Raw genomic sequence first — 230,686 nt, forward strand, 5'->3', positions numbered from 1 at the left:
GTGTCACTTTCGCTTTGGCAGCAGTGTCTTGCCCGATTGCAGGATGAGTTACCAGCCACAGAATTCAGTATGTGGATACGCCCATTGCAGGCGGAACTGAGCGATAACACGCTGGCCCTGTACGCGCCAAACCGTTTTGTCCTCGATTGGGTACGGGACAAGTACCTTAATAATATCAATGGACTGCTAACCAGTTTCTGCGGAGCGGATGCCCCACAGCTGCGTTTTGAAGTCGGCACCAAACCGGTGACGCAAACGCCACAAGCGGCAGTGACGAGCAACGTCGCGGCCCCTGCACAGGTGGCGCAAACGCAGCCGCAACGTGCTGCGCCTTCTACGCGCTCAGGTTGGGATAACGTCCCGGCCCCGGCAGAACCGACCTATCGTTCTAACGTAAACGTCAAACACACGTTTGATAACTTCGTTGAAGGTAAATCTAACCAACTGGCGCGCGCGGCGGCTCGCCAGGTGGCGGATAACCCTGGCGGTGCCTATAACCCGTTGTTCCTTTATGGCGGCACGGGTCTGGGTAAAACTCACCTGCTGCATGCGGTGGGTAACGGCATTATGGCGCGCAAGCCGAATGCCAAAGTGGTTTATATGCACTCCGAGCGCTTTGTTCAGGACATGGTTAAAGCCCTGCAAAACAACGCGATCGAAGAGTTTAAACGCTACTACCGTTCCGTAGATGCACTGCTGATCGACGATATTCAGTTTTTTGCTAATAAAGAACGATCTCAGGAAGAGTTTTTCCACACCTTCAACGCCCTGCTGGAAGGTAATCAACAGATCATTCTCACCTCGGATCGCTATCCGAAAGAGATCAACGGCGTTGAGGATCGTTTGAAATCCCGCTTCGGTTGGGGACTGACTGTGGCGATCGAACCGCCAGAGCTGGAAACCCGTGTGGCGATCCTGATGAAAAAGGCCGACGAAAACGACATTCGTTTGCCGGGCGAAGTGGCGTTCTTTATCGCCAAGCGTCTACGATCTAACGTACGTGAGCTGGAAGGGGCGCTGAACCGCGTCATTGCCAATGCCAACTTTACCGGACGGGCGATCACCATCGACTTCGTGCGTGAGGCGCTGCGCGACTTGCTGGCATTGCAGGAAAAACTGGTCACCATCGACAATATTCAGAAGACGGTGGCGGAGTACTACAAGATCAAAGTCGCGGATCTCCTTTCCAAGCGTCGATCCCGCTCGGTGGCGCGTCCGCGCCAGATGGCGATGGCGCTGGCGAAAGAGCTGACTAACCACAGTCTGCCGGAGATTGGCGATGCGTTTGGTGGCCGTGACCACACGACGGTGCTTCATGCCTGCCGTAAGATCGAGCAGTTGCGTGAAGAGAGCCACGATATCAAAGAAGATTTTTCAAATTTAATCAGAACATTGTCATCGTAAACCTATGAAATTTACCGTAGAACGTGAGCATTTATTAAAACCGCTACAACAGGTGAGCGGTCCGTTAGGTGGTCGTCCTACGCTACCGATTCTCGGTAATCTGCTGTTACAGGTTGCTGACGGTACGTTGTCGCTGACCGGTACTGATCTCGAGATGGAAATGGTGGCACGTGTTGCGCTGGTTCAGCCACACGAGCCAGGAGCGACGACCGTTCCGGCGCGCAAATTCTTTGATATCTGCCGTGGTCTGCCTGAAGGCGCGGAAATTGCCGTGCAGCTGGAAGGTGAACGGATGCTGGTACGCTCCGGGCGTAGCCGTTTTTCGCTGTCTACCCTGCCAGCGGCGGATTTCCCGAACCTCGATGACTGGCAGAGTGAAGTCGAATTTACCCTGCCGCAGGCAACGATGAAGCGTCTGATTGAAGCGACCCAGTTTTCTATGGCGCATCAGGACGTTCGCTATTACTTAAATGGTATGCTGTTTGAAACCGAAGGTGAAGAACTGCGCACCGTGGCAACCGACGGCCACCGTCTGGCGGTCTGTTCAATGCCAATTGGTCAATCTTTGCCAAGCCATTCGGTGATCGTACCGCGTAAAGGCGTGATTGAACTGATGCGTATGCTCGACGGCGGCGACAATCCGCTGCGCGTACAGATTGGCAGCAACAACATTCGCGCCCACGTTGGCGACTTTATCTTCACCTCCAAACTGGTGGATGGTCGCTTCCCGGATTATCGCCGCGTTCTGCCGAAGAACCCGGACAAACATCTGGAAGCTGGCTGCGATCTGCTCAAGCAGGCGTTTGCTCGCGCGGCGATTCTCTCTAACGAGAAATTCCGCGGCGTACGTCTTTATGTCAGCGAAAACCAGCTGAAAATCACCGCCAACAACCCGGAACAGGAAGAAGCGGAAGAGATCCTCGACGTTACCTATAACGGTGCGGAGATGGAAATCGGCTTCAACGTCAGTTATGTGCTGGATGTTCTGAACGCGCTGAAATGCGAAAACGTCCGCATGATGCTGACCGATTCGGTTTCCAGCGTGCAGATTGAAGATGCGGCCAGCCAGAGCGCGGCTTATGTTGTCATGCCAATGAGACTGTAATGTCCCTCACCCGCTTGTTGATCCGCGATTTCCGCAACATTGAAACCGCGGATCTCGCCTTATCTCCCGGCTTTAACTTTCTGGTAGGTGCCAACGGCAGTGGCAAAACCAGCGTGCTGGAAGCCATCTATACGCTCGGCCATGGTCGGGCGTTTCGCAGTTTGCAGATTGGTCGCGTCATTCGCCATGAGCAGGAGGCGTTTGTTCTCCACGGGCGATTACAGGGCGAAGAGCGCGAGACAGCGATTGGCTTAACCAAAGACAAACAGGGCGACAGCAAAGTCCGCATCGACGGTACAGACGGGCATAAGGTCGCGGAACTGGCGCACCTGATGCCAATGCAGTTGATAACGCCAGAAGGGTTTACTTTACTCAACGGCGGCCCCAAATACAGAAGAGCATTCCTCGACTGGGGATGCTTTCACAACGAACCCGGATTTTTCACCGCCTGGAGCAATCTCAAGCGATTGCTCAAGCAGCGCAATGCGGCGCTGCGCCAGGTGACACGTTACGAACAGCTACGCCCGTGGGATAAAGAGCTGATCCCGCTGGCGGAGCAAATCAGCACCTGGCGCGCGGAGTATAGCGCCGGTATCGCGGCCGATATGGCTGATACCTGTAAGCAATTTCTCCCTGAGTTTTCTCTGACTTTCTCTTTCCAGCGCGGCTGGGAGAAAGAGACAGAATATGCTGAGGTGCTGGAACGTAATTTTGAACGCGATCGCCAGCTAACCTACACCGCGCACGGCCCGCACAAAGCGGACTTACGCATTCGCGCCGACGGTGCGCCGGTGGAAGATACCTTATCGCGTGGGCAGCTTAAGCTGTTGATGTGCGCCTTACGTCTGGCGCAAGGAGAGTTCCTCACCCGTGAAAGCGGGCGGCGGTGTCTCTACCTGATAGATGATTTTGCCTCTGAGCTTGATGATGAGCGTCGCGGGCTGCTTGCCAGCCGCTTAAAAGCGACGCAATCACAGGTCTTTGTCAGCGCGATCAGTGCTGAACACGTTATAGACATGTCGGACGAAAATTCGAAGATGTTTACCGTGGAAAAGGGTAAAATAACGGATTAACCCAAGTATAAATGAGCGAGAAACGTTGATGTCGAATTCTTATGACTCCTCCAGTATCAAAGTCCTGAAAGGGCTGGATGCGGTGCGTAAGCGCCCGGGTATGTATATCGGCGACACGGATGACGGCACCGGTCTGCACCACATGGTATTCGAGGTGGTAGATAACGCTATCGACGAAGCGCTCGCGGGTCACTGTAAAGAAATTATCGTCACCATTCACGCCGATAACTCTGTCTCTGTACAGGATGACGGGCGCGGCATTCCGACCGGTATTCACCCGGAAGAGGGCGTATCGGCGGCGGAAGTGATCATGACCGTTCTGCACGCAGGCGGTAAATTTGACGATAACTCCTATAAAGTGTCCGGCGGTCTGCACGGCGTTGGTGTTTCGGTAGTAAACGCCCTGTCGCAAAAACTGGAGCTGGTTATCCAGCGCGAGGGTAAAATTCACCGTCAGATCTACGAACACGGTGTACCGCAGGCCCCGCTGGCGGTTACCGGCGAGACTGAAAAAACCGGCACCATGGTGCGTTTCTGGCCCAGCCTCGAAACCTTCACCAATGTGACCGAGTTCGAATATGAAATTCTGGCGAAACGTCTGCGTGAGTTGTCGTTCCTCAACTCCGGCGTTTCCATTCGTCTGCGCGACAAGCGCGACGGCAAAGAAGACCACTTCCACTATGAAGGCGGCATCAAGGCGTTCGTTGAATATCTGAACAAGAACAAAACGCCGATCCACCCGAATATCTTCTACTTCTCCACTGAAAAAGACGGTATTGGCGTCGAAGTGGCGTTGCAGTGGAACGATGGCTTCCAGGAAAACATCTACTGCTTTACCAACAACATTCCGCAGCGTGACGGCGGTACTCACCTGGCAGGCTTCCGTGCGGCGATGACCCGTACCCTGAACGCCTACATGGACAAAGAAGGCTACAGCAAAAAAGCCAAAGTCAGCGCCACCGGTGACGATGCGCGTGAAGGCCTGATTGCGGTCGTTTCCGTGAAAGTGCCGGACCCGAAATTCTCCTCCCAGACCAAAGACAAACTGGTTTCTTCTGAGGTGAAATCGGCGGTTGAACAGCAGATGAACGAACTGCTGGCAGAATACCTGCTGGAAAACCCAACCGACGCGAAAATCGTGGTTGGCAAAATTATCGATGCTGCCCGTGCCCGTGAAGCGGCGCGTCGCGCGCGTGAAATGACCCGCCGTAAAGGTGCGCTCGACTTAGCGGGCCTGCCGGGCAAACTGGCAGACTGCCAGGAACGCGATCCGGCGCTTTCCGAACTGTACCTGGTGGAAGGGGACTCCGCGGGCGGCTCTGCGAAGCAGGGGCGTAACCGCAAGAACCAGGCGATTCTGCCGCTGAAGGGTAAAATCCTCAACGTCGAGAAAGCGCGCTTCGATAAGATGCTCTCTTCTCAGGAAGTGGCGACGCTTATCACCGCGCTTGGCTGTGGTATCGGTCGTGACGAGTACAACCCGGACAAACTGCGTTATCACAGCATCATCATCATGACCGATGCGGACGTCGACGGCTCGCACATTCGTACGCTGCTGTTGACCTTCTTCTATCGTCAGATGCCGGAAATCGTTGAACGCGGTCACGTCTACATCGCTCAGCCGCCGCTGTACAAAGTGAAGAAAGGCAAGCAGGAACAGTACATTAAAGACGACGAAGCGATGGATCAGTACCAGATCTCTATCGCGCTGGACGGCGCAACGCTGCACACCAACGCCAGTGCACCGGCATTGGCTGGCGAAGCGTTAGAGAAACTGGTATCTGAGTACAACGCGACGCAGAAAATGATCAATCGTATGGAGCGTCGTTATCCGAAAGCAATGCTGAAAGAGCTTATCTATCAGCCGACGTTGACGGAAGCTGACCTTTCTGATGAGCAGACCGTTACCCGCTGGGTAAACGCGCTGGTCAGCGAACTGAACGACAAAGAACAGCACGGCAGCCAGTGGAAGTTTGATGTTCACACCAATGCTGAGCAAAACCTGTTCGAGCCGATTGTTCGCGTGCGTACCCACGGTGTGGATACTGACTATCCGCTGGATCACGAGTTTATCACCGGTGGCGAATATCGTCGTATCTGCACGCTGGGTGAGAAACTGCGTGGCTTGCTGGAAGAAGATGCGTTTATCGAACGTGGCGAGCGTCGTCAGCCGGTAGCCAGCTTCGAGCAGGCGCTGGACTGGCTGGTGAAAGAGTCCCGTCGCGGCCTCTCCATCCAGCGTTATAAAGGTCTGGGCGAGATGAACCCGGAACAGCTGTGGGAAACCACTATGGACCCGGAAAGTCGTCGTATGCTGCGCGTTACCGTTAAAGATGCGATTGCTGCCGACCAGTTGTTCACCACGCTGATGGGCGACGCCGTTGAACCGCGCCGTGCGTTTATTGAAGAGAACGCCCTGAAAGCGGCGAATATCGATATTTAATGGCGCTAACCATGCGAGCGTGCCTGATGCGCTACGCTTATCAGGCCTACGAAAATCTTGCAATGTATTGAATTTTCATGATTTTGTAGGCCGGATAAGGCGTTCACGCCGCATCCGGCAAGAAGCTATAAGAAAAGGGCGGAGATCATCTCCGCCCTTTTTATTTCTGCAATCCGCAATTATCATCCCGCAAATCTATACTTTTTGGGTCAACACGTAACGCTTTACAGGTGATTATCATGGGGCTTTTTGATGAAGTTGTCGGTGCCTTTCTGAAAGGCGATGCGGGGAAATATCAGGCTATTTTAAGTTGGGTTGAGGAGCAGGGCGGCATTCAGGTGCTGCTGGAAAAACTGCAAAGTGGCGGCTTAGGGGCCATTCTCTCAACCTGGCTGAGTAATCAACAGGGCAATCAATCGGTTAGTGGCGAGCAACTGGAATCGGCGCTCGGCACAAATGCGGTGTCCGATCTCGGGCAAAAACTTGGCGTGGATACCAGTACAGCTTCCAGTTTACTGGCAGAACAATTGCCGAAGATTATTGATGCGCTCTCACCGCAAGGTGAAGTGTCACCACAAGCCAATAACGATCTGCTTTCCGCAGGCATGGAACTGCTGAAAGGGAAACTCTTCCGCTAAGCAAAAAGGGAGCACGCAACGCGCGTTGCATCCCCCTTTTCCCTCGGGTGTTGTACTGATTTTTGAGCGGAATCGCGTTAGCATGGGTCAGGAACCAATCTACCTGGGGAACTCATGGCTATTAAACTCATTGCTATCGATATGGATGGCACCCTTCTGCTGCCCGATCACACCATTTCACCCGCCGTTAAAAATGCGATTGCCGCAGCTCGCGCCCGTGGCGTGAATGTCGTGCTAACGACGGGTCGCCCGTATGCAGGTGTGCACAACTACCTGAAAGAGCTGCATATGGAACAGCCGGGCGACTACTGCATTACTTATAACGGCGCGCTGGTACAGAAGGCCGCTGATGGTAGCACCGTGGCGCAAACTGCTCTCAGCTATGACGACTATCGTTTCCTGGAAAAACTCTCTCGCGAAGTCGGTTCTCATTTCCACGCCCTGGACCGCACCACGCTGTACACCGCCAACCGTGATATCAGCTACTACACGGTGCATGAATCCTTCGTTGCCACCATTCCGCTGGTGTTCTGCGAAGCGGAGAAAATGGACCCCAATACCCAGTTCCTGAAAGTGATGATGATTGATGAACCCGCCATCCTCGACCAGGCTATCGCGCGTATTCCGCAGGAAGTGAAAGAGAAATATACCGTGCTGAAAAGTGCGCCGTACTTCCTCGAAATCCTCGATAAACGCGTTAACAAAGGTACGGGGGTGAAATCACTGGCCGACGTGTTAGGTATTAAACCGGAAGAAATCATGGCGATTGGCGATCAGGAAAACGATATCGCAATGATTGAATATGCAGGCGTCGGTGTGGCGATGGATAACGCTATTCCTTCAGTGAAAGAAGTGGCGAACTTTGTCACCAAATCTAACCTTGAAGATGGCGTGGCGTTTGCTATTGAGAAGTATGTGCTGAATTAATCTGTGGGCGGGCAAACAGCATAAACGCGTTTGCCCGCTTACTGATTATTGGTTTACTGCATATACAACCAGAAATTGCAGCGGTGCAGTAATGATGTCCAGCGTAACAGTCACTGGCAGTAATGCTGCGGAAACACCATCCGGAATGCCTCTGGGTGAATAGTATTCATAAAATCGCACTTTAAATGGATGGTAGAACGCCATCACCTTTGAGTAATCCATGTTTTTATTTTTCTCATGGATTGTGCCTTTTAGGTTTTCCAGTGACCTGGTACAGTGTTGAACACCACAGGCAAAACCATAATGCGTTGCCAGTGCCTTTTCTTCTTCGTTATTCCAGTAGTAGTAAAGCGATATTGTGCCGGTAAATTTCTTTTTCCCCGCATTTAAAACAAATCTTGCGTCATCGGCAACCTGAATATTGTGCCGGTTAAGTGCTGGATCATTGAGCATCTTAACGATGTCATCGGCACCATCAGTGATAAGGTAATCCAGCGATTCCCCTACAAAAACATAGCCTTTTGTTCCATTACTATCTTTTGCCTGCGATAGCCCAGTGATGGTGTCTGACTGCGATTGATACTTTCCTGAACTACCCTTTGCGGTATGGGAAACCAGAGCATACGAGATACAGCCTGAAAGCATCAGCGCCAGTGGGAATAAACCGGCAGCCTTAAAAAATCCCTTAAAATTCAACTTCATGATTAATCCTTTAAACGAGTAGCTAAGCCGTTGAAAGCATACTCTTCTTTCCCTCCTGTTTAGCGCCTGATATCCCTTTTCAGATTTCTGCCCGACGCATGTCATTTTTTTATGCATTGTTCTTTTTGTGATCTAAATTGTAGTACAACAATATAAGTTTGTACTACATTACACGCACGGCAAACGCGAACGTCATCACGCTGGTACTACAAAGTTGCCGCGTTATGCATCGATCGGGGTAAAGTAGAGAAGAACATACAGAGCACAAGGACTCTCCATGACTCTCAATAAAACCGATCGCATTGTCATTACGCTGGGTAAACAGATCGTTCACGGCAAATACGTGCCAGGCTCGCCGCTTCCGGCTGAGGCGGAACTCTGTGAGGAGTTTGCAACCTCGCGCAACATCATCCGTGAGGTGTTCCGTTCGCTGATGGCGAAGCGGCTGATTGAAATGAAACGTTATCGCGGGGCGTTTGTGGCACCGCGTAACCAGTGGAATTACCTCGACACTGACGTACTGCAATGGGTGCTGGAAAATGACTACGACCCACGGCTTATCAGTGCCATGAGCGAAGTGCGAAATCTGGTGGAACCGGCGATTGCCCGTTGGGCAGCAGAGCGCGCGACTTCCAGCGATCTGGCGCAGATTGAATCGGCGCTGAACGAGATGATTGCCAACAATCAGGACCGCGAAGCGTTTAACGAAGCGGATATTCGCTACCACGAGGCGGTGCTGCAGTCGGTGCATAACCCGGTGTTACAGCAACTTAGCATTGCGATCAGTTCGCTGCAGCGGGCGGTTTTTGAACGAACCTGGATGGGCGATGAGGCCAACATGCCGCAAACGCTCCAGGAACATAAGGCGCTGTTCGATGCGATACGACATCAGGACGGCGATGCGGCAGAGCAGGCGGCGCTTACCATGATCGCCAGCTCGACACGAAGGTTAAAGGAAATCACATGACAGCTCGCTACATCGCAATTGACTGGGGATCGACCAATCTGCGCGCCTGGCTTTATCAGGGCGACCACTGCCTGGAGAGCAGGCAATCAGAAGCAGGCGTCACGCGCCTGAACGGAAAATCTCCGGCTGCGGTGTTAGCAGAAGTCACGACCGACTGGCGTGAAGAGAAAACGCCAGTGGTAATGGCAGGAATGGTTGGCAGCAACGTCGGCTGGAAAGTTGCACCGTATTTATCTGTTCCTGCCTGTTTTTCGTCTATTGGCGAACAATTAACGTCAGTTGGCGACAATATCTGGATTATTCCCGGATTATGTGTCTCTCATGACGATAACCACAATGTGATGCGCGGCGAAGAAACACAATTGATCGGCGCGCGAGCTCTGGCTCCTTCCTCTCTTTATGTCATGCCCGGAACCCATTGCAAATGGGTGCAGGCCGATAGCCAGCAAATCAACGATTTTCGCACCGTGATGACCGGTGAATTACATCATTTACTGTTAAATCACTCATTGATTGGCGCAGGTTTGCCGCCGCAGAAAAACTCTGCCGATGCCTTCACAGCTGGCCTTGAGCGTGGTCTTAATACGCCCGCCATATTGCCGCAGCTTTTTGAAGTTCGCGCCTCGCATGTGCTGGGAACACTTCCCCGCGAACAGGTCAGCGAATTTCTCTCTGGTTTGTTGATTGGCGCAGAGGTCGCCAGTATGCGCGACTATGTGGCCCATCAACACGCCATCACCCTTGTCGCCGGAACATCGCTGACCGCGCGCTACCAGCAAGCCTTTCAGGCGATGGGTTGCGACGTGACGGCGGTGGCGGGCGACACGGCATTTCAGGCTGGTATAAGGAGCATCGCTCATGCAGTGGCAAACTAAACTCCCGCTGATCGCCATTTTGCGCGGTATTACGCCCGACGAGGCGCTGGCGCATGTTGGCGCGGTGATTGACGCCGGGTTCGACGCGGTTGAAATCCCGCTGAATTCCCCACAATGGGAGCAAAGCATTCCCGCCATCGTTGATGCGTACGGCGACAAGGCGTTGATTGGCGCAGGTACGGTACTGAAACCTGAACAGGTCGATGCGCTCGCCAGGATGGGCTGTCAGCTCATCGTTACGCCCAATATCCATAGTGAAGTGATCCGCCGTGCGGTGGGCTACGGCATGACCGTCTGCCCCGGCTGCGCGACGGCGACCGAAGCCTTTACCGCGCTCGAAGCGGGCGCGCAGGCGCTGAAAATATTTCCGTCATCGGCTTTTGGTCCGCAATACATCAAAGCGTTAAAAGCGGTATTGCCATCGGACATCGCAGTCTTTGCCGTTGGCGGCGTGACGCCAGAAAACCTGGCGCAGTGGATAGACGCAGGTTGTGCAGGGGCGGGCTTAGGCAGCGATCTCTATCGCGCCGGGCAATCCGTAGAGCGCACCGCGCAGCAGGCAGCAGCATTTGTTAAGGCGTATCGAGAGGCAGTGCAATGAAAATCACCAAAATTACCACGTATCGTTTACCTCCCCGCTGGATGTTCCTGAAAATTGAAACCGATGAAGGCGTGGTCGGTTGGGGCGAGCCCGTGATCGAAGGCCGCGCCCGTACGGTGGAAGCGGCAGTTCACGAGCTGGGTGACTATTTGATTGGTCAGGATCCATCGCGCATCAATGACTTATGGCAAGTGATGTATCGCGCCGGATTCTATCGCGGCGGTCCGATCCTGATGAGCGCCATCGCCGGGATTGACCAGGCGTTATGGGATATCAAAGGTAAAGTGCTGAATGCGCCGGTCTGGCAACTGATGGGCGGCCTGGTTCGCGACAAAATTAAAGCCTACAGTTGGGTTGGCGGCGATCGTCCGGCGGATGTTATCGACGGCATTAAAACGCTACGCGAAATCGGCTTCGATACCTTCAAACTGAACGGTTGTGAAGAACTGGGGCTAATTGATAACTCCCGCGCGGTAGATGCGGCGGTTAACACCGTGGCACAAATTCGTGAAGCTTTTGGCAATCAGATTGAGTTTGGTCTTGATTTCCACGGTCGCGTCAGCGCGCCGATGGCGAAAGTGCTGATTAAAGAACTGGAGCCGTATCGCCCGCTGTTTATTGAGGAGCCGGTGCTGGCGGAACAAGCCGAATACTACCCGAAACTGGCGGCACAAACGCATATTCCACTGGCGGCGGGTGAACGCATGTTCTCACGCTTCGATTTTAAACGCGTGCTGGAGGCAGGTGGTATTTCGATTCTGCAACCGGATCTCTCCCACGCGGGCGGTATTACCGAATGCTACAAAATCGCCGGAATGGCAGAAGCCTATGACGTGACCCTTGCGCCGCACTGTCCGCTCGGACCGATTGCACTGGCGGCTTGCCTGCATATCGACTTTGTTTCCTATAACGCCGTACTTCAGGAACAAAGTATGGGAATTCATTACAACAAAGGCGCGGAGTTACTCGACTTTGTGAAAAACAAAGAAGACTTCAGCATGGTCGGCGGCTTCTTTAAACCGTTAACGAAACCGGGCTTAGGCGTGGAAATCGACGAAGCTAAAGTGATTGAGTTCAGTAAAAATGCCCCGGACTGGCGTAATCCGCTCTGGCGTCATGAAGATAACAGCGTAGCAGAGTGGTAATTCCTGCCACGTAAGCCCCTCATCGGGCACTAAAACAGCAATACAAAAATATAACCCTCTGTAAATTACAGGGCATGGTGAGCGGCTTCGCTATGCCCAAAATCTGGAGAAAGCTCGCTATGGATATTCCCGTTAATGCAGCAAAGCCGGGGCGTCGGCGTTATCTGACGCTGGTGATGATCTTTATTACGGTAGTCATTTGTTATGTCGACCGCGCCAACCTGGCCGTGGCTTCCGCCCATATTCAGGAAGAGTTCGGCATTACCAAAGCGGAAATGGGCTATGTATTTTCGGCCTTCGCCTGGCTTTATACGCTATGTCAGATCCCCGGCGGTTGGTTTTTAGATCGCGTAGGTTCTCGCGTGACTTATTTTATTGCGATATTTGGCTGGTCAGTGGCGACTTTATTCCAGGGCTTTGCCACGGGCTTAATGTCATTAATTGGTCTGCGCGCGATAACCGGTATTTTCGAAGCGCCTGCTTTCCCGACCAATAACCGGATGGTGACCAGCTGGTTCCCGGAACATGAACGCGCTTCTGCCGTTGGTTTTTATACGTCTGGTCAGTTTGTCGGTCTGGCGTTTCTGACGCCGCTGCTGATCTGGATTCAGGAGATGTTGAGCTGGCACTGGGTGTTCATTGTCACTGGTGGTATCGGCATTATCTGGTCGCTGATTTGGTTTAAGGTTTATCAGCCGCCGCGCCTGACCAAAGGTATCAGCAAAGCTGAACTGGATTACATTCGTGATGGCGGCGGTCTGGTGGATGGTGATGCGCCGGTGAAGAAAGAGGCGCGTCAGCCGTTAACAGCCAAAGACTGGAAACTGGTGTTCCATCGTAAACTGATCGGCGTTTATCTTGGGCAATTTGCGGTGGCTTCTACACTGTGGTTTTTCTTAACCTGGTTCCCGAACTATTTAACCCAGGAAAAAGGAATCACGGCGCTGAAAGCAGGCTTTATGACCACGGTGCCATTCCTCGCGGCGTTTGTCGGCGTCCTGCTCTCTGGCTGGGTAGCGGATCTGCTGGTACGTAAGGGCTTTTCACTGGGCTTTGCGCGTAAAACGCCGATTATCTGCGGCTTGCTGATCTCCACCTGCATTATGGGCGCTAACTACACTAACGATCCGATGATGATTATGTGCCTGATGGCGCTGGCATTCTTCGGTAACGGTTTTGCTTCGATTACCTGGTCGCTGGTTTCTTCTCTGGCACCGATGCGCCTGATTGGTTTAACCGGCGGCGTGTTTAACTTCGCCGGTGGTCTGGGCGGCATCACCGTTCCGCTGGTGGTGGGGTACCTGGCGCAGGGTTACGGTTTCGCACCTGCACTGGTTTATATCTCCGCCGTCGCGTTGATTGGCGCGCTCTCTTATATCCTGCTGGTGGGCGATGTGAAGCGCGTTGGCTAATCCTTCAACTGTGGAATATGTGCCACACCACTGCGCATAATCCACTTTCTTAAAGCCGGTGCGGTCAGGCATCGGCTTTTTACTATCTTGCCGAAGAGTTTTAAACGCAGTTTGCGGGTGGCGCGCCAGTAAGCGGTATTGAGCTTCTCTGGCTGCTTCAGTAACACCGAACGCAGAATGTCTGTGCTATCCAGCGCATAGCTAATCCCCTCCAGCGAGCTGGCGCTGATAAATCCCGCCGCTTCACCAATCAGAAAGGCGTTGTCCTTACCGCAGACAAAATCCTGCCAGCGCGAGGGAAACAGCACCGTGCATTTTTCGCTTTTCACCGTCTTACCAAACTGGAACTGAAAGGCGCTCATTTTCTCTTTCAGCGTCGTGAAACGCGTCTGACCGTCTTTCATTGGATAGGCACCGCCAAAGATAAAATAACCGTCTTTGCTGATACTCCATGAATAACAGTTAGTTATCGAATTATCAAAGATGCAGGAGTAGAACGGCACCGGATGTTTCTCCGCGAACCACTGCTGGATAGCGACATATTTACGGATTTGATGATCCGGGTAGAGATGTCGCCGCACCATCGAGTTTGCGCCATCGGCACCGACCAGATAGCGGGCGGTAATATGTTGCTCCCAGCCGTCTGCACGAAAAATGACATGCCATTTATCATCCTCACGCCAGATTTTTCGGCACAGGCTGTCGTGATAAACCTCAACGCTGGCGGGGATCAGCGATTTCATCCACAAGTCGAAAGCATGGCGATTAATATTGATATAGCTTCGCTGGTAGTTACGCGTGAGCGATGCGGCGACGTCGACGGTTTTGACGCTGAAAATCTGCGGATTAGCGATCACATCGACAGGAAGCGTCAGCCCATCGCGAATAAAAGATCGCTGCGCGTCCGGTGCCAGCAGACCGCCGCAGGGTTTGCTGAAACCTTCAGTACCACACTGGTGCTTTTTATCCAGCGCGATCACCTGCATTTTGCCTGCTAACTTTCGTGCCAACGCCGATCCTGCCGGGCCGAGGCCAATAATCGCCACGTCGAAATGTTCCATCTTTTCACTCACATTCATCACGATGGCAAAAGACTATTGTCTGAAAGTGAAGTCCTTGTGAAGTATGATGGCGGGACCCGTTTTGTATCAGGACCGCGCCATGAAACAGATAACCTTTGCTCCCCGTAATCACCTGCTCACCAATACCAATACCTGGACGCCCGACAGCCAGTGGCTGGTATTTGACGTGCGTCCTTCTGGCGCGTCGTTTACCGGCGAGACCATTGAGCGTGTGAATATCCATACCGGCGAGGTCGAGGTTATCTATCGCGCGTCACAGGGCGCACACGTCGGCGTGGTGACCGTTCATCCGAAGTCAGAGAAATATGTTTTCATCCACGGCCCGGAAAATCCTGATGAAACATGGCATTACGACTTCCATCATCGGCGCGGAGTGATTGTTGAAGGCGGCAAGATGAGTAACCTTGATGCGATGGATATTACCGCGCCGTATACGCCAGGAGTGCTGCGCGGCGGCAGCCATGTGCATGTCTTTAGCCCGAACGGTGAAAGGGTGAGCTTTACCTATAACGACCATGTAATGCATGAACTCGATCCGGCGCTGGATTTGCGAAACGTCGGTGTTGCTGCGCCGTTTGGCCCGGTCAACGTACAAAAGCAGCATCCGCGTGAATACAGCGGTAGCCACTGGTGCGTGCTGGTGAGCAAAACCACGCCCACGCCACAGCCTGGCAGTGATGAAATCAATCGTGCTTATGAAGAAGGATGGGTAGGAAATCACGCGCTGGCATTTATTGGCGACACACTTTCGCCAAAGGGCGAGAAAGTGCCGGAGCTGTTTATCGTTGAGTTACCGCAAGATGAAGCTGGCTGGAAAGCGGCAGGTGATGCGCCGTTAAGCGGAACGGAAACAACCCTGCCCGCGCCACCGCGTGGCGTCGTGCAGCGACGTTTAACCTTTACCCACCATCGGGCTTATCCGGGGTTAGTCAACGTCCCGCGCCACTGGGTGCGCTGTAATCCGCAGGGTACACAAATCGCGTTTTTAATGCGAGATGATAACGGCATTGTGCAACTGTGGCTTATCTCGCCACAGGGCGGCGAGCCGCGCCAGTTAACCCATAACAAAACGGATATTCAGTCTGCATTTAACTGGCATCCGTCAGGAGAATGGTTGGGCTTTGTGCTGGATAATCGAATTGCTTGTGCCCATGCGCAAAGCGGCGAGGTTGAGTATTTAACCGAACACCACGCCAATTCACCTTCTGCGGACGCCGTGGTCTTCTCGCCGGATGGTCAGTGGCTGGCGTGGATGGAAGGCGGCCAGCTGTGGATCACCGAAACTGATCGCTAAATCAGTTATCAGGCATTCTGGCCGGTGGAATAACCGCATTGGTGGCTTGCGCGTTGGCTTCGCTTTTTTCAACGCGCGAGCGCACCGAGCTGTCTTTGCGGAACACATCCCACGGCAGTAAAAGCGTGTCCATCACAGCGGTAAACGGCATATCGAGAATCGCCAGCGACTTAGTGCCCCAGTTGGTTTCATCGTCGCCAATCATGGTTGCGCTGGCGCGGGTGCCGGGATACGTTCCTTCTTTCCCTCCGGTATGGGACATCACGCTGGAGCATCCTCCGAGTAATGTCATTCCGCTGCATATCATGAACGCTAACAACACATTTCTTATCATAATAAATTCATCTGTTGATCGTGGGTGTTGGCCTGATGAGTTATAGCGATCCCTTGCTGAAAATAACATCATCATTACGTCGCACTGTGGCGGCTATCGCACTTTAACGTTTCGTGCTGCCCCCTCAGTCTATGCAATAGACCATAAACTGCAAAAAAAAGTCCGCTGATAAGGCTTGAAAAGTTCATTTCCAGACCCATTTTTACATCGTAGCCGATGAGGACGCGCCTGATGGGTGTTCTGGCTACCTGACCTGTCCATTGTGGAAGGTCTTACATTCTCGCTGATTTCAGGAGCTATTGATTATGCGTAACTTTGATTTATCCCCGCTTTACCGTTCTGCTATTGGATTTGACCGTTTGTTTAACCACTTAGAAAACAACCAGAGCCAGAGTAATGGCGGCTACCCTCCGTATAACGTTGAACTGGTAGACGAAAACCATTACCGCATTGCTATCGCTGTGGCTGGTTTTGCTGAGAGCGAACTGGAAATTACCGCCCAGGATAATCTGCTGGTGGTGAAAGGTGCTCACGCCGACGAACAAAAAGAGCGCACCTATCTGTACCAGGGCATCGCTGAACGCAACTTTGAACGCAAATTCCAGTTAGCTGAGAACATTCATGTTCGTGGTGCTAACCTGGTAAATGGTTTGCTGTATATCGATCTCGAACGCGTGATTCCGGAAGCGAAAAAACCGCGCCGTATCGAAATCAACTAATTCCCTAAGGCCGCCTGGCGCGGCCTGACATCTCCATGCTCGCCGTCAGGGAGCATATGCGAATCTTCGGATTTGCAGGTACTTACTCGCTTCTTAGAAGGAGAAATGACTATGCGTAACTTCGATTTATCCCCACTGATGCGTCAATGGATCGGTTTTGACAAACTGGCCAACGCACTGCAAAACGCCGGTGAAAGCCAGAGCTTCCCGCCGTACAACATTGAGAAAAGCGACGATAACCACTACCGCATTACCCTTGCGCTGGCAGGTTTCCGTCAGGAAGATTTAGAGATTCAACTGGAAGGTACGCGCCTGAGCGTAAAAGGCACGCCGGAGCAGCCAAAAGAAGAGAAAAAATGGCTGCATCAAGGGCTTATGAATCAGCCATTTAGCCTGAGCTTTACGCTGGCTGAAAATATGGAAGTCTCTGGCGCAACCTTCGTAAACGGTTTACTGCATATTGATTTAATTCGTAATGAGCCTGAACCCATCGCAGCGCAGCGTATCGCTATCAGCGAACGTCCCGCGTTAAATAGCTAACTAGCTATTCTCTTTGCCCCGCCATTCTGGTGAGGCTTTTTTTGTCTTACTTACTCAACAATGCGTTAAATTTCGACTGTTTAAGATATTTCGGCACGTTCTTTCCCGTGATAATGTGCGCTATAAGGCAAATCTGCTTCACCGATTCAGCCATAATCCGTAGCAATTAAAATGTTATCTCAAGAGAAATGGACGATGAGTGATATAGCATTAACGGTCAGTATTCTGGCTTTGGTGGCAGTCGTCGGTTTGTTTATCGGCAACGTCAAATTTCGCGGCATAGGATTAGGTATTGGCGGCGTGCTGTTTGGTGGGATCATCGTCGGCCATTTTGTTTCTCAGGCGGGGATGACATTAAGTAGCGATATGCTGCATGTTATTCAGGAATTTGGCCTGATCCTGTTCGTTTATACTATCGGGATTCAGGTAGGGCCGGGCTTCTTTGCCTCATTGCGCGTCTCCGGATTACGCCTCAACCTGTTTGCTGTTCTGATCGTCATCATCGGTGGTCTGGTTACCGCCATCCTGCATAAACTGTTTGATATTCCACTGCCGGTAGTGCTGGGGATTTTCTCCGGTGCGGTTACCAATACGCCAGCGCTGGGGGCAGGGCAGCAGATTTTGCGCGACCTGGGTACACCAATGGAAATGGTCGATCAGATGGGGATGAGTTACGCGATGGCGTATCCATTCGGCATTTGCGGGATTTTGTTCACCATGTGGATGTTGCGGGTTATTTTCCGCGTCAATGTCGAGACAGAAGCTCAGCAGCACGAGTCTTCACGCACCAATGGCGGCGCGCTGATCAAGACTATCAATATTCGCGTTGAGAACCCTAACCTGCATGATTTAGCCATTAAAGATGTACCGATTCTCAACGGCGACAAAATTATCTGCTCGCGTCTGAAACGCGAAGAAACCCTAAAAGTTCCTTCGCCAGATACCATTATCCAACTGGGCGATTTGCTGCATCTGGTGGGTCAGCCAGCGGATTTACATAATGCGCAACTGGTGATTGGTCAGGAGGTCGATACTTCGCTGTCCACGAAAGGCACTGATTTGCGCGTCGAGCGTGTGGTGGTCACCAATGAAAACGTGCTCGGAAAACGTATTCGCGACCTGCACTTTAAAGAACGCTATGACGTTGTTATCTCGCGCCTGAACCGTGCCGGGGTCGAACTGGTCGCCAGTGGCGATATCAGCCTGCAGTTCGGCGATATCCTCAATCTGGTGGGGCGTCCGTCCGCAATTGATGCCGTTGCCAATGTGCTGGGGAATGCGCAGCAAAAACTGCAACAGGTTCAGATGCTGCCAGTGTTTATTGGCATCGGGCTAGGCGTATTGTTAGGTTCTATTCCCGTCTTTGTGCCAGGATTCCCGGCCGCGTTGAAACTGGGGCTGGCGGGCGGACCGCTGATTATGGCGTTGATCCTCGGGCGTATCGGCAGTATCGGCAAGCTGTACTGGTTTATGCCGCCAAGCGCCAACCTCGCGCTGCGGGAGCTGGGGATCGTGCTGTTCCTCTCGGTCGTTGGTCTGAAATCTGGTGGGGATTTTGTGAATACCCTGGTCAATGGCGAAGGGCTAAGCTGGATTGGTTATGGTGCCCTGATCACCGCCGTTCCGCTGATTACTGTTGGCATTCTGGCGCGGATGTTAGCCAAAATGAATTACCTGACCATGTGCGGGATGCTGGCAGGTTCCATGACCGATCCTCCGGCGCTGGCGTTTGCTAATAATCTTCATCCAACCAGCGGTGCGGCGGCGCTCTCTTACGCCACTGTCTATCCGTTGGTAATGTTCCTGCGCATTATCACCCCCCAATTACTGGCGGTGCTCTTCTGGAGTATCGGTTAACTCTTTTCCGGGTGGAGTCGCCGTAAATGGTACTCCACCTGGTATTCGCTGGCATTTCTGAACATCACTGAATAATTCAAAAACTCCCCGCTCTCGCTATATGACAACGAGGTGATCCGCAGCAGTGGCGTGTGTTCCGCTACCTTCATTTGCCGCGCCAGCAGTCTATCGGCGAGCACTGGCGTCAGGCTTTCATAATTACCGCCAATCAAAATCCCGCACTCTTGTTCAATATATTCAAACTTCGACCCTTCCAGATGTTGCAGCGAAAGATTACGGAACAGTTTTACCGGCATATAGCTGTCTTCCAGCATCAGCGGTTTCCCTTCCACAAAACGAACGCGACGGGAGAAGTAGATCTGCTCGTTGATTTGAATCCGTAACTGGCTGGCAATGGCCGGAGGCGCAGGCATGATTTCAAAAATCAGCACCTGGCTGGTGACCGTTTTTCCCTGCCGTTTTAACACCTCCACCAGCCCGGTCAGACTGGCGGTTTGATGCAGTACATCTTTGCGCACCAGGTAAGTGCCACTACCGTGGCGGCGGACCACCAGCCCCCACGCTACCAGCAGGTCAATGGCTTTACGGATGGTCATCCGCGATACCGCAAACTCTTCCGCCAGCTTTTTTTCACCGGGAAGAAGGCTGTTTAGCGTGAAATCTGCGGAGTTAAGTCGAATTCTTAACCGCTCCGCAATGCTTTTGTAGATCATCTCTAGATCTCTTTTTTGCCTGCAAGCCCGGGTAATGCGCACACAAGTTCTGCTTAATCGATTGAAAAAACATCTTTTTTTTAAAGATGTGTTCGATGCTGTGTACCTGTGCTCACAGAGGTCTACTTTTTCGCGAAAACGTAGATCTCTACCGCCCAACGAAAAGCATGAAAGCGATCACGAATCCCATTGGGTCGTCATGTTCTGCCGATCGCATCTTCCTATCCTCGCTCCAGGCCTGCCGCATAACCAATCAGGCTTCCTACTTACAGAATTGAGAAAAGAGGATGTGGAAATGCTCAGTCAAATTCAACGCTTTGGCGGCGCGATGTTCACGCCAGTGCTGCTGTTTCCCTTCGCCGGGATTGTGGTGGGTCTTGCCATCTTGCTGCAAAACCCGATGTTTGTCGGGGAATCACTGACCGATCCGAACAGTTTATTCGCGCAAATCGTACACATTATTGAAGAGGGCGGTTGGACGGTATTCCGTAATATGCCGCTGATTTTTGCTGTCGGTTTACCCATTGGCCTTGCTAAGCAAGCGCAGGGGCGTGCTTGTCTGGCGGTGATGGTGAGTTTCCTGACCTGGAACTATTTCATCAACGCGATGGGAATGACCTGGGGAAGCTACTTCGGCGTCGATTTCACTCAGGACGCGGTGGCAGGTAGCGGTCTGACAATGATGGCCGGGATTAAAACCCTCGATACCAGCATTATCGGCGCAATTATCATTTCCGGCATTGTGACGGCGCTGCATAACCGTCTGTTCGATAAAAAACTGCCGGTTTTTCTCGGCATTTTCCAGGGGACGTCTTATGTGGTGATTATCGCCTTCCTGGTGATGATCCCCTGTGCCTGGCTGACGTTGCTCGGCTGGCCAAAAGTACAAATGGGGATTGAATCTCTGCAAGCGTTCCTGCGTTCGGCGGGTGCACTTGGGGTCTGGGTTTACACCTTCCTCGAACGTATTCTGATCCCAACCGGTTTACACCACTTCATCTACGGACAGTTTATCTTTGGTCCGGCAGCTGTTGAAGGCGGCATTCAGATGTACTGGGCGCAGCATCTGCAAGAGTTCAGTTTGAGCGCCGAGCCGCTGAAATCGTTGTTCCCGGAAGGCGGTTTTGCCCTGCACGGTAACTCAAAAATCTTTGGTGCCGTGGGCATTTCTTTAGCGATGTACTTCACTGCCGCACCGGAAAATCGGGTAAAAGTGGCGGGCTTGCTGATTCCCGCAACCTTAACCGCCATGCTGGTGGGAATTACCGAACCGCTGGAATTTACCTTCCTGTTCATTTCACCGTTGCTGTTTGCGGTACACGCCGTGCTGGCGGCCTCAATGTCGACCGTAATGTATCTCTTTGGTGTGGTGGGCAACATGGGCGGAGGTCTGATTGACTAGGTTTTACCGCAAAACTGGATCCCGATGTTCAGCAACCACGCGGATATGATGCTGACCCAAATCGCCATTGGGTTGTGCTTTACCCTGCTGTACTTCGTGGTTTTCCGCACACTGATTCTGCAGTTCAACATGTGCACGCCGGGACGTGAAGATGCGGAAGTGAAACTCTACTCAAAAGCCGAATACAAAGCCTCGCGAGGCCAAACCACCGCGGCAGAGCCAAAAAAAGAGCTGGATCAGGCTGCCGGTATCCTGCAAGCCCTGGGCGGGGTCGGCAATATCTCCAGCATTAACAATTGCGCGACGCGTTTACGTATTGCACTGCATGACATGTCACAAACGCTGGATGACGAAGTCTTTAAAAAGCTGGGAGCGCACGGCGTCTTCCGTAGTGGCGATGCCATTCAGGTGATCATTGGTCTGCATGTATCTCAGCTGCGTGAACAGCTCGATAGCTTAATTAATTCTCATCAATCAGCAGAAAATGTTGCCATTACGGAGGCAGTATAATGACCAAATTCTCAGTGGTTGTCGCAGGCGGTGGAAGCACCTTTACGCCAGGCATCGTGTTGATGCTCCTGGCGAATCAGGACCGTTTCCCGCTTCGTGCACTGAAATTTTATGATAACGATGGTGCGCGGCAGGAAGTGATTGCCGAAGCCTGTAAAGTCATCCTTAAAGAAAAAGCGCCGGACATTGCGTTTAGTTACACCACCGATCCTGAAGTGGCATTCAGCGACGTTGATTTTGTCATGGCGCACATCCGCGTCGGCAAATACCCGATGCGCGAACTGGATGAAAAAATCCCGCTGCGCCACGGCGTTGTTGGTCAGGAAACTTGCGGACCCGGCGGAATAGCGTACGGCATGCGTTCCATTGGCGGCGTCCTGGAACTGGTGGATTATATGGAAAAATATTCACCAAATGCCTGGATGCTCAACTACTCCAACCCGGCAGCCATTGTCGCAGAAGCCACGCGTCGTCTGCGCCCGAATGCGAAAATCCTCAACATCTGTGACATGCCAATCGGTATTGAAAGCCGGATGGCGCAAATTGTTGGGCTGCAAGATCGCAAACAGATGCGCGTGCGCTACTACGGCCTGAACCACTGGTGGTCGGCGATATCCCGCAGTTTCAGAAAGGGTTAATGAGTCAGCAAGTGGCGGTGGAAAAACTGGTCGTGGACGCCTGGGAACAGCGTTCATATCAGCACCTGTGGCAGGCGATTACGTTGTCGAAAACGGTACCGAGCGCCTCGGTCGCCAAAGCTATTCTGGATGAGTTGCTGGAGGCCAACAAAGCGTACTGGCCAGAGTTACGTTAATTGTGTGGACTGGCATCCGTTGGGTGCTGGTCCGTATTCTTTAGCACGGCTGACGGCGCATAACCAAATTTATGTTTAAAGGCTTTGCTGAAATGAAAGGAGTCGAAGAAGTTGAGCGTATCAGCGACTTCGCCAACCGAGTTTCCTTGTTGCTTTAATAGCGATAGCGCCAGATCCAGACGCGCATCGAGGTAATATTCTTTCGGCGTCTTGCCGGTATAGCGTAAAAACAGACGACGCAACCAGGCTTCGCTACAGGGGATCGTGGCAGCCATATCAGCTACGCTCCAGCGTTGTTGCAGACTGGCATGTAAAGTGGCAATTAATTTTTCAATTTGCCGCCGTTGTGGATCTTTTTTACCATCTGCGTACATAAGACAAATCCACTGATAAATAATTTTCGTCAGAAAAGCGACTGCCAGATTATTTTTTATTGCTTCTGGTGAAGTTATTAACTCAGCAACTTCGGTGAGTTCCTGATTATAAATTTCGCCATTATAAATAACGCTTTGCTGACCAACGGGAATATCCATCATACTGGTGGGGGTAAATTCCATCCAGTACTGTTCCCAGACTAAACCTTCACAGTGATAAGAGTGAATATCCATTGGCTTTAAGAATATAATACAGTTGCCATGCAGTGTTATTTGTTCGCCATTCTTTAAAAGAATTTTCCCACATCCTTGTACGGTATACACCGCAACCCATGAGTTGGCGATAAGCGGTTTCTTCTTGTCCCGCGGCCAGATCACCCGGTAATGCTCGTCGGCGTAGGTATGCCAGAGCGAGATCAGAGAAATTCCGCTGGAGATCACATTTTCGTTAATCAATAAGGGAATATTGTACGGAGTTTCGTTTTTTACATCTGAACTTTGCAATTTTCCATTCATTTTAATATCCCTCCGGCGAATTATGCTCACAACCTGAACTTAACAGAAAACAATCCGTTCAGGGATACGACGTTTGTATTTTAAGAATCTGACTGCCTGACCCGACGCATTTTACCTCTCCCTATATTCATGCGTCCGGGACATAAACATAAATAAGGGCTATGAGATGAATTCGTTACAAATCTTGAGTTTTGTCGGTTTTACGCTGCTGGTGGCGGTGATCACCTGGTGGAAGGTCCGCAAAACAGATACCGGATCGCAACAAGGCTATTTTCTTGCCGGACGTTCACTAAAAGCGCCGGTTATTGCCGCTTCGTTAATGCTAACCAACCTTTCCACGGAACAACTGGTCGGCCTTTCCGGGCAGGCCTACAAAAGCGGCATGTCGGTGATGGGCTGGGAAGTGACTTCAGCGGTGACGCTGATCTTCCTCGCGCTAATCTTTTTACCGCGCTATCTGAAGCGCGGCATTGCCACCATCCCCGATTTTCTGGAGGAACGTTATGATAAAACGACGCGTATTATCATCGACTTCTGCTTCCTAATTGCCACCGGCGTCTGCTTTCTGCCGATTGTTCTCTACTCCGGCGCGTTGGCGCTCAACAGCCTGTTTCACGTCGGGGAATCGCTACAGATTTCTCACGGTGCGGCTATCTGGCTACTGGTAATTTTGCTTGGTCTGGCGGGAATTTTGTATGCGGTGATCGGCGGACTGCGCGCAATGGCAGTGGCGGACTCCATCAACGGTATTGGGCTGGTTATCGGCGGGTTGATGGTGCCGGTATTTGGCCTAATCGCGATGGGCAAGGGCAGCTTTATGCAGGGCATTGAGCAACTCACCACCGTTCACGCCGAGAAATTAAACTCAATCGGTGGCCCGACCGATCCCTTGCCGATTGGCGCGGCATTTACCGGTTTGATTCTGGTGAACACCTTTTACTGGTGTACAAATCAGGGCATCGTGCAACGCACGCTGGCGTCAAAAAGCCTGGCGGAAGGGCAAAAGGGGGCGCTGTTAACGGCGGTGCTGAAAATGCTCGACCCGCTGGTACTGGTGCTGCCAGGGTTGATTGCGTTTCATCTGTATCAGGATTTACCGAAAGCCGACATGGCCTACCCGACGCTGGTCAATAACGTTCTGCCAGTGCCAATGGTGGGTTTCTTCGGCGCGGTGTTATTTGGTGCGGTGATCAGTACCTTCAACGGCTTTCTGAATAGCGCCAGTACGTTATTCAGTATGGGTATTTACCGTCGCATCATTAACCAGAATGCCGAGCCGCAGCAGCTGGTCACCGTCGGGCGCAAATTTGGTTTCTTTATCGCTATCGTTTCGGTGCTGGTCGCGCCGTGGATCGCCAACGCGCCGCAGGGGCTGTATAGCTGGATGAAACAGCTCAACGGCATTTACAACGTGCCGCTGGTTACCATCATCATTATGGGCTTTTTCTTCCCGCGCATCCCGGCGCTGGCGGCAAAAGTAGCGATGGGGATTGGCATAATCAGCTACATCACCATCAACTATCTGGTGAAGTTCGACTTCCATTTCCTCTATGTGCTGGCCTGTACGTTCTGCATCAACGTGGTCGTGATGCTGGTGATCGGTTTTATCAAACCGCGCGCCACGCCGTTCACCTTCAAAGATGCGTTTGCGGTGGACATGAAACCGTGGAAAAACGTCAAGATCGCGTCAATTGGCATCCTGTTCGCGATGATTGGCGTCTATGCCGGGCTGGCTGAATTCGGCGGCTACGGTACGCGCTGGTTAGCGATGATCAGTTATTTCATTGCCGCCGTAGTGATTGTCTACCTGATTTTTGACAGCTGGCGGCATCGTCACGACCCAGCCGTAACCTTTACTCCCGACGGGAAGGATAGCCTATGAAACGCCCCAATTTTCTGTTCGTCATGACCGATACCCAGGCCACCAATATGGTCGGTTGCTATAGCGGTAAACCGCTGAATACGCAAAATATTGATAGTCTGGCGGCGGAAGGTATTCGCTTTAATTCCGCCTACACCTGTTCACCGGTTTGTACGCCTGCACGGGCCGGACTATTTACCGGTATCTACGCTAACCAGTCCGGCCCGTGGACCAACAACGTCGCGCCAGGCAAAAACATCTCCACTATGGGGCGCTACTTTAAGGATGCCGGCTATCACACCTGTTACATCGGCAAATGGCATCTCGACGGTCATGACTATTTCGGCACTGGCGAGTGTCCGCCGGAGTGGGACGCTGATTACTGGTTCGATGGGGCGAACTATCTTAGCGAACTGACGGAAAAAGAGATTAGCCTGTGGCGCAATGGCCTAAACAGCGTCGAAGATTTACAGGCGAACCATATCGACGAAACCTTCACCTGGGCGCATCGTATCAGCAATCGGGCGGTGGATTTTCTGCAACAGCCTGCGCGCGCAGACGAGCCTTTCCTGATGGTGGTTTCGTATGATGAGCCGCATCACCCGTTCACCTGTCCGGTGGAGTATTTAGAGAAATACGCTGATTTTTACTACGAGCTGGGCGAGAAAGCACAGGATGACCTGGCTAACAAACCGGAACATCACCGCTTATGGGCGCAGGCGATGCCATCGCCAGTCGGTGATGACGGGCTTTATCACCATCCGCTCTATTTTGCCTGTAATGACTTTGTTGATGACCAAATCGGACGGGTCATCAATGCCTTAACGCCAGAGCAACGTGAAAATACGTGGGTTATTTATACCTCCGATCACGGCGAAATGATGGGCGCACATAAGCTGATCAGTAAAGGGGCGGCGATGTATGACGACATCACCCGCATTCCGCTGATCATCCGTTCGCCGCAAGGGGAGCGGCGACAGGTCGATACGCCAGTCAGTCATATCGATTTACTGCCGACAATGATGGCGCTGGCAGATATTGAAAAACCAGAGATTCTGCCGGGGGAAAATATCCTTGCCGTGAAAGAGCCACGCGGCGTGATGGTGGAATTTAACCGCTACGAGATTGAGCATGACAGCTTTGGCGGTTTTATTCCGGTGCGTTGCTGGGTGACGGATGACTTTAAACTGGTACTCAACCTCTTCACCAGTGATGAACTTTACGATCGCCGTAATGACCCAAATGAAATGCATAACCTGATCGATGATATCCGTTTTGCAGACGTTCGCAGCAAAATGCATGACGCCTTATTGGATTACATGGACAAAATTCGCGATCCGTTCCGCAGTTACCAATGGAGTCTGCGTCCGTGGCGTAAAGATGCACGGCCGCGCTGGATGGGGGCGTTTCGTCCACGTCCACAAGATGGCTATTCGCCAGTTGTACGCGACTATGACACCGGCCTACCGACACAAGGGGTGAAGGTGGAGGAGAAAAAACAGAAGTTCTGACGATAATGCCCGCTGATGATCACCCGGCGGGCATTATTCAGGCTGCTTAAACCAGTGAACCGCCGGTCAGGAAGGAAAAGATAAGGAATATCAGCAAAATGCTGCACACGATGCCGATACCAAAAAGCAAGGTATGGAAAGCCAGCGTCCCGCCGCCAAAAACCAGCGCGCCGCGAATGCCCCAGCGATTTTCCTTACGCATACCGCCAATAAATGCGCAAAGTAGCGCAGCAATGGCCAGTGCGATACCGCTTTGATTGAGGATTTTATCGACATCTACGTCCTCTTTTTTCTCCACGGTGGTAATTTTTTCGCCTTTTATTCCGGCGAGAAGACCTCTTTTAATTTCAGCCGTTTTGTCCGCCACGATGCTTTCAAACGTTGGCGGTGGTGCGGAGAAAGGGCCGAATGAAAAGTGGATAATCCCCATCATTAAAGCGATGGCACCGAACAGCATGCCCAATGAACTGATTTTATTTTGAGCTATGATACCCATCTGACCTCCTTGTAGCGGATGGCAAAAGCATATCAGGAAACGGGCGGACGAAATTCTTAAAAAAACCGCTAAAGGTAGAGCGTTAGTGAAATTGCAAAGGAGCAACAATGAAAATTTCCCGCCTCGGAGAAGCGCCTGATTACCGCTTCTCGCTGGCTAATGAGCGTACTTTTCTGGCGTGGATCCGTACTGCACTAGGATTTCTGGCGGCGGGGGTTGGGCTTGATCAACTTGCGCCAGATTTCGCCACGCCCGTCATTCGCGAACTGCTGGCGTTGTTGTTGTGTCTGTTTTCCGGCGGGTTAGCGATGTATGGCTACTTGCGCTGGTTACGCAATGAAAAAGCGATGCGTCTGAAAGAGGACCTGCCCTACACCAACAGCTTATTAATCATTAGCTTAATATTGATGGTCGTGGCGGTGATCGTTATGGGACTGGTGTTGTATGCCGGATAGCCGCAAAGCCAGACGCATTGCCGACCCAGGACTGCAGCCGGAGCGCACATCACTGGCGTGGTTTCGTACCATGCTGGGCTACGGCGCGTTGATGGCGTTGGCTATCAAACACAACTGGCACCAGGCGGGCATGTTATTCTGGATTTCGATTGGCATTCTCGCCATCGTGGCGCTGATCCTCTGGCACTACACCCGTAATCGCAATTTAATGGATGTCACGAATAGCGATTTTTCCCAATTTCACGTAGTCCGTGACAAATTTTTGATCTCCCTCGCGGTGTTATCTCTCGCAATACTGTTTGCTGTAACGCATATACATCAACTTATCGTATTTATTGAGAGAGTCGCATGACAGGAAGTCAGGTCATTGATGCTGAAGAGGACAGGCATAAACTGGTTGTAGAGTACAAGGATGCTCTGCAACCTGCCGATTTTTATCACAATTTCAAACAGCGGGGCATCCGCTCCGTACAGCTCATTCCCTATCTTGAATTTGATGACCGGGGCGATCTGACGGCCGCTTCGGTGACAGCAGAGCTGTGGGGGAAATTTTTAATTGCCCTGTTCGAGTGTTGGGTGCGGGCAGATATCAGTCGTATCTCGATTGAGCTTTTTGACGCCACCTTACAAAAATGGTGTGGCAGCGAAAACCCGCAACCGCGCTGTGACTGCCAGGCGTGCGACTGGCATCGCCTGTGCCCGCACGCTCGGCAGGAGACGCCAGACAGCGTGCTTTGTGCGGGCTATCAGGCGTTTTATTCTTACTCCGCACCGCATATGCGGGTGATGCGTGATCTGATAAAGCAGCATCGTTCTCCCATGGAGCTGATGACGATGCTGCGGTGACGTGCGCTTAAACGGGCTGCCCCTGATGCGACATCCGCGTCGCCAGCGGCAGCCAGCACAGCACGATCAACAATCCCATTAAGGTCATCAACAACCCCAGGCTGCCCTGACCGGTTTGCGGCAACATCGCAGAGAGCGACGCCAGCACGCCGGAACCAATGTTTTGCAGACCGCCGACCAGCGCGCCAGCCGTGCCCGCCAGGAAGGGGAACGGCTCCATCGCGCCGCTGGTCGCCAGCGGAAACAGCATCCCGGCACCGAAAAAGAACAGCGCGGCGGGAACGAGCAGCGTCCAGACATTCATCACGCCAAACCAGTCGGGGATCCACATCAGCAAGCCAGCCAGCAGGCAGCAGATAACCGACTGCCACATTAACGTGGAGAAGCGTTTATTGGGACGTCCGGCAAACCATGCGCCAAAAAACGCTGCCGGAATCGGCAGAATAAACAAAATACTGACCGTCATACTGCTCAGCCCTAACACCGCGCCCATCAGCACGCCGGAGCAGGCTTCAAAGGCGGCAATCCCGGCCAGACCGCCAATCAGCATCAGCAAATAACAGTTAAAACCGCTGTTACCGAAAAGCGTTTTATAACTGGTAAGCAGGCGCGTGCGCGGTGCATCGACCGGACGCGTTTCCGGCATCCAGCGGGCCATACTGAAGGTCACACCAGCACAAAGAACCAACAAAAAGAGATAACAGGCGCGCCAGTTCCACATCGTATCCAGCAGACCGCCGATTAGCGGTGCGAGCAACGGACTGACGAGAATCCCCATGTTTAACAGGCTGTTAGCATGGCGCAACTGTGTCCGTTCATATAAATCTCGCGGTAAAGTACGCGCCATTACGCCGCCAACGCCGGTGCCCATCCCCTGCATCGCGCTGGCGGCAATCAACACCGTCAAACTGGAGGTCGTGACCGCGACCAGCGTTGCCAGCATAAAAATGGACATTCCGACGAGGATCACCGGTCGGCGGCCCACGCGGTCGGAAATCGGGCCATAAAACAGCTGTGAGACACCGTAAGTCAGCAGATAAGCGCCCATTACGCTCTGCACCGCCCCTTCACGGACGTTGAGATCGCGCGCCATATCGGCAATAGCTGGAATATAAATGGTTTGCGCCATCTGACCGACGGCCACGAGTAATACCAACATCAATAACAAATTGACGTTTCTTTGCCTTTTCATTATCACGGATGCTTTTATAAAAATAATTAGAATAAGTCACTACGCATTCCCATAAATGCGGGAGAGGAATCTATCACATTGATGAATGTTAGCCAGATATACGCCAGGAATGGGGAATTGTTTAGCGGCAGAATATGTAAACAAAAGCGGCAATAAATGTTGCCGGGAGAGATGGTAGGGCGGATAAGATGCGTCAGCATCGCATCCGACACCAACCCGCACGCTAAATATAAAAGGGGAGCGGTTTCCCGCTCCCCTTTGGTGCGACTTGAATCTGAATTACTTCAGGTATTTCAGAACAGCATCAAGCAGTTGCAGTGCTGCAACAATGAGTTTGAGGATAAGAATGGCGATATCCACCAGGTTCATACGCGTCTCCTGTGGTTCAGGAGCACTGCCAGCTGACGTACCTTTCCGCTGCCTGTTGCCAGCTGTTGTGCACGCGGTATCTCAAGGAGAAACGTTGTGCTTGTTGACATAACACAGTGTGCTCACGCGGGGTTAAGGCGCTGACGGCACCACCCGTTTCAGCCAGGACTTAGTGCGCCGGGTAACGATGCGGCCCCCGCATAACACATTGCGTACAGTGATATTATAGAAGTTTACTGTATAAATAAACAGTAATATTTGGACAAAACGCAAACTGTGATCGATACTCAACTATGCACTAAATACGTCAAAATTCGTGCCGAAATTGCGCGTTCTGCGCGGAACACGTATACTTTCAGTGTTGACATAATACAGTGTGCTTTGCGGTTACCAGCCGCAGGCGACTGACGAAACCTCGCTCCGGCGGGGTTTTTTGTTATCTGCAATTCAGTACAAAACGTGATCAACCCCTCAATTTTCCCTTGCTGAAAAATTTTCCATTGTCTCCCCTGTAAAGCTGTGCTTGTATAAATATTGTTAAACACAAAACCAACAAGGTCCCCAATGACTACTTCCATGCTCAACGCAAAACTACTACCAACTGCGCCATCCGCCGCAGTGGTCGTCGTGCGTGTGGTGGTGGTCGTCGGCAATGCGCCGTAGGGACTGGAACAACACACGATTCCAAAACCCCGCCGGCGCAAACCGGGCGGGGTTTTTCGTTTAAGCACCTCCCGGAAAGTCGGCCCAGAAGAAAAGGACTGGAGCATGGCAAGTTCGGGCACAACATCGACGCGTAAGCGCTTTACCGGCGCAGAATTTATCGTTCATTTCCTGGAACAGCAGGGCATTAAGATTGTGACAGGCATTCCGGGCGGTTCTATCCTGCCTGTTTACGATGCCTTAAGCCAAAGCACGCAAATCCGCCATATTCTGGCCCGTCATGAACAGGGCGCGGGCTTTATCGCTCAGGGAATGGCGCGCACCGACGGTAAACCGGCGGTCTGTATGGCCTGTAGCGGACCGGGTGCGACTAACCTGGTGACCGCCATTGCCGATGCGCGGCTGGACTCCATCCCGCTGATTTGCATCACTGGTCAGGTTCCCGCCTCGATGATCGGCACCGACGCCTTCCAGGAAGTGGACACCTACGGCATCTCTATCCCCATCACCAAACACAACTATCTGGTCAGACATATCGAAGAACTCCCGCAGGTCATGAGCGATGCCTTCCGCATTGCGCAATCAGGCCGCCCAGGCCCGGTGTGGATAGACATTCCTAAGGATGTGCAAACGGCAGTTTTTGAGATTGAAACACAGCCCGCTATGGCAGAAAAAGCCGCCGCCCCCGCCTTTAGCGAAGAAAGCATTCGTGACGCAGCGGCGATGATTAACGCTGCCAAACGCCCGGTGCTTTATCTGGGCGGCGGTGTGATCAATGCGCCCGCACGGGTGCGTGAACTGGCGGAGAAAGCGCAACTGCCTACCACCATGACTTTAATGGCGCTGGGCATGTTGCCAAAAGCGCATCCGTTGTCGCTGGGTATGCTGGGGATGCACGGCGTGCGCAGCACCAACTATATTTTGCAGGAGGCGGATTTGTTGATAGTGCTCGGTGCGCGTTTTGATGACCGGGCGATTGGCAAAACCGAGCAGTTCTGTCCGAATGCCAAAATCATTCATGTCGATATCGACCGTGCAGAGCTGGGTAAAATCAAGCAGCCGCACGTGGCGATTCAGGCGGATGTTGATGACGTGCTGGCGCAGTTGATCCCGCTGGTGGAAGCGCAACCGCGTGCAGAGTGGCACCAGTTGGTAGCGGATTTGCAGCGTGAGTTTCCGTGTCCAATCCCGAAAGCGTGCGATCCGTTAAGCCATTACGGCCTGATCAACGCCGTTGCCGCCTGTGTCGATGACAATGCAATTATCACCACCGACGTTGGTCAGCATCAGATGTGGACCGCGCAAGCTTATCCGCTCAATCGCCCACGCCAGTGGCTGACCTCCGGTGGGCTGGGCACGATGGGTTTTGGCCTGCCTGCGGCGATTGGCGCTGCGCTGGCGAACCCGGATCGCAAAGTGTTGTGTTTCTCCGGCGACGGCAGCCTGATGATGAATATTCAGGAGATGGCGACCGCCAGTGAAAATCAGCTGGATGTCAAAATCATTCTGATGAACAACGAAGCGCTGGGGCTGGTGCATCAGCAACAGAGTCTGTTCTACGAGCAAGGCGTTTTTGCCGCCACCTATCCGGGCAAAATCAACTTTATGCAGATTGCCGCCGGATTCGGCCTCGAAACCTGTGATTTGAATAACGAAGCCGATCCGCAGGCTTCATTGCAGGAAATCATCAATCGCCCTGGCCCGGCGCTGATCCATGTGCGCATTGATGCCGAAGAAAAAGTTTACCCGATGGTGCCGCCAGGTGCGGCGAATACTGAAATGGTGGGGGAATAAGCCATGCAAAACACAACTCATGACAACGTAATTCTGGAGCTCACCGTTCGCAACCATCCGGGCGTAATGACCCACGTTTGTGGCCTTTTTGCCCGCCGCGCTTTTAACGTTGAAGGCATTCTTTGTCTGCCGATTCAGGACAGCGACAAAAGCCATATCTGGCTACTGGTCAATGACGACCAGCGTCTGGAGCAGATGATAAGCCAAATCGATAAGCTGGAAGATGTCGTGAAAGTGCAGCGTAATCAGTCCGATCCGACGATGTTTAACAAGATCGCGGTGTTTTTTCAGTAACCGCTCAAGGCTTGAACAACATCGCGCTTATCGTTAAGGTAAGCGCGTATTTTTTTTACCCGCCAGGACAAGACCATGATCACCGTTGCCCTTATAGACGATCACCTCATCGTCCGCTCCGGCTTTGCGCAGCTGCTGGGGCTGGAACCTGATTTGCAGGTAGTTGCCGAGTTTGGTTCGGGGCGCGAGGCGCTGGCGGGGCTGCCGGGGCGCGGTGTGCAGGTGTGTATTTGCGATATCTCCATGCCCGATATCTCCGGTCTGGAGCTGCTAAGCCAGCTGCCGAAAGGTATGGCGACGATTATGCTCTCCGTTCACGACAGTCCTGCGCTGGTTGAGCAGGCGCTTAACGCGGGGGCACGCGGCTTTCTTTCCAAACGCTGTAGCCCGGATGAACTCATTGCTGCGGTGCATACGGTTGCCACGGGCGGCTGTTATCTGACGCCGGATATTGCCATTAAACTGGCATCCGGTCGTCAGGACCCGCTAACCAAACGTGAACGCCAGGTGGCGGAAAAACTGGCGCAAGGAATGGCGGTGAAAGAGATTGCCGCCGAACTGGGCTTGTCACCGAAAACGGTACACGTCCATCGCGCCAATCTGATGGAAAAACTGGGCGTCAGTAACGACGTAGAGCTGGCGCGCCGCATGTTTGATGGCTGGTGATGAAGACGTTGTTCTCCCGCTTAATTACCGTTATTGCCTGCTTTTTTATCTTCTCTGCCGCATGGTTTTGCCTGTGGAGTATCAGCCTGCATCTGGTTGAGCGCCCTGATATGGCGGTGCTGTTATTTCCGTTTGGTCTGCGTCTGGGGCTAATGCTGCAATGCCCGCGCGGATACTGGCCCGTATTGCTGGGCGCGGAGTGGCTGCTGATTTACTGGCTAACGCAGGCGGTCGGTTTAACCCATTTTCCGTTATTGATGATCGGTAGTTTACTGACGTTACTGCCCGTAGCGCTGATCTCGCGCTATCGCCATCAGCGTGACTGGCGCACCTTGCTGTTACAGGGGGCGGCGTTAACGGCGGCGGCGTTGTTGCAGTCGCTGCCCTGGCTTTGGCACGGCAAAGAGTCGTGGAATGCGCTGTTGCTGACTTTAACTGGCGGCCTGACGCTGGCCCCGATATGTCTGGTGTTCTGGCACTATCTCGCCAATAACACCTGGCTGCCGCTCGGTCCGTCACTGGTTTCTCAGCCAATCAACTGGCGCGGGCGACATCTGGTCTGGTACTTGCTGCTGTTTGTTATCAGTCTCTGGCTCCAGTTGGGATTGCCGGACGAACTGTCGCGCTTTACGCCATTCTGTCTGGCGCTGCCGATTATCGCGCTGGCCTGGCACTATGGTTGGCAAGGGGCGCTGATTGCGACGTTGATGAACGCCATCGCGCTGATCGCCAGTCAAACCTGGCGCGATCATCCGGTGGATTTATTGCTCTCGCTGCTGGTGCAAAGTCTGACAGGGTTGTTGCTTGGCGCTGGCATCCAGCGGTTGCGTGAACTTAACCAGTCGCTGCAAAAGGAACTGGCGCGCAATCAGCATCTGGCTGAACGGTTGCTGGAAACCGAAGAGAGCGTGCGCCGTGATGTGGCGCGTGAGCTGCATGATGATATCGGTCAGACCATCACTGCTATTCGTACTCAGGCGGGCATTGTTCAGCGGCTGGCGGCAGATAACGCCAGCGTGAAGCAGAGCGGGCAGCTCATCGAACAACTATCGCTGGGCGTTTACGACGCGGTGCGCCGTTTGTTGGGTCGGTTACGTCCGCGCCAGTTGGATGATCTCACCCTGGAGCAGGCCATCCGCTCACTGATGCGGGAAATGGAGCTGGAAGGGCGCGGTATTGTCAGCCATCTCGAATGGCGAATCGATGAATCAGCGTTAAGCGAAAACCAGCGCGTGACGCTGTTTCGTGTCTGCCAGGAAGGGCTGAACAACATTGTGAAACATGCTGATGCCAGCGCGGTCACCCTGCAAGGCTGGCAGCAGGATGAACGGTTGATGCTGGTTATTGAAGACGATGGCAGCGGTTTGCCGCCGGGTTCCGGGCAACAAGGTTTTGGCCTCACCGGAATGCGCGAGCGCGTAACGGCGCTGGGTGGCACATTACACATTTCCTGTCTGCACGGCACGCGTGTCAGCGTTTCTCTACCTCAACGCTATGTCTAAGGTTTGATGATGTTGCCGTTTCTGAAAGCGCCTGCCGATGCGCCATTAATGACTGATAAATATGAAATTGATGCCCGCTATCGCTACTGGCGTCGGCATATTCTGCTGACCATCTGGCTGGGTTACGCGCTGTTTTACTTCACGCGGAAAAGTTTTAACGCCGCCGTACCAGAAATCCTTGCTAACGGCGTGCTCAGCCGTAGCGATATCGGCCTGTTAGCGACCCTGTTTTACATTACCTATGGCGTGTCGAAGTTTGTCTCCGGCATTGTCAGCGATCGCTCAAATGCCCGTTATTTTATGGGGATAGGGCTTATCGCCACGGGCATTATCAACATTCTGTTTGGCTTCTCGACGTCGCTATGGGCGTTTGCCGTGCTCTGGGTGCTGAACGCCTTTTTCCAGGGCTGGGGTTCACCGGTGTGTGCGCGTCTGTTAACGGCCTGGTATTCACGTACCGAGCGCGGCGGTTGGTGGGCATTATGGAACACGGCGCATAACGTCGGCGGCGCACTCATTCCCATTGTGATGGCAGCGGCTGCGCTGCATTACGGCTGGCGTGCCGGGATGATGATTGCTGGTTGTATGGCGATAGTCGTGGGGATTTTTCTCTGCTGGCGGCTACGCGATCGCCCGCAGGCGTTAGGTTTACCGGCGGTCGGTGAATGGCGACACGACGCGCTGGAAATTGCTCAACAACAAGAAGGGGCAGGGTTGACGCGTAAAGAGATCCTCACCAAATATGTGTTGCTGAATCCGTATATCTGGCTGCTTTCGTTTTGCTATGTGCTGGTCTATGTGGTCCGGGCGGCGATCAACGACTGGGGCAATTTGTATATGTCCGAGACACTGGGCGTCGATCTGGTCACGGCGAATACGGCAGTGACGATGTTTGAACTGGGCGGATTTATCGGTGCGCTGGTAGCCGGTTGGGGCTCGGACAAATTGTTTAACGGCAACCGAGGGCCGATGAATTTGATTTTCGCCGCCGGAATTTTGCTTTCAGTCGGCTCCCTGTGGCTGATGCCATTTGCCAGCTACGTGATGCAGGCAACCTGCTTCTTCACCATTGGTTTTTTTGTCTTTGGCCCACAGATGTTAATCGGTATGGCGGCGGCAGAGTGTTCCCACAAAGAGGCGGCAGGGGCGGCGACGGGGTTTGTCGGCTTGTTTGCTTATCTGGGGGCGTCGCTTGCTGGTTGGCCGCTGGCGAAAGTACTCGATACCTGGCACTGGAGCGGATTTTTTGTGGTTATCTCTATCGCCGCCGGGATTTCCGCACTGCTGTTACTGCCCTTTTTGAACGCCCAGACACCGCGCGAAGCGTGATGCATCTCACCTTTTCACTTCATATCCGGCAAAACTAAGAAATTTTCCAGGTTTTGCCTGGACGCTATCTCAGGCCTGATTTGCTGCTGATTTTTACAATGCATGCCTCACGCAGGTATTCATTTCAGGAGTAACCCATGCTGGCTTTCTTAAACCAGGTTCGCAAGCCGACCCTGGACCTTCCGCTCGAAGTGCGGCGCAAAATGTGGTTCAAACCGTTCATGCAATCCTACCTGGTGGTCTTTATCGGCTACCTGACGATGTACCTGATTCGCAAGAACTTTAACATCGCGCAGAACGATATGATTTCGACCTACGGGTTGAGCATGACGCAGCTGGGGATGATCGGCCTGGGTTTCTCCATCACTTATGGCGTGGGTAAAACGCTGGTTTCCTACTACGCCGACGGCAAAAACACCAAACAATTCCTGCCGTTCATGCTGATCCTCTCTGCTATTTGTATGCTGGGCTTCAGTGCCAGTATGGGCAGCGGCTCGGTTAGCCTGTTCCTGATGATTGCCTTCTACGCCTTAAGCGGCTTTTTCCAGAGTACCGGCGGTTCGTGCAGTTACTCCACCATCACCAAATGGACGCCGCGTCGTAAACGCGGGACATTCCTCGGTTTCTGGAATATTTCTCACAACCTTGGCGGTGCAGGCGCAGCAGGTGTGGCGCTGTTCGGGGCAAATTACCTGTTCGATGGCCATGTCATCGGCATGTTTATCTTCCCGTCGATTATCGCGCTGATTGTCGGTTTTATCGGCCTGCGTTACGGCAGCGACTCCCCGGAATCTTATGGCCTCGGCAAAGCTGAAGAACTGTTCGGCGAGGAGATCAGCGAAGAGGACAAAGAGACAGAATCTACCGATATGACCAAGTGGCAGATCTTTGTTGAGTATGTGCTGAAAAACAAAGTGATCTGGCTGCTGTGCTTCGCCAACATTTTCCTCTATGTGGTACGTATTGGTATCGACCAGTGGTCAACCGTATACGCGTTCCAGGAACTGAAACTCTCTAAAGCGGTGGCGATTCAGGGCTTTACGCTGTTTGAAGCTGGTGCGCTGGTCGGTACGCTGCTGTGGGGCTGGCTCTCTGACCTGGCGAACGGTCGCCGTGGCCTGGTGGCCTGCATCGCGCTGGCGCTGATTATCGCCACGCTCGGTGTGTATCAACATGCCAGTAACGAATATATCTATCTGGCTTCTCTCTTTGCGTTGGGTTTCCTGGTCTTTGGCCCGCAATTGTTGATTGGTGTGGCTGCTGTTGGCTTTGTACCTAAAAAAGCGATTGGCGCTGCCGATGGTATTAAAGGCACCTTTGCTTACCTGATTGGTGACAGCTTTGCCAAGTTAGGTCTGGGAATGATTGCCGATGGGACGCCGGTATTCGGCCTTACCGGCTGGGCAGGCACCTTCGCCGCGCTGGATATCGCCGCGATTGGTTGTATCTGCCTGATGGCGATAGTGGCGGTAATGGAAGAACGCAAAATCCGCCGCGAGAAAAAAATTCAGCAGTTGACAGTGGCATAAACGTAACTGGTGACTTTTGCCCGGCATGACGCCGGGCTTTTTTTATTATTCCGTGACTTCCAGCGTAGTGAAGGCAAACTTCTCGCCATCAAATAGCCCCTGACTGGTTAGTTTTAGCGCGGGGATCACTGGCAGAGAAAGAAACGCCATCTGAATAAACGGCTCATCGGGTAACGGACCGCATTCACGGGCGGCGGCTTTCAAGGCGTCAATTTGTTCCGCCAGCGACTGCGCCGTGTCGGTGCTCATCAGCCCGGCAATGGGTAACGGCAGATGACTTTGTACCTGGCCGTTACGTACCACGCACAGCCCGCCGCCATCCTGAATCACCTGATTGACCGCCAGCGCCATCTCTTCGGCACTGCGACCGATCACCACAATATTATGGCTGTCATGGCTGACCGTCGCAGCCAGCGCACCTTCATTCAGTCCAAAGCCGCCAAGCAAACCACAAGCCGGAGCCAGCCGTTGCCCGTAACGCTCAAGTACGGCAATAAAGCTCACATCATCGCGATCAAAACCATTTTCGCTGTAGACGCTGGAGTGGGAGTGCGTAATCAATTCGTTATGGATGACGTCAATGACCCGATAGCGTTTTCCGGGCGTAAATTGCAGGGCAAAGTCGCTGGCGGAAACTGGCTGGCGGGCAATGGTGTTGCCATATGGCGGAGCGGATTGTGCCAGTCTCGCCGACTCTTCCGCCTGTAAGGTTTGCGCATCAATCGGCTCGCCTTTCACCAGTACCTGCTGCACCGTGACCTTACGCGCATCGCTCAACAGGACGATATCGGCCTGCTTGCCGGGTGCCAGTAAGCCGAGGTGATTCAGACCAAAGTGGCGCGCCGTCGACCAGCTGGCGACGCGATATGCCACATGCAGCGGCACATTGTGTTGTTCGATCAGGCGGCGAATTAAGGCATCGATGTGTCCTTCATGGGCGATCTCCCACGGGTTACGGTCATCGGTACAGAGCATGCATTGCGGGCTGTTAAATTCGTTGATCAACGGTGCCAGCGCGTTGAGATTGCGGGCAGCGGACCCTTCGCGGATCATCAACGACATGCCGAGTTGTAATTTCCGGCGTCCTTCTTCCAGCTGATAACTTTCGTGGCAGTTTTCAATACCCGCAGTAATATAGGCGTTAAGTTCTTTACCACCCAAACCCGGGCAGTGACCGTCCAGCGTCAGGTGGCGAAATGCATCCAGTTTATCGAGCAGCGCATTCTGCCCGCTAATTACGCCAGGGTAGTCCATCATTTCTGCAAGGCCGGTAACCTGCGGATGGTCCCGCCAGGCGAGCATCTGTTCAAGGGTAAAACTGGCACCGTTAACATCGCAGCCTTCCAGGGCGGGTACGCAAGAGCTGACCTGTAAGTACTGGTTTTGCCTTGCCTGTTCGGCACAGCGGGCAAACCAGGCGAATCCGGCTTCGCCCATCACGTTGACGATTTCATGAGGGTCGCAAATAACGGTCGTCAGGCCGCGCGGCAGGGTAGCGGTTTCAAAAGTGACCGGCGTCATCATGCTGGATTCAATATGCAGGTGAGCATCAATAAACCCTGGCACCGCCGTTGCGCCGCGAGCATCAATCCGCTGCAAAGCCGGAGCATCAGTGTATTCTGCGCCAACACCGGCAATGTAACGTCCTTTAATCACAATTGGGCCGGAAATTTCTCCGCCATTGATCAGGTCGAGAATAGAGACATTATCAATAATATAATCGGCAACAGCGTCGCCACGGGAAACGGCTAACAATTCCTGGTATTCAGCCCGGCTAATGTGATGAAATTTATGGTTAATAGAATTATTCATATTTTTCTCATTTTGATTTTATCAATTTGATTATTATTTATCATAAAGAAACGTCGCGAGATTATTAAAGAATATCCATTAATGTGCAATTGAAATGTGATAATTATCACTGAACCGTTGTTGTCATTTGTTTTACAAAAGCAAGGGATTAAATCTCCTCCAATGGACAAAAAAATGAATAATGACAATACCGATTACGTGAGTAATGAATCAGGGACGCTTTCGCGATTATTTAAACTACCTCAGCATGGGACCACCGTCCGCACAGAATTGATTGCGGGGATGACCACTTTTTTAACCATGGTGTACATCGTTTTTGTGAACCCGCAAATCCTCGGCGCGGCACAAATGGACCCGAAAGTGGTGTTTGTTACCACCTGTTTGATTGCCGGTATCGGCAGTATTGCGATGGGGATATTTGCTAACTTACCCGTGGCGCTGGCTCCGGCAATGGGGCTGAACGCCTTCTTTGCCTTCGTGGTCGTGGGGGCGATGGGCATCTCCTGGCAGACCGGGATGGGCGCAATATTCTGGGGCGCAGTTGGACTATTTTTGCTCACGCTGTTTCGTATCCGGTACTGGATGATCTCCAACATTCCCTTAAGTTTACGTATTGGTATCACCAGCGGAATTGGATTATTTATCGCCTTAATGGGATTAAAAAATACTGGCGTTATTGTCGCCAATAAAGACACGCTGGTGATGATTGGCGATTTAAGTTCTCACGGCGTGTTGTTAGGTATTTTAGGGTTTTTTATTATAACCGTGTTGTCATCACGTCATTTTCATGCCGCGGTGCTGGTTTCTATTGTGGTGACGTCTTGCTGTGGATTATTTTTCGGTGATGTTCATTTTAGCGGCGTCTATTCCATTCCGCCTGATATTAGCGGCGTCATTGGTGAAGTAGATTTGAGCGGCGCGTTAACACTTGAACTCGCCGGTATCATTTTCTCCTTTATGCTGATCAACCTATTTGATTCATCAGGAACATTAATTGGTGTAACTGATAAAGCGGGCTTAATAGATGGTAACGGTAAATTCCCCAATATGAATAAGGCGCTGTATGTTGATAGCGTCAGTTCGGTGGCGGGTGCGTTTATCGGCACCTCGTCTGTTACTGCCTATATTGAAAGTACTTCTGGTGTGGCAGTCGGTGGCCGCACGGGGCTGACTGCGGTTGTGGTTGGCGTTATGTTCCTGTTGGTTATGTTCTTCTCACCGCTGGTGGCGATAGTTCCTCCTTACGCAACCGCCGGAGCGTTAATCTTTGTTGGCGTGCTGATGACTTCGAGCCTGGCGCGCGTTAACTGGGATGATTTTACCGAATCGGTGCCTGCGTTTATTACCACGGTGATGATGCCCTTTACTTTCTCGATCACCGAAGGGATTGCACTCGGCTTTATGTCGTACTGCATCATGAAAGTATGCACCGGGCGCTGGCGCGATCTGAACCTGTGTGTGGTGGTGGTCGCAGCTCTGTTTGCACTGAAGATTATTCTGGTGGATTAGTAACTGGCGAGGGTTTCCAGATATCATGAGTTCTGATTACGCAGGAGAACTCATGATCTGGATAATGCTCGCCACGCTGGCGGTAGTGTTTGTGGTTGGTTTTCGGGTGCTGACATCCGGGGCCAGAAAAGCGATTCGCCGTCTCAGCGATCGGCTGAACATCGATGTCGTACCCGTGGAGTCGATGGTCGATCAAATGGGAAAGTCAGCTGGTGACGAATTTTTACGTTATTTGCATCGTCCGGATGAGTCGCACCTGCAAAACGCCGCGCAGGTGTTGCTCATCTGGCAAATTGTCATTGTCGATGGTAGCGAACAGAACCTGCTGCAATGGCATCGGATTTTACAAAAAGCTCGCCTCGCCGCGCCGATTACCGACGCTCAGGTCAGGCTGGCGCTAGGTTTTCTGCGCGAAACCGAACCTGAAATGCAGGATATTAATGCTTTTCAGATGCGCTATAACGCGTTCTTTCAGCCTGCCGAGGGCGTTCACTGGTTGCATTGAAACCGTTTCGTCTTATCAGCCTACAGACCGCGCCTGACCTGTCGGGTGGATAAGACGTTCACGCCGCATCCGGTAATCTTTGCCCTGTTCCGTTTCGATCTTAACTCCAGCTCAAGCAACACCGTAAAAGTTGCAAAAACGTTAAATGCGTCACACATTTCAATGTTAAAGTGGTCGGCTTTTCCCCTGAAACATGCCACGGGTAACACCATGAGTGAATTTATTGCCGAAAACCGCGGCGCGGATGCCATCACCCGACCGAACTGGTCAGCCGTTTTCTCGGTGGCGTTTTGTGTCGCCTGTCTGATTATCGTTGAGTTTTTGCCCGTCAGTTTGTTGACGCCAATGGCCCAGGATTTAGGCATTTCGGAAGGGGTTGCCGGGCAATCGGTGACCGTGACCGCCTTTGTGGCAATGTTTGCCAGTTTGTTTATTACCCAGACAATTCAGGCTACTGACCGCCGCTACGTTGTTATTTTGTTTGCCGTTTTGCTGACGCTCTCCTGCTTGCTGGTTTCCTTTGCTAACTCATTCAGTTTGCTTTTAATCGGTCGTGCCTGTCTGGGGCTGGCGCTGGGCGGGTTCTGGGCGATGTCGGCGTCGCTGACCATGCGTCTGGTGCCGCCGCGTACGGTGCCGAAGGCGCTGTCGGTGATCTTCGGCGCGGTTTCTATTGCGCTGGTGATTGCCGCGCCGTTGGGCAGTTTTTTAGGCGAGCTTATCGGTTGGCGCAATGTCTTTAATGCGGCGGCGGTGATGGGCGTGCTGTGTATTTTCTGGATTATCAAATCATTGCCTTCACTGCCAGGCGAACCCTCGCATCAGAAACAAAATACTTTCCGCTTATTACAACGTCCGGGTGTGATGGCAGGGATGATCGCCATCTTCATGTCTTTCGCCGGGCAGTTTGCTTTCTTCACGTATATTCGCCCGGTGTATATGAACCTGGCGGGATTCGGCGTGGATGGCTTAACGCTGGTGCTGTTGAGTTTTGGTATCGCCAGCTTTATTGGTACGTCGCTTTCGTCGTTCATTCTTAAACGTTCGGTAAAACTGGCCTTAGCAGGCGCGCCGTTAATACTGGCTGTGAGTGCGTTGGTACTGACGTTGTGGGGAAGCGATAAAATCGTTGCTACCGGCGTGGCGATTATCTGGGGGCTAACTTTTGCATTGGTTCCCGTCGGCTGGTCAACGTGGATCACCCGCTCGCTGGCCGATCAGGCAGAAAAAGCCGGGTCTATTCAGGTGGCGGTTATTCAGCTTGCTAATACCTGTGGCGCGGCAATCGGCGGTTATGCGCTGGATAATATTGGTCTGACTTCGCCGTTGATGTTGTCCGGCACATTGATGTTGCTGACTGCATTGTTGGTTACTGCAAAGGTGAAAATGAAGAAATCCTGATATCAGGTAAAGAAGCGTTGGTCAGTAGTTGTTGCTGTTCTTACATATCCGGGCATTCTACCTTACCCAACGCTTCCCAATAATTGCTCTGATTATTACGTTCCATCGCCACGATGGCCTCGCGTATATGTTGTTTATTGTTTTCATCTGACAACATTAACTTTTCCCACGCTTCATCTGATAATGACGCCTGTGGCGTGCAAATTTTACGTAAATCTTGTAATACCGTGGTTTTCTCTTTTGCGGACTGCAGTGAGCTAAAAGGCGACTCGGCGTATACGATGCCTGGCATAGCGAAAAAAGTGAAAATAAGCAGTAGTGTCGTTGGTTTCATGGATTCAACCTTTTACAAATGTGTATCGAATGAAGCATAAGTGTAGTTTGCTTTCATCGCTCTCATCATGCTGTACGAAACGCGCTTGCGTGGTCAGTAAGAAGTGCCAGACTTTATATTCCACTTTTATTCCTTTTTATTCTTATCGATAGCGTTTCGTTTTTTAAACCGCAGCGACCTTACCGCTATAGTCAGGTAATCATTAATAAAAGGATAAAAAAATGAAACTGACAACACATCATCTACGGACAGGGGCCGCATTATTGCTGGCCGGAATTCTGCTGGCAGGTTGCGACCAGAGTAGCAGCGATGCAAAACACATTAAAGTTGGCGTTATAAATGGCGCAGAACAAGATGTCGCGGAAGTCGCTAAAAAGGTGGCAAAAGAGAAATATGGCCTCGATGTTGAACTGGTAGGATTTAGCGGTTCGTTGCTACCGAACGATGCGACAAATCATGGCGAACTTGATGCGAATGTCTTCCAGCATCGACCCTTTCTTGAACAAGATAATCAGGCGCATGGTTATAAACTGGTAGCGGTGGGAAATACGTTTGTCTTCCCTATGGCGGGTTATTCCAAAAAAATCAAAACCGTGGCGCAAATAAAAGAAGGCGCGACAGTGGCGATCCCCAACGACCCGACCAACCTTGGTCGCGCACTTTTACTGTTGCAAAAAGAGAAGCTAATTACTCTGAAAGAGGGAAAAGGGTTATTACCTACCGCGCTGGATATAACCGATAATCCTCGTCATTTGCAGATTATGGAACTCGAGGGGGCGCAGCTCCCGCGCGTACTGGATGATCCCAAAGTTGATGTAGCGATTATCAGCACCACTTACATTCAGCAGACCGGGCTTTCTCCGGTGCACGACAGCGTATTTATTGAAGATAAGAATTCGCCGTATGTGAATATTTTGGTGGCACGGGAAGATAATAAGAATGCAGAAAACGTGAAGGAATTTCTGCAATCTTATCAATCACCCGAAGTCGCTAAAGCGGCAGAAACCATTTTTAACGGTGGCGCGGTGCCTGGCTGGTAATTCTCACTTATGCCGCGCCGGACGATTTATTTTTCTGGCGCGGCGACGGGAATCCATTGAAATCAAAATCACCGATGACAGAATCAGCAGCGTTCCCAGCCAGTCCGGTAATGTGAACGTGATCCCCAGCAACAGCAAAGAGAGTAGCGCGCTACTTAATGGTTCTGCACAGCTCAAAATGCTGGCTTTTGGACCGCCAATTAATTGTGCTCCTTTCAGGTACAGACTAAATGTCAGGGACGTACCAATGACCACCAAATAAAAAAACGCCAGAATCAAACTGCCGTTAACGACAAAGTTTGTTCCTTGTCTGGCATAAAAAGGCAACAGAATCAGACCGCCAATCAGCATACTCCAGCCGACGACTGGTAACGTGCCATAGCGGGCAATTAGCGTTGAGGGATAGGTGGTATAGAATGCAGCAGCAAATGCCGAGGCAATGCCCCAGAACAACGCGGCAGGAGAGATCGATAATGACGTCGGATTACCGTGTGTCACCAATAAAAAAGTCCCGACCAGCGATGTCAAAATAGCGCAGAAAACCAGAATGCCCGGGCGCGATTTACGCACCAGTGAGAACCAGGCGACGATAATCGTCGGTGAGAGGAATTGCAGCACCGTTGCCGTGGCTGCGTTCGATTTTTCGATGGTTAGCAAAAAAGTGAGCTGTACAGTTAGCGCGCCAACCACGGAAAAAATCAGCAGGCTAATGGCATCTTTATGATTGTTAATAATAGAAAAGATTTTATCGCCATGAACAAATGACAGCGTCAGTAGAATCAAACCGGCGAATATCAAACGCGTCATAGTCAAAAACTGCGACGACATCTGGCTTTGCTCCATGATGTATTGCGCGCAGACCCCTGAACTTCCCCACAACACGGCGGCAATCAGAACGTTCAGCATCCCCTTTCTGGTGGAACCCATTTTTCCCTCTGCATACTGTTTTGTCGTTTATGTATGCAGGCATGATAGCAAAAATGGCGAGGATGGCTCTGTTTGCGCCACGCCGATTTTTCTTAGCCCAGACTGGTGAGCTAAATATCTTTAATAAACAGCAGGCAAATCATCGCAATACCCAACATCCCTATCGCCAGCCAGAACAACGCATGGTAGCTCCAGATTTCAACCATAATTCCGTCAACAGAGCCGGCGATAATCCAGCCGACGCGTGAAGTATTTGCATATAACGTTGTCGCAGAGCCTATTTTTTCAGGCATCAAGTCCTGAAAATAAAGCATGCCGATACCACAGAGAATACCAAGGAAGATGGCATTAAGAATTTGCAATTCCAGCTCAACCGCCGGAGTCGTCGCCATGAGTACGCTGGCGTAAAAACACATTCCACTCACGATAGCAATGAGCATTAATAGTCGCTTGCCAATACGTTTCATGTAATAGCCTGCGATTAACATCATCGGAATTTCCAGACCGGCAGCGATACCAATCATTTCTCCAGTCAGTTTATCGGTTAGATGCAGTTCATCAATAATAAATAGCGGCATATTTATCATGTAGAGATTATTCGCCGCCCACATCATTGAACAGACCACAAAAAGTAGCCGCGTATCCCGCTTCCTGTGGGTGGAGGGTAAAATTTCTACGGGTTGGGTAACGACAGGAATATTTCTTTGTATTGATGGCAAAAACAACCAGACTATCAGTCCGCAAACAACAAATGCGATGGCAGCGGTGAGATACATCACTTTAAAACTAAATCCCATTGCCAGTTCATAAGCGAGCGGTGGCCCGATAACCCAGGCAAGCGAGATCTGAGCACGTAAAAATGTACTGAACATGACCGTCTCACGGCCTGTTCTGTCGGCGTGTTCACGGGCGAGGGCGAACATTTGCGGGTTTGCGGTGGAAGCAAAACTACTCAGAAGTACGCCCGTTGAGAGGAGAATGAAGTAGTTGCGATTCCACGCAAAAAGCGTGCAGGCCAGCACTCCAAATAAGCAACATAGCAGAATCAGTAATTTACGGTCGCCTTGTTTATCGGAGTGCCTTGCCAGAAATTGACTGACCAGAATTCCCATAATAGCGCTACCGGTGAAGAAAAAACCTACCATTATAGGACGGGCTTTCAGTTCATCTGCGAGGAATATACTTAGGGTAGGAGTCTGAAGAGCGCCCGCAATACCCGTCAGAAAGGCGACAAGTAAAAATGCCGCGGCAGTGAGATCAAGTATTTTTGATGGAGTGGTAGCCGTTTTTTGCATTCTTCTGAATCACCGGGCGAAAAAATATAACTGAGTTACAAATAAGTACCAGTCGAATGAGTATTGTATTAAGAATTTTTGAGTATCGCTGATACAACCAGAAAGCAATGCTAGCGCAATATTATAGGGCCAGCAATTGAGATTATTAGTAAAAGCATGTTAAGAATTAATTACCGAATTTATATATTAATTATAGTAAGGCAATGAGCTATTTTTGATAGTAAAAATAAAACAAGTTGATTTGATATATTAAATGAACAAATTAATCTTGATGGCAGTCTGATTATTGGTGAAGTTTATAGTCAGTTTTTTTCGCCAGCGGTTAAAGAAATAGAATAGTCGTATAAAAAAGGGTGTTCTGGGGCGAGTAAAACAACATCTTCACCTTAATGGCGATACAGTTGGCTGAGAGTCAGCAGGGGGGCAAATCACCTGCAAATAAACACGGCGCATACTGGCGTGAATATCGCGGATGCGTTCGAGGACAGAAGAACCGACAGGCGGATTCTTCAGCCGCTCATCGTCCATCACAAAACCTTAGACCAGGTATTCCTGAAGCCGATTGAATATTGAGCAGTAGAAAATATCTGGATTGACAGTATTACAAGGGGTTGGAGAACGTCAGGAGAGGCATTTTGGCGGAAGATCACAGGAGTCGAACCTGCCCGGGACCGCTGGCGGCCCCAACTGGATTTGAAGTCCAGCCGCCTCACCGGAGACGACGATCTTCCGCGCCTCGATTGCTACATGGAGGCGGGGCGCATTATAGCTACTTCCTTGAGTTTCTACATCCCCCAGATCAGTTTTTTCCGCCTAATACACGCAGCGTATTATCACGAAAGCATTATAGTTCATATAAAACCCATATTTTACAATGATATATGAGCGGAATTAACGCTACCACGATCACATAAAACAAGAATCATAAATTAATAACCAGATATCGGAATATTCGCTCTCACAGGGATGGTTTACAAAATGCGTTATCGGTCTCAGCACCCCTATAGCATCAAGGAAAAGCAGATGAAGAGTGAAGTGTTGTCCGTTAAAGAGAAAATTGGTTATGGCATGGGAGACGCCGCCAGCCACATTATTTTCGATAACGTAATGTTATATATGATGTTCTTTTATACCGATATTTTTGGCATTCCTGCCGGTTTTGTCGGAACCATGTTTTTGGTCGCTCGTGCACTGGATGCGATTTCCGATCCTTGCATGGGGTTGTTGGCCGATCGAACGCGCTCTCGCTGGGGTAAATTTCGTCCGTGGGTACTGTTTGGCGCACTGCCATTCGGGATCGTCTGTGTACTGGCCTATAGCACGCCAGATCTCAGTATGAACGGCAAAATGATCTATGCAGCAATTACTTACACCCTACTTACCTTACTTTATACCGTCGTCAATATCCCTTACTGCGCATTGGGTGGTGTAATCACCAATGACCCGACTCAGCGTATCTCGCTGCAATCCTGGCGTTTTGTGCTGGCGACCGCGGGAGGCATGCTTTCTACTGTTCTGATGATGCCACTGGTTAATTTAATTGGCGGTGATAATAAACCACTCGGTTTCCAGGGCGGTATCGCGGTCCTTTCCGTGGTGGCATTCATGATGCTGGCATTTTGTTTCTTCACCACTAAAGAACGCGTTGAAGCACCACCTACAACAACGTCTATGCGGGAAGATTTACGTGATATCTGGCAAAACGACCAGTGGCGGATTGTCGGTTTACTAACCATTTTCAATATCCTGGCGGTGTGCGTACGCGGTGGGGCGATGATGTATTACGTCACATGGATTTTGGGCACGCCGGAAGTGTTTGTCGCTTTTCTCACCACTTATTGCGTGGGTAACCTGATTGGTTCCGCACTGGCAAAACCTCTGACCGACTGGAAATGTAAAGTCACTATCTTCTGGTGGACGAACGCCCTGCTGGCAGTGATTAGCCTCGCGATGTTCTTTGTTCCCATGCAGGCCAGCATCACTATGTTTGTCTTCATCTTCGTGATTGGTGTGTTGCATCAACTGGTGACACCTATCCAGTGGGTAATGATGTCCGATACCGTCGACTACGGCGAGTGGTGCAATGGTAAACGCCTGACCGGGATCAGTTTTGCTGGCACGCTGTTTGTGCTCAAACTGGGGTTGGCCTTCGGCGGCGCTCTTATCGGCTGGATGCTGGCTTATGGCGGATATGATGCGGCAGAAAAAGCGCAGAACAGCGCCACGATTAGCATCATTATTGCGCTATTCACGATTGTTCCGGCGATCTGTTATTTGCTGAGCGCGATTATCGCTAAACGCTACTACTCACTCACGACGCACAATCTGAAAACCGTTATGGAACAGCTGGCTCAGGGTAAACGCCGTTGCCAGCAACAATTCACCTCTCAAGAAGTGCAGAACTAAGGAACGGCAATGAAAATTAGCGATGGAAACTGGTTGATTCAACCTGGCCTCAATTTGATTCACCCGCTTCAGGTGTTCGAGGTTGAACAGCAGGATAATGAAATGGTGGTCTATGCTGCCCCCCGTGATGTGCGTGAACGTACCTGGCAGCTTGATACGCCTTTATTTACGTTGCGCTTTTTCTCCCCACAGGAAGGTATTGTCGGTGTGCGGATTGAGCATTTTCAGGGGGCGCTGAATAACGGTCCTCATTATCCGCTCAATATTTTGCAGGACGTGAAGGTCACAATCGAAAACACAGAACGTTATGCTGAGTTTAAAAGTGGCAACTTAAGCGCGCGTGTCAGCAAAGGTGAGTTCTGGTCACTGGATTTTCTGCGCAACGGCGAACGTATTACCGGTAGTCAGGTGAAAAATAATGGCTACGTGCAGGACACGAATAATCAACGCAATTATATGTTTGAGCGGCTTGATCTTGGCGTTGGCGAAACAGTTTACGGTCTGGGAGAGCGCTTTACTGCCCTGGTGCGCAATGGCCAGACGGTAGAGACCTGGAACCGGGACGGCGGCACAAGTACTGAACAGGCGTATAAAAATATCCCGTTCTACATGACTAACCGTGGTTATGGGGTACTGGTCAATCATCCCCAGTGTGTCTCTTTTGAAGTGGGATCGGAGAAAGTCTCCAAAGTGCAGTTCAGCGTTGAGAGTGAATATCTCGAATACTTTGTTATCGACGGCCCGACGCCGAAAGCGGTACTTGATCGTTATACCCGCTTTACTGGTCGTCCGGCGCTGCCGCCCGCGTGGTCCTTCGGCCTGTGGCTAACCACTTCATTTACCACCAACTACGACGAAGCGACGGTAAACAGCTTTATCGATGGTATGGCGGAACGCAATCTGCCGCTGCATGTTTTCCACTTTGACTGTTTCTGGATGAAAGCCTTCCAGTGGTGCGATTTTGAGTGGGACCCGCTGACTTTCCCTGACCCGGAAGGGATGATCCGCCGCCTGAAAGCGAAAGGACTGAAAATCTGCGTCTGGATTAACCCCTATATCGGTCAAAAATCCCCCGTCTTTAAAGAGTTACAAGAGAAAGGCTATTTACTCAAACGCCCGGACGGTTCGCTATGGCAGTGGGATAAATGGCAGCCAGGTCTGGCGATTTATGACTTTACCAATCCGGATGCCTGCAAATGGTACGCCGACAAACTGAAAGGTCTGGTCGCGATGGGCGTTGATTGCTTTAAGACCGACTTTGGCGAACGTATCCCAACTGATGTTCAGTGGTTTGACGGTTCCGATCCGCAGAAAATGCATAACCATTATGCGTACATCTACAACGAACTGGTGTGGAACGTGCTCAAGGACACCGTTGGTGAGGAAGAAGCTGTCTTGTTTGCCCGCTCGGCCTCCGTCGGTGCGCAGAAATTCCCGGTACACTGGGGTGGCGATTGTTACGCTAACTACGAATCAATGGCGGAAAGCCTGCGCGGTGGTTTGTCTATTGGCCTTTCAGGTTTTGGCTTCTGGAGCCACGATATCGGCGGCTTTGAAAATACCGCTCCGGCGCACGTTTACAAACGCTGGTGCGCGTTTGGTTTGCTCTCCAGCCATAGCCGTTTACACGGTAGCAAATCTTATCGTGTGCCGTGGGCCTACGATGATGAGTCCTGTGATGTGGTGCGCTTCTTCACGCAACTGAAATGCCGCATGATGCCGTATCTGTATCGTGAAGCTGCGCGTGCGAACGCGCGGGGTACGCCGATGATGCGGGCCATGATGATGGAGTTCCCGGACGATCCGGCTTGTGATTACCTTGACCGTCAATACATGTTAGGCGACAACGTGATGGTTGCGCCGGTGTTCACTGAAGCGGGCGATGTGCAGTTCTACCTGCCGGAAGGTCGCTGGACACACCTGTGGCACAACGATGAACTCGACGGTAGTCGCTGGCATAAACAGCAGCACGGCTTCCTGAGTCTGCCCGTTTATGTGCGTGATAACACTCTACTGGCGCTGGGCAACAACGATCAACGTCCCGATTACGTGTGGCACGAAGGCACGGCATTCCACCTCTTCAATCTGCAAGACGGGCATGAAGCCGTCTGTGAAGTGCCCGCTGCTGACGGATCGGTGATCTTTACTTTAAAAGCAGCACGTACTGGCAACACGATTACTGTGACTGGTGCGGGCGAGGCGAAGAACTGGACACTGTGCCTGCGCAATGTTGTGAAAGTAAATGGTCTGCAAGACGGTTCGCAGGCTGAAAGTGAGCAGGGGCTGGTGGTGAAGCCTCAAGGGAATGCGCTGACAATTACGTTGTAATCTATTGATGGAATGCCGGGTACGTCTGAGTCGTACCCGGCGAGATTGATGTTTACCGCACCGGCTCCGTCGATGTAACTTCACCGCTGGAAACGATGCCAGCATTCATGGTTTGAGTCACTTGCTGCTTTGCGGCGTTCACGGCATGCAATTGCCCGCTAACCGTAGGTTTCAACGGGACATTGGCCTGAATATCGCCACTGGCGGTAAGCTGAATATTGCCGTCGCCAGTCAACGGTAATTCAGGCCATCCCCACTGTTGCAAAATATTCACCGGCACACCGCGTCCATTCAGGCTGATATGTGTCTGACGTTGTGGCGTTTGTGAAACACTGGCGGTGGCTTCCAGAATGCCTTTTTCAGTAAATGCACTCAGTTCGCTGATATTCACCGTGCTGCTGTTGGCGGTCAGCGCCAGCGACGGGCGACGAACATCAACACGATTGAATGTCGCGGCGGCGGCATTCAGATTCGCCGAGCCACTCCAGACGCCCCATTTATGATCGGTAACCAGCGTCAGGTTGGCACCGTAACCATCGAGCGCGGTGAGCTGCCACGGGAAGTCAGGGTCGATATCAATGATCAGATTGCGGCTGGCGCTAAATCTCTTCAGTTGCAGGCTGTTTAACCAACCGGGTGTCGTTTCCATCCACAACTGTTGCCAGTTTTTCGGCAAGGTATATTCCAGCCCGGCAATTGCCGCATCATCAAGGATCAACGTTTTCCCGTCACGCAGCCAGTTCCCTGACGTTCTGACCATACCCCCTTCCCAGCGGCTGGTGAACTGGCGCAGCGCTACGCCCTGCGGGGAAAATTCCGTGTTTATAATCGGGTCAAATAAATGCAGCGAACCATAAATGAACTCGCTAGCGTTCATCGACAGTTTGCCTTCCTGTGTCTGCCAGTCATCTTTACTGAAGGTCATGTTGCGCAAGCTGAGATCGAGGTCGGTCACCGCCCAGTCCGGACCTTGCAAACGAGCATCGATCACTTCCAGGCGACCAATCTGCAACGACGGGACAGAGCGTAATGGCGCAAAGAAGTCGGTTAGCGATTTTTCGCTTTGTAGACGTATATCCGCCATGCGCAGGTTTTCCACTTGCCAGCTGCCGTCGGCGTTACGCTGCGCGTTTCCGGTTAATGTCCCGCGGGCGATGTCGGCACCCAGGTTAGTCAGCGTAACGCGATCGTTATCAATACTGCCTTCAATCAGTACATTGGTGGCAGGAACATCATTGAGCGAAAGCGATCCGGCACTAAACTGAATCTGCGCCTTCGTACCCAGCACTTTACCGGCTTTTGGTGACCACGGAACTACGCCGCCATTTACCCGCTGCGCGCTCAGTTTCCATTCGCTATTCGGGCTATTAAACGCCATATCACGCAGTTGCAGACGATCGGCTTTGAACGGTAGCGGCGCGGTCTGGTCGGTGAGATTCAGCGTCCCGTTTTCCAGCAGGATGGTATCGACATGGCGTGGTTCGGTCAGTTGCCGACTGCTTAGCGCAATGTCGACACTTTTGGCCACCAGGGTCGCGGGCTGGCCATCACGACCAAACGTGACGTTCTCCAGCACGATATGAGATGGCGCGGAAAAACGGTGATCCATCGCCCCGAAGGCCAGATGATAGTCGCTATTCTCGGAAACCCATGCGCTGATATGTTCTGCTCCCCAGCGGGTTTGCAGAAGAAAATAGAGGCCAGCGATCGCCACTAACAGAGCGATGAGAATGTAGAGAAGCAGCTTCCCAATAAATTTCATGGTCTTCCATCCCGTGAAATGCACATAAGGGAGTTATGCACGATTTACGCGCAATCCTCAAGGCGGGAATGGTTAAAGAGGTGAGACTGCGGCGGTAATTATCTTACCGCCGCCAGTGAATTACTGTTTTTCTGGTGGGAAAATCAGATTCAGCACGATGGCAGTAATACCGCCCGCGGCGATCCCGGAGGAGAGCAGGTTTTTCAGCCATTCAGGGGCAAACTGCAAAATCAGCGGCTGCTGAGACACGCCCAGACCAACCGCCAGCGACAGCGCGATAATCAGAATCGCCCGACGGTTCAGCGGCTCACGAGAAACGATACGCACACCGGAGGCGGCGATGGTGCCAAACATTACAAGCGTTGCGCCGCCCAGAACCGGTTCTGGAATGTGTTGTACAAAACCGCTCACTGCCGGGAACAGACCCAGCACGATCAACATCAGCGCGACGACAAAACCGACATAGCGGCTGGCAACACCAGTCAACTGGATCACTCCGTTGTTTTGCCCGAAGCAGGAGTTCGGGAAGGTGTTAAACACCGCCGAAACAAACGAGTTCAGGCCGTTTGCCAGCACGCCGCCTTTCAGGCGTTTCATGTACAGCGGACCGGACACTGGCTGTTCGGAAACGTCAGAGGTCGCCGTGATATCGCCAATGGTTTCCAGCGAAGTGATCATAAAGACCAGCATCAGCGGCAGCAGCAGACTCCATTCAATGCCAAGACCGTAATAGAGCGGCGTTGGCACCATAATCAGTTCTTGCGTCATAGGTTCGTTGCTTTCTGGCAACATGCCCATAAACCACGCCAGCGCATATCCGGCCGCCATCGCAATTACCAGTGAGGCCACGCGTAAGTAAGGGTTACGTTGACGGTTAAGCAGGATAATTAAGGCTAAGACCACGCCTGCCAGCAGCAGATTTTTCGGTGCGCCGAAGGTGTTATCGCTCATGGCTGCGTAACCGCCGCCAATGGACGTTAACCCAACCTGAATTAGCGACAGGCCGATAATCATCACCACAACGCCAGAAACCAGCGGCGTAATAATGCGGCGCGCCAGATGCAGAACGCGGGAGATCACCATCTCGGTGCAACTTGCCAGCATCAACGTGCCGAACAAAGCCGCCATCATGGTAGGAACATCAGCACCACCGGTTTTCAGCGCGGTACCGCCCATAATCAGCGGGGCAACAAAGTTGAAGCTGGTGCCCTGAATAGACAACAGCCCGGAGCCAACCGGACCCCAGGCCTTAATTTGAATAATCGATGCCACACCGGAGGCAAACAGCGACATACTAATAATGTGTTGCGTGTCTTGTGCCGGTAAACCCAGCGCCTGGCAGATTAATAGCGCTGGCGTGATCACCGCAACGAACATCGCCAGCAGATGCTGACAGGCGGCAAACAGGGTTTGAGGAAGCGGCGGACGATCTTCAAGACGGTAAATCAGTTCGCTGTTTTGAGTCTGCGCAACCGGTTGCGCATTTTCTGACTCGAGGGTGGAAACAGACATCGAAAACAATCCCGTGGTAGCAAAGCGGGCATTTTAGCTGACCGAAAGAGAAAAGCAAACGTTTGCCACATCCTCATCTAAATATTTAAATGAGATAAATGCACTTTTTTATATAACTTTTGGTATTTTTCTGCTTAAAATCCATGCCATTTGTTCATTAACAGCTGAGAATTTGACCCAGGAAAGCATAACTCGATACCCGTCATAGTTCATGAAGTTGCCACTGCGCGATGAAGTATGACGAGTATGAAAGAGTGATGCGGATACAAAGGAGTAACTATGTTTCATCTCGATACTTTAGCAACGCTTGTTGCCGCAACGCTGACGTTGCTGCTCGGGCGTAAGTTGGTCCATTCCGTCTCCTTTTTGAAGAAATACACCATACCGGAACCTGTTGCGGGTGGTTTGTTGGTGGCGCTGGCGCTACTAGTACTGAAAAAAAGCATGGGCTGGGAAGTCAACTTTGATATGTCCCTGCGCGATCCGTTAATGCTGGCTTTCTTCGCCACCATTGGCCTGAACGCCAACATTGCCAGTTTGCGTGCCGGTGGGCGTGTGGTTGGCATCTTCTTGATTGTGGTTGTTGGTCTGTTGGTGATGCAAAATGCCATTGGCATTGGTATGGCTAGCTTGTTAGGGCTTGATCCGCTGATGGGGCTGTTGGCCGGTTCTATTACTCTTTCCGGCGGTCACGGTACGGGCGCTGCGTGGAGTAAATTGTTCATTGAACGTTATGGCTTCACCAATGCGACGGAAGTGGCGATGGCCTGTGCAACGTTCGGTCTGGTGCTGGGCGGCTTGATTGGCGGTCCGGTGGCGCGCTATCTGGTGAAACACTCCACCACGCCGAACGGTATTCCGGATGACCAGGAAGTCCCGACGGCGTTTGAAAAGCCGGATGTGGGACGCATGATCACCTCGTTGGTGCTGATTGAAACTATCGCGCTGATTGCTATCTGCCTGACGGTGGGGAAAATTGTTGCGCAACTTTTGGCTGGCACTGCTTTTGAACTGCCGACCTTCGTCTGTGTACTGTTTGTTGGCGTGATTCTGAGCAACGGTCTGTCAATAATGGGCTTTTACCGCGTCTTTGAGCGTGCGGTATCCGTGCTGGGTAACGTAAGCTTGTCGTTGTTCCTGGCGATGGCGTTGATGGGGCTGAAACTGTGGGAGCTGGCTTCGCTGGCGCTGCCGATGCTGGCGATTCTGGTGGTACAGACCATCTTCATGGCGTTGTATGCCATCTTCGTTACCTGGCGCATGATGGGCAAAAACTACGATGCGGCAGTGCTGGCTGCGGGTCACTGTGGTTTTGGCCTCGGTGCAACGCCAACGGCAATCGCCAACATGCAGGCGATCACTGAACGCTTTGGCCCGTCGCACATGGCGTTTTTGGTGGTGCCGATGGTCGGTGCGTTCTTTATCGATATCGTCAATGCGCTGGTAATTAAGTTGTATTTGATGTTGCCGATTTTTGCCGGTTAACCGATGAAGCGGCGGTAGAAGTGCCGCCGCAACAAAGACAAATGCCTGATACGCTTCGCTTATCAAGCCTGCGTATTGATTCATAATTTATTGAATTTGTAGGGTGATGAATCGCATCCGGCAGGAAGGTAGGGTAACCTGAAATGGCGGTCTTCTCACTGCCGCCTTTTACGCATTCGAGTAACGTTCCGTCTCCGGCATCCAGCGTTCTATCAGGGCTTTTGCCTGTTGTGGGTAACGTTCGTGAATATGGCGTGCCAGGCGCTGAACTTCCGGGATCATCGCCTGATCGCGCAGTAAATCCGCCACTTTAAATTCAGCATTACCCGTCTGACGCGTGCCTAACAATTCGCCAGGGCCGCGAATCTCCAGATCTTTTTGCGCAATCACAAAACCGTCGTTACTGTCGCGCAGCACTTGCAGGCGAATTTGCGCCGTTTTAGAAAGCGGCGTTTTGTAGAGCAGCACGCAGTGAGAAGCCACCGCGCCACGACCTACGCGCCCGCGCAGCTGGTGTAACTGCGCCAGACCCAGACGCTCCGGGTTTTCGATAATCATCAGACTGGCGTTAGGCACATCAACGCCGACTTCAATAACGGTTGTGGCAACCAGCAGGTGTAGCTCACCTTGTTTAAACGACGCCATCACCGCCTGTTTCTCGGCAGGTTTCATCCGCCCGTGTACCAGGCCAACGTTCAACTCTGGTAGCGCCAGTTTCAACTCTTCCCAGGTAGCTTCCGCCGCCTGCGCTTCCAGCAATTCCGACTCTTCAATCAACGTACAAACCCAGTATGCCTGACGACCTTCAGTTATGCAGGCGTGGTGCACGCGGTCAATGATGTCGGTACGGCGGGTATCAGGAATAGCGACCGTAGTCACTGGCGTGCGGCCTGGCGGCAGCTCATCTATCACCGAGGTATCGAGATCGGCATACGCAGTCATTGCCAGCGTGCGGGGGATCGGCGTGGCGGTCATGATCAACTGATGCGGATGGAAGCCCTGCTGCTGGCCTTTCTCCCACAATGCCAGACGCTGATGCACGCCAAAACGATGCTGTTCGTCGATAATCACCAGCGCCAGGCCGTTAAACTGCACCTGTTCCTGGAAGATGGCGTGTGTACCGACAATCATCTGCACCTGACCGCTGGCGATGGCTTCCTGCTGTGCCAGCCGTGCTTTACCTTTCTGCTTACCGGCGAGCCAGCCCACTTCGATACCGAGCGGTGCAAACCAGTTGCGGAAGTTATTGGCGTGCTGCTCGGCGAGTAATTCGGTTGGTGCCATCAATGCTACCTGTTTGCCGTGGGCAATCGCACGCAACGCGGCGAGGGCGGCGACCAGCGTTTTACCGGAACCTACATCGCCCTGCACCAGACGCATCATCGGCACATCCAGCGCCATATCGCGCTCGATCTCCGCCACTACGCGTGCCTGTGCGCCCGTTGGCTTGAACGGTAAGGCGGCGAGGAGTTTATTTTTCAGCGTGTCATTGGCGCTCAGCGGCTGGGCATGAAAACGCTGTGCTCCGGCACGTAAGGCTAACATGCTGAGGTTGTGCGCCAGCAGTTCTTCCAGAATCAGACGACGTTGCGCCGGATGCTGCCCGGTTTCCAGATCGCTAAGCTGTAGCGTCGGTGGCGGGCGGTGCAAAGTGCGCAACGCTTCCGGTAGCGTCATCATTCCTTGTGACAGTTCCGGCGGCAGGAGTTCTTCAATGGCGCAGGTGTCGAGCAGATCCAGCGCCTGGTCGGTTAATTTACGCAGCGTGGCCTGCTTTACGCCTTCCGTTGTTGGATAAACCGGCGTGAGCGTTTCCTGTAATTCTGGCGTGCTGAGATCGCCCTGCACGCGGTATTCCGGGTGGATCATCTCCGCACCATATTTACCGCGCTTTGCTTCGCCATAAGCCAGTACACGGCGGCCCGCCGCCAGGCTATTTTTCATTGCCGCGCTGAAATTGAAAAAGCGCATGGTGAGGATGCCGGAACCGTCGCTGATCTGGCAGGTCATCATCCGCCGACCGCCGAAGGAGATATTGCAGTTCAGCACTTCGCCTTCCACCGTGGCATAAACGCCCGGCAGTAGTTCTCCGATGGGGTAGAGATGGGTGCGATCTTCGTAGCGCAGGGGAAGGTGTAAGAGTAGATCCTGCACGGTATGCAGGTTGATTTTCGCCAGTTTGTTACTAAGTGCTGCGCCAACGCCCGTTAGGGAACTGAGTGGGACAGCATCTAACAGGCGACCTTTCATGGCACTTACCCTGCAGCCTGCATAGTAGCCCACCAGTCGGCATCAGCTTCGATCTCGCCTTGCTGATTGACGTGGGGATAAGGCAGGCCTTTGCGTTTTGCGACTTTCGCCAGCACCGGATAGCCGCCTTCAAACAACAGGCGTTGTTGCTCTGCTTCCGGCAACATGCTGTTTTCACGCAGGTACATGCCTGCATTTTGCCGCTGACGCTGGGCTTCGTAAAGAATGAGGGCTGAGGCAACGGAAACATTCAGCGACTGCACCATGCCGATCATCGGAATGATGATGTCCTGATCCGCCAGGGCCAATGCTTCCTGCGTGATGCCCGTTTTCTCCTGTCCCATCAAAATGCAGGTCGGGCGAGTGTAATCAATTTCGCGGAAATCGACAGCGTTATCAGAAAGATGGGTTGCCAGAATCTGCATGCCCTGGCCTTTGAGATGAGCGACGGCATCGCCAATGGTGCGGTGTGTTTTCACCTGTACCCAGCTGTTACTACCCGCCGCTGCCGAAGCCATGGTGCGCATGCGGCTACCAGGCCAGACGGCGTGAACTTCATGTACGCCAACGGCATCTGCGGTACGAATAATCGCAGAAACGTTATGAGGTTTGTGGACCTGCTCCATGCAGACGGTCAGATCAGGCTGCCGCCTGGCGAGCATTTCGCAGATGCGTGCATAACGTGTTGGGTTCATAAAACATTAATTTCGGTTTCGGGTGACTTTAATCACGTCTGGCATCACGCGGATTTTGCGCATGATATTCGCCAGATGCACACGGTCACGAGCGGTCAGACGAATAAAGGCGCTGTAGACGCGACCATCTTTCTCTTCCGTATTCAAACTTTGAATATTCGAAGTCGTGGTGTTAATTGCCGCCGTCAGGTTTGCCAGCGCACCCTGATGATTGAACATCTCCACCTTGATTTCGGTGATGAACTCCTGCGCCGTCTCTTTATCCCATTCCACAGCCATAAACTTCTCTGGCTCTTTCTGGTAGCCACGGATATTACGGCAGGATTCATGGTGGATCACCAGACCTTTACCGGGGCTGACGTGGGCGATAATCGGGTCGCCAGGAATAGGGCGGCAGCATTTCGCAAAGGTGATCAGCACGCCATCGGCACCTTTAATGGGCAGATGTCCGTGGCTTTGGGTTGCCGGTGGAATGGAGGCGTCCCCATGTTGCAGATTTTTCGCGACCACCACGCTCATTGCGTTACCAAGTCCGATTTCTGCCAGCAGATCGTCAAGCGTTGCCAGCTTCATGCGATCCAGCTCGCGCTGAATATTTTCCTGCGGGATTTCATTCAGCTTACGGCTACCACCCAAAGCATGGTTGAGCAGACGACGGCCCAGGCTTACAGAATCATCACGCTTGAGGTTTTTCAGCAACTGACGAATTTTGGCGCGCGCTTTCGAGCTAACGACAAAGTTCAGCCAAGCGGCATTCGGGCGAGCGCCCGGAGCGGTAATGATTTCAACGGTTTGACCGCTGGTAAGCGGCTGCGACAGCGGGTAAGGCTGGCGGTCAACGCGTGCGCCCACGCAGGCATGACCGATATCGGTATGCACTGCATAAGCGAAGTCGACGGGCGTTGCACCGGCAGGCAGCTCGACAATGCGCCCTTCCGGTGTGAAAACGTAAATCTCATCCGGGAAGAGATCGGATTTAACGCTCTCGATAAATTCAAACGAACTACCGGCGCTCTGTTGCAGCTCCAGCAGGCTTTGCATCCAGCGCTGGGCGCGGATTTGTGCGGTAGTACTGGTTTCGCCGTGCTCTTTATAAGCCCAGTGCGCGGCAACACCCATCTCCGCCATCTGGTCCATATCTTCGGTACGGATCTGGACCTCAACCGGCACACCGTGCGGGCCGATCATCGAGGTGTGCAAAGACTGATAGCCGTTCGCTTTTGGAATGGCGATATAGTCTTTCACGCGGCCCGGACGCGGCTTGTACAGGCTGTGCATCTGGCCCAGCACGCGATAACAGGTGTCAGAATCATTGACGATCACGCGGAAAGCGTAGATGTCCATGATCGAGTGAAAACGCTGCTCTTTGAGCACCATTTTGCAGTAAATCGAATAAAGATGCTTCTCGCGACCACTGACGCGGCACGGTATTCCCGCTTCCTGCAAACGCCCTTCGATTTCAGAAAGAATCTTCTGGATCATCTCTTTACGGTTGCCGCGCGCGGCTTTCACCACTTCTTTGATTACGCGATAACGGTTGGGATACAGCGCCTCAAAACCCAGCTCTTCGAGTTCGGTTTTAATGTGGTGGATACCTAAACGGTGCGCCAGCGGGCTATAAATTTCGAGAGTTTCACGGGCGATGCGGCGACGTTTGTCCGGGCGAAGTGAGCCCAGCGTGCGCATGTTGTGGGTACGGTCGGCAAGTTTGATGAGGATGACGCGGATATCCTGCACCATCGCCATAATCATCTTGCGAAAGTTTTCGGCCTGCGCCTCTTTCTTATCGCGGAACTTGAGTTTATCAAGTTTCGACACCCCCTCTACCAGCTCGGCGACGCTTTTACCAAAAAGCTGTTCCATATCCTGGTAGGTGGCGGGAGTATCTTCAATCACGTCATGCAGCAGCGCCGCCATCAGCGTTTCATAGTCGAGTTTCATCTCGGCCAGAATGCAGGCAACCGCTACCGGGTGCGTGATATAGGGTTCACCGCTTGAACGTGTTTGCCCCTCGTGAGCATCACGTGCAACGAGATACGCCTGCCGCAGACGCTTGATTTGGTCTTCCGGCAGGTAGGTTTGAATCAGTTGATTCAGGCTTTCAAACAGATACAAGGGCGACCCGCTTTGTGATTAACGACGACCTTCAGCAATAGCGGTAACGGCTTGTAATTCAGCGGCTTCCTGCTCTTGCTGTTCCTGGCGTTCGCGAACGTCGAGGATCTGGTTGTTGATCAGACCTTCTTCGATTTCGCGCAGCGCGATTACAGTGGTTTTATCGTTTTCTTCCGGTACCAGCGGATCCTTTCCGCCTACCTGCATCTGACGAGCGCGACGCGCGGCGACCAGTACCAGGTCAAAACGGTTACCAATTTTCTCTACAGCGTCCTGAACAGTTACGCGTGCCATACTTAAAAAGCTCCACAGGTGAAGAAATGACTGGGCATGATACTGAAATCAGGTTCAGTCTGCCAACAATTTGCTGATTAAAGCGTCATGACGCTGCTTTTGGCGGCTCATGCGCAGACGTTCGGCGCGAATAATGGTCTTCAAATCGGTCAACGCGGTATCGAAGTCATCATTCACAATCAGATAATCATATTCGGCGTAATGGCTCATTTCTGCAACAGCTTGCGCCATACGCTTTGCAATGACCTCTTCGCTGTCCTGACCGCGACCGCGTAGACGGCGGTCCAGTTCAATTTTGGACGGCGGTAAAATAAAGATACTCCGCGCGTGCGGCATCTTCTGGCGAATTTGCTGCGCGCCCTGCCAGTCGATATCGAGAAAAACATCGACACCGGTCGCCAGTACTTGCTCAATGGCCTCACGCGAAGTGCCATAGTAATTACCAAAAACTTCTGCGTGTTCGAGGAACGCATCTCTGCTAATCATTTCTTTAAATTCATCATGATTAACAAAGAAATAATGTTCACCGTGGACTTCACCAGGACGCGGTTGGCGTGTGGTGTGTGAAACAGAAACCTGGGTGTCATACAACGGTTGGGTTTTTAATAAAGCCTGAATCAGGCTGGATTTACCCGCGCCACTGGGGGCAGAAACAATATAAAGCGTGCCTTGAGCCATGAGTATCTTTCGTATGTGATTAGCGAAATAAAGCCTACATACGAGCTTATTATACACGGCGCGGCCATGTGACGTAGCCCTTGCTCACACTTTTTGCGCAAAGTTGTTGCGTTTTGCGTAGCTGCTTCCGCATTTGCCTGTCATTCACTGCAATAAAGACGATTTTCAGGAAGCGTCCTCGCAGACTCCGTTTTTGCCACTCGGCTTTGCTTTCATCACGTTGTATATCTGCCTGACTATCTACAGCGGAGGTGATGATGAAAGTATGGATGGCGATATTAATAGGTATCTTGTGCTGGCAATCATCTGTGTGGGCGGTCTGTCCGGCCTGGTCGCCAGCCAGAGCACAGGAAGAAATTTCCCGCCTGCAACAGCAAATAAAACAGTGGGACGATGACTACTGGAAGGAAGGAAAAAGTGAGGTGGAAGACGGTGTTTACGATCAGTTAAGCGCCCGTCTTACGCAGTGGCAACGCTGCTTTGGGAGCGAGCCCCGCGACGTGATGATGCCGCCTTTAAATGGTGCGGTTATGCATCCGGTTGCCCATACGGGTGTACGCAAAATGGTGGATAAAAACGCATTAAGTCTGTGGATGCGAGAACGTAGCGATCTTTGGGTGCAGCCAAAAGTTGATGGCGTTGCGGTAACCCTGGTTTATCGGGACGGGAAACTGAACAAAGCAATCAGTCGCGGTAATGGCCTGAAAGGCGAGGACTGGACGCAGAAAGTTAGCTTAATTTCCGCTGTGCCGCAAACCGTTAGCGGGCCTTTAGCCAACAGTACGCTTCAGGGGGAAATATTTCTCCAGCGCGAGGGGCATATCCAACAACAAATGGGGGGAATAAATGCCCGCGCAAAAGTTGCTGGCTTGATGATGCGCCAGGACGATAGCGACACGCTGAATTCTCTGGGCGTTTTTGTCTGGGCATGGCCGGATGGACCGCAGTTAATGTCTGATCGTTTAAAAGAGCTGGCTACCGCAGGTTTTACTCTAACGCAGACGTATACCCGTGCGGTGAAAAATGCTGATGAAGTTGCGCGCGTACGCAATGAGTGGTGGAAAGCGGAATTACCCTTCGTCACCGATGGCGTAGTTGTACGAGCGGCGAAAGAGCCAGAATCCCGCCATTGGCTACCGGGCCAGGCAGAGTGGCTGGTGGCCTGGAAATATCAACCTGTAGCTCAGGTTGCCGAAGTGAAGGCAATTCAGTTTGCGGTGGGTAAGAGCGGTAAAATATCGGTGGTTGCGTCACTCGCACCTGTCATGCTGGATGATAAAAAAGTCCAGCGGGTGAATATTGGTTCCGTCAGGCGCTGGCAGGAGTGGGATATTGCGCCTGGTGATCAGATTCTCGTCAGCCTTGCCGGTCAGGGTATTCCTCGCATTGATGATGTGGTGTGGCGCGGTGCAGAACGTACAAAACCGACACCGCCAGAAAACCGCTTTAACTCGTTGACCTGCTACTTTGCTTCTGATGTTTGTCAGGAACAGTTCATTTCACGCTTAGTCTGGCTGGGGGCAAAACAGGTTCTTGGGCTGGATGGCATTGGTGAGGCCGGTTGGCGCGCGCTGCATCAGACTCATCGCTTTGAACATATCTTTTCCTGGCTTTTATTAACGCCAGAGCAATTACAGAACACGCCGGGGATCGCGAAAAGTAAAAGTGCGCAGCTATGGCATCAGTTTAATCTGGCTCGTAAGCAGCCTTTTACTCGCTGGGTGATGGCAATGGGAATACCGCTAACCCGGGCGGCGCTTAATGCCAGTGATGAACGGTCCTGGTCGCAACTTTTATTTAGCACGGAGCAGTTCTGGCAGCAGCTGCCGGGGACTGGATCGGGACGCGCCAGACAGGTTATTGAATGGAAGGAAAATGCGCAAATCAAGAAGCTGGGCAGTTGGCTGGCTGCCCAGCAGATCACAGGTTTTGAACCTTAGTGTCCTTCGTGGCTGTAGTAAAAGACCGGTAATCCCAGCTTAAGGCGTAGCGCCAGTAAGCGGGCAAAAAAGCCGAATACCAGGGTGGAGATAATTACCACATCATGGTTAGAAACATAGTGTTGCAGCGCGATGTACAGCACGGCGGAGGCAAATGAGACACCGGCATACAACTCTTTCTGGAATACCAGTGGGATACGTTTACAGAACATATCGCGCAAAACGCCGCCAAACACGCCGGTGGTTACCGCCGCGACAACGGCAATAATTGGGCCGTGCCCCATATCCAGTGCAACCTGTGCCCCGATGATAGAAAAGACCACCAGTCCGAGCGCATCGAGCACCAGAAACACTTTGCGCAGGTAAGGCATTACAGGAGCAACGATAGTGGTGAGTACTGCGGCGGTAGCGACGATAATCACATATTCCGGGTGTTTGACCCAGCCGAGCGGATAGTGGCCCAGCAGAATATCGCGCACTGACCCTCCGCCAATTGCGGTGGCGGTCGCAATAATAATTACGCCAAATGTATCCATGCGCCGTCGTCCGGCCGCCAGCGCCCCCGTCATGGCTTCGGCAGTAATGCCAACCAAATACAAAATGTGTAACAGCATGGTTCTCTCCCTAAAAATCTGTCTGGCAGGGTAGCGATTTGTGCGCATTGTCACGATTGAGATTTTTTAAGGGGAGGGGAAATTGATAACTTGTAGTTATGTGAAATCGCTATTTTCTGTAGCAGAGATGCATTCTTCTGACTTCTTGTCTGAGAAAATGCATAAGAAAAAATAGGTTAAAACTGAGGGGGAAAAGAAAGGTGCAATATTTAGCCATTGTGTTCACTGCACCTGGACCTTGGCTTACGCATCGGGTGTCTCAATCAACAAAAAGAGTTTTTAGTTTCTGCTATTTCTTCTCTGTAATTTTTACACTGTTTTCCAACTGCTTGATGCTGACCTGCGGGGTCGGCAACTCCTCAGGCATGGTTCCGCCAAGTTCCTGAATGGTTTGCCTCACCTTGCGACCCACGTCAAAGTGTGTGGTGTTTGCTTGCTGTTTTGAATTCACGCCATCCCGCTTGAGTTTTTCTTCTGTTTGGGTAGCTCGAAAGAGATTAGCCGCCAGTTCTGTTGAACCCATATGATCCAGGATCTTCTGATTCTTTTTCAGCCCCTTCCGCTGATGAATAGCTTTCTGATCTAATCCACCATACAGCCCCTGGTAACCATGATTCTGAAATATGGCGAAATCAGTAGCTGTCGCTACCCCAGCTTGCTGTGCTGCCTCAACCAATTGTTTGTTATGTTCTTTCAACTCATTTCTCAGAAACAGACGCTTTTCGTCTTCACGAAGTTGCTTAAATGCTTCATCGTCAGCAAGCTCCTGCCGTCGGGTCTGGATAGCAAAATAAGTCTGCCCTGCCGCAATGACCGGTTTCGCAGGGTCGCCGTTTTGTACTACCAGGTAACAGGCATAGCGGGAGAGTACGATGTCTTTTAATGCTCTTTTGGCATTTGAGCCAATTTTGACCATATCGAGGATCTCCTCGAAATGGTCATCAATTGTGTGACCACTGTTCTCACAGGCTTCTTTGGCGCGCGTTAATACAGGTATAAAGTGACGATACTCTGAATAACCCAGTAGTTTCCCAAGTTGTCTTGCTGACCATTGTTCTGCTCCGTTTGCATTAATCAGTTTTATCTCTTCAAAAGGTTGATGATGTTCGTTCATTGCCCACTCCATGTGATATCAATTGCAAAGAAAGTAAATCTGTAACTGTATTTATATACAGTTGTGAGTATCTCACGTTCTCAGTGTGCTGGGCAAAAAAACATCGCAAAATCTGGAGCAGGCACGCAAAACAGAATTGAATGTTGCGGGGAAGAAAAATGCCGCTCTGTTTGAGTGGCGGCATTTGTGAAGGCGGAAAAGTAAGAATTGGCGTTACGAGTTATTCGATGTTCTGAATCTGCTCGCGCATCTGCTCAATCAACACTTTCAGCTCGATGGCGGAGTTTGTCACTTCGGCATTGATAGACTTCGACGCAAGAGTGTTCGACTCGCGGTTGAACTCCTGCATCATAAAATCCAGACGACGACCAACCGCTTCTTTTTTCTTCAGAATGTTGTAGGTCTCTTTGACATGCGCTTCGAGGCGATCCAGTTCTTCGGCAACGTCAATTCGTTGTGCCAGCAGAACCAGTTCCTGCTCCAGACGGTTGTTTTCCAGTTGCACCTGAGCATCTTCCAGCTTCGCGACCAGACGCTCACGCTGCCATTGCAGGATTTCCGGCATATGGGAGCGGACTTTGACCACTTCGGCGGTGACGCCTTCCAGACGCTGCTCGATCAATGCTTTCAGTGCCTGACCTTCGGTTTCGCGCGCGACAATAAAGTCGTCCAGCGTACCATCCAGCGCCGCGAGAATTTCAGCGGCAATGGCGTCAAGATCCTGCTCCTGGGCTGCCATCACGCCCGGCCAGCGTAGAATATCAACCGGGTTGATTTCCCCTTCGTCACTCTGCATTTTTACCCAGTTCGCGGCAGTTACCAGCTGTTTAGCCAGTTTTTCGTTGAGGATCAGCTCACCTTGCGCGCTAACATCTGGCTCATAGCGCAGGGTACATTCCACTTTACCGCGCGTCAGGCGAGAACGAATACGCTCGCGAACGACAGGTTCAAGGCTACGGAACTGCTCCGGCAGACGAAAGTAAGTTTCCAGATAACGCTGGTTTACCGAGCGCATTTCCCAGGTTGCGCTCCCCCATTCACCCTTGATTTCACGCCGGGCGTAGGCGGTCATACTGCGGATCATAGACGTTCCTGTTTATAAAAGGAGAGGTGGAAGGATTATAGCCATCGATGCCTTGTCAGGATAGGAATAACCGCCGGAAGTCCGTATAATGCGCAGCCACATTTGTTTCAAGCCGGAGATTTCAATATGCGTCCAGCAGGCCGTAGCAATAATCAGGTGCGTCCCGTTACCCTGACTCGTAACTATACAAAACATGCAGAAGGCTCGGTGCTGGTCGAATTTGGCGATACCAAAGTGTTGTGTACCGCCTCTATTGAAGAAGGCGTGCCGCGCTTCCTGAAAGGTCAGGGCCAGGGCTGGATCACCGCAGAGTACGGCATGCTGCCACGTTCTACCCACACCCGTAACGCTCGTGAAGCGGCGAAAGGTAAGCAGGGTGGACGCACAATGGAAATCCAGCGTCTGATCGCCCGTGCTCTTCGCGCGGCAGTAGATTTGAAAGCGCTGGGTGAGTTCACCATTACGCTGGACTGCGACGTGCTTCAGGCTGATGGTGGCACGCGTACCGCGTCGATTACGGGTGCCTGCGTGGCGCTGGTAGATGCGCTACAGAAGCTGGTGGAAAACGGCAAGCTGAAAACCAATCCGATGAAAGGGATGGTAGCCGCAGTTTCTGTCGGAATTGTGAACGGCGAAGCGGTTTGCGATCTGGAATACGTTGAAGACTCTGCCGCAGAGACCGACATGAACGTAGTGATGACCGAAGACGGGCGCATCATTGAAGTGCAGGGGACGGCAGAAGGCGAGCCGTTCACCCATGAAGAGCTACTCATCTTGTTGGCTCTGGCCCGAGGGGGAATCGAATCCATTGTAGCGACGCAGAAGGCGGCGCTGGCAAACTGATTTTTAAGGCGACTGATGAGTCGCCTTTTTTTTGTCTGTAGAAAAGTAAGATGAGGAGCGAAGGCATGAAACCATATCAGCGCCAGTTTATTGAATTTGCGCTTAGCAAGCAGGTGTTAAAGTTTGGCGAGTTTACGCTGAAATCCGGGCGCAAAAGCCCCTATTTCTTCAACGCCGGGCTGTTTAATACCGGGCGCGATCTGGCACTGTTAGGCCGTTTTTACGCTGAAGCGTTGGTGGATTCCGGCATTGAGTTCGATCTGCTGTTTGGCCCTGCTTACAAAGGGATCCCGATTGCCACCACAACCGCTGTGGCACTGGCGGAGCATCACGACCTGGACCTGCCGTACTGCTTTAACCGCAAAGAAGCAAAAGACCACGGTGAAGGCGGCAATCTGGTTGGTAGCGCGTTACAAGGACGCGTAATGCTGGTAGATGATGTGATCACCGCCGGAACGGCGATTCGCGAGTCGATGGAGATTATTCAGGCCAATGGCGCGACGCTTGCTGGCGTGTTGATTTCGCTCGATCGTCAGGAACGCGGGCGCGGCGAGATTTCGGCGATTCAGGAAGTTGAGCGTGATTACAACTGCAAAGTGATCTCTATCATCACCCTGAAAGACCTGATTGCTTACCTGGAAGAGAAGCCGGAAATGGCGGAACATCTGGCGGCGGTTAAGGCCTATCGCGAAGAGTTTGGCGTTTAAAGAAACTCGCCGGATGAAAAGTCATCCGGCGTCATATTACTGCAACTGTGCCGCAATTAGCGGCCAGCGGGCGTCAAAATCATCCGTCGGGCGGTATTTAAATTCGCTGCGGACAAAACGTGACAGCATACCTTCACAGAAGGCCAGGATCTGGCTTGCCAGCAGGGTTTCATCGGTGGTGTAACCTTCACCCTCACGCATTCTCTTTTCACGCAATACCTGGCGCAGCTGCGCTTCAATACGCTCGAACAGCTGGTTGATGCGCCCTTGCAGGCGATCCTGTTCAAACATTAGCGCATGACCAGTGAGGATGCGGGTCAGGCCAGGATTACGCTCACCAAAACCGAGAAGCAGCAACACAATCAGACGCAGGCGCGCTGTGGTGTCTTTCTCATCTTTCAGAATCAGGTTGATGCGAGTAATCAGGCTATCTTCGATAAACTCAATCAGGCTATCGAACATGCGGGTCTTACTGGGGAAGTGGCGATACAGTGCCGCTTCGGAAACGCCGACAGAGGCGGCCAGTTTTGCCGTCGTGATACGTTGGCTTCCATCGCTGGATTCCAGCATCAGCGCCAGAGACTGAAGTATTTCCTCGCGACGGTTCCTTTTCGCAGTTTGTTTTTCTGCCATGTTACAAAATACCCCTGAAAATAAGCACTTGCCAGGCGGCACCCACGCTATGACCGCAAACGAAATGTTTGCGGCTATGTTATGACGTTATTCGGATGCGTATGTGTTACTGACGACCAGAGTGACCAAAGCCGCCTTCACCGCGGTCGGTGGCGTCGAAATCTTCCACCAGATTAAATTCAGCCTGTACTACCGGAACAAAAATCATCTGGGCGATGCGTTCGCCAGGTTGAATGGTGAAGCTGTCCTGACCACGGTTCCACACGGAAATCATCAACTGGCCCTGATAGTCAGAATCGATCAATCCTACCAGGTTACCAAGCACGATACCGTGCTTATGTCCCAATCCGGAGCGCGGCAGCATCATTGCCGCCAGTGAAGGATCGGCAATATGAATCGCCAGCCCGGTCGGAACCAGCGTAGTGTCACCCGGAGCCAGTTCTACGGCGTCGTTGAGACAGGCACGCAGGTCAAGTCCGGCAGAGCCAGAGGTGGCATAAGTCGGGAGCGGAAATTCCTTCCCAACGCGCGGGTCCAGAATCTTAACGTCGATTTTTTTCATCATAACGGGTCACGATCTCGTCGAGTAATAATTGGCCAAGGAGCTCTTTGCGCTCAAGCGGTAAGACTTTATCTCCGTCCTGCCAGAAAAGGTGTAATGCGTTGTTGTCGCTGTTAAATCCTTGAGTTGGCTGGGAAACATCGTTCGCGCAGATCAGATCAAGGTTTTTACGGATACGTTTTTGCCGGGCGTATTCTTCCACATTATTTGTTTCGGCGGCAAATCCAACGACGTAGGGTCGATGGTCTTTTAGTGCGGCAACGCCTGCGACGATATCGGGGTTTTTAACCATTTTTATTGTTAATTCATCACCCTGCGTGGCCTGCTTTTTGATTTTCTCTGGGGCCACGGTAGCTGCGCGATAATCCGCCACGGCGGCGCAGCCGATAAAAATATTTTGCTGCTGTACAGAAGCATTCACGGCGGCTTCCATTTCCAGCGCGGTCATCACATCAACACGTTTAACAAACGGTGGCGTCGGTAGTGAAACCGGACCTGATACCAGCGTGACGTTCGCGCCACGACGGGCAGCGGCGGCGGCGATAGCAAAACCCATCTTGCCGGAGCTGTGATTAGAGATATAACGCACCGGATCGAGCGGTTCACGCGTCGGGCCGGCGGTAATCATAATGTTCAGATGTTTCAGGTCGTTGACGGGCGAAAAATGCGCTACCGCCATATCCACAATGGTTAACGGATCGAGCATTCGCCCAGGACCGATATCACCACAAGCCTGACTGCCACTGTCTGGCCCCCAGATGAGCAAACCACGGGAAGCAAGCACCTCTAAATTATGCTGCGTGGCAGCGGCACGGTACATCTGCTGGTTCATGGCGGGGAGCACGGCTACAGGCGCAGGTGTAGCCAGACAAATCGTCGATACCAGGTCATTCGCCATTCCGGCAGCAACACGGGCAATCAAATCTGCCGTGGCAGGGGCGAGAATCACTAAATCAGCCCATTTACCCAGCTCAATATGGCCCATAGCGGCTTCGGCTGCCGGGTCCAGCAGACTGTCGGAAACGGGATAACCAGAAACCGCCTGCAAGCTAAGTGGGGTGATAAAGGCTTTTGCCGCTTCGGTCATGGCTACGCGGACGTCGGCCCCGCGATCGCGCAAACGACGCACCAGTTCAGGGGTTTTATAGGCAGCAATACCGCCGCTAACGCCGAGAACGATTTTTTTACCGGCCAGGCTCATGATGATTTTTCCTGTAGGGTGACACCAGAAGTTGGCGATTTTATCACAATACTTTTGTTGTCGTGCCTTCACCTGAGATTCACTTTGCGAGGCGCTTTCCAGGATTGAAAACTGGCCGTCGATTTAACGAAACGGCTATGACAGGATGCGAGCACCACAAAGGAGGTGAAGGTGAAAAACAATTCACAGCTGTTGATGCCGCGCGAAAAAATGCTGAAGTTTGGTATTAGCGCCTTAACGGATGTCGAGCTGCTGGCGCTATTTCTGCGTACCGGAACGCGCGGTAAAGATGTATTAACCCTGGCAAAAGAGATGCTGGAGAATTTCGGCTCTCTTTATGGCTTGTTAACCTCTGAATATGAACAATTTAGTGGCGTTCATGGAATTGGCGTGGCGAAATTTGCCCAGTTAAAGGGGATTGCTGAACTGGCGCGGCGTTACTACAACGTGCGGATGCGTGAAGAAAGCCCTTTACTCAGCCCGGAGATGACGAGGGAATTTTTACAAAGCCAGCTCACGGGTGAGGAGCGGGAGATCTTTATGGTGATCTTTCTCGACTCCCAACACCGGGTTATAACGCATAGGCGTCTTTTTTCCGGCACGCTAAACCATGTTGAAGTCCATCCTCGGGAAATTATCCGCGAAGCGATAAAAATAAACGCCTCGGCGCTGATCCTTGCACATAATCACCCTTCGGGTTGTGCTGAACCCAGTAAAGCGGATAAACTCATTACTGAACGGATAATAAAGAGTTGTCAGTTCATGGATTTACGCGTGCTCGACCATATCGTGATTGGGCGTGGAGAGTATGTTTCTTTTGCCGAACGCGGCTGGATTTAACCCGCTATGCGCGATCCTTCGGGATCTTTGTCTGTTCGGGACTTGAGCACATCGCTGAGTCAGCGTATACTACGCCACCTTTGAGAATCTCGGGTTTGGCATTTGGGCCTGGCAATCGAGAGTTCACATAGAACTGCGATGACCGGGCTGTAAAGCCTGACGAGGCGCCAATACCCCATACGAAGCTCGAGCTAATTTGATTTTTGGAGAATAGACATGTCCCGAGTCTGCCAAGTTACTGGCAAGCGTCCGGTGACCGGTAACAACCGTTCCCACGCACTGAACGCGACTAAACGCCGTTTCCTGCCGAACCTGCACTCTCACCGTTTCTGGGTTGAGAGCGAGAAGCGTTTTGTCACCCTGCGCGTATCTGCTAAAGGTATGCGTGTAATCGATAAAAAAGGCATCGATACAGTTCTGGCTGAACTGCGTGCCCGTGGCGAAAAGTACTAAGTACTTAGAGGAAATAAATCATGGCTAAAGGTATTCGTGAGAAAATCAAGCTGGTTTCTTCTGCTGGTACTGGTCACTTCTATACCACTACGAAGAACAAACGTACTAAGCCGGAAAAACTGGAACTGAAAAAATTCGATCCAGTTGTTCGCCAGCACGTGATCTACAAAGAAGCGAAAATCAAATAATTCTCGCTTTGATGTAACAAAAAACCTCGCTCCGGCGGGGTTTTTTGTTATCTGCTTGCCCCCATATTGACTGCATCTGTTCATTCCTGGAGATGCTATGCCTGAATTACCCGAAGTTGAAACCAGCCGCCGCGGCATAGAACCGCATCTCGTTGGTGCAACCATTCTTCATGCAGTGGTGCGCAACGGACGCTTGCGCTGGCCGGTTTCAGAAGAGATCTACCGTTTAAGCGACCAACCAGTGCTTAGCGTGCAGCGGCGGGCTAAATATCTGCTGCTGGAGCTGCCTGAGGGCTGGATTATCATTCATTTAGGGATGTCTGGCAGCCTGCGCATCCTTCCAGAAGAACTTCCCCCTGAAAAGCATGACCATGTGGATTTGGTGATGAGCAACGGCAAAGTGCTGCGCTACACCGATCCGCGCCGCTTTGGTGCCTGGCTGTGGACCAAAGAGCTGGAAGGGCATAATGTGCTGACCCATCTTGGACCGGAGCCGCTTAGCGACGATTTCAATGGTGAGTATCTGCATCAGAAGTGCGCGAAGAAAAAAACGGCGATTAAACCGTGGCTGATGGATAACAAGCTGGTGGTAGGGGTAGGGAATATCTATGCCAGCGAATCACTGTTTGCGGCGGGGATCCATCCGGATCGGCTGGCGTCATCACTGTCGCTGGCAGAGTGTGAATTGTTAGCTCGGGTGATTAAAGCGGTGTTGCTGCGTTCGATTGAGCAGGGTGGTACAACGCTGAAAGATTTTCTGCAAAGTGATGGTAAACCGGGCTATTTCGCTCAGGAATTGCAGGTTTACGGGCGAAAAGGTGAGCCGTGTCGGGTGTGCGGTACGCCGATTGTGGCGACTAAACATGCGCAGCGGGCAACGTTTTATTGTCGGCAGTGCCAGAAGTAATTCATGCGCGCCGGATGGCATACCATCCGGCATAAACGCTACGCTAACTTCGCCATCAGCGCCTGATGGACATTCTCCGGCAGGAAATGGGTGACATCGCCCTGATGGCGCGCCACCTCTTTCACCAACGATGAAGAGATAAACGACCACTCTTTCGACGGCATCAGAAACACACTTTCCAGTTCCGGCATTAAGTGGCGATTCATATGCGCCAGCTGCATTTCATATTCAAAATCTGCCACCGCACGCAGGCCACGAATCAGCACCGTAGCGTGTTGATTACGGGCGAAGTTCGCCATTAAATCACTAAACCCGACCACTTCCACGTTCCCCAGATGCGCGGTTGCCTGCTGTGCCAGTGCCACACGCTCTTCCAGGGTAAACATCGGTTTTTTACTGGGGCTGGCGGCAATCGCCAGAATAACGTGATCGAACATCTGCGTGGCGCGCGTCACGATATCGATATGACCATTGGTAATGGGATCGAAAGTACCCGGATAAATCGCCCGTTTTTGCATAACAACCTCAATGCGTTTTCGGTGGCAGGTAAGGTTCCAGCAGTTGAAGCAGACGCTGTAGCGCGCCCTGGTTTTGATACAGTACTTCAACGGCATGACGGCCATAGAAACTACGGTAATCGGCGTCGGTGAGTAAAGAGGAAACCTCTTTTGCAAGCGTAGTGGCATCGGTAACGGTAATCAGCCCGCTTGCCTGCTCCAGCCGCGCGCAAATGTCTTTAAAGTTAAAAGTATGCGGCCCCATCAATACCGGAATAGCGTGTGCGGCAGCTTCCAGCGGATTATGCCCACCACGTTCAACCAGTGAACCGCCAACAAAGGCGAGATCGGCAATGCCATACAGTAACATCAACTCGCCCATCGTATCGCCAACCACAACCTGCGTGCTGGTGGAGGGGACTTCCCCTGAAGAGCGTGTGATATAGCTTAGTCCAGCCTGGCGGACAAGGTTAATCGCATCCGGGAAGCGTTCCGGATGACGGGGTACCAGGATGAGCAATAAATTCGGGAATTGCTGTAACAATGCCTGATGTGCGGCGATCACCACACTCTCTTCGCCTTCGTGAGTGCTGGTGGCAATCCATACCGGGCGGTGTGGTGCCCACTGGCGGCGCAGCGTCACGGCTTTAGCAGCCAACTGCGGCGTTACAGAAATATCGAATTTCAGGCTACCGGTAACGGTCACCTGATTATTTTTTGCGCCCAGCGCCACAAAACGTGCACCATCTTCTTCATTTTGCGCAGCAATCAGCGTAATACGACGCAGCAAGCGACGGACGAATTTACCCAGTTTGGCATAACCTGCGGCCGAGCGGGCAGAGAGTCGCGCGTTAGCGATCACCAGCGGAATTTTACGTTTATGTAGCGCCGCAATCAGGTTAGGCCATAGTTCGGTTTCCATAATCAACACCAGTTTAGGGTCGACTTTATTCAGGAAACGGTTGAGTGCATCGGGCAGATCATACGGCAGATAAACGTGCTGAACATCCTTCCCGAAAGCCGATTGTACGCGCTCCGAACCGGTTGGCGTCATGGTTGTTACGGTAATCGGTAAATCAGGATAACGATGACGCAGCGCGCGCACCAACGGGATTGCCGCCAGAGTTTCACCGACGGAGACGGAGTGCAGCATAATGCCGCCTGGTTTTAGCGGATGGCGGTAAAAACCGTAACGTTCACCCCAGCGTTTTCGATAGGCCGGAGCCTTACGTCCGCGCACCCAGAGCCGTATCCAGATCAGCGGCTGAATAAGGTAGAGAAGGGCGGTGTAAAGCAATTCGAGCATAGTAAATAGCTGACTTATGGATGTGCTGGGGATTCTATGTATTTAGCTGTGGCTTTACCATTACTTTTCCCGTTTTTGACTTAAATAGCTTCAGTTTGGTCTGATCTGCCGCTACATCTTCATTTTTTTTGTATTTTTATGCGATTCATTGAAACTCGGCCCCATTTTCAAATCTACATAGGCCGTACTGACATTATCGAAATGCTATTTTTTATCTATTTGATTTTTATGATTAAAGTATATTTTGTGTATAAAAATCATTCGGGTCGGATTGCTGCGAAAGAAATGATACACTAGCACGTCAAAGTAAGTGCGTTATCAGTATTCAGGTAGCTGTTGAGCCTGGGGCGGTAGCGTGCTTTTTTCTGCTTAACTTAACCAGACAATCACACAAAAGAGTCGCTAGTGGAAAAGCCATTTCGAAAAATCCTGGTCATAAAGATGCGATATCATGGGGATATGTTATTAACTACTCCTGTCATCAGTACGCTCAAGCAGAATTATCCTGATGCAAAAATCGATATGCTGCTTTATCAGGACACCATCCCTATTTTGTCTGAAAACCCGGAAATTAATGCGCTCTATGGGATAAGCAATAAAGGTGCGGGAACTTTCGATAAAATTAAAAATGTGCTTTCGTTGATAAAAACTCTGCGTGCGAATAATTATGACCTGGTCATTAATCTTACGGATCAGTGGATGGTGGCGCTGCTGGTACGTTGTTTACCTGCACGGATGAAAATATCGCAACTTTATGGTCATCGGCAGCATGGTATTTGGAAAAAAAGCTTCACACACTTAGCGCCAATACACGGTACACATATTGTTGAGCGTAATTTATCGGTCCTTGAGCCATTAGGTATTACCGATTTCTACACCGACACAACAATGAGTTACGCCGAAGATTGCTGGAAGAAGATGCGCCGGGAATTAGATGCCCTGGGCGTAAAAGATCATTATGTTGTCATCCAACCGACAGCGCGTCAGATATTTAAGTGTTGGGATAACGATAAATTTTCTAAGGTTATCGATGCGCTGCAACAGCGAGGCTATCAGGTTGTGCTAACCTGTGGGCCCTCGGCAGATGATCTCGCTTGTGTAGATGAGATTGCACGAGGTTGCGAAACAAAACCCATTACTGGCCTTGCAGGTAAAACACGTTTTCCTGAACTGGGTGCATTAATTGATCATGCAGTGCTTTTTATTGGTGTGGATTCTGCGCCGGGACATATTGCAGCGGCAGTGAAAACGCCAGTCATTAGTCTATTTGGTGCAACGGATCACGTATTCTGGCGTCCCTGGACCGAGAATATTATTCAATTCTGGGCGGGGAATTATCAGAAAATGCCGACCCGGCATGAACTTGACCGCAACAAAAAATATCTTTCTGTTATCCCAGCGGAGGATGTGATCGCCGCTACGGAAAAGCTGTTGCCAGAAGATGCCCCTTCAGCTGACAGGAATGCACAATTATGATCGTGGCGTTTTGTTTATATAAATATTTTCCATTTGGTGGGCTTCAACGTGACTTTATGCGCATTGCATCAACAGTTGCCGCACGGGGCCACCATGTTCGGGTATATACACAGTCGTGGGAAGGCGATTGCCCGAAAGCATTTGAGCTTATTCAGGTGCCAGTTAAGTCCCATACCAACCATGGACGCAATGCAGAATATTATGCCTGGGTACAAAATCATCTCAAAGAGCATCCCGCAGATCGCGTTGTTGGGTTTAATAAGATGCCTGGCCTGGATGTTTATTTTGCCGCTGATGTTTGTTACGCCGAGAAAGTTGCGCAAGAAAAAGGTTTTTTATATCGTTTAACATCACGATATCGCCATTATGCCGCATTTGAGCGAGCGACTTTCGAGCAGGGTAAATCGACGAAACTTATGATGCTGACCGATAAGCAAATCGCCGATTTCCAGAAGCATTATCAAACTGAACCTGAACGTTTTCAAATTCTTCCTCCCGGTATTTATCCGGACAGAAAATACAGTGAGCAAATCCCAAACAGCCGTGAAATTTATCGCCAGAAAAATGGCATAAAAGAGCAACAAAACTTATTACTGCAGGTTGGATCAGATTTTGGCCGTAAAGGTGTAGATCGCTCAATTGAAGCTTTGGCATCGTTACCGGAATCATTACGTCACAATACGCTTTTATTTGTTGTTGGTCAGGATAAGCCGCGAAAATTTGAAGCGCTGGCAGAAAAACTCGGCGTGCGGAGCAATGTGCATTTCTTCTCCGGTCGCAATGATGTGTCAGAATTAATGGCAGCCGCTGATTTATTACTGCATCCCGCTTATCAGGAAGCCGCGGGTATCGTTCTTCTAGAAGCGATCACTGCTGGGTTACCTGTTTTAACAACAGCGGTATGTGGGTACGCGCATTATATTGCGGATGCCAATTGTGGAACGGTCATCGCTGAACCTTTCTCTCAGGAACAATTAAATGAAGTTTTACGTAAAGCGTTAACTCAGTCGCCATTGCGAATGGCCTGGGCGGAGAATGCTCGCCATTATGCCGATACTCAGGATTTGTATAGCTTGCCAGAAAAAGCCGCGGATATCATTACAGGTGGTTTAGATGGTTGAATTAAAAGAGCCGCTTGCCACACTTTGGCGTGGTAAAGATGCTTTTGCAGAGGTCAAAAAACTGAACGGCGAGGTCTTTCGTGAACTGGAGACTCGTCGTACATTACGCTTTGAACTGTCCGGGAAAAGCTATTTTCTTAAATGGCACAAGGGGACGACATTAAAAGAGATTATAAAAAATCTACTCTCATTGCGGATGCCCGTTTTGGGCGCAGACAGAGAGTGGCACGCTATTCATCGCCTGAGTGATGTTGGCGTTGATACAATGAAGGGCATTGGGTTTGGCGAAAAAGGGTTAAATCCATTAACTCGCGCATCATTTATTATTACCGAAGATCTCACTCCCACAATTAGCCTTGAAGATTATTGTGCCGATTGGGCAGTCAACCCGCCTGATATACGTGTTAAGCGTATGCTGATCGCACGTGTAGCAACTATGGTGCGTAAAATGCATACTGCAGGGATAAATCACCGCGACTGTTACATTTGCCACTTTTTGCTTCATTTGCCATTTACTGGCCGGGAAGATGAATTAAAAATTTCAGTTATCGATCTGCATCGGGCACAGATACGTGCAAAAGTACCGCGCCGCTGGCGCGATAAAGACCTGATTGGTTTATATTTCTCATCAATGAATATTGGCCTGACGCAAAGAGATATCTGGCGATTTATGAAGGTTTATTTTGGGATGCCTTTACGCAAAATATTGTCTCTTGAACAGAATTTATTGAACATGGCAAGCGTTAAGGCCGAGCGTATTAAAGAGCGAACACAACGCAAAGGATTATAAAAATATTTATTAGTATGTACTGGAACTAACTTTATTATGACTATTTATTTTATAAATTGGGTTGCAGATTATGAATTAAAAATGATTCAGTACCTGAAAAAAAAGTACAAGATAAAAAATATAACAACACCAAAAAAATATAACTGGATTAATAAAAAAATATCAAAAATAGGGATGGATAATGCATGGCTGGGGCGATTATTCATCAAGCATTACCTCAATGATATTAAAAAAGATGACATAATTATCATTAATGACAGTGTTGTTAATAAAGGTATCAATAAACAAATATTAAAAAATATTAACTGTCATAAAGTTTTGCTTCTAAGAAATACTGTTGGCGAAGATTTTATTCTTGATAACGCGAATTATTTCGATATTATATATGATTTTGAGCATAGATTTATAGGGAATGAAAAGATCAAGGCAATAGAACAATTTTTTCCTATAGGAATGGATGAAATTAGAAATTATAGTTTATCTGACAAAAATAACAGCCAGCCAATATGTTTTTTCCTTGGTCGTGATAAAGGGCGTCTTCAAATAATTAATGAGTTAGCCGAGAGATTAACAACACTAGGATGTAAGCTAGATTTTAATGTTGTCAAAGATAAGACATCATCTACGACTTCAAAGTATTTGATTGAAAAACAAATATCTTATGAAGAGAATATTAGAAGAACATTAAATGCTAATATAATTGTTGATATAACCAAAGAAAACCAATCTGGCTGGACTCTTCGTATACTTGAGGCACTATTTTTCAATAAAAAATTAATTACTAATAATATAAATGTATTTGGTTCAGAAATCTATAGTGAATCTCGCTTTTTTATAATAGGTCATGATGATTGGGATAAGTTAGAGTATTTTATTAACTCATCTGTTAAACCAATGGATTATGATAGTTTATATAAATTCAGTCCAGATAAAATGATGTCAACGATTGTTTCTGATTTTATAGACAAATAAAACCGTTAAAACAGTGAGTTTTACTCAATTAATGAGAGTTTCTATGAAAATAGCGTTTATCGGCGAAGCTGTTTCTGGATTTGGCGGCATGGAAACTGTCATCCGTGATGTTATTACTACCTTCAGGCAACAACATATCCAAAGTGAAATGTTTTTCTTTTGTCGTAATGACAAAATGGATAAGGGATGGCTGGAAGGTATTAAATACTCATGTTCATTTTCCAATATTCGTTTAGGTTTTTTACGTCGGGCGAAACATATTCATGCTCTAAGTAAATGGCTTCAGGAGTACCAACCAGATATCGTTATTTGTATTGATGTGATCTCCTGCCTGTTTGCCGCAAAAGCACGTAAAAAATCAGGAATTGATATGCCAGTATTTTCATGGCCACATTTTTCTTTAGATCACAAAAAACATGCTGAATATATCACCTGTGCCGACTATCATTTAGCAATCAGCTCTGGCATTAAACAGCAAATGATTAATCGAGGTGTAGCAGAATCGACGATAAATGTTATTTTTAATCCCGTCGAAACTAAAGACTCAGTCATTCCCGCGCCCGAGGAAGGTGAAACGGCAACGTTTATTTATGTTGGGCGTATGAAATTTGAAGGCCAGAAAAGAGTTAAAGACCTGCTTGATGGCTTATCACAAGCGAAAGGTAACTGGAAACTCCATGTATTGGGTGATGGCTCCGATTTCGAAAAATGCCAGGCTTATGGTAGAGAATTAAATATTGATGATCGAATTGTCTGGTATGGTTGGCAACAATATCCCTGGGAATTGGTCCAGCAAGATATTGAAAAAGTGAGTGCGTTATTGCTCACGTCATCTTTTGAAGGTTTCCCAATGACCCTACTTGAAGCCTTGTCGTGGGGGATTCCTTGTATCAGTGCCGATTGTGTCTCCGGGCCTGCTGACATTATTCAACCTGATGTCAATGGCCATCTGTATCAACCGGGAGATATTGCTGGTTTTGTAACTCTTCTAAATAAATATATAGCAGGTGAAATTCATATCGAACATGAAAAAATTCCTGCGTCGATCGATGAATTTTACCAATCGAAGTATTACGATAGATTACATAAGGTAATTATTTCTGCTATTTCCCGGAGGAAATAATGCAGCAGGTGTTTTTCCAGGAAACTGAGTTTCTTAATTCAGTTATTGATTATGATCATAAAGTAGAAACAGAAAATCTTTGTCTGGACATCGCTTATGGAACTGACAAAAACTTTCTATTTGGTTGCGGAATTTCGATTGCTTCAATATTAAAATATAATGAAGGAAGTCGATTGTGTTTCCATATTTTTACTGATTATTTTGGTGATGATGATCGTAAGTATTTTGATGCCCTGGCGTTGCAGTATAAAACCAGAATTAAAATATATCTGATTAATGGTGATCGACTGCGCTCATTGCCTAGCACTAAGAATTGGACTCATGCAATATATTTTCGTTTTGTTATTGCAGATTACTTTATTAATAAGGCGCCTAAAGTCCTTTATCTGGATGCAGATATCATTTGTCAGGGGACTATTGAGCCACTAATTAATTTCTCATTTCCTGACGATAAAGTCGCAATGGTTGTTACAGAAGGGCAAGCTGACTGGTGGGAAAAACGCGCCCATTCGTTAGGTGTTGCGGGAATTGCTAAAGGTTACTTTAACTCCGGTTTTTTATTGATTAATACTGCCCAATGGGCGGCTCAGCAGGTTTCTGCACGAGCTATTGCAATGCTAAATGAGCCAGAAATAATCAAAAAAATAACACATCCTGATCAGGATGTGTTAAATATGTTGCTGGCGGATAAACTTATTTTCGCTGATATTAAATATAACACCCAGTTCAGCTTAAATTATCAACTCAAAGAAAGCTTTATAAACCCAGTAACCAACGATACTATTTTTATCCATTATATCGGGCCAACCAAGCCCTGGCATGATTGGGCCTGGGATTATCCTGTATCACAAGCCTTTATGGAGGCAAAAAATGCTTCGCCATGGAAGAATACGGCGTTGCTGAAACCGAACAATAGCAATCAATTAAGATATAGCGCAAAACATATGCTTAAAAAGCATAGATATCTAAAAGGATTTAGCAACTATCTTTTTTATTTTATTGAAAAGATAAAGCATTAAAACTGGGAAACTATAAAGTAATGATATAAGGGTAGCATTGTGGACTCATTTCCTGCCATAGAGATAGATAAAGTTAAAGCCTGGGATTTTCGGCTAGCTAATATAAATACTTCTGAATGTTTAAATGTTGCCTATGGTGTCGATGCTAATTATCTTGATGGTGTAGGTGTTTCCATCACATCAATTGTCCTAAATAATCGACATATTAATCTTGATTTTTATATTATTGCTGATGTTTATAATGATGGTTTTTTTCAAAAAATTGCAAAGCTTGCAGAGCAAAACCAATTAAGAATCACGTTATATAGAATTAACACTGATAAGCTCCAGTGCTTGCCTTGTACACAGGTCTGGTCAAGAGCAATGTACTTCCGTTTATTTGCATTTCAATTATTGGGTTTAACGCTTGATCGTTTGCTTTATCTTGATGCAGATGTTGTTTGTAAAGGCGATATTAGCCAACTATTACATCTGGGTTTAAATGGAGCGGTTGCTGCTGTTGTTAAAGATGTTGAGCCAATGCAAGAAAAGGCGGTATCCAGGTTGTCTGATCCTGAATTACTTGGGCAGTACTTTAATTCCGGTGTCGTTTATTTAGACTTAAAAAAATGGGCTGACGCAAAACTAACAGAAAAAGCGTTGTCTATTCTTATGAGTAAAGATAATGTTTATAAATACCCTGATCAGGATGTTATGAATGTCTTACTGAAAGGGATGACATTATTTTTGCCTCGTGAGTACAATACAATTTATACAATTAAAAGTGAATTAAAAGACAAAACACATCAAAACTATAAAAAGCTGATTACAGAAAGTACTCTTCTTATTCATTATACAGGTGCAACTAAACCGTGGCACAAATGGGCAATTTATCCATCGGTAAAATACTATAAAATAGCTTTAGAAAATTCCCCCTGGAAAGATGACTCTCCACGAGATGCGAAATCAATTATTGAATTTAAAAAAAGATATAAACATCTTTTAGTGCAACATCATTATATCTCAGGAATTATAGCAGGAGTCTGTTATCTTTGCCGAAAATATTACCGTAAATAACATTTAACTGGTTTATTATGATTCAGAAGAGCAAGATCAAAGACTTGGTTGTTTTTACCGATGAAAACAATTCAAAGTACCTCAATGTATTAAATGACTTCTTGTCTTATAATATAAATATCATCAAGGTTTTTCGTTCTATTGATGATACAAAAGTTATGCTTATTGATACCGATTACGGTAAATTGATTCTTAAGGTTTTTTCTCCGAAAGTTAAGCGTAACGAACGTTTCTTTAAGTCTCTGTTAAAAGGTGATTATTACGAACGCCTTTTTGAGCAAACCCAAAAAGTACGAAATGAAGGGTTAAATACACTCAATGACTTTTATTTATTGGCTGAACGGAAAACCTTACGTTTTGTCCATACTTATATCATGATCATCGAGTATATTGATGGCATAGAGTTGTGTGATATGCCCGATATTGATGATGCGCTAAAAAATAAAATTCAGCAATCAATTAATGCCTTACATCAACATGGCATGGTTTCTGGCGACCCCCATCGTGGTAACTTCATTATAAAAAATGGTGAGGTTCGAATTATCGATCTCTCCGGAAAGCGTGCTTCAGCGCAGCGTAAAGCGAAAGATCGTATTGACTTAGAGCGTCATTACGGTATTAAAAATGAGATTAGAGATCTAGGCTATTATCTTTTAGTATATCGTAAAAAAATGCGCAATTTTATGCGGCGTTTGAAAGGGAAACCAGCGCGCTAAAAAAAATCCCACAATTACATGTCTTCACCAGGACAGTTTTAAGCGGAGTTATTTATTTCACAGGTTTATCATGAAGAATATTAGATACATTGACAAAAAAGATGTTGAAAACCTGATTGAAAATAAAATATCTGATGATGTTATTATTTTTCTTTCGGGCCCTACATCGCAAAAAACACCTTTGTCAGTATTACGAACAAAGGATATTATTGCTGTCAATGGTTCTGCGCAATATCTGTTAAGTAATAATATCGTTCCTTTTATATATGTACTTACAGATGTCCGATTTTTACATCAGCGTCGTGATGATTTTTATAAATTTAGCCAGAGAAGTCGTTATACCATAGTAAACGTTGACGTTTATGAACACGCTTCCAAAGAAGATAAACTTTATATCCTCCAGAACTGCCTCGTATTACGGTCCTTTTACCGTCGGGAAAAAGGTGGTTTTATAAAGAAGATTAAATTTAATATTTTGAGACAGATTCACAAAGAACTGCTGATCTCTGTACCGTTGTCTAAAAAAGGTCGTCTGGTTGGATTTTGCAAGGACATTAGTCTTGGTTATTGCTCATGCCATACTATTGCCTTTGCTGCAATTCAAATCGCATATTCACTTAAGTATGCGCGGATTATTTGTTCTGGTCTTGATTTAACGGGTAGCTGTTCTCGTTTCTATGATGAGAATAAAAATCCCATGCCCTCGGAATTAAGTAGGGATTTATTCAAAATATTGCCATTTTTTCGTTTTATGCATGATAATGTAAAAGATATTAATATTTATAATTTATCAGATGATACAGCTATTTCTTACGATGTAATTCCATTTATTAAACTTCAAGACATCAGTGCAGAAGAATCAAAAGATATGACAAGAAAAAAAATGCAATATAGAACTTCAACCGATTCTTATGCTAATTAATCATCCTGAAACTAAAATAATATGGTATAAAAATGCGCTTAGGAACTTTTCACAAAAAGAAAAGATTTTATATAAACAAAATCAAGATTAATTTCCTTTCTTTTTTATTTCGTAATAAAATAAATAATCAAATTACAGATCCAGCACAAGTTAAATCATGCCTTATTATTCATGATAATAATAAACTTGGTGATCTAATTGTATTAAGTTCGATTTATCGTGAACTTTATAGTAAAGGGGTTAAAATAACTCTTCTCACAAATAGAAAGGGTGGGGAATTTCTCTCTAATAATAAAAATATATTTGAGTTCTGTATTAAAGAATCAACCGGTTTTCTTGAAATGCTTACTCTATGTAAGCATCTGCGGGATTTACAGTTCGATATTGTATTAGACCCCTTTGAAACTATGCCCTCATTTAAGCATAGCTTAATATTATCAAGTTTAAAAGATTCTTACATTCTGGGTTTTGATCATTGGTATAAGCGTTACTATTCATTTTACCATCCCCACGATGAATGTTTAAAAGAACATATGAGTACACGAGCAATAGAAATACTGAAGCATATTTATGGTGAGGGTAAATTTTCCACCAACTACGACTTGCATTTACCAGTAGATGTTGAAGATAAAATAAAAGAATTTATTGGAGATACAAGAATAGTCATTATTAATCCATTAGGTGCAAAAAAAATATGCCGTCTTACGTTTGAGCAAATAAAAGTTATATATCAAGAAGTGAAAACACACTTTGAAAATTATCGGATTATATTTACCGGGTTACCGCAAGATTTATTGACAATACCAATACTTGAAATCGAAACACTACCATTTGATGAGTTTATTTATACCGTTGCGTTGACCAAGTATAGTGATTTTGTCATTTCTGTTGATACAGCTCTTGTTCATATCGCTGCGGCTTATCATAAACCAACGCTTGCATTTTACCCTAATTCACGTACTCCGGAATATCCCTCGCATTTAATTTGGTCCCCGAATCATCATAAATCTATACAAATAGTATCCCCAACATATACGGTAAAAGATATCGATACTGAAACTTTAACTAATTCAGTAAAGAGATTAAGTTGTATAGATAAGAAGTGAGTTTTAACTCACTTCTTAAACTTGTTTATTCTTAATTAATTGTATTGTTACGATTATTAATGACGAGTAAGAGGACTATAGCGGATATAATGATAATTGGAATGCTGCGTGCCCATATGATCACATCACTGAGTCCAATCCCCACAATGCCAAGCGTTAATATCAACAAACCCAAAGCTCGTTTTTTATATGCTATATAAAATAGTGAAAAATAGAGGAAAAGTGTGGAAAAAATTCCCATCAGACCTTTCAGTGACCCTGCTTCAATTATCTCATTATGTAGATGTACGTTAGAAAACTCCAATGCCCCTCTTAGCCTATTGTGTTCTGCAACTAACAAATTCATACTTTCAGCGCGTGACTCTGCTGATCTAAATGAAAAAGGTGACTTTATGAATATATTTAAACCAATTTCGTACATTGCCAGTCTTGCACCTAGGGAAGTAACACTATTAGCATTGGTATAACTGTTTAAGTCATTTAATGCTTCATTATAGCGATTCTGTATTGGTTTATTAAATATAATAACAATGCTAGCTAATATAGCAATTAGTAGAACAATAGAGGAAGTGAATTTCTTGGGTGATTTATTATAATAAGCTATTAATGCAGCAACACAAATTATAGGGAACAGGAGTAGGGTTGCTCTGGTTTGTGTTAGCGCCAGAACATAAAGTACCGCGCAACTATTTAATAAAAATAAAAAAGGATGATTTTTCTTAGTATAAAGAATCGCAACGCCACTAACTATCCCTATTAGCATTGTTGAATATGCTGCTCCTGTTGCCGTTCCTACACCAAAAGAAATGCGGTCATTTTCATGAATGCTATTAATATACATTGCATATCCAGCAATTAGAAATGACAGAGAATACAAAGTGTATAATACACTCTCTTTTTTTGATTTTAGCTGGCTAGTTAGTGTCAAGAAAACAATAAAAGAACCAAATATAAATATTTTGGCAGTATTTAAATAACTATGGTAAGTAGCACGAAATGGCGAATTATCTACTTTAAACGCAGAATACCAAATTAAATCAAGCAAGCCTATTAAAAATATAGAAAGGGGAAGAATAAGGTTTTTTATATTATAATTTTCTTGTCTGCCACGTAAAATTAGTGACAATAAGCAAACTATAGCAGTGATATTATATATTTTTATGCTGAAAGTATTATCGACGAATGCAATTATCATTGAAAAAAAACATAATATATAAGTTATTATCTCTAAAATCATTGATGATTTCAGAGTGTAAGGTTTCAATGAATGAAGTTTAAAGGATGTTAGCATGTTTTACCTTTATAATGATGATAACTTTTCCAAAACTGCTTGACTGTTGAGGTTAATTAAATTTTCTCTTGGAGCCCTACATACCATCTGATTCTTCCCATACCCACCAATTAATCCCGGATCGGTTGGTCCATAAACCGTGATATTGGGTCTATCCAGTGCCGCCGTTAAATGGCTTAACCCCGTATCCACCGACACTACAAATTTAGCCCCGGCCAGCACGCGGGCAACGCCTTCCAGACTCATCTTCGGCAATACTTCAACATAAGCAAATCCTTCCGCCAGTCGTTTCGCCCGTTCTTCCTCATGCGGCGCGCCCCACGGAAGTTTAATCCGTATTCCTGAATCAGCCAGTAAACCAATCAATTCTCGCCAGTGTTCTTCCGGCCAGTGTTTATCATCACGGGTCGTCGCATGAAGAAATACGGCATATTCGCCAGCATCTGTAGGCAGGTTCGTCAGAAAATGCTGTGCGATAGCATAATCGCCCTGGGTTTGCGGTTTGCTATAGCCCAAACTTTTGGCAAACAGTTCGCGGGTGCGTTCTACGGCGTGCTGCTGTTTTGCAATATGATGCTTACGATTGTAAAACAGGCTGGCTAAAGGTTCGCGAGCGGTTTGCCAGTCCATGCCATGCTTTACGCCATGCGCCAGACGCGTCACCAGCGCCGCGCTTTTTACCAGCCCCTGAGCGTCGATAACTGCGTCATAGTTCTCTGCTTGTAGCGCTTCACGAAACGCTTTGCGTTCCGCTTTTATGGGGGCCGAGAACCAGGCTTTACGCCAGCGACGTATTGCCACAGGAATAACTCGCTCAACGGCAGCGTGCCAGGAAGGAATCTGTGCGAACCCTTCTTCCACCACCCAGTCAAACTTAATCCCTGGGATTGCCTGCTGGGCATCAGTGAGTGCGGGCAACGTATGGAGAACATCGCCCATCGACGATGTTTTAACGATCAAAACCCGCATCCGTCAGGCTTCCTCTTGTAACAATAGCGCGTTGAGTTCTTCCAGTACGCGCTGGGGAGTAATGTCGATTAAGCTCTGGTGATAACCCTCCGCAGCGTCACCTTTACGCACTTTGTGATAGCCGGTAATCAAACGGATCACGCGCGCTTTATGGGATAGCGGCGGTGTGAAGTCCGGGCTACTCGGACCATACAGGGCAACCAGCGGACGATTGAGCGCCGCCGCAACATGCATCAGGCCAGAATCGTTAGTGACAATGGCTTTACAGGCTGCAATCAGGATAACCGCTTGATCAAGCTGTGTTTCCCCCGCCAGGTTCCGACACCATGCCTGCTGCTCGGTATTCAAAGCGGCAAGAATCTCATTGCCCGCTTCATGATCTTTCGCCGAGCCAAACAGAACCACCTGATAACCTTCATCAATCAGCTGCTTTGCCAGCTCCGCATAGTGGTAGTGTGGCCAGCGTTTTGCCGGACCAAACTCCGCACCCGGGCAAAAACCAATCATCGGACGTTCTGATGAAAGCGAAAATTGATTACAGGTATATGATTTTTCACCTTCGCTCACCTGCAACTGCGGCCATAACAATGGCTGCGGCAGATCTTGTGCTGTGCGCATAATGCCTTTGTCATAGGCCAGCGCTATATAGCGTTCCACCATTAGCGGCCAGGCTTCTTTATCGAGCACGCGTACATCGTTGAGTAAACCGTAGCGCATCTCGCCGCGCCAGCCGGTGCGATGAGGAATACCCGCGAAGAAAGGCACTAATGCAGATTTGAAGGAGTTGGGTAAGACGTAGGCGCGGTCGTAGCGCTTTTCACGCAGGCTATGACCCAGTTTGCGGCGTTCGCCGATTTCCAGCGCTCCGTGACCGAGAGGCATAGGAATAGCTTCGTTAACTTCCGGCATCCGCGATAATAATGGACGGCACCATGCCGGTGCCATCACATCGATTATCGCCTGGGGATAGCGCGCCTGGAGCGTGCGATAGAGACTTTGCGACATCATCATGTCGCCAACCCAAGACGGGCCGATCACCAGTATTTTCATGCAGAGCTCTTATGCGTCGCGATTCAGCCAGGCCATGTATTCCGTTACACCTTCAGCAACGGTTTTGAACGGTTTGTCGTAACCCGCCGCGCGCAGATTTGTCAGATCTGCCTGAGTGAACGCCTGATAGCGGCCTTTCAGTTTATCCGGGAACGGAATGTATTCGATCTGGCCTTTCTTGTGATAAGCCAGCGTAGCATCAGCTACCGCCTGGAAGGATTCCGCACGACCAGTACCGAGATTGAAGATGCCGGAAACGCCATTTTCCAGGAACCACAGATTCACATCAGCCACGTCGCCCACATAGACGAAGTCGCGTTTGAAGTTCTCGCTACCTTCAAACAGCTTCGGTGATTCACCGTTGTTAAGCTGGGTGTTGAGATGGAAAGCGACGCTCGCCATGCTGCCTTTATGGCCTTCACGCGGTCCATAAACGTTGAAATAACGGAAGCCAACAATCTGCGAGTTCGCTTCAGGCAGGATTTGACGAACATATTCATCAAACAGGAATTTTGAGTAACCGTAGACGTTCAACGGTTTTTCGTACTCGCGGGATTCAATAAAGTCGGAGGTGCGTCCGCCGTAGGTGGCTGCGGAAGAAGCGTACAGGAACGGGATTTCACGCTCCAGGCAGTAGTGCAGCAGCTCCTTGGAGTATTGATAGTTGTTATCCATCATATACTTGCCGTCCCACTCGGTGGTGGAAGAGCACGCGCCTTCGTGGAAAATCGCTTCGACATCGCCGAACTCTTCGCCAGCCATAATCTGGATCAGGAAGTCTTCCTTATCCATATAGTCTGCGATATTCAGATCCACCAGGTTCACAAACTTGGTGCCGTCTTTCAGGTTGTCCACCACCAGAATATCGGTGATGCCTTTATCATTCAGGGCTTTAACGATGTTGCTGCCGATAAAGCCCGCGCCGCCGGTAACGATGATCATAACTGTAACCTTCGAATTATGGAGTCAGAGACAATCTCAGACACGAATGTCTGTAATCATACCATCACATCCGAATCCCTTCAGCCCTTTACATAGAGGTGCAAGGATGCTAATTGCAACAAACTAGTTTGGGTTTTAGCTAGTCCTTCATGGCGGATGTTGGTTTTGCATGTGAATAGTGCTTTAGTATCAATATTCCGATGTATGATAAATAACGGAAGCATTTGAATGGATAATATACAGTATACATTCTATTAATATTTATGATATAATTCTTTTTTTATATTAATGGTCTTATTAGTAATGAAATCATCCACCACAATTATCACTGCATATTTTGACATTGGTAGAGGGGATTGGACTGCTAATAAAGGGTTCCGTGAAAAACTAGCTCGTTCAGTTGATGTTTATTTTAGTTACTTTGAGCGTCTGGCCGCACTTGAAAATGAGATGATTATTTTCACTTCTCCCGATTTGAAACCAAGGGTTGAAGCGATTCGCAACGGAAAACCAACAACGGTTATCGTTATCGATATAAAAAAGAAATTTAGATATATCAGAAGTCGTATCGAAAAAATTCAAAAAGATGAGTCGTTTACAAATAGACTTGAGCCTCGACAATTAAAAAACCCAGAGTACTGGTCACCAGAGTATGTTTTGGTATGTAACCTTAAGGCCTATTTTGTAAATAAAGCTATCAACATGGGCTTAGTGAAAACGCCTCTTGTTGCGTGGATAGATTTTGGCTATTGCCATAAGCCAAATGTAACTCGAGGATTGAAAATTTGGGATTTCCCATTTGATGAAAGTAAGATGCATCTTTTCACTATAAAAAAAGGGCTTACTGTCACATCTCAACAACAGGTTTTTGATTTCATGATTGGCAATCATGTATATATTATTGGGGGCGCAATTGTTGGTTCACAGCATAAATGGAAAGAATTCTATAAATTAGTTCTGGAAAGTCAAAAAATAACACTAAATAATAACATTGTGGACGATGACCAGGGCATTTTTGTCATGTGCTATTACAAACGCCCCGATCTCTTCAACCTAAACTATCTGGGGAGAGGAAAATGGTTCGATTTGTTTCGCTGCTTCAGGAGTAACACTTTAGGGGCAAAAATGCAGGCGCTGAGAATTTTCCTTTCAAGAAAATAGGTTTCCCTCCATTAGTGGGTAGCGTTTTGATACCAACTGAGATAGGAAAAATGATGCTTTGGCATCATTTTTTCTTTTTATATCAATGCAGTAAAATCAATCATCATTATGCCCAGCCAAAACTGTACAGTTTTTCTACTATCTGTAGGTGTTGAGAGACATCAAGTTACACGTTATTTATCCTGAATTTTGCAGAAGTGTTAACGCGTTATCTCGTCGCGACCTATAAGTTTGGGTAATATGTGCTGGAATTTGCCCTGTCTGGAGAATCGCAATGCGTGGAGAATTTTATCAGCAGTTAACCAACGATCTGGAAACCGCACGGGCGGAAGGGTTGTTTAAAGAAGAGCGCATTATTACGTCTGCGCAGCAAGCAGATATCACTGTGGCTGATGGAAGCCACGTCATTAACTTTTGTGCCAACAACTATCTCGGGCTGGCGAATCATCCTGATCTGATTGCGGCGGCAAAGGCGGGAATGGATTCTCACGGTTTCGGCATGGCTTCGGTGCGTTTTATTTGCGGCACTCAGGACAGCCATAAAGAGCTTGAACAAAAACTGGCGGCCTTCCTGGGGATGGAAGATGCGATTCTCTACTCTTCCTGCTTTGATGCTAACGGTGGCCTGTTTGAAACGCTTCTGGGTGCGGAAGACGCCATTATCTCCGACGCACTGAACCACGCGTCTATTATTGATGGTGTGCGTCTGTGCAAAGCTAAACGCTATCGCTATGCCAACAACGATATGCAGGAGCTGGAAGCACGTCTGAAAGAAGCGCGTGAAGCCGGTGCGCGTCATGTGCTGATCGCCACCGATGGTGTGTTCTCAATGGACGGCGTGATTGCCAACCTGAAGGGCGTTTGCGATCTGGCAGATAAATATGATGCCCTGGTGATGGTAGACGACTCCCACGCGGTCGGTTTTGTCGGTGAAAATGGTCGTGGTTCCCATGAATACTGCGATGTGATGGGCCGGGTCGATATTATCACCGGTACGCTTGGTAAAGCGCTGGGCGGGGCTTCTGGTGGTTATACCGCGGCGCGCAAAGAAGTGGTTGAGTGGCTGCGCCAGCGTTCTCGTCCGTACCTGTTCTCCAACTCGCTGGCACCGGCCATTGTTGCCGCGTCCATCAAAGTACTGGAGATGGTCGAAGCGGGCAGCGAACTGCGTGACCGTCTGTGGGCGAACGCGCGTCAGTTCCGTGAGCAAATGTCGGCGGCGGGCTTTACCCTGGCGGGAGCCGATCACGCCATTATTCCGGTCATGCTTGGTGATGCGGTAGTGGCGCAGAAATTTGCCCGTGAGCTGCAAAAAGAGGGCATTTACGTTACCGGTTTCTTCTATCCGGTCGTTCCGAAAGGTCAGGCGCGTATTCGTACCCAGATGTCTGCGGCGCATACCCCTGAGCAAATTACGCGTGCAGTAGAAGCATTTACGCGTATTGGTAAACAACTGGGCGTTATCGCCTGAGGATGTGAGATGAAAGCGTTATCCAAACTGAAAGCGGAAGAGGGCATCTGGATGACCGACGTTCCTGTACCGGAACTCGGGCATAACGATCTGCTGATTAAAATCCGTAAAACAGCCATCTGCGGGACTGACGTTCACATCTATAACTGGGATGAGTGGTCGCAAAAAACCATCCCGGTGCCGATGGTCGTGGGCCATGAATATGTCGGTGAAGTGGTAGGTATTGGTCAGGAAGTGAAAGGCTTCAAGATCGGCGATCGCGTTTCTGGCGAAGGCCATATCACCTGTGGTCATTGCCGCAACTGTCGTGGTGGTCGTACCCATTTGTGCCGCAACACGATAGGCGTTGGTGTTAATCGCCCGGGCTGCTTTGCCGAATATCTGGTGATCCCGGCATTCAACGCCTTCAAAATCCCCGACAATATTTCCGATGACTTAGCCGCAATTTTTGATCCCTTCGGTAACGCCGTGCATACCGCGCTGTCGTTTGATCTGGTGGGCGAAGATGTGCTGGTTTCTGGTGCAGGCCCGATTGGTATTATGGCAGCGGCGGTGGCGAAACACGTTGGTGCACGCAATGTGGTGATCACTGATGTTAACGAATACCGCCTTGAGCTGGCGCGTAAAATGGGTATCACCCGTGCGGTTAACGTCGCCAAAGAAAATCTCAATGACGTGATGGCGGAGTTAGGCATGACCGAAGGTTTTGATGTCGGTCTGGAAATGTCCGGTGCGCCGCCAGCGTTTCGTACCATGCTTGACACCATGAATCACGGCGGCCGTATTGCGATGCTGGGTATTCCGCCGTCTGATATGTCTATCGACTGGACCAAAGTGATCTTTAAAGGCTTGTTCATTAAAGGTATTTACGGTCGTGAGATGTTTGAAACCTGGTACAAGATGGCGGCGCTGATTCAGTCTGGCCTCGATCTTTCGCCGATCATTACCCATCGTTTCTCTATCGATGATTTCCAGAAGGGCTTTGACGCTATGCGTTCGGGCCAGTCCGGGAAAGTTATTCTGAGCTGGGATTAACACGAACAAGGGCTGGTATTCCAGCCCTTTTATCTGAGGATAATCTGTTAAATATGTAAAATCCTGTCAGTGTAATAAAGAGTTCGTAATTGTGCTGATCTCTTATATAGCTGCTCTCATTATCTCTCTACCCTGAAGTGACTCTCTCACCTGTAAAAATAATATCTCACAGGCTTAATAGTTTCTTAATACAAAGCCTGTAAAACGTCAGGATAACTTCAGAGGTCGTCGGTAATTTATGATGAACAGCACCAATAAACTTAGTGTTATTATTCCGTTATATAATGCGGGCGATGATTTCCGCACTTGTATGGAATCTTTAATTACGCAAACCTGGACTGCTCTGGAAATCATTATTATTAACGATGGTTCAACGGATAATTCTGTTGAAATAGCAAAGTATTACGCAGAAAACTATCCGCACGTTCGTTTGTTGCATCAGGCGAATGCTGGCGCATCGGTGGCGCGTAATCGTGGGATTGAAGTGGCAACGGGCAAATATGTCGCTTTTGTCGATGCTGACGATGAAGTCTATCCCACCATGTACGAAACGCTGATGACCATGGCGTTAGAGGACGACCTCGACGTGGCGCAGTGCAACGCTGACTGGTGTTTTCGTGAAACGGGAGAAACCTGGCAATCCATCCCCACCGATCGCCTTCGCTCAACCGGCGTATTAACCGGCCCGGACTGGCTGCGGATGGGGCTTTCTTCGCGCCGTTGGACTCACGTTGTCTGGATGGGGGTTTATCGCCGTGATGTTATTGTTAAAAATAACATTAAATTTATTGCCGGATTACATCATCAGGATATTGTCTGGACAACAGAATTCATGTTTAACGCGCTGCGTGCGCGATATACCGAGCAATCATTATATAAATATTATCTGCATAATACGTCAGTGAGTCGGTTGCATAGACAAGGGAATAAAAACCTTAATTATCAACGTCACTATATTAAGATTACCCGCCTGCTGGAGAAATTAAATCGAAATTATGCCGACAAAATTATGATTTATCCGGAATTTCATCAGCAAATAACTTACGAGGCATTGCGTGTTTGCCATGCGGTGCGCAAAGAGCCGGATATTCTTACCCGCCAACGGATGATTGCCGAGATATTTACTTCCGGTATGTATAAGCGCCTGATTACCAATGTGCGCAGCGTGAAGGTCGGTTACCAGGCGTTACTGTGGTCTTTCCGCTTATGGCAATGGCGCGACAAAACGCGGTCGCACCATCGCATTACGCGTAGCGCCTTTAATTTGCGCTAGCGTTAAACTTCGCCGCTTCGGGCTGTTTGCCCCAGCCTTGCCACTGATGCTGGAAGTAAACGATCAGCGTGCTCTGGCTGATGCTTTCGCTTAATACTTCAAAGAAGCGATTAGCATAAACAGGTTCTATCGGTTTCTTCGGTTTGCACAGCTTCACGCCACGGAACGGATTACGCGGTGCATCAGGCACAGCGTTTTTCGGCGGTGTAGAAGTATCAACCTGCGGTTCATTCAGCAAGCTGCTGGCTTTCACCAGCGTAATGTCTGGCGGCAGGTTATAAACCATCTGTTGCAACACGCGTACCGTTGCAGGGTGAGGATGCCCAATGGCAATGGTCGAACCGTTGCGACGCGCCAGGTCAATTGCGCGATTAAATTGCACACGGATGTCCGCTTCATTTTGCGAATCGTCGAGGAATACCTTCCGTTTGATCACCTTCACGCCAGTGCCTTGCGCGGCGCGCATCGCCTGGGTATTACCGATGGTTACGCTGTCGAGGAAGTAAAGATTGTAACGCTCCAGCGCCTGCATCACTTTCTGCATACCAAACAGGTTAGAGGTCATCTTGCTGCCCATGTGGTTGTTGATCCCCACGGCATAGGGCACGTTATTGACCGCACTACGAATAATGCGCTCAATTTCGTCGCTGCTCATCTCCGGGCGTAGCGTATTTTTCTCCAGCGGCTGTTTACTCAACGGTGCCATCGGGAGATGAATCAACACTTCGTGCCCGCTGTTATGCGCTTTGGTCGCCATCTCTCTGGCGTGCGGTGAATCGGGTAATACAGCGACGGAGATAGCGGAAGGCATCGCCAGCACCTGGTTTTCGTTGTGCGGGCGATACCCAAAATCATCAATGACGATGGCAAGTTTGCCAGCAAGTACGGGGGAGGAGAGCGCCAACAGAGCGGCAAATGCAAGAACGTTACGACGAAATGGAAACAAAACTTATCTTCCCAACCACGGCTGTGGATTGACCGCCTGACCCTGGCGGCGAATTTCGAAATAGAGTGAAGGCCGACCCTGACCGCCACTGCTGCCCACCAGTGCAATCGGCTGGCCCGCGCGAACCTGCGAACCAACGCTCACCAGTGCGCTCTGATTATAGCCGTAAAGACTCATGTCGCCTTTACCATGCTCAACCACCACCACCAGACCGTAGCCTTGCAGCCAGTCAGCCAGAATCACCCGACCGTCGGCAATCGCTTTAACTTCAGTACCTTCAGAAGCACCGATAACCATACCTTTCCAGCGTAATTCACCCTGTAGCTGTTCGCCATAGCGATGCAGCGTCGGCCCGCGAACCGGCCAGAATGCCTGACCACGCGGCGCGCCCAGACCACCGGTACGGGACATCAGCGATTTTTCGCTTTCGGTCGGTTTGTAGGTGGTGCCTTTGCGCGTCGCTTCTTTCTGGCGGTCGCGAACCGCCTGGGCCTCACGTGCTTCTCGTTCTGCACGCGCTTTCGCCGCGGCTTCCGCACGGGCAATGCTGTTACGCAGACGGGATTCGTTGGCGCGCAGCTCGCTCAACTGTTGCTGACCTTGCTGGATGGAAGACTCCAGCCCTGCCAGCGTCTTTTTACGCTCGTTCAGCGCCTGAGTCAGTTTCGCCTGTTGGGCGCGCTGCTCATATAACAGCGTTTGTTGCTCGCTCTGTTTCTCTTCCAGTTCAGCACGCTGCATGGCGACTTCTTCACGCGTTTGCTTCAACTGGGCAATGGTTTCTTGTCGCGCCTGGTTGAGATAGCCGAAATAAGCCTGTAAACGCTGTCCACGCTGGCTTTCTTCACCGCTGAGAATCAGCTGAATACCGGTATGCTCGCCCTGACGGAATGCGGCATCCAGTTGTGCGGCGAGGCTGCGCTCCTGGGCGGCTTTTTGCTGCTCCAGTTTGGCAATCGACGCGTTCATCTCATCAATCTGTTTATTGAGTTGATTGAGCGTGTTTTGCGTTTCGCGCAGCTTACGGGTGGCTTCAGAGATCGCTTCTTCCTGCTTTTTCAATTGTGCGAGCAGGCTTGCGCGTTGTTGTTGCTTTTGGCGTACCGCGCGCTCTTTTGCGGCGATGTCAGCCTGAATAGATTTGAGTTGGTCACGCTCATCCGCGTGGGCGGAAAAGGCGCACAACAATACGCCAGCGCTAAGAACGCTGGCGTAGATGATGGGCCTGATTGCAAACCTGCGCGGTTTCACGGCCCGTGTCATGGTATTAATCGCCTTTCCCCTCATGGGGAGGGATTATTCCACGATGAACAGCGGCTTACCAGTCATCTCTTGCGGGATTTCCATACCCATCAGCGACAACATGGTCGGCGCGATGTCAGAAAGTTTGCCGCCTTCAACCGCTTTCACGTTCTTATCACCAACGTAAATCAGCGGAACTGGCAGGTTGGTGTGTGCCGTGTGTGCCTGACCCGTTGCCGGATCGCGCATCTGCTCAGCGTTACCGTGGTCAGCGGTGATCAGCAGTTGTCCACCCACGGACTCAACCGCTTTCGCGACTTCTTCCACGCAGTGATCCAGCGCTTCAACCGCTTTAACCGCCGCTTCCATCACCCCGGTGTGACCTACCATGTCGCCGTTCGGATAGTTACAGATGATGGTGTCGTATTTGCCGCTCTTGATGGCCGCAACCAGTTTTTCGGTCAGCTCTGCGGAGCTCATTTCCGGTTGCAGATCGTAGGTAGCCACTTTCGGTGAGTTGATCAGAATGCGATCTTCGCCTTTGAACGACTCTTCTACGCCACCGTTGAAGAAGAAAGTAACGTGGGCATATTTTTCGGTTTCGGAAATACGCAACTGAGTTTTGTCGTTTTTCGCCATCCACTCGCCGAAGGTGTTAACCAGGGAAGCGGGTGGGTAAGCAACCGCAGTTTTGATGTCAGCGGCGTATTCGGTCAGCATCACGAAATCGACGTTAACCACTTTCTTACGCGCGAAGCCATCGAAATCAGCGTTCACGAAAGCACGAGTGATTTCACGCGCGCGGTCAGCACGGAAGTTCATGAAAATCAGTGCATCGCCGTCTTCCATTGCCGCGTCTGGCTGACCTTCAGCACGGATAACGGTCGCTTTCACGAATTCATCATTTTCGTCGCGAGCATAAGCAGCCTGCAAACCAGCAACGGCGGTATCGGCCTGGAACTCGCCCTGCGCCAGAGTCAGCAGGTCATAAGCTTTTTCTACGCGATCCCAACGGTTATCGCGGTCCATCGCGTAGTAACGACCAATGATGGACGCTACGCGGCCTTTGCCCAGCGCGGCAAATTTTTCTTCGAATTTTTTCAGCGAGGATTCAGCACTGCGCGGCGGAGTGTCGCGACCGTCAAGGAATGCGTGCAGGTAGATTTTTTCTGCGCCGCGTTCAGCTGCCAGTTCTACCATCGCCATGATGTGATCTTCGTGGCTGTGTACGCCGCCTGCGGAGAGCAGACCCATAATGTGTACCGCTTTGCCTGCGTTTTTCGCTTTATCTACCGCGCCAGTCAGCACCGGATTAGCAAAGAAAGCGCGATCTTTGATTTCAACGTCCAGACGAGTCAGGTCCTGATACACGATGCGGCCGGCACCCAGGTTAACGTGGCCTACTTCGGAGTTACCCATCTGACGGTCAGGCAGACCGACTTCCAGACCGGAAGCGTCGATTAGGGTATGCGGACGATTGGCCCACAGTGCATCCATTACCGGGGTTTTAGCACTAAAAATGGCGTTATCCTGCTGTTCTTCGCGATAGCCATAGCCATCCAGAATCACCAGTACCATAGGTTTTTTAGAAACCAACATTGCGACAACCTCATACTCAAGAGTCAAAATTTGCGTAATTTTACTACAGCTGAATCGATAAAATAGCCTCTGAAGATCAAAATATACGACCGCTCGCGGCAAGCCGATGCCAGATTTACGCTTTTTTTTCGTCGCGCCCCGCAAAATTGCATTCCAGTTAACGCGCTGGCTGTATTTGCCGCACCGCGCAGGTATACTCCTTTCCTGGTTTTTTTAATCACTACGTCGGGAGTTGTTACCCCCCATGCAAGAAATTATGCAATTTGTTGGCCGTCATCCCATACTGAGTATCGCCTGGATCGCGTTACTGGTGGCGGTTCTTGTGACTACGTTTAAGAGCCTGACCTCGAAAGTGAAGGTGATTACTCGTGGTGAAGCTACGCGTCTGATCAACAAAGAAGACGCTGTGGTTGTGGATTTACGTCAGCGTGATGACTTCCGTAAAGGCCATATCGCAGGTTCTATTAATCTGTTGCCGAGCGAAATCAAAGCCAACAATGTTGGTGAGCTTGAGAAGCACAAAGACAAACCGGTTATCGTGGTAGACGGTTCTGGCATGCAGTGCCAGGAGCCTGCAAACGCACTGACGAAAGCTGGTTTTGCGCAAGTATTCGTGCTGAAAGAAGGCGTCGCTGGCTGGGCTGGCGAAAACTTGCCTTTGGTGCGCGGCAAATAATTTACCTGTCGTCTTTCATGATGCAGGCCGTTAGCTGCAATTAGGCCCCCAGCGACTTATTGTTATAAGCTTCTGGGGACACTCCATTTTGCTGCCGCCCTGCAACATGAAATTTCAGGGTAAAAAAACAGGAGCTAATTTATGGCCAATGTTGAAATCTATACCAAAGAAACCTGCCCGTATTGCCATCGTGCAAAAGCACTGCTGAGCAGCAAGGGCGTGAGTTTCCAGGAGCTGCCGATCGATGGCAACGCCGCCAAGCGTGAAGAGATGATCAAACGCAGCGGTCGCACCACGGTTCCCCAGATTTTTATTGACGCACAGCACATTGGCGGCTGTGATGACTTGTATGCATTGGATGCACGTGGTGGACTGGATCCCCTGCTGAAATAACGTGTGAACGTTGGCATTACATTGCGCAGTATTTAAGGACAACACTTAAGGGTTTTCTACACATGTCAGAACAAAACAACACTGAAATGACTTTCCAGATCCAACGTATTTATACCAAGGATATCTCTTTCGAAGCGCCGAACGCGCCGCACGTTTTCCAGAAAGATTGGCAACCAGAAGTTAAACTTGATCTGGATACGGCATCTTCCCAACTGGCAGATGACGTATACGAAGTGGTACTGCGTGTTACCGTAACGGCCTCTTTGGGCGAAGAAACCGCGTTCCTGTGTGAAGTTCAGCAGGGCGGTATTTTCTCCATCGCGGGTATCGAAGGCACCCAGATGGCGCATTGCCTGGGAGCATACTGCCCGAACATTCTGTTCCCGTATGCTCGTGAGTGCATCACCAGCATGGTATCCCGCGGTACATTCCCGCAACTGAACCTTGCGCCGGTTAACTTCGATGCGCTGTTCATGAACTATTTGCAGCAGCAGGCTGGCGAAGGTACTGAAGAACATCAGGATGCCTGATGAACCAACGTAATGCTTCAATGACTGTGATCGGTGCCGGCTCGTACGGCACCGCTCTTGCCATCACCCTGGCAAGAAATGGCCACGAGGTTGTCCTCTGGGGCCATGACCCTGAACATATCGCAACGCTTGAACGCGACCGCTGTAACGCCGCGTTTCTCCCCGATGTGCCTTTTCCCGATACGCTCCATCTTGAAAGCGATCTCGCCACTGCGCTGGCAGCCAGCCGTAATATTCTCGTCGTCGTACCCAGCCATGTCTTTGGTGAAGTGCTGCGCCAGATTAAACCACTGATGCGTCCTGATGCGCGTCTGGTGTGGGCGACCAAAGGGCTGGAAGCGGAAACCGGACGTCTGTTACAGGACGTGGCGCGTGAGGCCTTAGGCGATCAAATTCCGCTGGCGGTTATCTCTGGCCCAACGTTTGCGAAAGAACTGGCGGCAGGTTTACCGACAGCTATTTCGCTGGCCTCGACCGATCAGACCTTTGCCGATGATCTCCAGCAGCTGCTGCACTGCGGCAAAAGTTTCCGCGTTTACAGCAATCCGGATTTCATTGGCGTGCAGCTTGGCGGCGCGGTGAAAAACGTTATTGCCATTGGTGCGGGGATGTCCGACGGTATCGGTTTTGGTGCGAATGCGCGTACGGCGCTGATCACCCGTGGGCTGGCTGAAATGTCGCGTCTTGGTGCGGCGCTGGGTGCCGACCCTGCCACCTTTATGGGCATGGCGGGGCTTGGCGATCTGGTGCTTACCTGTACCGACAACCAGTCGCGTAACCGCCGTTTTGGCATGATGCTCGGTCAGGGCATGGATGTACAAAGCGCGCAGGAGAAGATTGGTCAGGTGGTGGAAGGCTACCGCAATACGAAAGAAGTCCGCGAACTGGCGCATCGCTTCGGCGTTGAAATGCCAATAACCGAGGAAATTTATCAAGTATTATATTGCGGAAAAAACGCGCGCGAGGCAGCATTGACTTTACTAGGTCGTGCACGCAAGGACGAGCGCAGCAGCCACTAACCCCAGGGAACCTTTGTTACCGCTATGACCCGGCCCGCGCAGAACGGGCCGGTCATTATCTCATCGTGTGGAGTAAGCAATGTCGTGTGAAGAACTGGAAATTGTCTGGAACAATATTAAAGCCGAAGCCAGAACGCTGGCGGACTGTGAGCCAATGCTGGCCAGTTTTTACCACGCGACGCTACTCAAGCACGAAAACCTTGGCAGTGCACTGAGCTACATGCTGGCGAACAAGCTGTCATCGCCAATTATGCCTGCTATTGCTATCCGTGAAGTGGTGGAAGAAGCCTACGCCGCTGACCCGGAAATGATCGCCTCTGCGGCCTGTGATATTCAGGCGGTGCGTACCCGCGACCCGGCAGTCGATAAATACTCAACCCCGTTGTTATACCTGAAGGGTTTTCATGCCTTGCAGGCCTATCGCATCGGTCACTGGTTGTGGAATCAGGGGCGTCGCGCACTGGCAATCTTTCTGCAAAACCAGGTTTCTGTGACGTTCCAGGTCGATATTCACCCGGCAGCAAAAATTGGTCGCGGTATCATGCTTGACCACGCGACAGGCATCGTCGTTGGTGAAACGGCGGTGATTGAAAACGACGTATCGATTCTGCAATCTGTGACGCTTGGCGGTACGGGTAAATCTGGTGGTGACCGTCACCCGAAAATTCGTGAAGGTGTGATGATTGGCGCGGGCGCGAAAATCCTCGGCAATATTGAAGTTGGGCGCGGCGCGAAGATTGGCGCAGGTTCCGTGGTGCTGCAACCGGTGCCGCCGCATACCACCGCCGCTGGCGTTCCGGCTCGTATTGTCGGTAAACCAGACAGCGATAAGCCATCAATGGATATGGACCAGCATTTCAACGGTATTAACCATACATTTGAGTATGGGGATGGGATCTAATGTCCTGTGATCGTGCCGGATGCGATGTAATCATCTATCCGGCCTACAGTAACTAATCTCTCAATACCGCTCCCGGATACCCCAACTGCCGCCAGGCTTCATACACCACTACCGACACCGCATTGGACAGATTCATGCTGCGGCTGTCCGGCACCATCGGAATGCGAATTTTTTGTTCAGCGGGCAGGGCATCAAGAATGCTCGCTGGCAGGCCGCGTGTTTCCGGGCCGAACATCAGATAATCGCCATCCTGATAGCTTACGGCGCTGTGAGCAGGTGTACCTTTCGTGGTGAGGGCGAACAGGCGCTGGGGATTTTCTGCTTCGAGGAACGCGCGATAGTCATGATGACGCGTAACGGCGGTAAACTCGTGATAGTCCAGCCCCGCGCGGCGCAGGCGCTTATCGTCCCAGGCAAATCCCATCGGTTCGATGATATGCAGACGAAAGCCGGTATTAGCGCAAAGACGGATGATGTTGCCAGTATTTGGCGGAATTTCTGGTTCGTAAAGTACGATGTTTAGCATACTGCCCCCTTAGTGCGGGGGCAGGATAGCAGAAAATTGGTGAGCAGTGCGGCCTTTTCCCCTCACCCCGGCCCTCTCCCCGGAGGGGCGAGGGAGAAAAAAAGAGTGCGGTGTCGTTTCAGAGTGAGGGAGTACATACAGCGCCGAACGGTCCCCTCTCCCTGAGGGAGAGGGTTAGGGTGAGGGGGCGCAAACGACTATGCCGCATTCCCTTTCGCCATGGGAGCCAGTGCCGCAGGCAACTCTTTACCCAGCCCCTGCACCAGCGAATCTTGCGTAATTTCGCTGATCGATTTCGCGCCAGTCAGCGTCATCGCCACTTTCATCTCTTTTTCGATCAGATTTAGCAGGTTAGCTACACCCGCCTGGCCCGCTGTTGCCAGCGCATACAAGAAAGCACGACCCAGCAGTACGGTGTCGGCACCGAGCGCAATCATACGCACGACATCAAGCCCGTTACGAATTCCGCTATCCGCCAGAATGGCTATATCACCTTTCACCGCATCTGCAATAGCAGGCAGTGCACGGGCGGAAGAGAGTACACCGTCCAGCTGGCGGCCACCGTGGTTAGAAACCACAATTCCATCAGCACCAAAACGTACTGCATCGCGCGCATCTTCCGGATCGAGGATCCCTTTGATCACCATCGGGCCATCCCAGAAATCGCGGATCCATTCAAGGTCTTTCCATGAGATGGACGGATCGAAGTTATTCCCCAGCCAGCCGATGTAATCTTCCAGTCCGGTCGGTTTGCCGAGATAAGCTGAGATATTACCTAAATCATGTGGACGACCGTTCAGGCCCACATCCCACGCCCATTGCGGATGTGTCACCGCTTGCAAGTAGCGGCGCATTGCCGCGTTCGGGCCGCTCATACCTGAATGCGCATCACGGTAGCGTGCGCCCGGTGTCGGCATATCCACGGTGAAAACCAGCGTCGAACAACCCGCTGCTTTTGCTCGCTCCAGCGCGTTACGCATAAAGCCGCGATCGCGCAGTACATAAAGCTGGAACCACATTGGGCGCTTGATGGCTGGCGCGACTTCTTCAATCGGGCAAACGGAAACCGTCGAGAGAGTAAACGGAATACCATGCGCGTCCGCCGCTTTGGCTGCCTGAACTTCGCCACGACGCGCATACATGCCACACAAACCCACCGGAGCCAGTGCCACCGGCATCGACAATTTCTCATTAAACAGCGTCGTTTCCAGGCTTAAGTCGGACATGTTTTTCAGAATACGCTGGCGCAGCGCCACTTCTGACAAATCTTCCACGTTGCGGCGCAGCGTGTATTCAGAATATGCACCACCATCCATATAGTGGAACAGGAACGGCGGCAGAATGCGTTGCGCTGCGGCGCGATAATCGCTGGCTGCGGAAATAATCATGCGTTTTTCTCCCTCGAATGCTCATTATGCTCACCGGGCAGGCGGGTAATCCGTGCGTGGCGAGCCTGATCTTCATCGAATCGTTTCATGGTGGTGTGAACAAAACTAAGGTGCGCCATCATTGCTTTACGCGCCCCGTCAGCATCACCGGCAAAAATGGCGTCAATGACAGCCTGATGTTGTTCGGTCAGTTGTGAAAAAACCGGTGGCACCAGATACATCCGCTGACGGCTATGCTTCACTGAGGATTGCAGGACATCGAAGAAACCGCGCATGGTTTGCAGCAGCACGATGTTATGTGAGGCTTCGGCAATCGCCAGATGAAAACGAACGTCCGCTTGTGAGGCGATATCCGGGTCTTCACTTAGCGTTGCTTCAAAGCAAAGCTGAATCTTTTCTTTGTCGCCAGGTGTGGCGCGCATTGCCGCATGCCATGCGGTGCTGGCTTCAATGGCGTAGCGGGCTTCCAGAATATCGAAACTGTAATCCGGATCATCGGCCATCAGTGTTTTTAGCGGCTGGACGATGTTTTGCTCCGACCATGTGTCATGACGCCAGCGAATAAACGTCCCGCCGCCGCGTCGACTGAGCAGCACGCCTTCACTCACCAGTTTTGCCAGCGCCTCGCGCAGTGAATTACGTGATACGCCGAGTTGCATCGCCAGTTGGCGCTCAGCGGGCAACTTCATGCCCGCTTCCAGGTTTTTTTCATCAATCAGCGCCCGCACACGATCGGCAACCTCGTCTGACAGGCGTCTGGGTAAAACAATCATTAAGGAATCATCCACGTTAAGACATAAGCCTGAAGCGTGGTGATCACGCCCACTATACAGGTGAAGATCAGGCTGTGTTTGACAGTAAAGCGGAACAAATCAGACTCTTTGCCCACCAGGCCTACCGCCGCACAGGCGATAGCGATAGATTGCGGGGAGATCATCTTACCGGTGACGCCACCGGTGGTATTGGCGGCAACCAGCAACAGATCAGAGACGCCAATTTGTTGTGCTGCGGTGGCTTGCAGCGCGGCGAACAGGGCGTTAGATGAGGTATCCGACCCGGTCAGGAATACCCCCAGCCAGCCGAGGAACGGCGAGAAGAAGGTGAATGCATGACCGGTGTGCGCCAGTGCCAGCGCCAGTGTTGATGACAGTCCGGAATAGTTCGAAATAAAGGCGAATGCCAGCACCATACCGATGGAGTAGATGGGCAGAGCCAGTTCTTTCAGCGTGCTGCCGAAGGTGCTGATAGCGTCAGACGGTTTCATCTTCAGCCAGACAATCGAGAGCAGTGCAGCAAACAGAATGGCGGTGCCGGTGGCAGAGAACCAGTCAAACTTAAACACGGCGGCATAGGCTGTAGCCTCGCTGACCACTGGCGGCATACGGGCAACCAGTTTATCGAGGTACGGCACCGGAATATTGATCACCCACTCATACAGCGCGCCACCCGATGCGAACAGGGCTTTAAACGGCGGGATACTCCACAGTGTTACGGTAGCTGTCAGGAACAGGAACGGTGTCCAGGCACGTAACACCTGACCCGCAGTGTAACCGGTGTGGGCCAGCGTCATATCAACCTGTGACGCCCCCAAATCACCAAAACGGAATACACGCACTGGCTGCCAGCGTTTGAGGAACAGCGTCAGGCAGAGCAGTGATACCAGCGAAGAGATAATGTCCGGCAGCTCCGGCCCAATGAAGTTAGAGCTAAGGTACTGAGCGATGGCAAACGAGCCGCCCGCAACCACGACCGCAGGCCACGTCTCTTTGATACCGCGCCAGCCGTCCATAATCGCCATGATCCAGAACAGCACGATAATGGTCATAAACGGTAGCTGCCGCCCCACCATCTGACCAATCTCAAAGCTGTCGATACCTGTTACCTGTCCGGCAACCAGGATTGGAATGCCCATCGCACCAAATGCCACTGGCGCGGTGTTAACAATCAGGCACAGCCCGGCGGCGTACAGCGGTTTAAAACCCAGGCCGACCAGCAATGCGGCGGTAATTGCTACCGGTGCGCCAAAGCCTGCGGCTCCTTCAAGGAACGCGCCGAAACAGAAACCGACGATCAGCATTTGCAGACGCTGGTCAGGGGTTATCGAAAGAATAGACGAGCGAATGATGTCAAACTGCCCGGTTTTCACCGAGATCTTATAGACGAACACCGCTGCAATAATGATCCACGCGATGGGCCACAACCCGTAGAAGAAACCATAAACCACCGAGGCCAGCGCGTTAGCGACCGGCATTTTATAGAACAGCAAAGCCACGGCAAGGGCGATTGCCACCGTCCACGAGGCGGCGACGTATCCTTTCAGTTTGAGCTTAATCAGCGCAAAGAAGAAAAACAGGATGGGAAGCGATGCTATCAGACTGGAAAGCCAGATATTCCCGGCGGGATCGTAGTTTTGTTGCCAGAGATTCATTGCAGGTCTCCTGGAGTCCACGCACATCGTGTAATGAGTCTGTTGCTCATCTCCTTGTCACACGTTGTGTAAAAGTGGCACTGCCAATTGTGTTGTGTAGGGATAATGACAATGAATGGTTAACTAAATGTTATGTATTGGCAACATTGATGTGAGTTTTAATTGGGAAATTGTGAACCAGAGGTCAGATAAGCGAAGAATTGGTAGGGCCAATTCTTGTGGGGGGAGATGTCTGGTAAAGAAAAGGGCAATCCTCATCAGAGAATTGCCCTTAGGTTGTTGATCCAGAGCGCCTTATCTTGCCGGATGCGGCGTGAACACCTTACTCGGCCTATAGGAATGTGCAGAATCACCCTGTAGATACTGTGTTCTTAAAACGCGGTCTTTGAAAACCCAGTCATCTCCTGCAGGCCCATTTCGCGGCCCAGTGCGGTCATTGGGTGCACAACGACCAGTCCGCGAACACTTTTCTTCAGCTTGCCCATATCAGCCTGCTCTTTTTTGGTAATTGCGCGCTGGAATGGCATCTTCATCAGCTTCTGTGCTTCTTTACTCAGTTTTTGGCTATGAACTTCACGCAGGCGAGCAATTTCTGCTTCCAGCGTGGCTTTCTCTTTTTCCAGCTCGGCATATTTGTCTGCGGCTTCAACCAGCGAAAGATCGGCCTGCTGGTGGCGGATGGCGTCCAGGCGATCGCTGAGGCGTTTGATTTCGTTTTTTTCGACTTCTTTCATGTGATGGCTTCTGATAAAGATAAATTTATAGCCCCTAGTATGCGCGACCAGGTGCTTTGTTCACAACTAATGACATTGTAATAGTTCTGTAACGTAATCATTAACATGCTCAAAAACTGCGCAATTCGTTGATTAATTAAGAAATCTATAGAAAAAAGATAATAAACAGCAGCGGATGATTATTGAGGATTCAGCACGTTTTCCTTAATGTCATCTTTACCGGGAACCTAAACTAAAATTGGCGGCCGCGCATTCCCGGCGCGGGGTAATACGGAGATATCATCATGGGCAAATTAGGTGAAAACGTTCCGCTTCTTATCGATAAAGCCGTAGATTTCATGGCATCAAGCCAGGCGTTCCGGGAGTATCTGAAAAAACTTCCTCCCCGTAACGCGATTCCGTCCGGAATACCCGATGAAAGCGTGCCGTTATATCTACAACGTCTGGAGTATTATCGTCGGCTTTATCGGCCGAAGCAGGTAGAGGGGCAGTAAGCAGACGTTGCTTACTTTTGAAAGGCTTTTTTTAAGCTGATTTTGGAAATCAGCTCAGTCAGTGAAAGGACCATTGTTGATCGCACAGCCTGTTGATAGCGCTGAATTTGCATTGCATACAAACTGGAGTCTGCTGGTTCAAACTGTGGCGGCGGTGGTAACGCCGCCACGCAGTGCAGTTCACCAAAGGGTCCAAGGATTTCGTCGTCGGTAAAGGCGTACTCGTTGCCGTCGTGATTTAGCTCTTCACGCAATGCCATCAGCAGTTCCGCATCTTCGTATTCCTGGCGGTTAATGACGCCCAACCCGTAAATGAGTTTTAAACGCACAGAAAGATCGCCCAGCGGACCATCGCCGTCGAGTAACGGTTCTACAGCATACTTCACCGCGTAATCGTCTTTGCGGAATACCTGAAGCACCAGAAGATTTACCGCCTCGGTCAGGAGCTCGACGGCGGTGATCAGAAAGCTTCGCACGGTTTTGCCAGCATTCAGACGCTCAAGCACACGGTTTTCAAAGGCCTGGGTTTGTTCCATTGTTGCCTGCATATCTGACAATCTGTTATTCGGGCGCAGGGTGTCCTGCGCCTGGTCCACCATTATTGCATTGCTTTATAAGCGGTTACCGCCTCGGATACAACCTCGCTGTTGGCATCAAGACCGGAAATCTGTGCCAGCGCCGCCTGCGGACCTTTGTCAGCGATCAGTGCTGCCAGTTCCTGAGCCTGCGGATCATCTTCACTGCGGAAGTGCATTGCAGCGGCAATACCTTCAATCAGGTTTTTATGTGGCAGACCATATTCCAGCGTACCGAGCAGTGGCTTGATCAGACGGTCGCCAGCACTCAGTTTACGCAGTGGCTGACGGCCTACGCGCTCTACATCATCTTTCAGATACGGGTTCTCAAAACGGCCGAGAATTTTCTGGATGTACGCCGCATGCTTGTCAGCGTCAAAGCCGTAGCGCTTGATCAATACTGCACCACTTTCTTCCATCGCACCTTTTACCACCGCGCGGATTTTCTCGTCGAGAATCGCGTCACGAATGGTCTGATGACCGGCCAGTTTTCCGAGGTACGCGGTTATAGCATGACCCGTGTTCAGGGTGAAGAGTTTACGTTCGACAAATGCCATCAGGTTGTCGGTTAACTCCATGCCTGGGATGTTCGGCAGTGCGCCTTTGAACTGCGTTTTATCGACAATCCATTCGCTGAAGGTTTCTACCGTCACTTCCAGCGGATCGTTAGTTGCCGAAGCCGAAGGCGGTACGATGCGGTCAACGGCGGAATCGACAAAGCCAACGTGTTCTTCTACCCACGCTTTGGCGTCTTCCGGCAGGGCGTTCATCACATGGCCTTTCAGCTGCGTGGTACCGCGTACCATGTTTTCACAGGCGATGATGTTCAGCGGGGATTCATTACCTTGTTCTTTACGTTTCACCTGCCCTTTGGCGATTGCCGGAGCAATACGTTCCAGCACAACCGGGCCAACGGCGGTAGTGACTAAATCAACCTGAGCAATCAGATCAACGACATCATCACCAATGCTGCTGACAGCATTGACGCCGGAAACGGTATCTACCTGCTCGGTTTCACCAACCACATGTACCTGATAGCTATGACGGGCATTCAGGGCATCAAGTACCACCTGATTGACATCGGCAAACGTCAGTTGGATACCCGCGTCTGCCAGCAGTTTACCGATAAAGCCACGACCGATATTACCTGCGCCAAAATGTAATGCTTTCATAGTATTAACCTTCATCAATGTTTTTACCCGAGAGGGCTGGGGTGAGGCTTTTCCCTCACCCAAACCCTCTCCGTGAGGAGAGGGGCAGCGCCGGATGCGGCGTAAGCGCCTTATCCGGCCTACAAGAACGTGCAAATTCAACAAATTGTGATGCATCCTGTAGGCCTGATAAGCGTAGCGCATCAGGCAATTAACCCCACCTTCTCCATGTGGAGAGGGTGGGATTGGATTACTTACGACCTGCCAGCAGTTCCAGCACTTCATCCACGCTGGTGGTGTGTGCCAGACGCTCGATGACGGACTCATCATCCAGTGCATTGGTCAGGCTGGTGATAACCTGAATGTGCTCGTTGTTACGGGCAGCAATACCAATCACCAGACGGGCAATGTCATCTTCTTCTTCACCGAAGCGCACGCCTTCCGGGTACTGGCAGAACACGACGCCCGTTTTCAGTACGCGATCTTTCGCTTCAACCGTACCGTGTGGCACCGCGATAGACTCACCCAGATAAGTCGGGGTCAGTTTTTCACGATCCAGCATCGCCTGAACGTATTCCGGCTCAACGTAACCGCCTTTCACCAGCTGCTCGCCAGCAAAACGAATCGCTTCTTCTTTGGTTGCCGCTTTGCGACCGAGGAAGATGTTCTCCGCGCCTAGCTTGAACAGGTTAGCACTGGAATCGTCAAAGCTGTCTTTCAGGCTGTCTTTTACTTTCTCTTCGTTTGCCGTGTGGCGTTGGGCAGCAACCAGACGTTCGGTCAGGCTGGTGTACAGGCCGCTGTCGAGGAAGTTGGTCAGCGAAATATGCTGTGCCTGCGGAACCTGGCGCATAGCGCGTTCGGTCAGGTCACGGTGAGTGATGACGAGGTCCACATCTGGCGGCAGGTTGTTGATCGCGCTGTTAGTAACAGAAATCTGCGACAGACCTGCATCCTGAATTTTCTTACGCAGAACGCCTGCGCCCATCGCACTGGAACCCATACCGGCGTCACAGGCAACGATGATTTTACGTACGTGGCTCAGGTCGTTAGTCACATCGCCAGCAGACAGCGGAGATGCGCCTTTAGACTCAGCTTTCATGTCCTGCATACGACGAGTTGCTGCTTCAATATCATCTTCTTCTTTCACTTTGCTGGTTTTCAGCAAAATAGCAGAGACAACGAAGGAGACAGCCATCGCCGCACACACACCCGCGATGTTAGCGAAGTAAGCACCTTTTGGTGTCATCGCCAGTACAGCAAGGATAGAACCCGGAGATGCCGGAGAAACCAGACCACCGCCCAGGATAGTCAGCGTGAACACGCCAGTCATACCGCCGAGGATGACTGCGAGGATCAGACGCGGATTCATCAGCACATACGGGAAGTAGATTTCGTGGATACCCCCCAGGAAGTGGATGATTGCCGCACCGCCCGCAGACTGTTTAGCGCTACCACGACCAAAGAACATGTACGCCAGCAGCACGCCCATACCTGGACCTGGGTTAGCTTCAATCAGGAAGAAGATTGATTTACCCAGTTCATGGGACTGCTGAATACCCAGCGGCGAGAAGATACCGTGGTTAATGGCGTTGTTGAGGAACAGGATTTTCGCCGGTTCAACAAAGATAGACGCCAGCGGCAGCATGTCATGGACAACCATGAAGTTAACGCCCGCAGCCAGCATTTTGGACAGGGCTTCAACAATCGGGCCAATGCCGAGGAATGCCAGAATAGCGAGGATCATCCCGATGATGCCTGCGGAGAAGTTATTCACCAGCATCTCAAAACCGGATTTGATCTTACCGTCTACCCAGCGGTCGAAGTGCTTAATGCACCAGCCGCCCAGCGGACCTGCAATCATAGAACCGAGGAACATCGGCATGTCTGCGCCGACGATAACGCCCATGGTGGTGATGGCACCGACTACGCCGCCACGTTCGCCGCCTACCAGCTTACCACCGGTATAACCGATCAGCAGCGGCAGGAGATAAGTGATCATCGGCCCGACCAGCTTCGCCAGCGTCTCGTTCGGTAACCACCCTGTTGGAATAAATAACGCGGTGATGATACCCCACGCGATAAACGCGCCGATATTTGGCATCACCATGTTGCTGAGGAAACGACCAAAGCTTTGCACTTTGATCTTAATATCGGATGACATAAAAACACCCCTTCTTATGTTTGCTGTCGCGCAGGCTGGAAGCCCGAGGTTTTTTGTTAATGTGGCGGCAGAGGTAGCCGGACCTTGTAGATACTGCGAAATCTGGCACTGAATCGGTTAACTGTCCAGTCGACGGCCTTTTGTGTGATATCAATCACATAAATATAGGGGGTAGAGAGGTAATTGACGTGACGTTCATCACAAAACGCTTGTGTAAAAAAGCAACAAGGCGGCGATTTTCGCTAAAAATGGCATTTAAATGTGAGTAGTGTCACATTTTTGTTTTGATGGTTTGTTGAATCTTTGTGATCTGAATCACAAGATATTTTCTTACGGCGTTCACCTGATGTGATCTACAGCATGTTATGCCTTCGTCATACAATCGTTATGTAACTAAGCAACTCATCACCTCTAAAAATTATTCTTTGGTGTTATGGCGAGAATCGCGAACCCGGATTATTGTCAAAATATCAGCCTGACTCCCTTCTGGCTGCCAGCCCAAAAACAACACTGATAAACGTGAATCCGAGGCAGATATGTTTCTAAACTATTTCGCGTTGGGAGTGCTGATCTTCGTCTTTCTGGTGATTTTTTATGGAATCATCGCGATACATGACATCCCTTATCTGATTGCCAAAAAGCGCAACCATCCCCATGCCGACGCTATTCATACGGCGGGCTGGGTGAGCCTGTTTACTCTGCATGTTATCTGGCCGTTTCTGTGGATCTGGGCGACGCTCTATCAACCGGAGCGTGGCTGGGGTATGCAGTCACATGTTGCGTCGCAGGAGAAAGCGACTGACCCGGAAATCGCCGCACTTTCTGACCGAATTTCCCGGCTGGAGCATCAACTCGCCGCCGAGAAAAAGACTGACTATTCCACGTTCCCGGAGATCTAATTATGGATCTATTGATTGTTTTAACTTACGTGGCGCTGGCGTGGGCGGTCTTTAAAATCTTCCGCATTCCGGTAAATCAGTGGACGCTGGCGACGGCGGCGCTGGGAGGCGTGTTTCTGGTGAGTGGTTTGATTTTGTTGATGAACTACAACCACCCTTACACTTTTACCGCGCAAAAGGCAGTGATAGCGATCCCTATCACGCCACAGGTGACGGGAATTGTTACTGAAGTCACTGACAAGAATAATCAGCTTATTCAAAAGGGCGAGGTGCTTTTTAAGCTCGACCCGGTTCGTTACCAGGCGCGAGTTGACAGACTTCAGGCTGACCTGATGACGGCGACGCATAATATAAAGACGCTGCGTGCGCAGCTCACTGAAGCGCAGGCCAACACCACCCAGGTTTCAGCGGAGCGCGACCGTCTGTTTAAAAATTATCAACGTTACTTGAAAGGCAGCCAGGCGGCGGTGAATCCGTTCTCGGAACGTGACATCGACGATGCGCGGCAAAATTTCCTCGCGCAGGATGCGCTGGTGAAAGGCTCGGTGGCGGAGCAGGCGCAGATCCAGAGCCAGCTCGACAGTATGGTTAACGGCGAGCAATCGCAGATTGTGAGCTTAAGAGCGCAACTTACTGAAGCAAAATATAACCTTGAGCAGACTGTCATTCGCGCGCCGAGCAATGGCTACGTTACTCAGGTACTGATCCGCCCAGGTACATACGCAGCTGCCTTGCCGCTGCGTCCGGTGATGGTCTTCATCCCCGAGCAAAAACGGCAAATTGTCGCCCAATTTCGGCAAAACTCGCTGTTACGTCTGAAACCTGGCGATGATGCGGAAGTGGTGTTTAACGCGCTACCTGGGCAGGTGTTTCACGGCAAACTGACTAGTATTTTACCTGTCGTGCCAGGCGGTTCTTATCAGGCGCAGGGGGTATTGCAATCATTAACGATCGTGCCCGGCACGGACGGTGTGCTGGGAACCATTGAACTGGACCCTAACGATGATATCGATGCCTTACCCGACGGCATCTACGCCCAGGTGGCGGTTTACTCCGACCATTTCAGCCATGTTTCGGTGATGCGGAAAGTGCTGCTAAGAATGACCAGCTGGATGCATTATCTTTATTTGGATCATTGAGGGGGAGGGGGGAGATTATGGAACTTTGCTCCTTGTAAGGACTAATTATTTTTGCATATTACTTCATTAGCTTCGATGATTTTTCTTTAATATTCATTATGTTAATAAGTTCTGGATGAGTGTGCTCTCATTGGATTTTTTATCCGTCTTGTTCTGCCGCAGGATGAGACTATACATCGTCGAGATCGCAATGATGATATGAGTTGTTCCTCCTGCGACGGCTCTAATCAAAAAAGAGCAGGAGTGCTTTTCCATCTATTGCGATGATGGCTTTATTATCTGAAGGATGACAGTCACATTTAAAAAATATTTAATCTATAGATCACAATGTAGGGTCATGGAATATATGTATACAACTATTTTCTTCTTCACTTTTAATTATCGTATTCATTATAAAACTAAGTTAAAAAAACTCCTGGAGAGTGAGTTATTAATATATTTTTAAATAAAATTAAGTTATCATTCATCGATGCACTTTATAGAATCATCAATGGCCATAATAGTACTATTAACTCTCAATTTTATATTTTTATCATCACTACAAATATTAACTGAATTTATATCAATGATTTTTTTTATTCTTATCTTTTATTTTATTTACTGTTTCAATGCAATCAGCGGCAAGTTGGAGTGGATTTAGATTTTTCAGATATGGTCTTATGATCTTTCCCTTACTTAATAAATAGCATGTATAGGATTCGGAAAGTCCAGCATCTATTTTGTACCTCATTATATTAAATAAGGATGTGAGAAATTCCTTGTTATCATTCGCAGCCATATATGCCAGTCCGAGTTCAGCCTCTGCGGCCTTACAGGCAAAATAGCTTAGTGAACACGCTTTTCGTCCCTCTTTAGTACTGGCTGATATTAGTGCCCATAATATTGCTTTGTCTGTCAAATCTAACTCTCTCTGAAATTGTCTTGCAGTAACTGCACTCGCAGAAATAGAGAAAAAAATACAATTGTTAATAACCTTGCCATATTTTTTAGTCCGTAACTGTTAATGTGCTATCTGGCTCTGAAAATATTAACTCATTTAATTTTTGCATGTCATTAGATAAACCAGTTATACAACCCTCGGAACAGAATCGAGGTCCTAAAGACGGACCAAAAGCGTTTAAACAACTATGTATTGAAAATCCATTGCGATTATAAGTTCCTGTATTAACTGACGGTACTAATCGTATGCCGTCAGGTTTTCTATTGCTTGCTCCCGGGTCATTAACATTCCAACTCCATAGGCCTTGAGGTATTGGCCATCTATTTATAAATGTGTACAACGGGGATTATTTTTACATTGCATATTATTACCAGAAGCGACTGGAATACTAAGCACATCATAAAAATTATCATCACATGGTATATCTGAAACACACGAAAGCATACCTAAAGTTATGCTGTATAAACAGGTGGCTAATCCCAAGGGGATCGATTCCAGAAATCGGGTTCAACGGATACTGATAAAAATTCCACCTACCTTCCAGCCCAATCGGAGCCTGAGTGTTATACCGCCCCTGCTGCGGTTAATGTTACCGATAATAGTTATAGTACAGCCCTGATTCATCATCATACTACTGCTGCGGCAGTCTGATGAACTATTGCTTTTACGGATTCTCCTTATTCTTCCTTCTATCCATTCGCTTTAGCTTTTTGAGCTCTTGAAGTTTGCTCTTTGCATCAATATTACCGTTATTTACAGCGAATTCCATCCAATAAATAGCTCTATTCAAATTATAATATTCTGATAATGTTGGATTTGTATCTGATAAAAAGACCCCATAATTAAACTGCGCTGTAACATTCCCCTGAGATGCTGATCTTTCCAAGAATCGCAATTGTTTGTAAATGTTATTTTTAGTAAAGCAGTAATATTGATATAGTCGAAATGATGCCTCTGAATCACCATGTTGTGATTTATACTTCAGTTTCATCAACTTTTCTTCACTTAAATCATAGGTCATTGCTGTAGACCCCATCATACTTTCGTTTTGTTTTATTTTCACATCAGCACCATGCAATTGACAAATAAAAGAGAAATAAAAAAATAGTAACAAGCATGCTTTCATACATCTACAACCTATCTTATATCACTGGGTTTTTCTGGCGTACCTTGCATATTAGAAATGGGGTGCCCAGATGGCCCATATGTTATCCAATTACCAAGGTCTTTTGTTGTTATAGCCATTAGATCCTTATTTGAATTAAGGTTCGTTGGTGCTGTTAGCACTGTATCCATTTTTAACTTACCATTAGTTCCTCGCCCCCACCACGTCCATAGCGTGTCAGGTCCTATTACATTTGTATGTAACTCTTTAGCTAATTAGCTAGCAAATGAATTTTGTCCTTTACCTGTATTACAAGAAAATAACCAAACTGTCATCCCATCTTTATAATTCCCATCAAATTTAATTAGATATGCTAGATCTTTAGCTGTCATGATACTGCGCGTTGCGGATTCAATAGATGTGGGGGTACCATGCCCCCCGATTGTGAAAACGCCTGGGATATTAATCTCATCAGCTACAGAATGGATAAGATCACTTTCGGGGTATAAATTTATATCAACCAAACCTTGCGGATCTACATTTATGACCGGATTCAACGGATACTGATAAAAATTCCATCCCCCCTTCAGTCCAATCGGATCCTGAGTGATATACCGCCCCAGCAGCGGGTCATAATAGCGGTGGCGGTTGTAATACAGGCCGGACTCCTCATCATACTGCTGACCCGGCAGGCGAATGAGCTGCTGCAGATGATGCGGGTTCTCATCACTCAGCAGGTTGCCCCATTCATCATATTCTGCGCACCACGCTGTTGCCCCTTCCGTGCTGATGAGCGCCAGCGGCAGGCCGCGATGGTCGCAGTGGTACAGGTGGATTTTTCGCGCCGGCGTGTACACCGGGTCCATCTGGTTTTTCATCTGCTCCACGGTCAGGCCGCACGATGCCAGCCAGCGGCGGCTTTCCTCACTCACCCGGTCAGCCAGGATTTCACTTTCCAGCCGGTCGAGCATCTGCACCGTGCCGGCGGGAATCCCCCACTGTGCATAGGCAACTCACGCTATGAACGCTTCAGCTTATCAATAGCGGAAGTTATAATTTCATTGTCATCAAACTTGTACAACATAGTATCTAAAACAGGAAGTAGCGTTTTATCACCTAATTCACCCGCAGCTTCAATGATATCATCATAAACAGTATTTTTTTTTAACTCATCGCATAAAACAGATAAAACCCTTTTATCTTTTCTGTAGGAAAGTCCGATTATTGCTTCAATACGGACTTCCTCATTTTTATCCTGAAGCATCTCCACAAAACAATCCCTAATATCACTATTATCATATTTATTGATATTTATTGCAAATGCGGCCCAGTTTCTGACATCTCCATTTGGATCTTTTAACAGATTAATCAATAGTGGAATTGTTGCTTTATCATTGATAACAGAAATAGCAAATGCTGTAGCACGTCTGACATTAGTCGATTTATCAAAAGCAGTAATTTGAGATTGTTCTACTATTTTAGGTGAATAAATTGGGTTTTTCTTGCATCGCTGAGCCGTTGACTCGATTGCCGTAGCTCGAACGCAAGCGCTCTTATCATTCAATGCCATATTGTTCAAAATATTAAAAACATTATCTTCGCATTTTTTGCAAATTTTTATTTGCCCGAGTATAAATGCTCCGATATCTCTACGGATATAATTTTTATCAGAGCAGAACTCAATTGCCAATCTAACAGCGTCTTGCCCACCTCTTAACTGTAATACTCTGGCAGATGAAATCCTTTTCAAGGAATTGTGATCATCAAGTAAGCGAAATAATTCATCATCATTTAGTTTCTTACATTGATTATATAAACCATACTCTTTACTTGCCTTTCTTTTCTGGTATGTATTTGACATTGCAGGAACCTCCACAAGGGCTATCTTTTTTTATCGTTTGACTGTCTGGAGTGACGACAATTCCAGGCTTTCTGTGTGCTTTTTGCATCTTTAGCACTAATATCACCACAATCAATTAGTTCCTGAAGTACGTCACATCTGTCGGGTTTTTTCCCATCACTCCAGAATCTGTCATTTATTATGTCATTGACACGATCAGTTATCCCTGTGTCTGCAACATTTCCACGAGAAGCTATCATTGTTATATCTAATGCTAGTCCCGGATTATTCAATATTAGAGAGTCAAATATTCTTTGTGATGCTGTATCGTTCCACCATTTTGTCAATGCTTTTGCAGCATTATCATCTGCTTGCTGCTGTGCAGGGCTTTTGGGCCATGGAATTGGCAAGGGGAATGGTCTAGGAAAAACTTCTAACCCCAGAGGATCTGTATTCGTAACTGGATTCAACGGATACTGATAAAAATTCCATCCCCCCTTCAGCCCAATCGGATCCTGAGTGATATACCGCCCCTGCAGCGGGTCATAATAGCGGTGGCGGTTGTAATACAGGCCGGACTCCTCATCATACTGCTGCCCCGGCAGGCGGATAAGCTGCTGCAGCTGATGCGGGTTCTCTTCATTCAGCAGGTTGCCCCATTCATCGTATTCTGCGCACCATTCTGTTGTCCCTTCCTTGCTGATAAGGGCCAGCGGCAGGCCGCGATGGTCGCAGTGGTACAGGTGGATTTTTCGCGCCGGCGTGTACACCGGGTCCATCTGGTTTTGCATCTGCTCCACGGTCAGGCCGCACGATGCCAGCCAGCGGCGGCTTTCCTCACTCACCCGGTCAGCCAGGATTTCACTTTCCAGCCGGTCGAGCATCTGCACCAGCACCGGCGGGAACACCACACTGCCACCGTCTTCGCCGCCGGACTGCTGAAGCGCATCCGCCAGGCTGCGGCGCTGCGTTTTCGCCAGCTCACCGGTGGCGGTTTCAACTCTGATGAGTGGCGTGAAGCTCCCCGGCTGATAAATCGTCTGGATGCGGGTTCTGTCGTTCTGTATTGTGGTCAGCCGGTCGCCGTCCCAGCCGTACCAGGTCACTTGCGGTTTCCGTGACAGCGACATCCAGCCCGTCAGGTCCCGTTCACGCCGCCACACCCGTTTTGCCACCCTGCGGCCCAGCGGGTCGTAAAGATAGCGACTTTCGACCAGCGGCTCTTCATATTGTGTCCGCGTGTAGTGCACCAGCCGGTGCTGACTGTCGTAATGGTACCGGTGAGTCCGCTCATCATCCGTGCGGATAACCCCTTCCGGGATGAGGTCGGTTTTCTCTGTCAGCCTGCCGTGACGGTCATACCGGTAAAGATAGTGCGCGTCACGGGCGATACGGTTATCCGGCCACATGCTGAGGGTGCTGTCCGGGTGCAGCTCCGGGTCGGGCAGGCGGTTACCTGCCGGGTCTGTGGCATACGGGATGCGGATATCCAGATTCGCTGCGGTGGTGTGAACGCCGGTCAGCCTGCCGGTGGTGCTGTAGCTGTAACTCCGGGTCTGGCGCGGGCTGCTGATGCGGATGAGTTCGCCGTTGTCGTTCCAGGTGTAATCGCGGTCAGACAGCAGGCTGTTCAGGTGCTGGCTCTGTAACTGCCCGGCAGGGGTATAAGCGGTGGTGAGTTCATAACGGCCGAAGCTGCGCAGCGTTTCCCGGTGCAGGCGGTCGCGGGTGTACTCCACCAGCGGTGTGTCGCCGAGTTTCATGCCTGCCAGGTAACCGCTGCCGTAGGTCAGCCATTCCACGGCGGGCAGGCTGTCCGGTATACAGCGGTTCGCCAGCCCCTGCGCGTTGTACGCATGTCTGGTCTCATGCTGCCAGAGCAGTGCTTCCGTCTGCGGGTGATGCACCGTCTGACGCTCACCGGTCAGCCGGCCTTTCTCATCATACCTGTAATGCACCGCCACCCGGTGCCCTTCGCTGATATGGCTGATGTCTGTCAGCCAGCCACGTTCGTCATACTGCCACCGCTCTGCGGTTTCACCCTTCACGGTGCGGTGCGTGAGGCGGTCTGCTTCGTCATAGTGCCAGTGGGTGACCAGACCCTCATCCTCGCTGCGGATAAGTTTGCCGGTCAGGTCGTGGTGATAACGCTGTGTGCGGCCGTCAAAGCCGGTTTCCTGTATCAGCCGGTCAAGTACATCGTAACGGAAGGTGGTGTGGCTGCCGTTTTCACTGGTCAGGCGGATGACCCGTCCGGCAGCATCGTATTCCATACTGCGCGTCAGCCCGCCCTGCGTGGTACGGACGGCCTTTCCCCACGCATCGTACTGTGTCCCGTTTCTGCTGCCGTCCGGGGCAATGACGGCGGTCAGGTCACCGGCGATGTTGTATTCATACCGCGTTTCATGGCCCTGCGTGTCTTTCACGGCAATTAACTGTCCACGGCTGTCGTATGCGCGGTACTGACTCAGCCCTTCCTCGCGGTGCACCGCCGTCATCTGCCCGAAGCGGTCATGGTCATAACGGGTTACATAACCGGAACAGTCGGTGAAGCTCAGCAACTGACCGTAACGGCTCCACGTCATGGTTTTCCGGCTGCCGGTGGCATCTTCCGTTGCGCAGGGTAAGTCACTGTGTGGATTATCATAACGGTAGCGGGTGATATCGCCGTCAGGGGCAGTTTCCTGAATCAGACGGCCCAATTCATCATATTCCCGGCGCAATTCCAGCCCGTCAGGCCCGGTGGCTGACGTTAACTGGTTGTGGTGGTTATAGTAAAACGCCGATGCCCTGCCATCCGGCGTGGTTATGCGCGTGATGAGGCCCGTCACCACATCCGGGCTGTACTCTGTTGTCCTGCCTGCGGCATCCGTCTGTGCCCTGAGCCTGCCCACGGCGTCAAACTGACTCTGCGTGACGCTGCCGTCCGCGTGTTCCTTTTTCACCACCCGCTTCAGCCCGGCTTCGCCCTGCGTGTGCAGCACTTCACGGCGGTCCAGGCTGTCGGTGATGGTGATGCGGTCTTTCTCATACTGATACGTGTAGCTTAAGCCTGCCGGGTTTAGCTGTTCTGTCACCCGCCCGTCGCTGTCGTAACGGTAACGGATTTCCGGCCGGCCCGTGTGACGGTGCGCCACCATCCGGCCCCGGTATTTATCATCGTAAGTAAAGCTGCGCACCTGTTTGCCACTACGGTCATACACCACCGCCAGTTCGCCGCGGGGCGTCCAGCCATAGCGCACCAGCGGCGCGGCAGGTAAATTCTCCGGGTATTCCGGGTCGTGCGTCAGCCACACGGCAGACAGACGGATGCCGTTGTCCCGGCCATATTCGGTGTAACCCGGCAGGGTATCAGGAAAAGCGGACGGTTCCGTCCCGCCGGAAATGGCCTGCTGCCGGGCTTCTTCTGCCCGCTGCGCCTGCGTGGTCAGTACCAGCCGGAAGTGACGCCAGGCACCATCCGTCACGCCGGTGATTTCGCCGCTGAATTCACCGGCGGCTTCGCGGTGGAACGTCTGTGTGCGCCCGAAGCGGTCCACCAGCCCGGTCAGTACCCGGTACGGCGGCAGCGGCGCAGGCAGCACCTCATCCGCTTCCGGCACCCGCTCACACCAACCGAGCAGCCACCACGGCCCCTGCGGACTGTTTGTCGCCAGATAACGATGCGGACTTAAGCGGAGTTCTTCCGGCAGCGCCTGCCAGAGTGCGGCCAGCCGGTGACCTTCATCCAGTTTCGCCACGCCGCCGCGCACCAGCCACAGTGACTCGCTGCGGCTGTAACCGTCCTCACCGGGAAACAGGTGCTCAAAATACAGGCTTCTGCCGCCGTTATCACTGAGTATCAGTGTGTTATCGCGCAGCTGTAAGCGGATATCCGCAGGCATTTTCCAGCCGGGGCCGAGGCTCCCCACCGGCGCGGGCGTTTTTGTCCGGTAACTGCTGTAGGTGCGGGAGAGGATGAACGGCAGCGGGCCGGGCAGGGCGATGTCGGTTTCACCGGGAAGGACCTTTGCACCGAGCAGGGGATTGACCGGATGGCCGGACGTCACTCCGCCGGGGCACACCGAACAGGCCACGCCGGTGGGGGCACCAATGCGCACCCCGGCTGAACCCTGAACAATGCTACCGCCATACTGCGTCATGTCGCCCTGACGCGCTGCCGGTTTTCCGCTCATTTCTCATCCTTGTTTTATCGGGTTATTTGTCTGCTGACAGGCGAAACCCTACAGATTTATAAGAAAGCCTGAAGTGAGATATCCATCAGAGTGAAATAATTAGGAAAATATTTATATCACCATGATAAATATGTGATTTATTTGGAAGTAACAAACCATCAACATTTTCTGCCCTTTTTCCCATCACCAGGCCATACTGATATTTTTCCTCGCACAAAGGACTCGGCATGAAACTCGTCGGTAGCTACACCAGCCCGTTTGTACGCAAACTTTCTATTCTGTTGTTAGAAAAGGGCATAACTTTCGAATTTATTAATGAACTGCCCTATAACGCGGACAACGGCGTGGCGCAATTTAACCCGTTAGGAAAAGTGCCGGTGCTGGTGACCGAAGAGGGCGAATGCTGGTTTGATTCGCCGATCATCGCTGAATATATTGAATTAATGAATGTCGCTCCGGCGATGTTGCCGCGCGATCCGCTGGAGTCGTTGCGGGTGCGCAAAATTGAGGCACTGGCGGATGGCATTATGGATGCCGGGCTGGTATCGGTGCGTGAACAGGCGCGTCCAGCGGCGCAGCAGTCTGAAGATGAATTGTTACGCCAGCGGGAGAAAATCAACCGCAGTCTGGATGTGCTGGAAGGATATCTGGTCGATGGCACACTCAAAACCGATACGGTCAATCTGGCGACTATCGCCATTGCCTGTGCCGTCGGATATCTCAATTTCCGCCGCGTTGCGCCAGGTTGGTGTGTCGACCGCCCACACTTAGTCAAACTGGTCGAAAACCTGTTTAGCCGCGAAAGTTTTGCTCGCACCGAACCGCCAAAGGCTTGATGCGCGATATGTCCTCCTGACCCATCTCACGTTACAATCCGTGGTTATGTTAAACGCCCTTCTCCGTGTGAGAGGGCCTTGATCAGCCAGGTTTCCTATGACAACCGAAACGCGTTCCCTCTATAGTCAACTTCCGGCTATTGATCGCTTATTGCGCGATAGCTCCTTCCTTTCTTTGCGTGATACTTATGGTCACACCCGCGTGGTGGAATTGTTGCGTCAGATGCTCGACGAAGCGCGAGAAGTGATTCGTGGCAGCCAGACGCTGCCTGCGTGGTGTGAAAACTGGGCGCAAGAAGTCGATGCCCGGTTGACGAAAGAAGCGCAGAGCGCGCTGCGTCCGGTGATCAACCTGACGGGAACCGTGCTGCATACCAACCTTGGGCGAGCTTTACAGGCGGAAGCCGCGGTGGAAGCCGTTGCGCAGGCTATGCGTTCGCCAGTGACCCTCGAGTATGATCTGGACGACGCCGGACGCGGACATCGCGATCGGGCGCTGGCGCAGCTGCTGTGCCGTATTACGGGGGCGGAAGATGCCTGTATCGTCAATAACAATGCGGCGGCGGTGTTATTGATGTTGGCGGCCACTGCCAGCGGAAAAGAGGTGGTGGTATCTCGCGGCGAACTGGTGGAGATTGGCGGCGCGTTTCGTATTCCCGATGTTATGCGTCAGGCAGGCTGCACCCTACACGAAGTAGGGACCACCAACCGCACGCACGCGAATGATTATCGTCAGGCGGTGAATGAAAATACCGCACTGTTGATGAAAGTACATACCAGTAACTACAGCATTCAGGGGTTCACCAAAGCGATAGATGAAGCGGAACTGGTGGCGCTCGGCAAAGAGCTGGATGTTCCCGTAGTGACTGATTTAGGCAGTGGCTCGCTGGTCGATCTTAGCCAGTACGGTTTGCCGAAAGAGCCAATGCCGCAGGAGTTGATTGCGGCGGGCGTCAGTCTGGTGAGTTTCTCCGGCGACAAGTTGTTAGGCGGGCCGCAGGCAGGAATTATTGTTGGTAAAAAAGAGATGATCGCCCGCCTGCAAAGCCACCCGCTGAAGCGTGCATTACGCGCGGATAAAATGACCCTCGCGGCGCTGGAAGCCACGTTGCGTCTTTATTTACACCCTGAAGCTCTGAGTGAAAAATTACCGACCCTGCGCCTGCTTACCCGCAGCGCAGAGGTCATTCAAATCCAGGCACAACGTTTACAGGCCCCCCTTGCCGCACATTACGGCGCGGAGTTTGCGGTACAGGTTATGCCATGTCTTTCGCAGATTGGCAGTGGTTCGCTGCCGGTTGATCGCCTGCCGAGCGCGGCATTAACGTTTACACCCCATGATGGACGCGGTAGCCACCTTGAGTCATTAGCCGCCCGCTGGCGTGAATTGCCAGTGCCGGTGATTGGTCGTATTTATGACGGACGATTGTGGCTGGATTTACGCTGCCTTGAAGATGAGCAACGGTTTTTGGAGATGTTGTTGAAATGATTATTGCGACTGCCGGACACGTTGACCACGGCAAAACAACCTTATTGCAGGCGATTACTGGCGTAAATGCTGACCGTCTGCCGGAAGAAAAAAAGCGCGGCATGACCATCGATCTCGGCTATGCCTACTGGCCGCAGCCGGATGGTCGCGTGCCTGGTTTTATCGACGTTCCCGGTCATGAAAAGTTTCTTTCCAACATGCTGGCGGGCGTTGGTGGTATCGATCACGCGCTGTTGGTGGTGGCGTGCGATGACGGCGTGATGGCACAGACCCGTGAGCATCTGGCGATTTTGCAGCTGACCGGTAACCCGATGCTGACAGTGGCGCTGACCAAAGCCGATCGCGTGGACGAAGCGCGTGTTGATGAGGTTGAACGCCAGGTAAAGGAGGTTCTGCGGGAATACGGTTTTGCTGAGGCAAAACTGTTTATCACCGCAGCAACCGAAGGTCGGGGAATGGATGCCCTGCGCGAGCATCTGCTTCAGTTGCCGGAACGCGAGCACGCCAGCCAACATAGTTTCCGCCTCGCGATTGACCGCGCATTTACCGTAAAAGGTGCCGGGCTGGTCGTCACCGGTACGGCGTTAAGCGGGGAAGTGAAGGTAGGCGATTCACTCTGGCTGACTGGTGTAAATAAACCGATGCGTGTACGTGCGCTGCATGCGCAAAACCAGCCAACAGAAACCGCCAATGCCGGGCAGCGTATCGCGCTTAACATCGCGGGTGATGCGGAAAAAGAGCAGATTAACCGTGGCGACTGGCTGCTTGCCGATGTGCCGCCAGAGCCGTTCACACGGGTGATTGTCGAGCTTCAAACCCATACACCGCTGACCCAGTGGCAGCCGCTGCATATTCACCACGCCGCCAGCCACGTCACGGGACGCGTTTCACTGCTGGAAGATAACCTTGCTGAACTGGTCTTCGACACCCCGTTATGGCTGGCAGATAACGACCGCCTGGTATTGCGCGATATCTCTGCCCGCAACACGCTGGCCGGAGCGCGCGTCGTGATGCTTAACCCGCCGCGTCGCGGTAAACGTAAGCCGGAATATCTGCAATGGCTGGCGTCTCTTGCACGGGCGCAGAGCGATGCCGATGCGTTATCTGTTCATCTGGAACGCGGCGCGGTTAACCTTGCGGATTTCGCCTGGGCGCGCCAGCTCAACGGCGAAGGGATGCGCGAATTGCTGCAACAGCCTGGTTATATTCAGGCTGGTTATAGCTTGTTGAATGCGCCGGTTGCCGCCCGCTGGCAGCGGAAAATTCTCGACACATTAGCGACTTATCATGAGCAACATCGCGATGAACCTGGCCCTGGGCGCGAACGTCTGCGACGTATGGCGTTGCCAATGGAAGATGAAGCGCTGGTACTGTTGCTGATTGAAAAGATGCGCGAAAGCGGCGACATCCACAGCCATCACGGCTGGCTGCATCTGCCAGATCACAAAGCGGGCTTCAGCGAAGAGCAGCAGGCCATCTGGCAAAAAGCAGAGCCACTGTTTGGTGACGAACCGTGGTGGGTGCGTGACCTGGCAAAAGAGACGGGAACCGACGAGCAGGCAATGCGCCTGACTCTACGCCAGGCGGCGCAGCAAGGAATAATTACCGCGATCGTTAAAGATCGTTATTACCGTAACGATCGGATTGTCGAGTTTGCCAATATGATCCGCGATCTCGATCAGGAGTGTGGTTCAACCTGCGCGGCGGATTTCCGCGATCGCTTAGGCGTAGGCCGAAAGCTGGCAATTCAGATTCTGGAATATTTTGACCGCATTGGCTTTACGCGTCGTCGTGGAAATGATCATTTATTGCGCGACGCATTATTATTTCCGGAAAAATAAGGAAATGATTAATTAAGTTTTAAAATAAATTAATACAAAATTCTTATGAATTTAAAAAAAGCACATTGTTTAATGAATACAATGTGCTTTTTATTAGATTAATTTTGATAATCAATAATACTGATCATATTTTCGAATGAAAATCCTCAGTAAGCTGCCCGCCCTTTTTTACACTTTCAGGAGTGTGTTATGACAGCTTCAACGTTCTTTATTCCTTCTGTGAATGTCATCGGCGCTGATTCATTGACTGATGCAATGAATATGATGGCAGATTATGGATTTACCCGTACCTTAATTGTCACTGACAATATGTTAACGAAATTAGGTATGGCGGGCGATGTGCAAAAAGCACTGGAAGAACGCAATATTTTTAGCGTTATTTATGATGGCACCCAACCTAACCCCACCACGGAAAACGTCGCCGCAGGTTTGAAATTACTTAAAGAGAATAATTGCGATAGCGTGATCTCCTTAGGCGGTGGTTCTCCACACGACTGCGCAAAAGGTATTGCGCTGGTGGCAGCCAATGGCGGCGATATTCGCGATTACGAAGGCGTTGACCGCTCTGCAAAACCGCAGCTGCCGATGATCGCCATCAATACCACGGCGGGTACGGCCTCTGAAATGACCCGTTTCTGCATCATCACTGACGAAGCGCGTCATATCAAAATGGCGATTGTTGATAAACATGTCACTCCGCTGCTTTCTGTCAATGACTCCTCTCTGATGATTGGTATGCCGAAGTCACTGACCGCCGCAACGGGTATGGATGCCTTAACGCACGCTATCGAAGCATATGTTTCTATTGCCGCCACGCCGATCACTGACGCTTGTGCACTGAAAGCCGTGACCATGATTGCCGAAAACCTGCCGTTAGCCGTTGAAGATGGCAGTAATGCGAAAGCGCGTGAAGCAATGGCTTATGCCCAGTTCCTCGCCGGTATGGCGTTCAATAATGCTTCTCTGGGTTATGTTCATGCGATGGCGCACCAGCTGGGCGGTTTCTACAACCTGCCACACGGTGTATGTAACGCCGTTTTGCTGCCGCACGTTCAGGTATTCAACAGCAAAGTCGCCGCTGCACGTCTGCGTGACTGTGCCGCTGCAATGGGCGTGAACGTGACAGGTAAAAACGACGCGGAAGGTGCTGAAGCCTGCATTAACGCCATCCGTGAACTGGCGAAGAAAGTGGATATCCCGGCAGGCCTACGCGACCTGAACGTGAAAGAAGAAGATTTCGCGGTATTGGCGACTAATGCCCTGAAAGATGCCTGTGGCTTTACTAACCCGATCCAGGCAACTCACGAAGAAATTGTGGCGATTTATCGCGCAGCGATGTAATCATCATTTCCACAACGGCTGGCAAATTGTTAGCCGCTTTTTCAACTATCTCTGTAACCCTTGCCCGTAAATTCGTGATAGCTGTCGTAAAGCTGTTACCGACTGGCGAAGATTTCGCCAGTCACGTCTACCCTTGTTATACCTCACACCGCAAGGAGACGATCATGACCAATAATCCCCCTTCAGCACAGATTAAGCCCGGCGAGTATGGTTTCCCCCTCAAGTTAAAAGCCCGCTATGACAACTTTATTGGCGGCGAATGGGTAGCCCCTGCCGACGGCGAGTATTACCAGAATCTGACGCCGGTGACCGGGCAGCTGCTGTGCGAAGTGGCGTCTTCGGGCAAACGAGACATCGATCTGGCGCTGGATGCTGCGCACAAAGTGAAAGATAAATGGGCGCACACCTCGGTGCAGGATCGTGCGGCGATTCTGTTTAAGATTGCCGATCGAATGGAACAAAACCTCGAGCTGTTAGCGACAGCTGAAACCTGGGATAACGGCAAACCCATTCGCGAAACCAGTGCTGCGGATGTACCGCTGGCGATTGACCATTTCCGCTATTTCGCCTCGTGTATTCGGGCGCAGGAAGGTGGGATCAGTGAAGTTGATAGCGAAACCGTGGCCTATCATTTCCATGAACCGTTAGGCGTGGTGGGGCAGATTATCCCGTGGAACTTCCCGCTGCTGATGGCGAGCTGGAAAATGGCTCCCGCGCTGGCGGCGGGCAACTGTGTGGTGCTGAAACCCGCACGTCTTACCCCGCTTTCTGTACTGCTGCTAATGGAAATTGTCGGTGATTTACTGCCGCCGGGCGTGGTGAACGTGGTCAATGGCGCAGGTGGGGTAATTGGCGAATATCTGGCGACCTCGAAACGCATCGCCAAAGTGGCGTTTACCGGCTCAACGGAAGTGGGCCAACAAATTATGCAATACGCAACGCAAAACATTATTCCGGTGACGCTGGAGTTGGGCGGTAAGTCGCCAAATATCTTCTTTGCTGATGTGATGGATGAAGAAGATGCCTTTTTCGATAAAGCGCTGGAAGGCTTTGCACTGTTTGCCTTTAACCAGGGCGAAGTTTGCACCTGTCCGAGTCGTGCTTTAGTGCAGGAATCTATCTACGAACGCTTTATGGAACGCGCCATCCGCCGTGTCGAAAGCATTCGTAGCGGTAACCCGCTCGACAGCGTGACGCAAATGGGCGCGCAGGTTTCTCACGGGCAACTGGAAACCATCCTCAACTACATTGATATCGGTAAAAAAGAGGGCGCTGACGTGCTCACAGGCGGGCGGCGCAAGCTGCTGGAAGGTGAACTGAAAGACGGCTACTACCTCGAACCGACGATTCTGTTTGGTCAGAACAATATGCGGGTGTTCCAGGAGGAGATTTTTGGCCCGGTGCTGGCGGTGACCACCTTCAAAACGATGGAAGAAGCGCTGGAGCTGGCGAACGATACGCAATATGGCCTGGGCGCGGGCGTCTGGAGCCGCAACGGTAATCTGGCCTATAAGATGGGGCGCGGCATACAGGCTGGGCGCGTGTGGACCAACTGTTATCACGCTTACCCGGCACATGCGGCGTTTGGTGGCTACAAACAATCAGGTATCGGTCGCGAAACCCACAAGATGATGCTGGAGCATTACCAGCAAACCAAGTGCCTGCTGGTGAGCTACTCGGATAAACCGTTGGGGCTGTTCTGATATAAGAAGCTGGTCGCATTGGGTATTCATTGCCTGATGCGACGCTTACGCGTCTTATCATGCCTACGGGAACCTGACCGTAGGCCGGATAAGGCGTACACGCCGCATCCGGCATAAACAAAGCGCACGTTGTTACAATTTACGTTTTAAACCTACGTGCGCAATAACCCAGACTACGCCAACAGAAGTACGTTTCTGGGGCGTGTTTTGTCAGGAGTTTAATCTCGCGTTTCGATGGTGAGCGGGCGAACCAGGCCGTAAATCACCATTGGTGATCCGAGGCCAATCAGCAATAAACGGTAGATAATTGAAGGTTTAATACGCTTAATCTGTACTGTGGATGTTTTACTGGAGTTATTCATTAGTTTGGCCAATAGTTCCACTATTTCAATATGATAAACCTCGTCCTGTTGAAAAACCAGACAGCACATTTAAGAAAGTATATAAAAAACAATATGTCGTTATATAAATAAGGAAATTGCACTGCATCATGGCATTTCATAATATGCGTTAATTGTTCTTTTTTATATTCTTTGAGGGAAATATGTTCCTGGACTATTTTGCACTGGGAGTGCTTATTTTTGTATTTCTGGTGATCTTCTATGGGATCATTATTTTACATGATATTCCCTACCTGATTGCCAAAAAACGTAATCATCCTCATGCCGACGCCATTCATGTTGCTGGTTGGGTGAGTCTTTTTACGTTACATGTTATCTGGCCGTTTTTGTGGATTTGGGCCACGCTTTACCGCCCGGAGCGGGGATGGGGAATGCAAAGCCATGATTCATCCGTTATGCAACTGCAACAGCGCATTGCCGGGCTGGAGAAACAGCTCGCCGACATCAAATCCTCTTCTGCCGAGTAATACTTATGGATTTACTGATTATTTTGACCTATGTGGCTTTTGCATGGGCAATGTTTAAGATCTTCAAAATTCCCGTAAATAAATGGACCATTCCCACAGCGGCCCTGGGTGGAATATTTATTGTCAGCGGTCTAATTCTGTTAATGAACTATAACCATCCGTATACCTTTAAAGCGCAAAAAGCGGTTATTTCTATTCCTGTTGTCCCACAGGTGACTGGTGTGGTGATTGAAGTGACGGATAAGAAAAATACGCTGATTAAAAAAGGTGAGGTGCTATTTCGACTGGACCCGACGCGTTATCAGGCGCGGGTGGATCGGCTGATGGCGGATATCGTTACCGCAGAACATAAACAGCGGGCGTTGGGCGCAGAGTTAGATGAGATGGCGGCGAATACTCAGCAGGCAAAGGCCACGCGGGATAAATTCGCTAAAGAGTATCAGCGTTACGCACGTGGCAGCCAGGCGAAAGTAAACCCGTTTTCAGAACGCGATATCGATGTGGCGCGGCAAAATTATCTGGCGCAGGAAGCCTCCGTGAAGTCATCGGCGGCGGAACAAAAACAGATCCAGAGCCAGCTGGATAGCCTGGTGTTGGGTGAACATTCTCAAATCGCCAGCCTGAAAGCACAGCTCGCGGAAGCAAAATATAACCTTGAGCAGACGATAGTGCGTGCGCCGAGCGATGGTTATGTGACCCAGGTACTGATTCGTCCGGGTACCTATGCCGCGTCGCTGCCGCTACGTCCGGTGATGGTGTTTATACCCGATCAGAAACGACAAATCGTGGCGCAGTTCCGTCAGAACTCCTTGCTGCGACTGGCTCCTGGCGACGATGCGGAAGTGGTGTTTAATGCTCTGCCAGGTAAGGTATTCAGCGGTAAGCTGGCAGCCATTAGTCCAGCCGTTCCCGGCGGAGCTTATCAGTCGACCGGCACCTTACAGACGTTAAACACAGCGCCGGGTTCAGATGGCGTTATCGCGACCATTGAACTGGATGAGCACACTGATTTGAGCGCTTTACCAGACGGTATTTACGCCCAGGTGGCGGTTTACTCTGATCATTTCAGCCATGTCTCGGTGATGCGCAAAGTGCTATTACGCATGACCAGCTGGGTGCATTACCTTTATCTCGATCATTAATCTTCGCTTTCCGCCGCTTGTTCAGGCCGCAGTTGCTGCGACTGAGCAAGCTGGTGGCGAATTTCACGCAGCATTTCATCCAGCACATACTGGACCCGCCAGGGCTGGTATTCCCGTTTACGGAAGATAGCCACCAGATCCAGCCACCATTCATAGGGTTGCTGAAAGCAGGGCACCAGCGTGCCGTCTTGCAGGTCGCTCTGCACACTTTTGTCTGGCGCAAACACAATCCCCAGGTGATTTCGTGCCAGCTCCAGCGCAGATTGCGTGTTGTCGCAAACGTAATTTCCCTTCACGCGATAATCCCGCACCTCTTTACTCCCGGCGACGTTGAAGCGCCAGATATTCGCGTCGTCGATCATCATCGAGTCGATCAAAATACAGGAGTGATGTTCGAGTTCGTCAGGACGGCTAATGGGATGTTTCTCAAGATAGCGCTGGCTGGCATAAGCGGTTACGGCATATTGGGTAATAAAACTGGCAACCAGCGATTCATCTTTTGGTGGAGCGTAGCTGATTAAAACATCACAATCATCAGGAAATTCGACGCCTTCATAAAAGGCATTACGCTCAAGATTGCAGGTTTTTAGCGATAAGGTGATATCACCGATATCTTTAATTTTATCGATTACATGTTTGGATAAATAGGTAATTATGCCGGTTGGGGCGTAGATGGTGACCCGACCACGTTTCTCATGCTTATAATCTGCAATAAAATTATTAAGTTGCTCGTTTCTGTCCAGCATGTCGTTGATGTACGGTAACAGCGCGGTGCCAAAAGGTGTGAGCATCAGCTGCCGGGTGGTTCGGTCAAAGACTTTTAAACCCACTTTTGATTCAAAATCAGCAAGATATTTGCTGACGTTGGCCTGTGCGATGCCAAGTACAGTCGCGGCATGGCTGATATTTTCACTGGCAGCGATTACCGAGATAATTTTTAACTCCCGGTACTTAAGTTGTAATTTTGTCATCGCAACAGCCCAATTATATATAATTTTATATATTACTATATAAATATGAATCTTGCACCGGAGAAATTGTAAGCATTATTATGCCGACTCTTTTTTATCTTATTTTAAAATGGAATACCGGACATGTTAATTAATCGCAATATTGTGGCGTTATTTGCGTTGCCTTTTATGGCAAGCGCAACTGCTTCTGAATTATCCATTGGTGCTGGTGCGGCTTATAATGAATCGCCTTATCGCGGTTATAATGAAAATACGAAGGCAATTCCGCTGATTAGTTATGAAGGTGATACTTTTTATGTTCGTCAGACCACGTTAGGTTTTATTCTGTCGCAAAGTGAAAAAAATGAACTTAGCCTGACCGCATCCTGGATGCCGCTGGAATTTGACCCTACCGATAATGACGATTATGCCATGCAACAGCTTGATAAGCGTGATAGTACGGCTATGGCGGGGGTTGCCTGGTATCACCACGAGCGTTGGGGAACCGTGAAAGCCTCTGCAGCTGCGGACGTTCTGGATAACAGCAACGGCTGGGTGGGGGAGCTATCGGTATTCCACAAAATGCAGATAGGTCGTCTGTCGCTGACACCTGCGCTGGGCGTTCTCTATTATGACGAGAATTTCAGTGACTATTACTATGGCATTTCAGAGAGTGAGTCCCGTCGTAGCGGTCTGGCAAGTTATTCCGCGCAGGATGCCTGGGTGCCCTATGTCAGCCTGACGGCAAAATACCCGATAGGAGAGCACGTCGTATTGATGGCGAGCGCAGGATACAGCGAGCTGCCGGAAGAGATTACCGACAGCCCGATGATTGATCGTAATGAGAGTTTTACCTTTGTCACCGGGGTGAGCTGGCGTTTTTAATTCACCGGTGGATGTCGGTGCGGCTGGTGCTCCGTCGTAATGCCACAAAGGTTGTTGCTCTGGATTGCTCTGTTCATACCGGGAACCTGGCGTCTGAATCAGGATCTTATGGCTGAACAATCCCTTGCCTTCAAATGTCGTAAATGGCGCATCGGCGGGCAGCAACAGGTTATGCAGTGACTCGACGTTGTCGGCCTGCTCCATGCAATACGGTTTAATGACGTTGGCTATTTCCGGCAGATTTTTCAGAAACATACTGGTTTAACGCCAGCAGCGTGGAAGCGGCGTTACAGCAAGGAACATATCAATTCGTAGTGCCGGGGCGATGAAGCCCCGGCGTGAGGGATTACTGCCCGTAATAGGCATTGGCCCCATGCTTACGCAGGTAGTGCTTATCCAGCAGTTCGTTTTGCATCGCAGGGAGCTGCGGCGCAAGCTGGCGCGAGAATAGACCCATATAGGCGCATTCTTCGAGTACTACGGCGTTATGCACGGCATCGGCGGCGTTTTTACCCCATGCGAACGGGCCGTGAGAATGCACCAGCACCGCCGGGATTTGTGCCGGACTCCTGCCACGTTCTTCGAAGGTTTCAATGATCACTTCGCCGGTCTGATATTCATATTCGCCGTTAATCTCCTCTGCGGTCATCTGTCGCGTGCAGGGGATGGCACCGTAAAAATAATCGGCGTGGGTGGTGCCCCAGGCGGGGAGATCCAGCCCGGCCTGTGACCAGATGGTGGCGTGGCGCGAGTGGGTATGCACAATACCGCCAATTTCGGCATAGCGACGGTAGAGCGCCAGATGCGTTGGTGTATCGGAAGAGGGTTTTTTGCTGCCTTCCACCACCTTACCGCTGGCTATCTCAACCACCACCATATCGTCGGCGGTCATCACGTCGTACTCGACGCCGGAAGGTTTGATTACCATCCATTGCCGCGTTTCGTCTACCGCGCTGACATTGCCCCAGGTGAACGTCACCAGATGGTGAGCGGGAAGCGCCAGATTCGCCGCCAGCACGTCGGCTTTCAGTTGCTCTAACATATAAATCCAGCCTCCTGCATACGCGCTTCAATCCAACGCCGCGCCTGAATAATCTCCAGCACCGGCTCTTTGGCTTTTTCGGTCCACATCTCAATCAGGAAAGAACCGCGATAGTTCAGTTTATGCAGCGTTTTGAAGATGCCAACGAAATCGACGCAGCCTTCGCCAAACGGCACGTCGCGGAACTGTCCGGGACTTTGCCCGGTGACTGGCTGGGTGTCTTTCAGGTGGATCGCGGCGATACGGTCAATGCCCAGTTTCAGTTCGGCGGGAACATCATTGCCCCAGGCGCTGAGGTTGCCGACGTCCGGGTAGACGGTGAACCACGGTGAGGCGAGCATCTCGTCCCATTTTTTCCATTTGCTGATGGAGTTCATAAACGCGGTATCCATAATCTCCACCGCCAGCATTACTTGTGATGCCGCCGCCTGTTCGACTGCCCACGCCAGCCCTTCAGCAAAACGTTGCCGGGTGCCTTCGTCGTGGTCTTCGTAATAGACGTCATAACCTGCCAGCTGGATGGTGCGAATGCCGAGATCGCGCGCCAGGCGAATCGCTTTACTCATGATTTCCCGCGCCCGTTCGCGCACTGCCTCGTCACGGCTACCAAAGGGAAAGCGACGATGTGCGGACAGGCACATCGACGGGATCCCAACACCTGTTTCGATCATCGCGGCAACCAGCGAAGTCCTTTGTGCGGCGCTCCAGTCAAGACGTGAGAGCCGTTCGTCGGTTTCATCCACCGACATTTCGACAAAATCAAAACCGCAGCTTTTTGCCAGCACCAGCCGCTCCGGCCAGGAGAGATCTTTCGCCAGCGCTTTTTCATAAATCCCTAACTGATGATTACGCACGCGCACCTCCCCAGATAGCGTCGATTTGCGCATGGAAATCGCCAGCCACTTGCGCCGGATTTGCCGCGCCTGCCAGTGCCCGCCCGGCAATAAACGCTTTCACGCGGATATCTTTAAACAGCGGCAGGTCAGCAGGGGTAATCCCGCCAGTAATGGAAAGCTCAAGGCCGATATCTGAAAGCGCCTTCATGCGTGCCAGATCGGCTTCGCCCCACTGTTGCCCGCTGGCCTGTGCATCACGACCGCGATGATAAATGGCCTGCCGCACGCCAATACGATGCCAGTCGCGGGCGTCGTCCAGCGTCCAGTTACCGAACAGCTCTATCTGAATTTCACCCCCGCAGCGTTGTGCCATTGCGTGGCCTTTTTCTACCGTCGCGAGCGGCGCGGCGCAGATGATGGTCATCCAGTTAGCGCCTGCGCCAAACGCCTGTTGCGCGAGCGTTTCACCAGCGTCGGCGACCTTCCAGTCAGCAACGATGATTTTGTCCGGGCACTGTTCGCGCAAGGCTTTCACCGCGCCAAGCCCTTCGTTTAAACAGAGAATGGTGCCCGCTTCGACGATATCGACGCTGTCTTTTAACAGCGTCACGTCGCGCTGCGCGGCTTCAAGTGATGAGTGGTCGAGGGCCAGTTGCAGAAGTGGTCGGCTCATAATGTGTGCTCCTTAATGCGGGCGTGAAAGCCCTGAAGTGCGGCAATGAGATGCTGATAACGTTGATATTTTTTTTGGTAAAGCTGATGGGCGGTCATATCTGGCAGCAGGGTGCGCACCGGGTGTCGCAAGTCACGTTGGGCTTCGCTGAAGTTGTGATAAACCCCGGTGCCGACGCGGGCGGCAAGGGCCGCACCAAAGCAGCCGGTTTCTTCCACCTGCGGCAGCTCGATACGCAGACCGCTGACGTCCGCCAGCATTTGCATCCAGACATCGGAGTGCGCCGGGCCGCCAGTGACGCGTAGGGTGTGAACATCAGTAAAACGTTCGCGCATTCGGTTGAGGTGGGTCATATGGCTGAACACCACCCCTTCATAGATGGCCTGCAACAGGTGCGCGCGGGTGTGAATGGCCTGCATCCCGTAGAAACCACTGGTCATCTCGAGTCCGGCGTTGCTGCCGTACAGGAACGGCAGGAAAAAGAGATCGCCCCCAGCCTTCGGCAAGCTGGCAACGGCCTGATTGATCTCATCAAACGAGATTTCTCCCCACTGTGCGGTAAACCATTCGAGGTTGCCGGAAGAGGTAGGGCTGGCTTCGTGAACGATAAATTCACCATCGTTAACGTAGCGACCATAGACATACGGATGCGCTTCACCGTCACGTAAACCGCGGGTTATGCCGCTGGTCACCGCCCAGGTCCCCATCACCGCATTGAGGGTAAATTCGTCTTCGATCCCGGCGCAGAGTGCGGTGGAAACCACATCAAACAGGCCGCCAACAACGGGCGTACCCGCTTTCAGACCGGTCAGGGCGGCTGTCTGAGCGGTGATCTCCCCGCAGATTTCGGCAGATCCGACAACAGGCGGCAGGGCGTGATTGATTTCAGCGATCCCCAGCCAGTCGGTGAGGCACGGGTCATATTCCCCAAGACTCATGTTGTAGAGGTTGGACTCGGAAATATTGCTCTCTTCACAGCCTTTGACGCCAGTTAAACACCAGCGCAGGTAGTCGTGCGTCATCATCACGCAGCCAATTTGCGCGTAGCGTTCTGGTTCGTGCTCTTTCAGCCAGCGTAACAGCGACACCGGATGCCCGGTCCACAAGGTTTGTCGGGTCAGCGGGTAGAGTTTTTCCGGGATGCCATCTTCCTGCCAGCGACGAACGATTTCCATCGCCCGGCGGTCCGAGGACAAAATAGCATTCCCGAGCGGTTTGTCGTTTTTATCCAGCAAAAACAAGCCCTTTCCCTGTGCGGAGATGCCGATACCGACAATTTGTTCCCCGCTAACACCAGAATGAGTAAGCAGGGCGCGAATGACAGCCATGCAGCATTGCCACAGTTCTGCCATATCGCGCTCTGCCCAGCCTGGCTGCGGGCTTAATGCGCACAGCGGCAGGCGCTGCACGCCTGCCTCCCGGCCTTCGCGGTCATACAGCCCGGCTTTCAGCCAGCTACCGCCACAATCTAACCCCAGCCAGTATTGCGTCATGGTTTATTGCACCTCATCCACGGCTTTCAGCAGATCAGCTCCCTGCGGCACATCTTTAACAAACATGTCGCGAACCTGATTCCCCAGTGCGTCGCTAAAGGCTTTGCGGTCGAGATCGGTGATGACTTCCACGCCCGCTTCTTTCATGCCGTCGATGATTTTTTGCTGATCTTCAGCAACCAGTTTGCGCTGATAGTTACCCGCTTCTTGTGCAGATGAAACTAGCGCCTGCTGGAACTCCGGACTTAAGCCATCAAACTTCGCTTTGTTGATCACCACCAGAAGCGGGGAATAGGCGTGGTGCGTCAGAGAAAGGAACTTCTGCACTTCGAAAAATTTTGCTGACCAGACGACGTTGATCGGGTGTTCCTGAGCGTCGATAGTGCGGGTTTCCAGCCCGGTATAGACTTCGGCAAACGGCATCGGGATCGGGTTAGCGCCAAAGACTTTGAATGCGGCGATATTCATCGGGCTATTGTTGGTGCGGATTTTCAGCCCTTTCAGGTCGGCGGGGGTTTTAACCGGTGCGCGCGAGTTGGTGACATCGCGCCAGCCGTTTTCCCAGTAGGCCAGTACTTTCAGTCCTTTACCTTCAAGTGAGGCTTTCAGATCATCACCGACTTTGCCGTCGAGCGTTTTATGCGCGTGAGCGGTATCGCGGAACAGGAAAGGGACATCAAGCAAGTTCATCACTGGTGATAACCCGGCAAAGTTATTCGAGCCGGACATTTCCATATCGATGGTGCCGCCACGTACGCCGCTGATCATCGCCTGCGCGTTACCGAGAGTGCTGTCCGGGAACAGTTTTAATTTCAGCTCGCCTTTGGTTCTCTCCTGCAATAAATCATTGAATTTTTTCGCCGCAATATGTTGCGAGTCGGTTTGTGATGTTTCATAACCGAAACGTAAAGATTGTGCCGCCAGAGAAGATGTGCTGAATGCAGCCAGGCCAGCAATGAATAATGCGTAGGTTACAGAGCGTAATTTCATAATATTTTCCTTTTAATTAATCCATTTCAAAGGGAGGATGATGAGATCGGGAATAAAAACAAATACGACTAATAATGAATATAAAACCAGGACGTAAGGGAAAACGCCTCTGACTGCATCATCGAATTTGAGTTTTGCCACCCCTGAAATAACGTTAAGTACATTACCGATAGGCGGTGTAATTAAGCCGATTGAGCAGTTAATGATAAACATGACACCGAAATAAATCGGATCGATTCCTGCCTCTTTAACTAAAGGCATTAATACCGGGGTAAGAATTAATACCGTCGGCGTTAAATCCATGACCATGCCGACAATCAGGATAGCCACCATAATGACGATAAACAGCAGACGCGGTGAATCGACCAACGGTTGCAGTAAATCAGAAACCATCATCGGCAGTTCAGCAATGGTAATCAGCCAGGCGGAAACTTGTGCCGAGGCCACCAGAAACATAACCACTGAGGTGGTTTTCGCCGCGCCAATGAGTACATGCCAAAGTGTGGCGAAGGTCATTTCACGGTAAATAACTGTGGCGACAAACAGCGCATAGAAAGCAGCAACGGCCCCGGCTTCGGTAGGGGTAAACAGGCCGGAGCGAAACCCGCCAATAATGATGACTGGAAGAAACAGCGCCCAGATACCGGAGACAAAAGAGTGCCAGATTTCCTGCATCGTTGCTTTTTGCTGGCGGGGTAAATTAAGGCGACTGGCCTGCCACCACCAGGTAAGCATCAGCGTTGCGCCCATCATCATGCCAGGGGCAATGCCCGCCATAAACAGCTTACTGATGGATAATCCGCTGGAAACGCCGAAGATAATAAACGGAATGGAAGGGGGAATAATTGGCGCGATAATGCCGCCAGAGGCAATCAGCCCCGCCGCCCGGTTGACCGGATAGTTGGCGCTGCGCATCATCGGCACCAGTAGAGCGGCAACGGCGGCGGTATCCGCAACGGCAGAACCAGAAAGGCTCGCCATAATCATAGCTGCCAGCACGCCGACGTAGCCCAGCCCGCCTGGTTTATGCCCCACCAGTTTCATCGGCAGGTCAACAATGCGTTTTGACAAGCCGCCCGCATTCATGATTTCACCCGCCAGCACAAAGAACGGAATCGCCAGCAGGGAGAAGCTATCGGCTCCGTTCACCAGCGTTTGTGCCATGATCTGGACATCAAACATGTCCAGCCAGAACATTAACGCCGCCCCGCACAACAACAGTGCCCAGGCAATAGGCAAACCGATAGCAATACCACCCAACAGACAGCCCAGAAAAATCAGCACAGCCATGATTAAGCTCCTTGCGGTGGCGACGTTAGAGAATTGCTACGCGTGATGAGTTGATATAAATGACGCAGTTCAAAGAATGCGATAACGAGGCTGGTGGGCAGACAAGCGGCATACATCAGGCCGATGGGTAAACCGAGGATCGGTGAATAATCGCTCCAGTCCTGAATTGTTTTTAGCGTTGCGCCCCAGGCCAGTGCGCCACAAATAAATAAGATTAAGGAATGGGTAACCAGAGCGACTCGTCGCTGCCATGCGGGGGAGAGTTTCTCCACCAGAAAGGTGACCTGAACGTGGGCGTTATCCATAAAAGCTACAATCGCGCCAATAAACGTTAACCAGACAAATAAATAACGTGACAATTCATCAACAGATAAAATGCTTGTCTGAAAACCATATCTTAAAATAATGTTTATAAATACAATACAGGAAAGTACGGCGAGATTAATCGCCAGTATTGCTTCGAGTATTTTTTTCATAGCTATTCCTTGAGGCTATGTCTGTCATAATTCAAGTCGCATGTGCAGCAACCTGAATTATTAATATAGTTAGAGCAATAACATTACCCAGGCGTTCTGGCGTAGACGATTATTCGATTAATTCAGCGCCGTTAATGCGACTTTAACCACAATTTTTCGTATCTCAGAGGCTGTTTGCATAATACAACCTGGTCGGTGAACATCCTGCGGAAAGAAAATTGCGTAGCTGCCCGGTATCATTTCTATAAATGATTCATGTTCACTGTCGTGATAAAAAATAATATTGCGCTGCTCTAATAGTGATTCGCTGACTTTATTATTTCCCGTATCAATAGCAATGCCGATTTTCTCTTCGCCCCACGCCAGAAACTGAATATCGATATACCGACGATGCACTTCCGGACGGTTTACCACCGCTTCGCGTGTGGTTAAATCGATAATTTGCGTATAAATATTTTTGCCGTCGATTTCGACAACGCCCGGCTCCAGGGCGTTGAAATCGGTAGCGCGCAGAAAATCGAGCGCCTTTTCAATGGCGGCGGGCAAACGGCACGGATTGGGCTGCGCGATATGTCCAAAAATCATGACTTATCTCCTCATAACGCCTGGATTTTGGCCCACACGCTGTCATCAACAGTGATGCCGTTACGGCGGTTTTCGGCCAGCAGGGTAGTAAATTCATGGCCGGGTAAGCGAATGGCCTGATTTTCGTCAGCACGCTCGGCACTAGTAACGTAATCCATGATGCGTTGCAGCTTGGCATCGCGGGTGGGACCGTCGATAAGCTTGTCCACTTCAATGGCAATAAAAATTTGTGAAATGCCGTATTCGTCGCTGTTGTCCTGGGTGACTTCGGCAACGGATGCGCCGTCGGAAAGGAGAGTAGCGATCATATCCAGCACAATCGACATGCCAGAACCTTTCCAGTAGCCCATCGGCAAAATGCGGCGATTCTTCTCGATAACGCCAGGTTCTTTGGTCAAATTGCCCTCATCATCAAAGCCACCATCGACCGGGAGCTGACGACCTGCCAGACGGTTAACTTCTAACATGCCGTAAGAGAACATCGACATCGACATATCGACCATGGTGATCGGCGTGGAAGGAATGGCGACGATCAGCGGGTTAGTGCCTATGCGACACTCTTTTGCGCCCCACGGCGGCATTACGGCGATGGAGTTGGTCCAGCAAATGCCAATATAGCCTTTTTCCGCCGCCTGCCAGCCGTAGCTGCCGCCGCGCATCCAGTGGTTGGCATTACGTAGTGCCACCAGACCAATACCGTGATCGGCAGCCAGTTCAATGGCGCGATCCATCATCTTTTTCGCTGTCAGGTTACCGATCGAACGCTGGGCGTCCCACTGTTCAATTGCGCCGAGGCTGGTTATACGTTTGGGTTGGGCATCAGGAATGATATCGCCGTTTTCCAGTTGTTGAATGAAACGAGGGAAACGATTAACGCCGTGAGAATAAACGCCGGATTCGGTGGTGCGGGCGAACATCTCTGCACAGGCGTCAGCCGTTTCGCTGTCAACGCCGCGTGAAATTAAGACCCGATTAAAGGCTGCTTTTAACTGCTCAAATGTCACTTTCATCCCAGGCTTCCTTGTTTTTTTGATCGCTTTTTTGGCTTAAAATTTCAATATGCGAAACTTGATTTCAAATATATCGATCACTTTTTAACAAGGCAATCTGATTGATGAATTTCAAAAGACATAAAAATCAATTGGTTATAAATTATCTGTCGAGATCGTGAACTACGGCACACTTTGCGCTACCATCAGGACGCGACAAAATGGGGAAAGAAGTGATGGGAAAAAAAGAGAACGAGATGGCGCAGGAAAAAGAGCGTCCAGCCGGAAGCCAGAGTCTGTTTCGCGGGTTGATGCTGATTGAGATTTTGAGCAACTATCCAAACGGTTGTCCGTTGGCGCATCTTTCGGAGCTGGCTGGTTTAAATAAGAGTACCGTCCATCGCTTATTGCAGGGATTACAGTCCTGCGGCTATGTGACCACCGCGCCTGCCGCAGGGAGTTATCGCCTGACCACCAAATTTATTGCCGTCGGGCAGAAGGCGCTGTCTTCGCTGAATATCATTCATATCGCCGCTCCGCATCTTGAGGCACTGAACATCGCCACTGGTGAAACCATTAACTTCTCCAGCCGCGAAGACGATCACGCTATTTTGATTTATAAGCTGGAACCCACAACCGGGATGCTGCGAACCCGTGCCTATATTGGCCAGCATATGCCGCTCTACTGTTCCGCAATGGGCAAGATCTACATGGCGTTTGGTCACCCGGACTACGTGAAGTCATACTGGGAAAGCCATCAGCATGAGATCCAGCCGTTAACCCGCAATACCATTACCGAGCTGCCCGCGATGTTCGACGAACTGGCGCACATTCGTGAAAGCGGAGCGGCGATGGACAGAGAAGAAAACGAACTCGGCGTCTCCTGTATTGCTGTTCCGGTGTTTGATATTCATGGGCGGGTGCCGTACGCCGTGTCGATTTCGCTTTCGACATCACGTCTGAAACAGGTGGGAGAGAAAAATCTCCTGAAACCACTGCGTGAAACCGCGCAGGCTATTTCTAATGAACTGGGATTTACTGTCAGGGATGACCTGGGCGCGATCACATAACGCTTTGGACAAGTGCCAAAACTTTAACATTTCCTTCGTTGGATCAAAGCAGTAGGGACGCGCTCTCTGGCACTCTGCTGTTTTAGTGCAAAGGAGTGATCATGAACCGGTTTATTATTGCGGATGCGACGAAATGTATCGGTTGCCGTACCTGTGAAGTGGCTTGCGCAGTGTCGCATCATGAGAATCAGGATTGCGCTGCGTTGTCACCAGACGAGTTTATTTCCCGTATTCGTGTCATTAAAGACCACTGCTGGACCACGGCAGTAGCCTGTCATCAGTGTGAAGATGCACCGTGCGCGAATGTCTGCCCTGTTGACGCGATAAGCCGCGAACATGGGCATATTTTCGTTGAACAAACACGTTGCATTGGCTGTAAAAGCTGTATGCTGGCTTGCCCGTTTGGTGCGATGGAGGTCGTTTCTTCGCGCAAAAAGGCGAGGGCGATTAAGTGCGATCTGTGCTGGCATCGGGAGACGGGACCGGCCTGTGTTGAAGCCTGCCCGACAAAGGCGTTGCAGTGCATGGATGTCGAGAAAGTGCAGCGGCATCGGCTACGGCAGCAGCCTGTTTGAAACGTTTTCCGGCGTTTCTCAACGCCGGAACAGTGCGCTTTGTTTATGCCAGATGCGGCGTAAACGCCTTATCCGGCCTACAAATTCTTCCAAATTCAATATATTGCAGAAATCATGTAGGCCTGATAAGCGTAGCGCATCAGGCAATTTTTAGTGACTTTCAGCCCAGGCTCTTTCTATCTCTTCCGCCAGAATCTTCACCCCCGCCTCAATTTTCTCCGGCTCTGGTACGTAGTTCATGCGCATACATTGATGCGTATGCGGCCACGGTTTATCCAGCCCTGGGAAGAAGTTGTGCCCCGGCACCATCAGCACGCCGCGTGCTTTCAGGCGCTGATAGAGCTGCTTGGTCGTAATGGGCAAATCCTTAAACCATAGCCAGAGGAAAATGGCTCCTTCCGGTTTATGAATCAGGCAGCGATTTTCCGGTAAATAGCGGCGAATGATGGCGATAGTTTCCTGAACACGCTGGTAGTAAAACGGTTTGATGACTGTTTCAGACAGGCGCAGCAGATCGTTACGCTTAATCATTTCACACATCATCGCCGGACCAATACCGCCAGGTGCCAGGCTGATAATGCCGTTCATATTGGTGATGGCGGTGATGATTTTTTCATTGGCGATGATAATGCCGCAGCGGGAGCCAGGTAGACCCAGCTTGGAAAGACTCATGCACAGCACGATATTCGGATTCCATAGCGGGCGCGCTTCACTGAAGATGATACCCGGGAACGGGACGCCATAAGCGTTATCAATCACCAGCGGAATGCCGTGTTGATTCGCCAGCGCGTCAAGCTTCAGCAACTCTTCGTCAGTAATCACATTGCCTGTTGGATTCGTCGGCCGGGAGACGCAAATCATCCCGGTTTCTTCGCCAATATGCAGATGCTCAAAATCGACGTGGTATTTAAACTGGCCTTCCGGCAGCAGTTCAATATTCGGACGCGCAGAGACAAACAGATCTTCTTCCAGTCCGGCGTCAGCATAGCCAATGTATTCCGGTGCAAGCGGGAACAGCACTTTTTTGACCCGACCATCGGCACGGCGTCCGGCAAACAGGTTAAATAAGTAGAAAAACGCGCTCTGGCTGCCGTTTGTTAGTGCAATATTCTGTGGTTCGATATCCCAACCCAACTTCTCGCGCAGCATTCCGGCAAGCAGTGTGAGTAGCTCCGTTTTCCCCTGTGGACCGTCGTAGTTACACAGTGCATCAGTCGCTTTGCCACTTTCCAGCATGTCGGTCAGTAGCGTCTGGAAGTAGTCCTGCATTTCCGGGATCTGCGCCGGATTACCGCCGCCGAGCATAATCGCGCCAGGCGTGCGTAAACCGTCGTTCAGATCTTCCATCAACAGCGTAATGCCGGAGTGGCGGGTAAATTTGTCACCAAAAAGGGAGAATGTCATAGCGGGATATCTGTCGAACTCTGTAGCAAGGAAGGTAACAATAACGCTACATTTGCTGGGGTGCAAATCGGTCTGTTGAAGAGTGAGCGGTGCTTTATCCTGCAACGCTGATTAGGGCTGACATTTTATCCTGGTTGGCGGCTTCCCGAGGTACTGACGAACGGGAAGCCGGAAAAGTTACTGTTGCCCTGCCCAGACGACCAGCACTTTATCGTCGCCATGCTCACGAACAAAGCCGTAGCCCTGCTTCAGCAAAAGTGTCGTTTGTTTGCCCGCGCCAATTGCGGGATGGCGGGCGCGGAACTGGCTGATTTTCTGCCAGTGCGCGACGCTGGCGGCAGATTTACCGCTAACATCCTGCCAGTTCATATCCGAACGTGTACCTTGCAGCGGATCAGAACCTGTAGGACCGAACGGACGCGAGGATTCATCACCATAAAAGATTTGTACCGCGCCTGGCGCTAATAGTAATAACTCTGCTGCTTTGTCGCCCCCTTCACGGAACAGGCGGGTATCATGCGACGAGAGGTAGCTCAACACGTTGAAACCCTGCAATTTCTCCGCCATTTGCTGCCAGGTCGTATCCATCTGCGCCAGACAGTCGACTGCTTTCGCCGCCTGCTCCTGATAATCGAAATTGATCATCGCATCGAAGCCGTGGCGATAGTAGTCACTTTGCATCACGCCGTGGCCCCAGGCTTCACCGGTCATCCAGAAAGGTTTGTCATCTAATGCTTTGTCGGGGTTAGCTTTTTTCCATTCGCGAAGCGCGGCGCTGGCTTCGGTTTTCAGTTGCTGCCAGGCGGGCAACTCAACATGTTTGGCGGTATCGACCCGAAAACCATCAATCCCATAGTCGCGGACCCACTGACTTAACCAGTGGGTTAAGTAATCGCGCGGCGTATAGCCGTCAATGGCTTTGGCGTGGGTATCCATTTTGTTTTTATAGAACACCGGCAGACCAGAAGCGGTAGTTGATTCGGTTTTGATATCCGGCAAAAAGGCTAGCGACATAGTGAGATCGTCGAATCCAGGATTGTCGTAATCGCCGATATCCGTTCTGATCCAGTTTTTTCCCCACCATTTATCCCAGCCTGTTTTGTCGCTGAAATTAATGTAATCGTTAAAGCTATGCCAGGTTTGCCCGGCGGCAGGTTTCCAGTCGCTCCAGCGTTCACCCAGCGATTTTTTCACTTCGTCACCAGAAAGATATAACGCGCCAAACTGATACTCCTGCATATCCGCCAGCGTGGCATAGCCGGTGTGGTTCATCACGACATCAAAGAGAATACGAATACCGCGCTGATGTGCGCTATCAACCAGCGTCCGTAGATCGGCTTCGTTGCCCATATTGGCATCAAGATTCGTCCAGTCCTGTGTGTAATAACCGTGGTAGGCATAATGCGGGAAATCGCCTTTTGTACCGCCGCCGACCCAGCCGTGAATTTGCTCAAATGGGGCGCTTATCCATAAAGCATTAACGCCCAACTGCTGGAGGTAATCCAGTTTGTTGGTCAGGCCGCGTAAATCGCCGCCGTGAAAAGTGCCAATTTCCGCCATACCGTCTTTATGACGTCCGTAACTCTGGTCATTACTGGGATCGCCGTTTTCGAAACGATCTGTCAGCACAAAGTAAACCGTGGCGTTATGCCAGTCGAAAGGGGCGGATGTGTCAGTTTCTGCCCGTTCCAGCAGGAGTAAACCGTTGCTGGTGGCAGCGGGTTGTAACATTATTTGACCGTTCTTCACTATCGCAATTTGCTGGCTGTAATAATCCCGTACGGCGGCTCCTTCCGGGAAAGTGGCGCTGACATCCACTGTGAGCGGTAATCCATCCCATTTCGGGCATTCACGGACCAGGCTTGCTACCGGTTCGGCGGCGTTCTGGATGGAAATCATCAATGTTGGCGTACCGGAGCGGGTGTCTATTTGCAGCGTATATTCGCCGTCCCTGAACAATCGCCATTGAGGCGGCGTGTTGCTACAAGGTTGCAGGGAAAGCATCTGATTGAGTTTTATCGCATCCGCAGGCTGCCAGCACTGTTGGTCAAAATTTAGCGTTAGTGGACGCGTACCTTTGGGCAACTGCGCGTGGCTGACAAATGTTCCTGTCCCCTGTTCGCTAAAGGCGGGAAACCCCGGAGAAGTCCAGCTGGCGGCAACGGCGAAGCCAGGAAGGAGTGTCAGAAAACAGGCGGCGAGTTTCATGGCGGATGAGTCCTTATTGCTGCGATTTCAGACAGTTTGCCAGCGATAAGCCAAACAAAACTCATCCCTGAGCGGTAAGTCCACAGGATGAGAAGCAAGGGTGAGCGATCTCGCGCAAAAAACGGCTGAATTTTGCGATAACCCCCACATTTTCTGCGATTTAGCGCCAATCTGAATCGTTAACACGTGACATAGTTTCAGATTTGGACTATTCCTTGGGGTGCTCTTGACAGCTATTTTTGATATGATTTGAGATTCAACTCTCAAATTTGTGAAAAATATAAGGTGTTGGAATGATTAAATCCGACCAGGAGACCTGATGATTTTGACTCCCATACGACGATATGGGGCGATGATTCTTATGTTACTCACTCTGGTGTTTTCGAGTGAGGTGTTAGCGAAGACGCACACAACAACAGCGAGTCAAAAGTCCCACTTAACTAAAGCTAGTAATAAACAGGTAAGCAGTAAACAAGAGTATTCTCGCAATAGTGCAAAGAGTAGTTCACTTCCTGATTTGCGAAAATACCCTTCCGGAACACCAAGGAAAAAGGCGTTTCTCCGGACCGTAATGCCTTACATTACCAGCCAAAATGCGGCCATTACTGCGGAACGTAACTGGCTCATTTCAAAACAGTATCAGGGCCAATGGTCACCTGCTGAGCGTGCGCGTCTGAAAGACATCGCCAAACGCTACAAGGTGAAGTGGTCCGGTAATACGCGAAAAATCCCGTGGAATACCTTGCTTGAACGCGTAGACATTATCCCCACCAGTATGGTGGCGACGATGGCTGCAGCAGAAAGCGGTTGGGGAACGTCGAAGCTGGCGCGCAACAACAACAACCTGTTCGGCATGAAATGCATGAAAGGACGTTGTACCAATGCGCCAGGTAAAGTGAAAGGGTACTCACAGTTTAGTTCTGTCAAAGAATCGGTGAGCGCCTATGTCACTAACCTGAATACGCACCCGGCTTACTCTTCGTTCCGTAAATCGCGTGCGCAGCTGCGTAAAGCGGATCAGGAAGTGACTGCCACAGCGATGATTCACAAGCTGAAGGGCTACTCGACCAAAGGGAAGAGTTATAACAACTACCTGTTCGCAATGTACCAGGATAACCAACGGTTAATCGCGGCGCATATGTAATTGCATTTCCTTGAGCCTTATCCGACTTGTCAGTCGGATAAGGCTTTTTACTTTGTCTCAGGCAGTTGAGCTACGAGCCTGAAGCGTTGTTGGTGCGTTTTATCATGCCTGGCGGGTAGGTCGGATAAGGCGTTCACGCCGCATCCGACAACCACGCAGCGTTACCTGATGTGACGCCGACAATTCTCATCATCGCTACAACATGACCTCGCTATTTACATCGCGATACTCTTTTGGCGTCGTGTCATATGCTTTTTTAAAAACAGAGTAGAAATATTGCAGCGATGGATAACCGCACATTTGCGATATCTCATTGATCGACAAGGTGGTTGAAATCAGCAGACTGCGCGCTTTCTCCAGCTTCTCGGCATGAATCATGGCATGGATGGTTTCACCCACCTCTTCTTTAAAACGCTTCTCAAGATTGGAGCGCGAGATCCCGACCGCATCCAGTACCTGATCCACTTTAATCCCTTTACAGGCGTGATTACGAATGTAATGCATGGCCTGAATAACGGCGGGATCGGTCAGCGAGCGATAATCTGTTGAGCGCCGTTCAATGACGCGAACTGGTGGGACCAAAATTCGCTGTAGCGGCATTTCTTCTTTATCTAATAATCGATGCAACAGTTTTGCCGCCTGATAGCCCATTTGCCGCGCGCCCTGAGCGACCGAAGAAAGGGCGACACGCGACAGATAGCGGGTCAGTTCTTCGTTATCGATGCCAATCACGCATAATTTTTCCGGTACGGGAATATGTAGATGTTCACATACTTGCAGAATATGCCGCGCTCGGGCGTCAGTAACGGCAATAATCCCGGTTTGCGGTGGTAGCGTTTGTAGCCAGTCTGCCAGCCGATTTTGCGCGTGTTGCCAGTTCTCTGGCGCGGTTTCTAACCCCTGATAAACCACTCCGCGATACTTTTCTTCGGCGACAAGCTGACGAAATGCATATTCGCGCTCAGTGGCCCAACGTTTGCCGCTTGATTCCGGAAGACCATAAAAAGCAAAGCGGTTAACGCCTTTCTCTTTTAAATGCAAAAATGCGCTTTCAACCAGCGCATAGTTATCGGTGGCAATGTAATGAACGGGTGGGTAACTTTCTGCAAGGTGATACGAGCCGCCAACCCCAACAATGGGGACGTCGACATCAGCCAGCGCTTGCTCGATCTGTTTGTCGTCGAAGTCGGCAATGACGCCATCTCCTAACCAGTCCTTGATTTTATCAATGCGGGCGCGGAAATCTTCTTCAATGAAAATATCCCATTCCGATTGTGACGCCTGTAAATATTCCCCTACGCCTTCTACTACCTGCCGGTCATAGGCTTTATTGGCATTGAACAGTAATGTGATGCGGTGACGTTTAGTAAACATGGTTCTTTTCCTGCTGAATCATGCAAAAACTCAAAACCGGTAATACGTAACCGGCTTTGAGAAAATTTTTATCAAAATCAAGAACGGCGTTTGGTTGCGGAGTCCATCCATACTGCCAGCAACAGAATCGCACCTTTAACGATATACTGCCAGAAGGTCGGTACATCCATCATACTCATGCCGTTATCCAGTGAAGCCATGATAAATGCCCCCATTACTGCTCCGGCAACGCTTCCCACACCGCCAGCCAGGCTGGTGCCGCCAATCACGCATGCTGCAATTGCGTCCAGTTCGGCGATATTTCCCGCAGAAGGTGAACCAGCGCCAAGTCGAGAACTAAGGATTAATCCGGCGATGGCTACCATTAATCCGTTAATCGCGAACACGGCAAGTTTGGTGCGTTCAACGTTAATCCCGGAGAGACGTGCTGCTTCCAGATTGCCGCCGATGGCATAAATGCGTCGTCCAAATGCCGTCCGCGTTGCCATAAACATTCCGCCGAGTAACAGCAACGTCAGCAGCAGAACAGGAGTGGGAACGCCACGGTAATCATTCAACAGCCAGATTGCGCCTAATACGATGATAGCGGTTAAAGCCTGGCGACCGACTACTGCGGTAGAGGCCGGAGACTGTAAACCCAAAGCCTGACGGCGCATTCTTCCGCGCCATTGCCAACCAACAAAAGCCATTAAGCCAAGCGCGCCAATGATGAAGCCGGTACTGGCGGGGAGATAGCTTTGCCCAATTTGTGACATCGCGGCGCTGGTGGGGGATACAGTCGTGCCGTTGGTGATGCCAATGAGTATGCCGCGAAATGCCAACATGCCCGCGAGGGTGACAATAAATGAAGGGACTTTACGGTACGCGACCCACCATCCGTTCCAGGCACCGAGAAGCAGTCCCAGAACCAGCGTCACAATGATGGTAAGTGGCAAAGGCCAGCCTAACCAGACGTCACAAATCGCCGCGACGCCACCTAACAGCCCCATCATTGAGCCGACGGAAAGGTCGATTTCAGCAGAAATTATGACGAACACCATTCCTACCGCGAGGATGCCGGTAATCGCGGTCTGGCGTAACAGGTTGGAGACGTTACGGGCGCTTAAGTAGGCACCATCGGTGGTCCAGGTAAAGAACAGCATGATTGCGATGATAGCTGCAATCATCACGAAGACCTGCAAATTCAGTGATTTCAGCCCGGAGAAGCCACCGGATGTCGGTACGGCCAATTTCACTTCAGACGGATTGCTTTTCGACATGATGTTCGCTCCTCAATGCGGCTTCCATCACCTGCTCCTGAGTCAGGTTATGATTTATCAGGTTGGCTTTTAGTTTCCCTTCATGCATCACCAGTACACGATCGCTAAGGCCGAGCACTTCAGGTAATTCGGAAGAGATGACAATAACGGCAATACCCTGCTGGACGAGTTGGTTAATTAATTTGTAGATCTCGTATTTCGCGCCAATATCGATACCCCTGGTGGGTTCATCAAGAATGAGAATGCGCGGGTTAAGTAACAGACAGCGAGCGAGGATCGCTTTTTGCTGATTGCCGCCGCTCAAACGTCCAATAGCAAGGTCGGGGGACGACGTTTTAACTTTGAGTTGCTGGATTGATTCCAGAATACATTTTTGCTCTGCCGCGTCATCAAGCTGGCTAATGCCACCGGTAAATTTATTGAGTGCGGCGAGGGTAATATTTTTACCAACCGCCATTACCGGAACGATGCCGTCGCGCTTTCTGTCTTCGGGGACCATCGCAATCCCCTGGGCGATGGCTTGCTGACAGTTACGAATATCTACCTGTTTGCCATCAATATAAATTTTTCCTTCCCATTGTCCGGGCCACACACCAAACAGGCACTGAATGGTCTCGGTACGTCCGGCACCAACGAGTCCGGCAATACCCAATATTTCGCCACGTTTCAGGGAAAACGAGACATCATTAACTCGTTTAATATGACGATTAACCGGATGCCATGCCGTCAGATGTTCAATACGTAATATTTCATCTCCGGTGGTATGTGGTTCATTAGGGTAAAGCGCGGTTAACTCTCGCCCGACCATCATGGTGATAATATCGTCTTCACTCATTCCGGCAGCATCACGCGTACCAATGTGCTGTCCGTCGCGAATAACGCAAATCGTATCGGAAATCGCTTTGACTTCGTTGAGTTTGTGCGAAATATAAATACAGGCGATACCGTGCTGTTGTAGATCGCGAATAATATCCAGTAAAATCGACGTTTCCTGCTCAGTTAATGAGGCTGTCGGTTCATCGAGAATTAACAAGCGCACCTGTTTATTAAGTGCCTTGGCAATTTCAACCAGTTGTTGTTGCCCAAGCCCTAAATCGCCAACGCGGGTATCAGGTGAAATGGATAAACTGACCTGTGCGAGCAGCTTCTGACAGCGTAGCGTCATCAGGTCATAATCCATAATGCCATTGTGGGTTATTTCGTTACCCAGGAAGATATTTTCCAGCACGGTCAATTCTTTCACCAGGGCCAATTCCTGATGAATGATGGCGATACCTTTGCGTTCGGTATCGCGGATGTGACTCGCCTGAATCTCTTCTCCCGCAAAAATAATTTCGCCTTCGTAGGAGCCATGGGGATAAATACCACACAGCACTTTCATCAGCGTTGATTTACCAGACCCATTTTCCCCACAAAGTGAGACGATTTCGCCAGCATTCAACCGCAAGCAGACGTTATCAATCGCCTTCACACTGCCGAAGGTTTTGGTAATGTTCTTCATTTCAAGTAGATAAGGCATAACGACTCCACCTAAGCCAATTCATTCACGCGGCATGGAGAGAAATCACGCCCCCGCTCCGCGCTGGGGCGTAACGCTTACAGCTCGCTCTCTTTGTGGAATCCGTCTTTAATTACCGTATCTTTGATGTTGTTTTTATTCACATCGATCGGTGTCAGGAGGCGGGAGGGGACATCTTTCAGGCCATTATTCAGTGTGGTATCTGCTTTTGGTTCCTGACCATTGCCCAACTCAACGGCAATTTCTGCGGCAGTATTTGCCAACAACGTAATAGGTTTATACACCGTCATAGTTTGCGTACCGGCAGCAATACGTTTAATACCTGCGAGATCCGCATCCTGGCCGGAGATTGCTACTTTCCCTGATAAACCTTGCGCGCTTAATGCCTGAATTGCCCCACCTGCGGTGGCATCGTTTGAGGCAACTACAGCATCAATTTTGTTATTATTGGCGGTTAGCGCGTTTTCCATAATTTTCAATGCGTTTTCCGGTAACCAGCCATCAACCCATTGGTCACCAACGACTTTAATTTTTCCGGAATCAACGTAAGGTTTTAACACTTTCATTTGTCCGGCGCGGAACAGCTTGGCGTTGTTATCTACCGGCGAGCCGCCCATCAGGAAGTAATTACCTTGCGGAACAATATCGACCAGGGCTTTTGCCTGCAGTTCACCGACTTTTTCGTTATCGAAAGAAATATAAAAATCGATATCCGCATCGTTAATCATACGGTCGTAAGCTAATACTTTAATGCCTTCTTGTTTGGCTTCTTTTACAACGTTACTTAATACCTGACCGTTATACGGAATAATGACAAGAACATCGACACCCCGGTTTATCATGTTTTCAATCTGCGACATTTGTGTTTCTTCATTGCCATTTGCAGACTGTACAAATACTTTCGCGCCGAGAGATTCTGCCTTTTTCACAAAGATATCTCGATCTTTTTGCCAGCGTTCAAGACGGAGATCATCAATCGCCATACCTATTTTGACTTCTTTGGCGTGTGCAGCAACGTTGGTAAGCAGGAGTGAGGTGCAAAGGGTGAGTAGAATGTTCTTTATTTTCATGGTGTAGGGCCTTCTGTAGTTAGAGGACAGTTTTAATAAGTAACAATCACCGCGATAAACGTAACCAATTTTTAGCAACTAAACAGGGGAAAACAATTACAGATTTTTATCTTTCGATTACGATTTTTGGTTTATTTCTTGATTTATGACCGAGATCTTACTTTTGTTGCGCAATTGTACTTATTGCATTTTTCTCTTCGAGGAATTACCCAGTTTCATCATTCCATTTTATTTTGCGAGCGAGCGCACACTTGTGAATTATCTCAATAGCAGTGTGAAATAACATAATTGAGCAACTGAAAGGGAGTGCCCAATATTACGACATCATCCATCACCCGCGGCATTACCTGATTATGGAGTTCAATATGCAAGCCTATTTTGACCAGCTCGATCGCGTTCGTTATGAAGGCTCAAAATCCTCAAACCCGTTAGCATTCCGTCACTACAATCCCGACGAACTGGTGTTGGGTAAGCGTATGGAAGAGCACTTGCGTTTTGCCGCCTGCTACTGGCACACCTTCTGCTGGAACGGGGCGGATATGTTTGGTGTGGGGGCGTTTAATCGTCCGTGGCAGCAGCCTGGTGAGGCACTGGCGTTGGCGAAGCGTAAAGCAGATGTCGCATTTGAGTTTTTCCACAAGTTACATGTGCCATTTTATTGCTTCCACGATGTGGATGTTTCCCCTGAGGGCGCGTCGTTAAAAGAGTACATCAATAATTTTGCGCAAATGGTTGATGTCCTGGCAGGCAAGCAAGAAGAGAGCGGCGTGAAGCTGCTGTGGGGAACGGCCAACTGCTTTACAAACCATCGCTACGGCGCGGGTGCGGCGACGAACCCAGATCCTGAAGTCTTCAGCTGGGCGGCAACGCAAGTTGTTACAGCGATGGAAGCAACCCATAAATTGGGCGGTGAAAACTATGTCCTGTGGGGCGGTCGTGAAGGTTACGAAACGCTGTTAAATACCGACTTGCGTCAGGAGCGTGAACAACTGGGCCGCTTTATGCAGATGGTGGTTGAGCATAAACATAAAATCGGTTTCCAGGGCACGTTGCTTATCGAACCGAAACCGCAAGAACCGACCAAACATCAATATGATTACGATGCCGCGACGGTCTATGGCTTCCTGAAACAGTTTGGTCTGGAAAAAGAGATTAAACTGAACATTGAAGCTAACCACGCGACGCTGGCAGGTCACTCTTTCCATCATGAAATAGCCACCGCCATTGCGCTTGGCCTGTTCGGTTCTGTCGACGCCAACCGTGGCGATGCGCAACTGGGCTGGGACACCGACCAGTTCCCGAACAGTGTGGAAGAGAATGCGCTGGTGATGTATGAAATTCTCAAAGCAGGCGGTTTCACCACCGGTGGTCTGAACTTCGATGCCAAAGTACGTCGTCAAAGTACTGATAAATATGATCTGTTTTACGGTCATATCGGCGCGATGGATACGATGGCACTGGCGCTGAAAATTGCAGCGCGCATGATTGAAGATGGCGAGCTGGATAAACGCATCGCGCAGCGTTATTCCGGCTGGAATAGCGAATTGGGCCAGCAAATCCTGAAAGGCCAAATGTCACTGGCAGATTTAGCCAAATATGCTCAGGAACATCATTTGTCTCCGGTGCATCAGAGTGGTCGCCAGGAACAACTGGAAAATCTGGTAAACCATTATCTGTTCGACAAATAACGGCTAACTGTGCAGTCCGTTGGCCCGGTTATCGGTAGCGATACCGGGCATTTTTTTAAGGAACGATCGATATGTATATCGGGATAGATCTTGGCACCTCGGGCGTAAAAGTTATTTTGCTCAACGAGCAGGGTGAGGTGGTTGCTGCGCAAACGGAAAAGCTGACCGTTTCGCGCCCGCATCCACTCTGGTCGGAACAAGACCCGGAACAGTGGTGGCAGGCAACTGATCGCGCAATGAAAGCTCTGGGCGATCAGCATTCTCTGCAGGACGTTAAAGCATTGGGTATTGCCGGCCAGATGCACGGAGCAACCTTGCTGGATGCTCAGCAACGGGTGTTACGCCCTGCCATTTTGTGGAACGACGGGCGCTGTGCGCAAGAGTGCACTTTGCTGGAAGCGCGAGTTCCGCAATCGCGGGTGATTACCGGCAACCTGATGATGCCCGGATTTACTGCGCCTAAATTGCTATGGGTTCAGCGGCATGAGCCGGAGATATTCCGTCAAATCGACAAAGTATTATTACCGAAAGATTACTTGCGTCTGCGTATGACGGGGGAGTTTGCCAGCGATATGTCTGACGCAGCTGGCACCATGTGGCTGGATGTCGCAAAGCGTGACTGGAGTGACGTCATGCTGCAGGCTTGCGACTTATCTCGTGACCAGATGCCCGCATTATACGAAGGCAGCGAAATTACTGGTGCTTTGTTACCTGAAGTTGCGAAAGCGTGGGGTATGGCGACGGTGCCAGTTGTCGCAGGCGGTGGCGACAATGCAGCTGGTGCAGTTGGTGTGGGAATGGTTGATGCTAATCAGGCAATGTTATCGCTGGGGACGTCGGGGGTCTATTTTGCTGTCAGCGAAGGGTTCTTAAGCAAGCCAGAAAGCGCCGTACATAGCTTTTGCCATGCGCTACCGCAACGTTGGCATTTAATGTCTGTGATGCTGAGTGCAGCGTCGTGTCTGGATTGGGCCGCGAAATTAACCGGCCTGAGCAATGTCCCAGCTTTAATCGCTGCAGCTCAACAGGCTGATGAAAGTGCCGAGCCAGTTTGGTTTCTGCCTTATCTTTCCGGCGAGCGTACGCCACACAATAATCCCCAGGCGAAGGGGGTTTTCTTTGGTTTGACTCATCAACATGGCCCCAATGAACTGGCGCGAGCAGTGCTGGAAGGCGTGGGTTATGCGCTGGCAGATGGCATGGATGTCGTGCATGCCTGCGGTATTAAACCGCAAAGTGTTACGTTGATTGGGGGCGGGGCGCGTAGTGAGTACTGGCGTCAGATGCTGGCGGATATCAGCGGTCAGCAGCTCGATTACCGTACGGGGGGGGATGTGGGGCCAGCACTGGGCGCAGCAAGGCTGGCGCAGATCGCGGCGAATCCAGAGAAATCGCTCATTGAATTGTTGCCGCAACTACCGTTAGAACAGTCGCATCTACCAGATGCGCAGCGTTATGCCGCTTATCAGCCACGACGAGAAACGTTCCGTCGCCTCTATCAGCAACTTCTGCCATTAATGGCGTAAACGTTATCCCCTGCCTGACCGGGTGGGGGATAATTCACATCTATATATCTCAGTAATTAATTAATATTTAGTATGAATTTATTCTGAAAATCATTTGTTAATGGCATTTTTCAGTTTTGTCTTTCGTTGGTTACTCGTAATGTATCGCTGGTAGATATGGAGATCGTTATGAAAACCTCAAAGACTGTGGCAAAACTATTATTTGTTGTCGGGGCGCTGGTTTATCTGGTTGGGCTATGGATCTCATGCCCATTGTTAAGTGGAAAAGGCTATTTTCTTGGCGTGTTAATGACAGCAACTTTTGGCAACTATGCATATCTTCGCGCAGAAAAACTCGGGCAACTGGATGATTTTTTTACCCATATCTGCCAGTTAGTTGCGTTAATCACTATCGGTCTCTTGTTTATCGGTGTTTTAAACGCACCTATCAATACTTATGAAATGGTGATCTATCCCATCGCCTTTTTTGTCTGCTTGTTTGGTCAAATGCGTTTGTTTCGCTCGGCATGAGCAACATAAAGCTCTTACATATTCAGGAATGAAAGGAATACTGTGATGGACAACAAAATATCAACCTATTCACCGGCCTTTAGTATTGTGTCATGGATAGCTCTCGTTGGTGGTATCGTTACCTATCTGTTAGGGCTATGGAATGCAGAGATGCAGTTAAATGAAAAAGGATATTATTTTGCCGTACTGGTATTAGGACTGTTTTCTGCGGCGTCTTATCAAAAGACCGTTCGGGACAAGTATGAAGGCATACCGACCACTTCCATTTATTATATGACCTGCCTGACTGTCTTTATTATCTCTGTTGCATTACTGATGGTAGGTCTGTGGAATGCGACATTATTACTCAGCGAAAAAGGTTTTTATGGACTGGCTTTCTTCTTAAGCTTGTTTGGTGCAGTAGCGGTGCAGAAAAATATTCGTGATGCCGGAATAAACCCACCAAAAGAAACACAGGTTACCCAGGAAGAATACAGCGAATAACTCACGTAAGCCCGGTCAGTCCAATGTGACCGGGCTTTTACTTAACTCACTAATCTGTTTCTGTCGATTCGTTGTACCAGCATAGAAAGTAACAAACTCGCTGCCAACGTCGCGCAAAAGATCCAAATAATATCCAGTATTGGCCAATTTTTAAGCTCAATTCCCCGGGTGCGCAGCGCATGGATAATCAAGGCGTGGAATCCGTATATACCCAATGAATGGCGGGAGATTAAGCCAAGTCCGCGAATGGTACGCGTATCCAGCGTGTTTTTAACCAGAGTCAATAGCGCGATTGCGCAGATAAAAACCATCGGCCCACAGTAAAGATACCAGGTATCGGCAAAATTTCCGCGCCACTGCAATTCATATAATGTCCCGCGAGAGATAATAAAAACCCCCGTCGCAAACAGCGCGGCGCTCACCCACGACAGTGCTTTATGCTGTGTGTCCATCATCCCTATAGCGCGGCCCAACATGCCATACAGAATGTAGTAAAAAGTATCGCCATTGATATATAAGTTAATTGGCAGCCATTCAAAACCGTCAATTTTCTGCGGCACTGTGTTTGGGTTAGCGATAATGCCAATCACCGCCATTAGCACCAGCAACATTTTTCCGCCGACGTTCTTCACCTGAATCAGCGGTGAAACCAGATAAATCACCGCAATCGCGAAGAAAAACCACAAGTGGTAAAACACTGGCTTTTGCAGCAGGTTTTTCAGCGCTAACTCCATATTGATGGAGGTAAACAGCGCAATGTAGAGCAGTGCGATTGCGCTATAAAAAATCAGACATAAGCCGATACGCAAGAAATGGCGCGGCTGGGCGCTGCGTTCGCCAAAAAAGAGATAGCCGGAAATCATGAAAAATAGCGGCACGCTGACACGAGAGGCAGAATTCAGAACATTGGCGATATCCCATGTGACGGGGCTAACACTATGAGCATTGGTCACATACCAGGTAGTGGTGTGAATCATCACCACCATTAAACACGCTATCCCTCGCAGGTTATCAATCCAGTAAATTTTGGGCTGCATCTGTGTCTCTGTATCTGGTTAAAAAAAGTCTGACCGATAAATCATTTGGTTGGCGCACTGGAATAATCTGAGTTTTATCACTACAGCTTATAGAGGCTTAAGGAAATTCGTAAGATATCAGCCACTATACCGATATAAATAATAAGACTCACCTGCAAACCAGACGGTAATTTAATGATGATGAACGCTTTCTTTCCGGCAATGGCGCTTATGGTGCTAGTGGGTTGTTCTATACCGTCACCCGTGCAGAAAGCACAACGGGTAAAGGTTGATCCTCTGCGTTCGTTGAATATGGAAGCGTTATGCAAGGATCAGGCGGCAAAACGTTATAACACCGGCGAGCAAAAAATCGACGTCACCGCCTTCGAACAGTTCCAGGGAAGCTATGAAATGCGCGGTTATACCTTCCGTAAAGAGCAGTTTGTCTGTTCTTTTGACGCGGATGGCCATTTTTTGCATCTTTCCATGCGTTAAGCCCTGCTTTTTCCCGTTTCGTACTGTATATCTTCCATCCAGCGGGTATACTGATCCCTTCCTTTAAATCCACACGTATCCAGCACGAAATAATATGCAAAAGTTTGATACCAGGACCTTCCAGGGCTTGATCCTGACCTTACAGGATTACTGGGCTCGCCAGGGCTGCACCATTGTTCAACCATTGGACATGGAAGTCGGCGCGGGAACCTCTCACCCAATGACCTGTCTGCGCGCGCTGGGGCCAGAACCGATGGCGGCTGCTTATGTTCAGCCTTCTCGTCGCCCGACCGATGGTCGCTACGGCGAAAACCCCAACCGTTTACAGCACTACTATCAGTTCCAGGTGGTCATTAAGCCATCGCCGGACAATATTCAGGAGCTGTACCTCGGTTCTCTGAAAGAGCTGGGCATGGACCCGACTATTCACGACATCCGTTTCGTGGAAGATAACTGGGAAAACCCGACGCTGGGTGCCTGGGGACTGGGCTGGGAAGTGTGGCTGAACGGCATGGAAGTGACGCAGTTCACTTACTTCCAGCAGGTTGGTGGTCTGGAGTGTAAACCGGTTACCGGCGAGATCACCTACGGTCTGGAACGTCTGGCCATGTACATTCAGGGCGTAGACAGCGTTTACGACCTGGTCTGGAGCGACGGCCCGCTGGGTAAAACCACCTACGGCGACGTGTTCCATCAGAACGAAGTGGAGCAGTCCACTTACAACTTCGAATACGCGGATGTGGACTTCCTGTTCACCTGCTTCGAGCAGTACGAGAAAGAAGCGCAGCAGCTGCTGGCGCTGGAAAATCCGCTGCCGCTGCCAGCCTACGAGTGTATTCTGAAAGCCGCCCACAGCTTCAACCTGCTGGATGCGCGTAAAGCCATCTCCGTCACCGAGCGTCAGCGCTACATTCTGCGCATTCGCACCCTGACCAAAGCAGTGGCAGAAGCATACTACGCTTCCCGTGAAGCCCTCGGCTTCCCGATGTGCAACAAAGATAAGTAAGAGGCGGCTATGTCTGAGAAAACTTTTCTGGTGGAAATCGGCACTGAAGAGCTGCCACCAAAAGCACTGCGCAGCCTGGCTGAGTCCTTTGCTGCGAACTTTACTGCGGAGCTGGATAACGCTGGCCTCGCACACGGCACCGTTCAATGGTTTGCTGCTCCGCGTCGTCTGGCGCTGAAAGTAGCTAACCTGGCGGAAGCGCAACCGGATCGTGAAATCGAAAAACGCGGCCCGGCGATTGCCCAGGCGTTCGACGCTGAAGGCAAACCGAGCAAAGCGGCAGAAGGTTGGGCGCGTGGTTGCGGTATTACCGTTGACCAGGCTGAGCGTCTGACTACCGATAAAGGCGAATGGCTGCTGTATCGCGCCCATGTGAAGGGCGAAAGCACCGAAGCACTGCTGCCGAATATGGTTGCGACTTCTCTGGCGAAACTGCCGATCCCGAAACTGATGCGTTGGGGCGCAAGCGACGTGCACTTCGTGCGTCCGGTGCACACCGTGACCCTGCTGCTGGGCGACAAAGTCATTCCGGCAACCATTCTGGGCATTCAGTCCGATCGCGTGATTCGCGGCCACCGCTTTATGGGCGAGCCGGAATTCACCATCGATAACGCCGATCAGTATCCGGAAATTCTGCGTGAGCGTGGGAAAGTCATCGCCGATTACGAAGAACGTAAGGCGAAGATTAAAGCCGATGCCGAAGAAGCAGCGCGTAAGATTGGCGGTAACGCTGACTTAAGCGAAAGCCTGCTGGAAGAAGTGGCTTCGCTGGTGGAGTGGCCGGTCGTTCTGACCGCAAAATTCGAAGAGAAATTCCTCGCGGTGCCGGCTGAAGCGCTGGTTTACACCATGAAAGGTGACCAGAAATACTTCCCGGTGTATGCGAACGACGGCAAACTGCTGCCGAACTTTATCTTCGTTGCCAACATCGAATCGAAAGATCCGCAGCAGATTATCTCCGGTAACGAGAAAGTCGTTCGTCCGCGTCTGGCGGATGCCGAGTTCTTCTTCAACACCGACCGTAAAAAACGTCTTGAAGATAACCTGCCGCGCCTGCAAACCGTGTTGTTCCAGCAACAGTTGGGGACGCTGCGCGACAAAACTGACCGCATCCAGGCGCTGGCTGGCTGGATTGCTGAACAGATTGGCGCTGACGTTAACCACGCTACCCGTGCGGGTCTGCTGTCTAAGTGCGACCTGATGACCAACATGGTCTTCGAGTTCACCGACACCCAGGGCGTTATGGGGATGCACTATGCGCGTCACGATGGCGAAGCGGAAGATGTCGCGGTGGCGCTGAATGAGCAGTATCAGCCGCGTTTTGCTGGTGATGACCTGCCGTCCAACCCAGTAGCTTGTGCGCTGGCGATTGCTGACAAGATGGATACCCTGGCGGGTATCTTCGGTATCGGTCAGCATCCGAAAGGCGACAAAGACCCGTTTGCGCTGCGTCGTGCCGCGCTTGGCGTGCTGCGAATTATCGTTGAGAAGAACCTCAACCTTGATCTGCAAACGCTGACCGAAGAAGCGGTGCGTCTGTATGGCGATAAGCTGACTAATGCCAACGTAGTTGATGATGTTATCGACTTTATGCTCGGTCGCTTCCGCGCCTGGTATCAGGACGAAGGTTATACCGTTGACACCATCCAGGCGGTACTGGCGCGTCGTCCGACTCGTCCGGCTGATTTCGATGCCCGTATGAAAGCGGTATCGCATTTCCGTACCCTGGATGCAGCTGCTGCACTGGCGGCGGCGAACAAACGTGTATCTAACATTCTGGCGAAATCTGACGAAGTGCTGAGCGACCGCGTGAATGCCTCTACCCTGAAAGAGCCGGAAGAAATTAAACTGGCGATGCAGGTTGTGGTGCTACGTGACAAGCTGGAGCCGTACTTTACGGAAGGTCGTTACCAGGATGCGCTGGTCGAACTGGCTGAGCTGCGTGAACCGGTTGATGCTTTCTTCGATAAAGTGATGGTCATGGTTGATGACAAAGAATTGCGTATCAACCGTCTGACCATGCTGGAGAAACTGCGCGAACTGTTCCTGCGCGTTGCGGATATTTCGCTGTTGCAATAATAACGCCGTTATTAAATAGCCTGCCATCTGGCAGGCTTTTTTTATCGCTAAATAATACAGCAACCTTTAATAATCTTCTGCTGAATAAAGATTATCTCATATATTAATTTTATGAGATTTTTTTAGGATTATATCAAGGAGAAGAAACAAACTTATTAAGCTAGAATAGCCACGGGTGCTTGAGACTGTTTGTCTCAGGTATTCACCGAAAGGCAGACAGAGAAAAGCCCCACCTGACTATAAATCAAAGTTTGTACTGACCCCAAAAAGTTGGACAGTTAAACACGAGGCATATAGGTCTGATTCCGATATTCAATTGGAGTCAGACCTTTTAATTTCAGGCTAATTCTTCTGCTGTTGTAGTATTCAATATATTCCGTAACAGCATCCTTCAGTTCGCTTATATTACTGAACTCATCAAGATAAAAACACTCCGACTTTAAGGTTCCAAAGAAACACTCCACCACAGCATTATCCAGACAATTGCCTTTTCTGGACATGCTTTGTTTAATACCATGTTCTTTAAGGATATTTTGATATCTTCTCATACGATACTGCCATCCCTGGTCAGAGTGCAGAACAGGATGCTCGTGAGGATTAAGCTTTTTGAATGCCTGATCGAGCATATTCTCAACCATGTTCATCACTGGTCTTTCCGAAAGGCTGTAAGAAATAACTTCGTTGTTGAAGAGATCTATTACTGGAGACAAATACAGCTTGCGCCCATTGACTGCAAATTCAGTAACATCGGTAACCCACTTCTCGTTTGGCCGCGTAGCCTTGAAATCTCTTTGGAGAACATTAGGGGCGGTTTGCCCTACCTCTCCTCTGTAAGAGCGGTATCGCTTGACCTTAATCGCTGCTTTAAGTGAGAGGGTTCCCATCAGGCGCTGAACAGCTTTATGGTTAATCTGTTTCCCTTCTCGATGAAGAGACAGCGTTACCCTACGGTATCCGTATCGGCCTCTATTCTCGTGATAAATCTCACTAATACGCTTTTTAACGTCCGCATACTTGTCAGGCTTGCTGAGAGCCTTTAGATGATAATAAAACGTACTGCGCGGTATCTCCGCAGCCCTGAGAAGCTCATCAAGAGGATAAAACTGCCTTAGCTCGTTGAGTACTTTCACTTTTTCGTGGGATGAGCTAAGGCTTTCAGCTTTTTTAGATACATAAGCCGCGTTTCAAGAAATCGAACTTGCCTTTCAAGATCCTCAATGCGTCGGTCTTTTGACAGCTCCAATGCTGATGCCGCTTTTTCTGGATCAACTGATATTGCAATGTTTCTTTTGGTGCCAATCTTGAGCGCGCGTAAACCAGCTTCTCCGCGCTCTTCATAGACCTTCAGCCACCTGGCTACAGAACCACTACCAGCAAGCATAAAGTGAGCAGCAGCCTGATTAAGGGACATGTGCTGCTCGATCACAGCTTTCACGACCTTAATACGCAACTCTGGATCAGCACTAACGCCTTTAGGTTTGGGAATTAAACCTTTTTCTCCATGTTTTTCATAGAGGGCAACCCATGTCCTGACCTGGGTTCGGGGGACACCAAAACGTGCCGAGATGATCCTGTAACCATCATCAGTTGTGAAGTAGTGATTCACGACTTCAAGGCGCTTTTCAAAAGGGTATTTTGGCTTTGACATATTAGGGGCTATTCCATTTCATCGTCCAACAAAATGGGTGCAGTACATACTCGTTGGAAATCAACACAGGAGGCTGGGAATGCCGCAGAAATATAGATTACTTTCTTTAATAGTGATTTGTTTCACGCTTTTATTTTTCACCTGGATGATAAGAGATTCACTGTGTGAATTGCATATTAAACAGGAGAGTTATGAGCTGGCGGCGTTTTTAGCCTGCAAATTGAAAGAGTAAGAGTCTTCGGCGGGAAATTATTCCCGCCTTACTTACGGCGTTGCGCATTCTCATTGCACCCAAATTTATTCTTCACAAAAATAATAATAGATTTTATTACGCGATCGATTATTTATTTCCTGAAAACAAATAAAAAAATCCCCGCCAAATGGCAGGGATCTTAGATTCTGTGCTTTTAAGCAGAGATTACAGGCTGGTTACGTTACCAGCTGCCGGGCCTTTAGCGCCGCTTTCGATGGTGAAGGACACTTTCTGACCTTCGTCCAGAGATTTGTAACCATCGTTCTGGATAGCAGAGAAGTGTACGAACACATCTTTAGAGCCATCGTCAGGAGTGATGAAGCCGAAGCCTTTGTCAGCGTTGAACCATTTTACGATACCAGTCATTTTACCGGACATAGTGTATTACCTTTAATAATTAAGTGTGCCTTTCGGCGATATGGCGTGCTTTACAGATTTTGAAGCGTTAAAGGAATGTGCACTACGAGGGGTATCAACGATAACTCTTGAAGGGACTTGCCTTACTACACTGCTTTAATGGTCTGTACGTCAAACCGTTGATGTGCATTAAGCCACGAATTGGCGGGTGATGCAACAATTATTTTTCATATTTATGATTAATCGGTTGGAAAACGGTCCTGTCATCAGGACCGTAAACAGCAATAAAGTGGATAAAAGTCTATTCCATCAACTGCTTACTTAATGCCGGGTTGGCTTGAATCAAACGCATCAATTTTAGTTCGGCACTTGAAGGCTTCACGCGTCTGGATTCCCATTCCTTTACCATGGCGACTGATACGCCCAAAACCCGGGCGAAATCATCGATTTTTAATCCTGTCCCTTTTCGTAACTGCTCAATTTCGGTACAGGACGTTGTTCTGTGCGTCAGGGTAATTTTCTGCGTTTCATCTTTAAAAACAATCTGTTCCAGGCTGCTCAACAGCTCATGCATTGGATCTTTATATTCCATTGAAAACTCCTCAAATCACACTGCGGGATCGTGAATTGCATCGAAGCTCATTAAGAATAGTCGGGAAAAGCAGACACAGCGGGGTGAAGTCAGGGCATGCTCTGGCTATGATTCGATTCAGCCTGTCATTTAGCGTGACTTATAGCCACCTAACGATCTGATAAATGCCGATATATCTCTTACCACTCCTGTATTGTAAAGATTTCGAAAATCTAACCTTCTGCGAAGGCGTAAATCTCTGGCTACAAAAAAGGCAACGGCACTATCATTTTTTAACAATGAAACAACAAATTAACCTTGTTTCATTTTCTCCATGATTTTACCAGGAAGATTACGTAGAAAGGGTATCCTGCAAGCCTGTCCTGGACTATCCTTGTCACGTCAGACACGCGTGTGTCGTTGTGCGCTTTTTTTGGGTGAAAGGAGTAAGAAAATGGCGACAGGAAAGTCCTGCTCTCGCTGGTTTGCGCCTCTTGCGGCGTTATTAATGGTAGTTAGCCTGAGTGGGTGTTTTGATAAAGAAGGCGATCAGCGTAAAGCGTTTATCGACTTCCTGCAGAATACAGTGATGCGTAGCGGTGAACGTCTACCAACCCTGACTGCCGATCAGAAAAAACAGTTTGGTCCTTTTGTCTCTGATTACGCGATTCTGTATGGTTATTCTCAGCAGGTGAATCAGGCGATGGATTCCGGTCTGCGCCCGGTTGTAGACAGCGTTAACGCAATTCGCGTACCGCAGGATTACGTTACGCAAAGCGGTCCGCTGCGTGAAATGAACGGTTCGCTGGGTGTGCTGGCGCAACAACTGCAAAATGCGAAGTTGCAGGCCGATGCTGCGCACTCTGCGCTAAAACAGAGCGATGATTTGAAACCGGTCTTTGATCAGGCATTCACCAAAGTGGTAACGACGCCAGCTGATGCATTGCAACCGTTGATTCCGGCGGCACAAACTTTCACGCAACAACTGGTGATGGTTGGAGACTACATTGCTCAGCAAGGTACTCAGGTGAGCTTTGTCGCAAATGGCATCCAGTTCCCGACTTCACAGCAGGCAAGTGAATATAACAAACTGATTGCGCCATTACCGGCACAGCATCAGGCGTTTAATCAGGCCTGGACTACAGCAGTTACTGCAACCCAATAAAGAGTAAAAGCCCGAGCGATTATCGGGCTTTACTCTACGCAGTCGCGGCTTAGTCCGCGACGTGCGGATTCACACAGTTCTTCTCAACCTTTCCTTGTAACGCATCAATCAAATTATCCACGGCACAGGCGGCCATGCCATAACGCGTCTCATGGGTGGCAGATCCAATATGCGGTACTGCGACGACGTTGGCCATTGAGAGCAACGGCGAATCTACGGACAGTGGCTCTTGTTCGAAGACATCCAGCCCGGCAGCGTGAATTTCGCCTTTCTGCAATGCTGCGATCAGTGCATTTTCGTCAACCACCGGGCCACGTCCGGCATTAATGAAAATGGCGGAGGATTTCATTTTGGCGAATTGTTCTGCGCCAAACAGATGATGCGTCTCATCAGTTAACGGCAGGATCAGGCAAACGAAATCTGACTCTTGTAACAGAGTATCCAAATCGCAGTAGCGGGCGTTGAAGCGTTCTTCTGCTTCTTTATGGTGGCGGCGCGCGTTATAGAGGATGGGCATGTTGAAGCCAAAGTGCGCACGTTGTGCCAGCGCCATGCCGATCCGTCCCATCCCGACAATGCCCAGTGTTTTATGGTGAACGTCAGTGCCGTACCAGTCCGGGCCTATGCTCGCGGTCCATTCGCCTGCTTTTACCCGTTCTGCTACCTCCACAACCCGACGAGCGGTAGACAACACCAGCGCCATCAGCGTATCGGCGACGGTTTCTGTTAATACGGTTGGCGTGTGCATCAGCAGAATTTTTCGGGCGGTAAGCGCATCGACATCAAAATTGTCATAGCCGACGGAGATCGTTGATGTGGCACGCAGTTTCGGCATTTTTTCCAGCAATGCGGCATTTACATTCTCGTTTGAACCCAGTAAACCTTCAGCTTCGGCAAAAATTGCTGCATTTTGTTCGACGGTTTGTGGGCTGAGGTTTGCCACCTGGTGAACGGTGAAATGCTCTTGCAGGCGTTGCAGTAAATCATCAGGTAAGGCTTTGTAGAGGATAACGGACGGCTTCATGCTTCTCTCCATTCACTGATAAGGCGATCACCTTAGCCTGAAATATGATGAAGGAAAACTGAAGAATGCCAGGTGATTTCTGCATCACCTGGCATGAAAGGGATTACAGCGGGCTTAAGGTAATTTCTACACGGCGGTTTTGCGCCTTACCTTCTGCGGTGCTGTTGCTGGCGATTGGGTTAGCCGGGCCAAGGCCCTGAGTACGGATGCGGCTGGCGTCCACGCCCTGGGTGATCAACGCGCTGGCAACGGAATCCGCACGTTGCTGGGAGAGACGCATGTTCAGGTCGTGACCACCCGTGCTGTCGGTATAACCAATCACGTTAACCGCCGTTTTCGGATACTCTTTCAGTACCATTGCCACGCCGGTCAGGGTGTTAGCGCCCGCCGGTTTCAGGGTCGCGCTGCTGCTGTCGAAGGTCACATTGTTCGGCATATTGAGGATAATGTTATCCCCGCTGCGGGTTACGCTAACACCAGTGCCGCGCATTTTGTCGCGCAGCTTCGCTTCCTGCACATCCATGTAATAACCAACGCCGCCGCCCAGAGCTGCGCCTGCTGCTGCGCCAATCAGCGCGCCTTTACCGCGATCTTTCTTCGAAGAAGAGAGCGCACCAATACCCGCGCCCACGAGAGAGCCCAGACCTGCGCCGATAGCAGATTTACCTGCTTCGCGTTCGCCGGTGTAAGGGTTAGTTGTGCAGCCAGATACCGCCAGAGCGCCACTCACTACGGCGGCAATAAGATAAACACGTTTCTTCATTGTTAATCCTTAATAACCTTTTTATTCTTTGCCACGGGTTCCGTGGCGGGAGATTATGCCGCGTGAACATGAAGATTATTCCTGGGAATACTCGGAAATTTGTAAGTAATATTTAACTGCTCAATACATCTAACCTTTCAGGAGTCTTCGGTTTGGCCAACTCATCCTCACGATATTCCGTTCTGACTGCCGCCCATTGGGGGCCCATGCTGGTTGAAACCGACGGCGAAACCGTGTTTAGCTCGCGTGGCGCGTTAGCCACAGGAATGGAAAACTCCTTGCAGAGCGCGGTTCGCGACCAGGTTCACAGCAATACGCGGGTACGATTTCCAATGGTGCGAAAAGGCTTTCTTGCGTCACCGGAAAACCCGCAAGGCATTCGTGGGCAGGATGAATTTGTTCGCGTGAGTTGGGATGAGGCGCTGGATCTTATTCACCAACAACATAAACGCATTCGTGAGGCTTATGGTCCGGCATCGATTTTTGCTGGTTCCTACGGCTGGCGTTCAAACGGCGTGCTGCATAAGGCCTCGACATTATTACAACGCTATATGGCGCTGGCAGGCGGTTATACCGGGCATCTGGGGGATTATTCGACCGGCGCGGCACAGGCGATCATGCCGTATGTCGTGGGTGGTAGTGAAGTTTATCAACAGCAGACCAGTTGGCCGCTGGTGCTGGAACATAGCGATGTCGTGGTGCTGTGGAGTGCTAACCCACTCAATACGCTGAAAATTGCGTGGAATGCATCCGATGAGCAGGGGCTTTCTTACTTTTCTGCACTGCGTGACAGCGGGAAAAAGCTGATCTGCATTGATCCAATGCGATCGGAAACCGTCGATTTCTTTGGCGATAAAATGGAGTGGGTGGCACCGCACATGGGCACCGATGTTGCGCTGATGCTGGGGATCGCCCATACGCTGGTGGAAAATGGTTGGCACGACGAAGCGTTTCTGGCGCGTTGCACCACAGGTTATGCCGTCTTCGCCTCTTATTTGCTGGGCGAGAGTGACGGAATAGCGAAAACCGCCGAATGGGCAGCAGAGATTTGTGGTGTTGGCGCAGCGAAAATCCGCGAGCTGGCGGCTATTTTCCACCAAAATACCACCATGCTGATGGCAGGCTGGGGAATGCAGCGCCAACAGTTTGGTGAGCAAAAACACTGGATGATCGTCACGCTGGCAGCAATGTTGGGGCAAATCGGCACACCCGGCGGCGGTTTTGGTCTTTCTTACCATTTTGCCAATGGTGGTAACCCCACGCGGCGTTCTGCGGTGCTCTCTTCCATGCAGGGCAGCTTGCCGGGTGGCTGCGATGCGGTGGATAAAATCCCTGTTGCCCGCATTGTTGAAGCACTGGAAAACCCTGGTGGCGCATATCAACACAACGGTATGAACCGACATTTCCCGGATATTCGTTTTATCTGGTGGGCGGGCGGTGCCAACTTTACTCATCATCAGGATACCAATCGCCTGATCCGTGCCTGGCAAAAACCGGAGCTGGTGGTGATCTCTGAATGCTTCTGGACGGCGGCGGCAAAACACGCGGATATCGTTCTGCCTGCGACTACCTCTTTTGAGCGTAATGATCTCACCATGACCGGTGATTACAGTAATCAGCATCTGGTGCCGATGAAGCAAGTGGTGCCGCCACGCTATGAAGCGCGTAATGATTTTGATGTTTTTGCCGAGTTAAGTGAACGCTGGGAGAAGGGCGGTTATGCACGTTTTACGGAAGGAAAAAGTGAGCTGCAATGGCTGGAAACGTTTTATAACGTTGCCCGACAGCGCGGGGCAAGCCAGCAGGTTGAATTGCCGCCATTTGCTGAGTTCTGGCAAGCCAACCAGTTAATTGAGATGCCGGAAAACCCGGACAGCGAGCGGTTTATTCGCTTCGCTGATTTTTGCCGCGATCCGCTGGCGCATCCGTTAAAAACCGCCAGCGGCAAGATTGAAATCTTCTCACAGCGTATTGCCGATTACGGTTACCCGGATTGCCCTGGGCATCCAATGTGGCTGGAGCCGGACGAATGGCAGGGCAATGCCGAACCAGAACAGTTGCAGGTACTTTCTGCCCATCCGGCGCACCGCCTGCACAGCCAGCTGAATTACAGTTCTCTGCGCGAATTGTACGCGGTGGCAAATCGTGAGCCTGTCACCATTCATCCTGACGATGCCCAGGAGCGCGGCATACAAGATGGCGATACTGTTCGGTTGTGGAACGCACGCGGGCAAATTCTTGCCGGAGCGGTCATTAGCGAGGGAATTAAACCTGGCGTGATTTGCATTCACGAAGGGGCATGGCCGGATCTGGATTTAACCGCTGACGGTATTTGTAAAAACGGCGCAGTGAACGTGCTGACCAAAGATCTCCCCAGCTCGCGGCTGGGGAATGGCTGTGCGGGTAATACGGCGCTGGCATGGCTGGAAAAATACAACGGTCCGGAACTGACACTTACAGCGTTTGAACCACCGGCCAGCTCATAATCCATGTGGGTAGTTGGGTTTCATCCTGCCATGCGCAATCGACAATGTGAAAACCCTGTGCCTGGTAAAAATTTATCGCCGGTTGATTTTTTTGATAAACCTCCAGCATCAGGTGGGGATGGCGCTGCTGCACATACTGCATCAGCGCCTTACCAATACCGCGCCTGACGGCCTTCGGTGCGACAAACATCGCTGCCAGAAATCGGCCTTCCATAATGCTGACAAAACCGAGAAGCTTACCGTCTTCTTCCCAGACCCAGTTTTGCGCGTTGGCAAGATAGGCATCCCGCACCAGCGGAATGCAGTCACGCCAGTAATTCGCTTTTATAAAGGGATGCCCCCAGGTTGTACTTTCCAGCCACAGTTCGAGGATCGCGGGGAGTTCTGAACGTTGCGCTTCCCGAATCATGGTTTATTTCCCGGATAGCAACAGCAGCCAACCACATGATCATTCACCAGCCCACATGCCTGCATAAAGGAGTAACAGATTGTGGTGCCGACAAACTTAAAACCACGTTTTTTCAGTGCCTTAGATAGGGCGTCGGAGGCGGACGTAGATGTGGGAATTTCGCTCAACGTTGTGGCTTGTGTCACCTGTGGCTGATGATTTACAAACGACCAGACAAAGTCGACAAACGGTTCGCCGTTCTGTTCCATTTGCAGGTACGCCCGCGCATTACCAATAATTGCCTGAATTTTCCCTCGATGGCGGATAATCCCGGCGTCCTGTACCAGTCTTTCGACATCCTCTTCCTGCATTGCTGCGACCTTCACCGGATCGAACTGATGAAAGCAGGCGCGATAGTTTTCGCGTTTTTTGAGGACGGTGATCCACGATAATCCAGCCTGCTGCCCTTCAAGGCAGATCATTTCGAACAGTTTTTTACTGTCAGTTTCAGGCACGCCCCACTCATTATCATGGTAGGCAATATAAAGCGGGTCCTGACTCACCCAGCCGCAACGTTCCATACTTTCCCTCGCTATGTACCCGATCGTAAAAATTTCAGCCGCTTTTCTTGACGCATCGGTGAAAAAGTCAATATTTAATACAGGGCTACTATGCCCGATATCCTTCATACAATGACAATAATATTGCCGAATTCGGCTCTTCCCTGGAGTCGTGTTAATGATCATAAAAAAAAGCGGTGGTCGCTGGCAGCTAAGCCTGCTGGCGAGCGTGGTAATCAGTGCCTTTTTTCTCAACACAGCTTACGCCTGGCAACAAGAATATATCGTTGATACGCAACCCGGACTTTCCACAGAGCGTTACACCTGGGATAGTGATCATCAACCTGATTACAACGATATTTTGTCGCAACGTATTCAAAGTAGCCAAAGGGCGCTGGGACTGGAAGTCAATCTGGCGGAAGAAACCCCTGTGGATGTGACCAGCAGTATGAGTATGGGCTGGAATTTTCCTTTATATGAACAGGTTACAACCGGCCCGGTCGCGGCATTACATTACGATGGCACAACCACCTCGATGTATAACGAGTTTGGCGACAGTACTACCACGCTGACCGATCCGTTATGGCATGCCAGCGTGAGTACCTTAGGCTGGCGTGTTGACTCCCGGCTTGGCGATCTCCGACCCTGGGCGCAAATCAGCTATAACCAGCAATTTGGCGAGAATATCTGGAAGGCGCAATCAGGCCTGAGCCGGATGACGGCGACAAACCAGAACGGCAACTGGCTGGATGTCACCGTAGGCGCTGATATGTTGCTCAATCAAAATATTGCCGCCTATGCCGCGCTAACTCAGGCAGAAAATACCACTAATAATAGCGACTATCTGTATACGATGGGGGTTAGCGCCAGATTTTAACGTAACAGTCACAATTGAAACCATTAAATAACAATAGTTGTGGCGATAGTGGGTGCTAACTTACCAAATAATAAATTTGGTGAATAATTGTCGCGTCATTCATTCCTGAACTAAGGCATTTCATTCCGTTCTGATGGCATTTCATGCCGTTTTTCCCCAGGCATAAAGTGCACTTCGTTATGGTTGTCGGCAGAGATTTTTCCTTTTTATTACTGCAGGAATACTGCCATGACACCTTCAAATTATCAGCGTACCCGCTGGCTGACACTCATCGGTACTATCATTACCCAGTTTGCGCTGGGGTCGGTTTATACCTGGAGCCTGTTTAATGGCGCGCTTTCCGCCAAGCTGGATGCGCCGGTAAGCCAGGTCGCTTTCTCTTTCGGCTTGTTAAGTCTGGGGCTGGCAATTTCGTCTTCTGTTGCGGGCAAATTACAGGAACGTTTTGGCGTTAAACGCGTCACCATGGCTTCCGGCATTTTGCTGGGATTAGGCTTCTTCCTGACAGCGCATTCTGACAACCTGATGATGCTGTGGTTAAGCGCCGGTGTGCTGGTGGGACTGGCAGATGGCGCGGGTTATCTGCTGACGCTCTCTAACTGTGTGAAGTGGTTCCCGGAGCGTAAAGGTCTGATCTCCGCGTTCGCTATCGGTTCTTATGGTCTGGGTAGCCTGGGTTTCAAATTTATCGACACGCAGCTGCTGGAAACGGTCGGTCTGGAAAAAACCTTTGTGATTTGGGGAGCGATTGCGCTGTTGATGATTGTTTTCGGCGCAACGTTAATGAAAGACGCACCAAAACAGGAAGTGAAAACCAGCAATGGTGTGGTGGAGAAAGATTACACGCTGGCAGAGTCGATGCGTAAACCGCAGTACTGGATGTTAGCGGTAATGTTCCTGACCGCCTGCATGAGCGGCCTGTACGTGATTGGGGTAGCGAAAGATATCGCCCAAAGTCTGGCACACCTTGATGTGGTTTCCGCAGCCAATGCAGTCACTGTTATTTCCATCGCCAACCTTTCAGGTCGTCTGGTGCTGGGTATTCTGTCTGACAAAATCGCCCGTATCCGTGTTATTACCATTGGTCAGGTGATATCGCTGGTGGGTATGGCGGCCCTGCTGTTTGCACCATTGAATGCAGTGACGTTCTTTGCAGCGATTGCCTGCGTGGCATTTAACTTTGGCGGCACTATTACCGTCTTTCCGTCACTGGTCAGTGAGTTCTTTGGCCTCAATAACCTGGCGAAAAACTACGGTGTGATTTATCTCGGTTTCGGTATCGGTAGCATTTGTGGTTCGATTATCGCCTCACTGTTTGGCGGCTTCTATGTGACCTTCTACGTGATTTTCGCCCTGCTGATTCTGTCATTGGCGCTTTCTACGACGATTCGTCAGCCAGAGCAGAAAATGTTGCGTGAGGCGCATGGCTCCCTTTAATGCTCAGCCGCGAGCTACTGGGCTTCAGCTTCCGTGTGCATCAAACGCATCAACGAAATGTATAAACAATGACTCGTAAAATTTGGGCCAATTAACTGGCCCTTTTTACTGCTTTTTGTAACGCTAAAGTCTCTTTTCAAACTTGCATTTTTGTAAATTTGTGCTTCATGCACACTCTTTCCCCACACTTTTTCCCTTTGCTGTGGTCTACTTATTCGCGCGTGTAGATTTTACTTATCTGACTACCTCCGCACTTTTTCCCTGCCGGGCCTGAAAAGCCACTAAGCAGGGTGTTATCACCTGTTTGTCCAGGGTTTGTTTGCATGAGATACATCAAATCGATTACACAGCAGAAGCTGAGCTTTTTGCTTGCAATCTATATTGGCCTTTTTATGAATGGCGCGGTTTTTTACCGCCGCTTCGGCAGCTATGCGCACGATTTTACCGTCTGGAAAGGCATTTCTGCTGTTGTTGAACTGGCCGCCACCGTACTGGTGACCTTCTTTTTACTACGTCTTCTTTCGCTGTTTGGCCGCCGCAGCTGGCGTATTCTGGCATCGCTGGTGGTGCTCTTTTCCGCAGGTGCCAGCTATTACATGACCTTCCTTAATGTGGTCATTGGTTATGGCATCATCGCTTCCGTCATGACCACCGATATCGACCTGTCAAAAGAAGTTGTTGGTCTGAACTTTATTCTCTGGTTAATCGCCGTTAGTGCATTGCCTCTTATCCTTATCTGGAATAACCGCTGTCGCTACACCTTGCTCCGACAACTGCGAACCCCAGGGCAGCGTATTCGCAGCCTGGCGGTCGTCGTACTGGCGGGTATTATGGTTTGGGCACCGATTCGTTTGCTGGATATCCAGCAGAAGAAAGTGGAGAGGGCGACCGGCGTTGATTTGCCGAGTTATGGCGGTGTCGTAGCGAACTCTTATCTGCCATCAAACTGGCTTTCTGCGTTGGGGCTGTATGCCTGGGCGCGGGTCGATGAATCTTCCGATAATAATTCATTGCTTAATCCGGCGAAGAAATTCACTTATCAGGCACCGCAAAACGTTGATGACACTTATGTCGTGTTTATCATCGGTGAAACCACGCGTTGGGACCATATGGGTATTTTCGGCTATGAGCGTAATACCACGCCGAAACTGGCCCAGGAGAAAAATCTGGCGGCGTTCCGTGGTTACTCCTGTGATACCGCAACCAAACTCTCACTGCGTTGCATGTTTGTACGTCAGGGGGGCGCGGAAGATAATCCGCAGCGCACATTAAAAGAACAGAACATTTTCGCGGTTCTGAAGCAGTTAGGATTCAGTTCTGACCTCTACGCTATGCAGAGCGAAATGTGGTTCTACAGCAACACGATGGCGGACAACATTGCTTATCGTGAGCAGATTGGTGCGGAGCCACGTAATCGTGGCAAGCCGGTAGATGATATGTTGCTGGTAGACGAAATGCAGCAATCGCTAGGGCGCAACCCGGATGGTAAGCATCTGATCATTCTGCATACCAAAGGTTCGCATTTTAACTACACCCAGCGTTATCCGCGTAGCTTCGCGCAGTGGAAGCCGGAATGTATTGGTGTTGATAGCGGCTGTACCAAAGCGCAGATGATCAACTCCTATGACAACTCGGTGACCTATGTGGATCACTTTATCTCCAGCGTGATTGATCAGGTTCGCGATAAGAAAGCGATTGTGTTCTACGCAGCTGACCACGGTGAGTCAATTAATGAACGCGAGCACCTGCACGGCACGCCGCGTGAACTGGCACCGCCGGAGCAGTTCCGCGTACCGATGATGGTCTGGATGTCAGATAAATATCTGGAAAATCCGGCCAATGCGCAGGCGTTTGCGCAGCTGAAAAAAGAAGCCGACATGAAAGTGCCACGCCGTCACGTAGAGCTGTACGATACCATCATGGGTTGTCTTGGCTATACTTCACCGGATGGTGGAATTAACGAAAACAACAACTGGTGTCACATCCCGCAGGCAAAAGAGGCAGCGGCTAACTAAGCGGCCTGCTGACTTTCTCGCCGATCAAAAGGCATTTTGCTATTAAGGGATTGACGAGGGCGTATCTGCGCAGTAAGATGCGCCCCGCATTCGGTGATTGGCGCAGCCTGGTAGCGCACTTCGTTCGGGACGAAGGGGTCGGAGGTTCGAATCCTCTATCACCGACCAAATTCGAAAAGCCTGCTCAACGAGCAGGCTTTTTTGCATCTGCAGCTCATGAGGATGAGAACCTCCGGGGGCAGGGAGGTTCGACTCGAGCGAAGCGAGAGAACGTTGCGCCAGCAACGGCCCGCAGGGCGAGCCACGAAGTGGCGAGTAATCCTCTATCACCGACCAAATTCGAAAAGCCTGCTCAACGAGCAGGCTTTTTTGCATCTGCAGCTCATGAGGATGAGAACCTCCGGGGGCAGGGAGGTTCGACTCGACGTAGGCCTGATAAGACGCGTCAGCGTCGCATCAGGCAAATGTGCCGGCCATTGTCGGATGCGGCGCGACCGCCTTATTCGACCTACACGACACACATTTCCCTGCCAAATTTGCGCCCCATATCTCACTATCCATTAACGGATTTGTGACAGAAACCATTGTCTTTTTTTATATTTGCTTAAATCTTTTTTTGCGTTACTTATGGCTGGCCCTGGCATTTTCCGCTGTGCGTTTTAGCGTTCATGGTATTAATCGCTCAGATATCCACCTTTTCCTCAGATTTTTTTCATTAAATGCATAAAACTTAATCACCAAATGTTGCTAAATATTAAGCTGATTGTTCTGGTCATGTTGGAGTAGCACAAATTTCTCTGCTGCAAATAGCTGTTTGAAGTTTTTTTAATCTTTGTTTGTGGATTCTCACCGTTGGTGTAAATCCCGGTTGGCTGTATTGACGTTTTCACATTCTGTTGATAGATTGTAGGTCACGAGGGGCATTTTATGGAGGATCCGCACTGTTACACTGATGTTAATTAGTACGGCATCCCCACCTCATAACGTTGACCCGACCGGGCAAAAAACAAAAAAGGTCAGGCAGCGACAACCCACTGCAAAGGGTTAAAACAACAAACATCACAATTGGAGCAGAATAATGCGTATTTCCTTGAAAAAGTCAGGGATGCTGAAGCTTGGTCTCAGCCTGGTGGCTATGACCGTCGCAGCAAGTGTTCAGGCTAAAACTCTGGTTTATTGCTCAGAAGGATCTCCGGAAGGGTTTAACCCGCAGCTGTTTACCTCCGGCACCACCTATGACGCCTCTTCCGTCCCGCTTTATAACCGTCTGGTTGAATTTAAAATCGGCACCACCGAAGTGATCCCGGGCCTCGCTGAAAAGTGGGAAGTCAGCGAAGACGGTAAAACCTATACCTTCCATCTGCGTAAAGGTGTGAAGTGGCACGACAATAAAGAATTCAAACCGACGCGTGAACTGAACGCCGATGATGTGGTGTTCTCGTTCGATCGTCAGAAAAACGCGCAAAACCCGTACCATAAAGTTTCTGGCGGCAGCTACGAATACTTCGAAGGCATGGGCTTGCCAGAGCTGATCAGTGAAGTGAAAAAGGTGGACGACAACACCGTTCAGTTTGTGCTGACTCGCCCGTCAGCGCCGTTCCTCGCTGACCTGGCAATGGACTTCGCCTCTATTCTGTCAAAAGAATATGCTGATGCGATGATGAAAGCCGGTACACCGGAAAAACTGGACCTCAACCCAATCGGAACCGGTCCGTTCCAGTTACAGCAGTATCAAAAAGATTCCCGTATCCGCTACAAAGCGTTTGATGGCTACTGGGGCACCAAACCGCAGATCGATACGCTGGTTTTCTCTATTACCCCTGACGCTTCCGTGCGTTACGCGAAATTGCAGAAGAATGAATGCCAGGTGATGCCGTACCCGAACCCGGCAGATATCGCTCGCATGAAGCAGGATAAATCCATCAATCTGATGGAAATGCCGGGGCTGAACGTCGGTTATCTCTCGTATAACGTGCAGAAAAAACCACTCGATGACGTGAAAGTTCGCCAGGCTCTGACCTACGCGGTGAACAAAGACGCGATCATCAAAGCGGTTTATCAGGGCGCGGGCGTATCAGCGAAAAACCTGATCCCGCCAACCATGTGGGGCTATAACGACGACGTTCAGGACTACACCTACGATCCTGAAAAAGCGAAAGCCTTGCTGAAAGAAGCGGGTCTGGAAAAAGGTTTCTCCATCGACCTGTGGGCGATGCCGGTACAACGTCCGTATAACCCGAACGCTCGCCGCATGGCGGAGATGATTCAGGCAGACTGGGCGAAAGTCGGCGTGCAGGCCAAAATTGTCACCTACGAATGGGGTGAGTACCTCAAGCGTGCGAAAGATGGCGAGCACCAGACGGTAATGATGGGCTGGACTGGCGATAACGGGGATCCGGATAACTTCTTCGCCACCCTGTTCAGCTGCGCCGCCTCTGAACAAGGCTCCAACTACTCAAAATGGTGCTACAAACCGTTTGAAGATCTGATTCAACCGGCGCGTGCTACCGACGACCACAATAAACGCGTTGAACTGTACAAACAAGCGCAGGTGGTGATGCACGATCAGGCTCCGGCACTGATCATCGCTCACTCCACCGTGTTTGAACCGGTACGTAAAGAAGTTAAAGGCTATGTGGTTGATCCATTAGGCAAACATCACTTCGAAAACGTCTCTATCGAATAATTAAAAGCCATACAAGACTGATGGCAAAGGCAAAAATGCCTGATGCGCTCCGCTTATCAGGCCTACGAAAATTCTGCAATGTATTGAATTTGCACGATTTTGTAGGCCGGATAAGGCGTTAACGCCGCATCCGGCATAAACAAAGCGCACTTTGTCAACAATCTGTATACCCGGTGGCGCTGTGCCTCTGCGTGCAGCGCCATCCGGCAGCAATACTTCATTCCCTGTCCGATAAGGGCGGGAATTGATTTGTGAGCAATACAGACACGCAGTTCCAGGCTGCGGGTCACTATAGAGAATCCGGGTTATGTTGCAGTTTATTCTCCGACGTTTGGGACTCGTCATCCCCACGTTTATCGGTATTACCCTTCTCACATTTGCCTTTGTCCACATGATCCCGGGCGATCCGGTGATGATCATGGCGGGCGAACGTGGGATCTCCCCAGAGCGTCACGCGCAGCTGCTGGCTGAACTCGGCTTAGATAAACCGATGTGGCAGCAGTATCTCCATTACATTTGGGGCGTTATGCATGGCGATCTAGGCATTTCAATGAAAAGCCGCATCCCGGTTTGGGAAGAGTTCGTGCCGCGCTTCCAGGCCACGCTGGAACTTGGCGTCTGCGCGATGATTTTTGCTACGGCAGTCGGTATTCCGGTCGGCGTGCTGGCTGCGGTTAAACGCGGTTCCATTTTCGATCACACAGCGGTTGGCCTGGCGCTGACAGGTTATTCAATGCCTATCTTCTGGTGGGGCATGATGCTGATCATGCTGGTTTCGGTGCACTGGAACCTGACGCCCGTCTCCGGTCGCGTGAGCGATATGGTGTTCCTCGATGACTCCAATCCGTTAACCGGTTTTATGCTAATCGACACCGCCATCTGGGGTGAAGACGGCAACTTTATCGATGCCGTCGCCCATATGATCTTGCCTGCCATTGTGCTGGGTACTATTCCGCTGGCGGTCATTGTGCGTATGACACGCTCCTCGATGCTGGAAGTGCTGGGCGAGGATTACATCCGCACCGCGCGCGCCAAAGGGCTAACCCGCATGCGGGTGATTATCGTCCATGCGCTGCGTAACGCGATGCTGCCGGTGGTGACCGTTATCGGCCTGCAGGTGGGAACATTGCTGGCGGGGGCGATTCTGACCGAAACCATCTTCTCGTGGCCCGGTCTGGGACGCTGGTTGATTGACGCACTGCAACGCCGCGACTATCCGGTAGTGCAGGGCGGCGTATTGCTGGTGGCGACGATGATTATCCTCGTCAACTTGCTGGTCGATCTGCTGTACGGCGTGGTGAACCCGCGTATTCGTCATAAGAAGTAAGGGGACATCATGTCACAGGTTACTGAAAATAAAGTGATTAGCGCACCGGTGCCGATGACCCCGTTACAGGAGTTCTGGCACTATTTTAAACGCAACAAAGGCGCGGTCGTCGGGCTGGTTTACGTCGTCATCGTGCTGTTCATCGCGATCTTTGCCAACTGGATTGCACCCTATAACCCGGCGGAACAGTTCCGCGATGCACTGCTCGCCCCGCCAGCCTGGCAGGAAGGCGGCAGCATGGCGCACTTGCTGGGCACCGATGACGTAGGCCGTGATGTGCTGTCGCGCCTGATGTACGGTGCGCGCCTGTCGCTGCTGGTTGGCTGTCTGGTAGTTGTGTTATCGCTGATTATGGGCGTTATTCTCGGCCTGATCGCCGGTTACTTTGGCGGCCTGGTCGATAACATCATTATGCGCGTGGTCGATATCATGCTGGCGCTGCCAAGTCTGCTGCTGGCGCTGGTGCTGGTGGCAATTTTCGGCCCGTCGATTGGTAACGCCGCGCTGGCACTGACCTTCGTTGCCTTGCCGCACTATGTGCGCTTAACCCGCGCCGCCGTGCTGGTGGAAGTTAACCGCGATTACGTCACCGCGTCTCGCGTGGCGGGTGCCGGGGCGATGCGTCAGATGTTTATTAACATCTTCCCGAACTGCCTTGCGCCGCTGATTGTTCAGGCGTCGCTCGGTTTCTCTAACGCCATTCTCGATATGGCTGCTCTTGGTTTCCTCGGCATGGGGGCACAGCCGCCAACGCCTGAGTGGGGCACCATGCTCTCCGACGTGTTGCAGTTCGCGCAAAGCGCCTGGTGGGTCGTGACCTTCCCGGGTCTGGCGATCCTGCTGACGGTGCTGGCATTTAACCTGATGGGTGACGGTCTGCGTGACGCGCTCGATCCCAAACTGAAGCAGTAAGAGGTTCGAGATGGCGTTATTAAATGTAGATAAATTATCGGTGCATTTCGGCGACGAAAGCGCGCCGTTCCGCGCCGTAGACCGCATCAGCTACAGCGTAAAACAGGGCGAAGTGGTCGGGATTGTGGGTGAGTCCGGCTCCGGTAAGTCGGTCAGTTCACTGGCGATTATGGGGCTGATTGATTATCCGGGCCGCGTAATGGCAGAAAAACTGGAGTTTAACGGCCAGGATTTGCAGCGTATCTCAGAAAAAGAGCGCCGCAACCTGGTGGGTGCCGAAGTGGCGATGATCTTCCAGGACCCGATGACCAGCCTTAACCCGTGCTACACCGTGGGTTTCCAGATTATGGAAGCGATTAAGGTGCATCAGGGCGGCAACAAAAGTACCCGCCGTCAGCGAGCGATTGACCTGCTGAATCAGGTCGGTATTCCCGATCCGGCATCGCGTCTGGATGTTTACCCGCATCAGCTTTCCGGCGGCATGAGCCAGCGCGTGATGATCGCCATGGCGATTGCCTGTCGGCCAAAACTGCTGATTGCCGATGAACCGACCACCGCGCTGGACGTGACCATTCAGGCGCAAATCATCGAACTACTGCTGGAGCTACAGCAGAAAGAGAACATGGCGCTGGTGTTAATTACCCATGACCTGGCGCTGGTGGCGGAAGCGGCACATAAAATCATCGTGATGTATGCAGGCCAGGTGGTGGAAACCGGTGATGCGCACGCCATCTTCCATGCGCCGCGTCACCCGTATACTCAGGCATTGCTGCGTGCGCTGCCAGAATTTGCTCAGGACAAAGAACGTCTGGCGTCGTTGCCAGGTGTCGTTCCCGGCAAGTACGACCGCCCGAACGGCTGCCTGCTTAACCCGCGCTGCCCCTATGCCACTGACAGATGTCGCGCTGAAGAACCGGCGCTGAATATGCTCGCTGACGGGCGTCAGTCCAAATGCCATTACCCACTTGATGATGCCGGGAGGCCGACACTATGAGTACGCAAGAGGCCACCCTGCAACAACCGCTGTTGCAGGCTATCGACCTGAAAAAACATTATCCGGTGAAGAAAGGCATGTTCGCGCCGGAACGTCTGGTTAAAGCGCTGGATGGCGTTTCGTTTAACCTTGAACGTGGCAAAACGCTGGCAGTAGTGGGCGAATCTGGCTGCGGTAAATCGACCCTCGGTCGGTTGCTGACGATGATTGAAATGCCCACCGGTGGCGAGCTGTATTACCAGGGGCAGGATCTGCTTAAGCACGATCCGCAGGCGCAGAAGCTGCGTCGGCAGAAAATCCAGATCGTCTTCCAGAACCCTTACGGTTCGCTGAATCCGCGTAAAAAAGTCGGGCAAATTCTTGAAGAGCCGCTGCTGATCAACACCAGCTTAAGCAAAGAACAGCGTCGGGAAAAAGCCCTGTCGATGATGGCGAAAGTCGGCCTGAAAACCGAGCACTATGACCGCTATCCGCATATGTTCTCCGGCGGTCAGCGTCAGCGTATCGCCATCGCCCGTGGTCTGATGCTCGACCCGGATGTGGTGATTGCCGATGAACCGGTTTCCGCGCTGGATGTTTCAGTGCGCGCGCAGGTGCTGAATCTGATGATGGATTTGCAGCAGGAGTTGGGGCTGTCTTATGTCTTTATCTCCCACGACCTGTCGGTGGTGGAGCACATTGCTGATGAAGTGATGGTGATGTACCTGGGCCGCTGCGTGGAGAAGGGAACGAAAGACCAAATCTTCAATAACCCGCGCCATCCGTACACTCAGGCGCTACTTTCCGCGACGCCGCGCCTGAACCCGGACGATCGCCGCGAGCGCATCAAGCTCAGCGGTGAACTACCAAGCCCACTGAATCCACCGCCGGGTTGCGCCTTCAACGCCCGCTGTCGTCGGCGCTTCGGCCCCTGCACCCAGTTGCAGCCGCAGCTAAAAGACTACGGCGGTCAACTGGTAGCTTGTTTTGCTGTTGATCAGGATGAAAATCCGCAGCGTTAACTCACAAAACCGGGGCCATGCGCTCCGGTTTACTCAATCAGCTTCAACAGTGGCGACAAGCATAGCAAAATGCCGTACAGCAGAATCAGCCAGGCTTTAAATCCGCGAAGTTTTTCCAGTTGTGCGACTTTATAGATCAGGAAAAACGGAATGAGGCACGACACAATACCATATAACGGGCTTCCCAACTGAAAGAACACCAGCACCGATACACGAAACGAAACCCAAATCGTCAACGTAATGACGATAAAAGCGCAGATCGCCAGAGTCAGCACGCGTGAGTTAATTTTCTTGGTATCAATAATTCGGCTTAACAGATTGAGAATAATGCCTTTAATGGCCTCGTGGAAACCGAGATAAATGCCAAAGAATGCGGTCAGTACGGCAAAGATATTAAGCACCGTAGAGGTGATATGAATGATATGCCCAGGGATCACCTGCGCGGCCAGCGCCAGTGCTGAGATATTTTGTTCAAAGGCAGAAACGGCTTCTTCGTGGCTAATTGAGAAGGTAAACGAAAAGGCAAAAAACAGGATCACCGCGATGAGCGTGATATAACTAATTCGGTGGGTACGCAGCGCGAGCCGGGTTGCCAGTACTTTATCCGCTTCCCGTTTACGATAGGCAATATTCATTGGGTTAAGTACCTGAATAAATACTGCAGAAAAGAAGCAAAATGGAATGGTAAGCAAGACATCGCGGAAAAAGACGGAGGCTTGCGGGAAGGCGGTTATATTGGCGAAATTCCAGTGCGGGATCATCGCAAAACCGAACACGACAATAATCCCTACTTTGACCACCACCATTGGCCCGGAAATCTTAAACAGTAATCGTTCACCACCAGACGCAATCGCCACCAGTACGGCGAAAATAGCGACTTTATAAAGTAGAGATTGTGAAAGATCGGCATCGGTTAAACCGAAGGTTTTCAGGTACGAGGCGCTGTCGAAAACCACGGAGAGAGAGTAGATAAAAATCCCGTGGATAATCATCAAAAAGTAGATAACCCCGAGGAAAATTCCCCAGTTCTTCCCCAGGTAATGACTGATAATATCGGTGTAGTCATTACAGGAATCGCTTTCAGAAAGGGTTTTTAAATAAATGTCCTGCACTACCCAGGTGGCAGGATAAGCAATGATCGCTGCGGTAATAAATACCCAAATTCCCTTCAAGCCAATTTGTACTGGCATCAGCACGGTTCCGGCACCAATCGCCATGCCTATGCATAATAAAACCCAGCCGAAGTCGTAGCGTGTAAACGGCAATTTCTGATTGTGTTTCGATAGTGTGTTGTGCTGCATAAAGTCCTGTCCAGAAAGAAGTCGGCCTCGCAAAAATGAATAAACCCAGTTTCTCTTGCGCAACAGGTGGAGAAGTCGAATACGCAGTATGTAAAAAATGAGGCAACAGATTCACTGGGGAGGTCGCGAGGAGGCGCAATTCTACAAAATTGCGCATTTCACTACCAGTCTGGAGTCAGCCCGGATATGAACTGCAACTATTGCAAATAAAGAAATTAAGCTGGAAGGCATCGCGCAATGAGGAAGATTGCCGGGTGCTGACAGTAAAAAGCAATCGTAGAATCAGCGGCAAGCCGGAAAGGTTCCGGTGAGGCGCAATGTTGCGGGGGCTTTATCCCTGGTGGCATTGGTTGCTGGAGAGAGAAAACCCCCGCACGTTGCAGGTATGCACCTGACAACACCACGGGGGCTAATCTTGACTCTAGACCACTCAAGAATAGCCGCGAAACGTTGTCATTACAACACAGGCGGCTATATGACGTTCGCAGAGCTGGGCATGGCCTTCTGGCATGATTTAGCGGCTCCGGTCATTGCTGGCATTCTTGCCAGTATGATCGTGAACTGGCTGAACAAGCGGAAGTAACGTGTCATGCGGGCGTCAGGCTGCCGTAATGGCAATTTGCGCCCGGACCAGGCCGCAGGGGGGAAACTCTGCGGCCTTTTTCGTTCTTACTGCGGGTAAGGCACCCAGTCGCCGCCGTTCAGGCGAACGTACGGTTTATCCTGGTATTGAATAACTACTGCATTTGAGTTCTCGGAGACCGGTGCTGTTTGTGGCAACCCACTGGTGAGTTTTTTCCAGTCAACATTGTCTTCGGTGAAAATCTTGCCATCGAGAACGCGAACCACCAGATCGGAGATAGCCAGGAAGCTGCTCGGTTGTTCGATGACAATCGGTGCCCCCTGATGCGGTGCCTTCATGCCGAAGAATTTCACCCCAACGGGGACGTCGGTGATAGACGGGCTAGGGATATCACGTAGGCCAGATACCTGCATTCTGTCGCCCTTCAGCGCGCCGCCGTGTTCCGGCACCACGACCACCATCACTTTACGACCCGATTTCTCAAGTTCAGTAAAGAAGGCGTCCAGTTCATCAAAGAATTTCTGCGCCCGCGCTTTGTAATCCGCTGTTTTGCTGACCCCCGGATAATGGTTGCCGTCATGCAGTGGAAGCGTGTTGTAGAACGTGGCACTACGGCTGTTTTTATCTTTTTCGGTAACGTCCAGCCAGCGGTTAAGCACAGCGGTATCGTCATAAACCGGCGAACCATCAAAGCCCAGCAAAATAACCGGCAGATTTGTTTGATCCATCAATTCGCTCTGCATGCCGCCATTTTCGCGAACTTCTTTCAAAAAACCGCCGAACTGGCCGTTATGTCCCATCATCAGGTGCTGGGTAAAGCCCAGTTTCGAAAGGTTATCAAACAGATAGCAGTCGTTATTTGCCGGTTGATACAGATTAGTGTGCGAAGTCTGCCCGCAGCTGGCGCGCAGTAAACGGATCGCCGCCGGGCCACTGTAGGAGGTGGCGGAGTTAAAGTTCTTGAACTCAATATCGAAATGCGACCACAGTGGATGCGACATCAACCCGGCGGCTTCTATATCCGACCAGGAAAGCGAACAGATGTTAATCACCAGTAGTTCAAATGGCTGAGCATCAGCGGGCAGCGAAGACGGGAAGGTCGATTTACGTTTCGCCTCCGCGTTATAGAAATTATTCAGCCAGGCGTTAAGGTTCGCCGTTGTTGGCGGTGCAGTTTGTGCGGGCATATCACCCACTACCGGTGCGCCACCCGTCGCCGCAACGGTTGCCGCTGCGTTACCACCCGTCGTTGTTACAGTGGTCGTCGGTTGTCCGGCTGGCCACAAGGAGAAACTTGGTCCCGCCAGGGTAAGTACGTTCAGCCATAGCAGTATGGCAACCACAAAAACGGTAATGCGAATCCATTGTGACAGGAATAACCAGGCCACTAATAAAACAAAAATGGCCCCAATCATCTGCCAGTTAATAAAGCGTGTGACAAGGTCGATTAAATAATCGGTACTGAACCCCGCCACCTGCGAACCCTGGCTCATTATGCTTTCCGGGCCAGGCAACCAGGTGTCATGCCAGAACAAAGCAAAGCCGATCGGCAGGGCAATCCAGTGGCGCAAGCGATGCAGGCTGTAGCGCGGAAGGGGCATCAGCAGAAACGCGGCAAACACCAAATTGAGGAGCGGATGGAAGTTAAGATATCCCGCCCACAACAGGCCGAACTTAACCAGAAAATAGAAGTTCCAGCCGGAAAGGCCGCGCCAGTATTGCCAGAGGGAAGAAGGCATGGCGGTATTTTGCGTAAATTGAGTCATTTTTTGGTTGCCCTGGCTTTTTCCGTGCGGCGTAACGTCCCGGCCGGTTTAACATAACGAGGTTTAGCAAAGAACAAACGTAAGGTGTCGCGAATGCGTCGCAAAGAGTGCCGCGCCAGATAGCCCAGCGGGAAAAATATCAGTGCGCAAACGACAATAATTTCAATGATATCGCTGATGGTCATCATGATGAGCGCTCCACAGCATCATCTAACAGTCGCATGGGTTCTGGTATTCGTCGCCAGTGGCGACCATCGTGCTCGGCATTGATGACCGGTTTAGAACTTTGCGTTAAAGGCAGCGGCATGCCCCATTGTTCTGGGGCAAGCAAGCGCATCTGCACCAGCTCGGCACTGATTTGATCATCTTCAAACCAGACCATACGGTTTGAGAAAATGTCGCCAGTAGGCAATGGGAAAATATGATTCAACGCGGTATCCAGATCGTTAATCCGACAGAATGAGAGAAACAGCACCAGCCGATTACCGCCAATGGTCATGATATCGCCGGTACGGTTAGGGCGACACAGCGTCAGGGCTTGTTCAACGCGGATACCCGGTACCGGACGTAGGGCAACCAGAACGCCTTTACCGTGGGCAGGTAATAGAGGGTTATTCATCATGTTGTTGACGGCATTACAGAACACATCCCACTTCTGGAAACCACGCAGTTTGAGCGGCTGGGTCATTGACAGCAAGGTAGTGATATCTTCCGGCACATAGCGACTAAACTTCTGCCCTTGCACGCTTTCGATCATCGTCAGACAACGGGAGAGTGGCGCATTCCACGGAATAACCATATTTGCACCGCAGGCCAATAACAAACGTTCATCGGTGGCGCGCAGGCTAGCGGTATTTTCCCGCACGAGGATTTTCATCGCACTACCGCGCTGGCGACGCAGGGTATGAATGCTGCGGGCCAGTGGCTCGATTTGCGCATTTTGCTGTAAAGAAAAGACCACCGTCGCCGCCTGAGCGGTACGGGCTTCATTGAACAGGACTTCGTTATTGTTGAACAGTTGCCAGTGTTCCGATAGCGGCGGCGCACCTTCCAGTACAGCAACATTACTCAGAATGCGTTTTTCGTCGCTGCGTGGTTGGATCTCCGCCTCTTCGCTTTGAACTAATGTCCAGATACCATTTTGTTGCTGAACGCTAAGCTGCTGACGGGCGCTGACCCCTTTTTCGTTGCACCAGAAGGCAATATCCAGCAAATGTTGGTCACCCTGAAAACGCAAACTGGCAAGACCAAAAAGTGAACGGTATTCCTCAAGCAACAATGAAAATTGTTTATCGTTATTATTTCCGGGATTAATTACCAAAAGCGAACAATGGTTTAACCTGCTCCATTTATTCATTTTATCCAACCATGAGCGAAGCCGCTCGGCAGGAATGTTTTGCCATGCGTTATTTGCGCAAACAAGAATAAAAAGGTAATTATGGGGATCAATAGAACACTGCAAATCACGGGTCAAATAGTATAGACCTTTTTCATGATTTAGCATTGAAAATAATTTTATTTTTTCCGGCCCTTGAGAATCATCTAATTGAAAGATTTTCGCCGGATCGCTGTCCATGCTAATGACCGCGACGTGTGCGGTTTCAGCCTGGGATGCAATTGTTTGATTCGCCAGACTGATAGCATCTTCATGGCGATCGACGTTAAACCACCAGACGCCGCCTGCTGGCATATGTCGCAGCTCATCCCATAATGATGAGATACCGATAGAGAATACAGGGTCCACAATGTCCCTCATGTCACCATTTTGTCTGATTATCAGTTTACTAGCGAAAGCTAAGAAATAAACCTACCATTGAAATTAAAACTTATCAGATTTAGCATGTGAATCAATTTAGAAGGTCACAAGACGTGTGATTTTAGTCTTTTCGTTTTTAACTTTTTCTGTTGCGTAACGGAAAGTCAAAAAGTGAGCAAATTCCCGTCTCGCCGTAAACAATAAACCGGCGAAATGCTCACGGTTAGAATTGTCTCATGAACGGTACGGTTATTTCATAGGGATCAAGCAAAATGAATAACAATGAACCAGATACTCTGCCTGATCCCGCGATAGGCTATATCTTCCAGAATGATATTGTGGCGTTAAAGCAGGCATTTTCACTGCCTGATATTGATTATGCCGATATTTCCCAACGCGAACAGTTGGCCGCGGCATTAAAACGCTGGCCGTTGCTGGCAGAGTTTGCGCAACAAAAGTAGGGGATTGGTGAATGGCCGTACTGGGATAGCAGGGGGTGCGGGGAGGCGTGGGGACAACAACCATCACCGCCGCATTAGCCTGGTCATTACAAATGTTGGGAGAAAATGTCCTGGTGGTCGATGCCTGCCCGGACAACTTGTTGCGCCTGTCATTTAATGTTGATTTTACCCACCGTCAGGGCTGGGCCAGAGCGATGCTGGATGGCCAGGACTGGCGTGACGCTGGGTTGCGCTACACCTCGCAGCTCGATTTGCTGCCTTTTGGTCAGTTATCCATTGAAGAACAAGAAAATCCACAGCACTGGCAAACCCGGCTGAGCGATATTTGCTCCGGCTTACAGCAACTAAAAGCCAGCGGGCGTTACCAGTGGATTTTAATCGACTTACCGCGTGATGCCTCGCAGATAACCCACCAGCTGCTGAGTTTGTGCGATCACTCGCTGGCAATCGTCAATGTGGATGCCAACTGCCATATCCGACTGCATCAGCAAGCGCTGCCGGATGGCGCACATATTTTGATTAATGACTTCCGTATTGGCAGTCAGGTTCAGGACGATATTTACCAGCTTTGGTTGCAAAGCCAGCGCCGATTACTGCCGATGCTCATTCATCGTGATGAAGCGATGGCTGAATGCCTGGCGGCTAAGCAACCAGTAGGTGAATATCGCAGTGATGCGCTGGCGGCTGAAGAGATACTGACGCTGGCGAACTGGTGCCTGTTGAACTACTCCGGGCTGAAAACGCCAGTCGGGAGTGCATCATGAGTATCCTGACCCGGTGGTTGCTTATCCCGCCGGTCAACGCGCGGCTTATCGGGCGTTATCGCGATTATCGTCGTCACGGTGCGTCGGCTTTCAGCGCGACGCTCGGCTGTTTCTGGATGATCCTGGCCTGGATTTTTATTCCGCTGGAGCACCCGCGCTGGCAGCGTATTCGCGCAGAACATAAAAACCTGTATCCGCATATCAACGCCTCGCGTCCGCGTCCGCTGGACCCGGTCCGTTATCTCATTCAAACATGCTGGTTATTGATCGGTGCATCGCGCAAAGAAACGCCGAAACCGCGCAGGCGGGCATTTTCAGGTCTGCAAAATATTCGTGGACGTTACCATCAATGGATGAACGAGCTGCCTGAGCGCGTTAGCCATAAAACACAGCATCTGGATGAGAAAAAAGAGCTCGGTCATTTGAGTGCCGGGGCGCGGCGGTTGATCCTCGGTATCATCGTCACCTTCTCGCTGATTCTGGCGTTAATCTGCGTTACTCAGCCGTTTAACCCGCTGGCGCAGTTTATCTTCCTGATGCTGCTGTGGGGGGTAGCGCTGATCGTACGGCGGATGCCGGGGCGCTTCTCGGCGCTAATGTTGATTGTGCTGTCGCTGACCGTTTCTTGCCGTTATATCTGGTGGCGTTACACCTCTACGCTGAACTGGGACGATCCGGTCAGCCTGGTGTGCGGGCTTATTCTGCTCTTCGCTGAAACGTACGCGTGGATTGTGCTGGTGCTCGGCTACTTCCAGGTAGTATGGCCGCTGAATCGTCAGCCGGTGCCATTGCCGAAAGATATGTCGCTGTGGCCGTCGGTGGATATCTTTGTCCCGACTTACAACGAAGATCTCAACGTGGTGAAAAATACCATTTACGCCTCGCTGGGTATCGACTGGCCGAAAGATAAGCTGAATATCTGGATCCTTGATGACGGCGGCAGGGAAGAGTTTCGCCAGTTTGCGCAAAACGTGGGGGTGAAATATATCGCCCGCACCACTCATGAACATGCGAAAGCAGGCAACATCAACAATGCGCTGAAATATGCCAAAGGCGAGTTCGTGTCGATTTTCGACTGCGACCACGTACCAACGCGATCGTTCTTGCAAATGACCATGGGCTGGTTCCTGAAAGAAAAACAGCTGGCGATGATGCAGACGCCGCACCACTTCTTCTCACCGGACCCGTTTGAACGCAACCTGGGGCGTTTCCGTAAAACGCCGAACGAAGGCACGCTGTTCTATGGTCTGGTGCAGGATGGCAACGATATGTGGGACGCCACTTTCTTCTGCGGTTCCTGTGCGGTGATTCGTCGTAAGCCGCTGGATGAAATTGGCGGCATTGCTGTCGAAACCGTGACTGAAGATGCGCATACTTCTCTGCGGTTGCACCGTCGTGGCTATACCTCCGCGTATATGCGTATTCCGCAGGCGGCGGGGCTGGCGACCGAAAGTCTGTCGGCGCATATCGGTCAGCGTATTCGCTGGGCGCGCGGGATGGTACAAATCTTCCGTCTCGATAACCCGCTCACCGGTAAAGGGCTGAAGTTTGCTCAGCGGCTATGTTACGTCAACGCCATGTTCCACTTCTTGTCGGGCATTCCACGGCTGATCTTCCTGACTGCGCCGCTGGCGTTCCTGCTGCTTCATGCCTACATCATCTATGCGCCAGCGTTGATGATCGCCCTATTCGTGCTGCCGCATATGATCCATGCCAGCCTGACCAACTCCAAGATCCAGGGCAAATATCGCCACTCTTTCTGGAGTGAAATCTACGAAACGGTGCTGGCGTGGTATATCGCACCACCGACGCTGGTGGCGCTGATTAACCCGCACAAAGGCAAATTTAACGTCACCGCCAAAGGTGGACTGGTGGAAGAAGAGTACGTCGACTGGGTGATCTCGCGGCCCTACATCTTCCTTGTCCTGCTCAACCTGGTGGGCGTTGCGGTAGGCATCTGGCGCTACTTCTATGGCCCGCCAACCGAGATGCTCACCGTGGTCGTCAGTATGGTGTGGGTGTTCTACAACCTGATTGTTCTTGGCGGCGCAGTTGCGGTATCGGTAGAAAGCAAACAGGTACGCCGATCGCACCGCGTGGAGATGACGATGCCCGCGGCAATTGCCCGCGAAGATGGTCACCTCTTCTCGTGTACCGTTCAGGATTTCTCCGACGGTGGTTTGGGGATCAAGATCAACGGTCAGGCGCAGATTCTGGAAGGGCAGAAAGTGAATCTGTTGCTTAAACGCGGTCAGCAGGAATACGTCTTCCCGACCCAGGTGGCGCGCGTGATGGGTAATGAAGTTGGGCTGAAATTAATGCCGCTCACCACCCAGCAACATATCGATTTTGTGCAGTGTACGTTTGCCCGTGCGGATACATGGGCGCTCTGGCAGGACAGCTACCCGGAAGATAAGCCGCTGGAAAGTCTGCTGGATATTCTGAAGCTCGGCTTCCGTGGCTACCGCCATCTGGCGGAGTTTGCGCCTTCTTCGGTGAAGGGCATATTCCGTGTGCTGACTTCTCTGGTTTCCTGGGTTGTATCGTTTATTCCGCGCCGCCCGGAGCGGAGCGAAACGGCACAACCATCGGATCAGGCTTTGGCTCAACAATGATGATAACGCGATGAAAAGAAAACTATTCTGGATTTGTGCAGTGGCTATGGGGATGAGTGCGTTCCCCTCTTTCATGACGCAGGCGACGCCAGCAACGCAACCACTGATCAATGCTGAGCCAGCTGTAGCCGCCCAGACGGAACAAAATCCGCAGGTGGGGCAAGTGATGCCGGGCGTGCAGGGCGCTGATGCGCCAGTCGTGGCGCAGAACGGTCCTTCGCGTGATGTGAAGCTGACCTTTGCGCAAATTGCACCGCCGCCGGGCAGCATGGTGCTACGTGGCATTAACCCGAACGGCAGCATTGAGTTTGGTATGCGCAGCGATGAAGTGGTGACGAAGGCGATGCTCAACCTCGAATACACCCCATCGCCATCGTTACTGCCTGTCCAGTCGCAGTTAAAGGTTTATCTCAATGATGAACTGATGGGCGTGCTGCCAGTGACCAAAGAACAGTTGGGTAAAAAAACGCTGGCGCAAATGCCCATTAACCCACTGTTTATTAGCGACTTCAACCGTGTACGGCTGGAGTTTGTCGGCCATTATCAGGACGTGTGCGAAAAACCGGCCAGCACCACGCTTTGGCTGGATGTTGGGCGGAGCAGTGGACTGGATCTGACCTATCAGACCCTGAATGTGAAGAATGACCTGTCACACTTCCCGGTGCCATTCTTTGACCCGAGCGATAACCGCACCAACACCTTGCCGATGGTCTTTGCGGGTGCGCCGGATGTTGGGCTGCAACAAGCCTCTGCCATTGTCGCCTCGTGGTTTGGTTCGCGTTCTGGCTGGCGTGGGCAGAACTTCCCGGTACTCTATAACCAACTGCCGGATCGCAATGCCATTGTCTTTGCAACCAACGACAAACGGCCGGACTTCCTGCGCGATCATCCGGCGGTAAAAGCCCCGGTGATTGAGATGATTAACCATCCGCAGAATCCTTACGTCAAACTGCTGGTGGTGTTTGGTCGTGACGACAAAGACCTGTTGCAGGCAGCGAAAGGTATCGCTCAGGGTAACATTCTGTTCCGTGGTGAAAGCGTGGTAGTGAATGAAGTGAAACCGCTGCTACCGCGTAAGCCGTACGATGCGCCGAACTGGGTACGTACCGATCGTCCGGTCACATTTGGCGAACTGAAAACCTATGAAGAACAGTTACAATCCAGCGGTCTTGAGCCAGCAGCGATTAACGTTTCGCTAAACCTGCCGCCGGATCTCTACCTGATGCGCAGTACCGGCATTGATATGGATATTAATTACCGCTACACCATGCCGCCGGTGAAAGACAGTTCGCGGATGGATATCAGCCTGAATAACCAGTTCCTGCAATCCTTCAACCTGAGCAGCAAACAGGAGGCGAACCGCCTGCTGCTGCGGATTCCGGTATTACAAGGTTTGCTGGATGGCAAAACAGATGTCTCTATTCCGGCGCTGAAACTGGGCGCGACCAACCAGCTGCGCTTCGACTTTGAGTATATGAACCCGATGCCGGGCGGTTCGGTGGATAACTGTATTACCTTCCAGCCGGTGCAGAATCATGTGGTGATTGGTGACGACTCCACCATCGACTTCTCGAAGTATTACCACTTCATCCCGATGCCGGATCTACGCGCCTTTGCTAACGCGGGCTTCCCATTCAGCCGGATGGCGGATCTGTCGCAAACCATCACCGTGATGCCGAAAGCGCCTAACGAAGCACAGATGGAAACGTTGCTGAATACTGTTGGTTTTATCGGCGCACAGACGGGCTTCCCGGCGATTAATCTGACGGTGACCGATGATGGCAGCACCATTCAGGGCAAAGATGCCGACATCATGATCATCGGTGGTATCCCGGACAAACTGAAAGACGATAAGCAGATCGACCTATTGGTGCAGGCGACCGAAAGCTGGGTGAAAACACCGATGCGCCAGACCCCGTTCCCCGGCATTGTGCCGGACGAGAGCGATCGCGCGGCAGAAACCCGGTCAACGCTGACCTCTTCCGGTGCGATGGCGGCGGTGATTGGCTTCCAGTCGCCGTATAACGACCAGCGCAGCGTGATTGCGCTGTTGGCAGATAGCCCACGCGGTTATGAAATGCTTAACGATGCGGTGAACGATAGCGGCAAACGCGCCACCATGTTCGGTTCGGTCGCGGTGATCCGCGAGTCCGGTATCAACAGCCTACGTGTTGGCGACGTTTATTACGTAGGTCATCTGCCGTGGTTCGAGCGCGTGTGGTATGCGCTGGCAAACCATCCGATTCTGCTGGCGGTGCTGGCGGCTATCAGTGTGATATTGCTGGCATGGGTACTGTGGCGTCTGCTGCGAATTATTAGTCGTCGTCGTCTTAACCCGGATAACGAGTAATTGAAGATGAATGTGTTGCGTAGTGGAATCGTGACGATGCTGCTGCTGGCTGCCTTTAGTGTTCAGGCAGCCTGTACCTGGCCTGCCTGGGAGCAGTTTAAAAAGGATTACATCAGTCAGGAAGGGCGCGTCATCGACCCCAGCGACGCGCGCAAAATCACCACCTCCGAAGGGCAAAGTTACGGCATGTTCTCTGCCCTGGCGGCTAACGACCGTGCAGCTTTCGATAATATTCTCGACTGGACGCAGAACAATCTCGCTCAGGGTTCTTTAAAAGAACGTTTGCCCGCCTGGCTGTGGGGCAAGAAAGAGAACAGTAAGTGGGAAGTGCTGGACAGCAATTCGGCCTCCGATGGTGATGTCTGGATGGCCTGGTCGTTGCTGGAGGCGGGGCGTTTGTGGAAAGAGCAGCGTTATACCGACATCGGCAGCGCGTTGCTAAAACGTATCGCGCGGGAGGAAGTGGTGACGGTGCCTGGGCTGGGTTCCATGTTGTTACCGGGCAAAGTGGGTTTTGCTGAGGATAACAGCTGGCGTTTTAACCCCAGCTACCTGCCGCCGACGCTGGCGCAGTATTTCACCCGCTTTGGCGCGCCGTGGACCACGCTGCGCGAAACCAATCAACGTTTATTGCTGGAAACCGCCCCGAAAGGTTTTTCGCCAGACTGGGTGCGCTATGAGAAAGACAAAGGCTGGCAGCTAAAAGCCGAAAAAACATTGATCAGCAGCTACGACGCTATCCGCGTTTACATGTGGGTAGGCATGATGCCTGACAGCGATCCGCAAAAAGCGCGGATGCTCAACCGGTTTAAACCGATGGCGACATTCACTGAGAAAAACGGTTATCCGCCGGAAAAAGTGGATGTGGCTACGGGGAAAGCGCAGGGTAAAGGACCAGTCGGTTTTTCTGCCGCCATGCTGCCCTTTTTACAAAACCGCGATGCGCAGGCCGTTCAGCGCCAGCGCGTGGCCGATAACTTTCCCGGCAGCGATGCCTATTACAACTATGTGCTGACCCTGTTTGGACAAGGCTGGGATCAACACCGTTTCCGCTTCTCGACAAAAGGTGAGTTATTACCTGACTGGGGCCAGGAATGCGCAAATTCACACTAAACATATTCACGCTTTCCCTCGGTCTGGCCGTCATGCCGATGGTCGAGGCAGCACCAACCGCTCAGCAACAGTTGCTGGAGCAAGTTCGGTTAGGCGAAGCGACCCATCGTGAAGATCTGGTGCAACAGTCGTTATATCGGCTGGAACTTATTGATCCGAATAACCCGGACGTCGTTGCCGCCCGTTTCCGTTCTTTGTTACGTCAGGGCGATATTGATGGCGCGCAAAAACAGCTCGATCGGCTGTCGCAGTTAGCGCCGAGTTCAAATGCGTATAAATCGTCGCGGACTACGATGCTACTTTCCACGCCGGATGGTCGTCAGGCACTGCAACAGGCACGATTGCAGGCGACGACCGGTCATGCAGAAGAAGCTGTGGCGAGTTACAACAAACTGTTCAACGGTGCGCCGCCGGAAGGTGACATTGCTGTCGAGTACTGGAGTACGGTGGCGAAAATTCCGGCTCGCCGTGGCGAAGCGATTAATCAGTTAAAACGCATCAATGCGGATGCACCGGGCAATACGGGCCTGCAAAACAATCTGGCGCTATTGCTGTTTAGTAGCGATCGCCGTGACGAAGGTTTTGCCGTCCTGGAACAGATGGCAAAATCGAACGCCGGGCGCGAAGGGGCCTCTAAAATCTGGTACGGGCAGATTAAAGACATGCCCGTCAGTGATGCCAGTGTGTCGGCGCTGAAAAAATATCTCTCGATCTTTAGTGATGGCGATAGCGTGGCGGCTGCGCAATCGCAACTGGCAGAACAGCAAAAACAGCTGGCCGATCCTGCTTTCCGCGCTCGTGCGCAAGGTTTAGCGGCGGTGGACTCTGGTATGGCGGGTAAAGCCATTCCCGAACTACAACAGGCGGTGCGGGCGAACCCGAAAGACAGTGAAGCTCTGGGGGCGCTGGGCCAGGCGTATTCTCAGAAAGGCGATCGCGCCAATGCAGTGGCGAATCTGGAAAAAGCCCTCGCACTGGACCCGCACAGCAGCAACAACGACAAATGGAACAGTCTGCTGAAAGTAAACCGCTACTGGCTGGCGATCCAGCAGGGCGATGCTGCGCTGAAAGCCAATAATCCTGACCGGGCAGAACGCCTGTTCCAGCAGGCGCGTAATGTCGATAACACCGACAGTTATGCAGTGCTGGGGCTGGGCGATGTGGCGATGGCGCGAAAAGATTATCCCGCCGCCGAACGTTATTATCAGCAGACCTTGCGTATGGACAGCGGCAACACTAACGCCGTGCGCGGGCTGGCAAATATTTACCGCCAGCAATCGCCAGAAAAAGCTGAAGCGTTTATCGCCTCGCTCTCTGCCAGTCAGCGGCGTAGCATTGATGATATCGAACGCAGCCTGCAAAACGACCGTCTGGCACAGCAGGCAGAGGCACTGGAAAACCAGGGCAAATGGGCGCAGGCGGCAGCACTTCAGCGGCAACGACTGGCGCTGGACCCCGGCAGCGTATGGATTACTTACCGACTTTCGCAGGATCTCTGGCAGGCCGGACAACGCAGCCAGGCCGATACGTTAATGCGCAATCTGGCGCAGCAGAAGTCGAACGACCCGGAGCAGGTTTACGCTTACGGGCTGTACCTCTCTGGTCATGACCAGGACAGAGCGGCGCTGGCGCATATCAATAGCCTGCCGCGTGCGCAGTGGAACAGCAATATTCAGGAGCTGGTTAATCGACTGCAAAGCGATCAGGTGCTGGAAACCGCTAACCGCCTGCGAGAAAGCGGCAAAGAGGCAGAAGCGGAAGCGATGCTGCGCCAGCAACCACCTTCCACGCGTATTGACCTCACGCTGGCTGACTGGGCGCAACAACGACGTGATTACACCGCCGCCCGCGCTGCATATCAGAATGTCCTGACGCGGGAGCCAGCTAACGCCGACGCCATTCTTGGTCTGACGGAAGTGGATATTGCTGCCGGTGACAAAGCGGCGGCACGTAGCCAGCTGGCGAAACTGCCCGCTACCGATAACGCCTCGCTGAACACACAGCGGCGCGTGGCGCTGGCACAGGCGCAGCTTGGCGATACCGCAGCAGCGCAGCGGACGTTTAATAAGTTGATCCCGCAGGCAAAATCTCAGCCACCGTCGATGGAAAGCGCGATGGTGCTGCGTGATGGTGCGAAGTTTGAAGCGCAGGCGGGCGATCCAACGCAGGCGCTGGAAACCTACAAAGACGCCATGGTCGCATCCGGTGTGACTACGACGCGTCCGCAGGATAACGACACCTTTACCCGACTGACCCGTAACGACGAGAAAGATGACTGGCTGAAACGTGGCGTGCGCAGCGATGCGGCGGACCTCTATCGCCAGCAGGATCTTAACGTCACCCTTGAGCACGATTACTGGGGTTCGAGCGGCACCGGTGGTTACTCCGATCTGAAAGCGCACACTACCATGTTGCAGGTGGATGCGCCGTATTCTGACGGGCGGATGTTCTTTCGCAGTGATTTCGTCAATATGAACGTCGGCAGTTTCTCCACTAATGCCGATGGCAAATGGGATGACAACTGGGGCACCTGTACATTACAGGACTGTAGCGGCAACCGCAGCCAGTCGGATTCCGGTGCCAGCGTGGCGGTCGGCTGGCGAAATGACGTCTGGAGCTGGGATATCGGTACCACGCCGATGGGCTTCAACGTGGTGGATGTGGTCGGCGGCATCAGTTACAGCGATGATATCGGGCCGCTGGGTTACACCGTTAACGCCCACCGTCGGCCCATCTCCAGTTCTTTGCTGGCCTTTGGTGGGCAAAAAGACTCCCCGAGCAATACCGGGAAAAAATGGGGTGGCGTACGTGCCGACGGTGTGGGGCTAAGTCTGAGCTACGATAAAGGTGAAGCAAACGGCGTCTGGGCATCGCTTAGTGGCGACCAGTTAACCGGTAAAAATGTCGAAGATAACTGGCGCGTGCGCTGGATGACGGGCTATTACTATAAGGTCATTAACCAGAACAATCGCCGCGTCACAATCGGCCTGAACAACATGATCTGGCATTACGACAAAGATCTGAGTGGCTACTCACTCGGTCAGGGCGGTTACTACAGTCCGCAGGAATACCTGTCGTTTGCCATACCGGTGATGTGGCGGGAGCGCACGGAAAACTGGTCGTGGGAGCTGGGTGCGTCTGGCTCGTGGTCGCATTCACGCACCAAAACCATGCCGCGTTATCCGCTGATGAATCTGATCCCGACCGACTGGCAGGAAGAAGCTGCGCGGCAATCCAACGATGGCGGCAGCAGTCAGGGCTTCGGCTACACGGCGCGGGCATTACTTGAACGACGTGTTACTTCCAACTGGTTTGTTGGCACGGCAATTGATATCCAGCAGGCGAAAGATTACGCACCCAGCCATTTCCTGCTCTACGTACGTTATTCCGCCGCCGGATGGCAGGGTGACATGGATTTACCGCCGCAGCCGCTGATACCTTACGCCGACTGGTAAGTTTTCAGATAGCGCCTCTCTTAATGCCGCTGCGATCGGGTATACTCGGGCGGCAATCTGGGATTTCCGGGGGGAGACAATTTGCGCGTAAGTCGCTCGTTAACAATCAAGCAGATGGCAATGGTGGCAGCCGTTGTCCTGGTGTTCGTTTTTATTTTTTGCACCGTTTTGCTGTTCCATCTGGTCCAGCAGAATCGCTATAACACGGCTACGCAACTGGAAAGCATTGCTCGCTCTGTCCGCGAACCCTTATCTTCAGCTATTTTGAAAGGCGATATTCCCGAAGCGGAAGCTATTCTTGCCAGCATTAAACCGGCAGGCGTGGTCAGCCGTGCCGATGTAGTGCTGCCTAACCAGTTCCAGGCGCTGCGTAAAAGTTTTATTCCAGAGCGCCCGGTGCCGGTAATGGTTACTCGCCTGTTTGAGCTACCGGTTCAAATCTCGCTGGGCGTTTACTCGCTCGAACGTCCGGCAAACCCGCAGCCAATTGCCTATCTGGTACTACAGGCGGATTCCTTCCGTATGTATAAGTTCGTGATGAGCACCCTCTCAACGTTAGTGACCATTTACTTACTTTTGTCGCTTATCCTGACCGTCGCCATCAGCTGGTGCATTAACCGCCTGATTTTGCATCCGTTACGCAATATTGCTCGCGAACTTAACGCCATCCCAGCCAAGGAGCTTGTTGGTCACCAACTGGCATTACCGCGTCTGCATCAGGACGATGAAATCGGTATGTTGGTGCGCAGTTACAACCTCAACCAGCAATTGCTGCAGCGCCATTATGAAGAACAGAACGAAAATGCGATGCGCTTCCCGGTGTCGGATTTGCCGAACAAAGCCTTGCTGATGGAGATGCTGGAGCAGGTTGTCGCGCGTAAACAAACCACCGCGCTGATGATCATCACCTGTGAAACCCTGCGTGATACTGCGGGCGTGCTGAAAGAGGCGCAACGAGAAATTCTGCTGCTGACGCTGGTGGAAAAACTCAAATCGGTACTGTCGCCACGTATGATCCTCGCGCAGATTAGCGGTTATGACTTTGCTGTCATTGCCAACGGTGTACAGGAACCGTGGCACGCAATCACCTTAGGTCAGCAAGTGCTCACTATCATGAGCGAGCGCCTGCCGATTGAACGTATTCAACTCCGTCCGCACTGTAGCATTGGCGTGGCGATGTTCTACGGCGATCTCACCGCCGAACAGCTTTACAGTCGCGCTATTTCTGCGGCATTTACCGCTCGCCATAAAGGCAAGAATCAGATTCAGTTCTTTGATCCGCAGCAGATGGAAGCCGCCCAGAAGCGGTTGACGGAAGAGAGCGATATCCTTAATGCACTGGAAAATCATCAGTTTGCTATTTGGTTACAGCCACAGGTCGAGATGACCAGCGGTAAACTGGTCAGTGCGGAAGTGTTACTGCGTATCCAGCAACCGGATGGCAGTTGGGACCTGCCGGATGGCTTAATCGATCGCATTGAGTGCTGTGGGCTGATGGTTACCGTCGGTCACTGGGTGCTGGAAGAGTCCTGTCGATTGCTTGCAGCCTGGCAAGAGCGCGGCATTATGCTGCCCTTGTCGGTAAACCTCTCTGCGCTGCAACTGATGCACCCGAATATGGTGGCGGATATGCTGGAACTGTTAACCCGCTATCGCATTCAGCCGGGAACACTGATTCTGGAAGTGACAGAAAGCCGACGTATTGACGACCCTCATGCTGCGGTGGCAATCCTCCGTCCGCTGCGCAATGCCGGAGTTCGGGTGGCGCTGGATGATTTCGGCATGGGCTACGCAGGGCTGCGTCAGCTGCAGCATATGAAATCGTTGCCAATCGACGTACTGAAAATCGACAAAATGTTTGTTGAAGGCTTGCCGGGAGATAGCAGCATGATTGCTGCAATTATCATGCTGGCGCAGAGCCTGAACTTACAAATGATTGCCGAAGGCGTGGAGACTGAAGCACAACGCGACTGGCTGGCAAAAGCGGGCGTTGGTATTGCCCAGGGCTTCCTTTTTGCTCGCCCACTCCCTATTGAAATCTTCGAAGAGAGTTACCTGGAAGAAAAGTAGCTACCCCAAACTGATTACAAAACTTTAAAAAGTGCTGGTTTGTGCGAGCCAGCTCAAACTTTTTAACCTTTTTGTTTCAATTATGATCCAGGTACATTTCTGTGATGTTGTCTGGGTGTTATTTTAAGGCCGCAGGTACCCCATAACCTTACAAGACCTGTGGTTTTACTAAAGGACACCCTATGAAAACCTCTCTGTTTAAAAGCCTTTACTTTCAGGTCCTGACAGCGATAGCCATTGGTATTCTCCTTGGCCATTTCTATCCTGAAATAGGCGAGCAAATGAAACCGCTTGGCGACGGCTTCGTTAAGCTCATTAAGATGATCATCGCTCCTGTCATCTTTTGTACCGTCGTAACGGGCATTGCGGGCATGGAAAGCATGAAGGCGGTCGGTCGTACCGGCGCAGTCGCACTGCTTTACTTTGAAATTGTCAGTACCATCGCGCTGATTATTGGTCTTATCATCGTTAACGTCGTGCAGCCTGGTGCCGGAATGAACGTCGATCCGGCAACGCTTGATGCGAAAGCGGTAGCGGTTTACGCCGATCAGGCGAAAGACCAGGGCATTGTCGCCTTCATTATGGATGTCATCCCGGCGAGCGTCATTGGCGCATTTGCCAGCGGTAACATTCTGCAGGTGCTGCTGTTTGCCGTACTGTTTGGTTTTGCGCTCCACCGTCTGGGCAGCAAAGGCCAACTGATTTTTAACGTCATCGAAAGTTTCTCGCAGGTCATCTTCGGCATCATCAATATGATCATGCGTCTGGCACCTATTGGTGCGTTCGGGGCAATGGCGTTTACCATCGGTAAATACGGCGTCGGCACACTGGTGCAACTGGGGCAGCTGATTATCTGTTTCTACATTACCTGTATCCTGTTTGTGGTGCTGGTATTGGGTTCAATCGCTAAAGCGACTGGTTTCAGTATCTTCAAATTTATCCGCTACATCCGTGAAGAACTGCTGATTGTACTGGGGACTTCATCTTCCGAGTCGGCGCTGCCGCGTATGCTCGACAAGATGGAGAAACTCGGCTGCCGTAAATCGGTGGTGGGGCTGGTCATCCCGACAGGCTACTCGTTTAACCTTGATGGCACATCGATATACCTGACAATGGCGGCGGTGTTTATCGCCCAGGCCACTAACAGTCAGATGGATATCGTCCACCAAATCACGCTGTTAATCGTGTTGCTGCTTTCTTCTAAAGGGGCGGCAGGGGTAACGGGTAGTGGCTTTATCGTGCTGGCGGCGACGCTCTCTGCGGTGGGCCATTTGCCGGTAGCGGGTCTGGCGCTGATCCTCGGTATCGACCGCTTTATGTCAGAAGCTCGTGCGCTGACTAACCTGGTCGGTAACGGCGTAGCGACCATTGTCGTTGCTAAGTGGGTGAAAGAACTGGACCACAAAAAACTGGACGATGTGCTGAATAATCGTGCGCCGGATGGCAAAACGCACGAATTATCCTCTTAATCTCATCACTTATGCCCGCACTCCCTTCCCCGAGTGCGGGTGTTTGCGCATAATTGACCCCTGTGCCTGAACTTACCACCTGGGTGAGTTCAGGTTTATTTCACTTCTTCCGTGACATTTTCATGTTCTTGCGGTCTAACACGAAGTGTTTTTAACGTCATTTAGACTGACCGACAACGGGCAGTTTTTTTATTACCAGGATAGTTGATCAGGGGTTCACATGCAGGGCACAAAAATTCGACTTTTAGCGGGCGGTTTGCTGATGATGGCCACTGCTGGCTATGTGCAGGCAGATGCGCTCCAGCCTGATCCAGCATGGCAACAGGGGACGCTTTCCAACGGTTTACAGTGGCAAGTGCTGACCACCCCCCAGCGTCCCAGCGATCGTGTTGAAATTCGCCTGCTGGTTAATACCGGTTCGCTCGCCGAAAGTACACAACAGAGCGGTTACAGTCACGCCATCCCTCGTATTGCGCTAACGCAAAGCGGTGGCCTTGACGCAGCACAGGCGCGTTCATTGTGGCAGCAGGGGATCGACCCTAAACGCCCGATGCCGCCGGTAATTGTCTCTTATGACACCACGCTGTTTAATCTGAGTTTGCCCAATAACCGTAACGATTTGCTGAAAGAAGCGCTCTCTTATCTGGCAAATGCCACTGGCAAATTGACCATCACACCAGAAACCATCAACCACGCGCTGCAAAGTCAGGACATGGTGGCAACCTGGCCTGCCGATACTAAAGAGGGCTGGTGGCGCTATCGTCTGAAAGGGTCAACCTTGTTAGGTCACGATCCTGCCGATCCGCTGAAACAACCCGTTGAAGCGGAAAAAATTAAAGATTTCTATCAGAAATGGTACACCCCGGATGCAATGACGCTACTGGTGGTGGGAAACGTGGATGCGCGCTCGGTTGTCGACCAAATAAACAAAACGTTTGGCGAACTGAAAGGCAAACGTGAAACGCCAGCTCCGGTGCCGACGCTTTCTCCGCTGCGTGCGGAAGCGGTGAGTATTATGACTGACGCGGTGCGTCAGGACCGGTTATCTATCATGTGGGATACGCCGTGGCAGCCGATTCGTGAATCAGCCGCACTGCTGCGCTACTGGCGTGCGGACCTGGCCCGCGAGGCGCTGTTCTGGCATGTTCAGCAAGCGTTAAGTGCCAGTAACAGCAAAGACATCGGTCTTGGATTTGACTGCCGTGTGCTGTATCTGCGTGCGCAGTGTGCCATCAACATCGAATCACCAAACGACAAGCTGAACAGCAACCTTAATCTGGTGGCGCGTGAACTGGCGAAGGTTCGCGATAAAGGTCTGCCGGAAGAAGAGTTCAATGCGTTAGTGGCGCAAAAGAAACTGGAGCTGCAGAAACTGTTTGCCGCCTATGCACGAGCTGATACCGATATTCTGATGGGTCAGCGGATGCGTTCGTTGCAAAATCAGGTTGTCGATATCGCGCCGGAGCAATATCAGAAACTGCGGCAGGATTTCCTTAATAGCCTGACGGTAGAGATGTTAAATCAGGATCTGCGTCAACAGTTGTCGAATGATATGGCGTTAATACTGCTGCAGCCGAAAGGCGAGCCGGAATTTAACATGAAAGCGTTGCAGGCGGTCTGGGATCAAATCATGGCCCCATCTACCGCCGCTGCGACCACCTCTGTCGCCACGGATGACGTACATCCTGAAGTGACGGATATTCCACCTGCACAGTAATGCCTGATGGTGATGAGTTAGCACAACCATCAGGTATTTATGGATGAGCTGGATAGAGGGGTAACACTTTATCCAGCCTTTTGCATATGCTGCGTTTACGCTGGCATCGCCTCACGCGGGATAATCGCGCCGCGATACTGAATAACGGTACTTGCGGTCAGGTGCCCACGTTTCGCCGCGTCTTCCGCGCTGCCGCCTGTCAGACGTACCGCCAGATAACCGGCACTGAAAGAGTCGCCAGCTGCGGTGGTATCGATCACTTTTTCTTTCGGCAGTTTCACCGCCGGAACATCCACTAACCCTTCGCCAGCAATGGACACCAGGCAAGAATCCGCCCCGCGTTTCACCACCACTTCTTTCACGCCCGCGTTATGGGTGCGCGCAATGACGTCTTCCACCGGCTGTTGACCCCACAGCGCGTCTTCGTCGTCCAGCGTCAGGAAGGCGATATCCGTGCATTCCAGCATTTGTTGGTACACCTGCTGTGTCTCTTCTTTGCTGGCCCACAGGCGCGGACGATAGTTATTGTCGAAAATCACTTTTCCGCCGTTGGCGCGGCATTCGCGCAGCAGGGAAAGCAGCTTTTCGCGGCTGGTCGGGCTTAAGATCGCCAGGCTAATCCCGCTCAGGTAGAGATAATCGAAATTCGCCAGCTCTTCGCAAATCGCCGCAGACTGCTCACTCTCCAGCCAGAATTTGGCGGCGGCTTCGTTCCGCCAGTAGTAGAACGTACGCTCGCCGGTGCTGTCGGTTTCAATGTAGTAAAGGCCCGGCAGACGGTTTTCCATCCGTTGGGTCAGGGAAGTATCAACGTTCTCGCCGTGCCAGGCGTCCAGCATCTGCTGGCTAAAACTGTCCGTTCCCAGCGCCGTTACGTAATGAACGGTTAATGCCGCAGGATCGACCTGACGGGCGATATAGACGGAAGTGTTCAGGGTATCGCCGCCGAAACCGCGCTTAACGTCCGCGCCTTTCTCGGAAAGCTCAATCATGCATTCGCCAATCACGGCAATCTTTTTGGACATAGTCGTGAACCTGATCTGTAAAAAATTAGCGTTAGTTTGCGCTGTGGTGGTTTGCTGGTCAACCATATTAAAACAGTGTTCCATTATTTTTTTGAGCCAGAACGTATTCCTGAAAGATTCCGTTGTGGAGTGAGGAAATTTACCCCGGCCAGGCGGTAAAGTTCTGCCCTTACGCGCCGATAATCTTTGTCGAGTCCGGGCAGCATCACTTTTAAACACAGGACATCTTTGATGATAAGGCAGGTTATCCAGCGAATAAGCAACCCTGAAGCAAGCATCGAGAGCTTGCAGGAACGGCGTTTTTGGTTGCAGTGTGAGCGTGCTTACACCTGGCAGCCGATCTATCAAACATGCGGGCGGTTAATGGCCGTGGAGCTATTAACGGTGGTCACGCATCCCTTGAACCCTTCGCAACGCCTGCCGCCGGATCGCTATTTTACTGAAATCACCGTCAGCCATCGGATGGAGGTTGTGAAAGAGCAGATTGATTTGCTGGCGCAAAAAGCCGACTTCTTTATAGAGCACGGCCTGCTGGCATCGGTCAATATTGATGGCCCTACGCTCATCGCCCTGCGTCAGCAACCAAAAATCCTGCGCCAGATTGAGCGTCTTCCCTGGCTGCGTTTCGAACTGGTGGAGCATATCCGTCTGCCGAAAGATTCAACCTTTGCCTCGATGTGTGAATTTGGCCCGCTGTGGCTGGATGATTTTGGTACCGGGATGGCAAATTTCTCTGCGCTAAGTGAAGTGCGTTATGACTACATCAAAATCGCGCGAGAACTGTTTGTGATGCTGCGTCAGTCGCCGGAAGGACGCACACTCTTTTCTCAGCTTTTACATCTAATGAATCGCTATTGTCGCGGGGTGATTGTCGAGGGCGTAGAAACGCCGGAAGAGTGGCGTGATGTTCAGAACTCGCCCGCATTCGCCGCACAAGGCTGGTTTCTTTCACGCCCGGCACCGATAGAAACGCTGAATACGGCGGTTCTGGCGCTATAAGCTGCCTCATTTTCCGCCTGGCTGGACTATCTTTAGGACTGGCACAGGAAGAATATGAGGAAGCGAACGATGAGCAAGGCAGGCAAAATAACCGCTGCGATTTCAGGGGCTTTCTTGTTGTTGATTGTCGTGGCGATCATTTTGATTGCAACTTTTGACTGGAATCGACTCAAACCGACTATCAACCAGAAAGTCTCTGCGGAGTTGAATCGTCCGTTCGCTATCCGTGGCGATCTGGGCGTGGTGTGGGAGCGGCAAAAACAAGAAACTGGCTGGCGCAGCTGGGTGCCGTGGCCCCATGTACACGCGGAAGACATCATTCTTGGCAATCCACCGGATATTCCCGAAGTCACGATGGTGCATTTGCCACGCGTAGAGGCAACGCTGGCCCCGCTGGCGCTGCTGACCAAAACGGTCTGGCTGCCGTGGATCAAGCTCGAAAAGCCCGACGCGCGCCTGATTCGCCTCTCTGAAAAGAACAATAACTGGACGTTTAATCTTGCCAACGATGATAACAAAGACGCGAATGCAAAGCCGTCGGCATGGTCGTTTCGGCTGGATAATATTCTTTTCGATCAAGGGCGGATCGCCATTGATGACAAAGTAAGCAAAGCGGATCTGGAGATTTTTGTTGATCCCTTAGGCAAGCCGCTGCCGTTCAGCGAAGTTACTGGATCGAAAGGTAAAGCGGATAAAGAAAAGGTGGGCGATTACGTTTTTGGCCTGAAGGCGCAGGGACGATATAACGGTGAACCGCTCACGGGTACGGGAAAAATAGGCGGTATGCTGGCGCTGCGTGGCGAAGGGACGCCGTTTCCGGTACAGGCTGATTTCCGCTCTGGTAACACCCGTGTTGCTTTTGATGGCGTCGTGAATGACCCAATGAAGATGGGCGGTGTCGATTTACGGCTTAAATTTTCTGGCGATTCACTGGGTGATCTCTATGAACTGACGGGCGTTCTGCTGCCCGATACCCCGCCGTTTGAAACGGATGGTCGGCTGGTAGCGAAAATCGACACTGAAAAATCGTCGGTCTTTGATTATCGCGGTTTTAATGGGCGAATTGGTGATAGCGATATCCACGGTTCTCTGGTCTACACCACCGGAAAGCCACGACCAAAACTGGAAGGTGATGTCGAGTCGCGGCAATTGCGGCTGGCGGACCTGGGACCGTTGATTGGCGTTGATTCCGGGAAAGGGGCAGAAAAGTCGAAACGGTCTGAACAGAAGAAGGGCGAAAAAAGCGTTCAGCCTGCGGGCAAAGTGCTGCCTTATGACCGCTTCGAAACCGATAAATGGGACGTTATGGATGCCGATGTTCGCTTCAAAGGGCGGCGCATTGAGCATGGCAGTAGCCTGCCGATTAGCGATCTTTCTACTCATATCATCCTCAAAAATGCTGACCTGCGCCTGCAACCGCTGAAATTTGGCATGGCGGGCGGCAGCATTGCGGCGAATATTCATCTGGAAGGCGATAAAAAGCCGATGCAGGGGCGGGCAGATATTCAGGCTCGTCGACTGAAACTGAAAGAACTGATGCCCGATGTGGAACTGATGCAGAAGACGCTGGGGGAAATGAACGGTGACGCGGAACTACGCGGTAGCGGTAACTCGGTGGCGGCACTTTTAGGCAACAGTAACGGCAACCTGAAACTGTTGATGAATGACGGGCTGGTGAGCCGCAACCTGATGGAGATTGTTGGGCTGAATGTCGGCAACTACATTGTCGGTGCGATATTTGGTGATGATGAGGTGCGGGTGAACTGCGCGGCGGCGAATCTGAATATTGCCAACGGCGTGGCGCGCCCGCAGATTTTTGCTTTCGATACTGAGAACGCGTTGATTAATGTTACCGGCACGGCAAGTTTTGCTTCGGAACAGCTGGATTTGACTATTGATCCGGAGAGTAAAGGAATTCGGATTATCACACTGCGTTCGCCGCTGTATGTGCGGGGGACGTTTAAAAATCCGCAGGCTGGGGTGAAAGCCGGACCGCTGATTGCCCGTGGTGCTGTTGCTGCGGCACTGGCAACGCTGGTAACACCGGCGGCGGCGTTACTGGCACTGATCTCACCTTCCGAAGGGGAGGCTAATCAGTGTCGGACGATTTTGTCGCAGATGAAGAAGTGATGATAATTGCCGGATGTCTGACATCCGGCAATTAAACAGATTTAGATTGTTGGCAAAGTGTGCTTTGTTCATGCCGGATGCGGCGTGAACGCCTTATCCGGCCTACAAATCCTTGCGAATTCAATATATTGTATGGAAATTCAGGCCTGATAAGCGTAGCGCATCAGGCTTTTCACTCTTATTACAACGACTGATGTCGCGTCTCATGGGTCAGCAGCAGGGCGATTAACGTCAAGCCAGCCATCGCCGCCAGATATAACCCCACCGCACCTAGCCCGTAGTTAGTCTGCAACCAGGCTGCGATATATGGCGCAACGGAAGCCCCGAGAATCGACGCTACGTTGTAAGAGAACGATGCTCCGGTGTAACGCACTTCTGTCGGAAACAGCTCTGGTAACAGCGCACCCATTGGCCCGAAGGTCAGACCCATCAGACTTAACCCCAGCAGCAGGAAGGCAAAAACCAGAATCGGGTTGCCAGAACCGAGCAGTGGGTTAAAGGCGAACAGCGCGAACAGGATGATCAGCGTGGTGATGATTACCATGCTTTTACGGCGACCAAAGGCATCAGCCAGTAATCCAGCGACTGGCACCATCACGCCAAAACCAATAACTGCCATCATCAACATCCACAACACTTCGTTACGCGGCAGGCCAAGCCCAACTGGCGCGGCGGCGGTACTAAAGGTCATAGAGTAGACCGTCATGATGTAAAACAGCGTATAGGTTGCCAGCATAATGAACGTACCCAGTACGGTTACGCGAACATGTTTGGTCAGCAGCGTACCCAGCGGGATCTTCACCTGTTTTTTCGCTTTAGCGACTTTCTCAAACACCGGCGACTCATGCAGCGACACGCGAACATACAGGCCGATAATGACCAGCACCGCCGAGAAGATAAATGGCACACGCCAGCCCCAGCTCATAAACTGCTCGTCGGTCAGTAGCCAGGAAAGCAGCAAGAAAGTGCCATTGGCAAAGAAGAAGCCAATCGGTGCGCCCAGCTGCGGAAAGGAGCCATACAGTGCACGTTTGCGCGGTGGGGCGTTTTCAGTCGCCAGCAGCGCCGCGCCGCCCCATTCACCGCCTAAGCCCAGACCCTGACCAAATCGAGCCAGCGCCAGCAGCAGCGGGGCGAAAATACCAATCGTGGCATAGCCCGGCAGCAGACCAATCACCACGGTCGAAATCCCCATCGTTAGCAACGAGGCGACCAGCGTCGCTTTACGCCCAACGCGATCGCCAAAATGACCAAAAACGGCAGAGCCAATGGGGCGCGCGACGAAGGCGATGGCGAAGGTGGCGAGCGACTGTAGCGTTGCTGCCGTAGGATCGCCCTGCGGGAAGAAGATATGCGGAAACACAATAACGGCCGCAGTGGCGTAAATGTAAAAGTCGAAGAACTCAATGGCTGTGCCAATGAGAGAGGCGACAAGGACTTTATTACGCGAGTTGATCGGCGTGTATTCTTGCTCGTGGTCGAGTGTTGTGGCTGTTGCTTGCATAATCTTTTCTTATTTTTTGGCTAACGAATAGCCATATTACGCACAGCAAAAGTGATATTTCAATGTGTAACAAATCGCGGAAATGGTCAAAAATCAGGCAAAAAGGGGATAATGTTTAGGCCAGTGATTTTTCTTCTATGAAATGCTTCACATAATTTTATAAATAGTGGATAAAACTGGTTTCAGGTTAAATAAAAGTTACCAACTGGATTTATATGCTGGGGTTATGAGTTGGAATGAAATTGTTTGCTCCCAAATAGATGGCTGAAGAGGCTCTGGGGACGAGTTTCAAGAGGTTATGTGCGCATTATAGCCGGATGCGATGCTGGCGCATCTTATCCGGCCTACGGGGAGCCAGGCCGAATAAAATCGTATGCCGGATAAGGCGTTTACGCCGCATCCGGCCTATTTTAAGGCTGCGTTTTCCCCGGCATTCGCGGGTCGTCTTTATATTCGGCGGTGGCAATCCACGCCGCGCAAAACAGCGTCAAACGGGCGAAGAAGTAGAAAAATGCCATCAGCCCCAGCACGGAACCAAATGCTGCGCCAGAGGGGGATTTCATCAACGATGGCAGGGTGTAGGTCATCACGATTTTAATCACTTCAAAACCAATAGCAGCCAGAAATGTTCCGCGAATCAGGGCTTTTTTGCGCGGACGGTGGCGCGGCAACCGCCAGAAGATCCAGAAGAAAAGCAGATAGTTGGCGAAGATGGAAATCGCCAGGCCAATCAATCGCCACGTCGGTTTCAGCCACTCAATGCTGTTCAGGTGCAGGGCGCTAATAATCATTTGCTGCGCCGAACCGGCAACCGAGGTGATCGAAAGCGTCACAATCAGCGCAATCAACAAACCAATCAGCGAAATAAAATCTCGCAGATATTTTACCCAGAACTTCTCCTGATCTTGCGGCGAGCGTTCCCAGACATCGCGCGACTGGGCACGAATCGCTTCACGCAGGTTACCCATCCAGTTGATGCCGGAATAAAGTGCCACCGCCAGGCCGACAAGCCCTACAGTCGTACGCTGCTGAACGGCGGTGTTGATGGTGTTTTTCAACGTGGCGGCTAGCGTCGGATCGCTGATGTTTTGCAGAATTTTGTCGAAGATATCCTGTAGCAACATCGGATGGGAGGCCAGCACAAAGCCCCCTGCGGCAAACGACACCATCAAAATTGGTATCATCGACAAAAATGAGAAATAGGTGATAGCCGCACCAAACTGGTTACCCAGCCGATCGTTAAAGCGTTCTGTCGCGCGAATCAGGTGCGCAATAACCGGTTGGCGTTGGACTTTTTCGGCAGTGGTGGTGACGGTTTCCAGCGCCTGGCTAACTTTGCTGCCTTTCTCGCTATTATCCAACGGCTTAATCGGCTCGTGCTCCAGATCCTGGATGGGACGTTTGATCTCGTTTTCCTGCGTCATCCGCTCTTTTGTCCTTCTGTCGTGGTCATTCTTAAAAAGTATAGTCGGTCAGTCCAGGTACTCTTTCATTACGCCAGCCAGCCACTGCATAAACAGGTTTACACGCCGGGAAAGCTCCCGACGCTGCGGATAAACCAGCGAAAGGGAGAGCGGCTCGGCACGGTAGCCAGGTAATACTTCAATAAGCCGCCCGGCACGCAGGGCTTCGCGCACGGCAATGCGCGGGATCTGAATAATCCCCAGACCGGCAAGACCGGCGGTGAGATAGTTTTCGCTACTGTTTACCGTCAACATGCCGCCAGACTTAAACCACTGGACGCCATTAACGCTGGCAACCTCAAAACCTAACGGATGTACACCCAGGTGCGGTGTATAACGCACTATTGCGTGTGAAGTCAGATCATCGGGGCTTTGCGGATAACCAAAGCGCGTCAGATAGTGCGGACTGGCACAGTTGACCATGGTCAGTTTGCCGAGGGGACGGGCGATAACGCCATCTTCCGGTAACGCGCCAGTGCGTATCACGCAATCAAAACCATCATGAAGAATATCTACCGGACGGTCATGGCTACTCAGTTCCAGCTCAATTCCCGGATGCAGATAGAGAAATTCCGACAGGCGCGGCAGTAACAGGCTTTTCGCGATTCCTGGCGGGATGTCGATGCGTAATTTACCGCTGATACTGGTGGCATCCTGTTGAAACAGACCGTCCAGTTCGCTGAGATTACTCAACACATCTTTTGCTCGTTGATAATAGGTCATGCCTTCTGGCGTGAGTTTGACCCGTCGCGTGGTGCGCTGGAGAAGCTGGGTGCCAAGTTGATGTTCCAGTGCCTGTATCTGGCGCGAAACACTTCCCTTTGGCAAAGCAAAGAAATCCGCTGCGCGGGAAAAACTTTCCAGCTCCGCGACTTTGATGAACAACTGCATTGCGTGAATTTTATCCATTTCTTTGACCGATTGTTGTTCACAGCGAAACAGTAACGCGCATATCGCATTGTTTATTGTTTTTTCTAACATCTAATGCCGGGTTTCACAATGTTGTCATGCCGAATGTGGCGATTTCTCAGCAGGAAAAGGGCGGAATAGCTTTCTGAGAAAGGTGAATCCCCTTAAACAGAGCGTATTTTTCAGCGATTCCCTTTAAAGTGAACAGAGGACGTGTTGGCTATTTGTGCTTATTTTTGTCTCCTTGCCGTTTGTTATTTTGGCTTGTGGTCGCGGAATTTCATTTTTAATTGCATGCGTACTAACCACCAATATAAGGAAATCCTCAAAATTGTTTTAAATAGTGCCCTCGACATGTAATTTCAGGCGTTTAGCTGTAACTATTTATATCGGTAACTATTTTCTACACGTCATCTCTGTAGAATGGCCACCGCCAAATGGCGAATTCTTATTTTTTCTCGCGGGTAATACCCTTCCACTACTTAAGTCTTTTTAACGTATTCAGGTGGAGATTCAGTTATGCAAATAGTCATGTTTGACAGGCAGTCAATATTTATTCATGGAATGAAAATCAGTTTACAGCAGCGTATTCCAGGAGTGAGTATTCAGGGGGCCAGTCAGGCAGACGAGTTATGGCAAAAGCTGGAAAGTTACCCTGAAGCCTTAGTTATGCTCGATGGCGATCAGGATGGTGAGTTTTGCTACTGGTTGCTGCAAAAAACCGTGGTGCAATTTCCTGAGGTTAAGGTGTTAATTACGGCGACGGATTGCAATAAACGGTGGTTACAGGAAGTTATCCATTTTAATGTGCTGGCCATTGTGCCTCGTGATTCAACCGTCGAGACATTTGCGTTGGCGGTAAATAGTGCGGCGATGGGGATGATGTTTCTGCCTGGAGACTGGCGGACGACGCCGGAAAAGGACATTAAAGATCTCAAATCGTTAAGCGCCCGCCAGCGGGAGATTTTAACCATGTTAGCGGCGGGCGAATCAAATAAGGAGATCGGCAGAGCGCTGAATATCAGTACCGGAACGGTAAAAGCGCATCTGGAATCCCTGTATCGCCGTCTGGAAGTGAAAAATCGCACCCAGGCGGCAATGATGTTAAATATCTCCTCCTGAAGAGGATAATTTTACAGCCAGCAGGAAGTTAGCGGCTGGCTGTAAAAATATTATGGTTCGCCGTACAAACCAATTAAACGGCGTACCACACCGTTAGTCCAGCCAAACCCATCCTGCAACGGATACTCGCCACCGCCGCCTTCGCGGGGAACACCATCGGCAATATGGTATTTTTCGATCAGTTTGTGCTGTTCCAGATAGAACTGATTCACCGTCTTCAGCCAGCTTCGCGCGATTTCATCACCCAGAAGGTCATCGCCGTACATTTTAAATCCCTGAATCGCCATCCATTGTAACGGTGCCCAGCCGTTGGGTTTATCCCACTGTTCACCGGTTTCGTACTCGCTTGCCAGAATCCCGCCAGGTGTCAGTAACCGACTGCGCACGGCGTTTGCCAGACGATCGGCCTGTTCATGGTTCGCCATACCGACATAGAGTGGCACAATGGCGGCAGCGGAAAACAGCGCCAGTTGTTCGCGTCGCCAGTCGTAATCGCGGTAGATGCCGTTTTCATCATCCCAGAGGTAACGGTTTACCGCATCGCGACGGGCACTGGCTTTCTGGCGGAACAGTGCTTCTGTCTCTTTCTCGCCTTTCAGCGCCGAGATGTTGGCGATGGCGCTCTCCAGTTTAAACAGGAAGGCATTCAGATCGATGGGGATGAACTGGGTGGTACGAATGCTCGCCAGACGACCAGTATCACGCAGCCAACGGGAAGAGTAATCCCAACCGGAGGCCGCCCCCGCGCGTAAATCGCGGTACACCTCGTTGGGCGGGCGACCAGAATGTTTCGCGGTTTCAACGTCCTCAAGCCAGGATTCGTCACGCGGCGTGTCGCGATCGTCCCAGTAACGGTTGAGCAGCGATCCGTCCGGCATCCGCACAACATGGCGATAGGCCTGATTAGGGATTAACGATTCTGCACCGTCCATCCAGAAGGCATATTCCATTTTAAGGTGGTCGAGATAGCGGCGCGCACCGCGTACACCATCTTCTTCAAACAACTCCACCATCAGCGCAAAAACCGGTGGTTGCGAGCGGCTCAAATAATAGGTGCGGTTGCCGTTGGGGATGTGACCGTAGTTTTCGATCATCCAGGCGAAGTTATCGGCCATGCATTTCAGCAAATCTTCCCGACCACTTTCCGCCAGCCCCAGCATGGTGAAATAGGAATCCCAATAGTAGGTTTCGCTAAAACGGCCGCCCGGGACAATATATGACTGCGGCAGCGCCAGCAGAGAAGACCACGGAATGTGATCCTGTGGTTCGCGGGTTAGCACCGGCCACAGCTGGTCGATATGCTCTTTCAGGGAATTTTGCGGGTCCGATACATACTCGCTGGAGTAGACCTCCGGCAGCCAGAAGTGGTTTTCAACAAACTTGCGCAAGTCAAAATCACGATGACGGCGCACTTTACGGTAGCGGATTAAGATATCCAGCGGGTCCATTTTAGGTGCGCAGTCGGGAAAGGTTTTACTGTCGGGGAAAATTTTCGCCGACTGAACATGCTCGAACAGTTCGAGATAGCGATCGGCAGGCGTCAGCGCATCAGAGGCAGGCAGCCCTTCAATCATCTCGGGTTCCGGTTCTGCCTCGATCATCTCATCCAGTTTTAATTCATACGGGTCCAGCTCATAGCAGAGATCGACTTCGATCATCAGTTCGTCTGGATTAGGGTTTTGAATTTTCTGATTGAGCATAAGGATCCAACCTCCGAAATTCGTCGCTAATTATCGGCTTTTCTTTAAGGGTAGTCATTCGCTCCGCCTGGTGGGCGACAAAGCGTGCGGTGGATCACGTTTATTAACCTGTCAAAAAATATAACGCACTAATATCAATGGAATTTATAAAAATACCGATTTGGTGTTGTTTTTCATTTTCAGAACATTCAATCCTGCTCTCGCCGCAATCATGATATGCCATTCCTGATCTGGGTAATAGGCACAGGCTATCTTATTGATAGTTTATATTCATGTAATTGATTGATTCCTATCAAAAAGCGTATCTCCCTGTTTTTTATGATGGCTTTGTCTCGCAGAGACGTTTGCAGCATTCTGGAAAATTTTCTGGGTCACAATAACTCACCACCGTGAGGGAAGAATAATGAAAATGGTCTCACGTATTACCGCGATCGGCCTGGCTGGCGTCGCGATTTGCTATTTAGGGTTATCTGGTTATGTGTGGTACCACGATAATAAACGCAGTAAACAGGCCGATGTTCAGGCATCTGCTGTCAGTGAAAATAATAAGGTTTTAGGCTTTCTCCGCGAAAAAGGATGCGACTATTGCCACACGCCTTCGGCAGAATTACCCGCCTATTATTATATTCCTGGCGCGAAACAGTTGATGGATTACGACATTAAGCTTGGATATAAATCTTTTAACCTTGAGGCCGTGCGTGCGGCACTGCTGGCTGATAAACCCGTTTCGCAAAGCGATTTGAATAAGATTGAATGGGTGATGCAGTATGAAACTATGCCACCAACGCGTTATACCGCGCTACACTGGGCGGGTAAGGTGAGTGATGAAGAGCGGGCGGAAATACTGGCCTGGATTGCAAAACAGCGCGCGGAATATTACGCCAGCAATGATACTGCTCCGGAACATCGCAATGAACCGGTGCAGCCCATCCCGCAAAAACTGCCTACCGATGCGCAAAAAGTGGCGTTGGGTTTTGCGCTGTATCACGATCCCCGTTTATCGGCTGATAGCACCATTTCATGCGCTCATTGCCATGCGTTGAATGCGGGGGGCGTCGATGGCAGAAAAACATCGATTGGTGTTGGTGGCGCAGTTGGGCCGATTAACGCGCCGACGGTATTTAACTCAGTATTTAACGTTGAGCAGTTCTGGGATGGTCGTGCGGCAACATTGCAGGATCAGGCTGGTGGACCGCCGTTGAACCCGATTGAAATGGCGTCGAAATCCTGGGACGAAATTATTGCTAAGCTGGAAAAAGATCCGCAGCTTAAAACGCAGTTCCTCGAAGTCTATCCGCAAGGTTTCAGTGGCGAAAATATTACTGATGCCATTGCTGAATTTGAGAAAACATTAATTACGCCGGATTCCCCATTTGATAAATGGTTGCGCGGAGATGAAAATGCGCTGACGGCGCAACAGAAAAAAGGCTATCAATTATTTAAAGATAATAAATGTGCAACTTGTCATGGTGGTATTATTCTCGGCGGACGTTCCTTTGAACCGTTGGGGCTGAAAAAAGACTTTAACTTTGGGGAAATTACGGCGGCGGATATTGGTCGTATGAATGTGACTAAAGAAGAGCGTGATAAATTGCGTCAGAAAGTACCCGGTTTACGTAACGTTGCTTTAACGGCACCGTACTTCCATCGCGGTGACGTGCCGACGCTGGACGGGGCGGTGAAACTGATGCTGCGCTATCAGGTAGGCAAAGAGCTGCCGCAGGAGGATGTGGATGATATCGTAGCTTTCCTGCACAGTCTGAACGGGGTGTACACGCCGTATATGCAGGATAAACAATAATTAATTTGATCGCCCGAACAGCAATGTTTGGGCGATTTTTATTACGATAATAAAGTCTGTTTTTAATATTATCATGTTAAATGTTTATATTATAAAAAGTCGTTTTTCTGCTTAGGATTTTGTTATTTAAATTAAGCCTGTAATGCCTTGCTTCCATTGCGGATAAATCCTACTTTTTTATTGCCTTCAAATAAATTTAAGGAGTTCGAAATGGACCAGAAGCTGTTAACGGATTTCCGCTCAGAACTACTCGATTCACGTTTTGGCGCAAAGGCCATTTCTACTATCGCGGAGTCAAAACGATTTCCGCTGCACGAAATGCGCGATGATGTCGCATTTCAGATTATCAATGATGAATTATATCTTGATGGCAACGCTCGTCAGAACCTGGCCACTTTCTGCCAGACCTGGGACGACGAAAACGTCCATAAATTGATGGATTTGTCGATCAATAAAAACTGGATCGACAAAGAAGAATATCCGCAATCCGCAGCCATCGACCTGCGTTGCGTAAATATGGTTGCCGATCTGTGGCATGCGCCTGCGCCGAAAAATGGTCAGGCCGTTGGCACCAACACCATTGGTTCTTCCGAGGCCTGTATGCTCGGCGGGATGGCGATGAAATGGCGTTGGCGCAAGCGTATGGAAGCTGCAGGCAAACCAACGGATAAACCAAACCTGGTGTGCGGTCCGGTACAAATCTGCTGGCATAAATTCGCCCGCTACTGGGATGTGGAGCTGCGTGAGATCCCTATGCGCCCCGGTCAGTTGTTTATGGACCCGAAACGCATGATTGAAGCCTGTGACGAAAACACCATCGGCGTGGTGCCGACTTTCGGCGTGACCTACACCGGTAACTATGAGTTCCCACAACCGCTGCACGATGCGCTGGATAAATTCCAGGCCGACACCGGTATCGACATCGACATGCACATCGACGCTGCCAGCGGTGGCTTCCTGGCACCGTTCGTCGCCCCGGATATCGTCTGGGACTTCCGCCTGCCGCGTGTGAAATCGATCAGTGCTTCAGGCCATAAATTCGGTCTGGCTCCGCTGGGCTGCGGCTGGGTTATCTGGCGTGACGAAGAAGCGCTGCCGCAGGAACTGGTGTTCAACGTTGACTACCTGGGTGGTCAAATTGGTACTTTTGCCATCAACTTCTCCCGCCCGGCGGGTCAGGTAATTGCACAGTACTATGAATTCCTGCGCCTCGGTCGTGAAGGCTATACCAAAGTACAGAACGCCTCTTACCAGGTTGCCGCTTATCTGGCGGATGAAATCGCCAAACTGGGGCCGTATGAGTTCATCTGTACGGGTCGCCCGGACGAAGGCATCCCGGCGGTTTGCTTCAAACTGAAAGATGGTGAAGATCCGGGATACACCCTGTACGACCTCTCTGAACGTCTGCGTCTGCGCGGCTGGCAGGTTCCGGCCTTCACTCTCGGCGGTGAAGCCACCGACATCGTGGTGATGCGCATTATGTGTCGTCGCGGCTTCGAAATGGACTTTGCTGAACTGTTGCTGGAAGACTACAAAGCCTCCCTGAAATATCTCAGCGATCACCCGAAACTGCAGGGTATTGCCCAGCAGAACAGCTTTAAACACACCTGATAACATAACGTTGTAAAAACCGAATGCCCAGCCTTTAAAAAAACAGCTGGGCATTCGGTTGCTTATTAATCGCAATAATATATTGGCTGTCTATTCATCGTGTTGATAAGATATATGTTATATGAATGTTTATTAAATGTAGCGATTACCTTTAATGTCACGAAAAGGGATTATTTGCTTACTATTAATTTCCCTGTGTTCTTAAACACGTTTTTGTATTATAAATCCAGTCATCCTGCCCGTAGAACATCACACATTATCATCCTGTTCTCCCGCTTCGTTTAAATTTATTTATCAATCAATTTGACTTAAGAGGGCGGCGTGCTACATTAATAAACAGTAATATGTTTATGTAATATTAAGTCAACTATGCAATCACTACATGGGAATTGTCTAATTGCGTATGCAAGACATAAATATATTCTCACCATGGTTAATGGTGAATATCGCTATTTTAATGGCGGTGACCTGGTTTTTGCGGATGCAAGCCAAATTCGAGTAGATAAGTGTGTTGAAAATTTTGTATTCGTGTCAAGGGACACGCTTTCATTATTTCTCCCGATGCTCAAGGAGGAGGCATTAAATCTTCATGCACATAAAAAAGTTTCTTCATTACTCGTTCATCACTGTAGTAGAGATATTCCTGTTTTTCAGGAAGTTGCGCAACTATCGCAGAATAAGAATCTTCGCTATGCAGAAATGCTACGTAAAAGAGCATTAATCTTTGCGTTGTTATCTGTTTTTCTTGAGGATGAGCACTTTATACCGCTGCTTCTGAACGTTTTACAACCGAACATGCGAACACGAGTTTGTACGGTTATCAATAATAATATCGCCCATGAGTGGACACTAGCCCGAATCGCCAGCGAGCTGTTGATGAGTCCAAGTCTGTTAAAGAAAAAATTGCGCGAAGAAGAGACATCATATTCACAGTTGCTTACTGAGTGTAGAATGCAACGTGCTTTGCAACTTATTGTTATACATGGTTTTTCAATTAAGCGAGTTGCAGTATCCTGTGGATATCACAGCGTGTCGTATTTCATTTACGTCTTTCGAAATTATTATGGGATGACGCCCACAGAGTATCAGGAGCGATCGGCGCAGAGATTGTCGAACCGTGACTCGGCGGCAAGTATTGTTGCGCAAGGGAATTTTTACGGCACTGACCGTTCTGCGGAAGGAATAAGATTATAGAGTTTTACTCAGACATAAAAAAAACCCGGCATAGGGGACCGGGAAGAGGATAGTCTGCCGTCTCCAGACTAATAAACCGTTATAACACTCCCTGTTGGCACGGGAAACTTTGTGCTCTCAGTAAGTTAAATATAACTTTTACTGGAAATAAGATCAGCCATTTTTTTATAAACATAAGCTATACGCTGTGCGAAAATATATTCGTGCTGCATTTACTTATTATCAATTAACTGTTATGCAAAACTACTTTGTGGATAAATTTTGGTCCTACCAAATCTGGCAGTTTTTGCGCTAAGAAACAGTCTGGCATCATTTCATTAGTATACTGAAATTGAAATAATCGCAGTATGAAATATAAGGGATAATCATGACTCATGTCTGCTCGGTGATCCTCATTCGTCGTTCATTCGATATTTATCATGAACAGCAAAAAATATCGCTGCATAACGAGAGTATTCTGCTGCTGGAGAAAAATTTGGCAGACGATTTTGCGTTTTGTTCACCGGATACGCGACGACTGGATATCGATGAGCTGACAGTTTGCCATTACTTACAAAATATTCGTCAGCTACCACGCAATTTAGGGTTACACAGCAAAGACCGTTTGTTAATTAACCAGTCACCCCCCATGCCGCTGGTGACGGCGATTTTTGATAGCTTCAATGAATCCGGGGTAAATTCACCGATACTGAGCAATATGCTCTACCTTTCCTGTTTATCGATGTTTTCTCATAAGAAAGAACTGATCCCCTTACTTTTCAATAGCATCAGCACTGTTTCAGGAAAAGTTGAACGCCTTATTAGCTTTGATATCGCCAAACGTTGGTATCTGCGCGATATCGCGGAAAGAATGTATACCAGCGAGAGTCTAATCAAAAAAAAGTTGCAGGATGAAAATACCTGTTTCAGTAAAATATTACTCGCCTCCAGGATGTCGATGGCCAGACGATTACTCGAGTTACGTCAAATTCCTCTGCATACTATTGCGGAAAAATGTGGCTATAGCAGTACATCGTACTTTATAAACACATTTCGACAATATTATGGTGTAACGCCACATCAGTTTGCGCAACATTCGCCAGGTACCTTTTCCTGACATATTTCGCATTTGAATATTGGTCAGGATCTCACACCTGCTTCATGTGAAACTCTTCCCTGATGATTTCTGCCGGGCTACCGGCTAGTTCTCTTTCGCAGTTTGCCAGGCGGTATCGGTATTTTCAGGAGGAAAAGACTCGGCATGTTTGGGATTATTAAGCTGACAATTCATACGATTACGGGAATGTGGGTCAGTATTGTGTTGTTCAAATTGATGACGAATGGCTGGAGTGGTTTCTACTTTCAGTGCTGTGTACTAAGCCTGGTATTCCTGACGGTTAGCTGGTTGTTGAGTGGTGAATGGTTAGCAGGAAAGAGTAAGGCTGAACCTTCATGTTCAACCTTACTCTCATTTACACGTTACGCTTTTTTAAAGCGGGCAAAGAGATGTTCCACTACAACGAAAAAGACCGGAACGAAGTAAATTGCCAGCACTGTTGCGGCAAACATCCCGCCCATCACGCCGGTACCTACCGCGTTTTGCGCGCCAGAACCGGCACCATGACTGATAACCAGCGGCAGCACGCCGAGAATAAAGGCCAGAGAGGTCATCAGGATTGGGCGTAAACGCATCCGCGCCGCTTCGATGATTGCCTCTATCGGCGTTTTCCCTTCTTTCTGCATCATCTCAACGGCAAATTCGACAATCAGGATGGCGTTTTTGGCGGAAAGCCCGATGGTGGTCAGCAAACCAACCTGGAAGTAGACGTCATTACTTAAGCCGCGCAGATCGGTGGCCAGTAATGCGCCAACGACGCCTAACGGAACAACCAACATCACCGAGAACGGAATTGACCAGCTCTCATAGAGTGCGGCGAGGGCGAGGAACACCACGACCAGTGAAATCGCATACAGCGCAGGAGCCTGATTTGAGGATAACGCTTCCTGATACGATAGTCCGGTCCATGAGTAGCCGACGCCTGCCGGAAGTTTAGCGACCAGGTCTGCCATAAATTTCATGGCGTCACCGGTACTTTTCCCGGCCGCCGCTTCACCTAAAATCTCCATTGACGGGATGCCGTTGTAGCGTTCCAGTCGCGGTGAACCATAGGTCCATTCGGTAGACGAGTAGGCAGAAAGCGGTGCCATCGTGCCAGAGGCGTTGCGTACATACCATTGGTTGATGTTATCCGGCAACATACGGAACGGCGTGCCTGCCTGGACATACACTTTTTTCACCCGCCCCTGGTTGAGGAAGTCGTTCACGTAGCTGCTGCCGAAGGCGGTGGAAATTGTCTGGTTGATATCAGACAGCGCCACGCCCATCGCTTCAGCTTTCGCAGCGTTGACGTTCACTTTGAACATCGGCGTATCTTCCAGGCCGTTCGGGCGTACCCCGGTGACCTGATTCGGTGATTGCGCTGCCAGTGATAACAGCTCGTTTCGCGCCTGGGTTAGTTTTTCGTGCCCCAGGTTACCGTTGTCCAGCAGTTCCATATCAAAACCTGACGCGGTACCCAGTTCAGCCACCGCGGGTAAGTTGAACGGGAAGACGACGGCTTTATTGATACTGCTTAACGCAATCATTGCCCGCTGAATGATCGCGGTAACCGAGTTTTCCTCACCGACACGTTCAGACCACGGCTTGAGACTGATAAACGCCAGGCCGTTGTTTTGCCCCTGACCGCTGAAGCCAAAGCCGCCAACGGTAAACACCGACTGGACATTATCTTTCTCTTTAGTCAGATAATAATCCGTCACCTGTTGCAGCACTTTCGTGGTGTTAACCATGGTGGCACCGGAAGGTAACTGCGCGGTGGTCATAAATACCCCCTGATCCTCTTCTGGTAAGAAAGAGGTCGGCGTGCGCAGGAACAGCACCGCCATCCCGGCGCAAATCAGCAGGTAGACCACCATGTAGCGACCGGTACAACGCAACAGCGAGCGGGTGCTATCGGTATAGTGTTGAGTTGATTTTTCAAACAGCGTGTTGAAGCGTGCGAACAGGGCGTTAGGTTTGTGACCGCCTTCCGGCGCGGCTTTCAGAATGGTGGCGCACAGGGCAGGGGTCAGGCTCATTGCCACAAATACTGAAAGCAGCATGGAGGAGATCAGCGTGATGGAGAACTGGCGGTAGATCTCCCCGGTTGCACCGCTCATAAAGGCCATCGGCATAAACACTGCGGAAAGAACAACGGCAATACCGACCAGCGCACGTTGGATCTGCCCCATCGATTTATGCGTCGCTTCCTTCGGCGGTAGCTTATCTTCCGCAATGACACGCTCGACGTTCTCCACCACCACGATGGCGTCATCCACCAGTAACCCTATCGCCAGCACCATCCCGAACATAGTCAACGTGTTGATGGTGAAACCGACCGCCGACAAGATCGCAAACGTCCCGAGAATAACCACCGGTACGGCAATCGTCGGGATGATTGTGGCACGGAAATTCTGCAAAAACAGATACATGACCAGGAAGACTAGGATGATAGCCTCAACCAGTGTTTTGAAAACTTCCTGAATAGAAATTTCGATAAACGGCGTGGTGTCGTAAGGATAAACCGTCTTCAGACTTGCCGGGAAATAGGCTGATAAGCGGTTCAGTTCCTCTTTGACTGCCCGCGAGGTATCCAGGGCGTTTGCTCCGGCAGCCAGTTTGATGGCGATCCCGGCAGCAGGTTTGCCGTTATAGCGTGCCACGGTGGAATAATCTTCCGCCCCAAGTTCGACGCGAGCGACATCACGCAGCAGCACTTGCGAACCATCTTGCTGAACTTTCAACAGGATTTTGCCAAATTCTTCCGGCGTTTGCAGACGCGTCTGCACAATGATCGAGGCGTTTAGCTGCTGGTCTGCCGCCTGTGGCATGCCACCCAGTTGACCACCGGAAATCTGGTTGTTTTGCACCTTAATCTGGGAAATAACATCGGAAGGTACCAGGTTATATTTATTGAGTTTTTGCGGGTCCAGCCAGATACGCATGGCATACTCGGAACCAAAGAGTTGTACGCTACCAACGCCCGCGGTACGGCTTAGCGGGTCTTTGATATTAGACGCTACATAGTCCGCGATATCGTACTGGTTGAGGCTGCCGTTATCAGAAATAAACGCCGCTACCATCAGGATATTACTGCTCGACTTATCGACGCTAATCCCCTGCTGCTGCACTGCTTCAGGTAATGAAGGCATAGCGAGTTGCAGTTTATTTTGCACTTGAACCTGTGCGATATCAGGAGATGTCCCAGTCTCGAAGGTCAGAGTGATAGAGGCATTGCCCGCCGCATCACTGGTTGAAGACATGTACATCAGGCCATCAAGCCCATTCATATTTTGCTCAATCACCTGAGTGACCGAGTCTTCTACCGTTTGCGCATCGGCACCTGGATAGGTAGCGCTGACGGTAATGGTCGGTGGCGCAATCTGCGGATACTGCGCAACCGGTAAGTTCATGATCGCCAGACCACCTGCAAGCATCATAATAATGGCAAGTACCCAGGCAAAAACCGGGCGATCAATAAAATAGTTAGCCATGAAAGTCCCCTTAAGCCTGCAACGTTATTGTTTCGATTCGGTGCTGGCGTTTTCCTGGCTGGAGGAAATTGCTCGTGCTTTGATACCCGGACGAATGCGTTGCAAACCGGAAACGATCACCCGATCGCCAGCCTGCAAGCCAGAGGTGACGACCCACTGGTCGCCGATGGCTTTGCTGGCTTCAATTTCGCGTAGCTGCACGACATCGTCTTTATCCAGAATGAGCGCCGTTGCTTTACCCTGGGCGTTGTGGGTGACGCCTTCCTGCGGCACCAGTAATACATTCTGGCGGCTACCTTCATCCACTAATGCCGTGACGTACATGCCAGGCAGCAAGTCACCATTTGGGTTGGGGAAAATCGCCCGTAACGTCACGGAGCCCGTGGTTTCATCCACTGTCGGGTCGGAGAATTTCAGCGTGCCGGTCTGGCTGTAGCGTTTACCATTTTCCAGATTGAGCTGTACTGGCGTACTGCCCTGAACCTGTTTGATTTGCCCACTGGCGACCTCTTCTTTCATGCGTAAGAAATCTTGCACCGACTGCGTGAGATCGACATAAATCGGGTCCAGACGTTGTACGGTAACCAGCGAATCTGCCTGATTAGCGGTAACGAGTGCGCCGACGGTCACCGACGATTTCCCGCTGACGCCCGTAATCGGCGAGGTGACATTCGCGTATTGCAGATTGATCGTCGCCTGTTCAACAGCCGCTTTGGCGACGGTGACATTGGCTTCTGCTTCATTCAACTGGGTGCGCGCGGTGTCGTAATCCTGACGGCTAACGTAGTTGGTCTTCAGCAACGATGCCTGGCGGTTAAAGGTGATGCGGGCATTGCTGGCGGTAGAGAGCGCTTTCGCCAGCGAGCCTTTGGCGGAGTTTAGCTCGGCCTGTAAAGGTGCAGGATCAATCTGATACAGCGAATCGCCCTGGTTCACTTTATCGCCTTCGATAAAGTTGCGTTTAATGATAATACCGCCCACCTGGGGACGTATCTCGGCAACTTCATAAGGAACGGTTCTACCGGGCAATTCGCTCAACACATTGACCGAACCGGGGGAGAGTGTGACGACACCGACCTCAGGCGTCATGGCGGCGGCGTTTTCCGCCGATTTGTCATCGCAGGCGGTGAGCATCGCGCCGCAGAATAACAACGGTATTAACAGCTTTCTTCTTCTGTTCATTTTAGTCCCTGAAAATTCTTGAGAAATAACGGTTCTTTAAATTGCGCGCGAGGAGAGATATGAGGGATTTACAGACCAGCGGCATAGTGGGGTTGTCAGCCAGTAAGGTGGGATACAGGCACAGTGATCGACATGGTGAGGTCAACGACAAAAAAAATGTTGCCGTTCTGCCAACAGTTCCTGCCAGCATTCGGGCAACGAAGGGTTCTACTGGTGGATACACATACCAGGGGAATAAAGTCGTTTTAGCCTCTCCTTTAGTAATCACCGGGGGTAATGAAATCAGCATCTGCATCCCTCGTCATGCCAGCCATCAATTTCAGTTGCTTATGTCCTGACTAAAAATAAGATGTGATACCCAGGGTGACGATGTCGCTCATACGTCTTAGTTTCAGCTTGTACATAATGTTGAATTTCTGAATCTTTAATGTTTGTTGCGAAATATTGAGCGTCGACGTGATATTGCTTTCATTTTTATTTTTCAGAATCAGTTGCATAATTTTGAACTGATTATGTGAAAAACATAATTGTGAATTCTTATGGGGCAAGTGTTTACCATAAGTAATCTCAAGAAGATTTTTGATACTTTCTTTGCGGCTAACAAAATAAATAGGCGCTTTAGCTTTTAGTTTACTGATGTGATAAGGTGCCAAAACAATAATTCTCTCGGCATCTAATTTCTCCAGAAATTTAATCGCTTCTTCATCAAGGATATGATTGTGATAGGTATCAATGATAACCTTGAAGGGTTTATTGCCTACTTTTTTGATCTCTGACAGGGAATTGATTTTTATCATTTCGTGATTATCTTTCAACTGCCAAAAGCCCTGTAAAAGAAAAGAATCTTTCGTCATGAGAAAAATCATAACTTGCTCCTTAGCCGTTATCGTTTCGAATATGTCATCCTTTTCATTATTTACATCCTTGTCCGAATCGTTGTTCAATATAGTAAACGCCTATAAGAACTTTACCCTTCGTGAACTAATACGTCTATTAACACTAATCAATACTTCAGATTTATCCATCACGCACTCCATATATTGATCCTAAGTAAGATTCCTGGTTGTTATCAGCTTGTAAATAGCAAACAAAAAGTTAACGTTTGCGGATTACTGCCCAAGAATAAGTTATCAATAACCAGTTTGTGATCTCTGAAGAATATTACTAAAGTTAAAATGTAATCCGATTTAAATATCGAGTCTCCTTGTTTCGACTTAAGCTGGCAATTGGATTGCCAGCTTTCTTTTAACGCATTGAAATTACCTGAGTAAATAACGCATTCATGTCTTCAGGTTTTTATATAGCGTCTGGAGACACGGATATTTATGCAATGTAATCAACGCCAGTTGCAAAAAAATGAACCCGGATTACTTATTTAACCGCCCATAGCATCAACGCTTACGGAACTCTTTGTTCACTTTCCCACAGCACTTTTAAAACATTAAACCTGACTACGGAAAATATCAGCCATGATAATGTTTGAAATGGCTAATTTGCCATAGAGTGAAAAAAATTAGATGAAATTCAGTAGGTTGAAATAATCACTAGCAGGTAATTATTTCAATGATAGTGCGCAATTGATCTACAACACTGCGTAGCGGAGAGAGTATTAATCGGATCATAGTCACATCAAGTGACTATGATCCGGGTGACAACCGGGGTAATTATTGCTGCTTAACGAACAAACTGGCGAAGCTGAACAGGCTGGCGGCGCTAAATATCAGTTCAATTCCCACCAGTGTGGAAACCAGCGTTACAGACACCATCGGCGTTGCACCAAGGAATATCCAGGCAATGACGATATCCAGCACACCAATAACGAGCTGTAGCCAGCTGCCTTTCATTGAACGCTGACGATACCAACTCATCAGGCGAATAACCCCTGCAACACAGAACAAACCGGCAATAAATGCCGCAATGGCAAAAATGCCCAGCTCCGGTGCGCGGATGAAGAAATAGCCGATCAATAAATAGGCGACTGCGACGAGGAAACCGGATAATACCGGCCAGAAATTATGACTGCGGTTGCTGAATAACCCGACAATAAGCGCAATACCCGAGCAGATTAATAATGCACCCACTACTGTGCTTAAAATATCGCCAGAGACGAACGGGAAACTGATACACAGCAACCCGACGATAAACAGCAGCACGGCAATAAACTGGATTGCTCTGCGATGTTTTTTAAGCATCTCCAGATCAAACTTCAAAATTGTTGCCTTATCTATATATAACATAGAACCACCCTATAAAATTAAGAAGAAAATCCCCTGCTATCAATCTATGCCAAAAACGCGTCTAAGAATGCAGTCGATTTAATAAAAATTTCCTAATTGCAGTATCTGATGCATCTGTAACTCATTGTATTGAAATAAAAATATCTGATTTTGATATTTTCCATCAACATGACATATACAGAAAACCAGGTTATAACCTCAGTGTCGAAATTGATTCGTGACGGCTCTTTCACTTTATAGTTGAGGATATTACGATGAAAAAAGTATTAGGCGTTATTCTTGGTGGTCTGCTTCTTCTGCCAGTTGTGAGCAATGCAGCGGATGCGCAAAAAGCAGCTGATAACAAAAAACCGGTCAACTCCTGGACCTGTGAAGATTTCCTGGCTGTGGACGAATCCTTCCAGCCAACTGCAGTTGGTTTTGCTGAAGCGCTGAACAACAAAGATAAACCAGAAGATGCGGTTTTAGATGTTCAGGGTATTGCAACCGTAACCCCAGCTATCGTTCAGGCTTGTACTCAGGATAAACAAGCCAACTTTAAAGATAAAGTTAAAGGCGAATGGGACAAAATTAAGAAAGATATGTAATTCCGGGAATGCGTTACATCGTACTTCCTTGCATATTGAACAGGCCGGAATATCTTCTTTAAAAGCAGCTATTCCTCCTGTTCATATATAATCTCTATATTGAATGGGTTACAAAATGAATATTTCATCTCTCCGTAAAGCGTTTATTTTTATGGGCGCTGTAGCGGCTTTGTCACTGGTGAACGCACAATCTGCGTTGGCAGCCAATGAATCCGCTAAAGATATGACCTGCCAGGAATTTATTGATCTGAATCCAAAAGCAATGACCCCGGTTGCATGGTGGATGCTGCATGAAGAAACAGTATATAAAGGTGGCGATACCGTTACTTTAAATGAAACCGATCTCACTCAAATTCCTAAAGTGATCGAATACTGTAAGAAAAACCCGCAGAAAAATTTGTATACCTTCAAAAATCAAGCATCTAATGACTTGCCGAATTAATGAGGTGCAAGTAAAAAGGAGTAGCAAGTTGAGCCATCTTGCTGCTCCTTTTTGCATTTTTATATGACAGCAGAATTTATTATACGTCTTATACTCGCGGCAATTGCCTGTGGCGCTATTGGCATGGAAAGGCAAATGCGCGGCAAAGGAGCAGGGTTACGCACACATGTATTAATTGGCATGGGAAGCGCCCTGTTTATGATTGTTTCGAAATATGGTTTTGCTGACGTGCTGTCTTTAGATCACGTCGGACTCGACCCCAGCCGTATTGCTGCTCAGGTGGTGACGGGCGTCGGGTTTATCGGTGCAGGTAACATTCTCGTTCGTAACCAAAATATTGTAGGTCTGACGACGGCAGCGGATATCTGGGTGACCGCCGCCATAGGTATGGTTATTGGCAGCGGTATGTACGAACTGGGTATTTATGGTTCAGTGATGACCTTGTTGGTGCTGGAAGTCTTCCATCAATTAACCTTCCGCCTGATGAACAAAAATTACCATTTACAGCTGACATTAGTGAACGGTAATACGGTATCAATGCTCGACTGGTTTAAGCAGCAAAAAATAAAAACTGATTTAGTTTCGTTGCAGGAAAATGAAGATCATGAAGTGGTCGCCATTGATATCCAGCTTCATGCCACAACGTCGATAGAAGACCTGTTGCGATTATTAAAAGGTATGGCAGGGGTGAAAGGCGTTTCAATTAGCTAATCTGTGTGGCAGCGTAGCCAGACTCACCGTAAGCCTGAAATTCACACCAGATAATCAATATGCTGATGGCGTACCAGCTCATTGATCCGCTTAAGATTGAGGATCATCATGATATTGTGTTTATGGCAGTAGAACGTTTTTAGCGATATTTTCAGTTTCTCCAGAATATCTTCCGTTGTCATTTGATTCGCAATGCAGCTCAGAACCTGATGTTGCTTGCGCGAAAGTGACACAGCCGCTTCAGGCACAGAGCAGTAACTGCCATTGATGAGTGCGACAAAATCAATGATAGTGATAGTCCGCGGAACAAAGGTCACCGGCACTTTCCCCAGGCAGCGTTTAATATTAAAGGGGGAGAAAATAATGACATGGACAGGTTTTAATCGTTCAATTTGAGTGAGAAAATTAGAATGAAATACATTATTCATTAATGTATCAATAATGACGAAGGCATTCTGATGCAACATTACGTCGATCTCTTCTTCGTTCTGTATATGAACGACATTACCTTTACTCAGAATGTTTTTCATCGCGGTGAAGAACATCGTATCCCTGGTAATTATAAGAAACATAACCGACTCCTGGTGCGGACATTAACTTTATAATCAGTTTGCCAAAGGTAATTAACAGGACAGGGCTTATAATAATAATAGTTAGCTTACTGTGTATTAATTTGATGTAATGCATGATGCAGATGCTGAGAAAGCATCTGCATCTTTCGGTGGTGTTATTTGACCAGCTCAGGTGTTACCTGACTCACCGCATTGGTGTAGTAAGGCGCACCCCAGCCCGGTTCCGGCCAGAATGCACCATAGCCGTAATCCCACAGGTTATAGGTGGTATTAACCACTTCTCTCAAATGCCACACCTGGATGCCCTGCATATTCACTTCCAGGAAGTTATACGGGACTTTATTGATAAAGCCAGGTTGTTCACCCTGAATGGTGCCGAGGATGGTAACAAAGTGATTACGATAGTTCACTGGATCAAGGAAGCCGCTTTGTCTGGCGAGCAGTCGGCCCTGATAGTTGGCTTCAATATCAGGCTTCGCATAGCTATCCAACGGTAATACAGAGATTTCTAACAACGTATCCGTTTTGCCATTGATAACGTTGATAACCTTCCCACCAAAGCGCGCTTGTTGACCAACATATAACCCCGGCTGGTTATGAACAGCAACAAAACTTTTTTGAATATCAGGTTGGTTATTGCCTTTGATATTTTGCGGAATTGAACTACATGCGGCAAGCAAAAATGAAAGGCTGAGGATGAGTGCACCTTTTGTCATGTTCATGTTACTATCCTTATCAACAAATATTAAAACCATAATAGATATTTCTTTATAGTTTTCATCTGATTCTGAGGTGATATGCCTGATAGTAACGTAAACCTGTCTGATGTTTATATCCTTTCTGTTTAGGTGAACTCAGTTAATTTTGGGGCGTGACATGAATATCCATCACCCCATAATATAGTGCATTGTTTTAAAAGTACATAAAATCTATTTTTATTCAATGATTATAAAGTGCTAATAATCAATATTATGGTATTATATTCTGGTAATGATTTGATAAGCGAATTCTTTTACCAGATGGTATTTCTATTTCCACCCCATAATTTATATCTTTTTCATTAGGCAGTGGCCTCTTTAAATAAGGCGTGTGTGACATTTTTTTTGGGTTAAGCGTCTCGTATTGAAATACTTCGAATTGATATTCAGACATTTCTGCCCATGTTTGAATTTTATTGTATCGGGAGAGTGTCGTAAAGGCTTTAACTTGCTTATAACATTGTCTTTGGAATTCTTGCTGATATTTTAATATGTCATTGTATGAAAGATTGGTTATCCTGGCCTCTAAAAATTTAATTATTGTCGAAGCAATTTCCGCTTTTGCTCGTAAAAGGTTGTCATTAATGGTTAATAATGTTGAAAATAAACCTTCGATTTGTTTGTCAAGATATTGTCCATCTTTATATAATTTGGGGGTAGGGTGTTCTTTATGTAAAAAAATAGTGTCACCTAAGGAAGGTGCGAACAAGTCCCTGATATGAGATCATGTTTGTCATCTGGAGCCATAGAACAGGGTTCATCATGAGTCATCAACTTACCTTCGCCGACAGTGAATTCAGCAGTAAGCGCCGTCAGACCAGAAAAGAGATTTTCTTGTCCCGCATGGAGCAGATTCTGCCATGGCAAAACATGGTGGAAG

201 protein-coding genes, 2 tRNA genes, 1 other RNA gene, 10 pseudogenes and 1 other annotated feature (1 of these 215 cut by a window edge) are annotated in these 230,686 nt (G+C 50.4%); of the genes and pseudogenes, 120 read left to right on the plus strand and 94 right to left on the minus strand.

Annotated elements, in window-relative coordinates; translation table 11 throughout:
- Genes dnaA through gyrB form a run of 4 tightly spaced genes read left to right on the plus strand, consistent with a single transcriptional unit; the run spans position 1 to position 6,025 of the window.
- Complete coding sequence (gene dnaA, locus KXD89_RS00005; protein ID WP_000059111.1) at positions 1–1,404, plus strand: chromosomal replication initiator protein DnaA; 1,404 nt, start codon at positions 1–3, stop codon at positions 1,402–1,404.
- Positions 1,405–1,408: 4 nt separating this feature from the next.
- Positions 1,409–2,509 carry a DNA polymerase III subunit beta gene (dnaN, locus tag KXD89_RS00010; protein ID WP_072647305.1) on the plus strand — a complete coding sequence of 367 codons (1,101 nt, stop codon included), beginning with the start codon at positions 1,409–1,411 and terminating at the stop codon, positions 2,507–2,509.
- A complete protein-coding gene (gene recF / locus KXD89_RS00015) occupies positions 2,509–3,582 on the plus strand; it encodes a DNA replication/repair protein RecF (RefSeq protein ID WP_000060112.1) in 1,074 nt (357 codons plus the stop codon). Before dnaN ends, recF begins: the two co-directional genes overlap by 1 nt.
- 28 nt (positions 3,583–3,610) lie before the next feature.
- Positions 3,611–6,025 (plus strand): DNA topoisomerase (ATP-hydrolyzing) subunit B, encoded by a 2,415-nt coding sequence (gene gyrB, locus KXD89_RS00020; RefSeq protein WP_000072067.1) that lies wholly within the window; start codon positions 3,611–3,613, stop codon positions 6,023–6,025.
- A 20-nt stretch (positions 6,026–6,045) separates the two neighbouring features.
- Here the strand turns inward: gyrB and KXD89_RS22525 are convergent.
- Positions 6,046–6,144: pseudogene (locus tag KXD89_RS22525) on the minus strand (hypothetical protein); the annotation flags it as partial.
- A 120-nt stretch (positions 6,145–6,264) separates the two neighbouring features.
- Here KXD89_RS22525 and KXD89_RS00025 point away from each other — a divergent pair.
- The gene (locus KXD89_RS00025) at positions 6,265–6,663 is read left to right on the plus strand and encodes a YidB family protein (protein WP_000522208.1); all 399 of its coding nucleotides are present in this window, start codon (positions 6,265–6,267) and stop codon (positions 6,661–6,663) included.
- A gap of 114 nt (positions 6,664–6,777) precedes the next feature.
- Complete coding sequence (gene yidA, locus KXD89_RS00030) at positions 6,778–7,590, plus strand: sugar-phosphatase (protein WP_000985549.1); 813 nt, start codon at positions 6,778–6,780, stop codon at positions 7,588–7,590.
- A gap of 45 nt (positions 7,591–7,635) precedes the next feature.
- On the opposite strand, the gene yidX is transcribed toward yidA, so the two are convergent.
- Positions 7,636–8,292: a protein YidX gene (gene yidX, locus KXD89_RS00035; RefSeq protein ID WP_000772934.1), complete on the minus strand. Its 657-nt coding sequence runs from the start codon at positions 8,290–8,292 to the stop codon at positions 7,636–7,638.
- A gap of 277 nt (positions 8,293–8,569) precedes the next feature.
- Between yidX and dgoR the strand changes: the two genes are divergently transcribed.
- The 5 genes from dgoR (at position 8,570) to KXD89_RS00060 (ending at position 13,292) form a co-directional block, all read left to right on the plus strand.
- Entirely contained in the window at positions 8,570–9,259 is a 690-nt protein-coding gene (gene dgoR, locus KXD89_RS00040) for a D-galactonate utilization transcriptional regulator DgoR (RefSeq protein WP_000174305.1), read from the plus strand.
- The gene (dgoK, locus tag KXD89_RS00045) at positions 9,256–10,134 is read left to right on the plus strand and encodes a 2-dehydro-3-deoxygalactonokinase (RefSeq protein ID WP_072647304.1); all 879 of its coding nucleotides are present in this window, start codon (positions 9,256–9,258) and stop codon (positions 10,132–10,134) included. Before dgoR ends, dgoK begins: the two co-directional genes overlap by 4 nt.
- Complete coding sequence (dgoA, locus tag KXD89_RS00050) at positions 10,118–10,735, plus strand: 2-dehydro-3-deoxy-6-phosphogalactonate aldolase (protein WP_001198722.1); 618 nt, start codon at positions 10,118–10,120, stop codon at positions 10,733–10,735. Before dgoK ends, dgoA begins: the two co-directional genes overlap by 17 nt.
- Complete coding sequence (dgoD, locus tag KXD89_RS00055; RefSeq protein ID WP_000705001.1) at positions 10,732–11,880, plus strand: galactonate dehydratase; 1,149 nt, start codon at positions 10,732–10,734, stop codon at positions 11,878–11,880. The genes dgoA and dgoD overlap by 4 nt, the downstream gene beginning before the upstream one ends.
- A 74-nt stretch (positions 11,881–11,954) precedes the next feature.
- A complete protein-coding gene (locus KXD89_RS00060; RefSeq protein ID WP_000253455.1) occupies positions 11,955–13,292 on the plus strand; it encodes an MFS transporter in 1,338 nt (445 codons plus the stop codon).
- Here the strand turns inward: KXD89_RS00060 and cbrA are convergent.
- The gene (cbrA, locus tag KXD89_RS00065; protein WP_001340434.1) at positions 13,289–14,353 is read right to left on the minus strand and encodes a colicin M resistance lipid reductase CbrA; all 1,065 of its coding nucleotides are present in this window, start codon (positions 14,351–14,353) and stop codon (positions 13,289–13,291) included. The genes KXD89_RS00060 and cbrA overlap by 4 nt on opposite strands.
- A 100-nt stretch (positions 14,354–14,453) precedes the next feature.
- On the opposite strand from cbrA, the gene KXD89_RS00070 reads away from it, so the two are divergent.
- Entirely contained in the window at positions 14,454–15,668 is a 1,215-nt protein-coding gene (locus KXD89_RS00070) for a DUF3748 domain-containing protein (protein WP_001336371.1), read from the plus strand.
- Position 15,669: 1 nt separating this feature from the next.
- Here KXD89_RS00070 and KXD89_RS00075 read toward each other — a convergent pair whose 3' ends face one another.
- On the minus strand, positions 15,670–16,002 hold the full coding sequence (locus tag KXD89_RS00075; RefSeq protein WP_000620888.1) for a YceK/YidQ family lipoprotein: 333 nt from the start codon (positions 16,000–16,002) through the stop codon (positions 15,670–15,672).
- Positions 16,003–16,241: 239 nt separating this feature from the next.
- Positions 16,242–16,314 (plus strand) — a sequence feature (ROSE (Repression Of Heat Shock gene Expression) occurs in the 5'-region of heat shock genes and acts as an RNA thermometer to modulate expression.).
- Between KXD89_RS00075 and ibpA the strand changes: the two genes are divergently transcribed.
- From ibpA to KXD89_RS00090, 3 genes are all read left to right on the plus strand, one after another.
- Positions 16,308–16,721 carry a small heat shock chaperone IbpA gene (gene ibpA, locus KXD89_RS00080; protein ID WP_001243437.1) on the plus strand — a complete coding sequence of 138 codons (414 nt, stop codon included), beginning with the start codon at positions 16,308–16,310 and terminating at the stop codon, positions 16,719–16,721. Its footprint overlaps the feature before it by 7 nt.
- 111 nt (positions 16,722–16,832) lie before the next feature.
- A complete protein-coding gene (ibpB, locus tag KXD89_RS00085) occupies positions 16,833–17,261 on the plus strand; it encodes a small heat shock chaperone IbpB (protein ID WP_001243431.1) in 429 nt (142 codons plus the stop codon).
- A 195-nt stretch (positions 17,262–17,456) separates the two neighbouring features.
- Entirely contained in the window at positions 17,457–19,118 is a 1,662-nt protein-coding gene (locus KXD89_RS00090) for a putative transporter (RefSeq protein WP_001279752.1), read from the plus strand.
- Here KXD89_RS00090 and KXD89_RS00095 read toward each other — a convergent pair.
- Positions 19,115–19,831, minus strand: a complete 717-nt coding sequence (locus tag KXD89_RS00095) for a GntR family transcriptional regulator (protein ID WP_001300779.1) — start codon at positions 19,829–19,831, stop codon at positions 19,115–19,117. The genes KXD89_RS00090 and KXD89_RS00095 overlap by 4 nt on opposite strands.
- Positions 19,832–20,126: 295 nt before the next feature.
- Here KXD89_RS00095 and KXD89_RS00100 point away from each other — a divergent pair.
- Together KXD89_RS00100 and KXD89_RS00105 are read left to right on the plus strand one after the other, a co-directional pair.
- Positions 20,127–21,743: pseudogene (locus KXD89_RS00100) on the plus strand (PTS sugar transporter subunit IIB).
- Positions 21,743–22,557: pseudogene (locus KXD89_RS00105) on the plus strand (hypothetical protein). Before KXD89_RS00100 ends, KXD89_RS00105 begins: the two co-directional pseudogenes overlap by 1 nt.
- Here the strand turns inward: KXD89_RS00105 and KXD89_RS00110 are convergent.
- On the minus strand, positions 22,554–23,447 hold the full coding sequence (locus KXD89_RS00110; RefSeq protein WP_001013540.1) for an AraC family transcriptional regulator: 894 nt from the start codon (positions 23,445–23,447) through the stop codon (positions 22,554–22,556). The pseudogene KXD89_RS00105 and the gene KXD89_RS00110 overlap by 4 nt on opposite strands.
- Before the next feature lie 166 nt (positions 23,448–23,613).
- Here KXD89_RS00110 and KXD89_RS00115 point away from each other — a divergent pair, with 166 nt between their 5' ends.
- Positions 23,614–25,329 carry a solute:sodium symporter family transporter gene (locus KXD89_RS00115; RefSeq protein WP_001087145.1) on the plus strand — a complete coding sequence of 572 codons (1,716 nt, stop codon included), beginning with the start codon at positions 23,614–23,616 and terminating at the stop codon, positions 25,327–25,329.
- A complete protein-coding gene (locus KXD89_RS00120) occupies positions 25,326–26,819 on the plus strand; it encodes a sulfatase-like hydrolase/transferase (RefSeq protein WP_000828527.1) in 1,494 nt (497 codons plus the stop codon). Before KXD89_RS00115 ends, KXD89_RS00120 begins: the two co-directional genes overlap by 4 nt.
- A gap of 46 nt (positions 26,820–26,865) precedes the next feature.
- Here the strand turns inward: KXD89_RS00120 and yidI are convergent, their stop codons facing one another.
- Positions 26,866–27,315, minus strand: a complete 450-nt coding sequence (gene yidI, locus KXD89_RS00125; RefSeq protein WP_000511289.1) for a protein YidI — start codon at positions 27,313–27,315, stop codon at positions 26,866–26,868.
- A gap of 107 nt (positions 27,316–27,422) precedes the next feature.
- On the opposite strand from yidI, the gene KXD89_RS00130 reads away from it, so the two are divergent.
- The 3 genes from KXD89_RS00130 to KXD89_RS00140 are packed head-to-tail and all read left to right on the plus strand — an operon-like array spanning position 27,423 to position 28,616.
- On the plus strand, positions 27,423–27,770 hold the full coding sequence (locus KXD89_RS00130; RefSeq protein WP_000703959.1) for a YidH family protein: 348 nt from the start codon (positions 27,423–27,425) through the stop codon (positions 27,768–27,770).
- On the plus strand, positions 27,760–28,122 hold the full coding sequence (locus tag KXD89_RS00135) for a DUF202 domain-containing protein (protein WP_001113432.1): 363 nt from the start codon (positions 27,760–27,762) through the stop codon (positions 28,120–28,122). The genes KXD89_RS00130 and KXD89_RS00135 overlap by 11 nt, the downstream gene beginning before the upstream one ends.
- Complete coding sequence (locus tag KXD89_RS00140; RefSeq protein ID WP_000148061.1) at positions 28,119–28,616, plus strand: radical SAM protein; 498 nt, start codon at positions 28,119–28,121, stop codon at positions 28,614–28,616. Before KXD89_RS00135 ends, KXD89_RS00140 begins: the two co-directional genes overlap by 4 nt.
- A 7-nt stretch (positions 28,617–28,623) precedes the next feature.
- On the opposite strand, the gene emrD is transcribed toward KXD89_RS00140, so the two are convergent.
- Positions 28,624–29,808: a multidrug efflux MFS transporter EmrD gene (emrD, locus tag KXD89_RS00145; protein WP_000828746.1), complete on the minus strand. Its 1,185-nt coding sequence runs from the start codon at positions 29,806–29,808 to the stop codon at positions 28,624–28,626.
- Between the two features lie 81 nt (positions 29,809–29,889).
- Here emrD and ysdE point away from each other — a divergent pair, with 81 nt between their 5' ends.
- On the plus strand, positions 29,890–29,964 hold the full coding sequence (ysdE, locus tag KXD89_RS00150) for a protein YsdE (protein WP_211180519.1): 75 nt from the start codon (positions 29,890–29,892) through the stop codon (positions 29,962–29,964).
- Between the two features lie 123 nt (positions 29,965–30,087).
- Here ysdE and tisB read toward each other — a convergent pair whose 3' ends face one another.
- Positions 30,088–30,177, minus strand: a complete 90-nt coding sequence (gene tisB / locus KXD89_RS00155; RefSeq protein ID WP_001054909.1) for a type I toxin-antitoxin system toxin TisB — start codon at positions 30,175–30,177, stop codon at positions 30,088–30,090.
- A 564-nt stretch (positions 30,178–30,741) separates the two neighbouring features.
- On the opposite strand from tisB, the gene ivbL reads away from it, so the two are divergent.
- The 7 genes from ivbL to uhpT all read left to right on the plus strand — a co-directional run bounded on the left by ivbL (position 30,742) and on the right by uhpT (position 37,954).
- A complete protein-coding gene (gene ivbL / locus KXD89_RS00160) occupies positions 30,742–30,840 on the plus strand; it encodes an ilvB operon leader peptide IvbL (protein ID WP_001300753.1) in 99 nt (32 codons plus the stop codon).
- A gap of 105 nt (positions 30,841–30,945) precedes the next feature.
- Positions 30,946–32,634 (plus strand): acetolactate synthase large subunit, encoded by a 1,689-nt coding sequence (ilvB, locus tag KXD89_RS00165; RefSeq protein ID WP_000168475.1) that lies wholly within the window; start codon positions 30,946–30,948, stop codon positions 32,632–32,634.
- A gap of 3 nt (positions 32,635–32,637) precedes the next feature.
- The gene (gene ilvN / locus KXD89_RS00170) at positions 32,638–32,928 is read left to right on the plus strand and encodes an acetolactate synthase small subunit (protein WP_001181706.1); all 291 of its coding nucleotides are present in this window, start codon (positions 32,638–32,640) and stop codon (positions 32,926–32,928) included.
- A 75-nt stretch (positions 32,929–33,003) separates the two neighbouring features.
- Positions 33,004–33,594 (plus strand): transcriptional regulator UhpA, encoded by a 591-nt coding sequence (gene uhpA, locus KXD89_RS00175; protein WP_000633668.1) that lies wholly within the window; start codon positions 33,004–33,006, stop codon positions 33,592–33,594.
- Positions 33,594–35,096, plus strand: a complete 1,503-nt coding sequence (gene uhpB / locus KXD89_RS00180) for a signal transduction histidine-protein kinase/phosphatase UhpB (protein ID WP_001295243.1) — start codon at positions 33,594–33,596, stop codon at positions 35,094–35,096. The genes uhpA and uhpB overlap by 1 nt, the downstream gene beginning before the upstream one ends.
- A gap of 9 nt (positions 35,097–35,105) precedes the next feature.
- Positions 35,106–36,425: an MFS transporter family glucose-6-phosphate receptor UhpC gene (uhpC, locus tag KXD89_RS00185; protein WP_000936566.1), complete on the plus strand. Its 1,320-nt coding sequence runs from the start codon at positions 35,106–35,108 to the stop codon at positions 36,423–36,425.
- Positions 36,426–36,562: 137 nt separating this feature from the next.
- Positions 36,563–37,954, plus strand: a complete 1,392-nt coding sequence (gene uhpT / locus KXD89_RS00190; RefSeq protein ID WP_000879194.1) for a hexose-6-phosphate:phosphate antiporter — start codon at positions 36,563–36,565, stop codon at positions 37,952–37,954.
- A 45-nt stretch (positions 37,955–37,999) separates the two neighbouring features.
- Here uhpT and adeD read toward each other — a convergent pair whose 3' ends face one another.
- Positions 38,000–39,766 carry an adenine deaminase gene (gene adeD, locus KXD89_RS00195; RefSeq protein ID WP_001065718.1) on the minus strand — a complete coding sequence of 589 codons (1,767 nt, stop codon included), beginning with the start codon at positions 39,764–39,766 and terminating at the stop codon, positions 38,000–38,002.
- Positions 39,767–39,940: 174 nt separating this feature from the next.
- On the opposite strand from adeD, the gene adeQ reads away from it, so the two are divergent.
- From adeQ to nepI, 3 genes are all read left to right on the plus strand, one after another.
- A complete protein-coding gene (gene adeQ / locus KXD89_RS00200) occupies positions 39,941–41,275 on the plus strand; it encodes an adenine permease AdeQ (RefSeq protein ID WP_001403836.1) in 1,335 nt (444 codons plus the stop codon).
- Between the two features lie 52 nt (positions 41,276–41,327).
- Positions 41,328–41,780 carry a DUF1198 domain-containing protein gene (locus tag KXD89_RS00205; protein WP_001295241.1) on the plus strand — a complete coding sequence of 151 codons (453 nt, stop codon included), beginning with the start codon at positions 41,328–41,330 and terminating at the stop codon, positions 41,778–41,780.
- A gap of 210 nt (positions 41,781–41,990) precedes the next feature.
- Positions 41,991–43,181 carry a purine ribonucleoside efflux pump NepI gene (gene nepI, locus KXD89_RS00210; protein WP_001288549.1) on the plus strand — a complete coding sequence of 397 codons (1,191 nt, stop codon included), beginning with the start codon at positions 41,991–41,993 and terminating at the stop codon, positions 43,179–43,181.
- 40 nt (positions 43,182–43,221) lie between these two features.
- Here nepI and yicS read toward each other — a convergent pair whose 3' ends face one another.
- Positions 43,222–43,515, minus strand: a complete 294-nt coding sequence (gene yicS / locus KXD89_RS00215; protein WP_000805509.1) for a protein YicS — start codon at positions 43,513–43,515, stop codon at positions 43,222–43,224.
- A 221-nt stretch (positions 43,516–43,736) separates the two neighbouring features.
- Between yicS and nlpA the strand changes: the two genes are divergently transcribed.
- Positions 43,737–44,555 carry a lipoprotein NlpA gene (nlpA, locus tag KXD89_RS00220; RefSeq protein ID WP_000779426.1) on the plus strand — a complete coding sequence of 273 codons (819 nt, stop codon included), beginning with the start codon at positions 43,737–43,739 and terminating at the stop codon, positions 44,553–44,555.
- Positions 44,556–44,558: 3 nt separating this feature from the next.
- Here nlpA and KXD89_RS00225 read toward each other — a convergent pair whose 3' ends face one another.
- The 4 genes and pseudogenes from KXD89_RS00225 to KXD89_RS00235 form a co-directional block, all read right to left on the minus strand.
- Positions 44,559–45,482: a carboxylate/amino acid/amine transporter gene (locus KXD89_RS00225; protein WP_000535961.1), complete on the minus strand. Its 924-nt coding sequence runs from the start codon at positions 45,480–45,482 to the stop codon at positions 44,559–44,561.
- Positions 45,483–45,592: 110 nt separating this feature from the next.
- Positions 45,593–46,777 carry a sugar efflux transporter gene (locus KXD89_RS00230; protein WP_001172878.1) on the minus strand — a complete coding sequence of 395 codons (1,185 nt, stop codon included), beginning with the start codon at positions 46,775–46,777 and terminating at the stop codon, positions 45,593–45,595.
- 396 nt (positions 46,778–47,173) lie between these two features.
- A pseudogene (rhuM, locus tag KXD89_RS22255) lies at positions 47,174–47,335 on the minus strand (RhuM family protein); the annotation flags it as partial.
- Positions 47,336–47,413: 78 nt separating this feature from the next.
- A tRNA-Sec gene (locus KXD89_RS00235) sits at positions 47,414–47,508 on the minus strand.
- Positions 47,509–47,800: 292 nt separating this feature from the next.
- Between KXD89_RS00235 and KXD89_RS00240 the strand changes: the two genes are divergently transcribed.
- Positions 47,801–49,183, plus strand: a complete 1,383-nt coding sequence (locus KXD89_RS00240) for a glycoside-pentoside-hexuronide family transporter (protein ID WP_000834439.1) — start codon at positions 47,801–47,803, stop codon at positions 49,181–49,183.
- A gap of 9 nt (positions 49,184–49,192) precedes the next feature.
- Entirely contained in the window at positions 49,193–51,511 is a 2,319-nt protein-coding gene (yicI, locus tag KXD89_RS00245; RefSeq protein WP_000702898.1) for an alpha-xylosidase, read from the plus strand.
- Positions 51,512–51,563: 52 nt separating this feature from the next.
- On the opposite strand, the gene KXD89_RS00250 is transcribed toward yicI, so the two are convergent.
- Positions 51,564–53,273, minus strand: a complete 1,710-nt coding sequence (locus tag KXD89_RS00250) for an AsmA family protein (RefSeq protein ID WP_001300954.1) — start codon at positions 53,271–53,273, stop codon at positions 51,564–51,566.
- A gap of 120 nt (positions 53,274–53,393) precedes the next feature.
- On the minus strand, positions 53,394–54,785 hold the full coding sequence (gene xanP / locus KXD89_RS00255) for a xanthine/proton symporter XanP (RefSeq protein ID WP_001295238.1): 1,392 nt from the start codon (positions 54,783–54,785) through the stop codon (positions 53,394–53,396).
- Between the two features lie 279 nt (positions 54,786–55,064).
- Here xanP and gltS point away from each other — a divergent pair, with 279 nt between their 5' ends.
- On the plus strand, positions 55,065–56,270 hold the full coding sequence (gltS, locus tag KXD89_RS00260; protein WP_000468833.1) for a sodium/glutamate symporter: 1,206 nt from the start codon (positions 55,065–55,067) through the stop codon (positions 56,268–56,270).
- Positions 56,271–56,438: 168 nt separating this feature from the next.
- Here gltS and recG read toward each other — a convergent pair whose 3' ends face one another.
- From recG to gmk, 5 genes are read right to left on the minus strand one after another with little or no spacing between them, the layout of a single operon-like run.
- Positions 56,439–58,520: an ATP-dependent DNA helicase RecG gene (gene recG / locus KXD89_RS00265; protein ID WP_000678419.1), complete on the minus strand. Its 2,082-nt coding sequence runs from the start codon at positions 58,518–58,520 to the stop codon at positions 56,439–56,441.
- Positions 58,521–58,525: 5 nt separating this feature from the next.
- Entirely contained in the window at positions 58,526–59,215 is a 690-nt protein-coding gene (gene trmH / locus KXD89_RS00270; RefSeq protein ID WP_001070177.1) for a tRNA (guanosine(18)-2'-O)-methyltransferase TrmH, read from the minus strand.
- Between the two features lie 6 nt (positions 59,216–59,221).
- Entirely contained in the window at positions 59,222–61,330 is a 2,109-nt protein-coding gene (gene spoT / locus KXD89_RS00275; RefSeq protein WP_000280488.1) for a bifunctional GTP diphosphokinase/guanosine-3',5'-bis pyrophosphate 3'-pyrophosphohydrolase, read from the minus strand.
- Between the two features lie 18 nt (positions 61,331–61,348).
- On the minus strand, positions 61,349–61,624 hold the full coding sequence (rpoZ, locus tag KXD89_RS00280) for a DNA-directed RNA polymerase subunit omega (RefSeq protein ID WP_000135058.1): 276 nt from the start codon (positions 61,622–61,624) through the stop codon (positions 61,349–61,351).
- Positions 61,625–61,678: 54 nt separating this feature from the next.
- Entirely contained in the window at positions 61,679–62,302 is a 624-nt protein-coding gene (gmk, locus tag KXD89_RS00285) for a guanylate kinase (protein WP_001295237.1), read from the minus strand.
- 257 nt (positions 62,303–62,559) lie between these two features.
- Between gmk and ligB the strand changes: the two genes are divergently transcribed.
- Positions 62,560–64,242 (plus strand): NAD-dependent DNA ligase LigB, encoded by a 1,683-nt coding sequence (gene ligB / locus KXD89_RS00290; RefSeq protein WP_000870036.1) that lies wholly within the window; start codon positions 62,560–62,562, stop codon positions 64,240–64,242.
- Here the strand turns inward: ligB and KXD89_RS00295 are convergent.
- From KXD89_RS00295 to KXD89_RS00305, 3 genes are all read right to left on the minus strand, one after another.
- Positions 64,239–64,856: a trimeric intracellular cation channel family protein gene (locus tag KXD89_RS00295; protein WP_000924289.1), complete on the minus strand. Its 618-nt coding sequence runs from the start codon at positions 64,854–64,856 to the stop codon at positions 64,239–64,241. The two genes, ligB and KXD89_RS00295, sit on opposite strands and share 4 nt — an antisense overlap.
- Positions 64,857–65,145: 289 nt before the next feature.
- Positions 65,146–65,970 (minus strand): DNA damage-inducible protein D, encoded by an 825-nt coding sequence (gene dinD, locus KXD89_RS00300; RefSeq protein WP_001350563.1) that lies wholly within the window; start codon positions 65,968–65,970, stop codon positions 65,146–65,148.
- A 220-nt stretch (positions 65,971–66,190) separates the two neighbouring features.
- Entirely contained in the window at positions 66,191–67,054 is an 864-nt protein-coding gene (locus tag KXD89_RS00305) for a YicC/YloC family endoribonuclease (RefSeq protein ID WP_000621340.1), read from the minus strand.
- 126 nt (positions 67,055–67,180) lie between these two features.
- Between KXD89_RS00305 and rph the strand changes: the two genes are divergently transcribed.
- Together rph and pyrE are read left to right on the plus strand one after the other, a co-directional pair.
- Positions 67,181–67,897 carry a ribonuclease PH gene (gene rph, locus KXD89_RS00310; RefSeq protein WP_001247096.1) on the plus strand — a complete coding sequence of 239 codons (717 nt, stop codon included), beginning with the start codon at positions 67,181–67,183 and terminating at the stop codon, positions 67,895–67,897.
- Positions 67,898–67,962: 65 nt separating this feature from the next.
- Positions 67,963–68,604 carry an orotate phosphoribosyltransferase gene (gene pyrE, locus KXD89_RS00315; protein ID WP_000806177.1) on the plus strand — a complete coding sequence of 214 codons (642 nt, stop codon included), beginning with the start codon at positions 67,963–67,965 and terminating at the stop codon, positions 68,602–68,604.
- A gap of 36 nt (positions 68,605–68,640) precedes the next feature.
- Here the strand turns inward: pyrE and slmA are convergent, their stop codons facing one another.
- The 3 genes from slmA to coaBC form a co-directional block, all read right to left on the minus strand.
- Positions 68,641–69,237 carry a nucleoid occlusion factor SlmA gene (gene slmA / locus KXD89_RS00320; RefSeq protein WP_000818601.1) on the minus strand — a complete coding sequence of 199 codons (597 nt, stop codon included), beginning with the start codon at positions 69,235–69,237 and terminating at the stop codon, positions 68,641–68,643.
- 106 nt (positions 69,238–69,343) lie between these two features.
- On the minus strand, positions 69,344–69,802 hold the full coding sequence (gene dut, locus KXD89_RS00325) for a dUTP diphosphatase (protein WP_000976073.1): 459 nt from the start codon (positions 69,800–69,802) through the stop codon (positions 69,344–69,346).
- Complete coding sequence (gene coaBC, locus KXD89_RS00330) at positions 69,780–71,000, minus strand: bifunctional phosphopantothenoylcysteine decarboxylase/phosphopantothenate--cysteine ligase CoaBC (protein ID WP_000050139.1); 1,221 nt, start codon at positions 70,998–71,000, stop codon at positions 69,780–69,782. Before coaBC ends, dut begins: the two co-directional genes overlap by 23 nt.
- A 171-nt stretch (positions 71,001–71,171) precedes the next feature.
- Between coaBC and radC the strand changes: the two genes are divergently transcribed.
- The 4 genes from radC (at position 71,172) to mutM (ending at position 73,388) form a co-directional block, all read left to right on the plus strand.
- Positions 71,172–71,840, plus strand: a complete 669-nt coding sequence (radC, locus tag KXD89_RS00335; RefSeq protein WP_001350561.1) for a DNA repair protein RadC — start codon at positions 71,172–71,174, stop codon at positions 71,838–71,840.
- 216 nt (positions 71,841–72,056) lie between these two features.
- Positions 72,057–72,293, plus strand: coding sequence for a 50S ribosomal protein L28 (rpmB, locus tag KXD89_RS00340; protein WP_000091955.1), 237 nt, complete (start codon positions 72,057–72,059; stop codon positions 72,291–72,293).
- 20 nt (positions 72,294–72,313) lie between these two features.
- A complete protein-coding gene (gene rpmG / locus KXD89_RS00345) occupies positions 72,314–72,481 on the plus strand; it encodes a 50S ribosomal protein L33 (RefSeq protein ID WP_001051798.1) in 168 nt (55 codons plus the stop codon).
- A 97-nt stretch (positions 72,482–72,578) separates the two neighbouring features.
- Positions 72,579–73,388 (plus strand): bifunctional DNA-formamidopyrimidine glycosylase/DNA-(apurinic or apyrimidinic site) lyase, encoded by an 810-nt coding sequence (mutM, locus tag KXD89_RS00350; protein ID WP_001114543.1) that lies wholly within the window; start codon positions 72,579–72,581, stop codon positions 73,386–73,388.
- A 38-nt stretch (positions 73,389–73,426) separates the two neighbouring features.
- Here the strand turns inward: mutM and coaD are convergent, their stop codons facing one another.
- Together coaD and waaA are read right to left on the minus strand one after the other, a co-directional pair.
- Positions 73,427–73,906, minus strand: coding sequence for a pantetheine-phosphate adenylyltransferase (gene coaD, locus KXD89_RS00355; RefSeq protein ID WP_001171866.1), 480 nt, complete (start codon positions 73,904–73,906; stop codon positions 73,427–73,429).
- Positions 73,907–73,913: 7 nt separating this feature from the next.
- On the minus strand, positions 73,914–75,191 hold the full coding sequence (gene waaA / locus KXD89_RS00360; RefSeq protein WP_000891564.1) for a lipid IV(A) 3-deoxy-D-manno-octulosonic acid transferase: 1,278 nt from the start codon (positions 75,189–75,191) through the stop codon (positions 73,914–73,916).
- A gap of 405 nt (positions 75,192–75,596) precedes the next feature.
- Here waaA and rfaQ point away from each other — a divergent pair, with 405 nt between their 5' ends.
- The 10 genes from rfaQ to KXD89_RS00410 all read left to right on the plus strand — a co-directional run bounded on the left by rfaQ (position 75,597) and on the right by KXD89_RS00410 (position 85,492).
- Positions 75,597–76,667 (plus strand): lipopolysaccharide core heptosyltransferase RfaQ, encoded by a 1,071-nt coding sequence (gene rfaQ, locus KXD89_RS00365; protein ID WP_001350560.1) that lies wholly within the window; start codon positions 75,597–75,599, stop codon positions 76,665–76,667.
- Entirely contained in the window at positions 76,664–77,788 is a 1,125-nt protein-coding gene (rfaG, locus tag KXD89_RS00370; RefSeq protein ID WP_000634283.1) for a lipopolysaccharide glucosyltransferase I, read from the plus strand. Before rfaQ ends, rfaG begins: the two co-directional genes overlap by 4 nt.
- Entirely contained in the window at positions 77,781–78,578 is a 798-nt protein-coding gene (gene rfaP / locus KXD89_RS00375; RefSeq protein WP_000229840.1) for a lipopolysaccharide core heptose(I) kinase RfaP, read from the plus strand. Before rfaG ends, rfaP begins: the two co-directional genes overlap by 8 nt.
- Before the next feature lie 36 nt (positions 78,579–78,614).
- A complete protein-coding gene (gene rfaS, locus KXD89_RS00380) occupies positions 78,615–79,550 on the plus strand; it encodes an LPS core biosynthesis protein RfaS (RefSeq protein WP_000158225.1) in 936 nt (311 codons plus the stop codon).
- A gap of 43 nt (positions 79,551–79,593) precedes the next feature.
- A complete protein-coding gene (waaB, locus tag KXD89_RS00385; protein ID WP_000683964.1) occupies positions 79,594–80,673 on the plus strand; it encodes a lipopolysaccharide 1,6-galactosyltransferase in 1,080 nt (359 codons plus the stop codon).
- The gene (waaO, locus tag KXD89_RS00390; RefSeq protein ID WP_001188013.1) at positions 80,673–81,692 is read left to right on the plus strand and encodes a lipopolysaccharide 3-alpha-galactosyltransferase; all 1,020 of its coding nucleotides are present in this window, start codon (positions 80,673–80,675) and stop codon (positions 81,690–81,692) included. Before waaB ends, waaO begins: the two co-directional genes overlap by 1 nt.
- Positions 81,693–81,731: 39 nt before the next feature.
- Positions 81,732–82,748 carry a lipopolysaccharide 1,2-glucosyltransferase RfaJ gene (gene rfaJ / locus KXD89_RS00395; RefSeq protein WP_000376841.1) on the plus strand — a complete coding sequence of 339 codons (1,017 nt, stop codon included), beginning with the start codon at positions 81,732–81,734 and terminating at the stop codon, positions 82,746–82,748.
- 17 nt (positions 82,749–82,765) lie between these two features.
- Entirely contained in the window at positions 82,766–83,464 is a 699-nt protein-coding gene (gene rfaY / locus KXD89_RS00400) for a lipopolysaccharide core heptose(II) kinase RfaY (protein WP_000615254.1), read from the plus strand.
- 70 nt (positions 83,465–83,534) lie between these two features.
- Entirely contained in the window at positions 83,535–84,386 is an 852-nt protein-coding gene (gene waaZ, locus KXD89_RS00405; protein WP_000790279.1) for a 3-deoxy-D-manno-oct-2-ulosonate III transferase WaaZ, read from the plus strand.
- A 32-nt stretch (positions 84,387–84,418) separates the two neighbouring features.
- On the plus strand, positions 84,419–85,492 hold the full coding sequence (locus KXD89_RS00410; protein ID WP_001236433.1) for a glycosyltransferase family 9 protein: 1,074 nt from the start codon (positions 84,419–84,421) through the stop codon (positions 85,490–85,492).
- A 31-nt stretch (positions 85,493–85,523) separates the two neighbouring features.
- On the opposite strand, the gene waaL is transcribed toward KXD89_RS00410, so the two are convergent.
- Genes waaL through rfaD form a run of 4 tightly spaced genes read right to left on the minus strand, consistent with a single transcriptional unit; the run spans position 85,524 to position 89,744 of the window.
- Positions 85,524–86,783, minus strand: a complete 1,260-nt coding sequence (gene waaL / locus KXD89_RS00415; protein WP_001395405.1) for an O-antigen ligase — start codon at positions 86,781–86,783, stop codon at positions 85,524–85,526.
- Between the two features lie 9 nt (positions 86,784–86,792).
- Entirely contained in the window at positions 86,793–87,752 is a 960-nt protein-coding gene (gene rfaC, locus KXD89_RS00420) for a lipopolysaccharide heptosyltransferase RfaC (protein WP_001264584.1), read from the minus strand.
- 3 nt (positions 87,753–87,755) lie between these two features.
- On the minus strand, positions 87,756–88,802 hold the full coding sequence (gene rfaF, locus KXD89_RS00425; RefSeq protein ID WP_000699219.1) for an ADP-heptose--LPS heptosyltransferase RfaF: 1,047 nt from the start codon (positions 88,800–88,802) through the stop codon (positions 87,756–87,758).
- Positions 88,803–88,811: 9 nt separating this feature from the next.
- The gene (gene rfaD / locus KXD89_RS00430) at positions 88,812–89,744 is read right to left on the minus strand and encodes an ADP-glyceromanno-heptose 6-epimerase (RefSeq protein WP_000587764.1); all 933 of its coding nucleotides are present in this window, start codon (positions 89,742–89,744) and stop codon (positions 88,812–88,814) included.
- Between the two features lie 303 nt (positions 89,745–90,047).
- Between rfaD and yibB the strand changes: the two genes are divergently transcribed.
- The 4 genes from yibB (at position 90,048) to waaH (ending at position 94,684) form a co-directional block, all read left to right on the plus strand.
- Complete coding sequence (gene yibB, locus KXD89_RS00435; protein ID WP_000842820.1) at positions 90,048–90,905, plus strand: protein YibB; 858 nt, start codon at positions 90,048–90,050, stop codon at positions 90,903–90,905.
- Positions 90,906–91,179: 274 nt separating this feature from the next.
- On the plus strand, positions 91,180–92,376 hold the full coding sequence (gene kbl / locus KXD89_RS00440; protein ID WP_001213834.1) for a glycine C-acetyltransferase: 1,197 nt from the start codon (positions 91,180–91,182) through the stop codon (positions 92,374–92,376).
- Between the two features lie 9 nt (positions 92,377–92,385).
- A complete protein-coding gene (gene tdh / locus KXD89_RS00445; RefSeq protein ID WP_000646007.1) occupies positions 92,386–93,411 on the plus strand; it encodes an L-threonine 3-dehydrogenase in 1,026 nt (341 codons plus the stop codon).
- Positions 93,412–93,649: 238 nt separating this feature from the next.
- Positions 93,650–94,684 (plus strand): UDP-glucuronate:LPS(HepIII) glycosyltransferase, encoded by a 1,035-nt coding sequence (waaH, locus tag KXD89_RS00450; RefSeq protein WP_000982115.1) that lies wholly within the window; start codon positions 93,650–93,652, stop codon positions 94,682–94,684.
- On the opposite strand, the gene KXD89_RS00455 is transcribed toward waaH, so the two are convergent.
- Genes KXD89_RS00455 through gpmM form a run of 3 tightly spaced genes read right to left on the minus strand, consistent with a single transcriptional unit; the run spans position 94,671 to position 98,471 of the window.
- Entirely contained in the window at positions 94,671–95,630 is a 960-nt protein-coding gene (locus KXD89_RS00455; RefSeq protein ID WP_000483847.1) for a divergent polysaccharide deacetylase family protein, read from the minus strand. The two genes, waaH and KXD89_RS00455, sit on opposite strands and share 14 nt — an antisense overlap.
- A gap of 3 nt (positions 95,631–95,633) precedes the next feature.
- The gene (gene envC / locus KXD89_RS00460; protein ID WP_000196256.1) at positions 95,634–96,893 is read right to left on the minus strand and encodes a murein hydrolase activator EnvC; all 1,260 of its coding nucleotides are present in this window, start codon (positions 96,891–96,893) and stop codon (positions 95,634–95,636) included.
- 33 nt (positions 96,894–96,926) lie between these two features.
- Complete coding sequence (gene gpmM / locus KXD89_RS00465; RefSeq protein WP_001350558.1) at positions 96,927–98,471, minus strand: 2,3-bisphosphoglycerate-independent phosphoglycerate mutase; 1,545 nt, start codon at positions 98,469–98,471, stop codon at positions 96,927–96,929.
- A 244-nt stretch (positions 98,472–98,715) separates the two neighbouring features.
- Here gpmM and KXD89_RS00470 point away from each other — a divergent pair, with 244 nt between their 5' ends.
- The 5 genes from KXD89_RS00470 to cysE all read left to right on the plus strand — a co-directional run bounded on the left by KXD89_RS00470 (position 98,716) and on the right by cysE (position 101,990).
- A complete protein-coding gene (locus tag KXD89_RS00470; protein ID WP_001156181.1) occupies positions 98,716–99,147 on the plus strand; it encodes a rhodanese-like domain-containing protein in 432 nt (143 codons plus the stop codon).
- 141 nt (positions 99,148–99,288) lie between these two features.
- Positions 99,289–99,540: a glutaredoxin 3 gene (grxC, locus tag KXD89_RS00475; RefSeq protein WP_000024392.1), complete on the plus strand. Its 252-nt coding sequence runs from the start codon at positions 99,289–99,291 to the stop codon at positions 99,538–99,540.
- Positions 99,541–99,602: 62 nt separating this feature from the next.
- Positions 99,603–100,070: a protein-export chaperone SecB gene (gene secB, locus KXD89_RS00480; protein WP_000003377.1), complete on the plus strand. Its 468-nt coding sequence runs from the start codon at positions 99,603–99,605 to the stop codon at positions 100,068–100,070.
- Positions 100,070–101,089, plus strand: coding sequence for an NAD(P)H-dependent glycerol-3-phosphate dehydrogenase (gene gpsA / locus KXD89_RS00485; RefSeq protein WP_001076194.1), 1,020 nt, complete (start codon positions 100,070–100,072; stop codon positions 101,087–101,089). The genes secB and gpsA overlap by 1 nt, the downstream gene beginning before the upstream one ends.
- A gap of 79 nt (positions 101,090–101,168) precedes the next feature.
- On the plus strand, positions 101,169–101,990 hold the full coding sequence (gene cysE, locus KXD89_RS00490; protein WP_001277561.1) for a serine O-acetyltransferase: 822 nt from the start codon (positions 101,169–101,171) through the stop codon (positions 101,988–101,990).
- A gap of 52 nt (positions 101,991–102,042) precedes the next feature.
- Here cysE and trmL read toward each other — a convergent pair whose 3' ends face one another.
- The 5 genes from trmL to KXD89_RS00515 all read right to left on the minus strand — a co-directional run bounded on the left by trmL (position 102,043) and on the right by KXD89_RS00515 (position 107,066).
- Positions 102,043–102,516, minus strand: a complete 474-nt coding sequence (trmL, locus tag KXD89_RS00495; RefSeq protein WP_000932347.1) for a tRNA (uridine(34)/cytosine(34)/5-carboxymethylaminomethyluridine(34)-2'-O)-methyltransferase TrmL — start codon at positions 102,514–102,516, stop codon at positions 102,043–102,045.
- A 197-nt stretch (positions 102,517–102,713) separates the two neighbouring features.
- On the minus strand, positions 102,714–103,904 hold the full coding sequence (gene lldD, locus KXD89_RS00500) for a quinone-dependent L-lactate dehydrogenase (RefSeq protein ID WP_000586962.1): 1,191 nt from the start codon (positions 103,902–103,904) through the stop codon (positions 102,714–102,716).
- On the minus strand, positions 103,901–104,677 hold the full coding sequence (gene lldR, locus KXD89_RS00505; RefSeq protein WP_000636500.1) for a transcriptional regulator LldR: 777 nt from the start codon (positions 104,675–104,677) through the stop codon (positions 103,901–103,903). Before lldR ends, lldD begins: the two co-directional genes overlap by 4 nt.
- Positions 104,677–106,332 carry an L-lactate permease gene (gene lldP / locus KXD89_RS00510; protein ID WP_001295233.1) on the minus strand — a complete coding sequence of 552 codons (1,656 nt, stop codon included), beginning with the start codon at positions 106,330–106,332 and terminating at the stop codon, positions 104,677–104,679. The genes lldR and lldP overlap by 1 nt, the downstream gene beginning before the upstream one ends.
- 371 nt (positions 106,333–106,703) lie before the next feature.
- Positions 106,704–107,066 (minus strand): YibL family ribosome-associated protein, encoded by a 363-nt coding sequence (locus KXD89_RS00515; protein WP_000665680.1) that lies wholly within the window; start codon positions 107,064–107,066, stop codon positions 106,704–106,706.
- 284 nt (positions 107,067–107,350) lie between these two features.
- Here KXD89_RS00515 and yibT point away from each other — a divergent pair, with 284 nt between their 5' ends.
- The gene (yibT, locus tag KXD89_RS00520; RefSeq protein WP_000517100.1) at positions 107,351–107,560 is read left to right on the plus strand and encodes a protein YibT; all 210 of its coding nucleotides are present in this window, start codon (positions 107,351–107,353) and stop codon (positions 107,558–107,560) included.
- A gap of 11 nt (positions 107,561–107,571) precedes the next feature.
- On the opposite strand, the gene mtlR is transcribed toward yibT, so the two are convergent.
- From mtlR to mtlA, 3 genes are all read right to left on the minus strand, one after another.
- Entirely contained in the window at positions 107,572–108,159 is a 588-nt protein-coding gene (mtlR, locus tag KXD89_RS00525; protein WP_000228269.1) for a mannitol operon repressor MtlR, read from the minus strand.
- Complete coding sequence (gene mtlD / locus KXD89_RS00530; RefSeq protein ID WP_000645439.1) at positions 108,159–109,307, minus strand: mannitol-1-phosphate 5-dehydrogenase; 1,149 nt, start codon at positions 109,305–109,307, stop codon at positions 108,159–108,161. The genes mtlR and mtlD overlap by 1 nt, the downstream gene beginning before the upstream one ends.
- 229 nt (positions 109,308–109,536) lie before the next feature.
- A complete protein-coding gene (gene mtlA, locus KXD89_RS00535; protein ID WP_000093247.1) occupies positions 109,537–111,450 on the minus strand; it encodes a PTS mannitol transporter subunit IICBA in 1,914 nt (637 codons plus the stop codon).
- Between the two features lie 536 nt (positions 111,451–111,986).
- Here mtlA and KXD89_RS00540 point away from each other — a divergent pair.
- Together KXD89_RS00540 and KXD89_RS00545 are read left to right on the plus strand one after the other, a co-directional pair.
- The gene (locus KXD89_RS00540; protein WP_000479624.1) at positions 111,987–112,349 is read left to right on the plus strand and encodes a DUF3302 domain-containing protein; all 363 of its coding nucleotides are present in this window, start codon (positions 111,987–111,989) and stop codon (positions 112,347–112,349) included.
- Positions 112,350–112,351: 2 nt separating this feature from the next.
- A complete protein-coding gene (locus KXD89_RS00545; RefSeq protein WP_072647303.1) occupies positions 112,352–113,488 on the plus strand; it encodes an HlyD family secretion protein in 1,137 nt (378 codons plus the stop codon).
- A gap of 459 nt (positions 113,489–113,947) precedes the next feature.
- Here KXD89_RS00545 and KXD89_RS22260 read toward each other — a convergent pair.
- The 6 genes and pseudogenes from KXD89_RS22260 to KXD89_RS00570 all read right to left on the minus strand — a co-directional run bounded on the left by KXD89_RS22260 (position 113,948) and on the right by KXD89_RS00570 (position 121,548).
- A pseudogene (locus KXD89_RS22260) lies at positions 113,948–114,469 on the minus strand (Imm57 family immunity protein).
- A 371-nt stretch (positions 114,470–114,840) separates the two neighbouring features.
- Positions 114,841–115,059 (minus strand): annotated as a pseudogene (locus KXD89_RS22530) (RHS repeat-associated core domain-containing protein); the annotation flags it as partial.
- Between the two features lie 33 nt (positions 115,060–115,092).
- Entirely contained in the window at positions 115,093–115,554 is a 462-nt protein-coding gene (locus KXD89_RS00555; RefSeq protein WP_000642478.1) for a sel1 repeat family protein, read from the minus strand.
- Positions 115,555–115,565: 11 nt separating this feature from the next.
- Positions 115,566–116,522, minus strand: a pseudogene (locus tag KXD89_RS00560) (RHS repeat-associated core domain-containing protein); the annotation flags it as partial.
- Between the two features lie 29 nt (positions 116,523–116,551).
- Positions 116,552–117,394 (minus strand): HEAT repeat domain-containing protein, encoded by an 843-nt coding sequence (locus KXD89_RS00565; protein ID WP_000072850.1) that lies wholly within the window; start codon positions 117,392–117,394, stop codon positions 116,552–116,554.
- A gap of 20 nt (positions 117,395–117,414) precedes the next feature.
- Positions 117,415–121,548: an RHS element protein RhsA gene (locus KXD89_RS00570; protein ID WP_000015300.1), complete on the minus strand. Its 4,134-nt coding sequence runs from the start codon at positions 121,546–121,548 to the stop codon at positions 117,415–117,417.
- A gap of 227 nt (positions 121,549–121,775) precedes the next feature.
- Here KXD89_RS00570 and KXD89_RS00575 point away from each other — a divergent pair, with 227 nt between their 5' ends.
- The 5 genes from KXD89_RS00575 to aldB all read left to right on the plus strand — a co-directional run bounded on the left by KXD89_RS00575 (position 121,776) and on the right by aldB (position 128,758).
- Positions 121,776–122,384, plus strand: a complete 609-nt coding sequence (locus tag KXD89_RS00575) for a glutathione S-transferase (protein ID WP_000779792.1) — start codon at positions 121,776–121,778, stop codon at positions 122,382–122,384.
- A 97-nt stretch (positions 122,385–122,481) separates the two neighbouring features.
- Entirely contained in the window at positions 122,482–123,873 is a 1,392-nt protein-coding gene (gene selA, locus KXD89_RS00580; protein WP_000206275.1) for an L-seryl-tRNA(Sec) selenium transferase, read from the plus strand.
- Entirely contained in the window at positions 123,870–125,714 is a 1,845-nt protein-coding gene (selB, locus tag KXD89_RS00585; RefSeq protein ID WP_000582468.1) for a selenocysteine-specific translation elongation factor, read from the plus strand. The genes selA and selB overlap by 4 nt, the downstream gene beginning before the upstream one ends.
- A 189-nt stretch (positions 125,715–125,903) precedes the next feature.
- Entirely contained in the window at positions 125,904–127,055 is a 1,152-nt protein-coding gene (gene yiaY, locus KXD89_RS00590) for an L-threonine dehydrogenase (RefSeq protein WP_063090514.1), read from the plus strand.
- 164 nt (positions 127,056–127,219) lie between these two features.
- Positions 127,220–128,758, plus strand: a complete 1,539-nt coding sequence (aldB, locus tag KXD89_RS00595; protein WP_000183980.1) for an aldehyde dehydrogenase AldB — start codon at positions 127,220–127,222, stop codon at positions 128,756–128,758.
- Between the two features lie 218 nt (positions 128,759–128,976).
- On the opposite strand, the gene KXD89_RS00600 is transcribed toward aldB, so the two are convergent.
- On the minus strand, positions 128,977–129,120 hold the full coding sequence (locus KXD89_RS00600; protein ID WP_001066080.1) for a hypothetical protein: 144 nt from the start codon (positions 129,118–129,120) through the stop codon (positions 128,977–128,979).
- Between the two features lie 182 nt (positions 129,121–129,302).
- Here KXD89_RS00600 and KXD89_RS00605 point away from each other — a divergent pair, with 182 nt between their 5' ends.
- Positions 129,303–129,626: a DUF3302 domain-containing protein gene (locus tag KXD89_RS00605; protein ID WP_000478195.1), complete on the plus strand. Its 324-nt coding sequence runs from the start codon at positions 129,303–129,305 to the stop codon at positions 129,624–129,626.
- A 5-nt stretch (positions 129,627–129,631) separates the two neighbouring features.
- Positions 129,632–130,768, plus strand: a complete 1,137-nt coding sequence (locus KXD89_RS00610) for an HlyD family secretion protein (RefSeq protein ID WP_000364884.1) — start codon at positions 129,632–129,634, stop codon at positions 130,766–130,768.
- Here KXD89_RS00610 and KXD89_RS00615 read toward each other — a convergent pair.
- Positions 130,765–131,739 carry a LysR family transcriptional regulator gene (locus tag KXD89_RS00615; RefSeq protein ID WP_000164036.1) on the minus strand — a complete coding sequence of 325 codons (975 nt, stop codon included), beginning with the start codon at positions 131,737–131,739 and terminating at the stop codon, positions 130,765–130,767. The genes KXD89_RS00610 and KXD89_RS00615 overlap by 4 nt on opposite strands.
- Before the next feature lie 123 nt (positions 131,740–131,862).
- On the opposite strand from KXD89_RS00615, the gene KXD89_RS00620 reads away from it, so the two are divergent.
- The gene (locus tag KXD89_RS00620; protein WP_000906819.1) at positions 131,863–132,603 is read left to right on the plus strand and encodes a MipA/OmpV family protein; all 741 of its coding nucleotides are present in this window, start codon (positions 131,863–131,865) and stop codon (positions 132,601–132,603) included.
- A 21-nt stretch (positions 132,604–132,624) separates the two neighbouring features.
- Here KXD89_RS00620 and KXD89_RS00625 read toward each other — a convergent pair.
- Positions 132,625–132,813: pseudogene (locus KXD89_RS00625) on the minus strand (hypothetical protein); the annotation flags it as partial.
- 3 nt (positions 132,814–132,816) lie between these two features.
- Between KXD89_RS00625 and KXD89_RS00630 the strand changes: the two are divergent.
- A pseudogene (locus KXD89_RS00630) lies at positions 132,817–132,918 on the plus strand (AraC family transcriptional regulator); the annotation flags it as partial.
- Positions 132,919–132,949: 31 nt separating this feature from the next.
- Here the strand turns inward: KXD89_RS00630 and araD are convergent.
- From araD to yiaK, 9 genes are all read right to left on the minus strand, one after another.
- Entirely contained in the window at positions 132,950–133,645 is a 696-nt protein-coding gene (araD, locus tag KXD89_RS00635; protein WP_000893142.1) for an L-ribulose-5-phosphate 4-epimerase, read from the minus strand.
- Positions 133,639–134,499 (minus strand): L-ribulose-5-phosphate 3-epimerase, encoded by an 861-nt coding sequence (locus KXD89_RS00640; RefSeq protein ID WP_001350555.1) that lies wholly within the window; start codon positions 134,497–134,499, stop codon positions 133,639–133,641. Before KXD89_RS00640 ends, araD begins: the two co-directional genes overlap by 7 nt.
- Positions 134,492–135,154 (minus strand): 3-keto-L-gulonate-6-phosphate decarboxylase UlaD, encoded by a 663-nt coding sequence (gene ulaD / locus KXD89_RS00645; protein WP_000089481.1) that lies wholly within the window; start codon positions 135,152–135,154, stop codon positions 134,492–134,494. Before ulaD ends, KXD89_RS00640 begins: the two co-directional genes overlap by 8 nt.
- The gene (lyxK, locus tag KXD89_RS00650) at positions 135,151–136,647 is read right to left on the minus strand and encodes an L-xylulokinase (RefSeq protein ID WP_000196054.1); all 1,497 of its coding nucleotides are present in this window, start codon (positions 136,645–136,647) and stop codon (positions 135,151–135,153) included. The genes ulaD and lyxK overlap by 4 nt, the downstream gene beginning before the upstream one ends.
- Before the next feature lie 3 nt (positions 136,648–136,650).
- Positions 136,651–137,637, minus strand: coding sequence for a 2,3-diketo-L-gulonate TRAP transporter substrate-binding protein YiaO (gene yiaO, locus KXD89_RS00655; RefSeq protein ID WP_000776887.1), 987 nt, complete (start codon positions 137,635–137,637; stop codon positions 136,651–136,653).
- A 12-nt stretch (positions 137,638–137,649) separates the two neighbouring features.
- Positions 137,650–138,927 (minus strand): 2,3-diketo-L-gulonate TRAP transporter large permease YiaN, encoded by a 1,278-nt coding sequence (gene yiaN, locus KXD89_RS00660; protein WP_000279599.1) that lies wholly within the window; start codon positions 138,925–138,927, stop codon positions 137,650–137,652.
- Positions 138,928–138,929: 2 nt separating this feature from the next.
- Positions 138,930–139,403, minus strand: coding sequence for a 2,3-diketo-L-gulonate TRAP transporter small permease YiaM (gene yiaM, locus KXD89_RS00665; protein WP_000721664.1), 474 nt, complete (start codon positions 139,401–139,403; stop codon positions 138,930–138,932).
- 117 nt (positions 139,404–139,520) lie between these two features.
- Positions 139,521–139,988 carry a YhcH/YjgK/YiaL family protein gene (locus KXD89_RS00670; RefSeq protein WP_000576079.1) on the minus strand — a complete coding sequence of 156 codons (468 nt, stop codon included), beginning with the start codon at positions 139,986–139,988 and terminating at the stop codon, positions 139,521–139,523.
- Positions 139,989–139,999: 11 nt separating this feature from the next.
- Positions 140,000–140,998: a 3-dehydro-L-gulonate 2-dehydrogenase gene (gene yiaK, locus KXD89_RS00675; protein ID WP_000869037.1), complete on the minus strand. Its 999-nt coding sequence runs from the start codon at positions 140,996–140,998 to the stop codon at positions 140,000–140,002.
- Positions 140,999–141,198: 200 nt separating this feature from the next.
- Between yiaK and yiaJ the strand changes: the two genes are divergently transcribed.
- Positions 141,199–142,047, plus strand: a complete 849-nt coding sequence (gene yiaJ / locus KXD89_RS00680) for an IclR family transcriptional regulator YiaJ (protein ID WP_000514240.1) — start codon at positions 141,199–141,201, stop codon at positions 142,045–142,047.
- A gap of 101 nt (positions 142,048–142,148) precedes the next feature.
- Positions 142,149–142,622, plus strand: coding sequence for a 4Fe-4S dicluster domain-containing protein (locus KXD89_RS00685; protein ID WP_001300918.1), 474 nt, complete (start codon positions 142,149–142,151; stop codon positions 142,620–142,622).
- A 150-nt stretch (positions 142,623–142,772) separates the two neighbouring features.
- On the opposite strand, the gene avtA is transcribed toward KXD89_RS00685, so the two are convergent.
- Complete coding sequence (gene avtA / locus KXD89_RS00690) at positions 142,773–144,026, minus strand: valine--pyruvate transaminase (RefSeq protein ID WP_000144363.1); 1,254 nt, start codon at positions 144,024–144,026, stop codon at positions 142,773–142,775.
- A gap of 177 nt (positions 144,027–144,203) precedes the next feature.
- Entirely contained in the window at positions 144,204–146,234 is a 2,031-nt protein-coding gene (gene malS, locus KXD89_RS00695; RefSeq protein ID WP_000761225.1) for an alpha-amylase, read from the minus strand.
- A 319-nt stretch (positions 146,235–146,553) separates the two neighbouring features.
- On the opposite strand from malS, the gene KXD89_RS00700 reads away from it, so the two are divergent.
- Complete coding sequence (locus tag KXD89_RS00700) at positions 146,554–147,378, plus strand: protein bax (protein ID WP_001297957.1); 825 nt, start codon at positions 146,554–146,556, stop codon at positions 147,376–147,378.
- 195 nt (positions 147,379–147,573) lie between these two features.
- Here the strand turns inward: KXD89_RS00700 and xylR are convergent, their stop codons facing one another.
- The 4 genes from xylR to xylF form a co-directional block, all read right to left on the minus strand.
- Positions 147,574–148,752: a D-xylose utilization transcriptional activator XylR gene (xylR, locus tag KXD89_RS00705; RefSeq protein WP_000494484.1), complete on the minus strand. Its 1,179-nt coding sequence runs from the start codon at positions 148,750–148,752 to the stop codon at positions 147,574–147,576.
- Positions 148,753–148,829: 77 nt separating this feature from the next.
- A complete protein-coding gene (gene xylH / locus KXD89_RS00710) occupies positions 148,830–150,011 on the minus strand; it encodes a xylose ABC transporter permease XylH (protein WP_000045978.1) in 1,182 nt (393 codons plus the stop codon).
- A complete protein-coding gene (xylG, locus tag KXD89_RS00715; protein ID WP_001146473.1) occupies positions 149,989–151,530 on the minus strand; it encodes a D-xylose ABC transporter ATP-binding protein in 1,542 nt (513 codons plus the stop codon). Before xylG ends, xylH begins: the two co-directional genes overlap by 23 nt.
- A 77-nt stretch (positions 151,531–151,607) precedes the next feature.
- Positions 151,608–152,600, minus strand: coding sequence for a D-xylose ABC transporter substrate-binding protein (gene xylF / locus KXD89_RS00720; protein ID WP_000694881.1), 993 nt, complete (start codon positions 152,598–152,600; stop codon positions 151,608–151,610).
- Between the two features lie 365 nt (positions 152,601–152,965).
- On the opposite strand from xylF, the gene xylA reads away from it, so the two are divergent.
- The 4 genes from xylA to yiaA all read left to right on the plus strand — a co-directional run bounded on the left by xylA (position 152,966) and on the right by yiaA (position 156,807).
- A complete protein-coding gene (gene xylA, locus KXD89_RS00725) occupies positions 152,966–154,288 on the plus strand; it encodes a xylose isomerase (protein WP_072647356.1) in 1,323 nt (440 codons plus the stop codon).
- A 71-nt stretch (positions 154,289–154,359) separates the two neighbouring features.
- Positions 154,360–155,814: a xylulokinase gene (xylB, locus tag KXD89_RS00730; protein ID WP_000275334.1), complete on the plus strand. Its 1,455-nt coding sequence runs from the start codon at positions 154,360–154,362 to the stop codon at positions 155,812–155,814.
- Positions 155,815–155,982: 168 nt separating this feature from the next.
- Complete coding sequence (gene yiaB / locus KXD89_RS00735) at positions 155,983–156,324, plus strand: inner membrane protein YiaB (protein WP_001295228.1); 342 nt, start codon at positions 155,983–155,985, stop codon at positions 156,322–156,324.
- Between the two features lie 45 nt (positions 156,325–156,369).
- Positions 156,370–156,807 (plus strand): inner membrane protein YiaA, encoded by a 438-nt coding sequence (gene yiaA, locus KXD89_RS00740; protein ID WP_001296808.1) that lies wholly within the window; start codon positions 156,370–156,372, stop codon positions 156,805–156,807.
- Positions 156,808–156,848: 41 nt separating this feature from the next.
- On the opposite strand, the gene wecH is transcribed toward yiaA, so the two are convergent.
- Entirely contained in the window at positions 156,849–157,844 is a 996-nt protein-coding gene (gene wecH / locus KXD89_RS00745) for an O-acetyltransferase WecH (protein WP_001182650.1), read from the minus strand.
- A 174-nt stretch (positions 157,845–158,018) separates the two neighbouring features.
- On the opposite strand from wecH, the gene KXD89_RS00750 reads away from it, so the two are divergent.
- The 3 genes from KXD89_RS00750 (at position 158,019) to glyS (ending at position 161,403) form a co-directional block, all read left to right on the plus strand.
- The gene (locus tag KXD89_RS00750) at positions 158,019–158,318 is read left to right on the plus strand and encodes a YsaB family lipoprotein (RefSeq protein ID WP_000980107.1); all 300 of its coding nucleotides are present in this window, start codon (positions 158,019–158,021) and stop codon (positions 158,316–158,318) included.
- 94 nt (positions 158,319–158,412) lie between these two features.
- The gene (gene glyQ / locus KXD89_RS00755; protein WP_072647355.1) at positions 158,413–159,324 is read left to right on the plus strand and encodes a glycine--tRNA ligase subunit alpha; all 912 of its coding nucleotides are present in this window, start codon (positions 158,413–158,415) and stop codon (positions 159,322–159,324) included.
- Between the two features lie 9 nt (positions 159,325–159,333).
- Complete coding sequence (gene glyS, locus KXD89_RS00760) at positions 159,334–161,403, plus strand: glycine--tRNA ligase subunit beta (RefSeq protein ID WP_001291772.1); 2,070 nt, start codon at positions 159,334–159,336, stop codon at positions 161,401–161,403.
- 278 nt (positions 161,404–161,681) lie between these two features.
- Here glyS and KXD89_RS00765 read toward each other — a convergent pair.
- Positions 161,682–163,051 (minus strand): IS3-like element IS150 family transposase gene (locus KXD89_RS00765; RefSeq protein ID WP_085947770.1). Its coding sequence is split into 2 segments (ribosomal slippage): positions 161,682–162,571 and positions 162,571–163,051, totalling 1,371 coding nucleotides; the frame shifts between segments, so codons are not numbered across the junction.
- A gap of 79 nt (positions 163,052–163,130) precedes the next feature.
- On the opposite strand from KXD89_RS00765, the gene hokA reads away from it, so the two are divergent.
- Positions 163,131–163,283 carry a type I toxin-antitoxin system toxin HokA gene (hokA, locus tag KXD89_RS00770; RefSeq protein ID WP_001135732.1) on the plus strand — a complete coding sequence of 51 codons (153 nt, stop codon included), beginning with the start codon at positions 163,131–163,133 and terminating at the stop codon, positions 163,281–163,283.
- On the opposite strand, the gene ysaE is transcribed toward hokA, so the two are convergent.
- From ysaE to KXD89_RS00785, 3 genes are all read right to left on the minus strand, one after another.
- On the minus strand, positions 163,260–163,331 hold the full coding sequence (gene ysaE / locus KXD89_RS00775; RefSeq protein ID WP_211180513.1) for a protein YsaE: 72 nt from the start codon (positions 163,329–163,331) through the stop codon (positions 163,260–163,262). The genes hokA and ysaE overlap by 24 nt on opposite strands.
- Positions 163,332–163,469: 138 nt before the next feature.
- Positions 163,470–163,682, minus strand: a complete 213-nt coding sequence (gene cspA / locus KXD89_RS00780; protein WP_000014594.1) for an RNA chaperone/antiterminator CspA — start codon at positions 163,680–163,682, stop codon at positions 163,470–163,472.
- 280 nt (positions 163,683–163,962) lie between these two features.
- Positions 163,963–164,253, minus strand: coding sequence for an HTH-type transcriptional regulator (locus KXD89_RS00785; RefSeq protein ID WP_000455798.1), 291 nt, complete (start codon positions 164,251–164,253; stop codon positions 163,963–163,965).
- 433 nt (positions 164,254–164,686) lie between these two features.
- Between KXD89_RS00785 and KXD89_RS00790 the strand changes: the two genes are divergently transcribed.
- Positions 164,687–165,397, plus strand: a complete 711-nt coding sequence (locus KXD89_RS00790) for a DUF3053 domain-containing protein (RefSeq protein ID WP_000190516.1) — start codon at positions 164,687–164,689, stop codon at positions 165,395–165,397.
- Between the two features lie 49 nt (positions 165,398–165,446).
- Here KXD89_RS00790 and ghrB read toward each other — a convergent pair whose 3' ends face one another.
- A complete protein-coding gene (ghrB, locus tag KXD89_RS00795; RefSeq protein WP_000805038.1) occupies positions 165,447–166,421 on the minus strand; it encodes a glyoxylate/hydroxypyruvate reductase GhrB in 975 nt (324 codons plus the stop codon).
- A gap of 103 nt (positions 166,422–166,524) precedes the next feature.
- On the minus strand, positions 166,525–167,184 hold the full coding sequence (locus KXD89_RS00800; protein ID WP_000747625.1) for an OmpA family lipoprotein: 660 nt from the start codon (positions 167,182–167,184) through the stop codon (positions 166,525–166,527).
- Between the two features lie 152 nt (positions 167,185–167,336).
- Here KXD89_RS00800 and bisC point away from each other — a divergent pair, with 152 nt between their 5' ends.
- Positions 167,337–169,670 carry a biotin sulfoxide reductase gene (bisC, locus tag KXD89_RS00805; protein ID WP_000013950.1) on the plus strand — a complete coding sequence of 778 codons (2,334 nt, stop codon included), beginning with the start codon at positions 167,337–167,339 and terminating at the stop codon, positions 169,668–169,670.
- Here bisC and KXD89_RS00810 read toward each other — a convergent pair.
- Complete coding sequence (locus KXD89_RS00810) at positions 169,639–170,079, minus strand: N-acetyltransferase (protein ID WP_000617473.1); 441 nt, start codon at positions 170,077–170,079, stop codon at positions 169,639–169,641. The two genes, bisC and KXD89_RS00810, sit on opposite strands and share 32 nt — an antisense overlap.
- Complete coding sequence (gene tag / locus KXD89_RS00815) at positions 170,076–170,639, minus strand: DNA-3-methyladenine glycosylase I (RefSeq protein ID WP_000438957.1); 564 nt, start codon at positions 170,637–170,639, stop codon at positions 170,076–170,078. Before tag ends, KXD89_RS00810 begins: the two co-directional genes overlap by 4 nt.
- A 157-nt stretch (positions 170,640–170,796) precedes the next feature.
- Here tag and KXD89_RS00820 point away from each other — a divergent pair, with 157 nt between their 5' ends.
- The 10 genes from KXD89_RS00820 (at position 170,797) to dppF (ending at position 181,867) form a co-directional block, all read left to right on the plus strand.
- Complete coding sequence (locus KXD89_RS00820; RefSeq protein ID WP_001299523.1) at positions 170,797–171,495, plus strand: autotransporter outer membrane beta-barrel domain-containing protein; 699 nt, start codon at positions 170,797–170,799, stop codon at positions 171,493–171,495.
- A gap of 228 nt (positions 171,496–171,723) precedes the next feature.
- Complete coding sequence (locus KXD89_RS00825) at positions 171,724–172,932, plus strand: MFS transporter (protein WP_000189019.1); 1,209 nt, start codon at positions 171,724–171,726, stop codon at positions 172,930–172,932.
- A 323-nt stretch (positions 172,933–173,255) separates the two neighbouring features.
- A complete protein-coding gene (gene eptB / locus KXD89_RS00830) occupies positions 173,256–174,947 on the plus strand; it encodes a kdo(2)-lipid A phosphoethanolamine 7''-transferase (protein WP_001269197.1) in 1,692 nt (563 codons plus the stop codon).
- 91 nt (positions 174,948–175,038) lie between these two features.
- Positions 175,039–175,115: transfer RNA gene (locus tag KXD89_RS00835), tRNA-Pro, on the plus strand.
- Positions 175,116–175,149: 34 nt separating this feature from the next.
- A non-coding RNA gene (locus KXD89_RS00840) (RtT sRNA) lies at positions 175,150–175,283 on the plus strand.
- Between the two features lie 742 nt (positions 175,284–176,025).
- The gene (gene dppA, locus KXD89_RS00845) at positions 176,026–177,633 is read left to right on the plus strand and encodes a dipeptide ABC transporter substrate-binding protein DppA (protein ID WP_072647354.1); all 1,608 of its coding nucleotides are present in this window, start codon (positions 176,026–176,028) and stop codon (positions 177,631–177,633) included.
- Positions 177,634–177,940: 307 nt separating this feature from the next.
- Positions 177,941–178,960: a dipeptide ABC transporter permease DppB gene (gene dppB, locus KXD89_RS00850; protein WP_000938855.1), complete on the plus strand. Its 1,020-nt coding sequence runs from the start codon at positions 177,941–177,943 to the stop codon at positions 178,958–178,960.
- Between the two features lie 9 nt (positions 178,961–178,969).
- On the plus strand, positions 178,970–179,872 hold the full coding sequence (gene dppC, locus KXD89_RS00855) for a dipeptide ABC transporter permease DppC (RefSeq protein WP_000084677.1): 903 nt from the start codon (positions 178,970–178,972) through the stop codon (positions 179,870–179,872).
- A gap of 10 nt (positions 179,873–179,882) precedes the next feature.
- The gene (gene dppD / locus KXD89_RS00860; RefSeq protein ID WP_001196486.1) at positions 179,883–180,866 is read left to right on the plus strand and encodes a dipeptide ABC transporter ATP-binding protein; all 984 of its coding nucleotides are present in this window, start codon (positions 179,883–179,885) and stop codon (positions 180,864–180,866) included.
- The gene (dppF, locus tag KXD89_RS00865; RefSeq protein ID WP_000107012.1) at positions 180,863–181,867 is read left to right on the plus strand and encodes a dipeptide ABC transporter ATP-binding subunit DppF; all 1,005 of its coding nucleotides are present in this window, start codon (positions 180,863–180,865) and stop codon (positions 181,865–181,867) included. Before dppD ends, dppF begins: the two co-directional genes overlap by 4 nt.
- A gap of 29 nt (positions 181,868–181,896) precedes the next feature.
- Here the strand turns inward: dppF and KXD89_RS00870 are convergent, their stop codons facing one another.
- Positions 181,897–183,168, minus strand: a complete 1,272-nt coding sequence (locus KXD89_RS00870; RefSeq protein WP_001295225.1) for an aromatic amino acid transport family protein — start codon at positions 183,166–183,168, stop codon at positions 181,897–181,899.
- Positions 183,169–183,643: 475 nt separating this feature from the next.
- On the opposite strand from KXD89_RS00870, the gene ldrD reads away from it, so the two are divergent.
- Positions 183,644–183,751: a type I toxin-antitoxin system toxic polypeptide LdrD gene (gene ldrD, locus KXD89_RS00875; RefSeq protein WP_000141634.1), complete on the plus strand. Its 108-nt coding sequence runs from the start codon at positions 183,644–183,646 to the stop codon at positions 183,749–183,751.
- An 86-nt stretch (positions 183,752–183,837) separates the two neighbouring features.
- Here ldrD and bcsG read toward each other — a convergent pair whose 3' ends face one another.
- From bcsG to bcsE, 3 genes are read right to left on the minus strand one after another with little or no spacing between them, the layout of a single operon-like run.
- Positions 183,838–185,517 (minus strand): cellulose biosynthesis protein BcsG, encoded by a 1,680-nt coding sequence (bcsG, locus tag KXD89_RS00880; protein WP_000191622.1) that lies wholly within the window; start codon positions 185,515–185,517, stop codon positions 183,838–183,840.
- Entirely contained in the window at positions 185,514–185,705 is a 192-nt protein-coding gene (bcsF, locus tag KXD89_RS00885) for a cellulose biosynthesis protein BcsF (protein WP_000988308.1), read from the minus strand. The genes bcsG and bcsF overlap by 4 nt, the downstream gene beginning before the upstream one ends.
- The gene (gene bcsE / locus KXD89_RS00890; RefSeq protein ID WP_001204931.1) at positions 185,702–187,273 is read right to left on the minus strand and encodes a cellulose biosynthesis c-di-GMP-binding protein BcsE; all 1,572 of its coding nucleotides are present in this window, start codon (positions 187,271–187,273) and stop codon (positions 185,702–185,704) included. The genes bcsF and bcsE overlap by 4 nt, the downstream gene beginning before the upstream one ends.
- A gap of 272 nt (positions 187,274–187,545) precedes the next feature.
- Here bcsE and bcsR point away from each other — a divergent pair, with 272 nt between their 5' ends.
- From bcsR to KXD89_RS00935, 9 genes are all read left to right on the plus strand, one after another.
- Entirely contained in the window at positions 187,546–187,734 is a 189-nt protein-coding gene (bcsR, locus tag KXD89_RS00895) for a cellulose biosynthesis protein BcsR (protein ID WP_001063318.1), read from the plus strand.
- Positions 187,735–187,769: 35 nt separating this feature from the next.
- On the plus strand, positions 187,770–188,498 hold the full coding sequence (gene bcsQ, locus KXD89_RS00900) for a cellulose biosynthesis protein BcsQ (protein WP_011310329.1): 729 nt from the start codon (positions 187,770–187,772) through the stop codon (positions 188,496–188,498).
- Positions 188,495–191,113 carry a UDP-forming cellulose synthase catalytic subunit gene (bcsA, locus tag KXD89_RS00905; protein WP_000025892.1) on the plus strand — a complete coding sequence of 873 codons (2,619 nt, stop codon included), beginning with the start codon at positions 188,495–188,497 and terminating at the stop codon, positions 191,111–191,113. The genes bcsQ and bcsA overlap by 4 nt, the downstream gene beginning before the upstream one ends.
- 10 nt (positions 191,114–191,123) lie before the next feature.
- Positions 191,124–193,463 carry a cellulose biosynthesis cyclic di-GMP-binding regulatory protein BcsB gene (gene bcsB / locus KXD89_RS00910; protein ID WP_001407405.1) on the plus strand — a complete coding sequence of 780 codons (2,340 nt, stop codon included), beginning with the start codon at positions 191,124–191,126 and terminating at the stop codon, positions 193,461–193,463.
- Between the two features lie 6 nt (positions 193,464–193,469).
- On the plus strand, positions 193,470–194,576 hold the full coding sequence (bcsZ, locus tag KXD89_RS00915) for a cellulose synthase complex periplasmic endoglucanase BcsZ (protein ID WP_001311203.1): 1,107 nt from the start codon (positions 193,470–193,472) through the stop codon (positions 194,574–194,576).
- Complete coding sequence (gene bcsC / locus KXD89_RS00920; protein WP_001225124.1) at positions 194,558–198,031, plus strand: cellulose synthase complex outer membrane protein BcsC; 3,474 nt, start codon at positions 194,558–194,560, stop codon at positions 198,029–198,031. The genes bcsZ and bcsC overlap by 19 nt, the downstream gene beginning before the upstream one ends.
- Positions 198,032–198,112: 81 nt before the next feature.
- Positions 198,113–200,101 carry a biofilm formation regulator HmsP gene (gene hmsP / locus KXD89_RS00925; RefSeq protein WP_001266293.1) on the plus strand — a complete coding sequence of 663 codons (1,989 nt, stop codon included), beginning with the start codon at positions 198,113–198,115 and terminating at the stop codon, positions 200,099–200,101.
- 182 nt (positions 200,102–200,283) lie between these two features.
- On the plus strand, positions 200,284–201,570 hold the full coding sequence (gene dctA, locus KXD89_RS00930) for a C4-dicarboxylate transporter DctC (protein WP_000858214.1): 1,287 nt from the start codon (positions 200,284–200,286) through the stop codon (positions 201,568–201,570).
- Positions 201,571–201,790: 220 nt separating this feature from the next.
- Entirely contained in the window at positions 201,791–203,287 is a 1,497-nt protein-coding gene (locus KXD89_RS00935; RefSeq protein ID WP_001163141.1) for a pitrilysin family protein, read from the plus strand.
- A gap of 95 nt (positions 203,288–203,382) precedes the next feature.
- On the opposite strand, the gene kdgK is transcribed toward KXD89_RS00935, so the two are convergent.
- Complete coding sequence (gene kdgK / locus KXD89_RS00940) at positions 203,383–204,312, minus strand: 2-dehydro-3-deoxygluconokinase (RefSeq protein ID WP_000037562.1); 930 nt, start codon at positions 204,310–204,312, stop codon at positions 203,383–203,385.
- A 231-nt stretch (positions 204,313–204,543) separates the two neighbouring features.
- On the opposite strand from kdgK, the gene pdeH reads away from it, so the two are divergent.
- Both pdeH and KXD89_RS00950 read left to right on the plus strand, forming a co-directional pair.
- The gene (gene pdeH / locus KXD89_RS00945; RefSeq protein ID WP_001295219.1) at positions 204,544–205,311 is read left to right on the plus strand and encodes a cyclic-guanylate-specific phosphodiesterase; all 768 of its coding nucleotides are present in this window, start codon (positions 204,544–204,546) and stop codon (positions 205,309–205,311) included.
- A 69-nt stretch (positions 205,312–205,380) separates the two neighbouring features.
- Complete coding sequence (locus KXD89_RS00950; protein WP_001296794.1) at positions 205,381–207,441, plus strand: AsmA family protein; 2,061 nt, start codon at positions 205,381–205,383, stop codon at positions 207,439–207,441.
- Positions 207,442–207,622: 181 nt separating this feature from the next.
- Here the strand turns inward: KXD89_RS00950 and KXD89_RS00955 are convergent, their stop codons facing one another.
- The 3 genes from KXD89_RS00955 to KXD89_RS00965 form a co-directional block, all read right to left on the minus strand.
- Positions 207,623–208,945 (minus strand): MFS transporter, encoded by a 1,323-nt coding sequence (locus KXD89_RS00955; protein ID WP_001149003.1) that lies wholly within the window; start codon positions 208,943–208,945, stop codon positions 207,623–207,625.
- Between the two features lie 410 nt (positions 208,946–209,355).
- Positions 209,356–210,369: an inner membrane protein YhjD gene (gene yhjD / locus KXD89_RS00960; RefSeq protein ID WP_000191237.1), complete on the minus strand. Its 1,014-nt coding sequence runs from the start codon at positions 210,367–210,369 to the stop codon at positions 209,356–209,358.
- Between the two features lie 48 nt (positions 210,370–210,417).
- Positions 210,418–211,317, minus strand: coding sequence for a LysR family transcriptional regulator (locus tag KXD89_RS00965; RefSeq protein ID WP_000357790.1), 900 nt, complete (start codon positions 211,315–211,317; stop codon positions 210,418–210,420).
- 519 nt (positions 211,318–211,836) lie between these two features.
- Between KXD89_RS00965 and KXD89_RS00970 the strand changes: the two genes are divergently transcribed.
- Positions 211,837–212,439 (plus strand): response regulator transcription factor, encoded by a 603-nt coding sequence (locus tag KXD89_RS00970; protein WP_001167676.1) that lies wholly within the window; start codon positions 211,837–211,839, stop codon positions 212,437–212,439.
- A gap of 50 nt (positions 212,440–212,489) precedes the next feature.
- On the opposite strand, the gene KXD89_RS00975 is transcribed toward KXD89_RS00970, so the two are convergent.
- The gene (locus tag KXD89_RS00975; RefSeq protein ID WP_000934216.1) at positions 212,490–214,139 is read right to left on the minus strand and encodes an alpha,alpha-trehalase; all 1,650 of its coding nucleotides are present in this window, start codon (positions 214,137–214,139) and stop codon (positions 212,490–212,492) included.
- Positions 214,140–214,542: 403 nt separating this feature from the next.
- Between KXD89_RS00975 and ccp the strand changes: the two genes are divergently transcribed.
- From ccp to gadW, 4 genes are all read left to right on the plus strand, one after another.
- Positions 214,543–215,940 (plus strand): cytochrome c peroxidase, encoded by a 1,398-nt coding sequence (ccp, locus tag KXD89_RS00980; RefSeq protein ID WP_000784827.1) that lies wholly within the window; start codon positions 214,543–214,545, stop codon positions 215,938–215,940.
- Between the two features lie 210 nt (positions 215,941–216,150).
- The gene (locus KXD89_RS00985; RefSeq protein WP_000372240.1) at positions 216,151–217,551 is read left to right on the plus strand and encodes a glutamate decarboxylase; all 1,401 of its coding nucleotides are present in this window, start codon (positions 216,151–216,153) and stop codon (positions 217,549–217,551) included.
- 369 nt (positions 217,552–217,920) lie between these two features.
- Positions 217,921–218,745, plus strand: a complete 825-nt coding sequence (gadX, locus tag KXD89_RS00990) for an acid resistance transcriptional activator GadX (protein ID WP_001191059.1) — start codon at positions 217,921–217,923, stop codon at positions 218,743–218,745.
- A 367-nt stretch (positions 218,746–219,112) separates the two neighbouring features.
- Positions 219,113–219,841, plus strand: coding sequence for an acid resistance transcriptional activator GadW (gene gadW, locus KXD89_RS00995; protein WP_000149999.1), 729 nt, complete (start codon positions 219,113–219,115; stop codon positions 219,839–219,841).
- A 362-nt stretch (positions 219,842–220,203) separates the two neighbouring features.
- Here gadW and mdtF read toward each other — a convergent pair whose 3' ends face one another.
- Together mdtF and mdtE are read right to left on the minus strand one after the other, a co-directional pair.
- On the minus strand, positions 220,204–223,317 hold the full coding sequence (gene mdtF, locus KXD89_RS01000; RefSeq protein WP_000024872.1) for a multidrug efflux pump RND permease MdtF: 3,114 nt from the start codon (positions 223,315–223,317) through the stop codon (positions 220,204–220,206).
- A 24-nt stretch (positions 223,318–223,341) separates the two neighbouring features.
- Entirely contained in the window at positions 223,342–224,451 is a 1,110-nt protein-coding gene (mdtE, locus tag KXD89_RS01005; protein WP_001340474.1) for a multidrug transporter subunit MdtE, read from the minus strand.
- 107 nt (positions 224,452–224,558) lie between these two features.
- Between mdtE and KXD89_RS01010 the strand changes: the two genes are divergently transcribed.
- The gene (locus KXD89_RS01010) at positions 224,559–224,837 is read left to right on the plus strand and encodes a hypothetical protein (RefSeq protein WP_001205329.1); all 279 of its coding nucleotides are present in this window, start codon (positions 224,559–224,561) and stop codon (positions 224,835–224,837) included.
- Here KXD89_RS01010 and gadE read toward each other — a convergent pair whose 3' ends face one another.
- Together gadE and hdeD are read right to left on the minus strand one after the other, a co-directional pair.
- A complete protein-coding gene (gene gadE, locus KXD89_RS01015; RefSeq protein ID WP_000576690.1) occupies positions 224,838–225,365 on the minus strand; it encodes an acid resistance transcriptional activator GadE in 528 nt (175 codons plus the stop codon).
- 798 nt (positions 225,366–226,163) lie between these two features.
- Complete coding sequence (hdeD, locus tag KXD89_RS01020) at positions 226,164–226,736, minus strand: acid-resistance protein HdeD (RefSeq protein WP_000965672.1); 573 nt, start codon at positions 226,734–226,736, stop codon at positions 226,164–226,166.
- A gap of 254 nt (positions 226,737–226,990) precedes the next feature.
- On the opposite strand from hdeD, the gene hdeA reads away from it, so the two are divergent.
- From hdeA to KXD89_RS01035, 3 genes are all read left to right on the plus strand, one after another.
- Entirely contained in the window at positions 226,991–227,323 is a 333-nt protein-coding gene (gene hdeA, locus KXD89_RS01025) for an acid-activated periplasmic chaperone HdeA (protein ID WP_000756550.1), read from the plus strand.
- Positions 227,324–227,438: 115 nt separating this feature from the next.
- On the plus strand, positions 227,439–227,765 hold the full coding sequence (hdeB, locus tag KXD89_RS01030; protein WP_001298717.1) for an acid-activated periplasmic chaperone HdeB: 327 nt from the start codon (positions 227,439–227,441) through the stop codon (positions 227,763–227,765).
- 63 nt (positions 227,766–227,828) lie between these two features.
- Positions 227,829–228,476 (plus strand): MgtC/SapB family protein, encoded by a 648-nt coding sequence (locus KXD89_RS01035; protein ID WP_001296814.1) that lies wholly within the window; start codon positions 227,829–227,831, stop codon positions 228,474–228,476.
- 41 nt (positions 228,477–228,517) lie between these two features.
- On the opposite strand, the gene KXD89_RS01040 is transcribed toward KXD89_RS01035, so the two are convergent.
- From KXD89_RS01040 to KXD89_RS01050, 3 genes and pseudogenes are all read right to left on the minus strand, one after another.
- Positions 228,518–229,048 (minus strand): LuxR C-terminal-related transcriptional regulator, encoded by a 531-nt coding sequence (locus KXD89_RS01040; RefSeq protein WP_000478619.1) that lies wholly within the window; start codon positions 229,046–229,048, stop codon positions 228,518–228,520.
- Between the two features lie 155 nt (positions 229,049–229,203).
- Positions 229,204–229,770, minus strand: a complete 567-nt coding sequence (slp, locus tag KXD89_RS01045) for an outer membrane lipoprotein Slp (protein WP_001350553.1) — start codon at positions 229,768–229,770, stop codon at positions 229,204–229,206.
- Between the two features lie 354 nt (positions 229,771–230,124).
- Positions 230,125–230,503: pseudogene (locus tag KXD89_RS01050) on the minus strand (hypothetical protein); the annotation flags it as partial.
- Between the two features lie 65 nt (positions 230,504–230,568).
- Here KXD89_RS01050 and KXD89_RS01055 point away from each other — a divergent pair.
- Positions 230,569–230,686, plus strand: the start of a protein-coding gene (locus tag KXD89_RS01055) for an IS5-like element IS5 family transposase (protein ID WP_000019403.1). 863 nt of this gene lie beyond the right edge of the window; 118 of the gene's 981 nt are visible here — the first part of the coding sequence; the start codon lies at positions 230,569–230,571; its stop codon lies off the right edge, out of view.

The organism is Escherichia sp. TC-EC600-tetX4 (assembly GCF_019356055.1).
Taxonomy (GTDB): domain Bacteria; phylum Pseudomonadota; class Gammaproteobacteria; order Enterobacterales; family Enterobacteriaceae.

Coding starts and splice junctions, on each gene's coding strand:
- mutM (WP_001114543.1), top strand. CDS start 72,579: ATGCCTGAATTACCCGAAGTTGAAACCAGCCGCCGCGGCATAGAACCG.
- secB (WP_000003377.1), top strand. CDS start 99,603: ATGTCAGAACAAAACAACACTGAAATGACTTTCCAGATCCAACGTATT.
- rfaC (WP_001264584.1), bottom strand. CDS start 87,752: ATGCGGGTTTTGATCGTTAAAACATCGTCGATGGGCGATGTTCTCCAT.
- yidX (WP_000772934.1), bottom strand. CDS start 8,292: ATGAAGTTGAATTTTAAGGGATTTTTTAAGGCTGCCGGTTTATTCCCA.
- KXD89_RS00555 (WP_000642478.1), bottom strand. CDS start 115,554: ATGAAAGCATGCTTGTTACTATTTTTTTATTTCTCTTTTATTTGTCAA.
- selB (WP_000582468.1), top strand. CDS start 123,870: ATGATTATTGCGACTGCCGGACACGTTGACCACGGCAAAACAACCTTA.
- dppF (WP_000107012.1), top strand. CDS start 180,863: ATGAGTACGCAAGAGGCCACCCTGCAACAACCGCTGTTGCAGGCTATC.
- KXD89_RS00565 (WP_000072850.1), bottom strand. CDS start 117,394: ATGTCAAATACATACCAGAAAAGAAAGGCAAGTAAAGAGTATGGTTTA.
- rfaD (WP_000587764.1), bottom strand. CDS start 89,744: ATGATCATCGTTACCGGCGGCGCGGGCTTTATCGGCAGCAACATCGTT.
- mtlA (WP_000093247.1), bottom strand. CDS start 111,450: ATGTCATCCGATATTAAGATCAAAGTGCAAAGCTTTGGTCGTTTCCTC.
- xylH (WP_000045978.1), bottom strand. CDS start 150,011: ATGTCGAAAAGCAATCCGTCTGAAGTGAAATTGGCCGTACCGACATCC.
- KXD89_RS00540 (WP_000479624.1), top strand. CDS start 111,987: ATGTTTCTAAACTATTTCGCGTTGGGAGTGCTGATCTTCGTCTTTCTG.
- yiaN (WP_000279599.1), bottom strand. CDS start 138,927: ATGGCTGTGCTGATTTTTCTGGGCTGTCTGTTGGGTGGTATTGCTATC.
- dgoA (WP_001198722.1), top strand. CDS start 10,118: ATGCAGTGGCAAACTAAACTCCCGCTGATCGCCATTTTGCGCGGTATT.
- xylR (WP_000494484.1), bottom strand. CDS start 148,752: ATGTTTACTAAACGTCACCGCATCACATTACTGTTCAATGCCAATAAA.
- slmA (WP_000818601.1), bottom strand. CDS start 69,237: ATGGCAGAAAAACAAACTGCGAAAAGGAACCGTCGCGAGGAAATACTT.
- xylA (WP_072647356.1), top strand. CDS start 152,966: ATGCAAGCCTATTTTGACCAGCTCGATCGCGTTCGTTATGAAGGCTCA.
- waaH (WP_000982115.1), top strand. CDS start 93,650: ATGATGAACAGCACCAATAAACTTAGTGTTATTATTCCGTTATATAAT.
- KXD89_RS00950 (WP_001296794.1), top strand. CDS start 205,381: ATGAGCAAGGCAGGCAAAATAACCGCTGCGATTTCAGGGGCTTTCTTG.
- KXD89_RS00575 (WP_000779792.1), top strand. CDS start 121,776: ATGAAACTCGTCGGTAGCTACACCAGCCCGTTTGTACGCAAACTTTCT.
- gadW (WP_000149999.1), top strand. CDS start 219,113: ATGACTCATGTCTGCTCGGTGATCCTCATTCGTCGTTCATTCGATATT.
- rfaP (WP_000229840.1), top strand. CDS start 77,781: ATGGTTGAATTAAAAGAGCCGCTTGCCACACTTTGGCGTGGTAAAGAT.
- KXD89_RS00110 (WP_001013540.1), bottom strand. CDS start 23,447: ATGAATGGAAAATTGCAAAGTTCAGATGTAAAAAACGAAACTCCGTAC.
- aldB (WP_000183980.1), top strand. CDS start 127,220: ATGACCAATAATCCCCCTTCAGCACAGATTAAGCCCGGCGAGTATGGT.
- yicS (WP_000805509.1), bottom strand. CDS start 43,515: ATGAAACCAACGACACTACTGCTTATTTTCACTTTTTTCGCTATGCCA.
- yiaK (WP_000869037.1), bottom strand. CDS start 140,998: ATGAAAGTGACATTTGAGCAGTTAAAAGCAGCCTTTAATCGGGTCTTA.
- grxC (WP_000024392.1), top strand. CDS start 99,289: ATGGCCAATGTTGAAATCTATACCAAAGAAACCTGCCCGTATTGCCAT.
- adeQ (WP_001403836.1), top strand. CDS start 39,941: ATGAATAATGACAATACCGATTACGTGAGTAATGAATCAGGGACGCTT.
- dgoK (WP_072647304.1), top strand. CDS start 9,256: ATGACAGCTCGCTACATCGCAATTGACTGGGGATCGACCAATCTGCGC.
- waaO (WP_001188013.1), top strand. CDS start 80,673: ATGCAGCAGGTGTTTTTCCAGGAAACTGAGTTTCTTAATTCAGTTATT.
- tag (WP_000438957.1), bottom strand. CDS start 170,639: ATGGAACGTTGCGGCTGGGTGAGTCAGGACCCGCTTTATATTGCCTAC.
- bcsZ (WP_001311203.1), top strand. CDS start 193,470: ATGAATGTGTTGCGTAGTGGAATCGTGACGATGCTGCTGCTGGCTGCC.
- uhpT (WP_000879194.1), top strand. CDS start 36,563: ATGCTGGCTTTCTTAAACCAGGTTCGCAAGCCGACCCTGGACCTTCCG.
- xylG (WP_001146473.1), bottom strand. CDS start 151,530: ATGCCTTATCTACTTGAAATGAAGAACATTACCAAAACCTTCGGCAGT.
- KXD89_RS00075 (WP_000620888.1), bottom strand. CDS start 16,002: ATGATAAGAAATGTGTTGTTAGCGTTCATGATATGCAGCGGAATGACA.
- bcsG (WP_000191622.1), bottom strand. CDS start 185,517: ATGACTCAATTTACGCAAAATACCGCCATGCCTTCTTCCCTCTGGCAA.
- hdeB (WP_001298717.1), top strand. CDS start 227,439: ATGAATATTTCATCTCTCCGTAAAGCGTTTATTTTTATGGGCGCTGTA.
- lyxK (WP_000196054.1), bottom strand. CDS start 136,647: ATGACGCAATACTGGCTGGGGTTAGATTGTGGCGGTAGCTGGCTGAAA.
- rpoZ (WP_000135058.1), bottom strand. CDS start 61,624: ATGGCACGCGTAACTGTTCAGGACGCTGTAGAGAAAATTGGTAACCGT.
- yidA (WP_000985549.1), top strand. CDS start 6,778: ATGGCTATTAAACTCATTGCTATCGATATGGATGGCACCCTTCTGCTG.
- rpmB (WP_000091955.1), top strand. CDS start 72,057: ATGTCCCGAGTCTGCCAAGTTACTGGCAAGCGTCCGGTGACCGGTAAC.
- KXD89_RS00515 (WP_000665680.1), bottom strand. CDS start 107,066: ATGAAAGAAGTCGAAAAAAACGAAATCAAACGCCTCAGCGATCGCCTG.
- ligB (WP_000870036.1), top strand. CDS start 62,560: ATGAAAGTATGGATGGCGATATTAATAGGTATCTTGTGCTGGCAATCA.
- yiaB (WP_001295228.1), top strand. CDS start 155,983: ATGAAAACCTCAAAGACTGTGGCAAAACTATTATTTGTTGTCGGGGCG.
- KXD89_RS00070 (WP_001336371.1), top strand. CDS start 14,454: ATGAAACAGATAACCTTTGCTCCCCGTAATCACCTGCTCACCAATACC.
- KXD89_RS00295 (WP_000924289.1), bottom strand. CDS start 64,856: ATGCTGTTACACATTTTGTATTTGGTTGGCATTACTGCCGAAGCCATG.
- KXD89_RS00570 (WP_000015300.1), bottom strand. CDS start 121,548: ATGAGCGGAAAACCGGCAGCGCGTCAGGGCGACATGACGCAGTATGGC.
- gpmM (WP_001350558.1), bottom strand. CDS start 98,471: ATGTTGGTTTCTAAAAAACCTATGGTACTGGTGATTCTGGATGGCTAT.
- bcsC (WP_001225124.1), top strand. CDS start 194,558: ATGCGCAAATTCACACTAAACATATTCACGCTTTCCCTCGGTCTGGCC.
- KXD89_RS00025 (WP_000522208.1), top strand. CDS start 6,265: ATGGGGCTTTTTGATGAAGTTGTCGGTGCCTTTCTGAAAGGCGATGCG.
- KXD89_RS00615 (WP_000164036.1), bottom strand. CDS start 131,739: ATGACAAAATTACAACTTAAGTACCGGGAGTTAAAAATTATCTCGGTA.
- rfaY (WP_000615254.1), top strand. CDS start 82,766: ATGATTCAGAAGAGCAAGATCAAAGACTTGGTTGTTTTTACCGATGAA.
- eptB (WP_001269197.1), top strand. CDS start 173,256: ATGAGATACATCAAATCGATTACACAGCAGAAGCTGAGCTTTTTGCTT.
- gyrB (WP_000072067.1), top strand. CDS start 3,611: ATGTCGAATTCTTATGACTCCTCCAGTATCAAAGTCCTGAAAGGGCTG.
- KXD89_RS00470 (WP_001156181.1), top strand. CDS start 98,716: ATGCAAGAAATTATGCAATTTGTTGGCCGTCATCCCATACTGAGTATC.
- yicI (WP_000702898.1), top strand. CDS start 49,193: ATGAAAATTAGCGATGGAAACTGGTTGATTCAACCTGGCCTCAATTTG.
- rfaF (WP_000699219.1), bottom strand. CDS start 88,802: ATGAAAATACTGGTGATCGGCCCGTCTTGGGTTGGCGACATGATGATG.
- dgoD (WP_000705001.1), top strand. CDS start 10,732: ATGAAAATCACCAAAATTACCACGTATCGTTTACCTCCCCGCTGGATG.
- trmL (WP_000932347.1), bottom strand. CDS start 102,516: ATGCTAAACATCGTACTTTACGAACCAGAAATTCCGCCAAATACTGGC.
- emrD (WP_000828746.1), bottom strand. CDS start 29,808: ATGAAAAGGCAAAGAAACGTCAATTTGTTATTGATGTTGGTATTACTC.
- xylF (WP_000694881.1), bottom strand. CDS start 152,600: ATGAAAATAAAGAACATTCTACTCACCCTTTGCACCTCACTCCTGCTT.
- adeD (WP_001065718.1), bottom strand. CDS start 39,766: ATGAATAATTCTATTAACCATAAATTTCATCACATTAGCCGGGCTGAA.
- glyS (WP_001291772.1), top strand. CDS start 159,334: ATGTCTGAGAAAACTTTTCTGGTGGAAATCGGCACTGAAGAGCTGCCA.
- malS (WP_000761225.1), bottom strand. CDS start 146,234: ATGAAACTCGCCGCCTGTTTTCTGACACTCCTTCCTGGCTTCGCCGTT.
- yiaM (WP_000721664.1), bottom strand. CDS start 139,403: ATGAAAAAAATACTCGAAGCAATACTGGCGATTAATCTCGCCGTACTT.
- ilvN (WP_001181706.1), top strand. CDS start 32,638: ATGCAAAACACAACTCATGACAACGTAATTCTGGAGCTCACCGTTCGC.
- bcsA (WP_000025892.1), top strand. CDS start 188,495: ATGAGTATCCTGACCCGGTGGTTGCTTATCCCGCCGGTCAACGCGCGG.
- yidI (WP_000511289.1), bottom strand. CDS start 27,315: ATGGGTATCATAGCTCAAAATAAAATCAGTTCATTGGGCATGCTGTTC.
- trmH (WP_001070177.1), bottom strand. CDS start 59,215: ATGAACCCAACACGTTATGCACGCATCTGCGAAATGCTCGCCAGGCGG.
- KXD89_RS00985 (WP_000372240.1), top strand. CDS start 216,151: ATGGACCAGAAGCTGTTAACGGATTTCCGCTCAGAACTACTCGATTCA.
- tisB (WP_001054909.1), bottom strand. CDS start 30,177: ATGAACCTGGTGGATATCGCCATTCTTATCCTCAAACTCATTGTTGCA.
- KXD89_RS00955 (WP_001149003.1), bottom strand. CDS start 208,945: ATGCAAGCAACAGCCACAACACTCGACCACGAGCAAGAATACACGCCG.
- hdeA (WP_000756550.1), top strand. CDS start 226,991: ATGAAAAAAGTATTAGGCGTTATTCTTGGTGGTCTGCTTCTTCTGCCA.
- KXD89_RS00250 (WP_001300954.1), bottom strand. CDS start 53,273: ATGAAATTTATTGGGAAGCTGCTTCTCTACATTCTCATCGCTCTGTTA.
- mtlR (WP_000228269.1), bottom strand. CDS start 108,159: ATGGTGGACCAGGCGCAGGACACCCTGCGCCCGAATAACAGATTGTCA.
- ilvB (WP_000168475.1), top strand. CDS start 30,946: ATGGCAAGTTCGGGCACAACATCGACGCGTAAGCGCTTTACCGGCGCA.
- KXD89_RS00700 (WP_001297957.1), top strand. CDS start 146,554: ATGATTTTGACTCCCATACGACGATATGGGGCGATGATTCTTATGTTA.
- ibpA (WP_001243437.1), top strand. CDS start 16,308: ATGCGTAACTTTGATTTATCCCCGCTTTACCGTTCTGCTATTGGATTT.
- cysE (WP_001277561.1), top strand. CDS start 101,169: ATGTCGTGTGAAGAACTGGAAATTGTCTGGAACAATATTAAAGCCGAA.
- waaB (WP_000683964.1), top strand. CDS start 79,594: ATGAAAATAGCGTTTATCGGCGAAGCTGTTTCTGGATTTGGCGGCATG.
- dppD (WP_001196486.1), top strand. CDS start 179,883: ATGGCGTTATTAAATGTAGATAAATTATCGGTGCATTTCGGCGACGAA.
- lldR (WP_000636500.1), bottom strand. CDS start 104,677: ATGATTGTTTTACCCAGACGCCTGTCAGACGAGGTTGCCGATCGTGTG.
- dinD (WP_001350563.1), bottom strand. CDS start 65,970: ATGAACGAACATCATCAACCTTTTGAAGAGATAAAACTGATTAATGCA.
- mtlD (WP_000645439.1), bottom strand. CDS start 109,307: ATGAAAGCATTACATTTTGGCGCAGGTAATATCGGTCGTGGCTTTATC.
- recG (WP_000678419.1), bottom strand. CDS start 58,520: ATGAAAGGTCGCCTGTTAGATGCTGTCCCACTCAGTTCCCTAACGGGC.
- kdgK (WP_000037562.1), bottom strand. CDS start 204,312: ATGTCCAAAAAGATTGCCGTGATTGGCGAATGCATGATTGAGCTTTCC.
- KXD89_RS00825 (WP_000189019.1), top strand. CDS start 171,724: ATGACACCTTCAAATTATCAGCGTACCCGCTGGCTGACACTCATCGGT.
- KXD89_RS00225 (WP_000535961.1), bottom strand. CDS start 45,482: ATGGGTTCCACCAGAAAGGGGATGCTGAACGTTCTGATTGCCGCCGTG.
- KXD89_RS00820 (WP_001299523.1), top strand. CDS start 170,797: ATGATCATAAAAAAAAGCGGTGGTCGCTGGCAGCTAAGCCTGCTGGCG.
- KXD89_RS00060 (WP_000253455.1), top strand. CDS start 11,955: ATGGTGAGCGGCTTCGCTATGCCCAAAATCTGGAGAAAGCTCGCTATG.
- KXD89_RS00130 (WP_000703959.1), top strand. CDS start 27,423: ATGAAAATTTCCCGCCTCGGAGAAGCGCCTGATTACCGCTTCTCGCTG.
- KXD89_RS00800 (WP_000747625.1), bottom strand. CDS start 167,184: ATGAAGAAACGTGTTTATCTTATTGCCGCCGTAGTGAGTGGCGCTCTG.
- dut (WP_000976073.1), bottom strand. CDS start 69,802: ATGATGAAAAAAATCGACGTTAAGATTCTGGACCCGCGCGTTGGGAAG.
- KXD89_RS00545 (WP_072647303.1), top strand. CDS start 112,352: ATGGATCTATTGATTGTTTTAACTTACGTGGCGCTGGCGTGGGCGGTC.
- gadE (WP_000576690.1), bottom strand. CDS start 225,365: ATGATTTTTCTCATGACGAAAGATTCTTTTCTTTTACAGGGCTTTTGG.
- gltS (WP_000468833.1), top strand. CDS start 55,065: ATGTTTCATCTCGATACTTTAGCAACGCTTGTTGCCGCAACGCTGACG.
- KXD89_RS00095 (WP_001300779.1), bottom strand. CDS start 19,831: ATGATCTACAAAAGCATTGCGGAGCGGTTAAGAATTCGACTTAACTCC.
- waaZ (WP_000790279.1), top strand. CDS start 83,535: ATGAAGAATATTAGATACATTGACAAAAAAGATGTTGAAAACCTGATT.
- yibB (WP_000842820.1), top strand. CDS start 90,048: ATGAAATCATCCACCACAATTATCACTGCATATTTTGACATTGGTAGA.
- araD (WP_000893142.1), bottom strand. CDS start 133,645: ATGTTAGAGCAACTGAAAGCCGACGTGCTGGCGGCGAATCTGGCGCTT.
- KXD89_RS00965 (WP_000357790.1), bottom strand. CDS start 211,317: ATGGATAAAATTCACGCAATGCAGTTGTTCATCAAAGTCGCGGAGCTG.
- yhjD (WP_000191237.1), bottom strand. CDS start 210,369: ATGACGCAGGAAAACGAGATCAAACGTCCCATCCAGGATCTGGAGCAC.
- hokA (WP_001135732.1), top strand. CDS start 163,131: ATGCCGCAGAAATATAGATTACTTTCTTTAATAGTGATTTGTTTCACG.
- KXD89_RS00670 (WP_000576079.1), bottom strand. CDS start 139,988: ATGATTTTTGGACATATCGCGCAGCCCAATCCGTGCCGTTTGCCCGCC.
- KXD89_RS00410 (WP_001236433.1), top strand. CDS start 84,419: ATGCGCTTAGGAACTTTTCACAAAAAGAAAAGATTTTATATAAACAAA.
- mdtF (WP_000024872.1), bottom strand. CDS start 223,317: ATGGCTAACTATTTTATTGATCGCCCGGTTTTTGCCTGGGTACTTGCC.
- KXD89_RS00810 (WP_000617473.1), bottom strand. CDS start 170,079: ATGATTCGGGAAGCGCAACGTTCAGAACTCCCCGCGATCCTCGAACTG.
- dnaN (WP_072647305.1), top strand. CDS start 1,409: ATGAAATTTACCGTAGAACGTGAGCATTTATTAAAACCGCTACAACAG.
- KXD89_RS00685 (WP_001300918.1), top strand. CDS start 142,149: ATGAACCGGTTTATTATTGCGGATGCGACGAAATGTATCGGTTGCCGT.
- KXD89_RS00120 (WP_000828527.1), top strand. CDS start 25,326: ATGAAACGCCCCAATTTTCTGTTCGTCATGACCGATACCCAGGCCACC.
- KXD89_RS00785 (WP_000455798.1), bottom strand. CDS start 164,253: ATGGAATATAAAGATCCAATGCATGAGCTGTTGAGCAGCCTGGAACAG.
- dctA (WP_000858214.1), top strand. CDS start 200,284: ATGAAAACCTCTCTGTTTAAAAGCCTTTACTTTCAGGTCCTGACAGCG.
- KXD89_RS00140 (WP_000148061.1), top strand. CDS start 28,119: ATGACAGGAAGTCAGGTCATTGATGCTGAAGAGGACAGGCATAAACTG.
- KXD89_RS00620 (WP_000906819.1), top strand. CDS start 131,863: ATGTTAATTAATCGCAATATTGTGGCGTTATTTGCGTTGCCTTTTATG.
- ulaD (WP_000089481.1), bottom strand. CDS start 135,154: ATGAGCCGACCACTTCTGCAACTGGCCCTCGACCACTCATCACTTGAA.
- coaBC (WP_000050139.1), bottom strand. CDS start 71,000: ATGAGCCTGGCCGGTAAAAAAATCGTTCTCGGCGTTAGCGGCGGTATT.
- rpmG (WP_001051798.1), top strand. CDS start 72,314: ATGGCTAAAGGTATTCGTGAGAAAATCAAGCTGGTTTCTTCTGCTGGT.
- lldD (WP_000586962.1), bottom strand. CDS start 103,904: ATGATTATTTCCGCAGCCAGCGATTATCGCGCCGCAGCGCAACGCATT.
- KXD89_RS00115 (WP_001087145.1), top strand. CDS start 23,614: ATGAATTCGTTACAAATCTTGAGTTTTGTCGGTTTTACGCTGCTGGTG.
- KXD89_RS00240 (WP_000834439.1), top strand. CDS start 47,801: ATGAAGAGTGAAGTGTTGTCCGTTAAAGAGAAAATTGGTTATGGCATG.
- KXD89_RS00305 (WP_000621340.1), bottom strand. CDS start 67,054: ATGATCCGCAGTATGACCGCCTACGCCCGGCGTGAAATCAAGGGTGAA.
- KXD89_RS00975 (WP_000934216.1), bottom strand. CDS start 214,139: ATGCTCAATCAGAAAATTCAAAACCCTAATCCAGACGAACTGATGATC.
- pdeH (WP_001295219.1), top strand. CDS start 204,544: ATGATAAGGCAGGTTATCCAGCGAATAAGCAACCCTGAAGCAAGCATC.
- pyrE (WP_000806177.1), top strand. CDS start 67,963: ATGAAACCATATCAGCGCCAGTTTATTGAATTTGCGCTTAGCAAGCAG.
- slp (WP_001350553.1), bottom strand. CDS start 229,770: ATGAACATGACAAAAGGTGCACTCATCCTCAGCCTTTCATTTTTGCTT.
- yiaY (WP_063090514.1), top strand. CDS start 125,904: ATGACAGCTTCAACGTTCTTTATTCCTTCTGTGAATGTCATCGGCGCT.
- bcsE (WP_001204931.1), bottom strand. CDS start 187,273: ATGAGGGACATTGTGGACCCTGTATTCTCTATCGGTATCTCATCATTA.
- gmk (WP_001295237.1), bottom strand. CDS start 62,302: ATGGCTCAAGGCACGCTTTATATTGTTTCTGCCCCCAGTGGCGCGGGT.
- ghrB (WP_000805038.1), bottom strand. CDS start 166,421: ATGAAGCCGTCCGTTATCCTCTACAAAGCCTTACCTGATGATTTACTG.
- dppA (WP_072647354.1), top strand. CDS start 176,026: ATGCGTATTTCCTTGAAAAAGTCAGGGATGCTGAAGCTTGGTCTCAGC.
- dppB (WP_000938855.1), top strand. CDS start 177,941: ATGTTGCAGTTTATTCTCCGACGTTTGGGACTCGTCATCCCCACGTTT.
- uhpB (WP_001295243.1), top strand. CDS start 33,594: ATGAAGACGTTGTTCTCCCGCTTAATTACCGTTATTGCCTGCTTTTTT.
- wecH (WP_001182650.1), bottom strand. CDS start 157,844: ATGCAGCCCAAAATTTACTGGATTGATAACCTGCGAGGGATAGCGTGT.
- bcsF (WP_000988308.1), bottom strand. CDS start 185,705: ATGATGACCATCAGCGATATCATTGAAATTATTGTCGTTTGCGCACTG.
- cspA (WP_000014594.1), bottom strand. CDS start 163,682: ATGTCCGGTAAAATGACTGGTATCGTAAAATGGTTCAACGCTGACAAA.
- yiaA (WP_001296808.1), top strand. CDS start 156,370: ATGGACAACAAAATATCAACCTATTCACCGGCCTTTAGTATTGTGTCA.
- KXD89_RS00750 (WP_000980107.1), top strand. CDS start 158,019: ATGATGATGAACGCTTTCTTTCCGGCAATGGCGCTTATGGTGCTAGTG.
- ccp (WP_000784827.1), top strand. CDS start 214,543: ATGAAAATGGTCTCACGTATTACCGCGATCGGCCTGGCTGGCGTCGCG.
- waaL (WP_001395405.1), bottom strand. CDS start 86,783: ATGCTAACATCCTTTAAACTTCATTCATTGAAACCTTACACTCTGAAA.
- dppC (WP_000084677.1), top strand. CDS start 178,970: ATGTCACAGGTTACTGAAAATAAAGTGATTAGCGCACCGGTGCCGATG.
- KXD89_RS00935 (WP_001163141.1), top strand. CDS start 201,791: ATGCAGGGCACAAAAATTCGACTTTTAGCGGGCGGTTTGCTGATGATG.
- coaD (WP_001171866.1), bottom strand. CDS start 73,906: ATGCAAAAACGGGCGATTTATCCGGGTACTTTCGATCCCATTACCAAT.
- KXD89_RS01040 (WP_000478619.1), bottom strand. CDS start 229,048: ATGTTTCTTATAATTACCAGGGATACGATGTTCTTCACCGCGATGAAA.
- KXD89_RS00600 (WP_001066080.1), bottom strand. CDS start 129,120: ATGAATAACTCCAGTAAAACATCCACAGTACAGATTAAGCGTATTAAA.
- KXD89_RS00230 (WP_001172878.1), bottom strand. CDS start 46,777: ATGCAAAAAACGGCTACCACTCCATCAAAAATACTTGATCTCACTGCC.
- ldrD (WP_000141634.1), top strand. CDS start 183,644: ATGACGTTCGCAGAGCTGGGCATGGCCTTCTGGCATGATTTAGCGGCT.
- hdeD (WP_000965672.1), bottom strand. CDS start 226,736: ATGTTATATATAGATAAGGCAACAATTTTGAAGTTTGATCTGGAGATG.
- KXD89_RS00135 (WP_001113432.1), top strand. CDS start 27,760: ATGCCGGATAGCCGCAAAGCCAGACGCATTGCCGACCCAGGACTGCAG.
- bcsB (WP_001407405.1), top strand. CDS start 191,124: ATGAAAAGAAAACTATTCTGGATTTGTGCAGTGGCTATGGGGATGAGT.
- rfaS (WP_000158225.1), top strand. CDS start 78,615: ATGACTATTTATTTTATAAATTGGGTTGCAGATTATGAATTAAAAATG.
- yibT (WP_000517100.1), top strand. CDS start 107,351: ATGGGCAAATTAGGTGAAAACGTTCCGCTTCTTATCGATAAAGCCGTA.
- ivbL (WP_001300753.1), top strand. CDS start 30,742: ATGACTACTTCCATGCTCAACGCAAAACTACTACCAACTGCGCCATCC.
- KXD89_RS00790 (WP_000190516.1), top strand. CDS start 164,687: ATGGCGACAGGAAAGTCCTGCTCTCGCTGGTTTGCGCCTCTTGCGGCG.
- nlpA (WP_000779426.1), top strand. CDS start 43,737: ATGAAACTGACAACACATCATCTACGGACAGGGGCCGCATTATTGCTG.
- bcsR (WP_001063318.1), top strand. CDS start 187,546: ATGAATAACAATGAACCAGATACTCTGCCTGATCCCGCGATAGGCTAT.
- uhpC (WP_000936566.1), top strand. CDS start 35,106: ATGTTGCCGTTTCTGAAAGCGCCTGCCGATGCGCCATTAATGACTGAT.
- xanP (WP_001295238.1), bottom strand. CDS start 54,785: ATGTCTGTTTCCACCCTCGAGTCAGAAAATGCGCAACCGGTTGCGCAG.
- mdtE (WP_001340474.1), bottom strand. CDS start 224,451: ATGCTCACCGCCTGCGATGACAAATCGGCGGAAAACGCCGCCGCCATG.
- waaA (WP_000891564.1), bottom strand. CDS start 75,191: ATGCTCGAATTGCTTTACACCGCCCTTCTCTACCTTATTCAGCCGCTG.
- KXD89_RS00870 (WP_001295225.1), bottom strand. CDS start 183,168: ATGCAGCACAACACACTATCGAAACACAATCAGAAATTGCCGTTTACA.
- yiaJ (WP_000514240.1), top strand. CDS start 141,199: ATGGGGAAAGAAGTGATGGGAAAAAAAGAGAACGAGATGGCGCAGGAA.
- KXD89_RS00090 (WP_001279752.1), top strand. CDS start 17,457: ATGAGTGATATAGCATTAACGGTCAGTATTCTGGCTTTGGTGGCAGTC.
- recF (WP_000060112.1), top strand. CDS start 2,509: ATGTCCCTCACCCGCTTGTTGATCCGCGATTTCCGCAACATTGAAACC.
- glyQ (WP_072647355.1), top strand. CDS start 158,413: ATGCAAAAGTTTGATACCAGGACCTTCCAGGGCTTGATCCTGACCTTA.
- KXD89_RS01010 (WP_001205329.1), top strand. CDS start 224,559: ATGAGGGATTTACAGACCAGCGGCATAGTGGGGTTGTCAGCCAGTAAG.
- dgoR (WP_000174305.1), top strand. CDS start 8,570: ATGACTCTCAATAAAACCGATCGCATTGTCATTACGCTGGGTAAACAG.
- rph (WP_001247096.1), top strand. CDS start 67,181: ATGCGTCCAGCAGGCCGTAGCAATAATCAGGTGCGTCCCGTTACCCTG.
- nepI (WP_001288549.1), top strand. CDS start 41,991: ATGAGTGAATTTATTGCCGAAAACCGCGGCGCGGATGCCATCACCCGA.
- gadX (WP_001191059.1), top strand. CDS start 217,921: ATGCAATCACTACATGGGAATTGTCTAATTGCGTATGCAAGACATAAA.
- envC (WP_000196256.1), bottom strand. CDS start 96,893: ATGACACGGGCCGTGAAACCGCGCAGGTTTGCAATCAGGCCCATCATC.
- avtA (WP_000144363.1), bottom strand. CDS start 144,026: ATGACATTCTCCCTTTTTGGTGACAAATTTACCCGCCACTCCGGCATT.
- cbrA (WP_001340434.1), bottom strand. CDS start 14,353: ATGGAACATTTCGACGTGGCGATTATTGGCCTCGGCCCGGCAGGATCG.
- tdh (WP_000646007.1), top strand. CDS start 92,386: ATGAAAGCGTTATCCAAACTGAAAGCGGAAGAGGGCATCTGGATGACC.
- xylB (WP_000275334.1), top strand. CDS start 154,360: ATGTATATCGGGATAGATCTTGGCACCTCGGGCGTAAAAGTTATTTTG.
- yiaO (WP_000776887.1), bottom strand. CDS start 137,637: ATGAAATTACGCTCTGTAACCTACGCATTATTCATTGCTGGCCTGGCT.
- uhpA (WP_000633668.1), top strand. CDS start 33,004: ATGATCACCGTTGCCCTTATAGACGATCACCTCATCGTCCGCTCCGGC.
- KXD89_RS00205 (WP_001295241.1), top strand. CDS start 41,328: ATGATCTGGATAATGCTCGCCACGCTGGCGGTAGTGTTTGTGGTTGGT.
- rfaG (WP_000634283.1), top strand. CDS start 76,664: ATGATCGTGGCGTTTTGTTTATATAAATATTTTCCATTTGGTGGGCTT.
- kbl (WP_001213834.1), top strand. CDS start 91,180: ATGCGTGGAGAATTTTATCAGCAGTTAACCAACGATCTGGAAACCGCA.
- KXD89_RS00605 (WP_000478195.1), top strand. CDS start 129,303: ATGTTCCTGGACTATTTTGCACTGGGAGTGCTTATTTTTGTATTTCTG.
- KXD89_RS00970 (WP_001167676.1), top strand. CDS start 211,837: ATGCAAATAGTCATGTTTGACAGGCAGTCAATATTTATTCATGGAATG.
- KXD89_RS01035 (WP_001296814.1), top strand. CDS start 227,829: ATGACAGCAGAATTTATTATACGTCTTATACTCGCGGCAATTGCCTGT.
- KXD89_RS00610 (WP_000364884.1), top strand. CDS start 129,632: ATGGATTTACTGATTATTTTGACCTATGTGGCTTTTGCATGGGCAATG.
- ibpB (WP_001243431.1), top strand. CDS start 16,833: ATGCGTAACTTCGATTTATCCCCACTGATGCGTCAATGGATCGGTTTT.
- gpsA (WP_001076194.1), top strand. CDS start 100,070: ATGAACCAACGTAATGCTTCAATGACTGTGATCGGTGCCGGCTCGTAC.
- selA (WP_000206275.1), top strand. CDS start 122,482: ATGACAACCGAAACGCGTTCCCTCTATAGTCAACTTCCGGCTATTGAT.
- lldP (WP_001295233.1), bottom strand. CDS start 106,332: ATGAATCTCTGGCAACAAAACTACGATCCCGCCGGGAATATCTGGCTT.